Genomic DNA, 187,651 nt, shown 5'->3' with positions numbered 1-187,651 from the left:
CGGATATTAAAGCTACTAAACGAAAATGAATAAGGAATAGAGACAGAAATAAGGCACTTCCTGTTCAAAATTGAACAAGAAGTGCCTTATTTTTACTGAAAAGGGTTCGCTTTTATGAAAACGTAAGTTTTTCAGTGCCCTCCTTGTTAGATGTGACTTTCTGAAACATTATGGTCTAAATATCTACCTAAATAAATTGTAAATACTCTAAGACATTTCCAAAAGGATCTCTGAAGCTAATTACTTTTCCTGGAGGACAATCCATCGGCTCATCTGCAATAAACTCAACATTATGTTCTTTTAACATATTGACTGTTTGATAAATGTCCTCTGTTTTTAAAGCTAAAACCACACCAAAAGAATCTTTAGGAATAGTTTTAGCGTTTTTCGATTCTTCTAAAACTAAAGGTAAATCTCCGTGAACAAGTGTCACGATTTTGGGTCCGTATTGTTTGTTTACCTCAAAACCTAAAACAGTCGTGTAAAAATCAATTGCTTTTTCAATGCTAGGTACATAGATGCTGATAACACAAACTTGACTCATAATTCATCCCCCTATTATTCCGGTAATTACCTTCTTGGCATATAAAAATAATAGAATATATGGTAATATTTTTCAACTTTCAAGGCATAATCGTGTAGGAGGGGGTTACTAAGTAAATATTAAGAAGGAGGCTTAAAACACTGACAATTAAATCACCACACCAGGAGTAATTTATCTATATAAAAACTGTACCTCATTGTTAATGTCCAACAACTCGACAGAACAAATAAAGCATTTTCGGTCTAATGAATGACTTAAAATGGACGTGATGCAAGACTCGAAATATAAGCGTATTTGAGATTAAAATCTCGAATACGCTTATTAGTTTTTATAAAAACAAATATAACGATGATAGTGAGGAATTAACAACAGTGAAAAAAACAATACTAATAGATAAAATTTGACTAACAACGTGTGAAGCGATCCAAAAATTCGCGAATTACATTAAATTTGAATACAATATAATGAAAATGATTAATCCTTGATAGGCCTTTTAACACCTATCCGAATATAGAGATTCTTTCCGTCGTTGGGGACTCTATCCGTCGCTCTGACGATTCTATCCGTCACTTCGGCGGGCCTATCCGTCTTTGCAGAGAAGCAGCAATGTCAGACAATTAGTTTTACTTCTTTTTCGTCTGTCCCCCTTTTCTCCCCAATAAAGCAAAGGATTTTCTTGTTCTTAAGTAATATCATTGAGAAACTTTACAATTAGCAGTAAAATTTATGTAAGGATTATTAATTCATTGAAACTTTATGTCGATTATTTCGTATAAGAATATAGACATATCTAAATGCTAGGAGGAAGAAACATGCTTAGTGTCGGACAGTTTTTCTCTAGACATACCGCCAGCTTCTTAATTTCTCTCACAACTGTTTCTATCGCAGCAATTGCGGCAAGTCCAGGATACTTCCTTGGTGGTTTATTGTTTGCTGGAACATACGCGTCGAGTACGGCGTTGTTGAAACATAGACAGAAAAAGAAATTCATGCACATAGCAGGTATAACAAAAGAAGAATACAAACATATTGAAACACAACTTACAGCAGCCAATAAAAACATTCAAACTTTAAGTCAAAACTATTTACGTGTACGTTCTGTTTCTGCATTTAAGCAATTACTCGAAATGACACGTATTTCAAAAAATATCGTAAAAATAGTTAAAACAGATCCACGAAAATTTTATAATGTAGAACAATTTTTTTATGCACACCTTCCTTCCGCTGTCGAATTAACGGATAAATATACGATGTTATCAAGGCAGCCTGTGAAGGATAAGGAAATCCAGATTACATTATCAAAAACAAGAGAAACACTTACAGATTTAAATGATACGATTCAAATTGATTTAAAGGATGCGCTTTCCAACGATATCGACCATCTTCAAATGGAAATCGAATTTGCGAATCGTTCCAATATAAGACGAAAAGAACAATTGGAATGGCGAGGCGATGATAAGTGACAGCAAATGATCACGCATTTCAACTAAATACAATACAAGGTATTTCCCCTCTTGTGCAATCTTATTTAGAAACAACAAATAATGAGGCGATGGCGACATATGAAACGCTATCACCTCTTGCACAAAGTCGAGCACTTCTATTCGCTAGTCAACTAGACCTGACAAACTTCGAATCAGTCCTGTCTTTAGGGCAAGGTTCACAGCGAGCGCTTTCTCAATTTGCTGATCGAATGCTTGCACAAGTAAAACAGAAAGACGTCACAAAGATTGGTCAAATGTTAGACTCTTTAATGCAAACGTTAGACCGTGTGGATCCAAACGCATTAGAACCAAAAAAGCAGTCCTTTTTTCAAAAAATGTTTGGCAAAATTGAGCCTACTGTTAAGCAAACATTAACGGAGTTTGAACGTATTAGTATCCAAGTAGAACGAATTGGTGTTCAGCTTGAACGTGCACAGCTTCAAATGATAAAAGATGTGGAAATGCTAGAAGAACTTTATGCACATAATAGAGGATTCTTTGAAGAGTTAGCGACTGCTATTGCAGCAGGACAAATGAAGAAGCAGCAAGCCATCGAAGTTGACCTTCCTAAAGAAGTGACTAGTGTACAGGCGACGAAACAGCCTCTAGCTATCCAACAGCTGAATGATTTTGCCGCTCAAATCGAACGTCTAGATCAACGTATTTATGACTTACAAGTTTCTCAGCAGGTTGCCTTACAAACTGCGCCACAAATACGCATGATTCAGCAGTCCAATCAAACGCTAGCTGAAAAAATCGAATTTTCAATCGTTACTCTTATTCCACTTTGGAAAAATCAATTGGCCATGATGTTATCCATGCATATGGATCATCACTACGCACAGCTAGAAGAAAGATTATCTCGTACAAATGATCGATTTACGAGCCCTTCCTTTGAACAGCAAGTATCGAAATTCAAAGAAACACAGCATGAGCTGAAGACAGCTATCAAAGACGTCTTTGCCCTTCATACAGCTACAGAACAGGAAAAACAGCAATTACAGGATGTAGCTGAATTAAAGAGCTTTAAGAGGGAATGATTCCGTTTATCCAACTAACTAGGGTGGCTCAGAAATCATCTGAACCACCCTTTGATTTTTATTCTAATTCAAAATAATCTTTATAGTAGCCACCGATATTACCAGTGTTATCGATAATAAAAATGAATTCTTCTGTTTCATTTTTCACATCATATTGTTTCCCTACTGTTAATACGTTTGAAACTAAATATTTTGATGCATTTGTATGCTTACAAGTAACTGTGCGTACTGTTTGAGCATCTTTCCATTTTAAATGTAACATAATCTCTCTACCTCTCTTTACTAGCGCGAAGCTAATGTCTATTGCTTATTTTATAATATTTTTGAACTTTTGTGGAGAAAAAAACCATAGAAGACCATATTTTCTCCATATCTATCGTTTTTTTACCATATCAATCATAAAAATTTTTACTTCGAGGTGTTAATATGAGCTTTGGTGGCGTACCGCAATGGTTTTTTATTCTGGCCGTTGCATTTGCAATTTGCTTTGTTTTATACGCAGAATGGAATTCTAGAAAATAAGTGAGCCCATTAATATGGACTCACTTTTTTAGTTATTGAAACCGAATGCGTAAACTTATTATTTTAATGTTCGTTTTAAAAACTCTTTTGTCCGTTCATGCTGAGGTTTTACTAAAACCTGTGATGGTGGTCCTTCCTCTACAATAACACCTTTATCCATAAATACAACGCGGTCTGCTACTTCTTTAGCAAATTCCATTTCATGTGTAACAATTAACATCGTATTCCCGGCATTCGCTAGCTGACGCATTACCTTCAATACTTCACCAACCATTTCTGGGTCAAGTGCTGACGTCGGTTCATCAAACAGCATTACTTCTGGGTTCATTGACAATGCTCGTGCAATCGCTACCCGCTGTTTTTGACCGCCAGATAGCTGCCTTGGCTTCGCATTGACGTATTGATCCATACCAACAATTTGCAAATATTTTAGAGCAACTTCGTCGGCTTCTGCCTTCGAACGCTTTAATACTTTCATTTGACCAACTGTACAGTTTTTTAGCACATTATGATTGTTAAATAAGTTAAATTGCTGGAATACCATACCTAAATGTGTACGATATTCTTGGATATTATGCTTATCGTCTAAAATGTTGTCACCTTTGTAAATAATTTGACCGCCACTTGGTGTTTCTAGTAAATTAATGCAGCGTAGTAGTGTTGATTTACCAGATCCGGAAGAGCCGATTAAGCAGACAACCTCGCCCTTTTCTACTTGGAAATTTACATCCTTTAACACTTGGTTACGCCCAAATGATTTACTTAAATGCTCTATTTTAATAACTGTCATCTGTTCGTCCCCCTATACTGCTTCTTTCTGTTCTTTTTGGTAGGCATCTGGTCCATCCAGTCGTTTTTCTACATACAGTAAAATTCTTGATGCTGTGAATGTCATGATGAAATAAAGGACACAAGCTACAAAGAAGGATTCAAAATAGCGGAAGTTATTACCTGCAATCGACTTTGTTTGGAAGTATAATTCCGTAACCCCGATAACGTTTAAAACTGCTGTATCTTTAATATTCATAATTAATTGATTACCTGTTGCAGGCAATATATTTCGCGCAACTTGTGGTAATACAACATGTAGCATGATTTGAAAATGATTCATACCAATGGCCGATGCGGCCTCGTACTGCCCCTTATCAACGGAAACAATACCGCCACGCACAATTTCAGTCATATAAGCACCTGTGTTTAGTGCAACAACTAAAATACCTGCCGTAATAAAGTTCATATCAATACCAAATGCAATATCTAATCCGTAAAATACAACCATTGCTTGTACAATCATTGGTGTACCACGGAAGAATTCGACATAGCATGTTAGTATAAAATTAATGAGCTTTAAGCTATAGAATTTTAAACCCTTTTTACGAACCTTGATGGTATGCATAATTCCGATAAAAAATCCGATAAGTGCACCAATAATTGTACTAATAATCGAAATAAGTAATGTATAATACGCACCTCGTAAAAACATTTGCCAGTTGTTCTCAACAATAGAAATAATCCATTCAAAACTCATGATGTTCCTCCTAACAACGTTGTGTTGCTTGTTCGTTACAGTATTGTGTCTTAGCTGGGCCTTTTGTTTCTTTTATCTTATGAAACTTTTAGCAAAGACATTATTATTTTTTAGAGAGATTCTTATTGTATAAATTGTATTGGGATTGCACGGGCTAGCAGATAGCCCGTGCATTCATGTTATTGTGCTGCTGGTTGCTGGTGAATTGCTTCTTCCATAATTTTTTGGCGATCATCTTCAGAAATACCTTTTAAGATTTCATTGATTTTTTCAAGATCGGCATCACCTTTACGTAAACCAACTGCAATAGATGTATTTGAAATATCGGTATCGAAACCTTTTTCAAACTTTACATACGTAAACTTATCATTTGCAGCAGCGGCGGAAATACCTTCTGGACGCTCTGCTACATAGCCGTCAATTTTTCCAGCTTCTAATGCTACACGCATTGCTGGGAAGTTATCCATTGCTGTTTGCTTTTTTACATCTTTGATTTGATCAATAACATTGTAGTTAGACGTATTTAATTGTGATGTAATTTTTGCACCAGAGAAATCTTGGATGGATTTTGCTTTTTCATATTTACTGCCTTTTTTGATAACCATCACAAAATCAGACGTATAGTAATTTTCGGTGAAATCAATTGTTTGCTTACGCTCTTTAGTAGGTGACATCCCTGCAATGATTGCATCGATTTTGTTTGATTGTAGTGATGGTACTAAACCATCCCATTCCAATTTTACGATAACTAATTCTTTTCCTAAGCCTTCAGCAATTTTTTTCGCCATTTGCACATCATATCCGCCTGCATATTCTGCATTATCGGCAATTTTTACTGCGCCATTTGCATCATTTTGCTGTGTCCAGTTAAACGGAGCATAGCCTGCTTCCATCCCGATACGGAATTGGCCTCCGCTTTCACCCTTATCAGTATTTACTCCCCCATCACTAGACGACGTCGCATCCTTTTTACCACCAGTACCACAAGCTGCTAACAAAATTGCAGTCATGACGGTCAACATTAATACCAAACATTTTCTTTTCATGGAAAACTCCCCTTTTCTGTAAAAAAATAAGACAACTGTACCAAAAAAGACCTAAGTTCTGAACTTAGGTCTTATCTTTTTTAACAGTTGCCCAAATCCTCACAATAATTTCCAAAATTCCGAGATAGCACAACCTAGTAAACCTGGAAAGTAATTTACTAGGACAGTCCTGCACTTATTCACTGCAGACCCAGCATAAAAGTACGAGCTCCTTTTATACTTCGGCGATAGTTCCTTCTCCATTGCGTCTTCGCTTGCTTGAACTCAACAATGAACTAATAAATATCGCGCCTCTACCTCACAATAGGATAAATGTGAGGTTTGTATATTTAATTGATATTAAGATATTACTATAAAACTAAGTTATCCGTCAAGATAATTTTATTACTTTTCTGACTAATTACAATATTAGGGTTTTATTCTTTTAAAATCCTTATATACAATTTTGCAAAGTTGAAAATGGTGTTTAGATTTGTAGCCTTTACAATAACGTAGGGGGTGATTTCCGTTCTGGCTTTGCGCTTTCCTGGGAGCGTCCAGCCTCCACTCCAATCAACATATATACGTGTTTACGTTTTTACAAATATGACTTTGAACATTTTTAGAAAATTCGAAAATATTTATTATCAAAGCTCTACACTAGTAATTCAAAAGAATCTGTTATTCCACAAAATTAAATTCTTTTATACTATATACTTTATTACTACGTGAAGCTTTCTTAAAAATTTCCCTGAAAATGAGAAATGTTTTATGACAAGCAAAAAACCCTGCAAAACAATGTTCGCAGGGTTTTAACAAATTCAGGAATTAAGAATTTAATAATAAATCTTCTGGGTTTTCAAGTAGTTCTTTAACTGTTTTAAGGAAGCCTACAGAATCTTTACCATCGATAATACGGTGGTCATAAGAAAGAGCTAAGTACATCATTGGGCGAATTTCTACTTCACCATTCACTTCAACTGGACGTTTTTTGATAGTGTGCATACCAAGGATACCAGCTTGTGTACCATTCATGATAGGTGTAGACATTAATGAACCGAATACTCCACCGTTTGTAATTGTGAATGAGCCACCTGAAAGATCGGCTAAACCTAATTTTTTGTCACGTGCTTTTTTCGCTAGGTCTGCGATTGAATCTTCAATTTCAGCAAAGTTTTTGCGGTCAGCGTCACGTACAACTGGTACTACTAAACCTTCTTCTGTTGATACAGCTACACCGATATCAAAGAAGTTGTTTAAGTGAATTTCATCACCAGAGATTTGTGCGTTCACATATGGGTATTTTTTAAGTGCTGCAACTACAGCTTTTGTGAAGAATGACATGAAACCAAGTTTTGAGCCAGTTGACTCGAAGAATTGGTCTTTTTTACGGGAACGTAAAGCCATTACGTTTGTCATATCTACTTCGTTGAATGTTGTTAACATTGCTGTAGATTGTTTTACTTCAAGTAAGCGTTTTGCAATTGTTTGACGACGACGGCTCATTTTTTCAACTGTCACACGTGATTCATCTACAGCTGCAACTGCTTTCGGTGCTGCTGGAGCTGCTTGTGGTGCTGCTACTGGAGCTGTACCATGAGCTGCTACATCTTGTACACGTACACGGCCTTGTGGATCTACTGGAGATACAGCAGCAAGGTCAATACCTTTTTCACGAGCAAGTTTACGAGCTGCTGGAGATGCGATTACACGCTCACCAGAAGTTTCTTCTACAACTGGAGCTGCTGCAACAGGAGCAGGTGCCGATTGTGGCGCTGCTGGAGCTGGAGCTGCCTCAACTGGTGCTGCTGGAGCAGGTGCTGCACCTTCGCCAGCTTCTACAACTGCGATAACTTGACCTACAAGTACAGTATCGCCTTCTTCAGCTAAAATTTGAGTTAATACTCCCGCTTCTTCAGAAATGATTTCAGCGTTTACTTTATCTGTTTCAAGTTCAACGATGAATTCACCTTTTTCAACGCGATCGCCCACTTTTTTTACCCACTGTGCGATACTACCTTCTGTAATCGATTCTGCTAATTCAGGGACTTTAATTTCAGCCACTTTCATTTCCTCCTTTAATTAACGTGCATTGGTGCACATAAAAGGGCTACTGCCTAAGCAAATAGCCCGGCTCTCAAAAATTTAATATGTGATTATTTAACCTTTACTGGCTCAGCAACTGCTTCTTCTACAAGTGCGGCTTGAGCTGCTTTATGAGAATCTGCATCACCTTCAGAAGTCGAGCTCATTGCAGGACGGCCTACATAACGTAGTTTTCTACCTTCTGAAAGGTCATGTAATGTTTCTAATGCATAATTCCAAGAACCTTGGTTTTTAGGTTCTTCTTGTACCCAAACGATTTCTTTAACATTAGGATACTTTGCAATAATACCAGCAACTTGCTCTTTTGGGAATGGGTAAAGTTGTTCTACACGAGTAATGTGTAGGTGATCGAAGCCCTCACCGTCTTTAATACGGTCTGCAATGTCGATCATGACTTTACCTGAACCTAAAACAATGCGCTCTACAGCTTCTGGTTTTGAACCTAGGCCTGGTTGCTCAATTACTTCTTGGAATGAACCATTTGCTAATTGATCAGCATTCGCTGCAGCTAATGGGTGACGAAGTAAGTACTTAGGTGATACAACAACAAGTGGGCGAACGCCTTCTGTACCTAATAATGCTGCTTGACGACGTAATAAGTGGTAGTAGTTACCTGCGTTTGAGCAGTTTGCTACGAACCAGTTATTTTCAGCTGACATTTGTAAGTAACGTTCCATACGGCTTGAAGAGTGTTCTGGACCTTGACCTTCATAACCATGTGGTAAAAGAATAACTAAACCAGCTTTTTGACCCCATTTAGCACGTGCACCTGAAATAAAGTTATCGAACATAACTTGTGCCATGTTAGCAAAGTCACCAAATTGAGCTTCCCAAACTGATAATACATGGCCATTTTCTAAATTATAACCATATTCAAAGCCCACTACCCCAGCTTCTGTAAGTGGAGAGTTGTGTACTGAAAATGATGCATTTGCACCTGAAATATGGTGAAGTGGCGTGAATAAATTACCATTGTTTTTGTCGTGTAACACTAAGTGACGTTGAGAGAACGTACCACGTTGTGCATCTTGACCTGTAAAACGTACTGGTGTGCCATCTTGAATAATTGTTGCATAAGCTAAAGTTTCTGCATGACCCCAGTCGATTTTTGCAGAAGCAAATGCATCACGGCGTTTTTCTAAAATTTTGCCAAGTTTTTTCTGTGGTTCAAAGTTTTCTTCAAACACTAAAAGCTCTTCATTAATTTTTCCTAGACGTTCCGCACCAACTGCTGTATCAATTTGTGGGAATTCTACTTTTAATTCTTCTGGCATTTCTAAATGTTTATGTTCATCTTTATCTGCCATTTCTTTTACATGATCATATGCCGCTTGCATTTCTGCATAAATAGCTTTATCTAAAGCTGCTACTTCATCAGCAGAAACTACACCCTCAGCTGCTAATTGAGCGCCGTATAAAGCACGAACTGGCTCATGTTTAGAAACTAATTTATATGTTTCAGGGTTTGTTACAGTTGGATCATCCGTTTCATTGTGACCATGACGACGGTAACCGATAAGGTCAACGATGATATCTTTACCGAATTTTTGACGGTAGCTAGCTGCGAAACGACCTACTAAAGTTACAGACTCAGGGCTATCTGCATTTACATGCACAACTGGTACTTCATAACCTTTTGCAGGGTCAGAAGAGTAAACAGATGAACGAGAGTCTTGTAGTTCAGTTGTAAATCCAATCATGTTATTAGCAATGATGTGAACTGTACCACCAGTAGTGAACCCTTCAGTTTTTGCAAAGTTTAATACTTCTGTTACGATCCCTTGACCTGGGAACGCAGCGTCACCATGCACAAGAATACCTAAACCTTTATTGCGGTTATGAATAGCTTGCCCTGGTTTAGAAGTGTCATCTTGTGCTGCACGTGCAGTACCTAAAACAACAGGATTTCCTACTTCTAAGTGAGATGGGTTGTATGCAAGTTTAACATTCATACCAGTTTCACGGTTGTAAGAAGCACCCATGTGGTACTTCACATCACCAGTCCAACCTTTAGTAATTTCAAGGCGACCATTTTCTGGCAAAAATAAATCATTAGATACATGTGCAAAGTCAGAGAACATCATGTCATATGGTTTATTTAAAATGTGTGTTAACACATTTAAACGACCACGGTGAGCCATACCAATACGTACATTTTCAACGTTATTTGCTTCAGCTGTTTTTAAAATTTCATCGAATAGGACGATTTGAGTATCTAAACCTTCACCAGAGAAACGCTTTTGACCTACAAAAGTTTTATGAATAAACTTCTCGAAATTTTCAACACGAGTTAAGCGATCTAATAAAGCTTTTTTCTCATTAGAAGCTAATGTTTGTTTAAATGAACCTGTTTCAATTTGTGCTTGAATCCAATCACGTTCTTCTGTTGTTACCACGTGATTATATTCAAATGCTACTTTTTCTGTATAAACAGATTTTAAGTAATCGATTGCATCTTTACCATTTTTCACGTTTGCTGGCACATCTTTGAAGAAGATAGCTGCAGGAATTTCAGCTAAATCTGCAGCGCTTAAGTTGAACGCGCTTTCTTCAATTTGAGCTGTTTGTAGTTCACGGTTATTCAAAGGGTAAATATCTGCCGCTAAATGACCGTGTGTACGAATTGCATCTGCTAGTTTCACAGCTGCTAACACTTTCTTATAATCGCCAGCAGGAGCTGCTGCATTACTAGCTACAGCTACTTCACCTTCTACTACTACTGGTGCACCAAATTGTTGGAATAATAATACTAACTCCGGTTCTACTTCTTCAGGAGACTGTAAGAATAAGTCGTATTGCTCCATCACATATCCTAAGTTAGGACCAGAGAAAGCTGACCATGGAGAACTTACAGTTGTAACGTTGTTCGACATGAAAAATGACCTCCAAATTTTGCCTTTCGGCAGTTCCATTAATTAAATTACAATTAATTATATAATATTTCTCCGCTCTTTAAAAGGATGTTTAACACAACATACCCAAAATTTAAAGAACGTTTTTTCCATCTCAATCTTACTACTCTTCACAAAAAATACAACTCTTTTTATCAAATTAAGCAATTCTTTTCCTAAAGGATAGAATAATTAAATAAAGCATGTATTTTTCTCAATATTTCAGCGGGAATTTCATCAAGAAAACGGTTCCAACATTTTTGACACTCTTGACTTCCACAGAGCTATTATATTTTTCAAGTAACATTTTTGTAATACTAAGTCCTAAGCCTGTACCGCCTATTTGACGATTTCTAGCCTCATCAACCCGATAAAAACGATCGAAAATGAACGGAATGTTTTCTTCCGCTATACCAATTCCATTATCTTCTATTTTTAAAAGTGCCTCATTCCCAGAAACAGAAAGTGAAATTTGAATCTCAGGAATTTTTTCACAATAACGAATTGCATTTTCTATTATATTACGAATAATTTGGCTAAGTGCATTTTCTGTTATAAATAATCGCCCTATTTCTTCATCTTTCGACAGCGTTATTCGAGCTTCTGGAAGAAGGCGTCTTGTTTCCTCTATAACAGCTTCTATAACAGCTTCTGCATCAGCCTCACTTTTAATGTCCTTTTCTTCACGGCGCGCAAGTTCTAATAATTCTTCAATCATTTTACGCATTCGAGCAATCTCCGTTAGTGAAGTATCAATAGATTCCTCTAAAATTTCTGGATCATCCTTCCCCCACCTTTTCAATAGGGAAAGATGTCCTTCAATTGCCTGAATAGGTGTTCGTAACTCGTGAGAAGCATCCGCAACAAATTGTTGCTGCTGTGTAAACGAAATTTGCAATTCATTCATCATCGCATTGTACATTTTCAATAGATCACCAATCTCATCATGAGACGTGTAAGTTAATTGAATTGGTTCATTAAATCCTTTATCCATAACGGTTTTCATGGATGAACGTAACGCACGTAATGGTTTCATCAAATAATTGGCAAGATAATAGCCAATAGATGCCGACAACAATAATGCTCCTAAGCCAGCTATTAGCATGGTAGTCAATAAATAATGCATCAAAGACTGGAACTTTGATAATGGATGAATCACTTGAATATACCCTTGAAAGAAACCGAGCTGAATCCGTTGATTTATGACATAGACATCCTTTTTATCAATCGTCATTTCAATAATTTCACCTATCGAGGTAAGTGGTGCAGCCTGTGCAGTATTATTAATACGAAGAATCTGAACGCCATCTGAATTAAACATTCTAATCGTTTGATCACGATCCGCAATAGAATCTATAAGACCTTTATTTTGCTGAATTTCCTGAATGGTAAGATTGGGTCCCTGTGACTCTAAAAAATACACCAAATCATCGCTTGTCCGTTTGATTTTACTTGCCTCGTCATTTAGTAGCCATGTATGTAGCGAAATATAAACGACTATACAAATAATCGTATAGCTAAAAAATATAACAGCACTTGATGTTAGCATCCATTTTCTTTGTAATGACGGATTGATTAAATAATCTCTCCATTTTTTCATTCACGCATCACGTACCCAACCCCACGAACGGTTTCGATATAGGCATTCATATCACCCGGCAGTTTTGTTCGCAAATGCCGGATATATACATCTACGACATTTGTCTCTATATCCGTATCATACCCCCAAACAGAGGTTAAAATTAGCTCTCGTGTACAAACTTTATTTTTATGCTCTATTAATAATTTAAGTAAATCATATTCCGTTTTCGTTAAATCAAGCTTTTTCCCTTGAACAAATACTTCGTAGGCCGCTACATCCATTTCGATATCACGAAAATGTAATGAACCCCCAATTTTTTCATCAGGTGTCACCCGACGTATAATAGTACGAATTCTAGCTAGTAGTTCTTCGATAGCGAATGGTTTTACTATGTAGTCATCTGCACCAGCATCTAAGCCAGCTACACGATCCATCACAGCATCTCGTGCCGTTAACAATATAATAGGTACCTTTGACTGCGTTCGTATTCGACGACAAATTTCAATTCCATTTATCCCCGGAAGCATAACATCTAATAACAGCACATCAAAATTTTCAGATGAAGCTAGCGCAAGTCCTTCACGTCCATCAAATGCGACGAATACATCGTAGCCTTCATGCTTTAATTCTAGCTCCACAAAGCGAGCGATATGCTTCTCATCTTCCACCAAAAGTATTTTTTTAGGCATTTCTTCACCTTCTATTCTAAAATAACTATGAGGGGTTTCCTCTTTAATACTGTTATAGCATAACATCAAACAAAAAGTCTGTACCACAAGTAGCTACTTGTTTGTACAGACTTTTTTCAATGAGTGTCAGTAATATAGAGATTATTTTTTCCAATTTCCTTCGCTTTATATAAAGCTTGATCTGCTAATTCCAGCAATTCATTTAATGTTTGACCGTGATCCGGATAATAAGCGATACCAATGGAAGCAGTTGGAGCAAAGTGATGACTTTCGATCGTCCAACCCTTTTTCAGTTCATTACGGATGCGATTAATAATATCCATTATTTGCGTATGTCTCTTCTTATCGTATTGAGTTAAACCTGTTAAGACGACAATAAATTCATCGCCACCCATACGAATCACTAAATCGTGGTTACGTACAGCAGTAATTAAAACTTGGCCAAACTTTCGGATAAAATCATCCCCCGTGTCATGGCCGTGCCGATCATTAACATTCTTAAAGTCATCCCCATCTATATAGAGCATAGCTAAACACTCATTACGTTCTTTTGCTTCTGCTAATAGTTTCGGAAACTCCTTGTGTAAAAAACGACGATTTGGTAGTTGTGTTAACGTATCGTGATAAGCTAAATATAATAGGTCATTCTCTCGTTCCTTACGATGAGTTATTTCACGGGATACCATCATAATTTGTGAAACTTTTTCGCGCTCTGGATCATGAACAACCGTTACGTTTCCCTCAGTCCAAACAGGCGTACCGTCCTTTGCCCTTAACAGTAGCTCAAACTGTGTTTCCGTTTGACCCGAATAATTATTTAGAAACGTTTGCCAAGCCTTCTTACTTTGTTCATCCACAATGTCGCTGTAAAACTGACCTTGTAATTCTACATTTTCGTAGCCTAAGAAAATCTCATAGGAAGGCGAAGCATAAATAATGATGCCATCTTCGTTTGTTATGACAATCAAATCATTTGTATTTTCTGTAATGAGACGGAATGTACGTTCAATATTTTTCAATTCTGTTAACATTCTTTTCTTGTCCGTAATATCATAGTTAATGGATAAATATTGTTCTGTCTCGCCAATTTCATTTTTTAATGGAACTATAGATGCTTCTACCCAAAAATCAGCATGGAATTTTGTACGGTAGCATAACTCCCCTCGCCAAATATTCCCCGCTTTAAGCGTTTTATCAATTAATTGTATTAAGTCCGCAGTATTGTTACGAGGCTCTATTAATTTATAAGGTTGATCTATTAGGTCTTCAGCCGTAAAACCAGTTGCATTTAAAAACAAATCATTAATTTCTAGAATTTTAGAATCACTATCCAATACAGCAATGTAAGCTGCAGAATTTAAAGCAGCCTTAAAAACCTCAAAACCATGTGATTTTGAGCGTAACTCTGCTTTTTGTTCAGTGAATTGTGTGCAATCCTGCATGAGAAGAAAAATAGCAAAAGAGTTATCCCCCTGCATAACAGGAGATAATGATACTAAATACGTGCGCTCTTTTTTATCCAGTGTATGAAGCTTGATGAGTTTTTCACCAATATTTTCGCCCATAGCTGCTCTTTGTAAATAGCTTTGTATGTTTTCTACTTCATCTTCAGGAACAATTGGTAAATCGACGAATGATTGCTGTTTAACCGTTTCTGTATCTAATTCAAAGTCTTCCGTGAAGCTGGAGTTCACCTCATAAATAGACCCTTCAGCTGATAAGATGACCGTTGAGAAAAAAGCATGATCAAACATTGAGCGCAGAAATAAAAACTTATCTTCGATGCTACGATCATAGAGAATCTCTTTTGTTATGGCTAAAATATAGTCTTCTTTATTATGTTTAAACGGCCGAACAGAAGTCTCATATTTACGAACTTCTGCTTTATAATAGGCATAATCCACATAGTCAACCTGACTATGCTTCGTAATTGCTTGATTGTAATTTTCTTGAATTATAAAAAAATTGCGACTTGAGGTAAGGGTAGAAAGCAATTTCCCAATCGCCTCATGTGATAACAAAGCTCGAGCTGCTTGATTTAAGCGAATATATTGAAAATCGTCTCCCACTTTTTTCATTAAAAAGACAAAATCTTTTCCTATAAACAAGTCATTAAATAAGTCTTCGCTTAAAAGATATTCCATGCTGTCACCCCCATAAGTCGTTATTGTTACTATTAAATAGAATTTTTATATAATTTCTGTTTATACAAAAAAATCAATACTACTATTATAACATAATTTAAATGAATCACTCTTCTTGATTCGAAAAAATTATATCCTTTTTAGGATAAAATTTGTTAATTTACCTCTTTTGAAGAAATAACGTAATCCTAAAGAAACACTATCCAAATATTTTTGCTTAGAAAACTGATATTTTAGACTTAATGCTCCTAAAAAAATATATAAACAAAATTTAACTATCTATGCAATTATTTATTTTTCAGAATTTACTGACTAACAAATTTAATTTTTGTTTTAGCGAGTAAAATGATTGCATAAAGCAGTATGATTGTTATATTATATTAAAAAAACTAGCCTTTTTTCGGTATGGTCGAAAAATCAGTAAGACAGCGGGAGATTATGGATATCATAGTTTTAACGTCTAGTTCTTTGGGTTTTAATTCCAGTACGAATTTTAGTTTTCTTCTTTATGTTTTAAAGGAATTGTTTTAACTACCCTAATAAAGGAGGCGTTTCGTATGCTTAAACATCGAGACCTACATGAATGTACAGAGCTTTATGAGCTATTATCACACCCTTCTGTTTTCCCATTTGTCCGTCAAAAAGCCACATCAGCTGATGAATATTGGTTTATGACAAAACAACTGATTGAAGAAGAAGCGGAGGGACTCGCTATTTCTAGAACAATTACTGATGATTGGGGTCAACCAATCGGCACCATTAGCATTCATGATGTGGAGGATGGTGCAGGCTTTTTAGGAACGTGGATTGGACTCCCTTATCAAGGGCAAGGTTATAACCAAAAGGCGAAAATGCTTTTTTTGAATGAACTTTTTTTTGACTATAACTTCCATACGGTATTTCTCCGTATTCGTGTTGAAAATATAAAATCACAGCGTGCAGCCTTAAAGCTACCCTATGTTATGAGTGCGAATGAAAGCCACCCAACCTTATTAACACAGGTTAACAGCAGAGAGGCGCAATTTAATTTATATAAAATCCCAAAAGACTTGTTCTATCTTACAACAGCCAATCTAATGGCAGAAGGCGAAGAACAAGCGATGTAATCTAAAAAAAAGCTATGTGTTCTGTCATGACAGGCACATAGCTTTTTTTCTGGCTTGGCTACATATTATTGCAGTAATTGTGATTTAGTACAAGCTAATCAGAAGGCATCGACTACGAGTACAGAGCCTACTTTTTATATTGTAAAATCAATTTCGCCATTTCATCTGGCGTTTTCGGTCTTTGAGTTTTCTCCATAGTCGCAACCATTTCTGCTTTACGCTCTGTTAACACATGAACCGATTTTTTAAAGGATTCCTTTGTTAACTCTTCCTCTTGTAATACTTCCGCGTAACCCTGTCTTTTAAACAGGTTGGCATTTAATATTTGGTCACCACGACTTTTTTGTGCAGATAATGGCACTAATAACATAGGTTTGTGAAGTGCTAAAAATTCAAAAATCGAGTTAGAGCCAGCACGAGAGACGATAAAGTCTGCCGCATGCAATAAATCCGGTAACTCTGTTGTCACATATTCAAATTGCTCGTAACCAGGCGTAGATTCAAATGATTTGTCGTAATTTCCTTTACCGCACAAATGAATGATCTGAAACTGTTTGACAAGCTCTGGTAAATTTTGACGAAGCGCATCATTCAATACTACTGATCCTAAACTCCCTCCCATAACAAGAAGAACAGGTTTTAATGTTGTAAAGCCACATAACGATAACCCTTTTGCCCGATCTCCCATAAATAACTCTTGGCGAATAATGGAGCCTGTGCATGTTGCCTTTTCTTTCGGTAAGTGCTGTAATGTTTCTTCAAAAATCGTAAAGATGTGTGATGCAAATGGTAGCGCAATTTTATTGGCCAAGCCAGGTGTAACATCTGATTCATGAATGACTACTGGAACACCAGCAAGTTTTGCAGCCATGACAACAGGTACAGAAACAAAGCCACCCTTTGAAAAAATTACTTGGGGTTTTACTTTTTTGATAATACGAAAAGCCTGCATAATTCCTGCAAGCACTTTAAATGGATCTGTAAAATTTTTCATTGAGAAATAACGACGCAATTTCCCACTTGAAATACCGTAAAACGGAACACTAGGAAACGCCTCGCCTATTAATTCTTTTTCAATGCCCTGTTCTGAGCCAATATAGTGGACATCATAACCTAGTTCTTGTAAAGACGGGAGTATCGCTTGATTGAGCGATACATGACCAGCTGTCCCTCCACCGGTTAAAATGATTGTTTGTTGTTTCACATAAATTCTCCTATTCCTTAAAAGCATAGCCATCACTACTTTTTGTTTACAGTCTTTTATTTTACTATATGCAAACGAAAAGATATAGATGAAGCTTTTAATTTCTTTCAGCAAGTGTCTTTTGTAGCGAAAGCGAAGCGTCAGCTACAGATGTCCAAACACTTGCTGAAAGAAATCAAATTTTCAGCTTACCTCTATTTTTTTATGCTATACTCATTAATTAAATATGTTAATGGAGGAAGATATACACTATGAATCAGACAACTACGTTAAAAGATAAATATGCATTAATATTAAAAATTATCGTACCCATTTTAGTCACGCAAGTAGCTATTTATCTTATCTCTTTCTTCGATATTTTAATGTCGAGTCGGTACGGTACTGCTGACCTAGCTGGCGTGTCAATCGGCTCCTCTATTTGGATGCCTATATACACTGGGTTATCTGGGATTCTCCTTGCAATCACACCTATTGTCTCACAGCTTGTTGGAGCTAAAAAAGAGTTGGCCGCAAAGAAGACTGTTCAGCAAGGAATCTATGTGGCCATCGTATTATCGGTACTTATTTTCATTGGATTATTAGTCGGTATTGATTGGATTCTTGGCAATATGAATTTAGAAGCCTCTGTACATACTATTGCTAAATCTTATATTCATGCGATGTGCGCTGGTCTTATACCACTCTTTTTATTTTTTGTTATGCGCTGTTTTATCGATGCGCTTGGACAAACTCGCGTCACTATGATTATCACATTACTTACAACGCCTATTAATATTGTGTTGAATTATATTTTTATTTTTGGCAAATTTGGAGCACCTGAGCTTGGCGGAATCGGTGCAGGCGTTGCAACAGCGATTACATACTGGCTTGTATTCTTAATCACAGTATGGATTATTGCAAAACGCGTGCCCTTTGAACGCTTCCGCCTATTTCATGACTGGCCAAAATTAGAGTGGCTTCGTTGGAAGGAAATTTTAATCATTGGTGTGCCGATTGGAATATCCTTATTTGCAGAAACGAGTATTTTTTCTGCTGTCACGATGATGATGAGTGGCTTTAGTACAGAAATTATCGCAGCCCATCAAATAGCTTTAAATTTCACCTCCTTAATCTTAATAAATATTTCCTCTTTATACCTCTATGGGCGTAGTTATATAAAAACCGCTAAGCTTGAGATAACTTATCTGTGTTATCCGCTTAGCGGTTATTTTTAATTTGTCCGGCAACAGATTTTCACTCATGTATATAGTATATGTGTATTAGGCGTATTAGGTATATATTACATATACTACATATACCTATATAATATAAATACACTCAATAGATATTATTTGTTTACTTTGTTTACTTATATAAGAGATTCCCTTGACCGCAAGGGTTAAGCGTATACAGAAACGGCAACAAACATTGTTTACCCTCGTTGTCTTTGTTTACCCACTTTAGCACTTTAAAGCACTATCATTTGTTGCCTTTTTGGACTTTGTTGCCCTTAATTTCTGACGTTTGTTTACCCTAACATCTGTAAAAAGTGGTATAGTTTAAGCATGTAAATACAGATGAGAAAGGTGGCAACTCAATGCCTGTGATTGAACAAATCAAAGAGTGTCTAATTCCAGCAGGAAAATCTGTTCTTTCATTTGTAGAAGAGGATATTCAATTTCTAGCTAATTGTATAGAGGATAATGAGACAATAATATCTGCAACTACAGGATCAAAGAAATTAACATATTTTTTATACCTCCTCACTTCAAACAGATTACTCACATTAGATAAAAGTAAGAAAGATAAGACTTTAGATTCCTACAACTTGGATGAGATCCATAATCTAATCGTTAATAGAAAAATGCTGGCCGTAGAAATTGATTTTGTTTATCAAGAGACGGATATTAGATTTAAGCTGACTAATGATAAAGCGACTAAGCCTTTTGCAGATGAATTAGAAAACATATTCGGCATCCCTGAAAAAGTAACCCAAAAGAAAGTAAAAGGGCCAAAAGCTATTAAGCTAAACTTAACTGTCTTGAATGGTAAAGAACAGCTAAAGGAACGTGGATATAATTACGTTTTGAAACAAATTAAACCTGGTTTTGTAGATATTGTGATTGACAGTAAAGAGCCTGAAACTTTCGAGTTAATTAAATGGGAACGCGTTGAAAACATCCAAAAGAGTGCTTTTGATATTGCAGGATGGTCAATAATTGGAAGTAAAATCGGTAATGCTGGAGCTATTGCAGGAGCTATGGGAGCAAATATCGGGAAAGATAAATCTGTAGCAACACTCTTCCTTAAACGAGAAAATGGAGATAAAGTGCCTTTAATAATTAAGTGCGATAAGAAAGCCCTAGAAAAACTTTCACTTTTCATTGTTTCTGAAGATGCAGAAGAAACTCAACCAGTAGTACAAAATCAAATTAGCGCAGCTGATGAAATTCTAAAATTCAAGCAGTTACTCGATGAAGGGATTCTTACACAAGAAGAGTTTGATACAAAAAAGAAACAGCTATTAGGAATTTAAAATGAAAAACCACTCAATTGAGTGGTTTCTTTTCTTATATAAAGCTGCCCATCGCTTCTTTTGTTTCAAGAGAATATGATTCGTCCTCATGTATTATTGGCTCATTTCGGTCTATCCTTATCTCGCTACATGAACCCCGTTTCATATCTTCTTCAATCAGTCTCTTCACATACTTACTAAAATTTCGTGGTTTTTCAGTTAGAGGATTGATTTGCTCAGCATGTTTCAATAGTGCAAGCTCATGTTCATCTGTAGTGTTAAAGCTAACAAGTTTGTACTTCCTACCTTCTTTACTCATCCAAATGCCCTTATGAAGCTATTGTGATTGTTAAGAAGGTCGTTCCCCCCAAAAAAACATGATGAGCTAGAGGTTTAAAATGTCGTAAAAAACCGGTTCTTTTTGCAATTTATTGTATTCGCTTAATATTTTGGTAGAAATCTAAAATATTATACGGGGTGCATCTATTTTTCGTTTTCCATAAATAAGCAAACTAATAGTATCATTTTTTTAAAAATTGCATATTATATGAATGACGTTCCATATTTAGTTGAAAATTTTCTCTATAATCATTATTCAACTAGTAGTACAATAAAATTAACACCAATTTAGATTTGCAATTCAACTTACTCTTTTGTATTTATTGACAATTGCAAAGCCGTAAAAGTTCTTACTACACAAAATAATTCAATGTATTTAATATTACAAAATAAATATATAAATAAACATAATAAAAAAACCAGTAAAAAACAACAATTGATGTTTTTCACTGGTCTACCTATACATATTAGATATGTGCAAATTATTTATATACTACCAAAATATATGGAGCATTTACTGCCATAGCAGCGCTAGTATAGTACGTATCTATAACTGTTCCTACTGGATTTTTCACTACATTTTTATATTTTGTAAATTTAATATCTGAATAAATTCCTAATCTACTTAATTTATTTGGATCAGCAGGTATACTTGAAGAGACACCATGAGTATATGTAACACTAGCTGAAAGTGTCCAATCCCCATATTTAAATGAACCTGTAACAGTAGCAGTTTTATTAAACTGAAGTACATGTTTATCAGCTGGCACCCATGCTGGAGTTTCCGGATGATAGTTAACAAATTGTTTATAAGAAACGCTGCTACTTTCTACAGTTTGCGTTGTTTGGTTGCAGGTAGCACACCTAGCATTAACATTTTCGTATTTCATATACTTATTATAATCATCTTCAGTTTCAAAAAATAGCAGAGTACCATCAGGGAGTGTTTCAGAGAATGGAGAATCTATTGTCAAATTCACTTGATTTAAATCAGCATTTTCAACATCATCAAGCTCAGCAGCATTTACTTTATTCATATTAATGAAATAAAAAAATGCAAACGTCAAAACTATCACAGCAACAAACGAAAAAGAAATTTTGAATCTAGAAACAATCAATTGCATACTATCACTCCTATTCATTTTGATAATTCAACTTTACAACACTTTCCATAGAATGTAAACTATGTAAAAATATATTTTTAGGAGGATTATAATGAAATCAATATCTGGTACAATATCATTATGTTTTTCTTTTGTCTTATTCATTTATATAACTGGTTTGAAAATGGAATTCTCTTCAAAGTACGATAGTGATTTATTCTTTTTCCCTATAACATTGCTAATAATTTCTCTTATTTTTTTTGGACTAGAAATTAAAAAAGCAGATAACAGTAAAAAGTAACCATTTTATATAATCGAATTTAATTCGGTCATTAATAATAAATTAAAATAAAATCAAGATGCTCACATAAGGTTTCCATATCTGACACTAGATTCTTTAGTCGCTCAAATGAGCGGCTTTTTTCATTGCATAAAAAATAGGCACTCTATTATTAAGTGCCTTTCATTTGTTTATATAACTTAAAAGTAATCCCTCTACTTTTGTTTTTAGTGCTTGCTTGGCAAAACGTAGTACTACATCTTCACCAACTGTTTTTACAATCACTTCACTAAAATGCTCACTTACATTTACCCACTTAACTACCTCAATGTTTTTCTTTGTAAGCATACGCTTTTTATTATAAAAATCATTTCTCAAATCTTTTAATAAACCGTCTACGACATTTATGTAGACATTTGACATTTTTAACTTTTCAAGCGATGAATAATCGTGCTGCAGTGAACGAATGGCCATATCTAATTTAATAAACTCATGTAAAAGACTACGATCCTCACCATTAATCATCAACGTCCACCATCTTTGCGTCTTGTATGTCATTGAATGCAATACGTTTTACGGATATATCAGCATCCAGCAACAATTCTTTTTTATATGGATCCGTCCCTGTTATTAATCCAGTTTTGTCGTGTAAATTATTATTTTGCCACAGCGTAAGAGTAACTAATTTTCGCAATTTAAAGGCACGTTGGATTGTTTGCTCAATTTCTTCTAGTTCCCACTCTGTTAAATCACGCTTCTTTTCATGAAATTGTTCTTCTTTCCATTTTCTAATTTCAACCAAATGTTCTGGCAACATCATAGCTGTCCACTTCATTGATCCGCGGTCTTTATTCATCACAATCACTCTCCATTAATAATCACATTCAGATACGCTTAGGATATCCAAGATATGCACTTTATGAATGTCCATGTATTTGTCCTTGATATGTATTAATTTAGTGTTTGCATCCATTTTCGTGACCATACCTGTAAGTGGTTCACCTTTTTTATAGATGGTGAATACTTTAGTTTTATTTTCTTCCTGTGATCCTGATAATGTGTATGCGATTTCTTCCAAATCAAATTCGTCACGGTCTAAATGTTTTGGTTCTTTTTTCTTTGTAGGTGTTTTTGTTTTAGTAGCCATATTATCTCTCCTTAACAGAACGTTTGTTTGTATACATTATAGAACTAACGTTCTGTTTTTAGCAATAAAAAAATGACCAGGCTCACAAATTTTTGTGATTACCTGGTCAATAACATTATTCTTGAATTGCCTCAGCATACGATAAAATGCCAAGACGTTTCATTTCAGTAATGGCGTTATTAGCTACTACCTGTGTTGCGTATGTCCCTGTAATAAATCTCCATTTACCACCATCTTGAACTACTCGTACATAATCGGCGTTTGCAATTTTATACTTACCTAACGCTTGTTTAGCTGCATTCACTTGAGTCTGAGTTGTATAAGTACCAGATTGAACCCGATACATTTTACCATCGTTAACACCCTCTACAGCTTGCCCTTTGTCATTAACAATAAGTTGAACTTTGATTTTGCTATTACTCGGAACAATAACTGTACCCTCTAACTTGTAACCCATAGGAGCTTTCCAATTAGTAGGAATCTCAAAGTGCGGCGCGTCGTAGCTACTAATCGGCCAATAACCTCCCCAAGTGATACCAAGCTTTTTAGCAATCGCTCCTACTCTTGATAAAGTAGATATATTATATAAATCTTTAGGAGGTGCTACCGCAATATCCCAAGCTCTACGTGAAGTATGGTTACTAGAAAGCGTCCACGTCACCTTTGAACCTGGTCGTGTACGTCCTTGCTCATACAAATAGTTTTGGCGTGCTTGCGATCTGTATGTTTCGGTGATGAAAATATCAGTTATCCCAGCTTTATAACACTCTTGAAATAACAATCGACACGCTAGTTGTGCAGGTGCAGTTAATTCGCTTAAATCTCGACACGTTTCTGTTACACTAACCATTTACAGTTCACCTTCCTTTTTAGCCGCCTTTAATACATCGAATGTTCCTGATGCAGTTAACCCGGCAATAAATCCAGAGATTACCATGACATACATTGGATAATCTGCTAACGGCCAGAATACAAAGCCAACAAAAATACCAATCACAACTGAAGTGATCGGCATGTATTGAGTATTAATGTTGAATGTCTTTTTAAGTACCTCTGCTACCGCTAAAACAATAGCCACCATAACCATTGCAATCATAAAAATGTTTGTTAAATCCATTATTCATCATCCTTTTCTGTTTTTTTGTAAGTGCGTTTTTCCATACGATCCATTCGTCCTTCGAGGGAAGTTAAACTTTTATTCATACCTTCCATAGCAGCAGCAGTTCTTTCGTGAGATTCATTAGAACGCGTTAAATGCTGCATTAATTGTTTTTCACGTTCTTTTGATTCTTCACGATACTGTTGTTCTTGTTCGATTAAACGATTTTCCCTCGAAGAACTATCGCTATAAAGCTTTTTAAAAAAAGCACCACCAAGCAACAAAGCTACGATAGCCCAAACTGCTTGACTAGTAGCTATTTGCCCAGCTGTAGCTACATCCATACAATCACCAATCCTTTGCCCTAAAATAAAAAGCCGTGAGAAGTATCGAGAATCAGTAACATGTACCGTTGCCCATCTCGATTGCTCTCACAGCGCTAAAAAAATGCATAAAAAATAACGCTAAGCTTATGCTTGCGTTTCTGTTTACCTATTCAGCATGCTGGAAAGCGTGTTTGAAGATTAACATGTCATTATTAATTAAAATGTAATCCATTTTATTAATATCTGTTTCCAATCTGTCTAGTGTGCTATCTACGTCATCTACCTTTGTTCGTAAAGTGTTTCGAGCCACATTTATACCCAAATTGTACTCTTCCATATTGGAGCACTCTTCTTTTGCGATTGCATGAATCATAGATTTAGCTAATACTTTTCGACCTACTTTTACAGCATAATTTTGAGGTGCATTGAGTATTTTTTGTATCTTTACTAAATCCACATTACCTCCAATAGGATAAGCTTCACCAGTATTTATAATTACAAAATATTTTTGCTCCATTATATCAATCTCCTTTAATTTGCTTTAATTTTTTACGCTACATCAGAACGTTTTATTTGTGCTAGGTTATACCCCCATTGGTCACGTAAATATACAAAGGTAGCGTTATAAGCTAAGTAGATGCCACGTACTGTATTAGCATCTAATCCTGTTATCCTAGAATTTGAAAAATCTACGTTACCCCAAAAAGTAGTTCTTGCAGATTGTATATTCAGATTATTAAACACATCGATCGTGACACCACCAGAACCATCCGTGGATATAGATGTCATATCAGAAAATGTTATCCTGCGACCTATGCTTATATCTCTAGTCACATTAATATCAGTAGCACCACTTATTGAGCCATCAACAATTATTGCGCCACGCATATTAATTTTTTCTGCATGGATATCGATAGTAGTAGATGTCTGGTTAATTAACGATGCGATTGTATTACCGTTATAATCAGTTGTACTTACCTTTTGGGAAATTTGCCAAGCTTGCTGTGTAATTGTTGATTCAGCATTCGCTACTTTTGTATCAAGTCCATGAAGTTGCGCGCCTTGTGAACTTACAGTAGATTGGATTTGATCAGCACGAATATTGATGGAAGCCATTTCATTAGTAATCCGATTATTTACTGAAAGGTTGATACTATCAGCCTTCACATCAATCTTAGCAATCGATTTATTTAACTGTTCAACCTCTATCGTTATACGGTTATCCGTTTGTGTAATTGCTGATCTAAATTCCTTCTTACTTTCATCGATTACTTCTTCCAACTCTTCTTTTGTATCAGCAAGCTCCTCTTCTGAATCAAGTTCACTATCAGACATAGAGCGAGGTAACGAGTTGCCAAGTGTTACTTCTATTGTCTTTAATCCATCTGTGATTTCATCCACTACACAAATACGTTTAAGTATCCTTGTTTGTAGCTCTAACCCTTCAATTGGCTCGTAAATCAGCCAAACCTTCTCACCTAATGCCTTGTCTATTAACTCGAGTGTATCCAGTTCAAAACTAACCTCTGGATAATCGATAAGTGAACCCTTTGCTTTTTTCAACAGGTTATCGGGATTTGTAAAACGTTCATCACTTATTGGATCAGCTACACGGATTCCCCATATCGTGTGATTCTGTGATATGTAAGTAACCGTTAAATCCTCTTTGCCTGTAGCTGTAACCTTGGTGCGAAGATGTGTCGTATCGATTTTTCTACTGAGAGCTTTAATGTTATGGCCATATCGATACTGTGCACCATTATCAGGTCCAAGCGATTTACTGAAATGCACTCGTTTATTTGGTAGAATCTCAAATTCACAATTAATGGCATCACATATCTGATTCACACATTGGATAATGTTTTTTGAACCGAATTTATCGATTGTTGCTGTCTCCGTAAAATCACACGTTGCAGTCCATCCAGTGCCAGCAAACAGGTAGCTAACAAACTCCTGGCTAGAGTGAGTGCCTCCAAAGGTTTTATCTTTAAACTGGTAGGCTAGGTCAAAGAAAGTCGAGATAGCAAGGATTGTTTTACGCCCTGGCTTATCATCGATTAGCTGCTTTACACGAAAGGTATAATTAGCTGCTGTAACAATTGTCTCTTCTTGAAGGAGGTTAAATCCGGCCTCGTTGTTTGTTTTATTGACTGTAAATTCAAGTGTTGTATTGCCTAGCGTATCTTGTTCAAACAAAGGAGCAGATGTCGTAAAAAAAGGCTCTGTTCGAGTACCAGCGTAGTTTGTAACGATTAGCATGTCTTATCACCAACTAACTTGTATTTCATAGCCTCACATCCTTTCAGGTAAAAGAAAAAGCATCCTCAAAAAGAGAGCATTTCAATATTTAAAATATCCCAGATTATTATGACCTTGAAAGCAAGTAGACGACACTGTAAAAGTGCCGTCTACTGACTGTTCCATTTGAAAGTTAGATATCTGTATTAATGGTTCAACTTGATTACCGTTGGTTACATATATCATTTATTGTTCTCCTTTCTCATTAATACCATTCTCCGAATTTCCCATTTGCCGCAACTCTTGACTTAACTGCTATAACTTTCTCTGTAGCGGCTTCAAGTACTGTGACAGTTTGCTTTCCTGTATACCATGTTCCACCTTTACCATTAGGTATTTTTATAGTTTCCACAACTGCACTACGAGCGTAATCTAGTCCCATTCCCATACTTACTCCCCAATCCGAATCACCTCGGAAAACAGACGTTCCAACAGGATATTTAGGGGTATTTATATACTCAGATGGTAATGGTAATGGTTGGGTATAAATATTATTATCATAAGCATTAATTTCATCTGCTCCACTTTTAACCCATCCTGTATCATTTTTAACTTCATCACCGTCTAAAGTACGATAAAAAGTTCTAGCATAAACTTTCGCACCTTCCTGAGAGATTGCTAATAGTGATACATACTTGTCTTTTTCCTCAATACATGATGCAATTACCGTGTAATAATCTTCTGGAATAGTCATTCCACTAATATATATCGCATAAGTTCCTGATTCCTTCAAAGTAAGTAAATCTTGTTCATCCTTAAACTCTAAGTAATCGCCTACACCATGTCCAGTAACGAAATGCTTCAATAAATCTACTTTATCCTGTGCACCTTGTGGCGTCTCAGCGTCAATATCTTCAGGAACTAAGGTCACTTCACCACTGTTGTCAGGACTTTTACCATTTACTTTTTGGACAGTCCCTTGTTTAATGTTTAACTGTACATTACCTTTTTCGTCAGGTAAGACGTTGTTTACAGAGCTTACGGCACCTTTACCGTCAACACCACGCTGTGCAAGCATTATCCAGTCTGTGTTTGTATTAGTAGGCTTTGAGTTCGCATTAGCTTTAGTAGCCTGCCATGATGAACCATTATCCGTTACAATATTGTTCTTTTCGTACTGAGTAGTCTCGTTCCATACTGTCGCTGTGCCCCAACCTTTTATTGCTTCTGCCGCTTGATCGGCTTGATCGGTTGCGTTATTTGCATTAGTGATAGCTGTATCTGCTTCGGTGATTTTATCATTCACAACTTGTGTTAAATCTTCTTTTGCTTCGTTAATATCTTGTACAGCTTGATTAGCCTTTTGAGTTGCTCCTTCGGCATTTGCGATAGCCGTATTGGTGTCCTGTATAGCATTACGTACTTCTTGTGCTGCACTATTTGCATTCGATGTCGCTGTTTCTGTATCTGTCTTAGCAGTTTCAAGTTGTTGTTTTAGCAGCTCCATTTGAGTCTTTAGTGCATCCAAACTATCAAATAACTGAGTAGCTTCTGTTACTTTATCATTCACAACTTGGATAGCTGTATTAGCATTACTAGTGGCTTTTTTTGCATCAGCTGTAGCTTTATTCGCAGTAGTAATTGCCAAATTTATTTCTTGTATAGCTACAGAAATTTTATCTAGGACAATTTCCAGCGATGTATTTACATTGTTGATTGCCTCTTGTGTAGCTACGTTATTTTCTTCAATTGCCGCTGCTACAGATGTATAGGCATTATTAATAGCATCCTCAATACGTTGTAGTAATTCACCGACTTCTTGATTTCCGGCTAAAATATTAATCTGACGTTGTAAGTAAGCATACCCTGATATAATCCGTTGCCAGTTCTCATTAATCTTTAACCGTTCTAAATTACTAATCGGGTTTTCTGTGTTATGCAATTCTAATGCCAATTCCCTCACACCCTTTCTATTTGTACAGGAATCTAAAATCAAATTCGATTGATTGAATGGTACCGCCTGTTACAGTAAAGATATTGTTTCCTGGCGCAAGCGTTAATAGCTTTTTATTGGTATTCAATATGGCATTCACTCCATTTTTATAAGAGTGAATGCCATTCAAAATTAAAGTATCTGTAGATGATAAAGTTCCATTAAACCTAAACACTTCGCCTGTAGTTACATTTTTTATTTCTAAGTAACTAGAAGTTGTTGCCTTAATGGTTATTTTCAGTTCGCTTTCGCGTGGATCAACCTTTACATTGCCGAAATTCTTTAATGTGAAACTATTAGATGCAAACTTATACTGTAAGTCATCATCCCAAGTTAAACCTTGATTCCACTGCCATTTATCAATGTTCCATAGTTTGAGCTCCTTTAAAGTTGCCGAGCTTTCACCATAAGGAAGTAAATACGTTTCTAACTCAACGGTAAATCTACCTGCAAGGCCTTTCTGCTCAACCTCAGACATTTCACTATTAACAACGAAGTATCGTTTGCCATGTAAAAAAGCAACCTCACTAGGCATAAAATCGAGCTCTCTACCCCATTCCTTACCTGGTAGTTCAAACTCGTACATAGTAGATTGCTTTGTCGGTATGGCTTTATATAGGTAATACGGTTCTAAATCCGTAAATAAGTCAAACGCTCTATCTTCGAGTGTTTCGAAATCTGAGTGGTCTTTTGCGATAAACATAAGATGCAGCTGTATTCTTCTGGTACCATGCTTGATTAGTTCGTTAATCGCTCCAGCTCTTCTTTCAACTTCTGCTACATCTCGTTTAATCTCAATGGGTGAAACTTTAATGTCTCGCGTAATGAAACGCTCCTGAGACAAAATAACTTCAGAGCCATTTGTTTTAACAATTTTCGCATCCATTCTCTACACCCCTCTCATAGAACGCTTCAGATTTACTTTACCAGCTGTCCGTTCATCTACGTAATTTGTTAAAGTACGACCGTCTAGATCAAGTGATAAGTCTTTATCAGCAATGATTTTAAGCAATTGGATAACTTTATCAAACATCGATAGGTCTAGTACTGATTCACTTGTAATGTCTTGTGCACTACTAATAGCACTTCTTACAGACAATCCATCTGTTAAAACGCTTAAATCAGCTTTAGCAGCTTCAGCTAAACTTGCGGCTGCTTGTGCTGCATCAGCACGCATACTAGCAATACCATTTGTAAGACCTTGACCAAAGAACACACCTAACTTATCTGCAACTCGTGAAGGTGAGTGGATATCCAATGTTTTACGAATAGTTTTTTCGATTTCGCTAGACATAGCTTTTACTTCTGACAACATTGCAGGGACTTCAGACTTCATACCGTTACGTAGACCTTGGATAACGTTTGTACCAATTTGATACATAGAAGAAGTCATGGCATTAAACTCGCCTGTAGTACCTGTTTTAATTTGCTTAATTTGATTCAGCCATTCATCTTTATAAGATTCTAGTTGTTTCTTGGTATCGTTTTTAAGAGCATCAATCTGTTTGTTAGTGTCCTCTCTTAAATCCACTAATTGAGCTTCAGCCTCGCTTCTTGCAAGGGCTGTTTTTGTTTTCCAGATGTCATTGTAGTAATTCAATTCCGCAGCAGTCATACTGTTTAAAGCTGCAATTTCAGCGTACGCACTAGGTCCCATTGCTTGTAATTCAGCAAGTAATCCTTTATCGATACCTTTTCCAGCAAGTTCTTGCATGTTTCTCGACCAGGTCGCCATTACACTTACTTGATCTTGTAAGTTTTTAATGAGTTGCTGACTAGTAATTTCAGCCTTATCACCAATCTCGTCAAAAAGATTTTTCCATGAGTAAATATCTTTTGTTCGATTCGCTACAGCATCCTCATAAGCTTTTTCAAGCTCTTTAATACCGTCAATCTCTTTTTGCTGAGCATCTTTAATTTTCGAGATGTACTCATCGTTGAGAGACATCAGTTTTTCATGAATGGCCTGTTTAGTTTCAGCAATCTTATCTTCATAGTAGATACGTTCTTCGCTACCCACTTTATATTGCTGTAGGTACTTTTGATAAGCTGCAAGCTCTTGAGTAAGAGACATCTGATTATATTTTTTCTTACGATCGATGTAATCTTTCTCTTTATCGAACTTCTCTTGTGTAAGCTCGGCCATGGCTTTGTTGTAATTAATTTGAGCTTCAATACGTTGGTCTGTGCCTTCTTTAAACGCTGTAGCAGCATATCTCCAATACTCAGCCTGTTGTTTCGTAGACCATTTTTCCAAACCGATTTGCTTATCTGCAAAATCTTTCAAAGCATCGAATGTTTCTTTTTGCGATTTGGATTTGATCTTATCGATTGAATCAGCTTCTGCTTTGGCAAGCTTCTCTCTGCTCGTTTTAGCATCCTCTTGAATCTTGGTAATCTGGCGCTCTTGAGCAGCAGTTAACTTTTTGTGTTTATCTCCAGCTTTAGCTTTAATCTCTTTAATTTGGGCATCAGCCTTTTTCGTAGCTTCAGCACGTTTTGCTGCGTAATCCTTCTGGATGGCCAGAATTTCTTCACTGTTTTCTTTAGCAGCGTTACTAACGATTCTTTGAGTTTGTTGAATCATGTCTTTAGTGATTGATAGATTTTGGCTAAAATCAGGAATAGCACTTCTTACCATCATATTTGTGGCTTTTTGCACCACATTTGTCGTTGCTTCAATACCTTTGGCTAAACCAATCGGAATCCATTTAGCGATGGCGATCATGACGCGTGAAGGTGAATGGATACCTAACGCAGACTTTACCCATTTAGGTATTAGATCTGTTAACCCACTTAATGCCGATGCTACAGCACCAAATGAATCTGTAATACCTTTGATTAAACCATTTATGATGTCCTTACCTACACTTAATAGATTGATGCCTTCCAGGAATGATTTAGCAGCATTCCAACCTGTTTCAATAACCGTTTTAACACCATTCATTGCAGTTTCAACAACAGTTTTAATACCGTTCCATATAGAACTAATAATCGATTTAATACCGTTTAGAACTGTAGAAATAACTGATTTAATAGCATTCCAGATTGATGAAACAACGCTCTTGATGCCGTTTAGCACACTCGAAGTTACACTCTTGATTGCGTTCCATGCAGAAGAAACCGTGCTCTTAATGTTATTTAGAACCGAAGAGATAACACTCTTAATACCATTCCATATTGTCGAGACAACAGACTTGATAGCATTTAGAACAGTTGATATTACAGATTTGATTCCGTTCCAAATACTAGATGTTGTAGACTTTATAGAATTTAATACTGATGAAATTGTTGATTTAATAGCATTAAAGGTTGTTGTTACAATTGTTTTAATCGCATTTAATGTATTCGTAAAAATACCTTTGATTACAGTCCAAACGGCTTGAAGAAGTGTTTTTGCAGTTGATCCAAACGCTTTTATTGGCCCTAACAATTTACCAACAAAGTAAAGATTGATTACACCCCAAATGGCTTGTACAGCTCCACTTAAGATCTGCTTAATTCCATCCCAAACACCTTGCCAATCACCTTGGAATAAAGATGAGAATGTTTTTATGATGCCGAGAATCACATCAATTGCGCCTTGGATAACGTTTTTAATAGCTTCCCATGTTGAAACAATAAGAGCTTTCACAACTGGCCATACAAACTGCATTACTGTCCCAATTGCTGACATCACGGTAGTAACAACTGTACCGATTGTGCTCCAAACGGTGGACGCTGTAGCCATAATACTTGCTTGGTTTTCATTCCAAAATGAAGTGATTTGTGTCCAAACTGAAGTAATTAAGTCACCTACAGCCGTTACTGCCGTTGAAATTGCTGTTTTTATAGCTTCCCACACAACTTGCACTTGGCTTCGGAAGGTTTCATTTGTTTGATATAGTCCCACAAATATCGCGACAAGACCAGCTATAGCTGCAATAACTAAACCTATAGGACTCGTTATAAAACCGAACGCCGCTCCTAGCTTTGGCAATACTGTCGTTGCTAATCTGCCTACTGTCGCACTAAAGTTAGTAAATAAAGGTGTAACAGTTTTAAAAGATTTTCCTAGGATACCAACTAATTTTCCACCAATGCCCTTAAATAAAGTGCTGAAAGCGATAAGGTTAGGTATGATTGCAAGCAGAGCACCACCAAACGAAATAAATCCAGCTATCAAGACACCAATCGCTCGGTTTCCTTCCATCGCTGAATTCACAAATTCTAATACTTTATTCGCTATGTCGATAATGGTTGCACCAAGTGGAGCCATACCGATACCTAAGTTAACAAGGAAAGTAGTTAGGTTACCGATTAATTTTAAGACGCTTGGTGCCGTTTGATGTACATAATCAAGAAACTGTTGAAATCCTTGGTTTTGACTAAGTGTCGCAGACCATTCTTTAAATCGGGCCATCATCGAAACTAAACCATCCATCATGTCAGATGAAGATCCAGCAAATGCACTAAAGAAATAAATAACTCCAGCTGTTGCATCTCTGAAAATAGCACGAACTTTCGGCATGTTTGTATTAACATAATCCATAAATGCTTGGAATTTCGCACTACCACTTAATCCGTTTGCCCACTCAGCAAACCTTGCAGTCATTGCTTCAAAGCCTTTTGCGGTTGAATCAGCTAAAGGAGCAAATGCTGTAAACATGGTTAATAATCCTTTTAGTACATTCCCAACAGAACGAGTAAAAATCTCAAGCATTGGACCACCTGAAGTATTTAGGTACTCCAAAAACTTCTGAATTGGCGGTGTGCCTATAGCTGTATTAAGTTGCGTCATTAAGTTAGCTACTGCTTTTGCACTTGTAATAAACAAAGGCTGCAAGGCTTTTAATAATGTATCAGTTGCCTTCATAGCACTTGTAAATGCTTGCAATACCGGCTTTTCAGTAGCTTTTACTAGGGACTCATAAGTTTTCTTTACAGCATCAAAAGAATTTTTCGCCTTTTGCTGAACCGCGTTTAACTTTGCTTCCTCATCAAATAGCTTTGCAATTGTAGGAATCGCTACAGCGGCAAACGCTCCGGCTGCACCAGTTGCGGCAGTTAACCCTCCTGCTAATGCAAATGTAGAGCCAGCGACAACACCAATCATTGGACCTAAATTCGCAATAGCTACAGCGACATTGGATAGTAACGGTGATAGTGCTGGAAAGACAGTCATCATTGTGCCCATTACTGTGTGTTGCATTAACTCACCGAATGCACGGATATTTACTGCAATCCGTTGAATTTTTCTTTGGAAATCCTCAATACGAGCTTCAATTTTTATGACCACCTTGTCTCGTGATAGAGCAAGCATTTTTGCCTTTACTTCGGCTGTTTTTCGCTTAAATTGTGCTACATCGGCACCGATATCAACACGTACATCATTGGCTGATTTTTTAATTGTGCTTTGTACTTGCTTCATTTTTGCCATGAACTCAGTGATTCGAGCGCCTATCTTAGCCGTAAAGTTACCATTCATGAAAGCCACCTCATTTCATCGTTAAATTTTGAGCCCAAGCTTTCATGTCTGCTTGTGCTTTTTTGTAAAGCGTTGTGTCCATCTTCTTCGATTCCTTCCAGTCCTTATCACCTTCAAGAATTCGTTTGCGAGCTTTTTCAGCATCGAATAGATCAGTAAGCTTAAGTCGTTTCGCGTTATCAGCTTTTCGAATGTACATTGCCTGTATAGCAAGGTTTTCATAATCGCTTACCATTCGCATTTGAGCGCCTTTTAAGAGAGCCTTATACTCGTTTGGAGTCCATGACATGATTTGCTCAACGTCAAATACACCTAAATATTCAGCAGCATTAGATATGACATCTAGCCACTCTAAACCATCTACTCGATTTCCGTCTCCGACTCTGCTTCCATATCTGACTCCAGTTCTGTTTTCGCATCCAGTAAAATCTGAACAGCCTTCTCGTTCTCTACTTGCTCTTCTTCTGAGCCTATTGATTTGAATAGCTCTAAGTTCTTCCAAAACGTCTTCGCATCTTTTTTGAAAAAACCTGAAGCGTTAATCTCCTGAAATGCTTCTTTAAATAGCTTTTCTGTATCGCCATCTTTTTCGATACGTTCTTCTAAAGCAGCCTCAATTTGTGTCATAGAAGGGCGTTTACTTAGATGTGCTAACCCACAATCCCAAAACGCTTTTAAAGCATCTAAATTAAATTGCAATAACCCCTGATAGATTGAGATAAAGCCACCAGTTTCGTTACCTTCCTTATCAGTTTCGTTGTAGTTTTTGTCTGCTAAGTTTTTGAAAGCGAATCCGTATTTTGCGTCGCGTTGATCTTTGCCAATTTTTAATGTAGCCATGTGTAATAGCCCTCCTAGTAATTTAAATTCAATAGAAAAAGCACCCATAAAGAGTGCTTGGATATTATTAAGCTGTGACAGTCACTGAAACTGTAGTTGTTTTACCGCCACTTGCCGTAACAGTTACTGTCGCTGTTCCAGCAGATACACCAATTATTAATCCTGTAGCTGAAACCATTGCAACAGATTCATCGCTTGATGTAAAAGTAACATTTTTATTAGTTGCCTCTGTCGGAAGAACTGTAACTGTTAACTGACGTGTACTGCCCACTGCGACTGATGTAGTCTGAGGTGAAACTGATACATTTGTAATAGCAACGCCAGACGTTTGATCCTTACCGAATTCACCTGTCTTTTCGCCAGGAGCTTCAAATCCGTAAGTAGCAAATTCAATTACCGAATCAGGCAATTTAGGTAACTGCCCTTCTTTAGATTCACCGATTACCTGCAGAGTCCCTGAAATCTCTTGGAAGTTATCACCAGGATTCGATTTTTCAACAGATTCAACTAATGTGTAAGCGAAGATAGCGTCATGAACCTCTTCATCAGCTTCATTTTTTACCGTATTCAAGTCAACTTCCCAAACTTTCAGTTGCACTTTTTTACGGATCGCATCTAAGATATCTTTTTGCCCCGGATCGTTTTTATCACCAAACATCGTTACTTCAAACGATTCACTTGATTGACCATAGGCTACAATACGCCCAAATTTCGTTTGTTCATCTACTAGCTCATTCTCCATAGAGTGGCTATTCTCGGTTAAATGACCAATTAGAAAGCCATCTTCACCTAATGCATTCGTAGCAAGTTGTACAAGTAAGACCGTATCTTTACCGTTTTGCATGTGTGTTTTCCCTCCTAAAATAAAAACAGCCCCGCAAGGACTGTTAAATGTTCTGTATTTTATATTGCATGACTAAAATGCCGTGCTTCACGCCAGGGCTATTATCGTCTATAACACGAGATTCACGTCTTGTTATATTTAATACCTTTGTACCTGGTATCAGGTAATTACGAGCCATTAGAGTACTCTGGCAAGCTGATAACATCTCATAAGTTTTACGCTTACCGCTGTAATCATCGTTGTCTTTCCACCAAGTGTGAATCGTAAATGTAATTGTTTCAATATTGCTTGTTTTGGTGTCAAATGGTGATGAATATGGCTCTGATATTGTTACATAAGGATAGGGTGTATTTTCATCTACAGCATCGTACACACCTAAATCCTCATCATCTTTACGAGTGATATTTGTTATTGCTTCACAAGCTGTTAGCTTCTGATACATAACTTTCTGTAAATCGAAGAAAGGCAAGGTATAATAATTCGTCATAAGCCTAATCGCCTCATTTCTTTCATGAAATAGTCTCTTCCGGCATCAACAGCTGGACCCCAGAATGGTTGAGCCTTCATACCATCTGTTTTTACATAGCGACCAAGTTTAGTGCTGTAGTAAGTCCATGGTGTTTTACGACCATTTCCTTTCTCTGCATAAATCCCAGTACCGTATTCGACGTAAATGGCATAGTGTACACCTACTGTAACAACAGCGTTGTACTTACCAATCATCTTCATTTCAATGGAATCTCGTAAACTACCGTCATCAACAGGAGCTAATGCCTTTGCATGTGTTTGAATAAGTCTAGCAGTCTCGTAAACAATATCTGAAACTTCATCAAGCAAGCCCTTTTCAAATCGTTTAGCTGCTTTCAACAGTTGGCGTCCGCTGAATGTAATTTTAGCCATTACTCTGTCACCAACTTTAAAGCCACACGCATAATTTCATGTTGCCCTCCTTGATCTTCAGGACGACCTGCAAAGGCATATATCTCACCTTCATAACGCAGACGCATATTAGACGTTAAATCAGTTCGATACGGGTAGTACATGTAGCGTTCAAGTGGGTTACCTAGCTGTTGTGCGTAATATTGATCTTTGCTTGTTGGTGTATCCACAAATGCCTCGCTTGTTTCAACGGGTACCCATTCAGTTTTAAAGTCCCCAGCACCGTCCGATACCTTCTTTTTCTGAACAACTTCAACTTCATGAGGAAATTCATCGTAAGGCACGGAATCTCACCTTCTTATAAGGGCGTAAATATGTCCAAATGGCTTTTGGAAACTCTGTATCATAGGAATACGAAACTGTCCCCATCGTGCGCCCTTTCAGACCTGTTGTTTGCATATTAAACTGAATAGCTTTAGCAATAAACAAATGAACGCCTTGAGGCATTTCTTGGGGCTCCCACTTACCATTACAATGGTCTTTTGCCACATCAAATAAAATAGGAGCCATCGCACGATAAAACGCATCATGCTTAGCTCCAGTAACTTCATTCAATTGTTTAAGTTGATCTATTTCATCTTGTGTCGGTTGCCACATAAGACCACCTACTTTTCTGCTTCATTGTCAGTTTCAGTTTTCTTTGTTGAAGCTCGTTTAGGCTTTGGTGCTTCAACTTCCTCAAAATCCTCTGTACGTAAAAGACGGGCACCGTGTTCCTCAGTGACCGCCCATGTAATATCTGTTTTTAAGTTTTTAACAAACACTTAGAACCCCTCCTTATTCTGGTCGTTTTGCTGATAATACTGCTAATGCTTCTGGTCGAGTCACTTTGGCACCGTATAAGTGAAGGCCTTTTACAGCATCAGCGAAACGTTTCTCCATACGGTAACCTTCTACTTGTGCCGCTTGCTCTGCATACGTCCATGCCATGTTATGACCAGCAATAATTTTTGAGTTTGCTTCAACACCTGTTCCTGCCTCAACAGTAGGTGCATTGTTAGATTTCATTAATAAGAAACCTGCAGCACGACCAACCACACCATTAATTAAACGATCGTCAGCTGGTAGTGCACCAGAACCTACAAAGCGGTCATCTTTTAATAGCAAGCCCTCAAACCATGGTGAAAGAACAGCGAAACGCCCTTCTGTTGGAATATTGGATTCATCCAGCTTAGTTGAAAGGTCAACAAGGTATTCATAAGCATTTTCTTTTGTTACTTCAATTGGTGCAGCGTCAGTACCAATCGTATTTATAGCATGTACATAATGAGATGCGATAAATTGATCTGCTACATTTGATAATGCATAAGCAGCCTCACGCATTGCAGCATCCATTAGTTTTGGATTCTGTTGGATTTTATCTAAGTCATCAATTTGGAAGTTGAAGAATTTAGATTGGTCGATTACAAGATTTCGAGTGTGGTCTGAAAGTTCTTCAGGATCTACCATATCTTTATTACGAGTATAATCACCTACTGATACAGCGCCAATACCATTAATTTTCACTGTATCACCATAAGACTTGATTTCACCTTCATAATCGCGATTAATAACACCAGCTTGACCGAATACTAAAGACTTTTGTAAGTTGTGTAATAGTCGAGCTGACCAGATTGTTGGAATAAAGTTTGTTGTTGCCATATTGATGTTTCCTCCTTACCGATAATCGGTTATAGTAATTTGTTTTTTACGATCTCATCCCAGTTGGCATTGATTTCATCAGGTGTCATTTTCATAACAGCTTCTTTTGTCAATGCTGTAGGATTACCGCCTTTTGGTGGTGGTGGTGTTCCACCGTCTTTGAAGCGTTTGTCCACTTCAGCTTGAACTGCAGCATTGAATTCAGCTTCAAGAATACCGAGATTAGCTGTTGTCTTCTCTGCATCTCCGCCTACAAAGAACTCTACTAATTTACTTGGTAAGCTCTTTGTTGTTGCTATAGACAATGCTTGGTTGAAAAACTTTTCATGTGCAGCTTCTTTTTGTGACTGCTCAAATTGTGTTTTAAGCTCACGTAACTGTTTAGCTTCCTCCGATTCAGGTGGATAACGCTTTGAAATCTCCTCTTCAAGTTTCTTTGGAAGAGTTTTAGTTTCATATGTTTTAAGGGCATCAGTTACTCGAGTATCAGCAAAGGACTGTAAATAGCTCTTACCTTCTGCATTTTCGTTCAGGAAAGCTTGAACCGATTCAAGTGTCAATGTAGCCCCTTGACCGTTTCCATTATCTCCTGGTGGTGGGTTATCCCCCGGAGGGTTTCCTTCGCCACCGTCTGCAAGCATTTGAATATCTAAAGGTAATAAAGTTATTAAATTGAATGGATTTAGATTGTGCTTCATGATTTCCTCCTTGCCCAATTTAGTTACTCGTATGAATCCCTAAACTGTTCAAAAGTGTATTTGTTCTCGTTCTTTATAGCGTCTACGAGATGAAAGACAAATCGTTATTCGTTACATGCAATTGACTTATTAGCCCACATAACTGTTTGCTCTAGATTTGTTTGAGCTAATGATTTTTCACGGCTATTAGGGCATAACTCATCAATCATGTGCGCCAACTCTTTCGCCTTGCTCCTAATAGCTTCATATCGTGCTGTTTGGTCACCTTTTGGTGGGTGATAGGAATAACTGTTTTCAATTACCGGATTAACATAATCTCCAATTTTCATCATCATTACCTTCTCTCAGATTTATTTACTAGAAAAGCTCTAGCAGCTAGATACGTTGTTTCTCATATGGATCACCTTACCTTTCTGCTATAACAGTAATTGCCCACACAATAAGAAGTAGCCACAAAGTAGACCACCCGGGATGGTTATAGATGATTTCTAGTGCTTCAACCATGTTCACACCTTCTTTCGTCGAGGTCGCATAAACGCTTTTACGTGCCAATGAGAGTCAGCAACGGCTCGTTTAGGCACTTCTGCAACAACAGGCTCACGCTCTGCGAACATTTCATGGTTAAACAATTCAGTTGGTAATGAACCTTTTCGTCTTGCAACAATAATTCCATTAAACAGGAGTGCAATAAAACCAAAAATACAGACGATAATTAAAAACCCAATGAACTCTAACACGCTATTCACCACCTTTTAGACATAATAAAAAGCCACAACTCATTGCGAGTATGACTTTAGTTAGCACCTAAACCGTGTATATCTATTTTTAAATCTTTTTCAAAGGAACTCCTAAGATAAATATCACAATCCATTTTGACAACTGTACATATAATAAATTAAAAAGAGGAGGGAAATTATTATGTCTCAGGAATTTGGTGGTTATGGTGGCTGGGGTGGCGGTTCAGCATTTGCGCTACTTATTGTTCTATTCATTCTTCTGATTATTATCGGCGCTACTTTCATGCATAGAGGTTACTAATACCCGATACCACTAACGCTCATAACTATTGTAAGGGAATACTAATTTAACCTTACACCTTCAAATCTTTACTAAGGATCACTATCCTCCGAGTGATCCTTTTAAATTTCCCACTTTCTATTTCATACTCATCCTTTCTTAGTCAAAATAAAAAAAGCCACTATTCAGTGCCTTCTTTGACATTTTCATTTAAGTTCTGAATGTCTCTTAATGCTTTACCAAGAAGTGTTGTGTCAATGTAACCTACATTTTCCCCAGCTATTTTAACAACTAAATCATCGTCTATTTCAATATTTGAAGCCTGAATAGTTGCTGTTTCTGAAGCTTCATTGATTTTATCTGCAAGACTCTTTTCATTCTCTTTAACCATAAGTGCTTTGTGCGATGCTAGCGCTTTATTCAACTCTGCAATTTCGTTGATATCACCTTTAAACGTTTCAAAAATTTCTACTTCGCCAATTGTTCTCGATACTGTATATTCCATCTTCTTCATCCTTTCTTAGACAAAATAAAAAAGCCGTATCACCTACGCCTTTGTAATATCGTTATAAAGTTGTTGAACAGCTTCGTGTAGAGCATTTTCAAACACTGCCTCTGCCTCAACTTCTCCGCCATGATCTTCTATACTTTTAATTAATTTAAATTGTATCAAGGCTGCTTCACTGCTTTTTAATTTGGGCTCAACTCCAGCTTCACCCATTCCTGTTAAGGCTGTTGATAATAACATAATCTTTTGAAGTTCATTCATAACCAATTACCCCTCTCCACTAAATTGTTTTCTCCACTCTTCAAAACTCATAAATGGCACCGTAACACTTGGAGGTTTTACCTCTTTATAAGCTTTATTAAATGCCTTTTTATATGTTAAACCCATATCTTCCATGTAAGCGTCAATACGTGCAGCAAGCTTCTTCTGGTACGTGTCGTCCATGTAATCTTTGCCTCTGCGATACTCAGGTAACTTACCATTCACCATATAAATCGTATGACAACGACATTGTATATCCATTGATGCAATGCCCCATAACCTCGGTGCTTTCGATTTCCACTTACCGTAATGAAAATAACCATCTTTATCAGCTTTCTGGCCGTCCAGCTTTCTATGAGACTTACGAACCTGTGTATCAAGTGAGGACATCCATAACTTAGTCAGCCTTGCAGTTTTACTTACTTGTTCTTCTACAGCTAAATCAGCTTGAGAACGTATACGACCACCTTCTGTACGAGCCACTAGAATCGCTTTCTTCCTTGTCCATCCCATAGCATTTTCAATCCTGATGGCCATGTCAGTGTAACTCTCACCAGCTTGTAAGCTTTGGGCTATTTCGATGTTCAATCGCCTGATAATATTGTTCCTGTGCTCTTCAAAGACTTTTGGAAGCGATAGGAACTCAACTGGATTATCTATTGCCGTTTTAATTACTTCTACTGAAGGGATTTTAAAGCCCATTTCCTCTCCTGTTGACTGTTGTAAGAGGTAAGCCATCATTAAGTATCTCTCGATGTAAAGGCGTTCCTCTGACTCTCGTATGAGCTTTATAACAGCTTTGTAATCGGCATTAAGCTGTTGGGCTATCAGTTTCATTTCATGGTTAAAACGGTTGTACTTGTTTACGTCTGTCCAGGAGGCTTCACCGTTTCTACCAAACTTGCGGTGCATTTGAAGCATTTGGTCGAGAATGGCTTTTAAACGCTTGTTAAAGACTACTTCAATGTCTTTCTCAGCCTTCTTTTCCATCTCGTCTAAGATTTTATTAATCTCTTGTTGATTCATTGCTCATCAACTTCTTTTGGATCATTCTCGTCCTCGTCTAATGGTCCAACACCATTACCATATATCTTAGCGTCCTTTTGCATCTCTTCAATCTCATAGTCCACATCATCAACAATAGACATCTTAGAGAGACGTGTACGCTCTGAAACTTGACCTTGTAAAGCCTGTGAAGCTTGAGCCTCTGACAATAAATCAATTGGAATATTTCGCTTGTATTCGAACCACAGTTTCAAGTAATCATCTTTTGAACAGATTCCCTTCTTGGCCCAGGCACTGCACAGTACTTTAAATTGATAACGTAAAGAAGTTGTAAACTTTCGCTCCATCGTTTTACATTTGTTCTCAAGTGCCATCAGCTTAAATTTCATTGCTACTCCACTTGCATTCCCAGCAAACGATTCATCACTAAAGTTCACGCTCTTAGCTAATCTCATGATATTTTCTTCTAGGCGGTTCAAATGGTTCTCAATCATCTGGTCATTAACTTCTTTGGTAAGATAACGAATGTCATCATCCTCGCCCATCAGCTCAAAAATGCCTGTCCGTGCAACCTTCTGTGCATCTTCTTCATCCATGCCCATTCCTTTAAGCACCAGGTATGCTAAACGCCACTGTTCGATTTCATTTGAAGCATCTGAAAAAGTACGGTCATAAGCATCGATTAGCTTATAAACTTTATCAGCATCACCCTGTAGCTCTTCATTGTTTGGAATGCCGAATAAAGGGCAGTAATCGAATAAGTGCATTCGTTCATCCTTCAAGACAAATGGTGAATCTTTATCAGCACGTGTATAGAGCTTTTCTGTTGTAGCATCGTAAAACACCAGCTGCTCTATTTCTACTTTGTCACCTTGTGCATCGAGTTCAGCACTTTTAAAATACCGAAGTGCATATTTAGGTTCACTCACGTCAGTCGGTGAGAGGATAATTGTTTCCCACGGATCAATTACCATCGCCCGTTCATTTCCATCTGTATCGATGTAAAGTAAGCGCGCAGAATAGCCACAAATTGCAGTCTTCTTGCCTGACTCACTGTCTAGGTCATCGACAGAATTACGCAAATTAAAAAGCTCAATTGCCTCTGAAAGTTTAATAAGGCTTTGAGCTTGTTTGTCCACCACGTATGAAATTGGATTACCGAACATGTAGCCCACTTTTGTGTCTACAATATCAGCATCAAATGCGTTATTTAAAGTGTTGTTGACCTTATCATCTACGCGTTGAACATAAGCATTGCCTTGAGCGTAGTCTACTGGTTTACGTGTTAAGATTGGCACGGCAGATAGTTCTGCTTTGTATCGGTTGTAGTTGAGTAACCGTTTGTTTCTTTCGGTCTTTGTTTCTTCCACTAGCTTATCGAGTAGTAGAGGCGTAACGCCTTTTTCATCGATGTATGTGATATATTCGTTCATACTTACGCCTCCTTATTTCGAATTTGCACCTTTCACACTTGCCACTTCATAATCATCTAACCCGTACCACATTGCAGAAAATGTATGAGGGTCGATGTTAAATTCATCCTCAATGATTTCATCTGTTTTGGAATCCTTTTTGAAGGTTAATTCCTTCAATTCTCGTATTGTATTCACGCATGCTTCAGAACAAATGATTCGCTTGAAACGTTTCATCTTCTTTGTATTTTCAACACGTGTGAGCTTCTTACAAGAATACATCCGGAAGCCACGTTGCTTGAAATAAGCGATTGTTTTCGGCTCAGCATTATCAGCTTTAATAATTGATTTCTTAAGTCCTAACTCTTCAAGCTCATCGGCAGTTTTATCATCTGTCATGCCTCGCTTGTAATACTCCTCATAGATATACAGCCACTTATTTTCGTGGTCTACTACCATACGCAATACAGCATTGTAAGAATCAACAAAACCAAAGTCCATGCCGTTCTTTCGAATTGGTTTTCTAATCAGAGCTATTTCGTTCATTACCTGGTCGTGAGGCTTTGTTTCAAACTGCGGTAGCACTAATACCCCATTGACACCGAAACGCCCTTTACGTGCAATCCTGTGTAGGTCTGGATCGTATGTAGCCATCTCATCCAGCTGCTCAATGTAGCTCGCTGGTAAAAACAAATTATCATCTGCAGTAGAATGATGATAATACGTGTTGTTCACAATGATTGTTCGTTGTTTGTAAAGCTCCTCGTCGTCCAAGACAAAGTATTCTTCCATCTCATTCTTAAAAAAGTGTTTATATGTCCAATTCCCTTTTGAAACTGGATTGGTGGAAAGGATAATAAACAGGTCTAATGTTGGGTGTCGCAAACGTCCCAATAGCTCTTTGAACCCTGCGTACTTAATCTCACTACATTCCTCTAACCAAATAAGCGAAATGTTGTTGATGGACTTTAGCTTTTCTGGTTTATCCATACCTCGGAAGATTATCTTTGAACCGTTTGGGAACTTCACTGTCATAGGCGATGAACTTGTCTTCACCTTTCCAGAGAGCCCAAGGTCCTCAATTATTTCTGTAAACAAAGAAAACGTACTGTCCCTGTGCGTGTCGTAAACTTCACGAACGACTAGAGCAGTACGCTTTTCTTCTAACAACTTTAAAAGTATTTTGAGTGCTACATGATATGATTTCGAAGATCCGTATCCTCCGACAAGTAGTTGAGTTTTACAACGCCAGTCAAAAAGGAAGTCTTCGAAATGTGGATTCACTTCTTTCTCAACTGCTGTCGTCATTTTCTCAGCTCCTTATGCATTTCATGTATGTGATATTCGTTTTGGGTTTACATAATTTCAGTTTTAGGAAGTTGAATATTTCTGAAACCCTGTTGTATCAACGTTCTTACAACTTCACTTTTTATTCATTATGCAAGATTTTATACATCGTTGATTTATCAAACTTTAAGCCTGCTGACCAATTTTATTTCCCGATATTTCTTGCATAAAATCACTCACGTTTTTTACCGACAATTTTAATTTCAATCGGCCCATTTTGTTCATCCGTGCCAAGCTTTTCAATTTCCACTTTCGTTTTATCAATTGATAGTTGCATCTGCTCAAGTTTAAGCCTGCGCTCGTCAGCCTCATCAGCTAACTTGATAAAATGATTAATGGAAGTACGCAACTCACTAATAGCTCTTGATTGAGCCGTTAGCAATTGTGCCTGTCGTTCCCAAGCAAATTGGAACTCATACTCAACCTCTTGAGACGGGTTTTTACCACCTTGCATTTTCTCACGTTTCAGCTCTTTTATCATTTCGTCTTTCGACTCGACATGCATGATTTTCTGAGCTCGCAAGATTGCAGCATATTGAATCGTAATCTGATCCCACATTAAGTCAGCAGCAGACTTTGCATTCATCGCTTCGATGATTTCCTGAGTTTCGTCAGGAAGATACTTCGCGAAAAGCCCGTGATCTAGTTTAGGATTGTTCCGACTGGAGAATTGATTCTTCGGGTTCGGGTTGCCACTTCGCTTTCTCGGACCTTTAGATGTAGCATCTTTTTTGGGTGGTTGCATCTTTTTCTTTTCGGATGCATCTTTTTTAGTTGCAACCTTCTTCCACCCTTCTCGGCTCTTCCGGCTTTTCAGTGTGCCCTCTTTTACTCCGTGCTTTTCTGCTAGCTCAATTAATGTGATTCTTGAAGTTTCCCATTCTTTTCGAATAACGTCCCAATTTGTCATGTCATAAACAACTCACTTCCGTTCCTGTTTAGGATTTTTTATGTAATTGCATTAACGAAAAAACCATTCACGCTTAATGCGTGAATGGCTTATGTGTAGGGCTTCCATCATTTTTTCGATACTATACCCCTTCACTATATAGGTTGGCTCGTACGGGGTTCGTATGGGTATTAGGCTTCTAACTGAATATTTACAGCAATATTTTTGATTTTCTTTTCTGCTTTATCCAAGTGTTCTTGTACCGTACTTTTAGCTATTCCTAATTCTTCTGCTATCTCCTGCATGCTTCTCATGTGCGCTGTGTGAAGTAAGTAGCACGTTAACTGTCGCTCGGTTAAATGTTGGATTACTTGCATCACTGCTCGTTTACGGCTTTCGCTAATAGTTCGATGCGTCGTAGGTGCTATATCAAGGCAAGGGAATATCTCTAGGTCTAGTAAGGCTCTACGAGAATATGCCGATTTAGTTTCAACGGCTTTACTGTAAACGTCTGGTTGCTCTCCAGTCTTCATCCATCGGATAGAATAATCCATGTCGGCAATAATTTGATTAGCTATTTCAACTTTCAAAGGGTCGTCCATCTTTGACTTATCACGTTCCATCGATTTCTTGGCTTTTTTGTATTGTAAAATTAAATCAATCAATGCCAAGCACCTCGCTCATACGTGCTTTGACAGCTTCCATCAATGCTTCCTGTTGTTGTTCCTTACCTTGCAGAACACTCATTACACGCTCATCTATGCTGTCTTTTAACACAAGATGATGGACAACTACAGTTTCTTTTTGCCCTTGTCTATGAAGCCTTGCATTGGCTTGCATGTATAGTTCTAAACTCCAGTTCAATCCATACCAAACGATTGTGTGCCCACCGTCTTGCATGTTTAAACCATGCCCTGCGCTCGCTGGATGTGCTAGAAGGATTTCAATTTCACCATTGTTCCATTTCTCAATCGTGTTAGAATCATCAAGCTCTCTCGCTTGTATGAATTTCTTCTTGATACGTTCAACATCATGCTTGTAATTATAAAACACCAGGATTGGCTTACCTTGTGAAGCCTCTACAATTTCCTCTAAGGCATCCAATTTCACGCTATGGATAATCTGCACACCGTCTTTATCGTTATAGGCAGCACCACTCGATAGTTGTAAAAGCTTATTACTTAAAACAGCTGCTGTTGTTGCCACAATATCACCATCAGAGAATTCCAGTAGCGAATCCTTTTCAAGTTTGTCATACAACTCTCGTTCTTTTGGCGATAGCTCTAATTCAACAACATTCATAACTGCTGCAGGTAAATCTTTCAGGTAATCTTTCGCTTTCATGGATAAACAAATATCATCAATCTTGCTATAGATTTGTTGCTCAGAACCTTCTTGTAGCTCAATGTGATATACACGATACGGATCCTGCTTGAAATACTTGCTTTTATATTTCGTAAACGTCTTTTCCAGCCGCTCACCCATATCAATCAAATAAATCTGTGACCACAAATCGATTAAACTATTTGGTGCTGGTGTTCCAGTTAGACCTACAACTCGTTTCGTTCGAGTTCGCACTTTACGCAGTGCCTTGAATCGCTTAGAGCTTGGATTTTTAAAACTGGACAATTCATCAATGACAATCATATCAAAAGGCCAAGTCTTTCCGTTTTCGTAGTAAGAAACAAGCCATTCAACATTTTCACGATTGATCACGTAGATGTCTGCATGTTTTTGAAGGGCTTTTCGTCTTTGCTGTTCGTTTCCAAGAACCTTGCTTATTTTTAAATGCCTCAAGTGCTCCCATTTTGCAACTTCACGTGACCATGTATCTTCTGCTACACGTTTAGGTGCAATCACTAACACCTTCTCGACATCAAAGTAATCATGTTTTAATTCATCAACAGCTGTAAGTGTTGAAACAGTTTTACCTAAGCCCATATCAAGTAATAATGCATAGGCTGGGTTCTCAATAATCTTTTCGATTGCAACCTTCTGGTATGCGTGTGGTATAAACTCAGTCATAGTTCATCCCTCAATTCAACTATAAGTTTATCAACCGACGGTTTAGAATTCAAGCAAAAAACTCTGCACTTTAATTGTTTTAGGGTTTCTATCGTTTTCACTTGAATTGGTGATAGCTTACCTGTTTCATTTTTCAACTCTGCAAAAATGATTTGTCCGTTTGGTAAGATGATTATTCGATCAGGTACGCCTTTATTTCCCGGGCTCACGAATTTGAAGCATTGCCCTCCTAGTTTTTCAATTTCACGTTTCAAATAATTTTCAATTTGCGATTCTCTCATGTCTGATTTTTACCTCCATGTTGAAAGTAAACAAGGTCAACAATTTTACATACGCGTATAGAGTAGTATTGATTTAGGCGTATTAGGTATATGATATTTACATATATTCCCTATACTATATACCTAATATATAAAATACATCTCAATAGATAATATTTGTTTACTTTGTTTACCTTTATATATAAAAGCAGTAACCGCAAGGGTTTAGGTTATCGAGAACCGGCAACAAACACTGTTTACCCTTGTTGTCTTTGTTTACCCACTTTAATACACTAGTGTATTCTACTCTGTTGCCGTTTTTCGACTTTGTTGCCGTTATTTTTATAGTTTGTTTACCCCGTATTCTGGTAAAACTGTTACTTTTCTGTACGTATAAAAGCTCGCTGTGTGCCGTATTCTGCCCCGAATTTCAGGGTAGATTTGTGAGGTTTCCAACCTGGTAAAGTAGCCAAAATCGAATTTATTTCCCGAGATTCATGCATCGGAAATGAGCCTCTATCCTTCCCTAAACACTCGCACCAAATTTCTAATGCACATACTTTTTCACGTAATCTTGTATTGGATTTTTGTGTTTCTAAGGCTTCATTCTTCTCTAAAAGTTCCTCTTCTTCCTCTGAAAAATCATCGGAAAATTCGTTTTCTCGCATGGCTAATTTGCGGTCGTTAATCGACTTTTTATACCAATCTGATGTAATAGGTTTTTCCAAGAAGCTAAGAATCTGTCCTGCATACGTCGACTCTACTGTATGGGCTAACTGCATAGTAAGTGCCTCGGCCGCCATCGCCTCTTCCAAGTATAAAGGCGAACCACTTTTAAACAGATGCACTGCCTCTGCCCAAAGTTGATCGATTTCTTGTTGCCCTTTTTCGCTATCAAGTTCTTTCCATTTACGCTTACTATTTGTTTGCACTTCAACTGGTAGAAATCGACGGTTACCAGTACGATCACGTAAAAACTCATGTTCATTTGTAGTACCTATAAAGATGCATTGGCGCGGAAACTCTTCAGGTCGTTTACCGTATGCAACACGGTACCTGTCCACTTGTTTAGATAAGAATTGTTTAATCGTTTCTACTTCACTTTTCTTCGTTGCAGCTAGTTCGCCCATCTCCATAATCCATACACCATGTAAGCTCTCGTAAGCTTCTTTACCATGAATGGATGTCAGGCTATCGCTGAACCATCTACCGCCAAGCATGTTAAATAGCATGGATTTACCAAGCCCCTGTGGACCGACAAGGGTTAACATGAAGTCGTATTTGCAACCTGGTTCAAAGATCCGTGCAACTGCTGCAACTAATGTCATTCGTGTAACAGTTCGTACATACTCAGTATCAGCAGCACCTAAAAAGTCAATCAGCAATGTTTCAACACGGTTTATGCCGTCCCACTCTAAAGTATTCAAGTAATCTCGCACAGGATGGAAAGTATTTGCACGCTGCACCCCACCTATTGCATCCGCAATCTTAGAGTTGCCTGTAATGGACCACACCATATCTAAATAGTTGCGTAGATCCTCATCGTCACCATTAGACCAACCAACACCTTTTTCTTTCTTGCGCCAAGGCAAATCTCTTAGAACTTCCGGCTGTCTACTAAACTCGTTGAAGGCAAAGCATCCTTTTAAGTGCGGATCATTTTCAAGAATCAATTTGAGGTTTTTGGCTGTGACTTCAAGCTCTCCAGCTTTATTAATATCAAATTTAGCCTTCCACAGCCCATCATCCTGAGCGTCTTTGCTGTCCGACTCTGAATCATCATCAATGTTAAAGTCTTCTGTAGCACTTTTAATGCGTTCATCAGCGAGCATCATTTTCACTTTATCAAGCGTACGTACTTTATCATTCATGGCTTTCGCTGAAGGTAATCGGTTAACTGGTGTGCCTTCTTTTGCATCTTCATCTAAATCATTAAAAAGATGCAAACGTACTAAATCATAGGCATTTACCAACTGTTCACTTACAGGATCCGTACCATGATGGGAGTATGCAAATACATCATCATAGAGTACTAGACCACCCGTTGTGGAACCTCCGTTAAATGTATAACGTCCATCTCCCGCATCGGAGTAAACATCTGATAAGAATGTCTCTATAGCTTCAGTAATGGAGTACGTACGACAAAACGCTCCAACCATACCAGGTTTTCCAAGTGGGTCGCCTTGTTTATCAGCCATCTTCTTACGGCTCTCACGTTGACGACTTGACTCTGGCCATTCAGCTGGGTCACGCCAATCGTTGTACATTTTAAGTATCTCAGCCGGATCCAACCAAGCTGAATCCTGGTAATCGAAAACGTAATCACCGTCACTTGCTGTAGACGGCCAGTACATCAGCCTATGAGGTTGATAGGTAGTATCATCGAAATAATCGATGCCGAACATATCCGCAAGCTTTTTCGCAACAGCTACATACTCCTCTGCTGATACTGGACGAGACAACGGAATAATTAAGCGTATACGTGGCTTTTTAGGTGTGTGTTTGTGTGTACTATAAATAGCACAGGCATTGTCAAAGAACGTTGTCACACCGTCCCAGAAGTCGCCTTGAATGAAGTCAGCATCTAAGGTAATAAGTTGACGCCAAGCTACGCTATCAGCCTTACGACGACCACCTTTCAAACTACCTCCTACAAAGCCCCCTACGTCTTTAATGGAGCCTTGCTCGTCCTTTGAGAGTTTCATATACTCTGCAAGTGATTCTTTTGTACGTACAGTTGTAGACAGCTTTTTAAGGAAGTCGCTGTACGACATTTCGGTATTCTTCCACGCTGTTGATCTACGTGATGTTGCTGTTGCAATCGTCAGCATGCCATCATGCTGTATTGCAATCTTTTTGGGTTTATCTGCTGACTGCTGCATGTGTTTCAATCCTTTCTTTAAAATTTCATGAGATTAATAGATGACATCTCAATTTTTACACCCTCCAAGAAGGTTGTGTTGTGATTATCTCCATGGCTTGCTGCTCAGTAAAACCTTCTTTAATTAGGATTTTATATTGACTTGATGTAATTTGTGCAGTAATTTGTGCATGTTCTAGCCAAGCCCCTAAGTCAGCCTTCATTGCATCAACTGCCTTTTTCAATTCTGAGCGAGTATCTATTGTATTTAGTACTTTGGGTTTCATAGTTTTATCACCTTTCTCGCAATTTTTGAACGTATTTCTTAGACACCATCGGTTCTTCACCGGTAATCGAGATTGATTTTAGGTGTTGAATTATTTCCTCATATTGTTCATAAAAAATATTTCACACACACTACCTTAATACTGTAACTAACTCACTGTTATGTTTTTTATTTTCAATTCGAATTCCTGGGTAATCCACCATATAAATCCTTCTATTACAACATAATTATAGTAGTGTTAAGCAAATCAACTTAGCCCTGCACCTAAAATTTATTGGCTTCGGGTCACTCTTGCTCAAGTGACCCTTATTTTTTTATTTAAGGCAAAACCTAGATATATTCATAGATTAAGCATAATATAGTATATCACTCAAAATTCCCATTTTCTTAAATTGCTATTTAGCCATTTCTTCTTAAAGAGATGGCTCTTTCCCCATCCTTTTCACACATATTTACAGTTGTAATAATGTTTTTATATACTAGTACATACACTTATTTTACGGGATAGCAACCTTTGCATACATCGCCCCAAGTTGTTATTGCACTGTGCTATCCCACCATCATATTTCTTTAAATTTATAAAAAAGGTATATCAAACGAATTATTTTTCTTATTTCACCCATACTATCCATGTTTGAAAATGCTCAAATAAGAAAGGAAGTGCTAGTATGGGAATACTTAGTGGAAACCCTAAAGACGAACCATTACATTACGGAGAAGTGTTTAGTATCTGGACACATCTTACTGTTAATTACGGCTTAATAGCTGGATATCAAACGTTTTACAATCATTCAGGTGATGAAGATTTAAGAAAAGTTATCGAAGATATCATCGATACATGTAGAGAAGAAGCCAAACAGTTAGAAAAAATATTAAAAACTAACGGTGTTGCTCTACCACCTGCACCACCAGAAAGACCTGTTGCAAGAATTGAGGATATCCCTCCAGGTGCGAAATTTAATGACCCAGAAATTAGCGCTGCCCTAACAGGTGACCTAGCCGCTGGACTAGTTACATGTAGCCAAGTCATGGGTATGTCAACTAGAGAAGATATTGGACTAATGTATGGTCAATTCCATACAGCAAAAGCTCAACTCGGCGTTAAACTACTACGTCTTAATAAAACTAAAGGTTGGTTAGTTCCACCGCCAATGCATGTAGATTACCCAGAAAAATAATATTTATAAAACCTGACAAACCGTCTCCCCAGTATAAAAAACTGGGGTTTTTTCGGTGTGTCAATGTCCGCCCACTACTGCACAATATCTTTCAAAAGCGATACCGTTCACGCATTAATTCGATTTCATCATTTATTTTTGATAACAAAGCTTGTTCACTTTTCTCGTCATCTTCAGTAATATCATCACGCATCAAATATTGCTGTAGCGCATGTTTAATGGTAATCAAATTCTTATATGATAACTTTGGAAATGAACCTCCCAATTTTATTCCTCCCTACTTCACATCATCTCTCAGTACAGTCAGCGGCCAAAGTAGTACACCAAACATGTAAACAGCAATCACAATACTGAGTCTTTCTTCTCTCAAAGGTGTAATACCAGATGCATGCTCTACCCGTTCAATTTCTTGACGATCCAATTCTTCTAAACAGTAAAAGAACCAATGCAGTTCTTCGATAACAAATAGTAATCCGCATAGCAGATACGCGATACAAGCTAGTGCAAGGAGCGTCATACTCTATCACCTCTTTTAATTTCTAAAATCCATTTATCAATCTCATTGATGGCTTCTGAGAGAGTATTCTTGGAACCTTGTACTTGTGATAGTTGAGCCCTTAATTTCGCACGCTGTCTAATACTAGTGTTCGCTTCATCTTTGTGCATTTGAAGAAGTTTGTCGGAAAGTTTATCTACTTGTTTTTCTTTCTTTTGTGTTTCTTTTACCAGGCTATTTTTAGCAGTCAAAAGTATGCTAATTCTATTCATCAGATGTACCCTCTTTCAAACTTTCAAATATTCTAGCAAGACTGGAAAATCCATTTATAGCTAGTCCGATTACAAAGAATAGACCAAGCATCGTTTGATTGAATTTCCCAAAACAAATATTGTAAGCCCATAGCAAGTAAATATCGTAGGATAAATTTACAGCCACAACTTGGAAAACTATTGCCCAAAATAGGTTCTTAATCAATGCTCATTCTCCTTCCAATCCTGTAAACTTGTACGGCTGTACATCTGTGAATACTTCAAAGCCGTACGAGCTGACAATGCCTCAGCTTTCCAGTATGAAGACTGTTTTGAGAAGTGTTCTTTTACCACTTCCAAAGCATCAATGTACTCCTGCTCGTACACCATATCGCCATTTTCGTGACGTTCAATTACAGCCTCAGCTTGTTTCAAGTCCATTAGCTTCACTCTCCTCTAAAGACTTTTTCAAAGCCATCAGATACACCATGCTATCAGCCTGTTCTTCTAGTGCATGCTGGCACCATTCAATAGGTGTGAGGTTTTCAGCTCGAACCGAGTCCCCATACTTTCGAATACCTTTAATAGTTTGCTTCACAAAAAGTTGTTGAATATCCCCTAAAATGCCGTTCGACTGTTGGGTTTCATAGGCTTCAATTCTTACTTCACAAACAGCTTTAGCTATTTTCAGTGATGCAATCACTCCTTCCAGCTCAGCTATTTTGTACTCCTTGTTAAGCAGCATAGCTTTATACTCTGCGATTGCATCCCCTTCAGTTGTTACCAGCGAAGATAACCTTCGATTTATGGATTTTTTATTTCCGAACTTACTAACTAGCCAAGTTTTCATTTGTTCAAGCATTTCTTTCACCGTCCATTGTCATTTTCAAAATTAGCTCGTATTGATCATCACTAATAATTAATTTGGCATTATCTTTAAAGCGTTGTAGAAACAGATTTGAACGTCTTTCATTCTCTCTTTGACGTTCTTGTCTCAATAGCCTTTGAAGCTCCGAGATGCGTACGTTCTTATGTTTAAGCTCATTGCGAACCTCAGCACGTAGCTTTTCTAGTCTCTTAAACTCTTCATAAGCCTCGATACCTTCATTACCGTAACCCTTGTATGAACGGGTACGGTAATGTTGTAATTCAGCATCCATTTGTACAATCTTTTCTCGAAGTCGTTTTACATCAAGTAACAGGTTGTCATATTCTTTTTGGTACATGGATTCAACCCCTTTTATCAACCCACGGTTTATAAAAACAACGAAATTAAACTAGTAATCATTGTTTTGTCTATCAATGTTCTCTTGATGTTTCTTAGCATAAGCTGTCTCAACTTCTTGCCATGTGAAACCCAGCATTTCTACCAATCCAATGTACATGTTGAATGCAAGAGCGTACGTTTTCTGAGATTCTTCATCTGTTGCAATCTTTTGCATTAGAGATTTGTACTGCGTTGTTATAGATGCAGTCTTGTATGCTTTAACTGTTGCAACTTGCCAACCAAGAACAATTCCGCGGGCTAAAATTAAGTGAAGTACATCAACTGTTTCTTCAAGTAACTTCTCTCGATCAACACCCTTTTTAAGCTTCCAGTACTTAAAGCCTTGCCACTCATTAGCTGATTCGGCTAGTTCTACTAAGATAGCAAGCTGTTGTTCATTCAAATAATCATGAATAGCGATACTGTGCTTATCTGCGATAAAGTTTTCAAGCTCAGCTTGTTTGGCGTACAACGCTTGAAGACGATTACCCCAAACTTGCTCATTTAGTGTAGCATTTTCAGTTTTTAATGATTCAATGAAAGACAATGCATCCTTCAGCTGTGCTTTAAAATCACTTAATTCCTTTTCAAGAATAGAAATACGATCCGTATCAGCATTTGGAACATTGACCTCTTTTTCTCGTAACGTTGGAGCAGCTTTTTCTTTTTTATCTGGTTTTTCGTAAGCGCGAATCAAGCCATTCTCTTGCTTAAACTTATAGAGCTTATTGTTATCAATCCCTATTTGCTTACGAATTGCACTATCTGTTAAGCCCAGCTTTTTTAATTCATGGTACAGTTCCACTGACAATTGCTTAGTCATTTTTTCACCTTTACTTTCCTGTAATTTTGTTTTTACTGACTGTACTTTTGGTTTCGGCTTTGGAGTTTCAGAAGGAACCCGCAAAGATCGAATAGCAATAATGTTTTCTTCTAGTTTTAATCCGATTGCACGATATGCTGAATCATCCGCATACTTTAAATCTGTTAGCCTATTAATCTCAGCCAATAAGGATAACCTTTGCTTGCATAACTCTACTGTGTCCATTAGCAATATCCTCTCTTGCTTGGTTTCTTATTTACTGGTACTGTTATGGAATCTTCTAATGACCAACCTCTTTTTATCCGAGAAATAATGGTTACGTAGGGTAACCCGTTTTTCAACGCAATAGCGATTTGTTCATCTGTAAACCATCTCTTCCGAGTAGAACGGGTTGCTGCATCCTTAGGACTCATCCCCTTTTTCACACGGGCGCTAAAAGTCTCTCTACTAATACCGTGTTCTTTTGCAACCTTCTTCCACTCAATCCAAGCAAGCAAAGTTGTTGTCATAACCCTTGGTTCTACTGGAACTATTAAAGAATCATCAATACCTTTAATTTTGTTAACTCTCCGATACTTTCGAGTAACAGCGATGTACTTTTTTCCGATACCAGTTATTTTGTTGAAAATAGGGCAACCCTCACAAGCTGTTACATCTTGTCCTTTTATAGTGCAATTAGTGCAATGCTTTTCAACCAACCTGCGTTCTTGCAAACCTAATTCTTTCCGTTTAGCTTTAGCCTCCTCGCGGTCCATATAGTCACCTACCTTCTAGCTGTATTTTGACAATACTTCAAGATCACAATGTATCTCTTTAAGGCGCTTCTTACTACGAATGATTTCAGTGTTATCATTGTCTTTTAATGCCTGTGACAAACTAGCAAGCTCGTAATCTTGCTCAAGTTCTAACTTGTGTCTAAACTGACGTTCAATATCAACTTTGCGAATGATTTTTATAGATGGCTTCATAAGCTCAATCCCTTCGTTTATTGAAGTAATTCAGTATCATAAATTGAATAATCACATCGATAGATTAATAGAAATTTGCCGTCAATCAGCAACGCTGTATACTTATCAATATCTGTAGCAAAGTAACTCACATCACTACCAGCAAACGTGGCTAGAGGTTGTCCTGATTGGGAACGGATTAAAACAATTTTGCTTTTACCAGTAGTCAAGTTTTGCAAATCATTTACTAAACGATTTAAGAATGGTACCGACCTATCAAAGTTCATAATATCAACCTTTTGACTGTACTCATCGAATAAGTTTCGGAGCCCAGTCTCGTAAGCTAACAAGCTGCTACCAACATGAAGCATTTGTTTTCCGCCGACTGTAATGTTAAGTACTGAAGACTTTTCAACTGTTTTACCTTCATAGTCTTTAATTGCAAATTCACCATCAGAATTAACGCTAATGCTTTTACCTTGTACTTGATCAATTATTTGGCTATCTTCATCGTACGTTTGGATTAACATGTCACGACCAACTAATTCTTCTTTCAAGTTACCAAGCCCAAACTCTAGCAAATTACATGCCGGCAACACAAAAACTAGAGTGGCAACGATTAAGATTTTCAGTAAATTTTTCATATTGAATCTCCTTATATGTTCTTTTTGTACATATAATAATTTCATTGCTGTATTCATCAACCGTGCTTATCATTTCAAAATCACTCAAGTATTGTTTATAATCCACATACTCGTTCGGTATCATGATCTTGTCATCGAAGACTAAAAATCTGTACCAAATAATGTCCAATATAAGATTTTGTAGATGGGATTCCTTTCTTGGTTCCGAGATGATTAGTTGTCCATCTTTTTTGAGTAATCTATTAAACTCACTAAAAAGTAAATGAAGATCCTTTTCAGGTATATGGTGAATTACATTACGACAATGTATAACATCAAAGCTATGATCTTCTGCACCTAAGACTTTATAATCTTTGATGTAAAAATCATAACCTGGCGCACCGCAGAAATCCGATGTCAAAAACCCTTCTTTTGGTTGTCTTCCTGATCCATAATCCAACTTCATTAAAAACAACTCCTATAGCAAAAATCTTTCCTCTAATTGTTCATTAGTTTCCTGTAGCATGTAACGACGCTACGACTTTTTTATTTTTAAATCTATTTCACAGGCAATTCACTATACAAACATAGCTATCACATAATAATAATAGTAAGGTAAAGCTAATTTAGCCTTACACCTCCTAATCTATTTTACTAAAGGTCACTCCATCCCAAGTGGCCCTTTTTTTATGGTCTTATCTCACAAAAATATATTTTTTAATGCCCATAGCTGAATGGTTTATCAACCATACTCCTTCTCTACAGCTAACATATTATATATTGTAGAAAGGAGGTGTTTCTTATGGGATACTATGGTGGAAATATTGGTGGCATAAATGAAGGTTGCTATTACGGTGGCGGAAATCGTAATGGTTCTGCATTTGCCTTAATTGTTGTTCTATTTATACTTCTAATTATTGTCGGCGCTACATTCATGACTGGATATTAACATTTCCGATTTAAGGGTCGCCCTCCCAGCCTGGTGACCCTTTATTAATTACTTTGCTCAAATTGTTCATTAACTTCTTTGTTTTTGTGACACTCTCCAATGGAAAAATAGAATAGGTTAACTAAAAGCTTAATCTATGTTAACCTATAACCATACCATTATTTGGAGGTGTTTTTTTGTCTATAAAGAATAAAACATTACTTAGTTCGGTTTTTAGTTTGGCATTATTTACTTTAGGAGGATATAGAATCTTTACTAACAACTTAGAAGATATGTCAATTCTAGTAGCATATATTTTCTTTATTTGCGGATTGATAGGCTTTGGTTTTAATGTAGTAAAGTTGTCAAGAATTCCTCGATCTTAGCATTGCTTAGTTGCAATGTTTTTTTATATTGCACAATATGTTTCTAGTGCTCAAAATGTTCAGTAGCCTTTTAACTTTAAATATTCATCATACGTTGTAGGTTTTGGACATTCTTCTTTAGGTTTAGCACCAACGTTAAAAACGTGTTCTACACATTTCTGTTCAACTTTATAACCCAAATCACAATAGAAATACCCATGTGCATTGTCTAACGCACGACAACCGTTACATGTCCTTTTCATATATTTCTCCACTCCATTTCTGAACAAAACCTTTCATATTGTTCAGTAGTGTTTTTAAGATTTACTTTATTGTGCTAATATTTACATAAGTAAAAATATTAGGAGGCGACCTTAATGAATTCGCATGAAACTAAAGTAAAGGAATTTTTAAGCTCTAATAATGTAAAAGCTGAACACTTTGTATTTAATCAATCTTGCCACTCAGTAAAAGAAGCCGCTGAAGCAGTTAATGGCTCGGAAAGCGATTTTGTAAAAAATATTTGCATGATTGACTCAAATAATGAATTAATAGTAGCTATTGTAAAAGGAAATAATAGAGCTAGTACAACTCGTGTTGCAAAATCATTAAATATAGAAAAGCCAAGACTTGCTAATGGAAATGAAATTATTGAACGTACAGGTTTCCCACCAGGTGGAGTTCCTTCTTTTGGTTTTCAAGCAAACTTTTTAGTTGATCCTAAAGTGACAAATATGGATTACATATACACTGGTGGTGGTTCCGAAAACTCATTAGTTAAAATAAATGTTCAAGACTTATTAAAGATCAATCAAGGTACTATTATTAAAGTAAGTAAATAGCAATTCTTAACAACCGTATAAACGGTTGTTTTTACATTGGAAGAACAACACACTAACCCCTACTGAACATTTACTTTCGATTGTTCCTCATGATTAATCTTCCATAGCTTCAATTACAAATTCACGTAAACTTAAATAATCGTTTTCTAAATCCGATACTAATGCATCCATTTCATCATCACTTAAATCCTCTGAGGCATTTTCTGCAACAAAAGAGTATAATTCTACACTATTGTTTTGTAATTCAGTTACAAGATCATCGATTTCCTTTTCACTCATTTAAGTAATTCCCTTCTGCACATTTTCTTTCTAATAAGACCTACAAGGCAACACAGCAACTTGGATTGACTCATCATCTGAGCTAAAAAAAACACGGTCGATGCCTACCAGTAAACTGCATTTTACAAGACTGTAAACCTAAGTCTTTCAACAGCTTGAATGTCTTTGCTAGTAATGAAACATCAAAATGAATATTCACTTCACTTTGGTTAGGCTTCTTATCCATCAGATGATACGTACTAGTAAACTCAATACCTTGATAGAATATTTTGTATTGGTCACCTTCTGTCTCGAATCGAAATGTTCCTAGAGGTGACTCACCTTCAACCTTTTTCACTGCCTCCAGCGCTTGAGTTAAGAGCAGCATTTCTTTCACATCTAACTCGAGTGTTTCCGATATTTCATAGTTAAAGAACTTGGAGTATTCATAAACAGGCACTTTAGAAGGCTTACCATCTAGTGTAATTGTGCAATTACGTTCTTCAGGACTTGCATTCTTAACTAGAACAGCAGTAGTCGCATTAGTCATAAATAGATGTCCATTTTCATCAATATGAACGACATGACTTGCTTCCACTGGATGTTCTAAATTCGTAAAGTACTTTGCATGTTTCATGAGTGTATCGAGCATTCTTTGACATCTCCTTTCTCGAATATTGGAAGGTCAATAGTTTCAGAAATAACTGCTATAAAGTAGACTTTGAAACTACCTTTTGAGCCTGTGCGAGTATTGATATAAGCGATTTGCAGACCATCCTGGTACTGTGTATATTCGATTGTCCAAAACTTGCCTGATAACTTCTTCAGCATTTCATCGATGATTTTTGAGTTAACCACTGCACCTGTTTTCAAGCGAACAGGCTTCGTCTTGGCAAGATTTTTGTATTCTGTAATATCCGATTTACGAGTACTAATTTTGGATTTCAAAGCTTCAATATTAGCCTTTAAGGAAAATATGCTTGAATCGGCTTTGTCGTGTAATTTACTATTAGTGTTATCTTTACGACCCATTTCACGCTTTTCATGTTGTAAATTTTTCAGCTCCTTTTGAAGTTCCTCAATGGATTTCTTAGAGTCCCTAATTTCAACATCACAGCTTTTTATTTCTTCATTAATCCACACATTGAGCTTCATTCACTTCACCAGCCTTTGCTAATAGCAGTTTCAGTTTTCCTGATAGAGCAAGGAACATATATCTATCTCCTTGATCAATTGCCCTGTCGATTGCAAATTCAAGATTTGCTATTTCTGCTCCCAAAACAGCAGCATTCATTTCATCTGCTGATGCATCGAAACTAATTTGGTTATAAGCTGTTATCAAGTCACTAAGCTTATAATTGTCTGTTATTTGAGAATGTCTGCAATTTACTCCTGCACGTCCATAATCAATAGCCATCTTAAAACCTCCTAATCCTTTTTATAGAATGGTGTCTCAAAGCCGTCAGCCTCTAAAGGAAGTCCTTCAGCCCAGCTGATAGGTCGACCCATGATTTCTTCAATAGTTACGATTGTACCTTCCTCCGATTCCATTACAGCTTCATCGTGAATGTGCATTACAATTGGATAGCCTGCTTTGTCTAGGCGTAACATAGACATTGCTAAGCAGTCCCTAGCAATTGCTTGAACAGCGTTCTCGGTAAGTTTCCCACCGTATGTGGATTGTTCACACCATGCTTTAGTAGTACCATCAACACCCCAAAAGACAATTTCTTGTTTACCTTCAAACTTTTGATGATCACGTAATCTAGCTTTGTAGTAGCAAAGTCTACGTCCACTTGGCAGTTGCATTATTAGAGAACCATGGTGCATAAAGAATTTCATACCCTTATTAAATGAAATGACCTCACCAGGTTTTTCGATAGCTCGTATTGCTTTGGCTTCAATGTCCCACCAAAGCTTTTTGATTTTTGGGTTTGCCTTACGCCATGCATCAACCAACGGTTTAAGTTCTGTTTGCGGTATCCCCATATCAAGTGCACCCATTGAGAGAAGTGCATTTTCTCCACCCTGGTAGCCAAGAGCTAGCTCTGCGACCTTACCTTTTTGGCGTAATGGTGAGCCCTTATCAATCGTTTCAATTGGCACTTTAAACATCTGTGATGCAGATGCTTCGTAAATCTTACCGTGTGTATTAAACACTTCTAATCGCCATTTCTCGCCTGCAAGCCAAGCAATCACGCGAGCTTCAATAGCTGAGAAGTCACTTACTGCAAAAGTCTTTTTCTCGACTGGAATAAAGGCTGTTCTGATTAATTGAGATAAAACAAATGGTACTTGGTCATATAACAATTCAAGAGTTTCCAAGTCAGAATTTTCTACTATTTCCCGAGCAATATGCAAATCTGATAGTTTGTTCTGTGGTAGGTTTTGCACCTGTACCAAACGTCCGGCCCATCTTCCGGTACGACTTGCACCGTAAAACTGTAATAAACCTCTCACACGTCCATCTGAACATACTGCAGCCTTCATCGTGACAAACTTAGCTGTACTTGTTTTAGACAGCTCTTGCCGTATTTCAAGCATGGTACGAATATTACCATCTGTTTTTTCAATGGCTTTTTTCACTGTCTCTTTTTGAAGATTCGGAAGCTCTAAGCCTTGCTCTTTGAACCACGCTTGTAATTTATTAGGGCTGTTCGGATTTTCAAGCCTAGTGATTTCCTGTCCAGTTTTCATCAAAATAGCTTTGTAAGCTTCATCAATCGCAAGTGCCCCATCTACTACATTCATATCTAGTAGGACACCACGGTCATTAATCTCTTGATCCAAGTGATAAAGTGCCATCTCAAAACGATCTGATTTACTGCCAAGGTTGAGATACTTTTCTACTGCATTCCCTACAGCTTTTTCGGTTTCTACATCCTGACGGCAATAGTCAACGAAAGCATTCCACTTTTCTAAATCATCTTCAGGCATATTCCTCGTTCGCTTATCGTTTTTAGTTGGCTTCCGTGGTTTCGAGAAGAAATTAATCAGGTGTGTTCCCGCACTGTCTTTTTGTTCATCTAGCTCCAGTGCTAGTGCTGCATTTTTTAACGTTGCTGGTAGTCCTGCTTTCATTGCATCGACCATGGTACATCGCCACTGTTTAGGATCTAAGAATCCCTGTTTAGAAAATGCACTCTCATATTCTTCAACAAAGTAATAGCTATTTCTAACTAGGTACTGAGTAAGTGCAACACGCTCAAACTGCGCATTAAATGCTTTCTTTAACACTTTTGGACTTACCAAAGCTTCAATGACTTCAAGTGGGATAGTCTCCCCACTTGCAAGCTCAACTGTTATTGTTGGTTGCCCATCAATTGAATAAGCAAAGATGAGTATGTCAAAGTCAGGAGCTTCACAGTACTTGTAGACACCAACTTTTTTAAGGTCGTAACTTGAATAGGTTTCGATGTCGATATTGAGTGTTTTGATTGGTACCTCCTCCTTACTTCAAAAGTTCTATTAGTTCATTCAAAGGAATGAACTGAGTTTCAATGACTTTAATGTTTCGAATATTAGTTTTTGAAAATTCTTTTGCCTCGAATTTTTCTATAGCATCTTGAACGGAATAACAATGAAAAGAACTATACTGCATACGCCCTTTACTTGGGTTGAAATGATGTATTTCATAAGTTAATTTCATTAACCCTACCTCTTTCTTTATACTTCAAACCTTTGAAGAACATCGAAGCATGGCTCTCTCGAATCGCTTTAACTATCCAATGAGGTTTGCGATAATATGTTCTTGTCCCAACTTTGTTACTTACTGCAGTATGAACTTTATACCGATTCTTTTCTTGAATACCGAACATGAAAGTTTTAGTTTTTGTATTCCAAATTCCGTACATTCCTGTTGCTGGGCTTTCAGCCATTGGAGTCACCACCTATAAACTCCTGAAGTTGTTCTAGTGACATTTTACTTACTAGCTCATGTGCTTTCTTCCGAGCTATCTTTAAATCTTTCTGACGCTGTACGGAAGCTTCAAACGCTTCTTTTGTAAGCCATAAACGGTAATGTGTACCCCAACCATTAGACTTCACTTCACGTGTGCGTTGATTGATACGCTCTGCTAAGAACCTTTTTTCCAGTAAGTTGTCTTTATACTCCTCGATTAAATCTAATCGCATTGCATAAGCACTTGCCTTATTTACTTCGATGATTTCATGTTCGGCTATTGAGCGCTTGTCCTGTCGTAAAAACATTTCAACAGGCTCAATCCAAACTCGCTGACCAACTTCTAAAGATTGATATTTCTTAGCTTTAGCCACTATACATCCCCTCCTCTACAGCTTTCCAGAAGTCCTCTACACTAGCCCATAGCTTAAACTCGTACTTACTGTTTTTGTGCTTACTTGTTAGTGTATTAGTGTGAAAGCGTCGTTCATGTAAGTGATTCACTGGTCGAGCAAAGATGCCACCTTTTTCAATGCGAGTAATGATGTGTTCAGTAACATAAGGTTTGGATTGTTCTATAGTGTTTCTGACTGAAACCCATACACGTTGATTTACTTCAAACTTTGGTTTCATTAGATAGCCTCCTTCTTAAATCTTGACTGACCTGTACACATTTCAGGAAGGTTGGCTCTAACTAAAGCTTCAACTAACTGAGGAGGCACGCTATTTCCAACTCGTCGTATCTGCTCTGCTTTAGTACCTGTTCTAATATAGTTATCTGGGAAACCTTGAGCAGCAAACAGTTCATGTGGTTGCAACATTCTTAGTCCAATATCAATGACTTGCTTACCTTTTACAACACAAGTTGTTAGAGCAAAACGATCTTTCGTTGTAATAGTGTGAAGTGGTTCATTTAATCCCTGTGCTGTGCTTTGGCCATAGTATTTAGTCATGAATGCGTAGACAACTGCAAAGCGATTACCCCCAGCTGTTATCGTGTGCAACGGTGAATTCAATGACAACCCTCTAACCTCATTTTCAGTACGCTCAGTGTAGTAACTGATAAGGAATGCGGCAATATCCTCACTAACCATGTACGGCTTATCCGAATTAATAACAAATTTATATAACCCTTTTTCAATACGATTTAATGTATTCGGTACCAATGGTTTTTTACGGTCAAATATGCTTGGAACAGGTAAACTCCAATCCAAGATTTCAGCAGTTACTCTCCAAGGTTTCAATTTTCCCGATTTTACAGATAAGCTCTCAGGATCTCCGTGTGTAGGTTCCGGCCAATCAATTTCCTCGTCATCACATCTAGCAACTAGGAAGAATCGTTTTCTACTTGTTGGTGCTCCATAATCACACGCCACAAGCTCTTTCCACTCAACTTTATAGCCAAATACCTCTAGTGCTTTAACGAAGCTTTTAAAAGTTGAACCTTTTAATTCCTTGTCTGGCTTTCCATCTTTCAATGGTCCCCAATCTGCAAACTCCGGCACGTTCTCCAACATAATTACTCGTGGATGACAATTTGTTTTAAGAAGTGCAACTACCCATTGCACAGCAAGCCAAGCTAGAGCTCTTATTTGTTGCTCCACAGGTTTACCACCTTTAGCTTTACTATGATGTGTGCAGTCAGGACTAAGCCAAAATAGCCCAATCTGTCGACCTTTTGTAGCTTCTACTGGATTAACTGCAAATACATTTTCTTGATAATGCTCAGTGTCTGGATGGTTAGCTTTATGCATCTCGATAGCAGCTAAGTCGTGGTTTACTGCGATATTTACACTTTTTCCTGTGGCCATCTCAAAGCCAGTACTTGCTCCTCCACCACCAGCAAAGTTGTCGATTACTATTTCATTTACATCTGCTTTTCTAATACGATTACGATGTAGCTTCAATTTGTTTCCTCCTTCCCTTCGTTACACCTAAAATCTTGTATTTCTTCCTATTAAATAGGTATTTTAGGTATAAAGAAGGGAAGGCCTAAAAATAGACCTTCCTTATGCAGTTTTAATCTAGTAAATCCTCTTCCTCATCAAAATCGTTATCTACTTCATCAGCGAAGTCTGACTCAGCAGATGCACCACCAGCTAGACGTTCACCCTCACGAGTTTTGAATAGGTTTTGTAGTCCAGCAGCAATACCTCGGTTTCCGTTAGCATTGAATGGGTAAAAGTTAACAGAAACTTTGCCGTAGCAACCGCTGTAAAACTCATCTTCATCCGTGATCTCAACTACAGCTCCTGTACCTTTTTTCACGATGCCAGGCTTGTTTTTAGAAGTTGCGTTGAAGAAGTAATGCCCTTCATAAGTTTCATCATCCGGACGTTCCTCGTCACCGTCTCGTAGTGGCGTTTTAAGGTTGCCAGGAATTTTACCGTTCCATTTTGCTTTACCTTCTTGTTTAGCAGCTTCAATAGCTTCATTGATTTTCTTAATCGTTTCTGTATCCGATTTTGGGATAAGAACCGCAACAGAATACTTAGGCTCATTCCCTTCAATTGATGATGGTTCCCATACGTTTGCATAGCTCATACGAGCCTCATTTGTAATTACTTTAGTACCTTCACGTTTTGCCATTTTAAATTCCTCCAATGTTGGTTTTGTATTTGTTCGATATGAGCCAACTGACCACCGCCCACTTGTAATCTGCTCGATATGCCAATCTGCAATCTCACCCATCAGTTAACCCTCCTATAATTCTTCTTGAGCTTTTTCAGTTAATCGAATGGTACGAGGTTTTTGCTGTTCCATTTCGATGTAACCTTTTTCAACTAAGCCGTTTAAATGTCTTTGTACAGTTGATACAGAAGAGAGGTTGACACCTTCTGCAATTTCACGAACGGTAGGTGCATACGTATTTTGTTGTCTAAAATCTTGAATGAATTGAATGATAAGTTTTTTACGATCACCTAAGCCTTTTGCTGTTGTATACATGTTTGTCACCTCTCTTTTCATCAACCGACAGTTTCTAATCGACTAAAATTATAAACCCGCGGTTTACAAATTAATCAAGCAAATCGTCAGCAAAATCATTAGTAGCTGATTCAGCTGATTGAATAGCTGGGCGCTTATCATCTTCAGTAACTAATACTGGCTTACCTGGTGGTTTTACAATTACTCCTTCCAAGATTTCAGCGAATGCTTTTTTGCCGACTTTCTTTTCTAGGTTTGTGATTGTTTGTAGTTTACGAGGAGCATATATGTCATCCTCTTTAACTCCACCTTTTTCAAGTAGCAATTCAACTGCTTTAGCTTCATCAGTAATAGCTCGATTGCTACGACCTTCAACTAGCTTAAATCCTTCATAACTTGTGCCATTAAGCGCTTGGTCTAATGCAAAGGCTTTAATGTCCTTACACCATTTTTCAATGTCATCAACAACGAATAGGATTTCAGCTAGTTCAGTATCAGAGAGTGTTGCTGGTTCAGGTGTATCAAGTTCAATAGATCCATCATCAGCAAATTCTGCTTTGGCTGTTTCTAATGCTTCATCGGCTCTAGCACGACATGAAGATTTTATTTTACAGAATCTACAATGTTCTCCTGGTACATAATCACCATCACCGTTATCAGCCATTTCAGCTTTAGGCTTCACTTCTTCATTGGCCCATTTATATAAATCCTCAGCTGACATTTCAAAAGTTGAAATGCTGTCTAGCCTTGGCTGTACAATCGTCATGTGTACTTCTTGAATGTCATACAGAACATCATGTGCTGTGATTGCCCCTAAAGCATATAGCTTCATCTGTGGATTTTCATATGCATCTACTGGTACTCCTTTCCCATACTTTAAGTCGATGATTTCTAACACACCGTCTCGTACGATAAGTACGTCCCCAGTACCAAATCCATCAGGTACCCATTGACTAAAGTCTAATCGCTGTTCAATTAGCACAAGTGCATCAGATGTTTCAAGTCTTGCAGCATTGACACGTTCCATAACGAAATCTGTATAGACTTCGACCATTTCTTCCATCTCAGGACCGTAAAACTGCTTCTCCTTCTTAAACTTATTGATACGTCTAGTTGCTTGAGCTTTTGTGATAGTGCCAAGTTCACGATCTAAAATAATTTCACTATATTCATGAGCCTGTGTACCTTCTTCGGCAAAATCACTTTCAGGCTCTTTGATACCTTGATTGGCTAGCTCTTGCATATACAGCCCCTCTGCTCTTGCTGAAGGTGTACATGTTAGCCAGCGTTTTGAACCGGATGCACTTAATAACGCATGGGCACGTTCACTGTGTCCTGTCATTACTCGTCACCTACAGCTTCCTTAATAACAGCTAATAGTTCAGGGAACTTAGCTTCAGGCACAGATGATAGTTTTTCAGCATCAAAGGAAGTTAGGATTGCTTTGAAGTCAGCTTGGCGCCCTTTAGCTGTTAGTTTAGTAGCTTCAGCACGAACCATCTCTATTGTGATGCCATAGTCCTCTGTTTCGCTAGTTTGTTCAGGTGTTTCATTGGTAGCCTTATTTTCAGCTTGCTCTTTTGCTTTATCGATACGAGCTTGCTTTTCAGCTTGGATACGATCGAATTCAGCTTTTGAAATTTCCACTAGGCCTTGCTCAAGGTGTTTGGCTAACTCTTCACCTTTATTTACTTCAAGCACTGTTCCGGATTCTTCGTGGAAAAGATACGTACGCTTAGTTGCTTTGGTTGATGTTTCTTTTTTAGTTTCAGCTATTGGCGTTGTAGTTTTCGCTAATTCAACAGCATCAGCTGTTTTAATATCTTGTGAAGGAGCTCCTAATGCTCCAAGGAATGCACTAACTAAACTAATAACTTGTGGATCTGCTTTAATAACGTGAGTAACTTCAATTTTCATTTTTGTTTTCTCTCCTTTTGTGCTACAATAGCACTGAATCATTGGTGTGATTTGTCATTGCCGTTAACTGCTGGAACAGTTAGCGGTTTTCTACGTTTATGAACTGTTGCCCCTAATACCTCAATAAAGTAATCTTCCATTGAGTCAAGGTGGACTGCTCTGTCGTTTACAACGAAATAAGCTTCGCCCTCTTTAATCTCTTTCCCAAACATATCTGTTGGTGGTTTTAGATTCATCTTCTCACCTACTTTCCAAAGATTAATTCAATATCGGACTTTCTAGCTTTACGAGCTTTTAACTTTAAATCCGATTCACTATGGGTAGCCGAACGAATCATGTCACTAGTGAGCCGTTGTTCTTCTACAAGTTCAGCAATGCCCTGGGTGTTCAAATCTTTTTGAGGAACTTCAAGTTCTGCAGCAAGCTCCTTTTTATTCAATACTGACTTTGTAACATTTCCTACAGTCAGTACATAAGGCAAGTTATTCTTATAAGCTAGTACTTTGCCGTGCTTTTGAATGTGATCAAACAATTTACCTTCAAGCTTGTCCTGTTGATTTTTTAGATTTGCACGTTGACGTTTGATGTCTTCGATTTGCTGATACAACCCATTAGCTTCAGAATGCTGAATTTGTGTGTTTATTTGTAAATCATTCATAAGCTTTTTCCTCCTATTCAGTTTTAAGGTGCAGGTATTACTTTGGCTTGTCCTGTAAAACGATGCATTAGCTCCCACTCTTCAGAAGTACATTTTGAGATAAGCCACTTCTCGCTATTTAGGTTCAATGACTCTAGAAATTTACGTTGGGCAACAGTTAAACGTTTTCCGTTTTTCATAAGCTATTACCCTTTTAAAAGCTTGATAGCATCTTCAACAACACGCTTTTGCTCTTCTGTTGTTAGTTCACTTAGAAGCTTCTCTAACTCTACTTGTGTGCGAATTTTGCTTTCACTTACTGGCTCGAATTTACGTAGGATGATGTTGCTACCTTCCGTGAAGATCTCTAGTGGATCTTTCTCCTTGATTTCCAAATTATCGCGAAGCTCCTTTGGAATTACGACGCGTCCCAGTTCGTCAACTTTTCGAGTGATACCTGTTGATTTCATGATGCATCATCCTCCATTATTTCAATTGTTGGTAAAATATCGTGTTCTTTTAATAGCTCATACAAGAACAAACGACCTTTTTGAGTCCACTTGGTTAAAAGACTTGCACCTTTGTCCCCGTTCGTCTTAGTAAAATGAGTAGTTTCAGATTTGGTGTATCCTTGACCTTTATACTTCTCATACAGGAACCATTGACCAGATTGTTTGTATTGAATGCCTAAGTCATGTAAAAGTGAGTTAAATTTACGAGCACTCATACCATAATCATCTGCAACTTGGGTCGCTGTAAGTAGATCTGGACATTTCAGAACAATATCTACATAGTTAAGCTTAGGTGCTGCATCAGCGATTTGCTGCTGGTACATTTGATTTTCAAGTGCAAGGCGTTCACGCTCTTCTTCTTTTTGAATTAGTGCTTGTAACGCTTCTTTGTACGTACCTGGTAAGTCAGGTTTCAGTTGAGATTCCATTTTGTTAAACGCATCGATGTATTTAAGTTTGAACTCAAGTGCTTTACTTCCGTTAAAGCCCATTGCCAGAAGCGTAAATCCATCGCGGTTCATGTAATACATTTTGTACTGTTTACCTCGATTCTCATAAGAGCCTTCATAAAACATGTTTTTCGTGGCTGAATTTTCAGCTACCAAATTTTCAATTACTTGAATCACGTTCTTATGTTGTTTCTCAAATGTTTCTGAAACCTGAAGCGAGGTTGTTACAGCTTGTCTTTTTTGAATTACTACTAGATTAATCACTAGCATTCTCCTCTCTGATTAATAGATTCTGCGCAAGGTATTTCTGGTCCATTCCCTTGCGAGCTATTGATAGCCCTGCGATGTCAGGTATCGCTTTGAAAACTCTAATTACAACCATGCTTAAAGTTCTCAAAGCGAGAACAGCGTCTCGCAATTTATTTAACTAATTTTTGATTGAAGAGATTTAACTTGGAATCTATGATTCTCGGGTCTTGTTTGCCTAAGTATCATTGCCACTGCTTCAATTTCACGACTTTCATTTCTAAGTAGTTTAACTTTCGCGGAGATGTTATTTATCTCGCTTGCAGTAAGCATCTTGGACATAAATTGCATATATTTTGTCATTTGTACACCTAACTTTCGAATAGAATAGTGAACTATTTTGATTTGAAATCATTTTGGTTAGAAAATTAATTAATAAAATACATAATTACGCTTGAATCTAAACGCTCGTTTATGTTAGGATGTATACAACTGAAAGTTGTATTTTTTAAACAGTATTTTGTTGTTTATATTGTTTATATTGTTTATATTGTTTATAGTCTATGCAGATTTACCTGATGTTGCAGCATCAAGTGAATCAATTGTCTCTTTCCAGAGTTTTCGGATGTCTTTTCTTCCATCGCCCCAATCTTGGATGATGCTAAGAGCAGCATTTGGGTCTACTTTGGAAAGTTGACTGAGCTTAATTGGTAGGTATGCGTACATTTTAGCTAAATCTTTGTTAAACATGGCGGTTTTAGACCTCCTTATTTTTTAAAAAATAATACCACTCAAAGTGGTTAAAAGACTTATAAAAATTCTTCGATATTAGCATCGAGAAATTCTGCAAGCTGTTTTGCTCTTTTTACAGGAGGAGTTTTATTCCCACTCTCCCATTCACTAACCGCTTGCTGACTAACCTTCATTTTTGAAGCAAGGTCACTTTGGGTCCACCCTTTAATTTTTCGTAATTCAGTTAGACGCAATCTTTTCTCAAGTACCATAGTTAACACCTCCATGAGCTTGTTTGTATAAAAAAATTTTATCACAGAGTGTGGTATTGAAAACCCATTTTATCACTCGCTGTGGTAATGTGATTCTTACTATATCAAGTATATTTTGGAATTGCAAGCGTAAACTTCATATTTTTGAAGTTAAAAAAAATATAACATACTGTAAATACTATCAATATTGAATTTGAAAGGATGTAATATACATGTTCTTTTTCTTTTTTGAAAATGAAGAATACCAAAATATGGGTGAGTTATTAAAAGCTAAACGTTTGAAAAAAGGACTCAACCAAAGTGAATTAGCCGAGAAAATGGGTGTTTCTCAACAATCAATTACTTATTATGAATCTAACAAAAGGATACCGTCTGAAAAAGTAATTAATAACTATGCATCAGTTCTTGGTATTAATCCCGATCAGTTACATCATTTAAGAACACAAGCAGTATTAGAAAAAGCAGCTGATGAAGCTTTTGAAGAAAGTAGAAAACACATAGACTTTGATGAACAATTTAAAAGTGTAATTAGCAGTTTGAAACATGATATTTCTCAACATTACGGATCGATCGATTTAGGTAATGATGATTTTACATCTGTTCTTTCACTAGATGGTGAAGCAATCAGTCAGGAAGAAATAGAAAAAGCAACTGAGTACATTCGTGCACTCCGCATTATGAAAGATCAAAATAAATAACTTACTGGAGGTATCCTTATGACTGATAAGAAAACAGAGCCTAGAAAACAATTCAGTACCATTCTTGCAGATTATTTACTGCAGCTTCGTCAAAACAGAAAATTATCTTTGGCTGATGTTGCTTCTCAAACAGCAATGTCCTCACAAGCAATTAGCTTGTATGAAAGAGGTAAAAGATTCCCCTCTGTTAAGGCTATGGCTAAGCTAGCTTGGTTCTACAATGTTAACGAACAAGCTGCTTTAAAAATTAGAGAAAATGCGATTATTGACACAACTAGAATTCTTGGTGACGATACTCCGGCTGCCATCAAAAATGAGTATGTCGCTCTCACTTTTAAGGATCCTCAAATTACAATCGATGGTGAGCCACTTACTGCTGATGAACTAGCAAAAGCTACTGAATACATTAAAGCTTTGAGGATAAAACAGAACAGCGCGTCCAAAAAATAAGAACATGCATTCCCCTACTCTTTGTGAGATAATAGTATCACGGGAACAAACGTTTGTAAAGTGTTCCCATAGGGATTTTTTAGAAAATTAACAGAAGGGTCGTGTAATTGTTGGTAGTAAAAGATTTAATAGTATCCAAAGTACTAAGAGTAGCTATTTACATTCGTGTATCCACTAAGTTACAAGAAGACCGCTACAGCTTAAGCGCCCAAACGTTGGAATTAACTCGATACGCAAATCAACAAGGCTGGGAGATTGTTGATATTTTTAAAGATGTTGATAGTGGAACTAAACTCGATAAAGATGGCCTCACTGCTCTTTTAGACTGCGTAGAAAAAGGACAAGTAGATGTTGTACTTTGTATCGAACAAGACCGCCTGTCTCGTTTAGATACGATGAAGTGGGAATATTTAAAAGGTGTATTACGAGAAAACAACGTAAAAATTGCAGAGCCAGGTCATATATCAGATTTAACCAATGCTGATGATGAATTCTTCTCTGACTTAAAAAACTTGCTAGCTCGCAGATCAAGATTGGATTTACTCGGAAAAATGGGTCGTGGACAACGGCAGTATACACGTGAAGGAAATGTGTGGGGAAAGCAACCTGAGGAATATGATTATGATCCTCTAACTAAAACGATATCAATTAATCCTAACCGTTCATGGATCATTCCACTTATAGACCGACTTTATCTTGATGAAAAGATGGGGTTACAAAAAATAGCAACACATTTAAACAGTATCAGTAAAACAGCAAAAAATAAAAAATGGACTGCAACACAAGTTCGAAATAAATTAAGAAACCCAGCCTATCATGGGCGATTACAGAAATCTTTTGCCAATGGTGAGACGATTATTGAGGATAATGTTTATCCCCCTCTTCGATCAAAAGAAACTTTTGAAAAAATTCAAGAGAGACTTGGCCAACGTCACACAAAAATAGGATCCGGAGAATCACATTTTCTCAAATCAATCGAGATACGTTGCGCTGATTGTGGGAACATCTTGAGTATCCGTAAGGGTAGTTACGTTGATGGTGAGTACAAACACTACTTAAGGCATTCCAATGATTATGTAACCCCCTGCTCTAGTTTACCCAGTGTTAATACTGACAGAATAAGAGTTCCATTGTTAGCATTTGCTGAGAAATATCTAACTGGTGAAGAGTCAGTAAAGAGTTATTTCGATTTAGAATTTGAAGATGATGAAAAGCTAAGACAGTTGGAGCTAGAAACGAAGAAAATTGAACAGAACATAAAAGATAATCATGAAAAACTGGATAAGTTGTTGGGTCTGTACTTGAGTGGTAAATGGTCTGAAGAAGTCCTTGATAAAAATAAACAAGATATTGAAAACGAAACTTCTATGCTTACAGAGCACCACGAAACAAATCTTAAAAAGATAAAATTAATAAAAAATAATCAGTACTCATTTGAGGCCCTAATTAAGCATAGAGACATCCTACCTGATGCGCTTGCCATTAGTGCCCTTTCACTTGGTCTAGCACCTGAACAAGATTTTCAGGAATTATTGAATAACATGTTTGAAAAAGCCACATATTGCGAGTCTGAGGAAGTTTTAACTTTGCGTCTGAGACTTTATTCAGAAGGTATTCCATGGGACGTGCCAATTAAATTGGATCCTCCAAATGCGAAGCAAGAAGCTGAAAAATTTGAAGCGCAGCGTGCGAGATATAATCAAACACAAGAGCTTATTCATAAACAAGGTCGGTTAATTTCTTTCACTGAGTTAGTTAAAATATCCCCTCACACGGCTCACACGCTTCGAAAAGACGAAGAAACGTTCGGCCAATATAAAAACCTTCAACTTGGGAAAGGAAGCTTAGAACGCAAGGAAAATCTTGTTAAAGAGATTAGTAAAATTCTAGCAATACAACCTGATATCGGAGCTCGAAAAATTGCTAAAGAACTATCTATGAGTGAAAAGACAGTACTAAAGTATATCAAGGAATTTAATCTAAGATGGTACGCCCATTGATGTAAATGGAATAAAGTTTTATAAACTATAAGTCTTTGCTTTATATGATACCTCTTAGCATTTCAATGGGCGTTACGATATTAGTAGGTTTTGAAATAGGCGCTGGCCGTTTGCACGATGCTAAACTATATAGCTATTTATGTGTTGGGATCGCAATTTTATTTAGTTTTGTTTCGGCTTGTATCCTTTTTATCCTTCGTGAACCTGTTGCCAATATGTATACGACTGATGGAAAAGTGCTAGAATACGCCGGTCATTTTTTAATATACGCAGCTATTTTCCAGCTATCTGATGCTATCCAAGCTCCAGTTCAAGGAGCTTTGAGAGGTTACAAGGATGTTACCATGACCTTTATTATGGCCATTATTTCGTATTGGATTATCGGCTTGCCTGTCGGATATGTACTGGCCACTCATACAGACTTCGGGCCATTTGGTTACTGGATTGGGCTAGTTGCAGGTCTGACAACAGGTGCGATTACTTTATTAATACGTTTATTACTTGTTCAAAAAAGATATACAAGGACGGCCAAAACAGCAATAGCAAACTAGACTTTGTTCTAGTTTGCTTTTTTCATTATGGAAGTTAAAAATACCAAGAATCCATCAGCATCGAATAAACCCTCTTTTACATTAACAAGGCTCCCCCATCCTTTATTTAAATTCATCTTTTTCTTTTCAACAAAAATGTAATTATTAATCCAATGAACATTAACATCTTCAAAACCTCCTTTATTAATACTAGATCGATTCTTTAATGACATTTAGGGTATGTATAACATGAAAAAATCCTTACTTTTTTATCAATTTCTTTATGACAAAATATTTTTACTGTAGAGATTTTGCTATTGCAGTTTGGAAAAATGATTCAACTACTAAGGCTAAAGCCACTAGTGGTATTCTTGGAAAAGTGACTTAAAACCGCATTCATCTCACCACCTATAGAGGTGGGAGACTACTGCTGAAAGAAGTTAAAATCCCAATACAATTGACCATTATTTTTATTTTTTAAAATAAGAAGTCGACTGTTCATGTCTTCTATGTCCTTTCTTTCGAGCTTTCATTACAGTAAAACTTATCTTCTTGATTGTTATAAATACTTATTTCTCTATCTAGTATTAATTTGCCGCATTCTCCACATTTTATTAATATCATACATCGTTCTCCTTTTTCGGTTAATTAACGATCCCAGATGGCCTCTAAAATATGAATTTTGTTTCACCGCTACAGTAAAGTTTCTCAAACTTATGCTCATTCGACTAAGTGCTAAATCGCATTGTGAAGCCATTTTTGTCTACATTTCTAATGTATTCAGATATCCCTTGAAATGCACTCATTTGTTTTTCAGTCAAAAGATTTGTCACTTTATACGACATTATATATCCTTTCAAATTAGCATTAGAAAATTTAAAAAGGATGTCCACTAAGCTTTACGACTTAGTGGACATCCTTTTATTCAATGTAGCTATTCAATTTATACTATTATTTTTGGATAAATTGTTGTGTCCAGTAGTTACCTGACTTCACATAGCCAACACCAATATGCGTAAATTTCTCATTTAAAATATTCGCACGGTGACCTGGTGAATCCATCCAAGCTTGTACTACTTCTTGAGGTGTACGTTGACCTTGTGCAATATTTTCACCTGCACTCTTATACGTAATACCTAAAGCTTTCATACGATCAAATGGTGACCCGAATGTTGGGCTTGTATGTGAAAAATAGTTTTTAGATTGCATATCTTGTGATTTTTCACGAGCAGCTGCCATCAGTTGATCATCAGTTTTAAATGGTGCTAAACCAGCTTTTGTACGTTCAGCATTCGTTAATTTTACTACCTCTTGTTCAAAAGCATTCACATCTGAAGTAGTTGTTGATGGTGTAGACTGTGATGGTGCAGTTGCTGTATTATCTTTTTGAGTTGTTTGTGTATTGTTATTTGTTGCTTGTGTATTGTTGTTTGGTGTTTGATTATTTTCTGGTACTTGTACTTCTTTTGATGGTGCTTGTGTTTGTGGTACACTTACATGCCACTTATGATTTGACCATTGGTTTGACCATTTATGATAAGAAACTTTATTACAGTCTGATGTTGTATTCCCCTCTGTAGTATTTGCTGCAGCGGAAGCCATTTGAATTGGAGCTGCTAATAGAAATGTTGCACAAATTGCAGTTAGTGTTTTTTTCATTTTTGCAATTCCTCCTTCTCTGCAACCAATGGTAAAGTACGATTTTAATAAATTTCTTACCAGCATCTGCTAACAACACCATAATAGAAATGGATTCGCATCAAATAGAGGGTTTTTATCAATGATTTTTAGCAAGTTTCGCCAGCCTATGAAATACTTACGTTTTAAATAGGGTTGACATCCCTAAAAAACTATTAAATATTTTCAATATTTAAATAGAGCGACACACGAAATAAAGTCTAAAATACCGAAACAAGATTCCTTTATTTTACAAATGCACAAAAAAATCTGCACGATTTCTACTTAAAGCAAGACAACCGAAACAGAACTTTCGTGTCTTACTAGTAGGAATCAGCAGATTTACGATGTCTATATAGAGAAGCCAAGCAATTTAATCAAGACCTATAACGTTTAAGCTACTTACATCTTCACCAATGATAACGAGTTTTGCGGGCATTTTTACGTACTCTGGAAGCCATTGGACCATGCCATACGCATATTGAAACAGCATAGGATTTTTTACCCCTTCAATTGGCACATAGCCTTTCATTCGATACACAGTTTCAGGTAATGTACGTACCCAATCCTCAAATTGCTCCTGTGTAAAGTCAACGTCCTTAAATTCAACTAATCGTGAGCCTAGATGCATTGATGCAATAGGGGCTTTCACAACATCTTGTTTATCCACCTGAGCTGTTGCCTTTAAATCTTCTAACAAACGTAACGGCACTCGCCCATTTGTAGTTTGCAAAATAAAGGCATGAGGATTAAAGCCTTGTAGCTCATAAACAACCTGTGCTTGCTCTGCCTCTGTTATTAAATCCGTTTTGTTAGCCAGTAATAAATGTGCGTGACGGATTTGTTCCATAAATAAGGAGCGCACTTGCGGAGTTAATGTTTCTCGATTTAGCCACAGCTTTGAGTCAGCAACCGTGACAATCCCTTTGACATTTAACTGTTCCGCAAATAACGGTGAATAAACAGCATCTAATGCTTCAACCGGATGTGCAGCACCGGTTGTTTCAATAATTAGGACGTCAAAGTCACTATCTAATAGAAGAGATTGAATTTGCGCCTCTGTTTTTTCGGCGCCAGAACAGCAAATACAACCCTCTAGCATTTCCTTTAGCGGGATATCCTTTTCCACAGCCTGTGAGTCAAATGGTAGCTTTCCAAGCTCATTCATAATGACAGCAGGCTTTAATTTTTTTTCCTTAAGTTGTCGAATAACATCTGTTAGCATAGATGTTTTTCCGCTACCTAAAAATCCACTAAATAAGTATACGTCCTTCATAATTATTCCCTCCATAAAAAAAGCTGTCGCAAAAGGCCATTAAAGACGCCTGCTGCGACAGCTACTTTGTTAGTTTGTAGTTTACTCAGTTTTTGCTGGTGTACCCGTAAGCAGTTCTTTTGCTTTTAACAATTGAGGATCTTCTGCTTTTATTTTAGCACGTAATGCTTCCATTAAAGCATACGTTGTATCGCCAGTTAAAACACCAGTTTCTTCAAGACCACTTGCAGCTTGCAGTTTTTTCACTGCACGTTCTGTATATTGATCAAAAATACCGTTTGCTTTACCTGGCTCATATCCTAGAACTTCTAACATCTCTTGTGCCGCTTTTACTGAGTTAGACTGCACGCCCTTTTTCATCTCCATAGATGGATCTAAGTATGGTAATGATGCATAAGGTGGGTATGACACTTTAACATCTGGAACAATCCCTTTTTCATGAATCCAGTTACCATTTGGTGTTAACCATTTACCTGTTGTGAATTTAAGGTTAGAGCCATCTTTTAATGGTGTGACATTTTGCACTGTACCTTTACCAAACGATGTTTCTCCAACAATTTTAGCACTGACAGATTCTTTTAATGCACCAGCTAATATTTCAGAAGCAGAAGCACTGCCGCTATCGACTAGCACTGTCACTGGAACATTATATTTTTTACCAGCAATAGCATTTGTAATTTTCGGCTCTTCATTTTTTTGTTGCACCTGGACAATCGGTTTACCTTCTGGAACAAATAAATTCGAAATTTCTATTGCAGCATCTAGGTAGCCACCTGGATTTTGACGTACATCTACTACGATGCCTTTCAAGTTTTTACCTTCGTAATCTGCAAGAATCTTCTCAAATTCTTTTGCTGTATTTTCACTAAATGACGTTATTTGAATATGGGCAATATCCCCTGCAAGCATTTCACCGTAAACCGTTTCAACCGGAATTTCATCACGGACAATCGTCATATTAAGAGGCTCAGCGTTTCCTTCTCGTTTCACAGTTAATTTTACAGGTGTTCCTTTTTCACCGCGAATAAGAGCTACCGCTTCAGATGCACTTAACCCATGAATGCTTTTTCCATCAACAGTTAAGATAATATCTTTCGGTAATAGCCCCGCCTTTTCAGCAGGTGAATTTTTAATAGGTGACACAACTGTAATAGAACCGTTACGCTCTTGAATTTCCGCACCAATTCCTTGGAAACTAGAAGACAATCCAGACTTAAATTGATCTGCTTCTTCTTTCACCATAAAATCAGAATACGGATCACCTAAAGCGTCGAACATGCCGTTAATAGCGCCATCGACAACTTTTGAATCGTCGATATCTTTGTAATAGTTGTTTTTAAGCAAATCATAGGCTTCGTATAATTTTGAAAATTCCGCACGTCCAGTCGGTACTTTCACTTCAACTACTTTCTTTTCTCCGAATGTTAAGGCAAATATCGTTAAGCCTGCAGTAATAAGGATTGTAAAGAACATCAGCATGATAAATTTAAACGGTTTCATTTGTATGAATTGTCCTGCTGGTTTTACTTCAGCAGGGGGTGTTTGTTCTGGCTGCTGTTCTATACTATCTTTTTTCTGTTCATCCATCTTGATTGTCACCACTCTCATATACACTAACTTGTTGTCACACTATTACCATCTTAACAGGTTATAGAGAAGACGAAAAGAAAAGACTGTCAAAATTTCACGACAAATCTTGTCCACAACAATCTTCATAAAATCCAGCATTTCTTAATCGCTATATTGTTAAGCACTTTACTCTATGTAGGTGTTATCGCTTTAGATTTTGTCAAAGTAAGGTGCCTGAGAAGCACTTTCTAAGGCACCTCTGTTATCTGCTAAGTTGTAGGTATATAATGGTACTGCTTTTCTATTTTACCCGTTTCCTCGAAGCAGTCAACTAAAATCCTCATAGAATATTAGAAATTATTTTTTTGCTTAGGCATCTTTAATATACGTAACTTGCGCCAATTTAGCATTTTTTATTTTAATTTCTGCATTTTTCGCTGTAGTAATCCCTGTAAAAGTTCCTGTTTTAATTCGATAATTTGGACCGTCTTGCTCAATGTAAACAAGCCAGCCGAACGTTGTTTTCATCACCTGTGCTGCGCTTTCTGCTGCTTTAAGGGTACTATACGTTCCCGTGAAAATTCGATATTTTTGTGTTTCTACTGGAGGATTTTGAATATCCCCAGCGTTTTTTACCATGTCAATAAATTGTGACCATGGTACTTTTCCAGCTCGAATATTACGAGGGCAATTTTTTCCACTAAAATAATTGTGTTGAACAATATTCTGAATGGCTATATTTTCATCTTTTATAATTTTTGCGATAAGTCTCGCCGCATTTTCCACAGCTTTTAAATAATCCCCATCACTATTCACGCAAATTTCCACTTGAATTCCTTGACTATTACCAACGTAGGTTCCTGTTCCCCAGCATTCCCAAAAATGTTCAAATGATTGTACAGCTTCCTTATCATCTACTTGCCAATGCCAGCTAGCTTCCCTACTATTGCCATTTATCTGTAGCCGAGCATGGGCGTCAGCATCAGCTCCAGTGTTCGTATTATCGGTTTCATGAACGACAATATACTTTTTCGCATTATTTTTACCATTTGTCATTTTGATTGCTTGCGAAACTGATACTAGTTTTTGGCGAATTGTTACCAAAGGTTTCCCCCCCTTCTTTTTGTCCTAATGTAAAAGGTTGGATTTTTGAACTTACAATCATACTATCTTAAAAATCATAGTTCGAAGATAGATATTGAGTTCACTCTATATTATGTACCTTTTGTAACTTCAATCTATGTTTTTATAAGCATTAATTACCACATATTTACCCTTATAAATTTACTAAGGTATATTTAGGTTTGCGCTGAGCTGTTTTTAAGTAAATTCTCTTAATTTTTTTATAACAGAATGTACTGTTAGTCTATGAAAAGTAAGAAGCTGCCCCTTATAAATGACAGAAAAAATACCGTACGGGGTTGGTGATAGTTCCATCAACTCTTCTCTATCTTTAAAATCAATAAGCTCAACTGGTATATTCAATTTATTTGCACCAGCTATAATATTTTCTGTTGCAATATCAACATATGGACATTGGAACGAACGTAAAATCGTTAAGTTGTTAAATTTTTTTAATCTGTCCTCCCAATCATTCGGAAAATATGGATGTTCTGCTTCGTTGCACAATTGGTAGACAAGTAATTCAAAATCATATGGTGCAGTGTCAATAAGTTGAAAATCGTTTTTCAAAAAAATCTCTTTACTTGGCGCCCAAGACGTTTTTGAATTAGAAATAACAACGACACCTTTTTTGGCTTGCTTTTTGGCATCTTCTATACATTTATTGATTAATCGAGTACCGTAACCTTTCCCAACTTCACTTACCCATAAACAATGAATCACTAAATAACCATCAGCATGAACCACTCTCGAAGAATATTCTGCTTCTGTATATTCAATAAACCCTACTTGTTTTTTATTGTCGATTACTTGCACATATTTCAAGCCTTCTTCAAATCTATTGTTCAGCCATTTGTTCTTATTTAAATATCCACTTGATCTCTTCTTACTTCTAAGACAATAACTCCCAATTCCCTCTAAAAGCTCATTATTAATTTCAACTATTTCAACGTTACACATTGCCAATCCCCCCTATTTATTAAGGTAATTATACCTTTTTTTGTTCTAGCATTTTAAGTCGTTTAAGAAGTAAGTTCTGTAAAATTAAATAAAGTGAATGTGGCAGATTATTATGTAAGTTAAATGGAAACGTCATTTATAGAAATAAAAAAATCAGACTAATCACATTTTAGTCTGATTTTCTAAATGAAAAATAATTCATTAAATTTTGTGCACCAAAAGTAGAGCTAAATTAGTAAAACTGAAAAAAGTATTTTTTTCCTCATTATCAAAAGCTGAAGATGACATTTGCTATGCCGTGCATAAGTTGATTGGAGTGGAGGCTGGGCGACTTCTTGGGGATTAAGCGTCACAAATGAGACCTTGGAGCGAGCTGGCAGAGGAACGGAGGCTAAGAGCATCACGTCCTGTGATAATGCCTCCGTGACCAACATCGCACTGTTGCTATTGCTGCGCTTTCACACAAAAAACATCTGTTGCTGTCGCTTCGCTTTCGCACAAAAAACATCTGTTGCTGTCGCTTCGCTTTCGCACAAAAAACATCTGTTGCTGTCGCTTCGCTTTCGCACAAAAAACATCTGCCGGCCCAAGTGGTTCATCGGACGCCCTCAGGAAAGCGCCCGGCTGGAACGGAAATCAACCCCACGTTATGGTAACAACAAATAGAATTTTAAATAAATGACACATTTAGTTATAGTTCATACATTACGGATTTTTATTGTTTTTGCCTTTTTTACTTTGCACGTCGAGTAATTCAGAAACTGTGACAAATCGATATCCTTGCCTTTCAAGTTCAGGTAATATTTTTTCCATTGCTTGCACAGTTTGATGGCGATTTCCGCCTCCATCATGAAAAAGAACGATATTTCCTTCTTTGACACCGTTTAACACAGTGTCAACAATTCTATTCGTACCTGGACTTTTCCAATCTAATGTATCTAAATGCCATGACCACATAACAACTTTATATCCTTCTTTAGCAATCGCTTCAATCATTGCATCTGAATACTGTCCTTCAACAGGTCGGAATAAAGTAGGCTTAAATCCTGAAATGTTCTGAATGACGTCATTCGTTTGATTGATCTCCTTAAGTAAATTCGTGACATTCGTCCTTAGAGGATGCGTAAATGTATGGTTGGCTAGTTCATGGCCTTCCTTATACATTCTTGATATTACCTCGGGATTTTTTTGCGCATTTTGACCAACAATAAAAAAAGTTGCTTTCGCATTATATTTGACTAATAAATCTAAAATCTGAGATGTGTACTTTCGATGTGGTCCATCATCGAAAGTAAGGGCAACAATTTTTTCATCCGTATTGATCTCCCAGACAATTTGTCCTGCTTCTTCATAATACTTTCTTCCTTTATTTTCATATTTTTCCGCGCCGACTTTTATATAAAAAAAGGAGACAGTTAAAAGGCAAATGGGCAATAAAAATAGAAATTTTTTCAAACCTTCACTTCCTCAAATAAAATATTTAGTACCTTATTATTTGAGGAATGTTAAAAAAAATGCTCTTTTTTGATTTTTTGTTGCAGAGTATTGTTTGAAACTAAAACAGATTGAAGTTAGAGGTTGTCCTTTCAGGGATTGTTAGATACATTTTGTCGCCAATTGATTTGCGATTCATGTTACTTACTATTCAAAAACTGCTCATTCTTTTTTAAAATCTGTTTGTTCAAATGATGTTCCATATGTTCAAGGTAGTCTTGGATAAGCCACTGTAGAGTCATTAGTTGATTATTTCCAATGTCACATTGAAGAACAAGTTTTTCATTGGGGATATTTTTAATAACATGTATGATTTTTTTATTTAAGCTCTCCCATAGATTCATTACTTCATCAAAAGGTAACTCTTGATACCCTTGAATTTCCACCCAATGAACTTGGTCATATGGAGTTAATACAAAGGGTTGCTGATCGTATTGTATTTTTATGAACCTTTCCAGATTATTAATAGCGGAGTCACATAAATGGCCTAAAACTTCTTTTTTTGACCACTTTTGAGGTGTTGGTCGTTGTGAAATCTCTACTTCAGACATTTGACGAAACTCTTCTGGTACCTTATTTATCCAAAAGTATAATTGATCTATAATACTTTGCACATTTTTCACACTCCTAGGAATTGATATTTGAAATTAGCTATTTATAAAAACTTAAATAATAGTCAATTAATTTAATGACTTCGTATATTTTTTTATATTCTTTTTCTATTTTATAAGAAATAAACAATACAGCTACATTAAAACTCAAAACTGCTAGAGCGACGATTTGGACAAGTGAAATCCCAATCACCAGTTTAATATTGATGGCAGAGGCAATTATTGTAATCAATGATAAGATTACACCACACAATGTAATAAAAACTGGCTTAGATCTAATAATTTCATTTGCTTGTAATTTTAACACATCTAGTAAATATCGAATTTCTTTCAATTGATATTGTTGATCAAAAATCACGAAATATGACATATAAACATCGTTTGCTATTTTTTCATTCAGTATATTTTTATGAATTTTTCTCACTAATCGATCGCAAAAATCTTTATCTAAAGCTTTTTCAGGTATGAATAGTTCCTCTTTATTTTCAAAAACATTTGTGCCGGGATGCTTCAAACCCCTCATCCTCTCATACTAGTTTACCTGATTTAATGACCGTATTATGAATAGAAAGCTTGTTTATAGTCAAAACATAGTCACCTTTAAATCTTTCAGACAATACAAGTATATGAAGGAACAGAAAGGTTGTATGTTATTATCGACAAAATTTTATTGTAATTTGATTTACATTTATAAAGACTTAATTAGTTTAGTTGTCGATAGACAGCTATTGCATCTGTAATATTGAACTGCTCTGTTCGTGAGTCACCCTTAGCACCTACTGTTACTAGAATATACTCCTCGCCATTAATTGTCGCTAGACTTGCTAAACATAAGCCTGCTTGCTCTGTGTAGCCAGTTTTGCCGCCAATTATTTCTCCTCTCGTCTTTTCATTAGCATTCAAATTTTTAAACATTCGACTCGTCACCGTCATTCCCTCTGGATGAAGATTCGTTGACTTTATTGAATATCTTTCCGCCGTATAGATATCCCTAAAGGTGTTATTGGTTAAAGCATATTGTAAAAGTATCGAAATATCTTTCACACTCGTATAATGATCAGGATGATGGAGTCCTGTTGCATTCATAAAATGTGTGTTTTTCATCCCTAGCTGTTTAGCTTTTTCGTTCATTAACTTTACAAATTTACTCTCCGACCCAGTTATGTAATCGGCTAAACCAATAGAAGCATCCGCACCTGAAGGTAGCATTGAACCATAAAGTAAATCCTCTGCTGTTACCTCCTCATTAGGAAGAAAGCCTGCCATAGAAGCATTTTCTTCATATAAATTCTTAAATATACTTTTAGGAAGTAAAATCTTTTCCTGTAAATTCGGGATATTTTCAATTGCAACTAGAACCGTCATGATCTTCGTCAAAGAAGCAGGATAAATGATTTCGTCACTATCTTTGTCCAATAAAATCTTATTTGTGTCTAAGTTCACTAATATAGCATTTGAGCTATGTAAATTCACATCAAGATTTATTTCACTTTTCTTTGGCATTTCTAGCTGAGGATAATCAACTATTTCTAGCTTTGAATCTTGATAATCTTTTACAAACATGACCACCAGAAAAATAATAATCAGTAATATTAGGCTATAAAATCCTTTTCTTTTCAACATAAAAACAACTCCTTCTCTCTATGCCTCTATTGAAACATAAAAAAAGGAGCCTTTTTTTAATAATCTATTATAGAATTCTTAAGGTTTCTTAAGAAAGTGTTGGAAGCATAACAGTGAAAACTGTTTTTTCATCATCACTTGAAGCTGATATCGTTCCTCCATGAGCATGGACTATTTCATTGGCAATTGCAAGACCAAGCCCCACCTGATTGAGTCGATCTAGCAGAATCTAAACGATAGAATTTTTCAAAAATCATCTTTAATTTTTGAGGTGGTATTGTTTTTCCCCTATTTGTAAATGAAATAAAGGTCTGGTCATTTTGATGATGTGCGCTAATATGAATTATACTGTTATCATCGCTATATGCTATGGCATTTTTCAAAATATTGTTAAATACCCTTGCTAATTTATCGGCATCCGCAAAAACCTTCATTTCTCCCTCAATATTCACAATGGCCTGCTGCCCTTTTGGGGCCAATAAGGGATAAAATTCATCTGCCAATTGCATTAACATATAATTCAAATTAATGGATTCTTTATCTAAAATAATGGACTGTAAGTTAAATCTAGTGATTTCAAAAAATTCATTAATCAACTGTTCTAGCCTATATGATTTTTCTAATGAAATCTTCACATACTTTTCTTTTTGGTCAACAGGCATGTCCTTTGCCTCATCCAACAGACTCAAGTAACCAATCATAGATGTCAGCGGTGTTTTAATATCATGTGCTAAGTAAACAACTAAATCATTTTTGCGCTGCTCAGCCTCCTGTGCATCCCTTGCCCGTTTTTCTAATTTATTTTTAACATCATTTAGTTTTTTCTCCATAAAATCTAGCTCAGAAGGAAGACTTATTTCCTGATCTGATTCCTCTGAAAGCATATTAACACCTATGGAAATTTGGTTAAAATACTTCGTAAACCGAGAAAGCGCAAAATAAAAAATTACTAATAGCAAAATAATTAAACCTATCGCTAACCAAAGGGACTTATTTTGTTGAAATAATATTCCATAGGCTCTCTGTGCCGAATAATAGTCAAGCTGTAGTACGTTTTCACAAAATCGAATAAACCAATCAGCGAAAGGGGCTTGTAAGACACCATCAATAAACACATTGCTTATGAAATAGCCGACCAACAATGCTATTACTAAAATCAACAAAATTTGAAGCATGATTGTTCTTTTTAGTTTTCCAAAGTCATTTTTCAATGGTATACCCCACTCCCCAGACAGTTTTTATGAATTTAGGGTTCTCTGCGGAATCATTCATCTTTTCTCGTAAATGCCTAATGTGAACCATAACCGTATTGTTACTGCTATAATATTTCTCTCCCCATACTTCTTGAAATAATTCTTCTGATGAAACGACACGCCCTCGATTTACACATAAAAACCACAATATGGAGAACTCTGTAGGAGTCAGAGACAGGTGTTTTTCATTTAACATACATTTCCGAGTATTTTGCTCTAAAATCAAACCCGAAAAATCAATACTCGGATCATTTTGTAATGTCTCCTGATGATTGTACTTTGTAAATCTGCGAATCTGAGCCTTAACCCTTGCAATAACCTCCAATGGACGAAATGGCTTAGTTATATAGTCATCAGCTCCAAGTGTAAGCCCCGTTATTTTATCTATTTCTTCTTCCTTCGCTGTTAACATAATCACCGGAAAATGATATTGTTCGCGAATTCTTCGGCAAATTTCAAAGCCATCGATTTCAGGCATCATTACATCAAGAATAGCAAGATCCAATTTGTTAGAGTGTATACACTCTAACGCTTCCTGAGCATCATAAAATTTATAAACATTAAAATTTTCATTTTTTAAATAAAGCTCAATTAAATCCGCAATCTCCTTTTCGTCATCAACTACAAGAATATTTATATCCATGCTCATAACCACCTTTTATTCAAATAGCTTTATCTGTTGTAAAACCTTGATTTAACAATATTCCCAGAGGTTCTACTAATCACCCAACATCATATCATTCCGTTAATCTTACTGTCATGCAAAGTCTTATTATTTAAGAAAATCTAAAGAATTACACATAAAAAAACCACTCGTTTTACAACGAAGTGGTCTAATGAATTATTCTGCTGAAATATACGCCATTAAGGTGGTTTCATTACCTTGCTTGATCATCATAATAGGCTTCATTAGCAGCCTTTTCATTTGTGCCCTTTAAATAAGCTAAAATCATATCTGGTCGTTTTAGTAACAGCCAGTCTCCATAATGGTCAAATCGTCTGCACGAAGTAATCATTCCATTTTTAATCGTTCCATATTTTTTACCGTTCTTCTTGCCCCATTGTTTTAAACGCTTAGCAAAATCAGCATCTTCTGCCATTAGCATATTCTCATTAAAACCTTTTATCGCCTGAAAGTCCTTTTTGTAGCACCAAAAGATCCCTACAGAGATAAAACCATACTTGAACAGTAAGGGAACAATAAGTAGCATGGTAGATACTACTATACCTAAGGACATTCTTTCAAAATTACCGTTCACGCCTCCTCCAATGAATTGATTGGAAGCTAAATGCTTTTCAACCTCTGATAGCATGTGTTCTGTCATTCGAGTATCAGCATCAATTGTAATCAAAATATCGCCTTTTGCTAACGCAGCTCCAGCATTTCTAATTTTGGATAAATTTTTATCGCTATTTTCCAATGTCACACAATTGTAGGACTGTGCAATTTCTTTCGTTTTATCCGTACAACGATTTAGCACAACGATAACTTCTACTTGATCTTTATAAGGTTGTGCAGACTTTGCAATTGACTCTAGACACCCACCAATATAATTTTCTTCGTTATGAGCAGGTATTATAATAGAAAATTTCACATTTCCATCAGGAACATCTTTTATAAATGGTGTGCTTTCCGACATATAAAATTCCCCCTTAATGATTAGCTCTCGTTATTGTAATTTAAGTATACATTCAAATATTCCACTTAAATTTTTTATTTTTGGGTTTTTATGTATATTATGCAACAACTTGAATTAAGCTCCAATATAGAAATGGCATGACACCTTAGTTATTTACGCAAAAAAAATAGAGTTGATTTTGTGATTATCAACTCTTTCGTCTTATTTTATTTAGGATTTTTATTCATTAGAACTTCTTTTATTTGATCTGCTTGCAATGAAAACTGCCGTTGAGAAAATAAATATTCCTGTACATAGCCACATCATAATCCCATTCCATTGACTGTTGAATATTGTGACATTTATGAGGATGATAAATTGCATGACACAAGTTGCTAAATATAGAGCTAAGGGATAGTTCATGAAACCGCCTCCATTTCGAAGTCATCCATTTATTATATTATTCAACAAATACTTTAAAAACCCTTTACACAAAGAACAAGACTGCAATGAATTTTTGCAGTACTAATCAATTATGCCTCGGCATAATTGCGTCCGGTGTGGAGTTGAAATAAAGTCGTACCGTTCATAAAAAAATGTACCGTTTTGAATAAAGATAACTGTTTATAAAAAAGTTGCCTCGTTTTACCCCTTTATATATGATTGATTTAAAGGGATGTTTTTATGTCCAAAAGAAAAGAACATCTGAAGTGTAGAATTGAAAGAAAGTTGCCCCGTTTTACCCCTTTGGATATGGTTATCTAAAGGTTTTTTTAAGTGGCAAAGATAAGAACATTTGAAATAAAAGATCGATTAAAAACTTTTGAATGACAATTAGTTGTTAAAGTGCATTTTAATAGAACAAGACTTACTAACCCTAAAGCAAGGTAGGAGGAATCGAAAATGGAAAAGATTAAAGAAATTGTAGCAGAACGAAGAACCTATACATCTAACCAAAACACTCATTCCCATAATTATGCTCAGTTAATTTTGCCTCTCCAAGGAGAGCTTTATATTAATGCAGGGGCACAGGATCTTCGAATAGATCACCAAACATTATTTTTTATTCCTCCCGAGTGTAATCATACTTTTCATTCAGTTGTACGTAATGAGTTTTTGGTTGTAGATATTCCTCATTTCATGCTAACTAGGAGAAAGTTATATAATAAAGGAATTTCCTTTAAATTAGATAATCAATGGAAAGGGATTCGCTATCTAATCCTGAATGAAATCGATAAACAATCTTTACATGGCTCTGCTCTTAAAGACCTATATCCCTATATTTCACATTATTTACTCCAAGAACAACAACCTAAATCTATTAGGTATATCCATGAACATTACAATGAGAATATTACGGTAAATAAACTGGCTTCACTTGAACATTACAATCCTTCATATTATTCGGATTGGTTTCTAAAAGAAACTGGGAAATCTCCATCAGCATACATACAGGAAGTTCGTTTGAATAAAGCAAAAGAATTGCTGATTAATACAGATTTACCCATTTTACACATCGCAATTCAAGTAGGTTTTGAACATCAATCTTCCTTAACACGGTTATTCCAAAAATATGAGGAAATAACACCAAGCCAATTTCGAAAAAAAACATAGTATTTTGGAAAAAAAACCTCGAAAATCTTTTATACCAAGCAAATAATGAAATTTGGATAAAAAAATTCCGAATTTCGGTAAAAAAACTGTTATCTGATGTTTGTAAAATTTTAATATGGACTTGGTTAAAGGCCAAGTTACTTCTTGATACCTGTGATTCTTTCTGTAATCACGGTTTTTTTTTGAGAAGTCACTTAACTTAAAAGGAGCAAAAAGATGGAAACAGTTTTAGGTTTAATTTTTACACTCTTATGGTCATCTGCAGCGATAGCTACAAAGTTTGGCTTAAACTCTACCACCCCTTTGGTATTGGCTACCACTCGCTTTCTGATCGCTGGAGGTTTGCTATTTCTTTATGTTTATTTGTTAAATAAAAAATATCCTTGGCCACGGTCACAGGAATGGGGCTCATTAATTGTTTTAGGGTTATTGAATACAACAATTTATCTGGGTGCAACCTTTTGGGCATTGAATTATGTATCGGCAGGCTTATTTAATTTATTTGTTACAACAAATCCTTTTGTGGTTGCTTTCCTGTCCACTATATGGTTAAAACGAAAAATTTATTTACAAGAATGGATAGGAATGGTCATAGCAGCATTTGGATTATTAATTGGTATATGGCCATCTATCACAACCAGTGAGGCTAGTGTAAATGGATTGATTATTTTGGGAATAGGAATGGTATCAATGGCGATTGGAAGTGTTTATTTTAAAAAAGTCAATTTAAACCTTCCAGGTATTGTCATTAACACTTGGCAAGTGTCTATTGGTGGAGTTGTTTTAATCCCTATAGCTTATATTCTCGAAAAAGAAAATTTTTTTTTAAAATTGGATTATTATTTACTTGGTTCGTTATTTTGGTTGGTGTTCATTATTTCAATCGGCACAATGTTGCTTTGGTTTTACCTGTTGAAACAGGATACGGTAAGGGCTAACAATTGGTTATTTATGACTCCGATTTTTGGATACTTATTAGGTACTATTTTTTTAAATGAATCTATTACTATGTTTGATATTACAGCAACAGTATTTGTGGTAATGGGATTATTACTTTCAGGGAATATAGCCGTCCTCCCTATCAAAAAAACTCCAAAACAGAATCCGAAGAGTTAGTTATGATTCAAGTAAAAATATAAAATAAGTTCTGGCTAGTGCTTTATTCAATTAAAGGGCACTTTAAATGAATAAGGGTCACAAAAATGATTTAACTTTTTTATAACTAAATGATTCAATTGAAATTATTAAAAGCGTGTTTTGATCAAACTTTTTTCAAATTACGCTTTTTTTTTGTTTATTTATCAGGTTTATTAATATCAATTTGATCAAACTTTATTTTAAAGCAACATTCTGAGTCCGCTTTGTGCTTAGGCCTGCAAATGTTTTTTGTGCGAAAGCGCAGTGCTAACGTAGCGGCAGCGACAGATTTTTATTGCGCGAAAGCGTAGCGGCAGTGGCAAGATGTTGGTCACTCAGTCGTGTGTTGCTGTTGCTGCGCTTTCACACAGATAAATTGCCACAGTACGTGGCGTTCTTAGACTGAGTTCCTCTATTTCAGCGGATGTTTGGATACCCGCTGAAAAGAGTGACTTAAAATGCATTCAGCTCTCTACCTATAGAGGTGGGAGACATCTGTACATGTCGCTACGCTTTCGGTACAAAAAACACTTGCTGAAAGAAGTTAAATCGGATGGACTTAACTTCCAAATGCAAAAATAAGTTCTGTCTCACAAGCTATTTCTCCATCAACCGTTGCTATTCCACGTCCCTTACCAATGACACCCTTTAAGCGTGTAATTTCCACTTCAAGACGCAGTTGATCACCAGGTTTAACTTGTTTTTTAAAGCGACAATTATCAATACCTGCCAATAATCCAAGTTTCCCTTGATTTCCTTCTTTTGTGAGCATAATAATTGCACTTACTTGAGCTAACGCTTCAACAATTAACACACCTGGCATCACTGGATAATTAGGAAAATGTCCATTAAAAAATTCTTCATTGATCGTTACATTTTTAATGGCTACCGCTCTCTTCCCTTCTTCTAATTCCAATACTCTATCTACTAACAGAAAAGGATAACGATGTCTAATAACTTCTTGTATTTGTTGAATATCTAGCATCAAAAAAACCTCCATAAATATTATTACCTAATTCTATCATTAAATATTAGTAGTTGGTACTATTTTTACGTTTGAATTACAAAATAAAAGCCACATTCCCATGGATGTGACTAATATATTTTGTATTAGTAGTCTTGCTTATTAAGTGGCCAGATAGAAGTAGGTACATTTTTATATGGGAAGTTTCTCAAATAATTTGAGGCTGCTCCTAGTGCATCCACATAAATAATATCTCCCACTATTGGTTCGAATGCTGCTCTAAAATGATTTTTCGCTTTCAGTACAAGTAGTTTTTTATCTTTAGGCTCGATTCCTATATGGCGGAACATCTCTGGGTCATTAGCAGACATTGGAGTACCTATTAATAAGACTTCAACATCCTCACATTTAATATACACGGCATTCTTTAAGTCCATACGATAGTTTTTCTGATAAGGACCAGAATTATTAAACACACCATCTGAAATAGCAATAACATCTGCTATTACGTCAATAGGAAGTCCGTATTGAGGATTAACCTTACCCCCTAATTGTAACTGGACTTTAGATCCTATTCCCGCTTCCTTACATTTTTCGATACTTTCTACATCGTAAATCCCACCTATCAAACAATCTTTAATGTTTAGCGCTAAAACTTCTCTCATTAGTTCTGTTGTATCAGCGCTACCACAACTTAATGGGTTGTCTGAGACATCAACTAGCGCCACTGGCTTATCTCCTAAAAGTTGAAAGGCCTGTGAAATCGCTTCTTTTGTTGTTGGTAGAGTTACTAAGAACTCTTCTTTAACGTCCATATATAAGTTTGTCAGATTTTCAAGTGCTTGCTTTATGATTCCTTCTTCTGTTCCCGTCACAATAATACCTGCTCCCACGTGTGCTACATCAGCATAGGGAAATCCTCCTAATATAGTTATATTGAAAATGCCTTCTTCCGATTCTAATATTTTCGATGTTTCAATCAATTTATGCATTGGTCCTTCGGATGTTCTCATATTAATAGAGGGAGGCATTAAGGAGAGTTTTTTCATGTTAACTTTAAATTGCTGCCCAGAAAGTAATTTAATTAGAGCGTTAGCTGCAATTTCACCAGTTTCATACATATCAATATGTGGGTATGTTTTATAACCAATTACTGCATTAGCTAAATCTAAGTAGCTTTCTTTGATGTTAGCATGCATATCAAGGGTAATAACCATAGGAATATTTCCAACAATATTTCTGATTTTATTCATGTATTGCTCTTCCGGATCTTGTAATCCCTCTACTACCATAGCACCATGTAGAGCTAATAATAGTCCGTCCAATGCCTTTTCTTGCTGAAGTATTGTGAGCATTTGATTTTCAATTTGAGAGTAAGCGCTTGCCGTAACAATACCTGAAGGGATAGCTGCTGCGCAAAGCAATGGTACTATTTCAATATCATTATATCGTTCTAAAACATCAATGAATCCACCTAACTCTGTTTTTGTGTTGCGAAATTCTTGAACTAGCTCTCTACCTTCAAAATACCCATAGTTTTCAAATTGCGGAATTCCAGTTTTATAAGGAACAAAACTATGTGATTCGTGATAAAACATACCAATACCTATTCTTCTCACCATAGCCTAACTCTCCTCCAATATATATGACAAAATTTACGGAAAGTATATTTATAGAATTCATTCTCTAACAAACGAGATTTTCTTATTATTTTTTTACTCAATGCACCTTTCTACAACCATTGCCAATCCTTGTCCACCTGCTATACATATAGCAGCTACGCCATAACGTAACTTGCGCTTTTCTAGAGCGTGAACTAATGTTGTTAAGATTCTAGCACCAGACATACCTAAAGGATGTCCTAATGCAATAGCTCCACCGTTTACATTAAGTTTAGATAATGGAAGAGATAATTGTTTTGCGCAAGCTAATGTTTGAGCAGCAAAAGCTTCATTAATTTCAAATAAATCTATATCACGGATTTTTAATCCAGCCTTTTCTAAAGCCTGTTCAATAGCTGGAACAGGGCCAAGCCCCATTTCTTTTGGGGAAATGCCCACTGACGCAAATGATACAATTTTAGCAAGTGGTTTACATCCAAGTAAATTTGCTTTTTCATCATCCATGAGTAACAACATTGAAGCCCCATCGTTACGTCCAGAGGCATTACCCGCTGTTACGCTACCGTCTTTTTTAAATGCAGGTTGCAATTTAGCTAAAACATCAATATCTGATAGACGTGGATGTTCATCTACAGCAAAATGAATGGTTTTCTTTTTTCCTATTTTGACTTCTATTGAGACAATTTCACTTTCAAAATCACCTTTATCAATAGCTGCTTTTGCTTTTTTCTGACTCTCATAAGCAAAATAATCTTGTTCCTCTCTTGAAATACCGAAATTTTCCGCCAACCATTCTGCTGTTTCTCCCATCGAAAAGGTACCGTAAATCGATTCTGGCTGAGATTTTGCTTGACTTTCAATATTAGAGTCATAAATAGTAAGATTTCCGTTTAATGTTTTAGTTCGGTCTGGGATGAAGTAGAAAGGTGCTTGAGACATGCTTTCTACACCACCAGCGAGTATTACATCAGCTTGTTTAGCCATAATTGCCATTGTAGCATTAAATACAGCTTGCATCCCCGAACCACATTGACGATGTACAGTATATGCAGATAGTGTGTCGGGGAATTTCGCTTTTAATGCTGCGACTCTTGCGATATTCGGAGCATGTGTACTTTGTTTCGTTTGTCCTACAATAATTTCATCTAAAATTTCTTCCCCGTAACCAGCAGAAGATAGATTATTTTGCATAACATGGGCAACTAAATCTTCAGGCAAAGTTTGTGCTAAAGATCCTCCAAGTTTACCTATCGGTGTTCGAAATGCATTCACTATAACTACCATATATATCCTCCTTGCTACTATTGAAAATGTAGTATAAAAATAAAAACCGAACTAACGTATTGTATATATAGTTACATAAAAATACCTATATTTTTCTACGCTTGATCGGTTAAAGGAAACTTCTTTTCTTTTATAACTATCAAATTTCATTCCTTAACATTGTCCCAATAACGTTGTACAGCTGCTTGTAAAGCAACAATTATTGCTTGCTGGCTAGGGGCAAAATAACTTCTCCTTATTTTCTCAATTAAGTCATCTAACCCTCCCGCTAAGCAATATCCTATTAAAAGTCTTCTGAAGAAAGATTGTGTAAGATCTGTAACTACTGTAAATTCCGCTTCTACTATTACATGTCTCTCACTATCTATTTCTAGGACAATCCCTGCATACTTGTAGATTTCATACATTGAAGTCCCTTGAGGTGCTTTGGCATATCCAGTTACAAGCACTGTATTAGCTTCATTCACATACTCGCCTCCTAACAACTATAAATATTACAAAGTACGACCTAATTGTATTTGATTGATATGTTTATACTTGATTTTGCGTAAGTGCAACTTTATACATTGCTTCGGTGTGTTGTTTTACAGTTTCTAGTGTCACGCCCGGCATTAAATCGACTAAATATAGTTCATGATCTTTCACATGAAATACCGCTAAATTTGTAACAATAATATCAACGGACCTTGTTGAAGTTATTGGATATGCACATTCTTTTACAAGCTTACTTTTACCTTCCTTAGAACAGTGGGTCATTGCGACAATAATTTGTTTTGCTCCTGATAACAAATCCATTGCGCCTCCAACACCTAAAATAGTCTTGCCGGGTACAGCCCAATTAGCGATTAATCCTGTTTGATCAACTTGCAATGCGCCTAATATGGCAACGTCGATATGCCCACCACGAATCATCGCAAAAGAATCGGCACTATTAAAAAATGAAGAGCCTTTTTTTTCACCAATAGGTAACTTACCTGCGTTGACTAGGTTGGGGTCAATATTGTCAGGGTCTATATCTGTAACACCTAATAGTCCGTTTTCTGTATGAAAAATAATCGTATCATCTTTAACATATTCTGATACTAATGTAGGAATGCCGATTCCCAAATTTACAACCGCAGGCCCAACTATTTCTTGAGCTACACGACTAGCAATGAGATGTTGTTCCTTCACAGAGTCTTCACCCCTTCTTTCGTCAATATTTTTTTAGCAACTACAATTGAATCAACGAATAGATGAGGGGTAACGATTTCTTCAGCATTTAGAGAACCTACAGGCACAATTTCATCCACTTCTGCAATTACATATTTAGCAGCTGTCGCCATTAGAGGATTAAAATTCCGAGCCGTTTTATAGTATGTTAGATTCCCTAATTCATCTGCCTTGTGAGCACGAATAAATGCAACATCGCCCTTAATAGATTGTTCAAAGATATACGTTTCATCATCTAAGACTCGTTGTTCTTTACCTTCTGCTAATTTTGTTCCAACAGCTGTTTTAGTATAGAAACCACCAATACCTGCACCACCAGCTCTTAATGCCTCAGCCATTGTACCTTGAGGTAAAAGTTGAATAGCTAACTCACCCTTCTGATACTTTTCACCAACATCTCTATTACTTGTGAAGTAAGAACCAATGACTTTCTTAATCTTATTTTGATTTAGAATAAGACCTAATCCTTTACCAGACTCGCCTAAATTATTACTGACAACAGTCAAGTCTCTTACTTCTTTCTCTTTTAAAGCATCTATTAACGTTAGAGGTGCTCCAATTAAACCAAAGCCACCAACTAATAATGTGTTCCCATTTTTTAAATTATCAAGTGCTTCTATGGCCGAACTTTTTATCTTGTTCATTCAATTCACCCCACCCAATAGCTTAAAACTTCTTTTTCATGCAATAACGATGTTCATCTTTACCAAATTCATTTTCGCGTGTTTCAATGATTTCAAAGCCGAACGCTTCATAAAGTTTTATCGCTGCTACATTCTCTGTGTTGACAGTCAATGTTACATATTTAAAGCCTTGTGCTTGTATATAATCAAGAAGCTCTACTAAGAATTTCTTTCCGATACCTTTGCCTTGTTGATCCGAACGAACATAATAACCAAATACGTATGCTTCATCTGGATTATCAAAATTACGCATTAATTCTCCAACTGCGATAGGACGATCATCACCTTCTTCTTTAAACCAAACCATTTTTCCATATCGAGTTAGAGGTACTAGACACTGTTCATCAACGGCACCTACTCCTGGGAAAGCATCTTTTTCAAGTTCCATCATCATATCAATTTCATTAATCTTTAATTTTTTTGGCACTTCAATAAAATATGTTGCTGTCATATTTCTCACTCACTCTCTTTGTTTGATCATATTTATCCCAATGTAATTGCATTTTTTCTCTTCCATTAAAAATATTAGCATGAAATTGGATTGGAGAAGTTTCTCTTACTTTCTTTAGTTGTTCTAAAGATGCTTTAAGCTCATTCGAATTTAGTAATTTATCCATCTTATTTAAAATACTTAGTCCTGCAACATGACCCTGAGCCATGCAAACTTTAGCACCTTCAATTCCTGTAATATTTCCTGCAACAAATACGTTCTTAACGGTTGTTTCCAATCTCTCATTATGAATAGGTACTTTGCCACTTAATCCATCAATATCTGCAAATTCACATTTCAAGACAACCGATAATTCCGTTTGAGGTGTTAGTCCCGCTGAAATACATACTGCGTCTACATTTAACGTTCTTGCTTTACTTGTAAGTTCACCTTCAAATGTTACATTTTGTACTTTCACGGCCTCTACTTCTTGAGCGCCATGAATTTCACTGATGCATTTATTGAGAAATATCGGGATCCCCCACATTTTAATACCTTTAGGTGGATAAAATTTATGTGCTAACTTTCGCCCTACATCACTTTTTATTACATTTGTGCCCATTTTTATAAATGAATTTGGAGCATGATTGCCTACTGAGCTAAAAATCTGCATGACTATATTTGGATTAGAGATTGATTTAGAGAACATGTTTTTAGGAGGTAAATAAATACCTACAACATCTACTCCAGCTAATTTCATAGCTCTAGCGATTGAAATTGAAAGAATATCTGCACCTATAATTGCTACTCTATTTCCTGGCTTAACGAAATATTGATTTGTAAGAACTTGGGCTCCTCCAGCAGTAATCACTTTAGGTAATGTCCAACCTTTGATAGGAAGCCCTTTTTCAATAGCTCCAGTAGCTAACAGTAAATAATCAGCTTCCACGATTGGTAGGATGTCTAACCCATCCACTTTTGAAAGATAAAGCTTATAATTTGCATCAATATTCCATACTTGTGTGCCAAGAATGAAAGTAATATTGTTATAACTTTTTGCTTCGTTGATTAGCCTTTCAGCAATGTCTCTACCAATCCACCAATTACCGTTATTCTCTTCATGTAACTGTCCTAAAAGTTTACCTCCTAGCATATTATTTTCTTCTATAACAACTACAGAAACCTTTCTTTTTGCTAGTGTAATTGCTGCTTGTAAACCTGCTGGTCCTCCACCAACAATAGCTACATCGTATTTCATACTATTCAATCCCCCTATCAGTCGAGAATACTTCTAACCCTTCAACTATAGGTACGTTACATGCTCGAACCATTCCTTGGTTTTTAATATATACGCGACAGTCAAAACAGTTCCCAATACCGCAAAATAAACTGCGTCCCATATTATTTTTCTCCGTATGTCTCAAGGTTGTTACATTATTCGCCCATAGTGCAGTTGCTATTGAATCGCCATCAAGACCAGTGTATTTGTGTTCGTTAAAATAAAAAGTTATCTGTTTTTTATGTGAAATAGTTACAATAGGATGATGTTGAATTCGCATTATTCATTGTCCTCCCTCACTGCAAGTTGACATAGTGAAACAGGGCGCACAGGGACATGTACTGTTAAGCTAGAAGGCTGTAACATACCTTTTGGAATTTGATCAGACATATAATCATCGATTAATGTGCGACAAATTCTTCCTTGGCACATTCCCATACCTAGACGTGTCGCCATTTTTATTTCTTGAGATGTTATTAAGCCGTTTGCTTTCGCTACTTCAATATCTTCTAAACTAACTTCCTCACAGCGACAAATAATAACGTCTTTCATATTTAATCACCTGTTTCTTTTACTTTTTCAAAACGAGCTACACTTAATTTTTTTAGCATTTCTTTTATCACATCGTTCAGCTCGATATGATGTATATGGTCATATAAATACGAGCTCATTAGCTTGCCCATTACTGTCGATATACCAAAACCATGGCCATTATAACCAGCTGATACAAAACCATTTTCAAGTGTCTTTAATTTACCCATTATAGGTGTGAAATCTGGCGTTAACTCTACTGTTCCGGCAAATGTGCGTAGTAGTTTTTTATTTTTTAATTTTGGAAATAACTCTAAAAAACGTCCTGATTGTAGTTGGATGGCTTCCATTGTATTGTTTAATTCATACCCGTCTATTTCCCAAGGGCCACCTCCCCCAAAGAGTATATTCCCAGCATGTGTTTGTCTTAAGTAGATTCCGTTCCCTGTAAAGAAAGGTTTAATAATATTTTGACGAACAATTTCTGTTGCAAACAATTGGGAGCGTCGAGGCCTGATTGGAATATGCTCACTCAGTTCTTTACAGATTTTTTGAGTCCAAGGACCAGTTGAGATGATGAAATAATCTGCCGTTAAGCTGCCTTTTGGAGTTTGTACCGTTACGATTCTATTTTTTTCTGTAATGATTTTTTCAACATGACAATGATTATAAAGTTTAGCTCCACCTTGCTTTAAAGATTTTATTAAACTTTGAGAAGTTGTGAATGGATAAGCTGACCCATCGTCATGGCTAAAGATACCTAATGAAATATCATCACTTAAAAATGGAACATACTTTTTCATTGATCTATTGTCTAACATTTCCACATGTATTCCCGCTTGGACATATAGCTCATAAGATTTTCTTAATAGATTTGCTTCGATCTCATTTCGAGCCACCATCAAATGTCCATTTTTTTTGAAGTGAGTTTCAATACCTTTTTCACTTAACTCACTCCATATTTTCAATGCATTTAAAGAATATGGAATTTCTGATAACTCTCGTCCTAATGTCATAATTGCTCCGCCATTTCTACCGGAGGCAGCAGCAGCAAATGATTTTGCTTCGACTATACTTACTTCAAAACCAATTTCTTGTAAAAAGTAACCTGTTAACAGGCCGATTATTCCACCACCAATAATAAGAACACTTTTTTTCTCAGATAATGAACGCTCTTCATTTAAGTATTGTTCTAATGCATTTATTTCTAGCTTTGCTCGATGAACATCTTCGATCGTTTCTTTTTCAATGTCGAGAGCTAACATCGTTAATAAATTTTCGGACATAGCATTATCCTCCATAGCTAATATAGACTGATTTCCATTCTGTCATGAAATCTAACGTGTGATGTGAAACTTCACGTTGCCCATTTCCAGACATTTTTAATCCACCGAATGGGACACCTAGCTCTGCATTTGCTGTGCCAGCATTGATATACACTAGTCCGGTAGATATATCGTTTTGTGCTTGCATAGCTATTGATAAATCATTAGTAAAGACAGCTGTTGAAAGTCCATATTTCGTATCATTGTTCCAAGTGATAACTTGCTCATAATGATCAAAGGTGATAATTGAAAGTACTGGACCAAAGACTTCCTCTTGTGCGATTTCAAAAGTAGTCTCAATGTCGTCTAAGATTGTTGGGGCGTAGTAATATCCTTCATCTTCCATAAGAGTGTGTCCCCCAATTACTAGTTTCGCTCCCTCTTCAATGGCTTTTTGTACAGCGCCATCGATTTGTCTTAAACTTGTTTCATTAATAATCGGACCGACCTGTGTACTATCTTTTAATCCATTTCCGATAATCAATTTGCTAGTCGCTTGGATTAATTTTTCTAGAAAAAGATCTTTAATACTTTCATATATAAAAACTCTTCTTGTCGCTGTACAGCGTTGACCGCTTGTACCATAACCTGAGGCTACAATCTGTGAAACTGCTAAATCTATATCAGCATCTTTCATTACAATGGCAGCATTAAGACCACCTAATTCAAGTGTGACACGCTTTAATTGTTTTGCAGCTTCTTGTGCAATTTTAATCCCTACATTCGTAGAACCTGTGAAAGTCAGTAAGGGTACATCTTTATGACTAACAATATACTCTCCAACCTCTGGCGAACTTGATGTTACCAAGTTTAATATACCTGGCGGTAAACCACTTTCAACCATATAAGAAGTAAATTGTGTCGCTGTACAGTTTACTTCTGGGGAAGGTTTCCATACTACAGTGTTCCCTGCAATAAATGCTGAGAATATCTTATATGCAGCAAGTGAAATTGGATAATTCCATGGTGTGATACAGCCAATAACTCCTATAGATGTACGTACAGTATGGATATGACGGCCTTGGACCATCGATGGTATGACTTCTCCCATCGCTTTTTTACCTTCTCCGCTGAAGTATATTGCGGTTTGAATGGCTACTTCTACTTCACCTAATGCTTCTTGTAAAGGTTTGCCCATTTCTTTAGTTATTAATTCGGCTAACGAATTTTTACGTTCTGATAACATAGTTGCAATATTTTTTAATACTTGAGCCCGTTGTACAGCGGTAAATTTACTCCATTGTAAATAAGCTTGATTAGCACTATTAATTGCAGCTTCTGTATGATTAATTGTTCCTTCAGAAAAGTATCCAATAATTTCTTCTTTCGTCGCTGGATTGAAAGAAGGAGTTACATTATCAGTTTTGTGCCACTCACCATTAATTAAGATAGTTGCAGATTGTTCATTTTTCATAGTTTGCATTGTCAATTCACAACCTCTTCTAAATTATTTTTAATACCTAAAAAGGATGCTAGTTTTGAACTTTCTGGATTAGTTAGAACTTGTTTAGGACAACCTTGTTCCTCAATTTTTCCATTAACCATAAATACAACTCTATCTGCCACGTCACGCGCAAAGTTCATTTCATGTGTGACCACAACCATTGTCATACCTTCGCTGGCAACTTGTTTCATCACGTTTAATACTTCTCCGACTAATTCAGGATCAAGAGCAGATGTTGGTTCATCGAATAGCATGAGCTTTGGTTTCATCGCTAATGCCCGTGCAATAGCTACACGTTGCTGTTGACCCCCAGACAGTTTTTTAGGATAATAATCTTTCTTATCCAAAAGGCCGACTTTTCCTAGTAGCTCTATTGCCTCTTTTTCAACTTCATGTTTGTTTCTCTTTAAAACATGTAAAGGAGCTACCCTGATATTCTCCAAAACAGTCATATGAGGGAATAAATTGAATTGTTGAAAGACCATTCCTACTTCCCGTTTAATATGTGCAATATTCGTTTTGACTTCATTTAGATGAATGTTATCTACGGTTATATTGCCGCTCGTAATTTTTTCTAAATGATTAATACATCTTAGAAGTGTACTTTTCCCTGAACCACTTGAGCCAATTAGAGAAACAACTTCACCTTTTTTAATGGTTAAATCAATCCCTTTTAATACTTCTAAATCTCCAAAATATTTATGCACGTCCACCATCTGAATCATGACCTCTTGTAATTCTGTATTCAAATGATTATCTATATTTTTCATTAGGTATCCTCCTCTACAGTTCACTTATAGACATTCTTCTTTCCACTCGATTTAAAATAAATGTAAAGAATGTTGTCATAATTAGATAGAATCCCGCTGCAACTAGATAAAATTCAATAAATGCATAATTAGAAGCTGCGTAGCGTTGCGATACCATTAATAACTCAGAAACAGTCACTAGAGAGGCTAAGGAAGAGTCTTTAAGCATCATAATGGCTTGATTTCCCAATGATGGTAAAGAAATGCGTAACGCTTGAGGCAAAATAACTTTTCTCATTTGTAAAAAATAACTCATACCTAATGATTCAGCCGCTTCAATTTGACCTTTAGATATTGACATAATGCCACCGCGGTAAATTTCGGCAATATATGCAGCAGAATTAATACCCAGCGCCATTACAGCTGCAACCATAGGTGATAGCTCAATACCAACTTGAGGTAAACCATAATAAATAAGAAATAGTTGTACGAGCATGGGGGTACCTCTAATAATCCATAAATAAAAGTCAGCGATTAAACTAATAATCTTTACTTTTGAAATTTTCATTAAAGCAACGAAGAGCCCTAAAATTAATCCGAAAATTGTAGAATAAAGTGTTAACTCTAACGTTATCCACGAGGCTTTCACCATGAAGGGTAAATAATCTGTTACTAAGCTGAAATCCAACATATAGTACCTCCCCCTCTATTTATAAACACTTCTACCAAACCATTTTTTACTAATTTCATCATAGGTACCGTCTTTCACCATGTCTTTAATATGTTTATTAATTTCATTGACTAAGCCCTCTTGGTTTTTGTTAACTGTAATGCCTGCTGTTTCATCGTATAGTACGTTCCCTACTGGAATAGCATCGTAACCGTTTTCAAGAATGATATTGCCACCTACTGCTTTATCAGTAATTGTTCCATCAATACGACCATTCATCATATCTTGGAAAGAGAGTAAATCAGACTTGTACAATACGGGTTCTCCACCAAGTCTAATTACTTCATCTGTAAAAGTAGTTCCTGTAGTAACACCAATTTTTTTCCCTTTTACATCAGTTTCTACATTTTTAATATTTGAATTTGACTTCGTGAAAAGTTGTGCTCCTGTATAATAATATGGTTCAGTGAAATCGACTTTCTTTTTTCGATCCTCTGTAATCGCCATACTTGAAATGATAATTTCATATTTTTTAGAAAGTAGTCCTCCAATAATTGAATCCCATGGTGTAGCAACGAATTCGACATTTAACCCCATACGCTTGCCAATTTCATTTGTAATGTCTACATCAAATCCTTCTAATTCATTTTTTGAATTATAGAAGTTGAATGGTGGATATGCTCCTTCAATACCAACTTTTATTACACCGTCTTTTTTAATCTTTTCTAAAGCGTCTTTTACATTAGAATTATCACTTGAGCCACATGCTGATAAAACAGCAACAATAATTAAAATAAAAATACATAAATATTTTTTCAAAATAAAGCCTCCCCTCAATTTATATATTTTTTTCCATTTCATATAATGTTTCTTCAAATATAATCATAAGCTGCTCGACATCAGCTGTTGTAATATTTAGTGGAGGCGCAATTAATATATGCTCTCCTTTAGTACCATCTACTCCACCACTACCTGGATAAAATACAACACCTTTCTTCATAGCAAGTGAGTTGAATTTTGCTGAAAACGACACTTCTTTTTCAAAATATTTTATCTCATCTGTATTTTCTAAAAATTCAACACCTATTAATAAGCCTTTCCCTCTTATACTTCCGATTGTTTTACTATTTTTTTTGATGTCATTTAATCTCTTATAAATAAGCGAACTTTGATTCTTTACATTCTCTTTAATGTTTTGATTTTCATACTCTGTAATAGCACTATATCCAGCAGCTAAGCAAACAGGATGACCACTGTATGTAAAGCCATGCAAAAACTTACCGTCGCTATATTTTTTTAATTGTTTTATTAAATTTTCATGAACAATCATTCCAGCTAATGGCGCATAACCCGCTGTAACTCCTTTACCGAACGTAATAATATCTGGTACTACATCTTTTTCATGCAGAATGGCAAAACTCTCACCAGTACGGTAAAAGCCAGTCATCACTTCATCTACAATCATATAAATATCAAATTCACTACAAATATTACGTATTCCTTTTAAATAGATACTTGTAGGTACCATAGCACCTTGTTGACTTCCTACAATTGGTTCTACAATAATTGCTGATATACTTTCTGCTCCTACCTCGTTTACAACTCGTCGTAACTGATTTAAGCATCTTTCATCTTCTTTTATCTTATCTCCTTCAGAAAAGTGAGGTGGATAATATGGAGCATCGATATGTTCGGTCTTATTAAGGAGAGGCGTATATGGGTAACGTCGTTGAACATCTCCACCAACAGAGAGTGATCCTATAGTATTACCATGATAGGATTGCCATCTACCAATACTAATAAATTTTGTCGCTTTACCTCTATCTCGATTAATTTGTCTACAAAGTTTTATGGCAGATTCATTTGCCTCAGACCCACCTGAACAGAAAAATACTGATTCCATTTTGTTTGGAGCTAATTCTATAATTTTTTGTGAAGTTAAGTGGAGAAGGTTTGTCTCAAACCTCATTGAATGTACAAAACCAATTTTCATAGCTTGTTCATACATAGCTTTGGCAATATTTTCGTTGCTGTGCCCCAAATTAGCAGCTACTGCACCTGAGCTTCCATCAATGTAGGACTCACCATCTTCGGTAAATAAATGAGAACCCTCACCATGTGTAATTATGGGGTAATTTGTATTAAAATCTCGATGGAAAACAAAATCATTTATTTTTACCATATCTCACACCATCCTTTTTTTCTGAATATTGTAATAATTTTAAAGAAAAAAAATCAAGCAGAAGAGAAAAAAGTAATTTAGACATTACTTTTTTTAACTTTGCTTGATTTTATTGAGACCATGATTAGGGGATACCTTATCACTTCAATATAACCGCAATAATTAAATTTTAATAAAAACCATTTTTCGAGCTAATTTGAATCATAAAGTACAAAAAAACGTTTCTCTAAATTTAAATCAATTATTAATGTCTGTCAATATACTTTATGTTATTAACTATGTATGTATGAATATACGGGTATATATAATAGATTCATTCCCATACTTTACTAAGGTTGGTGTTGTTCAGCATCGGTATTAGATTGTATACGAAGAAGAATACCGGTTATAAATTTAGCCTTAAAATAAACAGTGAATTTCGTTTTTTGGCACTAGATAACGAAATAGCAACACAAAATCCTTTCACTATAATTCAATAATAACAACATTATACAAATATCATCAAATTGTTTTCTGATTTTTATAAATAATCCCTTTCAGCATTTCATTATCGACAGGCATATAGAAGATAGAATATAATATTTCTTGCATTCATTAAGTCAATTTTATTATTCTCATTACTGAATGTTTAGTTTATTAGAATAGGATGGGTAAACATGTTATCTTTTATTGTAATAGTTCTTCTTTTATTTTTAATTCCGGGTCCTGCTGTTATCATTACCATTACGCAAACGCTGAAAGGTGGTAAAAAAAACGGTATTTTCACTGCATTAGGCATTGGCCTTGGCGACTTAGTTCATACGTCAGCAGCTGTATTAGGTTTATCAGCAATTTTAATGAAATCTGCCACTGCGTTTGAAGTAGTGAAATATATTGGTGTTGCATATCTTGTTTATTTAGGTATTCAAATGCTACTAACAAAACCGCAAAAAATAGAAAAACCAAATGTAGAACAAAGTCCGGCAAGTACCTCGTTCCGACAAGGTTTTTTAGCAGAAATTTTAAATCCAAAAACAGCATTATTTTTCTTAGCGTTTTTACCACAGTTTGTTCAACATAATGGCCAATCTATCACTGTACAATTATTGATTTTAGGAATTACTTTTGTTGTGATGAGCGCTTTGTATACTATTTTGTTAGCTATTATTACAAGCTTTATTGGTGAAAAAATCTTTACGAAAACATCAGGCAATGGTTCACGTTGGCTTGAAAAGGCTGTCGGTTTCGTTTATATAGGGCTAGGCGTTAAATTAGCACTTCAAACTCAAAGTAGATAATAGTTTCTAGGGAGAACACGATAAAATCGTGCTCTCCTTTTTTTCAATTTATATTTCAAGAACAAGTCCCATTTCAACTCTTACTTCCCTTTTTTCAATATCTTTATTTGAGTAACTTAATAGGTCACAGCCAATAAGGTGAAATCCATGATTTCTATAAAATTGTATAGCAGGATAATTAGAAGTTTGTGTTTCTAAAACGATCGCCCTGACTCCTATTTCTGCTGCTCGCTTTTTGACCAAAGCCATGAATTTACTCCCAATTCCTTTATGTTGATGAGATTGATCAATATGAATATCATTAATTCTTAAAACATTATGCCACTTCTCATGGCTAAAGCTAACAATTCCTGCTTCTTCTCCATTTAACTCTGCAATATAACATTCAATATCCTCAATATGATCTTCGAAAATTTCTACTTCTAAATATTTGTGAAACGGGGTGTCGAGATATTTTAACGTAAAATCAATTGCCCAGCCATCTTCTCGTTTTTTATAGGAAACATCATAATAGTTGTCGGAGCTGTATTGATAGATAATTTTTTTACCGTTAGGAAAGTGTTCTTTATATACCCTTTTTATTTGCAACAACTTTAATCACCCTTTCTTTAAAATGGTTCTTTAGTTAATCTTATTGCACATGGATATAACTGTAAACAAATTAGAAGATTTACAACTTGAATTAGCTGATTATATTCACAACCACATTCGGATTCTTGTAACACTTGAATACATGAGTTCTATTCAGTATAAACTTGTACACCTTAAAAAAGCTATTTAGTTTTGTGTAGACAATCCACGTATTATAAAATACTCTTATTACTTATTAATTAAAGAAGGTGTAAATGGATGTATGATATTACAGTTATCGGTTCAGGTGTAAGTAGTGTTTTTTTAGCATATACCTTATCTCAAAGTAATAAAAAGATATTAATTCTTGAAAAAGGAAAATCTCTAGAGGAGAGAAATAATTGTCCTATAGATCGAGGCGAAACATGCAATTGTAATATTTGCGAGAAATATTTTGGTTTTGCTGGTTTGGGTAAATCAGAAGGAAAGTTTAATTATACAAGTGATTTTGGCGGCGAATTAGCGCAAAAAGTAGGTAGAGAGAATCTTCTACAATTAATGGATGAAGTTGACGAAATTTTATGCCGTTTCGGTGGAGACTCGGTTATAAAATATTCCACAGCTAATACAGAACTCTCAAAAAGAGCCCAATTATGTAACTTACAGATGTTAACTACTGAGGTGAGGCACCTAGGTACGTCACTTTCAACGGAAATTTTCCAAAAAATTTATAAAGTTTTATCAAGCAAGATAGCTATTCAATTTGAGGTGGATGTGCAAGATATAATAAAAGATAATAATTCTTTTACTTTAATTACAAATAAAGGTAATATCCAATCTCAGAAAGTAGTGTTTGCAACAGGTCGATCTGGAACAGATTGGTTAAAAAAACAATGTTCTAGTCTTGGAGTTAAGCAAGGCAGAACTCGTTTAGATTTGGGTATTAGAGTTGAAATGGCAGAGCAACAGCTACGTTTAATTTTGGAAGATACCTTTGAAACAAAACTTGCTTATGCACATGAAGATATCATTTCAAGTACTTATTGCATGAATCCTAAAGGAAGAATCATTCGTAAATATCAAGAAGGTTTAGTCATGCCAGATGGTCAAAACTTTCGAGAGCAAAAGAATGGAACTTCTAATTTGAATTTTACTTTGTTCACTCCAACGTATTTTTCTACTCTTAAAGAAGCAAATACGTATGCACATAAGGTTATCGGTGAAATAAATAAAGGGACAGATCGTATTGTAGTACAACGTTTTGGAGATTTAAGGGAGGGACAGTCTACAACAAAAGAAAATATGTACAATAATCGAATTCAGCCTTCGTTAGAAGCTGAATTTGGGGACTTAACTAAAGAAATTCCTAAACTATATATTCAAATCTTGCAGGGATTTTTAAATCATTTGGAAAAATTTATTGGTGAAGCAATTGATGACGATACATTACTTTATGGTATGGACGGAAAGTTTTATTCGCCATCAATAGAAACTGACGGACATTTCCAAACAAATATTCAAGGATTATATGTAATCGGAGATTGTTCAGGAGTTACACATTCATTATCACAAGCAGCAGCTAGTGGTATTTTCGTAGGTAAATATTTAGCTAACAATTGTTAGTTTTAAGAAATTAATTACTTTATTGCAAAATCGCAAAAAATTTTTATGTACATGCTTATAGACCAAAAAGTCTATAAGCTTGATGTTGCCTATTTTATTTATTGTTTTGGTGTATTTGCGGTTAGTGGATTACTATTTGCTACTAATTGTACTGGTGTCGTTCCTTGCTGAGCAGACTGTGTCATTTGTTGTGCATTATTTGTTAGCCCAAAGCGTTTCAGTACACCAAAAATAGCCGCGCCGCCTATAATCCCCAATGCTAAAAATCTCACTGATGAAAGCCTCCATTCTCATATTGAATTTTTTAAAACAGCTTTAGTATTGGAAATCCTATGCGGTTTATACTATGTTAGCTATATGTGTTTTTTATTAAATTTACATATTATTTGTAAAAATTGCAGAATATAGTAAAATAAAATGGTATGAAATTCGAATGGAGGTAGAACATGAATTTTAAAGTTGCAACATTAGAAGAAATCCCGCAAATAGAAATACTATATGAAGAACTTTTTTTAGAGATGTCAAAGCTACAACCTAAATACATAGCACCTGCAAAACAGGATGTGGAGTTTCTTCAAAACATAATTTCGGAAGAAAAATCAGACATTTTTGTTGCTGAAATAGATAATAGTATCGTCGGCTTTTTACTAATTCAAGAGTTAGCTACTCCTCTATATTCTTGTATCGTACAGCATAATTATGCATATATTATGGATGTAATTGTTGGAGGTCAACACCAAAATAAAGGAATTGGATCAGCATTGTTACAAGAGGCAAAAAAATGGGCAGAAGAACGTAAATTAGATTACCTGGAGTTAAGTGTATTAGCTGAAAATATTGGCGCTATCAACTTGTATGACAAACATGGATTTAATGAAACGAGCCGTACTATGCGCTTAGAATTTTAAAAGTAAGTACGATATTAGAGCCTGCATTAAAATTAAAGCAGGCTCTTTTATATTAGGTCGACTGTTAACATTTCTCCTGTTTATGTTAACTTACAACCTCCCAACTCCAATAAAATCATTCCACGTAAAACCAATACTTAAAATACCTATTGAAAGCTCGCTAGCTATATAGTTTTTTCCAAATGCTACTTTTGATTTACGGAAACACACAAGATTATTATAATAACCGAAAGCTCGGCAAATAGACGGACGTACCGAATGAATTCCACACCGGTCATTTATTTCGTCATAAAAAATACAGGTTCCATAAAAACGTTGTTGATTTTTTAAATCGAGGCGCATTTTTTTAGGCGTTGCTGTGATTTTCTTTTTTATTTTCTTTAACTCTTGTTCTGTAATTGGAACAGGCCCACAACACATTCCTCTGCAACCTTTACAAGGCAAATCTTCCATAAACAATCATCTCCCAGAAAAAGCAAGTGTTAAAATTCCTTCATAATTTGGATTCTCTAGTTCAGTAGCTCAATTGATGCAAAAAAAATAGAACTCTCCTGGCCAGGAGAATCCTATTTTATACTTTAAATTAACAAATGTAAATTATAGCATAAATAAAATATTTTGTCAATTGAAACGCCCTTACAAAATCACTATTGTATAAATGACTTCTAGCATCATTACTAGTGTATATATTTGTATTAATTGTTTAAACTATGATATTGTCATTGCTTTATTTAAAATGTGTACTCTTCACCATCTTCCGGCACGAATACATGAGCAGCAAGTCCTCTTTCATTGATAAAGCCTCTTAAATCATTTCTTGATAATGTCCAATGATTGACAGCTTCCATATGACTCACGATCATTTTTGCGTTTGGAGCAGCTTTGTATACTTCATAAATATCATCTTTCCCCATTATGAGAGAGCCTCCTTCTAAAAATTGATTGTCTCCCCCATTAACGATAATAATTTCTGGTTGATTTTTTTCAAGAACTTCTTGAACTCCGTCATACCATACAGTATCGCCAGCGATGTATAATTTTTTCTCATTTGGATGGATAAAGACAACCCCACACACTTGACCAGTCAATTTTAAAATTTCTCCTCTGCCGTGTTCACCTTTTGTTTTGATTAATTGAATACCTTCAAAAACAGTATCTTCTTGTAAAATTTCCACATTGAAAAAACCAGCGTTTTTAACTTCTTTAGCATCCTCTTCATTTTGAACAAACATTTTAAGATCTTTCGGTATTACTTCTTTAGCCACTGCGTCAAAATGATCTAAATGTAAATGAGTAACGATTACAGCATCGACATTAATGAGATTGTCAATGGATGTCGGTAATTGAACTAATGGGTTATTTTGATCCTGTCTCAAAGAATTTGGATAAGGAGGGTAAGTACCTTTATTTGCTAAAAGTGGGTCAATCAAAAATCTTTTCCCTGCATATTCGAGTACTAAAGTGGCATTGCGAATTTGTTGGATTTTCATATTTATAACTCCTTTTCTTTGAATTACATTTAGTTTATACTATGTCCAAATAGTAATTACATAGATAAAATCAAGTCTTTTAGTGATTTGACTTGAATAGTGAAAGGAGTTATTACATGTTAGATAGTACAGATCTACGTATTATAGATGAGCTTTCTAAAAATAGCCGTATTACGATGAAGGAATTGGGTGAGAAGGTTCATTTGACTGGACAAGCAGCTTCATCAAGAGTTGCAAGACTTGAAGATAATGGTGTTATTGAGAGCTATACAATTAATGTGAATCACATTAATTTAGGTAGCAATATCCACGCATTTATAAATATTTATACAAAAAGTCCGTACCATGAACCTTATCTGTCATTTATAAAAACACAGCAGCAATTTATTGTTAATAATTTTAAAATCAGTGGAGATAGTTGCTATCTTCTTGAATGCAGATTCCCATCAAACGAAGTATTAGACCAATTTTTAGTCGATTTAAATAAGCATGCAAACTATAAATTGTCTATTGTCATTAGTAAATAGTGGGGTACCAGGCTCTCTCCATGATTGCCTGGTATTTTTCAATAGCTTAATGTAACTATGCAGATTTTCAATTTTCAACTTTTACATTAACGCTACCGAATAACTTCCCATCAATAAAGGCATCCAGCTTCCACATGCCGCTTGTAGGGAAAGTCATATTAGTTGGAGCATGATTATCTGCGCCACTGTTCGGTCCAAGTAACTTAGCATTTGAAACCAATCCCACTTCTTTACCTGCCAATTGGTGAGTTCCCTTGACACGAAGGAAGTCTCCTGATTTAACGCTCTCTCCCCAAAAATGCCAGCCATATTTTCCTGTTTGGCTAGCAACTATTTTTCCTTCTTTACTATGCGTAAATCCTAATAATTGTGGTTCACCAATCATGCTTAATTTTTCAGATGTAAAGTACTCGCTTTCTTGCCACTCATTTTCTTTTGCTAGAACTTCTCCAACTAGTCTCGAACTATTATCCTGTTGAATTATGTCGTTGGATTCTATATGTGAGCAACCTACTAATACCAATCCACAAAATGTGACGAAACCTATAATTCTTTTCACAACCGTTCCCCCTTTTTATAGTTTAACGACTATTTATCATTTTTTGTTCAATGGCAAATTTTATCATTGTAATTACCGTTATATTCTAAGTGTAATTGCACAATCTAAACTGTAACTAAATAATAACGGAGGCTATAGCAATGAAAAAATTCTTATATATCGGAGCAATGGCAGCATTCCTATTAACTGCTTGTTCTTCTCATGATGAAGCTCCTGCTAGTGAACAAGCAGAAGCAAAAGAAAAAACCGTCAATGCTGAAACAATAGAAAATCTTGAGAAAAGTTTTCTATATGAATCGGAAGATCCGTTTACAAAATGATTGAAGAAAACAGATAACTAATTAAGGTTATCTGTTCTTTATTGTGTACTTTCCAAATATCGTATATAAACGATACGTCATAGTTAAACGTTTTTGGAGACTTACTAATGATTCAAGAACCTGACAAAAACGATCAATCATATCATATGGATTTTGATCAGTCATATGCATTTATCAAAAAAATTACCTCTAAATGCAAAAAGCATTTTAAAGGAAGTGCAATAACAAACAACAATGTTATGATCAAACTTATGTATAAAGCTGCACCTCCAATAAATGGGGTGCAGCTCATATTAAATGTTCTTATTTTACCATCAATTCACGCTTAAATTGCTTTAATTTTTCTTTCTTTTTAAGAACAACAAACGATATTGCTGTCTCTTGGTTTGGTTTACTTTTAATTTGAAGTCCCTCACCGTAATGTTGTTTTAAACGAAGATCTGTATTAAGCAATCCTATTCCAGTTGATGTCTCCGATTTTCTTACAAGTAAACGTTCCATCGTCGCTTCATCCATGCCAATACCATCATCCGACACAGTGATCTCAATGTACGTGTCGTAATCTACAGTGCGAATATGAATATTCCCGCCATTTTCACGGGGCAAAATACCATGTTTCAAAGCATTTTCAATTAATGGTTGGATGGTCAGTGATGGTATCATGACGTCAGTAGAGACTTCTAGATCCCACGTTACGTTTATCCGCTCCCCAAAACGTTCCTTATGAATATATAGATAGGATCGAACAAGTTTTAACTCATCCTCAATTGGAACAAGCTCATCTATATTTTGGAACTTAAATGACTCCCTTAAAAAATCACTCAGTGCTTCAAGTAGCTTACTTGTACGCTCGATATCAATGTCACTTAACGTGATAATGGCATTTAATGTATTGAATAGAAAATGCGGTTGTATTTGTGCCTGAAGCCAAGCTGCCTCCATTCGAAGCCTTTCTTGTGCAGATTGTTTAACGTCGGTAAGTGCTTTTACTCTTGACCTTAACTCCAGAGCATCAACAGGCTTTGTGACGTAATCATTGGCACCAGATAAAAATCCATTTTCAATGTCTTGAGACTGACTTCTTGCCGTAAGAAGTAACACGGGAAGTTCTGTTATTGAAAATTGCTGACGAATTGTACGTACTAATTCGTACCCAGACATATTTGGCATCATCACGTCTGAAATGACTAAATCCCACTCTTGAGACATTAATATTTCGAGCGCTTTACTTCCACTTGTAACCATTACTAAGTCGTATTTTTCTATTGAAAGTATTGTTTCGATCACTCTTAAGTTAACTGGATCATCATCGACGACCAAAACTCTAGGTCGATTTGCTTCAATGATTGGATGGTTTTCAGCTTGATCATCGAATAGATTTGTAAAAGTCGCTACTGTTGATTCTTCCTTCGCACTTGATAGCAGAGCCTCATTTTCTGTAGCATTTTCCTCATCAGGTAAGTTTGATATTGGTAAGGTAAAAGTAAATTCAGACCCTTTCCCTACAATTGAATTTGCCTGTAATGTTCCCCCATGTAGTTCAACTAATCGTTTACTAATACTAAGTCCTAGGCCAAATCCACCTTCAATCATTGCCTTACTAAGGGTACCCTGCTCATAAGGTTCAAATATACGTTGAATGGTGTCCTCATCAATACCAATACCAGTATCCGAAATGACAATTTCCGCCATACCATTTTTCACATGACCTGATATTGTCACTTCACCTTCATTCGTGAATTTCATTGCATTATGAAGTAAATTGAAAACAATTTGAATAACTCTATTTTCATCAGCAACTACTTTTGGAAAATTTTCAGGGATTTGATTAATTAACTGAATCTGCTTTCCTTCTTTCATAACATAGAGCATATCTAATACACCTGATACAATTGAGTGAATCGAAAAAGTTTTACGCTTCAGTTTGGGGTTATTGTCTTTTAAGCTCATAACATCCAGTAAATCATTTAACATTAGTGACATACGACGTCCTACAGAGAGTACTGTTTCTAAATCCTTGACACTTTTGTCACTAAGTACACGTTCTTCTCTTTCCAAAACAACTTTTGAAATGTTAAGGATCCCATGAAGTGGATTTCTTAATTCATGAGATGTATTGGCAAGAAATTCATCCTTTAACTTATCTGTCTTTTGAAGCTTAATAGCAAGTTCTTTCGTATCCGAATGTACTTTAGCATATCCTTTAAACCATAAAATAGCCAAACTAGCCACTGTTATAATAAGATCAAATGGATACATGATCACTTTGATTCCAAAAATGAGAAGTAGGCCATCCCAAATAAGATTATTACCAAATGCTAAAATGGCAAGAAGTAAAAAAATATTACTCTTAATCTCTTTAATAGATTTTCGCATTACTGTTAGAATCGTTATAACAATCGGGATTCCTAAAATCATAATGTAAATGCCTTGATTGGTCACTATATAGCGAGTAGGTAGTACGATTGTCAACAATGTTGCTATACCACAGAAAATACTAAACCAACATGTATATTTTCTCATATGTTGAGGTAACCAATGTTTTATGCATTGAAGCAGTGAAAAGCCTATGCCGACCATAGAAAGATGAACTAATGTAAAGGCCCAGTCGTAATTAATCGGAAACCAATAAGATAATAATTTGTCATCGCTTCCTAATAGGAAATAAACCATGCTGCTAATCGATAACAGAGAAAAGTAGAGTAATCTTCTTTCTTCCATGTTTCCTACAAAAAATAAAATGATGGAATAAATAGCATGTATTAAAAAAACCACTGCTACTAGTTGTTGCATATTTATCGACAACTGCGTTTCCCGAGCTAATATATCTTCTCTCCCTAATTTAATGGAGCGAACAATTCCACCGTCACGAGGATCCTTAAAGTTAGAAGCCTGAACAATAATTTCAATTTCTTTGTGACCGTTAGCTTCAAAAGAAGCAGTATACGGAACATTATTGGCGACTGTTCTTTCTGCACTTTTCCCTATTTCACCTGATTTTTTCAAAAGTCTACCATTTACATATATTTCTGAGGAACTCCGAATACTCGGAACTCGAATACTGTAGGTTATGTTGTCTTCAGGATTGACGAGTAATTTTAAGCGATAAGAACCATAACCATAAGGGCTACTCTCTCCCTCTTGTAAAGATGAACTCCACCCTTTAGGAACCTGTATGTATTTAGCATTCTTTGTGGATTCTAAATGCTTTTCTTCACTAATCAACCAATTATAAGGATAAAACTCCCACTCTCCATCTAATGTAATAGCATGACCATCATTAAAATTCCAATTTCTTAAATCCATTTGACCTTTTACGGCATGTGGTTGATCTGTATTATTAAATACCTTCAGCCATAAAATTCGTGAGCCTGTCAGAAATATAATAAACAAGCTAATGATGAGAGCAATTTTTCTCTTTTTCATTAAAAATAATTGTCAAAAGGTAGTTTATGTTTTTCTGTTATAACACAAGCTCCTTAGGCAAAATCACACCTCCTACGATATATTATCCTAACAGAGTTACCGTTACTTTTAAATCTATTTCTTAAACTAAAAACCTAAATTTTACAATGTATTAATATTTCAATTTTCAAAAATTAATATTAAACAACCTTTTATATAACAGAAAAAAGACTTTTAAGATTTTCATAGTAAATCCGATTTTTAGCAGTCAATATCATACAATAATTGCTGAAAAATATGTGCTACACTTACTTTCATATTACTAAAGAAAAGGGTGTTCATGAGATGTTAGAAGAAAGAACCGTTCACTTTGATTATGATCTACAGATTGAAGCCTATCGTTTCCATGGAACCATACAAAAATTCCTAAATAACTCCCGTGATTATTATGTGATTGGGTTCATAGAGAGTGGACAAAGACGATTAACTTGCACGTACAAAGAATATGTCATCATTACCGGTGATTTAATATGTTTTAATCCACTAGATAATCATGCTTGTGAACAAATTGACATCGTTGTTTAAATATTAAGCCTGAAATCATACGAAAAGTGACCAAAGAAATTACTGGAAAAGATTATCTTCCCCAGTTTAAAACTCCGAAATTTTGTGTTTTTATAGTACCGAAGTTTATTTTTATCGTTTTGGGGAACAACAGATTTTTTATCTTGATAGCAATGCGGCAGAACCCCTATTTACAATAACAAACGAATTAAAGGAAAATAAAAAGGAATGAGCCCTGTCCAAGACAGAGTTCATTCCTCAGTAACTGCTTAAAATATGTGTCTAACTTGTTGGGGTCACTTCATTTGAAGATCCTTAAAAATTCGTTATCTTACAGGTTCTATAGATGAGATCCGCCACTTGCATCGAGCAATTGACCAGTTACCCAACGGCTGTCTGAGGAAGCGAGAAAGGCTGCAATATCTGCCACATCCTCGGGTTCTCCCCATCTGTTGAAGATTGAAAGACCAGCCGCATATTTTTGTCCATCAAGGTTTTCCAAAGTCTCAGCATTCATCTCTGTATTAATAATTCCAGGCTGGATGGCGTTTACCGTAATATTACGGCTCCCTAGTTGTTTGGCTAGAAGACGCGTAAATGTGTCGATAGCACCTTTGGACATACTGTACGTGAAGACACTTGGAGAAGCTGCACGTGTCACAAAAGATGAAATATTAATAATGCGTCCTCCATCTTTTAAACGTGGCAAAGCTTGTTGAGTAACAAAAAGTGGTGCTTTGACATTAATCTTCATTACCTCGTCAAATGATTCTTCCGTCGTCTCTTCTAAACTGATAATTTGACCAATTCCAGCATTGTTGACAAGAATATCGAATCCGTCACCGCCCATATATTCCCGAATAGTATCATCCAAAGTGGTAAATAAATCTTGAATACCATCTAGAGTACTAAGGTCAGCACCAATCGCGCAAGCATTTCCTCCGCTTTGCTCGATCTGGTGAACAACTGCTTCTGCCTCATTACGTCTTTTCCCGTAATGAACGACGACAAAGGCTCCCTCTTGTGCCAGACGCAATGCAATACTGCGGCCAATTCCTCGACTTGATCCTGTAACTAAAGCTATTTTGCCTGCTAACTTACTCATGCTTCCATCTCCTTGTGCAAACATAGTTATATTACATAGATAGTTATATCATGGAACATTATTTGAAATGTTGCTCTCCTATTCGGTTTCAAGGGGGCGATTGCTTCAGATACATTTTTTCGTTTTGTCATAGGTTTCATTGCGTTAATGATAATCTACCCGTACCGACTAAAAGTGACTAATAGAAAACATGAATTTATTTTTGCTAGTGCTGGTTTATGTGGTGTTACGTTGTATTACCTTTTAGAGAATATTGCCTTAACCTTTACAATGGCTTCTAATGTGGGCGTTATCAGTTCCATCGTTCCCTTTTTCACAGCAATTCTCACCTACCTATTTTTGAAGGAGGAACCATTACGGATCAATTTTTTCATTGGATTTGTTGTTGCGATTACTGGAATCTACCTCATCAGCTTTAACGGTGCTACAAAGTTGCAACTTAACCCATTAGGAGATTTATTAGCTGTAACTGCTACGTTCGTTTGGGCTACTTATTCTGTATTGACTAGAAAAATAAGTAGTTACGGATATCATACAATTCAACTGACAAGGAGGGTGTTTTTTTACGGGATTCTATTTATGATGCCTGCCCTTTTTCTGTTTGATTTTGAATTGGAACTGAAACGTTTTTCAAATCCTGTTTCTTTATTCAATATATTATTCTTGGGTCTTGGCGCTTCTGCTCTTTGTTTTATTACATGGAACTATGCTGTTAAAATACTAGGAACCATTAAAAGTAGTATTTATATTTACGCGGTTCCAGTCATTACAGTACTTACATCTATAATTGTTTTACATGAACAAATAACTTATTTGGCGGCGTTCGGTATAGTTCTAACATTATCTGGTCTTTTTATTTCTGAGAAAAAACTCAGTTCAAAAAAAGCAGAAAAAAATAAAAGTCTAACTAAATTTAATTAATCATTAAAAATCACCAGAACTCAAATTGGAGTACCTGGTGATTTTAATATTTATCAAATGCTATAAAGTCTACTAACAACTAATATATCCTCCGGCTTATGTAATAAACCTGTAGGAAATGCACCTACTAATTTATCTTTATTGCCTTCTCCCCATAATGCACCAAAGCTCATTATACCAGCCGCATTAGCAGCTAAAATATCTGTTGGCTGATCCCCAATATAAATACAATTTTTCGGTTCAATCTGTAATTCATTTACGGCTTTGAATAAAGGTTCAGGGTTGGGCTTATGCTTTTTACAATCGTCAAGCCCAACAATAACATCGAAAAAAGGATAGAGTTCTGTATTTAATAATTCTTGGACAATATATCTTTTATATTTGGACGATACAATACCCATAGTCACCTTTCTATCCTTTAATGTAGTTAAAACTTCGTAAATACCGTTATATTTCTCCACTTTATTATTAAACATTTCATAGTGTTCAAAAAATGATTCTAGCACTTCTTTCTTTTGATTACTAAACCACTCATCAATAATTCTAGTAATCGGTTTCCCAACTAAATAACTTTTTTCTGCATCAGTAAGTTTATTCTTTTTAAATGTTTCTAGACTAGCACAGCAAGCTTGAATGTAACAGCTTTCACTGTTATGCAGTGTACCATCCAGATCAAACAAAATCGTCTCCATATTTCCTCCTAATATTATAATAGCTTCAACTGTTTCAAAGCATAATTGGTTGTCATTGTAATGTTTTCTGGTATTTCATCTATTGAGAACCACTTCACTTTCTCTAAAGCATGCGGTTCTCTATTTTGTACTTCTCCGTTTGTAATACGAGCAGCGAAAGTAGGTGCAACATAATGAATATCTTCTGTTTGAATAATATGGTTGGTCACACATACTAATTGTGTAATTTCGATATCCACACCAAGCTCTTCCTTAATTTCTCGTATGATTGCGTTTTCTATTGTTTCCATGTAGTCAACCTTGCCCCCAGGTAAGCTCCAACAGCCAGCTTCAGGTGCTTTTTTACGTAAAACGAGTAAAATTTCGTTGGACTTATCTAGGATAACTGCTCCCACGCCAACCTTTGGTAATTTCTCTTTTTCCATTTTTATTCCTTCCTCTACTATAATACTTTTAATATTTGTTGAAATAGTATAAGTAAAATTATTTTATACGAATACTTCCTTAATTCGGAGTCACTTTTATCAGAGCTAAAACGAACAATAAAAATAAATAAGCACATAATATAAATTAGTTTTATGACTAAATCATCATATATTATTTTTTTGGAATCAAATCCTTATCATTCGTCCCCTAAATCCATTTCCTTTAAAAATTTATATAAATACATACAAAAAAATGAAAGTCCAACTAATAGCAGAATCCCACCAAATATGAAATTCGATAAAATGTACCCTTTCATTATTACTAGGAAACTATCTGTATCCATGCTGCCACCCATTGATGTTAAGTACTCATTTGCAGAATCAACACCATTTTCAACACCATTTATTATTGTTAAAAATCCAATTGCGATTATGATAATTGTAAATATTGCAAATCCATACTTTTTTATACTCTTCATAATTTCATCCATTTTCTCTTCCCCCCTGTTCTTCAAAAATGAATTAATCGGTCAAATATACAACTATTAGTTTGTAATGTCACCGTTTCATTAATCGATAAGGTAGCGTCAACATCTATCTGCAGAAAATTTCCTTTACAAGCTCTATTTGAATAGGAAGCCGAGTTGTAGCAATACACTTTAGATAATGTATCATCATCTAAAGTGTATACAGATATTATCTTATTTGATTTTGAAATAACTAATTAGTTTCTTTAGCGTATATAGGTACTAGATCGTTGTTTGTTGTAGAAACAGGTATAACACTAAAATATTCGATTACTTTTTCCAATTTTCCAATTCAATTTGTTTGGAAATATAAACCCTTACCCACTGGCTGAACAGTTTCTAGTACAATATCAACCATTTTTCCATTAACTAGATTTCTTATTATCCAAGCTACTAAATCTTGCGCAGCATAACATCCCGCAGCAGTCGAAATATTTCCTTCGTTGACGAAACTTTGTTCAATTACATCTACACCAAATTCTTTAAGTTGCTCTACTACAAATGGATATGTTGTAGCTTTTTTACCAGTTAATAATTTTTTTGCTCCTAGTAGTAGCGCACCTGAACACATAGAACCTATTAATTGCCTTTTTGGATCTAAATGAATTTTATTAAGATATTCTTGATTTTTATATAAATCTTGTACACCCTTTCCACTAGCAAATATTACAGCATCAGCAGAAGGGATATCAGATAGGTTTCCTGTCATCGGAATTCGTAAGCCTGACATAGATACATGTGTTTTTTCTGTTCCCAATAGTTGGACTTCCCAATCTGAAATATTACCAACTAAACGTACACGATTTAATAAATCCCATGGTAAAAAAACATCTATATCTGTGAAATCATCGAAACAGACAATTGCAATTTTCATTTCCTTATCCTCCATTATTTTATTGTCAAAACATCACTATTATATCAATTTAAGGGATAATAAGGGAGTTTAAAGAGAATTCCTTTTATTTCATCGTTTTAACTAAAAAACCAAGAAAGTAATTGAACTATCTTGGTTTTGCATTTTATGATGTTTTAACCTTTATTAAAGAAAAAATATTAGTATCATATGGAACACCATTTTGGTGCATATAATTTTTTAATATCCCTTCTTTTTCAAATCCTAATTTTGTTAATAGCTTGTTTGAAGCTTCATTTTCAGTAAAGACAATAGCTCCAATACGCATTAAATCCATCTCTTGAAAACCAAATGATATCACTCTATTAACGGCCTCCTTTGCATACCCCTTTCCCCAGCTCTCAGGAAAAAGTGCATAGCTGATGTCAGCTCTTTTATGCTCAGTGGACCACTCTTGAAAACCAATCGTACCAATAATACCTTCTTGGCCTTTTAATGAAATTCCCCATTTAATCCCACGTTTTTCATCATAATTCTTTGAAAAATTTTTAATTATTTGTTTAACCTGCTCTAAACTTGTTAATGGATTCTGCCCATAATGGCGTAATACATCTGCATTAGAAAAGCAATTTAAAACATCTTGGGCGTCATGTTCAGTAAGTTCTCTTAACACTAATCGTTCAGTATCTAAAATAGGAAACATCTTCTTCACTCCACTTCCAAATAAGGTATATGTTAGATTCTATCTTAAAAGAGGAAGAGTTGCATTACTAATTTGTGGCTGAAGCTTCATCATCATTCCCTCATTTATCTTTTGGCATTATAAATAATAAGAAATCATTAATTTTAAGATCTTTATTATTTTTAGAAATAGAAAAAGACTTGGCACTCATTCATAAAGTGAGTTCAAGTCCTTTGTTTAGACGGTATATTTGGAATGTAATGGTCTTTTCCAATCAACTTTTAACAAATTGTCATTACCAACTTACAGTACTGAATCAATTTATCAATAATTCAGGGTTAAATCCCCATTCATAAGGTAATTGCCCTGAATTCTTTACTTTGTACAACATAGTATAAAGATAAAAAGTATTATAAAAAGTAAATATACAATCAATTATGCCTCGGCATAATTGCGTCGGAAAACGGCTTTGTGCTTAGGCCTGCGTGATGCAGGTCAGTTAGCCGTTATCGCATGGATGCGATGATTTAAGGCTAACATCCTTCAAGCACTCCTTTCCGATTCTGTGACATCCGCTGAAAGAAGTTAAAGATTGTGGCGTAATGCTACAGCTTTTTATAAAATCATACTACCTTTTCTTTCTATCTAATCCTGCTATAAATTTTTAGAAAGGAGGAAAACTGTTTTGAGTTATCCTGCTTATGGAACAGGTACGAATTTTGCCTTTGCTATTGTTTTATTCGTTCTTTTGATTATTGCCGGTCTTGGCTTGTTTTATTTATTAAGAACTTTAGTATGGAGCGGTGTGTAGTAATTCCCAAATGCTCAAGATATAGAAAGGGCTACCTGATCATAGATGATATGTTTGGACTCCATTCTAGGGCTTGCGTATATTAACGGAAGTCCTTTTTTCATGTTTATATTTCGTTAATACTTTATTTCACTATCCCGCCTCTTCATTTCAAGATACCTCGTTTGATATTTAATTTCATTTTTCTACTTACGCTTTTCATATCAAAATGTTTATAAAAATCAATTGCTTTCGTATTAAATTCCCAAACATTTAATTCGACTGAGTCAACTTCCTTTTCTTTAGCCCAAGTTATACAAGCATTAAATAACATTTTTCCAATCCCTTTTCTTTGTAGATCTGCTTTTACACCAAAATCGTGTATGTAAGCATATTTCCGTTGAACAAGCGACTCGAAAGGTGGAGAAGCTTCAACACTTATGACTGTAAAACCCACTACAATTTCATCTTCCTTCGCTATTAGAATATCACTCTCTTCGTTGTTCAATAATTCTTTATAATAGGATTCGGGCATTACAGACTCCACACTTTTAAATATCGTTGGTTCCTCCATCACATGCTCTTCATGCCCTTCTTTTACTATCTCATTCACAGCAAAATAATCTTCCTCTGTTGCGATAAAAACCTCGATTGTCATCATTTTAGCCCCCTCATATCCATACTTTACAAAAATCAAGAAATTTCTCCTCTTATTATACAGACAAACAGTGGATTATAGTATTATATTCCAGTTCTGGAAGTGATAGCTCTTTTTTCACAATGCTCTAATGAGTTGGGTTTTTTATTTCCCTATTTTTTAGTAGACTCTAAGATGAATGGAGACTTACTTTCACTATACCAAGTACTATTTATTATGAACTTTGTATCACCATATGTCGTTTTCCACTTTATCGTCTGGATATGCTTCCTCTAAGTGCATTTAACTTATTCCACCCTATTCTTCTTATGAATAATGTCATCTCTTGAAAACATTTAGTTGCATCAGGTACTAGCGGAAATGAATGAACAACGAAAACTAATGATTAATAATATTAAACACAGAATTAACATTATTGATTTTCACATTCAATAAATTCAATTTTTATTATTTACATTTTTAATTCCTCGTTATATAATCGAATCAACTAAAAGGAAGGGATTTCATTATGGCTTATAAAGTAATCACAAATTGTCCTGTCTGCAGTAAAACATTGAAAATTACAAAGTTACAGTGTTCTCATTGTCACACTACGATTGAAAATGAGTTTGAATTATCTAAGCTGGCATCCTTATCAAAGGATCAGCTTCATTTTGTGGAAGTATTTTTAACATGCCGAGGGAATATAAAAGAAGTTGAAAAGGAACTGGGGATTTCGTATCCAACAGTTCGAGGCAAGCTAACAGACATCATTTCATCCCTTGGATATGTGCAGAAGAAGAAAAATGAAGTAGACGAGAAAAAAGTTGTCACTATGTTGGAAAATGGCGAAATCACACCAGAAGAAGCGATTAAGCTCTTAAAAGAGGAATAGGGAGGAATTTATCATGAAAGAAGAAATTTCCAGAGTGTTAACAATGGTTCAAGAAGGAAAGATTGATGCAGATAAGGCATCAGAACTGATTCAAGTATTAAAAGAGAAAGAAGAAACAGGTAATATGCTTTCTGAAGAACCAACTAAATATTTAGATAAAACTTTAAAAATTCGTGTTGTATCAGCCGAAAATGATAACGTCACAGTCAATTTGCCTTTAAAACTTGTCAAGGTAGTATTAATGGCTGGACACAGCATCGCAGCGAGTATTCCTCAATCGGAAAAATACGTTAAAGATATAGACATAAACCTTATTATTGAAGCAATCGAAAACGAATTAGATGGTCAGATTGTTGATATTAAATCAGCAAACGGGGATACCGTTTCGGTCATCATTGAATAGTGATTAGCTTATGATGCATGTAAAAGTGAAAGCAAAAGACGTTCGGTTTACAATCCCAATTCCATATGCTTTTTTAAACATTGCTATTTCAATTTTGTCTTCGAAATTTTTACAGCAACATGTAAACAAATGGACAAAAGAGCAGTTCGAAAGAAAAAAACTGGACTTTACTTTTCCGCTAATAGACAAAAAAACGCTAAAGCCTATTGTCAAGGAGCTGAGAAATTATAAGGGCATCGTGCTAGTAGATGTCAAAGCTAAGGACGGTACTGAGGTTAAGGTTAGACTATAGTTTATGATAGAATACATCGACCACTGGACTGGCATTTTAAAGAAAAGCCTAGTTTCTCGCTTACAATACCGAAGCTCAAATAAGCATAACCCCGTTCTATTTTTAGGACGGGGTTATGCTTGTTTTTAAACATTAAAAATGAATCCTAGTCATTAGCTAACACCTTTACTTACCCACGACCAGCTTGGAATTCAGGATATAAAGTCATTCCACCATCCGCAAATAGAGTAGTTCCTGTTACATAACTAGCCTGTGATGAAGCAAGCCATACTGCGGCTGCGGCAATTTCTTCTGGTTTTCCGATATACCCCATTGGAACCATGCTCTCCACATCTGCCCGTTTTGCTGGATCTGCAAATTTTTCAGCATTTATAGGCGTATTGATCGCTCCGGGACCGATATTATTGACACGAATTCCCTTTGGAGCATATTCTAACGCTAATGTTTCTGTCATTAACTTAATGCCCCCTTTACTAGCGGCATAATGCACAAACAACGGCCAAGGAATTACCTGGTGAACACTGGACATATTGATTACTGTACCTTTAATATCATTTTCTACGTAATATTTAATGGCTTCTCGACTTCCTAAAAACGCACCCGTTAAATTTGTATTGATCACTCTATTCCAATCACTTAACGGCATTTCATGAGAAGCTACTGGATTTTCTATCCCTGCATTATTAATCATGACATCGAGCGTCCCAAACTCTTTTACAGCTGTCTGAACAAGATTGATGACATCCGCTTCAACTGTAACATCACCTTGTACAGCTATGGCCTCCCCACCGGCTTTTTTAACCTCTTCCACTACAGCATTTACATCCGCTTCATTTGAACGGTAATTAATCACTACTTTCGCTTTTTCCGCTCCGAAGCGAATGCCCATTGCTTTACCTAGTCCCGTTGCAGCACCTGTAATCACAACAACTTTTCCTTCTAAATCTGGATACATACAAGGCCCTCCTTTTTATCTTTTCGCAATCCCTAACATAATTCCAGCAGCTACTATAAAAACAATCCCAATGATAATTGCTATGAGTTGCTTTTTTGTTTTTTTCTCACCTAATATAAAAATTCCACCTAAAGTAGCGATGACTATCCCCATTTGGGAAAGAGAAAAACTGGTTGCGACTCCTACACGTGGCTGAGATATAAATAAAAACATGTTTCCGGCTGCCCAGATCAAACCTGGGATAATATTTCGAAATGCATATTTATTAAATGGTTTATGCTTAAATGTTAATAAAACTCCACCTATTACCATCCCCAATGCTTGTGGCAATAAAGCAGACCATCCACTTACGTTAAATAAGCGGATTACAACTACATATACTAAATATCCAAAAGTTGAAACAAGTAAAATTAAAATTCCTTTTTTCAAATTGCTTCCGTGTTCTTTTTGTTTCTCTTCTGGATTTGGAAGAGATGTAAGAACGATACCGACAATGATACTAATAAGTGCAAGAACACCTAATATAACCGACATCATTGTTGACCATTCATGAAAGACAATTACTCCAAATAAAGTTGTTGCTACCAATTGTAGCCCTGTCGAAATGGGCATTGTTTTGGAAACACCTATTAAATCAATACTTTTCAATTGGTTTACTTGCCCCAATGCCCAAAAAAGGCCTGATACAATTCCGACTCCAATCACAATAGGTGATAACTCAGGCTTTACAAAGAAGTAAACACCTATAGAGAAAATAAGTGCACCAAATGTTGTTCCAAGTACTTGACTATAGGGTCCACCACCGAGTTTGACGTTAAATAATACAATACTTCCCCAAAAGAGAGCTGGTAATATTGCTAGGATGATGTCCATTTCTTAAACCTTTCACCTCTCTAAATCCTTTATTTAATTCTAATTACTGTCACTCGATACAAAAGATCCATAATACTTTTTTATGATGCACCAAGGGAAATTTTTTATACTTTTAGTTTAAAATCACTTTTTAAGTTGGTTGAATTTGTTATGTAGAACTTTCACTTTCATAACACAAAATAACCAAGACGGCTATTAAGCTATCTTGGTTCTTCCAATTTTAAATCACCAATTGAAGGTGAACTATTTTATATTTAAAATTCTTTACTAAGACATTCCACTCTACAAAAGTAGTGATCTTATCATAATATATATTAAGCTAATTTTTTAGCTTACACCGCCTTGAATTGTTACTAGGGTCACTTCTATACAGTGGCCCTTTTTTATTTCTCAAAGTACGTTAAGGCAATAATTATTTTCTAAAATTTTTAAGTCCAAGGTACTTTTTGTTGGATAAATACCTTTCCCACTTTCTATAACGATACATATTATAGTTGTAGAAAGGAGGAATATTTCATGGGATGCTTCGGAAATGTAGGCAATTACAACAACAATTGTTACTACGGAGGTTATAGCTATGGAGGTGGCAATAACAGTTCAACATTTGTTCTAATTGTTGTTCTGTTCATTCTATTAATTATTGTCGGCGCTACTTTCATAAAATAATCTTTATAAGAAAAATTCATTGGAGCTATTAGAATTTTTTTGTCTTACACCAGTTCATTCAAGGTCACTTCCATAGAGTGACCTTTTTTAAGTAATGAGATAGTACGCCGCCCTTTAGAATATGACTTTGCCCAGCCTCTTTAAAATTTCCCAACAAAATATCAAATGAAATCTTATCATAAACTAGTACCAACAATAATTCTTTCTTAATATCTTATAGTTTTTATCCATAAGTATTGTTGGCACTAGCTTCAAGTTATTAATAAATAATACCAATACTACGCTTTGATGCTCATTTATAGGGAAAACTAAGTTATCCCTACCTCCAAAAATTATAAGTCAAGGATCACTTTCCTCCAATGACCCTTTCTATATATAAGCCTTCATGAACAATAGTCGCTTCTGGATATTGTAAGTATATTTAGTTATCTTTTTACACCTTTATTGGTAAAGCACGCCATTTGTTCCCAGCTAAAATATATGAACTGGAACGACCGACTTTTTATAAAGATATTGTCGTTTCTTTTTTAATAGGTATATTAATAATAGCGTGGGTTCGTGTGCTGGTGCTGGTGATGGTGGTGGTGCGGATGGCGATGATGTGTTGGATATGTTGTATGTGTTGGGTAGTAATGCATTGGGTAGTAATGGTGGGTTGGATAATGATGGGTTGGATAGTGTTGAGTCGGATAAAAATGGGTTGGAGAAGTAACCGGGTAATATGGATGTCTCCCACCTTGTTGTCCTCCATAACCATCATGCCCGTAATCGTATCGCATAATTTTTCCTCCTTTCGATTTCGATATAGGTTATGCTATAAAAGCATTAACAGTCTACGCAAATGCCTATATGCTAGTCAAATTGCCCCTCTTCACACCTACAAACAAAAGAACAATCACCATTCCAACTATTTTTCCTATGTTCAATCTAATACGTATAAATTGAGCAGGTTTATTTCATTTTTTAAGTTTGTTATAAAACACAATGGATGTATTTTTGTGTTCTTGAAATTGGAAATGAAGGAATTTGACACAACAACTTCGAATATTACATATGTATTTATTCTTACAAGTCTTTGTGAAAAACATCTGACAGATAAACAAATTCGACTGACAAAATTGAGTATTTGATTTAGTAAGGGGAGATTTTAATGAATATAGTGATCAAAAGAACCAATGAAATTGAAGCTCCTTTTCTTTTAGAAATACAGAAAGAAGCATTTGAAGATGATTTAAGAAAGTATGAAGACCACGATACAAGTCCAGTAAATGAACCGATTGAACGATTACTTCGAAAAATTGAACTCTTTATACACTATACTATATGGCATAATAATGAGATTATTGGGGGTATAGATGTGCGTGATTTAAAAGATAACAAATATCGATTAAACAGAATATTTATATCAAAAAAATATCAAAACAAAGGGCTTGGTAGCGAAATTATGAAATTGGTAGAAGAAGAATTTCCTTCAGCAGTTGAATGGATTTTAGATACACCACATTTAAATATTAGAAATCATCACTTCTACGAAAAAATTGGCTATAAAAAAATCGGTCAACATCAAATAAACGAAAAGCTTATTTTAATTGATTATACAAAAAAATAAAGTAATGTTTGATTATTTAAAAATAGTAAATACGCTATTTAATATTAAAACGACTGTCTGTAATTCAGTTTATGATAGTGAGAACATATAACAAATAAAAATGACTACTCATCACAGAGCAGTCATTTTTTATGTTATTTAAAATTGTAAATTCGCATTTTCCTGATGCTTTATCATATTAAGTTTTCGTTGTATAAACCATTCTGCAACGATTAAATTAGGTACCCAACATAACCAAGCGATTATAGAGTAGCTAAGATTAAAATGTTCAAATCCAAATAGTACAGTAAACAAGACTAGCCAAATTCTTAATGTGACAGCTGCAAAGGTTAAAGAATAATTTCTTATCATCCACTTTTGATGATCAAGAACTTTTTTATATTTAATTTTAGCAAGAGCTTGAAGTGCTGTTATCAGCCAAAATATAGATAAGAAACCAAACCCCAACTGAGACACCAATCCTCCAGTAGCATAAAAGGCTAAATAAAGCCCCGAAACACTACCTAATAAAATACCTATCATATATATTTTCCCCATCATACGATGACGTTTAATATTTTTTTCTCTAAACCTCGAAAATAATGTAAAAGGACCAATGACTAAAGCCACTATACCAAATACAATATGCAAATAAAGCATTATGTACCAAAACGAACTCAATGTTGAATTTAACATAAGCTTCAATTTAACAAATCCTGCTTGATGCGCATCCATGAAAAAATATTGAACAACGGAATAACCAGATATTAAAATAGCTAAACAACTAAATATAAGCCAAGTTTTTTTATGCATTTTTCTACCTCCTATTTTTTATTGTCAGATTTTGCGTTCTTCTTACATAAAAGAATACCCTCACTACTTCTACACCTATATGCTATTTAATTTGTGCTTATTTTGTTATGTATGATTTCTTTCCTGTTCTTACTGTAACATTTAATTTTACGACATCCCCTTTCCACCTAGTAAGTGGTAAAAAAATGTGCGTAAGAGGTTTGATATTTTAAATGAAATTTGAACCATATAGAATCTTTTGATATTTCTTAGATTGCCATGCCTTCTCCCCCCTACAATATGACACATAAATTGAGTCGGTAAAGTGTTCTAACGTTCATTGAAAGAATTATCATAAGTAGGATAAAAGAGTTGTATAGTTGCTGTATATTTATAATCTTGATATAATTCAAATAATTCAATCAAGAACGTGGAAGTAGTTTGAAAGGAGGTATAAGGCAGTGGATAAATTACGTTTACACTCTTCAAAATAAAATTTTGAGGAGGAAGTAAAATGACAATTGTATTTAAAGAAGAAAAGTATATTGATAAGAACGATTTAAAAGCACTATATGAGGATGTAGAATGGTATGCATATACAAAAAATTTAGACCAGTTACAGCAAGCATTGTTAAACTCTATCTATGTATTATCTGCATGGGAAAATGACCAATTAATTGGTTTAACAAGAGTTGTGGGTGATGGTCTTACAATCCTTTATATACAGGATATTTTAGTATTGAATAGCCATCAAAATCGAGGCATCGCGACTGATATGATGAATCATATTTTAGAAAAATATAAAGATGTTCGTCAAAAGGTTCTTTTAACAGAAGAAGCCCCTGATGTACGTCATTTTTATGAAAAGAATGGTTTCCAATCTTGTGACAAAGGAACACTTGTAGCTTTTGCAAAAATGAATTAATAGTGTGCGAATGATAGACATTTAATCCAACGAAACAATAAATGAATTTTGTTATATCTAATATTCTAGGACTTGTGTGTATGAATACACACAAGTCCTTTTGTTATGCTATCACATATTTATAGGGACGCTCATATACACTTTCACATGGCTTTGTATCCCACTGAAAAGTCAATAATTGAAGAACAAAAGAGCAAATACTAGAATGATATCGTGTTTCAACACCGTTTACCTGTTATCAAGTAAACACCTACCCACGAACAAAAGGCTCAATCAGGTGCTTTATTCGATGAATTATAGTAAATAAAAAACCTATAAGATAGTTTCATCATATCGGTATTCGAAATATATCTACTATGCTTTCACAATATGAATTGGCCTCCCCATAATTACCTCAGCAGCATCCATTGTAATCTCACCTAAAGTTGGGTGAGCATGGATTGTTAATGCTAAATCTTCTGCAGTCATACCCGCTTCGATCGCAAGACTTAATTCAGCAATCATATCAGATGCACCAGCACCCACAATTTGAGCACCGATTAATATGCCATCTTCTTTACGCGCAACAAGCTTCACGAAACCTTCTGTTTGGTTTAATGCAAGCGCACGACCGTTTGTTATGAATGGGAATTTCGCTACTTTCACCTCGATTCCTTCTGCTTTTGCTTGCTCTTCATTGTAACCAACAGTTGCAAGTTCTGGATCAGTGAAACATACAGCTGGGATTGCTAAGTAATCTACGATTGATTTTTCACCAGCGATTACTTCTGCAGCTACTTTACCTTCATAAGATGCTTTATGAGCAAGCTGTGGACCAGTTACGATATCACCAATTGCATAAATGTTTGGTACTGAAGTACGGCATTGTTTGTCTACTTTTAGTAAACCTCGTTCTGCGAATTCGATGCCTACTGCTTCAAGACCCATTTCATCTGTATTTGGAAGACGGCCTACAGTTACTAATACATAGTTAGCTTCAACTGTTTTTTCTTCTCCGCCAGCTTCATACGTTACAACTACGCCGTTTTCATTTTCTTCCACACCTTTAGCTGATGCGCCAACAACAACCTCTACGCCTTTTTTCTTTAAGCCTTTTTTCACAACTTGTGTCATTTGCTTTTCAAATCCAGCTAAAATGTCTTTGCTGCCTTCAATGATTGTTACTTGAGAGCCTAAGTTAGCGTAAGCAGAACCTAACTCAGTACCGATGTAACCCCCACCAATGACAACTAATTTTTCCGGTACTTCTGGTAAAGAAAGTGCATCAGTCGAGTTGATTACGCGTTTAGTGAATTTGAATGTTGGAATTTCAACCGGTCGAGAACCTGTTGCAAGGATAGCATTTTTGAATGTGTAAGTTTGTGCGTTGTCGCCATCGATTACACGTACAGTGTTTGCGTCTATGAAGTATGCTTCACCTTTCACAATGTCGATTTTGTTGCCTTTTAATAGACCTTCAACACCGCCTACTAATTTAGAAACTACGCCTTTTTTGAATTCTTGCACTTTTGTCCAGTCAAGTCTTACTTCTTGTGCAACAACACCCATATCATTTGAATGCTTTGCTTGTTCAAAACGGTGACCTACTGAAATCAGCACTTTTGATGGGATACAACCAACATTTGAGCAAACGCCTCCTAAATACTCTCTCTCTACAATTGTTACGTTTTGCTTCATTTGAGTAGCACGAATAGCCGCCACATATCCTCCTGGACCTGCACCAATCACAAGTGTATCAATATACTTCATCTATTACTTCCCCCTCATTGTTTGCTATAAAATGAAAAACGTTATCCCAAAAAAATTTATCTTTTACACAATTATGGTGACCTTTTGTTACAACTTTAATTACCTGTTTAAAGTTGCTATTATTTATTAAAACATCCACATTTGAAATCGGCACTTTTTTATCCTCAATTGAATGTATGGCAAGAGCTGGGGACTGTTGGTTTTTTAATATTTTTTCTAGACACCATTCTCTCCTAGCTTTTATAAAAACACCTCCACGTAATAAAAACCAACTGACAAATAGCCAGCCAAAAGGAATGTAAGGTATTGTTACTTTTTCAGCCATTGATTTGCTAATACTTTTTAATGATGTAGGCATTGAATCGGTAATAAGTGCTTGTAACCTCAAATCTGTAGAATTCACAATACTTGCAGCGATCCCCCCCATTGAATGCCCTAAAACATATATTGCATTACTATTAATATCTGGCCTCTCCCATACATAATCAATAGTTGATGTTATACTTTGGACAAACGATGCAATACTCACTTGTTTTTGTATTGAATCACTTTGCCCATGACCAAGAACATCCACAATTATTACGTCATAATTGCAAGCTAATAAGGGATCCACATAACGTAACATGTCTGATTTATTAGAGCTCCAACCGTGAATCAGCAGAAAGCAACCTCTTGCCTTCTCGCTTTTAATAAGCCACCCTCGAATTGTCCCAGGACCCAGTTCTATTTCAATGTTTTCATAAGTTGCATTCGGGTATTTTTTATCCTCTTTCATTTTCGGTGTAAAAATATGAAAAATGATATATCTCCTTAGAAATAAAATAATTGCGATGAAAGCAACGAATAATAAATATTTCATAATAATCCCCTCCAAAAAAAGATACCATTCAGTCTCTTTTTGATTGTAAAAAAGACGGCTTTATGGCCGCTCGGTAGCAATCATTGAAATATATTGCCTCAAATTATTTCTTATGATCTTTGTTAATTGCCCATCATTCTTTAATCGATCTAATACGAGTCCACCTTCAAGTGTTGACACAATATATATCGCAGTGTCGTATGGCTGTACTGACTGCTTCAACTCCTGATGCTTCATTCCATCCTCTATAATTTTCATCATCCACTTTATCATCATATCCATTGCTTCATTAATCGATGGCAGTAACGCACTCTCTTCTAAATCATCCATTTCTATAGCTGCGTTAAAAATAGGACACCCACCTACGATCGGTTTTCCTTCACTTAATTGTAAAAAGGCCTCCACAAATGCGATTAATTTGTCCGTTGCATTTTCGTGTTGTGAAACACTCGTCTTTAAATGATGTTGCATTATTTCGGTAGAAAAATGAAAAGACTCGACCATCAGCTGCTCTTTATCCTTAAAGTGTCGATATATCCCCCCCTTTTGAATATTTGTTTCCTGAATAATGTCACTCATTGTTGTTGTCATGTAACCTTTTTTGTTAAAAATCGTAGCAGATTTTCGAATAATATTGCGCCTTGTTAATTCACCTTTTTTCATATAAACCTCCAAAAAGATACCTTTCAGTCTCTTTTAATATAAAGGAATTAGAATACAAATTCAAGAACTATTTAACAGAAAATCAATTATGCCGCGGCATAATTGCGTCCGGAATCAGTAACGTTACATAGTACTATTATATTACTCAACTAATTCAACTGTAAGTGTAGTAACCCACATTGGTGCTGTATATTGGACTGTTCCATCATAACCGACTTTTACTTTATCACCAACCTTAAATGTTTCGTCAGGATTCTTCGCTAGATTTACATAAATAATTCCGTAAACCGCATCATTTTCAGCTTCAGTTACATAAACAAAAGCTGCCCGATCGTTTATCACCTCTTCAATCACACCTACAAAAGTTGCTTTAACTTCACTTTTACACATAAACAATAAACTACAGCATATAAGAACTGTAAATAGCAAACTAAATGTCTTTTTCAAAAAATAATCCCCCTAAATCTTTCGTTTGTCCTTTAGATTCATAATATCTCATTACAGTCAAGTATTTCCAATTTTTTAAATTTCATATTCTCTCCGGATTTAAATAAAAAAATGTCTGTGTTGTGTTTATTTTCGACTGTCGCATTTAAACTATTTACGCATGGCATATGGAGCGAACGGAATGGAACTGGACGTTCACCGTTTAGCTTTGTTTTCCACAGATTATGAAATAACAAATACAAAAAAACCACCCATTTCTGAGCGGTTTACTGTAATCATATTTCTTTATATCGTTTACATTGTCTCCAATGACTTGATTCACGTTTGTTTAATTTTACGGGGAATTCTAAATCCTAAAGCTATAGCTGCACCTATACAGCTAGATAGACATCCTATTATCAAATATATTGAAAGAGTTGATTCACCAATTAGAACAGAGGCTATACCTCCAATAACCGGAAATAAAGCGACCATGTATCCGCTTTTTGCAGCACCTATTCTTTCAACAAGCTTTAAATAAAATAGCCATGCTAGGAAAGATGCTATCAATGTTAAGTACAATAAAGCAGAGATATATGTAATTGATGTAGGAATGATGATCTTTTGTCCCTGAAACAATACAATTATTGACATCAAAATACTTCCTACAGCAAAACCAATAGCATTAGAATAGATAGGGTCAATCTTGACTCTGGCATTCCTTGCAGAACTTACATCACCAATTGCTGTAAGTGCTGTACCTAAAAGAGCAATCAAAATGCCTTTTACATCAGCTAAGCTAGAAAAACTACTTAAAGAAGGATAAATGAGAACACAAACACCAAACACCCCTAGAAGTCCTCCAAATAATACACGGGGATGTAGTTGCTCTTTTAAAAAAATACGAAGAGCTAGCGGAGTCAATATCACTTTTAATGAAAAGATTAATGTTACAATTGCTGCTGAGCTTAATATTGTTGCGTAATATAGGCATAAATAACTTAAAGCAAAGTTACATACACCAAACACAATGATAAAGGGTATATCTTTTCTTGTAGGTATCCCTTTTGGCTTAAGAAACAATACTAGGGCAATGAATAAAAACGCAGTAATAACTAGCCGATAAGTCAAGGATAATTCTAAGCTTACTGGCGTTCCTTGAATTTTCACTGCAATAAAATTAAGCCCCCATACTATTAAACAAAATACATACATTAGATTTGTCACTGTATTTACTATACCTTCTATCGTTTTTTAATTAACGAAATGTCTAAAGAGAATATCCAGTAGTTCTAGGAAAGAATTCTCTCTTCTTGAAATCGTCACCTAATATATAGTATCATCGCATATCAAGTTTGTAAAAAAATCTTTCCATAAACTGTCTTGACTTTGTAGGTTTCTGAAAGCAATGGAATCCATTCATTTAACAAATTAAAAATATGAATGAGACTGGAATCTAACCTAGAATATGTCTTACTTGTATTTTATATTGTGCGTCTTTAGTAGAAGTACCAGTACTTTTTTTTGCTTGTATTACATTTTATGCAGGAGCGTTTTGTTAGGCTAAATATTCTTTTCAAAAGAACTCTCTAAAATACTTAAAGGATGTATATCTAATGAAAAAAATTCGTTTATCAAAAAAGCAAAGAGTATTATTAGTCCTTTTTTTATATTCAATGGCAATCATTTTGTTTATTCTATTTGAGAAATTAAGAATTGATATTTTAAAATAGTAGCAAATGCTACTATTTTTTTTATTCATTTTCCAAACTCATTTAAAATCGCTTCATTACTACAAAACTTGTTCCCTACATTGTCGATTGCAATACTCTTAAGCTATTCAAGTAAGGCACTAGAAAGAAAAACACTGACTTCGTACAAATTATTGAATGGATCAGTGTTTTTTGCGTAATCGACATATCATATTTTTCAGAAGAAATTCTTAAAGAAACCATGTATTGAACAAAAACCTATTTACAAAATTAAGCAGTCATTGTACAGTTGGTTACACAAGTATACAACCATACAATCAACATGAGCAAAACTGAGGCAAAGAAAGGAGTGTTCTTGTTGAAGCCAATATTAGATGAATCACTACCCATCTTTCAACAAATTGCACAAATCGTAATAAACGACATAGTTGAAGGACACTTAAAAGAAGGCGAAAAAGTTCCATCTGAAAATGAACTATCAAATTTTTATAACATCAACAGGGCAACTGTGAGAAAAGGACTACAGACTTTGGTTGATGAAGAAATCATTTATAAAAAACGTGGAATTGGGATGTTTGTTATGGAAGGAGCTAAAACAAAATTGTTAGACGGAAGGAAAAAACAGTATCGAAATGAATATATATTGCCACTGCTAGAAGAAGCAAAGCGATTGGGAATGAGTGTTGAGACAGTAGTGAAATTAATAAAAGAGGAGGAGAAAAAATGATTCGAGTTGAAAATGTTACCTATGGATACGGTGAGGAACCAATACTTAAAGATATTTCTTTCAAAGAAAAGGAAAATGGTATTACCGCAGTTTGGGGGCGAAATGGAGCTGGAAAAACTACACTGATGAAACTTCTTGCTGGCCATGACAAGCCAAACAAAGGAATTGTTGAGATCATGGGAACGGCTCCCTATAATCGTGCAGAGGTTGTTCAAGCTGTATGTTATATGCAAGAGGATCATCCATTTAGTTCCATCTGGAATGTAAAGGATTCTTTTCGATTTGGACAGTATTATTATTCCAATTGGGATATGGATATGGCTAATAGACTCTTAAAGATCTTTAGGTTAGATGAAAAGAAGAAAATATCAAAGTTATCAAAAGGAATGAAATCTGCTTTACAGTTTATCATTGGAATTTCTAGCAATGCGAAAATCACGATTCTGGATGAACCTAGTAATGGATTAGACGCAAATATGCGGAAGAAAATGTATAAAATTATACGAGAAAGTCAGGAGCAGCATCCAAGATTGTTTTTAGTGTCTACCCATCATATTGAAGAAATCCAACAGATATGTGATTCAATTCTTGTTATTAATGATAAAGAAGTATTCATACATGAACCAATAGATGAAATTAGAGAGTGTGGAATCTGGTTAGTAGGTGACAAAAATAAAATAGAAGAAGTGACAGATGGACAATATATTTTAGAAGCAAGTGGATTAGGATCTAGGTTAAAAGTGATGGTTGATGTGCCTTTTAACGAAAAATGGAAAGAAATTGCATCTTTACATGGACTATCAATCGAAAAAGTAAAATTACAAGATTATTTGTTAAATAAGACTGAGGAGGCCGAATAAGGATGAATTCTTTATATGGAACATTTCGTTTAGTCTCTGAGGAGGCCTTATTTTATTTAGGTAAATTAATGTTTCTCTACATTACTATTCCGTTGACGGTGTTGTGGGTCCTTATTGGATATATATTTGGACTTGGGGATGATGTAGTTGCCTCAATTTCAGGTCCCGCTTATTTCTTTATTGCATTATTTGGCGTAAATGGATATAGATCAATGTATCCTGTTGCGATTGGGATGGGAAGTACGAGGGTACAATTGCTCAAAGTCTATTATGGTGTAGGTATTTTAGCAGTTGTTATAAGCATTATATTTCTAAATGTATTGCAATATATTTTAAAAACTTTATATCTTCACTGGGAAATCGGAGCGAACATTTTACATCCTGGATTATTTTTAATAGATGGATATCATTTCTTTGCTTATTTATGGATTGATCTTATGTTTGGACTCTTTTTATTCGGGGTGCCTTTTCTACTATATAGTATTAATTTTCGTTTAGGGATGCAAAAAAGCATCATTATACTCATGTTGTTGTCAGTTATTTTCATGGTTTTATATTATGGTAGTTATTTAAGCGATAGTATGGAATGGTTTTTAGGATTAGAATTAGATGCTTCGGGAATGACGTTGATTACTTTAATAGGCTTATGTAGTGTTGGAGCATTATTATTATCATATCCTATCATGCGAAATGCTCCGTTAAAACCAAAGTCAAGAAAGGATTAAACTAGAAATGTTTATTTCAGTATTTGCTCACTAAAGAAATGATAAAAACAGCTTGCAAATCACATGATTGGGATGAATAAAGTAGAAATTGTTATACAACAAACGGGGTCTTAATTTAATAAGGCTAGGACTTGTGTTTATGATTATTTCTCATATCACTCACACATTGATAGTGTGCAAAAAGAAAAGGCGAGTGACCTTTTCGATGACCTATGAAAATCACTTTGGTCTCTTTTGGTCTCTCGCCATATTTTTAAAACCTTTGATACCCTTACTCTTGAATTGCTGCTTCTAAAGCTACAACGATCATATCGTTGAACGTAGTTTGACGTTCTTCTGATGTTGTTACTTCACCAGTTAGAATGTGGTCACTTACTGTTAGGATAGAAAGTGCTTTACGGCCGTGTTTTGCAGCTAATGTGTAAAGTGCTGCTGATTCCATTTCTACAGCAAGTACGCCGTATTGAGCTAATTTTTCGTTTTGATTCTCATCAGAATAGAACATATCTGCTGTAAAGATATTACCCACTTGTAAGTTTAAACCAGCTTCTTTACCTGCATTGTATGCTTTTAATAGTAAATCAAAGTCTGAGATCGGTGCGAAGTCGATAGCGCCACCCCAAATGATTTGGTTCATGCGTGTATCAGATGTTGCTGCTTGTGCTAAAATTACGTCACGAACTTTTACATCTTTTTGAATTGCACCACAAGTACCTACGCGGATTAATTTTTGAACATCATATTCTTGCATTAATTCTGTAGCGTAAATCGAGATTGAAGGCACGCCCATACCAGTACCTTGTACAGAAATACGTTTACCTTTGTACGTACCTGTATAACCAAACATATTACGAACTTCGTTATAGCAAGTAACATCTTCTAAAAACGTTTCAGCAATATACTTTGCACGTAATGGATCTCCTGGAAGTAAAATTGTGTCAGCGATTTCGCCTTTTTTTGCATTAATATGAATACTCATACTGCAATCCCTCTTTTCTGTCAGTTTTCACTATAAATAATACTGTGTTTCTCATATTTTCGCAATGCTAGACGTCTAGCAACTTGAAATAAATTTAAATTGTTTCAACTTATATCATGCTTGATCTAAATATAATGCCCACAACTCATCAAATACTTCTATTTTTAAGTTGTCTGTGGCATATGATTCAACATAAGAAGAAAGCTCATCAAAGTCTGTGCTCTGCTTCGGAAAATTATGTTCATGGAACATTTCCTCCGCAAATCGCACCTTTGAGTCTGACCAATCCCCACCTCTGAACGTTAGTACATACAAATAAAAGCTCTTTTTCATTCTTGAAATCCCCTCTTTACTCTTCTGCTTTCCGCTAGTTTATCAAAAAATACCTTCTTCGTCACAAAAATATCTATTAAGCATTTTCTCCTACTTATATTAATAGAACCATTTTCACGAATTCCTTAGACTTTCGTCACAGAAAAATAATATGCACTTTTGTCTGAAAAATGAAAATTATTAGAAAAAACGATAGAAATACCTAGGAAAATAAGGTAAAATTTAAATCAACTATTCAAAAATAGGAAGGTGATGGCGATGAAAAACTCTCATAAATCCAGGAACTCCGTACAAAAACGCCCGTCTCTCTTTAAAACTAGCTTTTCGAAAAAGAAAGCAAATGTTGTACAAGACGATAGGCATAATCTCCCTCCTACTAAAGAAAAACGACAACGTTTTTACCATTTAATTCGAGGTAAAGTGCTTATTATATTTTCTCTCATTATTGTTATTAATGGCACAATGGGTTTATTATCGTATATCAATATACAGAATCTGCAAAGACAAATGAAAGATTTTACTGATAAAAACGTCCAGGAACAATTAACTGTCAACCAACTTGCGTACGAAATTGCGAGGCTCACTAATTTAGAACAAGCCTATTTAATTACCGGGAATGGGAGCTTTGCTACTTCATATAATATGAAAATTGATTCCATCGATAAAAAAATAAAAGCCTTAGAAGAGCAGTTTACAAAAAGAGAACTAGAATTAAGTCATATACAGGCGATCGATCAATATTATAAAAATTACCTTGAATACTCTAAAAAGGTCATGACAATGCGTGATGAACTTGGTCTCGAACAAGCTCGCAAACTCGTGATGGGCGGTACTGGAGAAACAATGAAGGTGTATATTGATAAAAATATTGAGTCCATTAATTTGGTTATGGATGATGCTAATAAAGCAAAATTAGATAAACTTAACAAGCAAGTTACACTATCGATTACTTCTTTCTTCTTCATTTCACTACTTGGATTTATTGCAATTATTATTTTTGGTTATATGTTATTTAAATCATTAAGAAACAATACACAGGCTATTAACCATTCCATTCTCGATATTGCACAGGCTGGTGGCGATTTGACCAGACGTGTTCAAGTTCGTAATCATGATGAATTCTCAACTATTGCCGCTTCAACCAATACGCTGATTGATTCAATATCTAATTTGATTAAACGTGTCAGTAATCTGGCGGACCACGTTTCAAGCAGTAGCCAGGAGCTAATGTCATTAGCCGATGAAAATGCCCGTACAATACAGAATATTGCAGATGCTACAGCAGATATCGCGAGTGATAGCGAGAATACGATTTCCAGTATGACTAGCGCGCAACAAAAAATGAGTGATCTTGAGCATTCTGTACACCAGTTAAATGAGCAAGCAAATGCTGTTCAGCGTGCATCATTGGCTATGGAGCAAGCGGCTGATGAAGGCAGTCACTCCGTTCAACAATCTTCGTTAGTCATACAATCTATAGAAGAAACGATGGCCTCCACGACTACCATTGTCGAAGCACTCGGTCGAAAATCCGCAGACATAACATCTATTATCGGCACGATTACTGCTATTTCAGAGCAAACAAATTTACTTGCCTTAAATGCTGCGATTGAGGCCGCACGCGCTGGTGAGCACGGACGAGGCTTTGCCGTTGTCGCTGATGAAGTTCGAAAGCTAGCAGTGCAATCGCAAAATGCCGCAAAAGAAGTAACATCTATTGTAACGTCCATTCAAGACGAAGTAACATCCATCATCTCTCAAAACCACGAGGGTGTATCGTCTGTTATTCGTGGCGTTGAAGTAACGAATGAAACAAACCAGTCTTTAGCCAATATTTTAACGCATACGAAAGAAACGACGACAATTATCGCGACTATGGTGGAGAAGATTGCATTAACACTTGATTATAGCAATGCTGTAGCGAATGATTTTGTCCATGTGAATGCCTATGCTGAACAATCAGCTACCAACACAGTCACTTCTGCTGCTGCGGCAACTCAAGGATCTGCATCCATGCAGGAAATTAATGCCGCTGCCACAGAGCTTGCTCAACAAGCAGATAGTCTGCGAAATCTTGTCAGTGAATTTAAAGTTTAAAGGTCCCGGAAGATTCTACATCAATTGTTTGGGTGAAGCACAATGTAGTAGCTTCATCCAACGTTCCAGGACCTAACTATATGACGTTCTATCAAGGACTTTGATGGTTCTTTCCGTCGCCTTGAAAGTTTTATCCGTCGTTTCGATGGCTCTTTCCGTCACTTTGACGTTTCTTTCCGTCGTTTCGATTGCCTTTTCCGTCGCTTCGACTGATCTATCCGTCACTTGATTGTTCATCCGTCCTTTCGATGACTCTTTCCGACGCTTCGATTGCCTTTTCCGTCACTTCGGCTGATCTATCCGTCGCTCGATTGTTTATCCGTCGTTTCGATGGCTCTTTCCGTCACTTTGTCGATTCTATCCGTCGCTTCGATTGCCTTTTCGTCGCTTCGGCTGATCTATCCGTCGCTACCGATTCAAAAAACATTTTAAAACCATAAAAAAACTCCTAGCACTATCTATCCTGCTAGGAGTTGTTGTTATTTAAATAATGAAAGGTATTCTGCATAGCCTTCTTTTTCTAAATCCTCTTTTGGTACAAAGCGGAGTGCTGCGGAGTTAATACAATAGCGTAAGCCTCCAAGTTCACTTGGTCCATCTGGGAAGACATGTCCTAAATGGGAATCAGCTTCTTTGCTTCGAACCTCTACGCGACGCATCCCGTGAGATGTATCGAAATGCTCTGCAACTTCTTCCTTTTCAATTGGCTTTGCAAATGCTGGCCAGCCACAGCCTGAATCGAATTTATCTAATGAGCTAAATAACGGCTTCCCTGAAACGATATCTACATAAATACCCTCTTCAAAGTGCTTATCATATTCATTGCGGAACGGTGGCTCTGTTCCACTTTCCTGTGTTACATAATATTGCATGTCCGTTAACTCTTTTAAACGTTGTTCTTTATTCATTTTTCAACCCCCAGTGTGTCTCCTGAAACGCTTTGCGACCAGACCCGACGGCATAGCGCTCGTAGTGCATTGGATTTTTCTTATAATAATATTGATGATAGGTTTCAGCTGAGTAAAACGAGCTTGCTGGTAAAATTTTCACTGCGATCGGTTTATCGAATTTACCAGATGCTTGTAAATCTGCTTTAGAACGCTCAGCCAAATCACGTTGCTCATCATTGTGGTAAAAAATCGCGGTTGTGTAGGACTCTCCACGATCATAAAATTGTCCTCCAGCATCTGTTGGATCAATTAATGTCCAAAATGTCGCGAGTAATTGCACGAAAGAATATAACTCATCATCAAACGTAATTTGAACCGCTTCAACATGCCCTGTCGTTTCAGAGCATACTTGTTCATATGTTGGATTGACAACATGTCCACCCGTATAGCCGGAAATTACTGATTCAATGCCAGGTGTTTCGTCAAAAGGCTTGACCATACACCAAAAACAACCTCCTGCAAATGTTGCATATTGCTTTGCCATTTATCTCACTCCTTATGCACCAGGAACAATTACTTCCAGTAAAATCTTATCCTTTGGTAAGTCTAATTCTTTTGCTTTGATACGAGATCCTGAAGCAATGTTAATGCGCGATAAGTCAATATAGATTTCTGCTTTATTTGGATCGATAGTAATCCAAGAAGGGAATTCCACCGTGTCTCGCATAATTTTCATCGTTGTCTCAGGTGGAATATTTAACAGCCCAACATTCATCCCTGTCTGTTTTAAAATAATATTCCCTTTCTCATCCACTATCGGATCGAAGTTCATAGAAATAGGGATTTCTGTATAAAACACCTTTAATGTACTTCTTAATTGAATATCATCACCAATCGTAAAATCCAACGGTAATGGTGACCCCGCATCCTTTAAATACTTTTTCGAAATAGATTCTAATTCCTTCGTTGTCGTTTGGACAACGAGTACATTTCCTTTTACTTCACTTTCACCTTTTGAACTCTCCGCAAAATTTACTCCATCTACTGGTCTAGTTGCTAAAAAAACGACGAGGAGGATTGCAAAAAGCACTGTGCCTGCTAAGGCAAAAAATGCAAATTTCCATTTATTCATTTTGTCACTCCTCGAAGCCTATTTCCTTGTTAATCTTTTGTTCCATGTTACATTTCTCCATTGCTTTCAAAATTCGATCTGTCATTTTGTCATAGCCTTTTGCATTTGGGTGGAAGAAATCCGTATGATAAACGAGCTCTTTATTTGAATCAAACAAGTCCTCCACTGATACATAGCACGCATTAGTATCTTTCTTTGCTATGTCTTCAATGACTTTATTCCACTCGGTAATAATTGTATCAAATTCATTCGCTTCATTTGTCACGATTGAAAATGGGTTGTAAAAACCGATAAGTAATAAAGGCACTGTTGGATTTTTTGCTCGTATACCTTCAATAATTTTACTATAGCGTTTCTTATATGCCTGCAATTCTTTATCAAAAGCATCGCGTTTCAAATTAAATAAATCGTTTCTGACAACCTTCATGACATCATTTCCACCCATTGTAATCGAAATGAGCTGTGCTTTTTGCAACTCTTCATCATAATGCCCTTTTTCCACTAATTTTAATAGCTGATCACTACGTCTTCCTCTTTTTCCTCGATTATCGACTTCAACATCTGAAATCGAGGGCCAAGCTCCCAATGAATCTGCTAATCTTCCAACAAAACCGTCTTTACTATACTCATCACCGACACCGGCTGTTAAAGAATCACCGAGTGCTAAGTATTGTAGTTGCTTTGCGCTTTTATCATCAATTTTCCGTAAATCCTCTGGTGATGGCTCAAAAAAATGTTCAAAAATTTGCGTCAATACATTCTTTGAGGATTTTTCCTCATTTTCTGTTTGTTGCTCATCCTGTTTCATATCTTGCTCCGTCCCTGCGTGCTCCCCTTCTGGTTCTGCTTGCGGATTCGGTTCATCTATTGATATTACACAACCACTTAGTACAAAGACGGTCAAACATGACAAAACAATCATTCGCCAAATACTCATTTGACCACCTTCCATCATTTGCTTACTTCTATTATAGAATAGTTCGTACTGCAATGAAAAGTGACTATACCTAGGTATTATTTAAAAGTATGAGTTTATAACATTTTTCTGATTGTATAAATAGGTATTCACTTTTCAACAATAAAAAGCCACTACAATTATTTATGTAGTAGCTCTCTTATATTATTCTGCAAAATAAATAAAACCGATTGCACCTGGACCCGTATGTGTTGAGATGATTGGTGAAGTAAAGTTAATTTCTACTTCATTAAAACCTGTTCCCTCGATTAATTCTTTTAAAGGTCCACCCATCGTTGTTAGACCCTCAGCATGAGAAATTCCAACTGTTTTTACTGTTTTTCCAGCAGTGTCAGCTTGGAATTGTTTAAATAAGTAGTTCACAACCTGTTTATGGCTACGTACTTTGGATACGGGATTGTATGCGCCACCTTCTAAGTTTGCAATAACTTTTATGTTCAGCAAAGAACCGATAAAGCCTGTACCTTTCCCAATTCGTCCGCCTTTAATTAAATTTTCAAGTGTGTCGACAATAACATATAAATACGTATTTTCGCGCACTTTCTCAAGACGCTTAATAATTTCCTCGACAGTAGCACCTGCATCGCGCATTTTAATAGCCTCTCGAATTTGAATGGCTAGACCTGTGGTAATAAAACGTGAATCGATCACAGTTACATCGGAGTCGGACATTTGCGCTGCCTGACGAGCTGATTCTACTGTTCCGCTCATACTACCTGTCATATGAATGGAAATAATTTGATCTCCGTCTTTACCTAGCTCATCGTATAATTCTTTAAATTTTCCCGGTGCAGGCTGCGAGCTTTTTGGTAAATTTTTAGCGTTTTTCATTAACCCTAAAAAAGGTTGTGGCTCTAAATCAATACCATCTATATAAGTTTTATCATCAATTTGAATCGTTAGAGGCACAATATGTATACCGTGCTGTGCTACTTCTTCCTTTGTTAAATCACAAGTTGAGTCCGTTACTATATGAATTCGTCCCACTTCGACACATCCTTTTACTTCATTAAAATTTATTATATAGACTAATGAATCATTATGTAAACATGACATTTGTCATTAGGTTTCACTCGTTTCAGTCCATTTGTATCCGCTACCTTGGATACTATAGCGCTTTGTCGATTCCTTGTCTAACAAAGTCCCTCAATCATTTCAACATTTATATGACACTTTTGATGTTGAAAACATGACAAATGTAAATACCAGTATGAGAATTATCGGGGTATAGTAAATGTATGCACGAAAGGAGTGTTCGATATGGTAGATTCTTTTGACTACAAAACATGGAAGGAAGAGTTGTGGAATGCCATTACACATGGCATTGGATTTATCGCAAGTATTCCAGCACTAGTTATTCTTATTTTAGCAGCTGTACAAACCGGAAGTGCGCTCCAAATTACAACGTTTACGGTTTTTGGTGCCTCTGTGATTATTTTATTTTTAATGTCGACGCTGTTACATAGCATGCCGGAAAAATATAAACACTTTTTCGCCATTCTTGACCATTCTTCTATTTATATTTTAATTGCAGGAACGTATACACCTTTTCTTTTAATTGCAATTGGTGGCACGCTAGGTATTACTTTATTATGTATTATTTGGTCACTTGCCATACTAGGCGTTATTTTTAAATGTTTTTTTATTAATCGATTTGAGAAACTTTCTTTAATTTTTTACATCGGTATGGGCTGGCTGATTATTTTTGCTGTTAAACCTGTCTATCTTTTCTTAGGCTTTCATGGCTTTGCCTTACTGTTAGCAGGTGGGCTTTTTTATACGATTGGGGCTATCTTTTACGCATGGCGTTCACTTCCCTACAATCATACAATTTGGCATCTATTTGTGTTAGCTGGTTGTGGATCGATGTATGCTTGTGTTTATTTTTACTTATAAATATTAACTAAAAAATCGCTCCTTTATAAAGGAGCGATTTTTTATATTTTTATTGGAATCCGCCTGTTAGTTTCTTTGTTAATGCCTTTGCTGCACGCATCACTTCTAGTTTATTTTCTTCATTATTCATTTTATTTCTCGCATGAAGTAGAACTGGTCTAAACGATTCAACGGAACGTCCAAATTCGTGCATCCATTCATAGCGAAGTACCATCCAAGTATGAAAATGATGTGTCGTATCTTCATTGTAAAAATAATAAACGTACTCTATACCCAATACATCCCTTTGAGCCTTTCTGATTTTTGATAAGAGGTTTATATAATCCATTTTTTCCTCATCGTTAAGTTCATCAAAGCATTTAATATGGCGCTTAGAAGCTAGAATGATTAATCCCTTTATCGGATAAGCAACATCTTGATGGGCATGAAAATAATCCGATTCCGGACGCAATTATGCCGAGGCATAATTGATTAAGCCCACTCGTAATTGCACAGCTCAAACATTCAACTTTTACCGTTTCTCCATTTGATAAGGTTATTGTTCTCACTGATGTTCCCCTTTTGTTTGAATCTAATATTGGAATTAGCAGCCTTAATTATAAGGTTAATTGTACAAATTCTTCGGAAATTTTGATAAGAAACGTAGCCCTTTATCGCAAGCGAAGCGACTTATCTGCTTGCCCCAAAGATCGATCCGTTGTTTCGATGGGTCTATCCGTCGCTTCGACGTTTCTTTCCGTCGTTTCGATGACTCTTTCCGTCGCTCCAATATCTCTATCCGTCGCTCGATTGTTCTTCCGTCGTTTCGATGGATCTATCCGTCGCTTCGACGTTTTTTCCGTCGCTTCCTTGACTCTTCCGTCGCTTCGATAGCTCTTTCATTCGTCTGGCTAAAACAAACTTGCCGGAAAATGATAACGACGATAGACTTATTGAATTTATCCCGCTCAATCTGAACGGAAATCAACCCTACATTATAGTGACGAATCTTATAATTTTTTATTCTATAAATACTTCCAATCACCTTCCATTCCACATGAAAAGCACGGTGATTTATCACCGTGCTTCGTTTACTTTATGATTTAGTTCTTACGTTCAAAAATCTGATATTGGAATGTGTAACCCTCTGGTGCTGTTTCTGGCTCCCCTGAGGATACTTGTACAAAATCCTGCTCATAGTTCGGGAAGTATGTATCCCCATTAAACGAATGATTGATTTTTGTAATATACAAGCGATCTGCGATATCCATGGATAAGCGGAAAATTTGCTCGCCGCCAATAATCATTATTTCTGGAACATCCCCAGCAAGGGCGAGGGCACCCTCTAAGCTTGTCACCACTTCAATCCCATCCGCCTGATAGTTTTCATCACGCGTAATTACAATATTGCGTCGACCAGGAAGCGGTCTACCGATGGATTCGAATGTTTTACGCCCCATAATCATTGGCTTCCCCATCGTTTTTTCCTTAAAATATTTTAAATCCCCAGGCAAATGCCATGGCATGCCATTTTCATAGCCAATCACATAATTATTATCATGTGCCACAATTAAAGAAATCATATTGTCCCTCCAAATACTTTCGTTCATTATATTATAAACATAATTTTACTTTACAATCAGATAATTTCAGCTTAGAAATTAAAATATTTTCTTTTTCGATATTAAATCCTAGTAATTTTATATGAATAGTTTATAATAGATTTACAAAAGTAATTAAAAAGGATTGATGAAGATGACTAAATTAAGAGATGAAGCAATCCGTTATATAAAAGCAAGTGATTCTTCTTTACAATATTATGATTTAACACCACAAGAAGCGAGAGCCGTTCGAATAGTGCCAAAATGGACGTCACCAAATATCCCTCAGCTTGCGGCAATTGAGAATAGAAAAATAACAGTTCGAGATGGAGCACAAATAAATGTGCGTATTTATAGACCTGTTTTAAATAAAAACCTTCCTGTCATTGTTTATTATCATGGAGGCGGTTGGGTATTTGGAAATTTAGACTCTACGGATGCAGGCTGTCAGCTATTAGCAAAAAAAGCCGAAGCAATCGTTGTATCGGTTGATTATCGCCTAGCACCAGAATATCCATTCCCTACTCCGCTCTACGATGCTTATGACAGTTTCATGTGGATTTACGAAAACATCGAAAATTTCGGTGGAGATACAGCAAATCTTACAGTCGCTGGTGATAGCGCAGGCGGAAACTTAGCAACAGTGGTCGCCTACTTAGCTGCGACATTAAATGGACCCGCGATTAAAGCACAGGCACTTATTTATCCTGTAGTCAATGTTGATTTTACAACGACTTCTTACAATGTTTACGGGGAACACTATGGCTTAGACAAACAAGGGATGCAGTGGTTTGCGGGTCATTACACAGATCAACCAAACTATATGGATCCTCTTGTTTCCCCACTTCAGATTGAGGATTTAAGTGTTTTACCAAAAACGATTATCATTGCTGCAGAGGCAGACGTCCTCTATGATGAAGGTCTTGCCTACGCACAAAAGCTTACGAATGCCGGAGTGACAGTTGAACATGTAAACATGGCTGGTTTAATCCATAGCTACTATAGTAAAATGAATTTTTTCGAACAAGCAACAATTGAAACAGCTGAAAAAATTGCTAATTTCGTGAAATAAGTTTGTCTATCAGCATAAAATAGTGCGATAATAGAGCAAAATGTTTTTTTAAAGGATGACAACATGACACAAACTATTGCTTTACAAATTAACAATCCCTTTTCTGATCAATTAAAAAAAGGCTATCCTCTCATTTCAAAAGATGCAGTTGATGCCCGACATCTTCCAAAAGAGGAAGGTTCTCTATTAAGACTGACGGATAATCATAACCGTTTTATTGGCACAGGATACTATGGCTTACAAAACAAAGGTATTGGTTGGGTGCTAACAAACGATGCTAACGAAATAATAGACCAAGCCTTTTTTATGAAAAAATTTAAAAAAGCTATACAAAATCGAGAAGCATTTTTCAACAATCCTCACACAACAGCATTCCGAATCTTTAATGGCGAGGGTGATGGCATTGGCGGTTTAACTATTGACTTTTTCGATTCTTACTATATGGTAAGTTGGTATAGCGCCGGCATTTATTCATTTAAAGAAGAAGTATATGAAGCCCTTGCAGAAACTGTAAACTACAAGGCCATTTATGAGAAAAAACGTTTCGATACGAAAGGCCAGTATATGGAACAGGACGATTTTGTAATGGGAACGCCTGGCGAATTCCCAATTATCGTATCGGAAAATAATATGAAATACGCTGTCAATTTAAACGATGGAGCCATGACAGGTATTTTCCTCGATCAACGAGAAGTGAGACTTGCCATTCGTGAACGTTATGCAGAAGGTAAAAATATGCTAAATACGTTCTCCTATACGGGGGCATTTTCTGTCGCAGCGGCACTTGGAGGAGCAGTAAAAACAACAAGTGTAGATGTGGCAAAGCGTAGTTTAGCCAAAACAATTGAGCAATTTAGCGTCAACAGCATTGACTACGAATCACAGGATATTAAAGTCATGGATGTCTTCAACTATTTTAAATATGCTCAGCGCCATAATTTGAAATTTGATCTTGTCGTTTTAGATCCACCTAGCTTTGCACGTACGAAGGAAAGAACGTTCTCAACTGCGAAAGACTACCCTAAATTACTCGTAGATACAATCGCGATTACGGAGAAAAACGGTGTCATTGTTGCCTCAACGAACAATGCAAGCTTTGGTATGAAAAAGTTCAAGAGCTTTATTGACCAAGCATTTAAAGAAACCAAAACAGCCTATAAAATTGTTGAAGAATACAGCTTACCAAAGGATTTCCGTGCCCCACGTGAATATCCAGAATTCAATTACTTAAAAGTTGTTTTTATTAAAAAACTCAACTAATTGAACCCAGACAGAATCACCTCCAAGTGATTCTGTCTTTTTGTTTGGGAGAAATATTTAGATCCCCCCATTTCATTGTTAGAATTTTCCGTTTACTATATAATAGATTCATCTCATTCCTAAAATTTGGGATGATATTTTAAATTTTTATACCATGTAAATGAGTTGATTGGAGCGCAGTGGCTCATCGGTCGCCCCCAAGAAGCTTTGCTCTGTGCGAAAGCGTAGCGTCAGCGTCAAAACGCCTAGTCGATACGGAAATCAACCCTACGCTATGATGAGAGTCATTTTACAAAATATTGATAAATGGAGATGATTTAATGGGATATATTCGTGAAAAGTTAATGATTACTACAGAAAGACTCGTTCTTAGATTATTTCAAACATCTGATGCAGAAACGGTTACAAAGCTTTGCAATAACTATAATATTTATAAAAGCACTATGTATCTACCTTATCCTTATAGTTTAAATGACGCATTATCATGGATGGAACATCATTACGATCATTTTATGGAGGATATTTCGTACGAGTTTGCTGTTACAGATAAGGAAACTGGTGAATTATTTGGAGCCATTGCATTATCGAATAATAAACATTTTAATCAAGGTGAAATAGCCTATTGGATTGGCGAGGAATATTGGGGAAAAGGCTATGCCACGGAGGCAGCACAATCGATTGTACAATTTGCTTTTGAAGAAAAGAAACTGCACAAAGTGTTTGCCCGATATTTTTCAACAAACCCTGCTTCAGGAAAAGTAATGGAGAAGATTGGCATGAAACAAGAAGGAATTTTAAAGGATCATATTATTAAAGACGGTAAATATGAGGATTTAGTGTATTATGGAATAATTAATGAATAGCCCAGTTTCTCAAAAAGATGGTTCCGACGATTTAGTTCCTTCACCTTAATACTTCTTTTGATAAGGATATTAGATTGTTGGTGTTAAAACATAAAAACAGAGTTACTCTACAAAAAGTGTAGAATCAACTCTGTTTTTTGGTTTGATATTTTGAATATCGAATATGTAACTAAAGCACTCCGTTACTTTAAGTACAATACTTCACAATCTTTTTTACAAATCATTATAAACTCAATCCATCAATTGTGTTGTCTATACAAAAAGACGCCTTCTTATTCAAAAAATGCGCCCTTTAGCTGAAAAATTTTTCCTTTTTAAAATAACTCCAGATACGTGTAAAGATAAAAAACACTACAAGACTGACAATCGAATTTATACCTTGATTAAGTATCCATATATTCGATAGTTGTATACTGCTCATTATATTATAAGTGAGAGATATCACGAAAACTGTTAAAAAACCTATTAAGAGACCCTTTTTATCCATAGTGAAATTTACTCCTTACCGTTTCTATAATATACTCACTAATTCTTAGCTACCCTGCATTACGGTTAAGTATATTTATAATAACCTTTCTACTTTAACATAAATATCGAATTTTTTTATTAAGTTTTATTTCAGAATTTGTCCCGATTGTTGAACACAAGTTAAACATTGCTATTCAACAAACCTGCTCCGTTAGCACAAGAAGCGATTACTCTAATTAAACAATCGCTTCCGTTACTTTAAGTGCATTTTTTCACAATCTTATCGTTTTATTAAAGAACCAATTTAATAATATAATTTCTTTTTTACTTTAAATTGAGGACTCGTGATTAATTTTGCTTTTGCAATTCCTTTTTTAAATCTTACATTGTTTAACCAGTCAATAATTGCATTAGCATCGTAATTTGGGTGAATTTTTTCTCCATTTTCTAATGCCCAATATTCTGTATTCTTTTCCTCATCAAAAATCCAATTTTGAAAGTCCTTCTGAATACTGTTCATCTTCCTACCTACTTTTGTTGAACAAGAATTGTATTGAATATAATCTTCACCAAAGTCAATTTTTATAATCATAAGAGTTTAACTCCTTAAAATAGTTATGAAATTAGGGCTAGTATAGCATTTTATTGAATTAATCTGCCCCATTAGTTCAATAAAGAAAAAAGAGCTGCCTCTGCTGTGGATTCCCATCTTGAAGTAAGATACCCGTTAGCTTAATAACAATTTAATCTATCGTTTAAAAATCCTTTAAAACGCTGCCGTTCCTCTTTGTCCCCTTGCAATTTTCTAACCATCTTTCTCGAGGATAGATATCGCCTAATCTCTTCATCTTCTTCTATCAATTTAAGCTTAGAAGGTTCAGCAATCATTAGTTCTTGGAACCAGTATTTATCTTTAATTAAACTTATATTAATTTCAATCTTTTCTTCTTTTGAAAGGGTGAGGTATCTAAGATAAGAAAAAAAGTATTTAATCATATCCCAAACTGCTTCTTCGTTCGTCTTCATTTAAATCCCTCATATATATTTTTATTGTTCAACAAATCTGCTTCGTTAGTAAAAAAAACGTCCTCACTTGTTGGAGAAACGCCACCGTTCCAATTTCATTCCATAGAATACTTTACCTATCAAATCCTAACAATGTATTGCCTTATTTTATATATGTAATTTTTCCCCTTTCAACTAAACTCCCCCATTAGTGGAATAAGAAAAGGGATTGCCGCAGCAGTCCCCATCTTTACCTCTAGCACCCATTAGTTGAAGAAAAAAAGGTTTTACTTTCTTTTTAAACACTCGACTCGAAATGGCGAATCGATTTTTAGCCTTTCGGCATTTTGCTCATATCCATATACAAAGCGTTCCACCGATGACCGTCTGGATCCGTAAAACCGCAGCCGTACATCCAGCCACCCTTTTCACCAGGTTTGCTGAATACAGTTCCGCCGGCACGTTCGACTTTCAAGGCGAGCTCATCAACTTCATCCCTGGAGTTCGCCCCCAGAGAGAATAACACTTCAGTACCTTTCCACGAATCCGCAACCTCATTACCAGTAAAACCGCGAAACGTGGATTCTGGGAAGAGCATTAAAACTACCTGATTATCGCCGACTATCAAGCTGAATGAGCCGTCTTGACTCGCATACCGCTCATTCAACCGAAATCCGAGCTGCGTATAAAACGCCTTTGCCCGTTCTACTTCTCGCACTGGCAGGTTCAACCATAATTCTCTCGACATACTTAATTTCCTCCTGATATAGAGATGCAGTGATTACTCACCCCTATATAAATTCAATATTTATTATAATCTTTCCCTCTTGTTAGGAAATAAAATACTTCTTCAACTATCTTGCTCCGTTAGTTGAATAAGAAAAAGATGGGGTCTCTGAGGAATCCCATCTTGAAGTAAAGCACCAGATAGTTGAAAAAGGAAGTATTTAAAATTCAAAGTTTCGAACCACACCAAGGACAAAAATCAATGCTAATAATCGACTCCCCACCATCATGTATTATCAAACCGTAGTCATTATTTTGTTCATAAAAAATGATTATTTTATCAGGACATTCAAATGGATTCTCATGTATTTCACACTTGAAACTTGCATGAAAAGTCATATCCTCACAACAATGTTTTTTCATAATTTCATTTCCCCTTATTTAAGTAAAACTCCCGTTAGATTAAGTGTAAAACAACACAAATCTGTATCATTTACTATTAATTATATCTTCTTGGCATCCATCTAACGGGTCATCAATAAATAGCCAATCCTCATTATTAATACCTAATTTTTCACAGTATTCTTCTGCTTCTTCTAAAACTTCAAAACACATATCAGCAAAACAACCAGTATCTTGTAATGTATTATATAAAAACACGTATGTTTCATCGGGCGATTCATAAATCATTACTTTACATATGTCATCAATCTTTTCCTCAAGAATAGCATATTTCCTCATTATTTCACCTCTTTACTATTAATCCACTGATTCCACCTTATTCAGTTACTTCCCTGCATTCCCTTATTACACTATCCTACTCCGTTAGCTCAATAAGAAAAAAGAGCTGCCTATGCAACTCAATGATCTTCAAGTAAAGCCACCGTTAGTTTAAGTGTATGTATTCACAAACTTTATATTTTCCTCTTTTGTTTCCAAAAGCTCTGGATTGTCGTGGTTATTTCCAATTACATCAAGTAAGAGTATTTCATTCCATAACGGTACTGCGCATGTTTCAGTAACAATCTACCAACAACATTCATACATCCTAACTTCTCCAGTAAATGTTCGTTTTCATCAAATAAAAATACATTACGAGCCACAATACCACCTTCGTATATTTCCTTATTTTCTTTTACCTCTGTTATTGACCTACAGAATCTGGATTAACTTTAATCGATAATTTCTTTATACCCAAAATGTAGGATAATTTCTGTTACTACGCAGATTATTGATTAACAATGCAAAAATCACGATAATAATTGAGCCAATTAAAACAGGCGAAATTAAATAATTCCAACTATATGTACCTAACATAACAACAAGTGGGTCTGCCCCAGCTGGTGGATGTGTTGTTTTCGTGAGCATCATTATTGCAATCGCTAAACCCACTGCTAATGCAATTGCCCATGGTTCATTACCAAATAGTTGATACATAAATAGACCAATGAATGTTGATAGGAAATGACCACCGATTACATTTCGAGGTTGCGATAATGGTGCGTTCCAAACACCAAATACTAACACACAACTTGCACCGAACGGAGCCATTAACCATTCAGTAGAAGTTATATTAGTTAGATAAATTAAAGTAACAATTGTTAGAAATCCACCAGTAAATCCTGTAAAGGAGTCCTTTACATCAACTTGCAATGGACTCCTTCCTTTTCCTTTCATCTTCGATAAGTAACGAACATTTATTAATTTTTTATCTACACGATTGATTACCGTTTCTCTCATTATAACCCCTCCTCTATTTACAATTTATTCTACATTAATAAAACTAACCTGTAAATATAAATATTATAGGTTAGTTTAAATCGACAAAACTAAAGAACCAACTCTCTAAAAAGTTGATTCTTTAGTTATCTTCTAATTTTCGATGTTGAAATCTTGCCACTTTTTTTCTATTCCCACATATTTTCATGGAACACCATTTACGTCTCCCGCTCACATTAATAAATAAAAGAACACACTCTGGATTTGAGCATCTCTTGAGAAAAGTAAGTTTGTTTTCTTCGATTAAAGTTAATATATCGAGAGCAATTAAAGATAAAAGTACATCCTCAATCTCTCCAATCGGAAAAGAGATTAATTTATTTTCTATCAGTTTATATGCAAAAGGTGCCTTTTCAATTTTCTTTTCTAAAAAGGCGATAAAATTATTGGAAATTTGACGTGAATCTGCGATGGTTTCAAATTCTTTTCTTATAACGCTTCGCATTTCTAAAATATTTGATGTTACTTGGCTCAAACGTTCCATAACTTTTATAAATAGTTGCTCATTCCAAAACGAATTATCCTCATTTACGACATTGATCCAATCCAGTATATCTTCATTATTCATTAATAAATCAGATCTTTGTCCCCATCTTACTACCTCAGTATTTACTAAATCTAATGAAATATTTCCAGATAATAGGGGGAAATTATTTGTTTCTCGCATACATTTATCGCTCATTTCATTGTTATATTTTTAACCTCTTAAGCGATTACAAATGGGTTATATGCTATATTATACTCTATTTAATTAAGAGAATAAAAAATACCTCATCAATTTTTCAAACTTCTTTAAACTGTACTTGTTAATCTAAGCTGCTCCGTTAGCTCAATAAGAAAAAAGAGCTGCCTATGCAACTCAATAATCTTCAAGTAAAGCACTCGTTAGTTTAAGTGTAATTATTCACAAACTAATATCTTTTGTTCATTATTAATTCCTAGAAAAGAAAACTATTGTTCTTCTTCATATTTTTCAAAAACCAAATCAATTGCTTTAATCTGACCATATGACCCACTACTTTTAGGAATAGCAGCAACAAATCTCCAGCCTTCTTTACTATACTTATCGATTATTTCCCTATGACTTTCCATTGTAAATAAACCAGCAACCTTTGCTTCTACATACATATATTTATACATTTTTATACACCTCATATATTATTTGATTTTGTAAAATCAATAATGATAATAAATAGCTATACGAACCTAAAAAGGAAAAGTTTCTAACTGGTTCTTCAACTAACCTGCCCTTTAGATGAATAAAGGGCCATTATAAGAGTGTTTATATACGTATTTATACTCAACTAAGTGGAAAGCTCATAAAGGATTTTAATCAGAAGTATTTTTTATTGCACCCCATTCATTAAAGTACAATCCTTCACAAACATTGTATTGTCAATTGGAGGACAGTTCAATTTAGCTAGCTGTTTCAATTAATATTTTTATATTATAAATCAATTCCTATGTTTTTACTAAGGTTTACAATTGTAGAGTTTTCCTTATTCAATACATCACTCGATATCGCAGTAATGGAGAATTTCTTCTATATCTTAAAATCAGAATTACTATACTTATAAGGGAAGAGTTTTAAATAGAGCACTTCAAGCAAGAGATTGGACAATATATACTCACAAACAAATAAAGGCAAAATTAAAAGGATTAAGTCCGGTATAATATCGAACTTAATCCTTACAATTTTGCTTAATTAATATGTGTCTAACTTATGAGCACACTTCACACTGAGTGACAGGAATATTACCATAAGTATGAAAAAATTAAAAAGATGTTCAAAAAGGAGAGCCTTTTTGAACATCTTTACTTTATTTCAATGGAATATTCAGTTCAATATTTTTTCCAATAGGATTGAAGTAATAGCTAATATATAATTTTGCTTTGCCATCATAATTTTCAAAGTTCTCCGTCTCAAATAGGTACTGCTCATCATCTGAGAACGTGCTACCTTTATATTTTAACGTCGTGCCATCTGCTTTTACAGCATCATTTAGAAACGAATGTGCCCATCTATCATCCCATTTCTTTGCAGCAACCGATACACTTTGCTGCGCTACAGAAATGTCCCAATCCAAATATTCAGGCTTCGTGAGTACTTCTTTTGTGCCAAAATCAACTTCGATATAATCCTCGCCCTTTGGAACGGCATGAACAGCTCCAATTAATATTTTGAGTGAATCTGAATCATGGAAATAATTACTTTGTAAATTAAGTGTGAATTTGCCGTCGCGAATATCACCACCTAATGACAAGCCATATTTAATGCCTTCTCTTCGCTCCCCATTTTCCGTCTCGACCGCAATATCATCAAGCGCTAAAATTTGCATCGTATTCGCTTCATCTAATTCAATATCGATTGCCGTTCTTAGTGGAGAACGGCGAATTTGTGTAATCGTAAATTTCTGACCACCGACGTCTACAATACGATTCGCAGTAATAATTTTTTCCTTTGCGATTTCGTTTTGTAGTGAAAACGGTATCGTAATTTCAATGTTCCCCTTATCTTTTTCATAAAAACGAAAAACCACTTTAAAATCCTTTGAAGTATAAGCGTAAGGCTCTGAAAAACTATAGTCAACTGAAGAAGAGATGCGCGTTTGATGTGATTGATGACTTGTAAATGAACCTCCGCCTTTAATTTCTTCGTCTCCTTGGAACAATTGAACTTCCTCCAAGTGTAATTCCGACATATCAAATGTTGCATCGGCGTCATAGTAAAGTACTAATCCCGAATTATCTGCAATCACGTCTTGCAATGTAAGTGATAGACCATTTTTAGACTGCGTCGTATTGATTTCTTCATAGTATCCATTGTCCACAATATCTTTTATCCCTTTATCTCTTACAACCGCTAATACAATTGGTTGAAAGCCAGGAATTTTTGCAACATAGCTAGCAATCGTAGGAGAAACACGAATTGAAAATAAAAAGCTTAAGCAAAACAAAAAGGCTATTGCAACCGGAACAATGCGCTTCTTTGCTCTTTTTTCTCGTTGAACTTTATGAAACATATCCATCCTAACTTGTTGAAGTTTCTCCTTTGGAACGTCAATCGGTAGTTTACTCATAGCCAGTCCTCCTTTTCTCCAGCGAAGTTTCTAAGCTTCTTTAGTATGTGATGAAGCTTAGACTTTACAGTACCCTCCGGAATTTGATTTAGCTCGGCAATTTCTTTGTTTTTTAGTTGCTGAAAATATTTCATATAGACGAGTTGCTGCTCCGATAAGGATAAATGTTCCAATAACTGCTCCATATTAGAGTAGATGACCCATTCAACTTGGTGATGTTCTTGTATTGAAATAGTTGGTTGACGTTTTCGCAAATGGTCTTTACAACAATTGATTAAGACGCGCACGAGCCATGTTCTGGCATATTCGTGCTGTTTAACGGTATGCATTTTTTTCAGTGCCTTGTAAACTAGGTCCTGCATCACGTCTAAAGCGTCTTGCTCATTTTTCAGATATGTAAAAGCCATGCGATATAAAATATCTTCATCCATTTCAATAAGTGAAAGTATCGCTTGATGATCCCCACGAATAGCACGCTGCACGATTTCAAATTCCATCCTTTTCGCCTCCTTCCCCCATTAGACGGAGCGATGCTTCATTTCGTTCAAAAATTTTAAAATTATTCAGGAAACCTTCTATGGATTTGCCTTTACTCTTTGCGCCAAAGATGTTCCTTTGAAGATATAAGTTTTTAATTCCTTCTTCAACGAATCTACGCCGTTAGCTGAAGAGCAACTATCTTGACGAAAACAGCCTTTGTTATGTAAAAATAATAGGTGGCAAAAGAAGTATTTTCACTTCTTTTGCCACCTATATTTATTTTATAGATATTTCACAAACCAATCCCTAATATACTCTAGTCTATCGATTCTTAACGTTGGTTTTCCACTTCTAGAAAGTTCGTGATTGGATTCAGGGAAGCGAACAAATTTAGTTTCTTTTTTACGATGTTTTAAGGCGATAAATAATTGTTCGGCTTGTTCAATCGGACAGCGATAGTCTTTTTCGCTGTGTAAAATTAACAGTGGCGTCTCCACATTGTCTACATATTTAAGTGGCGAATGATTCCATAGCTTCTCTATATCGTCAAGCCCTGCTTGGATTTGCCAGTCATTGAAGTAATAGCCGATATCACTTACGCCGTAAAAGCTAATCCAGTTAGAAATGCAACGTTGCGTAACAGCAGCTTTAAAGCGATTTGTATGACCGACAATCCAGTTTGTCATGAAGCCCCCATAGCTCCCACCTGTCACCCCGAGACGGTTTTTGTCAATGAAATCATAATGCTCCAATGCATAATCAACAGTGGCCATTAGATCATTATAATCATTGCCGCCATAATCACCACGAACTGCATCAACAAATTTTTGACCGTAGCCATGGCTTCCGCGAGGATTCGTAAAGAGTACCGCATAACCTTGTGCAGCAAGGATTTGGAATTCGTTAAAATATGAGTTGGCATACATAGCATGCGGTCCACCATGGATTTCAAGAATAAGTGGATACTTTTTCCCTTCTTCATAGCCAATAGGCTTCATCATCCAGCCGCTTACTTTCCAGCCATCTGCCCCTTCATATTCAATTGCTTCTGGAACAGATAATTCTCTCGACTTTAAAAATTCTTCATTAACTTTCGTAAGCTGTTCCTTTTCACCAGTATTTAAATTCACGTAAAATAGATCGCCAGGATTTGTAGTCGTGCTAATTGCGACTATTGCCTTATCATTTTTATGATCAAGTGAAAAACCATAGACATACTGATCATCATTAATCGCTGGATATAATTCTCCAGATAGATTGCCAAAATAAATAGCTGTATTTCCATGATCTGTCACTTGGAAGTAAAAGCTTTTATTATCCTCCAACCATTGCACACGCGGAGCAACGACACCTTGCAGGAAATCACCGACAACAAAATCACCGACAGGCGCGTCAAATTCACTCGTTACACATGTTGTATTGTTATTTTCTAAATCATAAATCCATAACTTTGCTTGTGTTGCATTTTCAAATTCTCGTTCACTGCCAACATAAGCTACGTAGCGGCTATTCGGAGACCATGAAGTAAGATAGAACATCCCCGTTCCTTCCGTTAGCTTGCGACCATGTTTCGTCTCTAAATCCAATAAGTAAATATCACTTATGAATGAAAAATCTAGATCCTCTGTTAAATCTGCCGTGTAAGAAAGATATTTTCCGTTTGGAGACCATGTACCAAGTTGTAAATTATGTTTTCCTTCCGTAACTAGCTCTAATTCTCCAGATTCAAGATTGACGATTGCAATTTGAGAAAATTGCTCCATATCAATAAAACCAGCTGCATCTGATTTATATTTCATCTTTTCTATTTCAAGTGGTTTTAGTTCTTTATCATCTTTCTTATCATTATCAGCTTTATCATAAATGCTTTCATTTTTTCCTAGCTTTACTGAGAATGCGATATTCTTACCACATGGAGACCATACAGGTGAGGTCGCACCGTTTTTACAATTAGTAACTTGTTTCGCTTCCCCGCCTGCTTTTGAAAGCACAAAAATCTGTGGCTTGCCATGTCTCGTTGATACAAATGCGATTTTACTGCCATCAGGAGACCATACAGGTGAATTCGTTTTATCTTCTCCAAATGTCCATTGTTGAGGCTTTTTTTCATGCAAGTTTATGTAAAATAAATTAGACACGTAGTCCTTTTTCTTCTCATCAATATGCGTCTCCACATACACAACTTCTGTTCCGTCAGGTGATACTTGTGGATCTGCCACTGATTTTAATTGATATAGATCTTCTGGTTGAATCCCTTGTTTCAACGTCATAATTTCCCTATCCCCTTTGTGTAAAAATTTCATTACCTAGTACAATATTTCGACGCCCTAAGTATTATTCCTTCTTTTAAGGAGAAATTGTTTTTTTATCTCAGCGAGGATTTTACAGTGGTGAGATTCTAACGGGTGACTTACTGCATCTCAAAAAAACGTAGCTGCTTCGCAATAATGACGAAGAGCTACGGATATCATTTATTTCAAGATTGATTCTGGGATAAGTGGTTGTGCACCCATTTGAGTAACGACATAAGCGGCAACTTTCGTGGCAAAAACGATCGAACTTCGAAGCGACTCCCCCCTACATAGTGCTACTGTCAAAGCTCCATTAAATGCATCTCCCGCACCAGTTGTATCGATCGTGTCAACACGCAACGCTTGAACCCAGCCACTTTCTTCATGGTTCATATAAAAAGAGCCTTTAGATCCTAGTGTAACGACTACCGTTCCGACCCCTTTATCTAGCAATAACCTACATGCGGAGCGAATATTTTCTTCTGTTGTCACTTCAATCCCCGTCAACTGCGCAAGTTCTGTTTCATTCGGAGTTATAAAAGTAATATTCTTCAATAATGAATCTGGTAATTTTAGAGATGGTGCTGGATTAAGGATGACGATTTTTCCATGTTGAGACGCGATTTCCACTGCCTTTTCAACTGCAACAAGCGGTATTTCAAGTTGAAGAAGAAGTGCTTTGCTTGAAGAAATGAGTAACTAAAAAGTTTGCACCAGAAAACAAAACAATCGCATTATCACCGGCATCTGTCACTTGGATTATCGCTTGCCCAGTAGCTCCTTCCTTTCGAATGGAATCAACATAAACGCCTTTATTTTTTAAATTGTTTATTGCGTGTTCCCCGAAATTATCTTTGCCTACTTTACCAATAAAATGAATATTTGCTCCTAGCTGGCTTGCTGCTACAGCTTGATTAGCACCTTTTCCACCGAAATAAACACTATGGGACGCACTGTGAAGCGTTTCACCATTATTCACAATATAAGGAACACGAAAGACAAGATCGATATTAATGCTCCCAACTAATGAAATATGCATGCCAGTTATCATCCTTTCATAAAATCTCTTTTCTTTAATACGGATAATAATTGGCCTTTTGTCAAAATACCTTTCTCCAAGCCCAATAAGTTGGCCATTTTAGCAACTGCAGGCGCCTTCAGCATACTTTCTTCTAATATCACAGGATTATAAAAAATATGTTCTGAAACATCATCTGCAATAATTTTACGATTTGCCATTACAACAATTCGAGAGAAATAATCCGTGACAAATTCCATATCGTGCGTAATCGCAATAACAGTCTTTCCTTTTCCCTCCAATTCGTTTAAAAGCTTACTTAATAATTCTAATCCAATTCGATCCTGTCCAGCTGTCGGCTCATCTAAAATAATCACATCGGAATCCATTGCCAAAACGGAAGCAATAGTTACGAATTTACGTACGGAATACGGGAGGTTATAAGGGTTTTCGTGAGAAACATTACTAATTCCGCATAATTCCATCGCCCAATCTGTTAGCATTGATACACGTTCTGAATCAAAGCCCATATTTTTAGGTCCAAACTGTACTTCTAATTCCACATTATTATGGAAAATTTGATCGTCCGGATTTTGAAATACATAGCCAACCTTTCGAGATACTTGAGCTGTCGTATAATCTTTTGTATGCCAATCTCCAACATATACCTCACCTTCAGTTGGCTTTAAAAGACCGTTCATCAATTTTACTGCGGTGGTTTTGCCAGCACCATTTTGTCCAATAATAGCTAAGCGTTGGCCAGCAGGAACAGTAAGTGTCAAATTTTCTAATGCTTTTGTTCCATCGGGATAAGCGAAACTAACGTTTTTCAATTGAAGTTCAGTCATAAGCACGCTCCCCTACGCTTGCCCAACTTATGCTTTCAGGCAATTCCTCATCGCGAATTGGGACATATTTTAATGTAACACCGTTTTTTTGTAAATTTAGAGCAACCTCGGTTACATGAGGATATTGAATGTTATATTCTCCATAGTGTGGGTCCGCAAAAACTTTTCGCGTCGGACCTTGTAAAACAATTTCTCCATTGTTGAGGACTATTAGATTGTCTGCATATTCAGCAATTAAATCCATTTTATGTTCGACTAGGATAATTGTTTTTCCCTGTTCTTTCATAAGACGAATGATTTCAAATACTTGCTCCGTTCCAATTGGGTCTAGCTGAGATGTTGGCTCGTCAATGACGAGAATATCGGGATTCATGACGATGATTGAAGCAAGTGCAACACGTTGACGTTGACCACCTGAAAGCCCCATCGGATGTTTTTCTCGTAAATGCTCGATTTTGATAAGCTTTAAGATTTCATTTACTCTGTCTATAATTTCATTTTCTTCTACACCTAAATTTTCGAGCCCATATGCTACTTCGTCAAAGACAGTATCTTTTACTCCAGATACTTGGATGAAAGGATTTTGAAAGACATATCCAATTTTTTCTCCTAATTGACCTAATTGGTAATCTACTATTTTTTTCTCATCGACAATAACGTCCCCTTCAAGGTCTCCTTTATAAAAGTGTGGAATGAATCCTCGTATGATATTACAAAGAGTCGTTTTACCGGAACCGTTATTGCCAATAATGGCTGTAAATTTACCCTTTTCAATTGTAAAAGACGCATTTTTTATATTCCAATCATCACTGACTGGATATCGATAGGAGACACTTTTCATTTCAATGATAGAATTCATGTGAGTATCCTCCATATCACCAATCCTATTAAAATAATAATATAGACAAATGGTAGAATTCGATCAGCTGTAGTTTTTGTCAGCTTATGCAAACTTGTTTTCTTTGTTGGCGCAGAAAACGCTCTCGATTCTAATGTAATTGCTCGTTCTTCAGTACTTGATATTGAGGATAAAATAAGAGGAGTTAAGGTTGGGATAAATGCTTTCGCTCTAGTCAACATAGACCCTTCCGTTTCAACTCCACGTGTTTTTTGGGCATCCATAATAGTGTTTGCATGGCGTCTCATTTCAGGAATAATTTGTAATGTTGATAAAACAACATAAGCTCCCATTGGAGGGAGGCCAGCGTCTTCTAACGATTTTACAAAGTCACGAACCTCTGTCAAACGGAAAAATAATATGAAGGCCGAACCCATCGCAAGAATACGAGAAGTAAGTGTTAATCCGTAATTCAAGCCTTCCTCAGTCCACTTAAATATTCCCCATTGTCCCATCACATGATCACCTGGATAGAAAAAGAGCTGCATGAAGAAAACGATGATTAGTAAAAATAACAAAGCTTTCATGACAGTTCCAAAAAACTCTTTCGCAATGCCTGCAGCGGTAGCTATAAGAAGTAAAATCGGAAAAACTAGAAATGAGAATATAAACCCAGGAATAATAAGAACGGCAGCTGAAACAAGTAATGCAAAGAAGAATTTAGTCATTGGATGTAGCTGCTGAATGAAGCTTTTCTGCACGATGAACCCTCCTCAGAAAAAGTAGACCTTTCCGCTCAGGCAGAACGGAAAGAAGTAATAATACACTATCGTCCTTCACGTTTCATATATAGAGTCCCGTAATTCATTTTTGATAAATAGCGATCAGACATTTTTCTTACAATAAAGTAAACGATTAGAGCTGATACTACTTTGTCCGCAATTTCAAAGATAAAGGATGAGGCGAATACGGCACTCCAAATTTTTTGTCCTGAAGCAAGGAATGTAGCTGTAAGAATAGATCCTGTACCTCCAGTAGCTCCTCCAAAAACTAACACCGTAATTGGAGCAGATACAATAACAGCAATGAATGTAATCACAATACCGGAAATAATCGTTTTAGGAATATTTTTAAACATTCCTCCTTTAGACAAATATCCTACACCTAACCCAATCGCCACCGATGTAATGGCATATGGAAAATACGTAGGATTGAAAATACCATTTATAAGGTTTGTAATTAATCCAGCAAGTAAAGCAACCCAAGGACCAGCAACGACCCCGATTAAAATGGTTCCAATCGTATCAAGAAAAATAGGTAGCCTTAAAACGTTAGCAATTTGAAAACCGACAATGTTCACTGCTACACCAATTGGAATAAGAAGCATAGACATCATATTAAAGTCATCTTTAAAACTACGTTTCATCTTGGTTTCCCACCTTTTTTAACCGATTTGACGGCCCATTTTTGCAACCGCTTCCATAAATTGATTGACAAAAGCTTCACGATTGACCGAGTGCAATACTTTTACATTATGAGGTTTTCCTGAACGGTGCATATAATCTACAACGGTCGCACCAGCAGTATAACGCCCTTCTGTCTCAACCGTTACAAAGCAATCTTCCCCTTCAAAAAGTTCCGGAGTGACAACATATGACACAGCACAAAGATCATGTAAACGAAACTCATTCTCGAAATCAGTTTCTTGAAAATCATTATTTTTTGCATTTTGTATATAAAAGCGAAGCATTGCACCAATTTTTTGTGATAAATCTGTCCCCATACTTTCAATTTGATTCAACTCTTCCATATTCAAATACGCTTTATGAGTAACATCAAGTCCGCTCATGATAATAGGAATTCCTGAACGAAAAACGATATCGGCTGCATGCGGATCAACATATACATTAAATTCTGCAAAAGGACTCATATTGCCGGCTACAGCTGCACCACCCATATATGAAATATAGCTGATTTTTTCTTTTACTTCTGGATGAGCTAGCAGCAATGCCCCGATATTTGTAAGTGGGCCAGTTGCGATTAAAACGATCGATTCCTCACTTTCAGTTAAAACATCTTTTAAAGCATTAATGGCTGTTCTATCACTTTCTAGTAAATCAGGCTCCGGTAAAATGACTTCTCCTAACCCACTTTCTCCGTGAACATCATCCGCAACCTCAAGTTTATGGTAGAAAGGTTCATTCAATCCTCTCGCGATTTCAATATTTTGTTTCATGTAGCTTGTGAAAGCTCTAGCATTATAGATCGTTTTATCTTGCGTTTGATTTCCTAGTTCCGTTGTAATTAACTTTATATCCAGTTCATCTCGGGAAAAGGCTAATAATAACGCCATTACATCGTCAATTCCCGGGTCACAATCAATAATTACTGGTATTTTCCCCATCAAATTCACTCCTCTAGTTAATCTATATTTCTTGCTGTTTTATTATGATAAGCTTAGATTTGGTGATGTACTACTTTCTCGTACTACCAGAGTCGGATTAAACATAACAGATGTCGTTTCGTTATTTTCAAGTTTTTGTATTAAAAGCTTAACAGCCTCCCGCCCCATTAAATAAGTATCCTGACGAATTGTAGTAAGCTTAGGTATTAATGCGGATACTAACGGAATGTCGTCAAAGCCTACGATCGATAAATCCGTTGGTATATGAATACCAAGCTCATGAGCCATACGATAAACACCGAATGCCATTACATCATTAAAGGCAAATATAGCCGTCACTTCTTTTTTCATAAGGAGGTCTTTGGACTTTTGGTACGCCATTTCCATCTGAAAGTTTCCTTCAATTATATGTGATGGCAAAAGTTCAACACCTGATTCTGACAGTGCTCTTTTGAAACCTTCTAAACGTTTAATAGACAAAGAAATAGACCTTGGTCCAATCATACATGCTATCTTTCTATGTCCTAGTTCTATTAAATGTTTTCCTGCTAAATATCCACCTTTATCATTATCTAAAAAGACACTGGAATGTTTTTTTTCATTTTTTCCCCTATCAACGAGCACAAAAGGAATTTTCGTTCGCGATAATTGCTCTTCATCTGATGGCTCCAAATAATCTTTTGCCGAAAAAATAATACCATCTACTTGTTGTTCTTCTAATAGTCGCAAATATCGCTTTTCTTTCTCAGATTGATCATCAGAATTACAGATGATTAAGCTATATTCTCTTTCATTCGCTTCATCTTCCACCCCCCGACATAATTCAGGAAAATATGGATTAGAAATATTCGGAATAATTAACCCGAATATCTTCGATCGCTTCGTAACTAGACCACGAGCAAATTGGTTAGGCTGGAAATCGACCTCCTCCATTACTTTTAGTACCTTTTCACGTGTCTTTAGGGACATTCCCTCCTCTTTTTCATTCAACACTCGCGAAACAGTGGTAATGGAAACACCCGCTTTTTTCGCAATATCTTTAATCGTCCATCTTTTCATAATCTTCACCTACTATTACTATAAGATCACTCTTTAAGAAAACGTTTTACGAAAACGTTTTCTCTCCACTACCATATCAAAACATAGTTAAATTGTCATTACTTTTCTGAAAAATCAGAAAATAAAAGATACAGCATTCTCTGCCCAATCCGTGTATGATTACATTTTTTCAAAGGTGATCAGATGAAAAAGAGGAAATCTTATAAAGTATTGCTTAAAGAATATGCGATGATCCAGAATAATAATGAAACATAAACTATGAAACGATATGCAAATTCCTCCCCTAAATGTTCATCTATTGCATAGACGTGAGAAACGCTGGATCTATACAATAAAGAACCTTCTAAAACTCTCGAAAGAACTAGTTGAACTTTTGGGTCAGTAGTAAATCAAATCCACCTTCAATAAAGAAGGCACTCTTATTAACCTCAACTTTTTTGGAGCAATGCTATATTACATAGGTTATAATTAAATAGAAAAATCTGATTAAAATTGATTTTATTAGGAGATAGATATATGGATTTAAAAGCATTAGAGCTATCTTTTGTGTTTGGCATTATTTATTTCTTTTTCGTAATCTCATTCTTTTTTAGAAAAAGAGGAAAAATAATTTTGTATAGTTTTGTAGCTATTATCCTTTTAAGCTATGCAGTATTACTAATTGTTCGTCCATATATACAGGATGCAAAATATAATAAATATACTCAAATGGTTGAAGTACATTTAGAAGAAAAATACCCAAATGCATCTTGGAAAATTAGTGTAGACAAAGATTCATTGTCAACAACATCAAATAGATACGAAATACAAGTGAAATTTGATGATGAACCAACAGTGCTTTATGGATATAGAGTAGAAAATGATAAAGTCATTCAAGATTACGTATCTTTCGAAAATAATGCATATCGGGACGGAAAGTACTTAGAAAATTAGGTTATAGATACTTTACTAAATTCAAATTAGAAAACCATGCAATTGAAATGCCTACAATTTATTTCTGTAGGCATTTTATTGAGGTATAACGAGATGATTATGAATCTCGGATTAAGTTATACTTTTTAATATCTCCCAATAATTAGCAGATTTTGTTCTACGATAAAATTTATAAAAAGGTTCATTCGGACGAGCGTGTTCCTTATAGAGCTCAATGATTTGCGTTAAAAAGCCTTCAATATGCTCCACTCCTACCCTTTTTGCAAACAGCGTTCCGGCTTGTGCATTCGCCCCCATTGGTACTGCTCCTAAATAGATGTCAAAGCTATCCTTTTGATAGACAAGTCCAATATCATCATAGACCGCATTATAACAGGCTGAGGCACAGCCATTGACATTTAAACGTAATCTTGTAGGGACCGTTATTCCTGCTAATGCATGATATAGCTGTTCAGTAATCGGTGCTGCCTCCATCTTATCACCATCACAAAAATCACAGGCCTTCATCGCTACAATTGGCCCTTGCTTTGCCACATACAGACCAGCATTTTCTAGCTCCTCAATCGTATTTGCTACATCTACTGTTGGAATAGATAATAATATGCTGTAAGAGGCAGAGTATTTGATCGCACCGGTCTCCCCTACAACCTTCGCTATTGTTTGAAATTGTGCAGGCGTATAATGTTTATTAATAATACCAGGACTTACGGCAAGACGAGTAAAATCCCCTTTATTGTTTAGCTTTTCAAAGGTTTTGTCCGGTATACTCGTACGGAATGCATTCATAAATGATTCTCCTTATGAAAAAAGAGCTAGCAAAACGCTAGCCCAGATTTATTTAGTAACTTAAAAGTTATCAGGATAGAAACCTTTTGCCAAAACTTGAATGGCTTCTGCAGCACGAACTCCTTCTGACGCAGCAGAAAGCGGTAAGATCACAAAGCGTTCATTTTTTACTGCTTCCGTTTCTTTTAAGGCTGGATCATTTTTTAAGAAATTTATTTTTTCTTCCGCCGTTGTTTCTCCGTAATCAACGACAACAACAACTTCTGGATTTCGTTCTACTACATTCTCTTTTGATACCGTAGTCCATCCTGATTCTACATCACCAAAAATATTTTTACCGCCAGCCATAGTGACAAGCTCATTCATAAAATTCTGTCCAGCAGTAAAGACATCTTTATCACCACTATCAAACACTAAAACCCGCAGTTCTTTCCCATCTTGAGGTAATTTTTCACGTACTGCATCTACATCCTTTGTCATTTTCTCAATTAAAGCTTCTCCACGATCCTCAATGCGGAAAATTTTCGCGATATTTCGAATATCTGTGAAAATATCGTCTAAAGTTGGTTTCGTCATATTTGAGGCAGTATGTAAATAAGTGTGAATCCCTAAGGCCTCAAGCTCTTCAGGTGTACCAACACCTTTCTCTCCAAAGGCACTTTTCCAACCACCATATAAAAAGTCTGCCTCAGCATTAATAACCTGCTCCTTTGAAGGATACTGTTCAGCTAACACAGGCACTTTATTGTAGGCAGCTTGCAAGGGCTCATAAATTTTGTCATCTAAGTATGCCGTCCCTACCATTGAATCTTCTAAACCTAAAGCCAGCATAATTTCTGTCACGTGTTGATTTAAGCTAATCACTTTTTTTGGTGCTTCCTTATATACTTGTGTCGTTCCATTATTTTCAATTGTTACTTCTGTCGTTTCAGCTTGTGAAGGCTCTACCTTCTCCCCATTTGCTGCAGATTCTGGTTTGTCCTTTGCGTTACACGCACCTAGTACAGCGATCAATGCTAGTGCAAAGACAAGCCATACGTGTTTCCATTTCTTCATGTCCTCTTCTCCTTTGATGTTAAATATATAGAAAGAAATCATTAGACTTCTTTGCTACCGAGTTAAGTTTCTAGAAAAGGGCATAAAAAAATCCCCTTGTTTCCAAGAGGTTAGCATAGCGAAAGAAAGGTTCTTCAACCTGTTCACTATCTCCATCCTCGTGGTTTAGTAAAATATATATATTGGCAGGTATCCTGGCTTAGGTTCATCATCTATACGCCTTCCCATAGCGTTGGCTACAGTGGCATCTCGTATAGACTCCCCATTTACAGTTGCGGGACAGCATCGGATTTGCACCGATTTCCCTTTTAAGCAAATGACAAAATCATTTGCACCAATATGTCGTTTTTATTTTGTTGTAAATAATCAGATTCACAATCTCACAAATAAATCATAATAATAAATATATTAAATATTTTAACACTATTGCGACATAAACACTACACGAAATATTTTTTTACCCAATTCTGTTACAATGTTGATATGAATTAATAGAAACGAGGATTTTTTATGAATGTAACAATTGGAGTACTTGCTCACGTTGATGCAGGAAAAACAACATTTTCTGAGCAGTTACTATTTCATACAAACAGTATTCAAGCCCGTGGGCGAGTAGATCACCAGGACACATTTCTAGACAATCATGAGTTAGAGCGTCAAAGAGGCATTACGATTTTTGCGGAGCAAGGTCGCATGACGATTGGAAATGATACATATACGTTAATCGATACACCTGGACACGTCGATTTCTCGCCAGAGATGGAGCGTGCCATTCGAGTTATGGATTATGCCATTATTATTGTTAGTGCGGTTGAAGGACTACAAGGTCATACTGAAACAGTGTGGCAACTTTTACGCCAATATCACGTCCCAACCTTCTTCTTTATCAACAAAATTGACCGTGAAGGAGCGGATGTTGAAGCCGTTATGGCACAGCTTCAAAAGGATTGCTCTGAGGATGTACTATTCGTAGATGAACCGCTCCGTTCTGACCATGTTTCCAATCACATGATGGAGTGGCTTGCAGAACGTGATGAGCAGCTTCTCGATGCTTTTCTTAATGAGACATTGGATAGCTCTAGCTGCCTTACTCAAATACAAACGATGGTTAAACAGGAAAAGGTCTTTCTATGTTTTTCTGGCTCTGCCTTGAAAGATATTGGGATAAAGGAATTCCTAGCACAGCTTCCCCTACTTACAGAGATACATTTTCATAACAATGCACCGTTTCAAGGTGAGGTGTTTAAAATTCGTCATGATGGACATCAACGCTTAACTTTTTTAAAGGCATTGCAGGGAACGTTACATGTGCGTGATGAATTTTCCTTTGGAGATGTAACAGAAAAAGTGACTGAGATTCGACTATACAATGGCAGCCGTTATGTAACAGTTCAAGAAGTCGAGGCTGGGGAGATTTTCGCAGTTAAAGGGATTAGTCAAGCAAACATCGGAGATATCATTGGTAATTCAGGTAACCCGCAGCCCTATGAATTAGTACCGACATTACAGGCGAAAGTACAATATGAAGGCGATCAACATATAAAGGAAGTATTAAAAATTTTCCGCATACTCGAAGCGGAAGAACCATCATTACGTGTGCTGTGGCATGAAAAATTTCAAGAAATTCATGTACATATTATGGGTGTCATCCAACTCGAGGTGCTTATCGATGTGCTTAATAAACGCTTCTCGCTAGACATTTTATTTAGCGAACCACAGATTTTATATATGGAAACGATCGCAACAACGGTGACGGGCTATGGTCATTTTGAGCCATTAAAGCATTATGCAGAAGTACATTTATTGATGGAGCCAAATACACGCGGTACTGGCAATACATTTGTCAATGCATGTCATGCGGATGATTTATCGGTTGGGCATCAACGACTCATTGAAAAACATTTATTCGAACGCGATCATCATGGGCTGTTAACAGGATTCCCTGTGACAGATGTTCGCTTCACTCTTTTAACGGGACGCGCACATATTAAACATACTGATGGTGGCGACTTCCGTGAGGCAACATTCCGAGCATTACGGCAAGGGCTGGAGCAAGCAGAAAATGTATTACTAGAGCCGTATTACCGCTTTAAGCTAAAAGCTCCTACTGATTTTATCGGCCGCATGATGACCGATATTCAACAAGCTGCTGGTACATTTGATGCGCCAATCTTAACTGAACATGATGCGATTTTAACCGGTCGAGCCCCTATCGCAACATTTATGAGCTACAGTACAACCTTTGCCGCCTACACTAATGGTAAGGGCGTACTTTCTCTACAATTTGATGGTTATGATGTGTGTCACAATACGGAAGACATTTTTGCACAAATTGGCTACGATAAAAACGCCGACCCCGAATATACATCATCTAGTATTTTTTGTGCAAAAGGCAAGGGCTACTCCGTTCCATGGCAAGAGGCAGAAGCAGCTATGCATTGTATTGACTGAATTCATAAAAACAGGACATGATTTTATATCATTGTCCTGTTTATTATGTTTCTTGGGGATTTACTATGCTATTGCGGGTATTTGCTCTGCTTCCGCGGGTATTTGCTCTGCTTCCGCGGGTATTCCACTCCAATTCGCGGGTATTCTTCTTCACCCCGCGCGTATTTAATTTATAAAGCTTGTACTGTTTTCTGTGCTTGTTTAAAAATGCGATATGAAGGTTCCACCACAACGTGGCTATGGGAATTAGAAAAATCAATTAAAACCTTGCCAGGTCGGCTTCTCAAAAGTTGCAAATTATCAATTAATTCAAGCAATAGTTCATGACCGTTACCACGTGGATGCCAGTTTAAATGATAATCATTAAGTTCCTTCACAGCTTCTAAAAATTGATGATACTCTCGCTCTACAAAATTAATCAGTTGTTTGTCTTTATGAGCTACCTGTGATAAATCCTCTAAATATATTTCATAAAAGCGCATTACTATCGAGCACAATAAATCATTGACCCGCGCAGCACTTAATATTGGATTAGGATCTTGGGAAAGTCGCTCTAAATTTGGTTTTGCACGCGTCGAATCAATGCGTGTAATTAAATGATAACGTTCACCATTCACCTCATACACAATTGGATTTGTCGGCATATACATCATAAAACTATTTGTTTTTGTTTTAAGCTGATCTGTCATATCCGCCTTTGCAAAAAGGTGCCCATTAATATTTTCATTTTGAATCCAAATAATATCTTTGTTATATAAAATTTGCTCAAATAATCGTTCATTACTAATAAGATTGCTAGCTATTAATTGATCAACAAGTGATTCTACAACCATTCTTGTTGTAACTTTCTTAGTAACTTCAGTGCGTGGCTGCTTACAAATTTTCATATTTAAAGATTGCGATTCCTGTGTTGTATATACATGAATATTCGTCATACTTCATCCTCTTTTCGTACATATTTTCAAAACGGAAGTCATCAGTAAAAAAAGGATTTCCTCGCGTTAAGAGGAAATCCTTCATTCTATCTTTTTCGTTCATCATATAATGTCAAACAATGCCCAAATATGAAAGAATTAGCTCGATAGCCAATACCTTCTTTTATTCTGGGCGTTTGACGTACAGTGACGAACAGAGCATTCTGTTTTGTCAACATGCCACCTCCTATTCCTCGTAGGGTTATGGTGTGTACTCATAATAGGCAGGTATCCTGACTCATGGTCATCGCTACTTTTCCCCTTCCCGTCGTTAAACAGTGGTATTTGAAAAGTCGCTCACATTTACAGTTGCGGGACAGTGTCGGATTTGCACCGACTTCCCTTTTAAGTAAATTGCACGCAATTTACACCTATTACTCCACGCTATTCAGTTGTCAAAGCAATCTAGTAAACTCTATATTCCTTATTGATTATTAAAATCAATTGTATAGGAGTGTATTTCCAAAGTCAAATAACACAATATATTCCAGTTACTTGTTCTTTTTCTTCATGTTATCTTCTTTCCCATAATTCGTTACAAAAAATTATTAATTAAAGTTTTCAAGATAATTTCCTTTTTCAAAAATTTCTTTTGAACTTATGGCAGTCCATTCCTCTGGTGTTAAATTTGGGTTCAAATCAAGATAGGATTTAACTAATTTATAGCCTACACCGTAACCATATAAACTAGGGAGGCCATTACCTCCCATAATAATTTCGTAAGACCGATTAAAGTCAGACTTTTCGAGATCTAATGCAATTTTCGACCAATCATCTTTGTTGTATGTTGTATAAATTGGATAATAATAAATGTCAGGATAAACTAGCTTATCAAACACAACTGCCTTTCCTTCAAATATTAGGTTATCCAAAATAGTTCTAGGTATATCTTTTCGTAAGTACTTCTCAGTCCAAACACTATGATGATATTCGTGAGCTATACCAGACCTTAAATCATTTTCGGTATAAGATTTATTGTATAGGACTATTATTTTTCCTGCCCCCACTGTAACCATACTTGCTTTTGTATTTGTGACAGGCAAAACACATACTGTTGTTTCATTTTCGGATGCAATCAGGTCAGAAGATTTTATAAGAGCTCCTTTTATAATTTTTTCTGTTTCTTCCCGGTCAATTTGTTCGCTTAATTTTTGATTTTCTGTTAGGCTATCAGGATCTACATTTAGAACAGGGTCAGCTATATGAAGATATTCACCATCCTCAAAACAAGCACTATATATTGGTTTAATTACCTCTTCATTATAAATCTCCAATTGTGAAAGTTCTGGATTACTTTTAACCTCATCTATATAGTTATTGTAAAGTTTATAGGCATTTACTATTTCAAACTTTTGCTTTGTTTGAGGGTGTTCGAATGATGTAACTATACTTTCAATATCTTGTTTTTCATTGGAATCAGAAAGTTTGTTTTTCGATTTTTCTGTTTGTGTACAGGAAGTAAGCGTTAGAATTGAAATTATTAGAACAAATGCCATAACTATTTTTAGATAATTTTTCAATAAAATCCACCTTCTGCAAAAAAAGAAAATTTTCACTTTTTTACCATCGATCAAATTCTAATACCCATTCCTTTATATAAGGCTATTCTCCGAGATTAACGGTGTTTACTTTGCCTACCAGAGGATCTTAATACAACTTCGGAGCTTTTCGTAGTTTAGTTGCTTGTTCAAATGAAAATGCGAGTTTTATTAGTACATCCTCACTAAATGCAGTTCCTGCGAAAGTTATGCCAAACGGTCTCCCATTTTCCATATACCCTGCTGGGACGGCAATAGACGGATAACCAGCTTTTGCACTAATTGTCGAACCTATATATGATGGAAAGATAATCGCATCTAATTCATATTTTTTTAACGTATAATCGATCCCTTGTTCTTGAGAAAAATACATATCTTCTAGTTTTGCATTTAAATAGTCAGAATCTCTTAATGTGTTCGGTAAATTCTCTCTCGATTCCAATTTATCCTGCCCATATTTCAACGACTTTCCTTTTGAATGTTTATTAAATTGAATTAACTCAGAGATAGAATGGACAGGCATGTGGGAAGGTAGATTGACAAGGAAATTATTTAAACTATGCTTTAATTCGTATTGCGGTACTCCCCATTTCCAGTCTCTATGAAAAGAAGGGATTTCGATACCTTCAATAATATCGGCTCCTTGCTCTCTTAAAACCTGAATTGCATTATTAAAAAGTGTTTCGTCATATTCCCCTGAGTCATAATAAGCTTTTGAGGCATTATTATAAACACCCATTCTAGCACCAATTAATCCTGTGGCATCTAAAAAATTGGTGTAATCCTTATATAACCTTTTTTCACTTTTATATGTGGCGACGTCTTCTTTATCTACTCCTGTTAATGCTCCCAATAAAATAGCTGCATCTGTTACTGTTCTAGCCATTGGTCCTGCTGTGTCTTGAGAGTAAGTAAACGGAATAATGCCCTGTCGACTAATGAGCCCAACTGTCGGTTTTATGCCAACTACTGAATTTTGAATAGCTGGACTTAAAATCGAGGCATCTGTCTCAGTTCCAATTGATAAAACAGAAAAATTCGATGCAACCGCTACCGCTGACCCTGAACTAGATCCTCCTACGAAAAGTTCTGGATCACCATAAGGATTAAGTGTTTGTCCACCTCGAGAACTATAGCCTGCCCACATCGTACTCGACATACCGTTTGCTAATTCAGTCATATTTGTTTTCCCTAAAATAACAGCCCCTGCTTCACGGAGCTTTTTTACTAGAAATGCATCCTGCTTAGCTAAATAATTTTCTAATGCTATTACGCCCGCACTAGTATGCATAAAATCTTTCGTTTCGATATTATCTTTTAAAACTACCGGAATTCCGTGTAGAGGCCCTCTAGTCCCTTTTGTTAGTCTTTCTTCATCTAAAGCTTCAGCAATAAATAGCGCTTCAGGATTAATTTCAAGCATAGAATTAATTCTCTGTCCATCTTGATCATACTTAGCAATTCTGTGTAAATAATACATAGTTAATTCTTTTGATGTTATATCACCATGTACCATAGCTGTCTGAATATCGATTACTGACAATTCTTCTTTAAGAAAACTATTAAAATTTATACCCATTCATATTCCCCACCCTTCTTTCAAAATTATACCAAAAAATCAACTTTTACTCAAAATGCCATTCCAATTTTTAGCAATGTTTCTTTAACATAAATTTCAAAATCCCCGCCGGCTCCTCCCCTTCCCGTTTGCACATTTTCCAATTCACTACTAAATCACACTCTACTGTGCTACACTCTCTATACAGAAAGAATTTTCAGTTAGTTTAGAAAAGAGCAGGTTTAAGAGGTGATTGAAATTGATTAATTTTGAACTAAGGACACTAATACTTTTTCTAATTGTGCTTGTTTTAGTAATTAGTACTTTTGGATTTGTCATTAGAAAGCTGCTAGGTGTCGAAAGAAAGAAATGGTTTTCTTATAATCACCTTAACGAAAGACATAAAAAACTAGATTGGACTGTACGAATAATTTTTTTAAGTCTATTATTAATTAGTTCGTATTATATGATTTACAACGATACAGTTGGAATTCCCTGGTATTTTGAAACATGGTTTATCTTAATTATCTTTTTAATAACATCTGAAATGTTACGAGCATTTATGGAATGGAGATATGCGGATAATAAAAGGGATTTTGTTGTTACTATCGCAGAAATGATGTTTATGATTAGCATAGTATTTTTGACGATAAAAACCGATTTTTTCGGCTTATTTAATATTTAATTCCGAAGCTATTAAGTAAAGGAATCGGCTCTACGCTATCACTCGTAACAACGGTTAATCAATGCAACTGATATAAAATAAAAAAGGCTATTTCGCAGAAAATTAATTCCTGTAAAATAGCCTTTTTTAATGAATACTATATTTCTATCAATTAGTGTCTACTAAATCTCTGTGTCAGCTTTTGTAAATTTTCAGCTTGTACACATAAGTCTTGTGATACTACCATGTTGACCGCTTGCATGGAAGCACTTTGCTCATCAACTGACTGCAGAACGACCTCTGTATTATTAGATAAGCTATCCATTCCAGTTGCGATTGTCGATACTAATTTTGTCACCTCATTCGCACTACTTGAAAGCTCTTCAGCTGTTGCGGAAATATCCTCTAGCTGGTTCGTCATTTTGCTAACATGCTGAGAGATCGTACCAAACGACTTTGTGGCCTCATCAATAACATAGACGCCTTGTTGAACGTTTTTCAAGTCCTCTTCGACAGAGGTAGCTACTTGTTTTGTATCACTTTCAATGCCCACTACTAGCTCGACAATTTGAATAGCCGAATGCTTAGATTGCTCTGCCAATTTTCGAACTTCCTCCGCTACTACTGCAAAGCCTTTACCATGCTCTCCGGCACGCGCTGCTTCAATCGCTGCATTTAATGCAAGCAAATTCGTCTGATCTGTAATAGCCGTAATCATGTCTGTCATCGATTTGATATCTGTCATTTTTCCAGATAATTGCTGCATTAATTCACTTGTTTTTTCAGTAGAAGTTGAAATAAATTCCATCTGATTTTTAGCCACATGTAAAATTTCCGCACCGTTGCCTGCAATGTCATTTGCTTCTTTTGCATGATCAAATACATCTTGCGTTGCCACGGTAATACGTTCAATGCCATCAGCAGTTTCTTGCATAGCGATAGCACTTTCATTTGCAGACTGTGCTGCTTTCTTAAGACCCTCAGTTGTATTCTCCATTTGTGAATCAACTTCGTTAACTGCATTTGTAATTTCATTTGTACTTGCTGATAGCTCCTCTATGCTCGCTGATAAATCTGTAGAACTACTCGCAATTTTTTGTGTCATCGTATGTAATTGTTCCTTCATCTCTAAAAACGCTTTAGCTAAGTCTGAGATCTCATCATTGGAATTAATTTCAATCGGAGCTGTACGCAAATTTCCATCAGCGATTGCTTGAGCGGATTCTGCTAATTGCTTAATAGGCTTAATGATTTTAAATTTTACATAGAAAATACAAGATAATGTCATAGTAATTCCCATTACTGTTAATAAAGTTGATAACCATTTTAATGAAGTTAAATTTGCTAGGTCGATAATTAAAATGACACCCATGAGAACATTTAAAGTAGAAAAGCAAATTATACTTTTTTTCCGTAAACTCATACTAAATTCCTCCAACTATAATATTACTCCAACGTAGTTATTATAGTTTAATTCTCCTGAAATTCATAGAAAAAAGCCCAACTTTTGTAAGAGAAATGAATTACAAAAGAGAAAGTGCTTTCGTAGTATCGAAAACCATTGTGTCAATGAAGATGTGATATAAAAGTATGACTCCTTAAATTTATTGACATAATAGTTTTTACAAAAACATAAAAGCACTTTGCCTTAGACAAAGTGCTTTCATAATAAATTATTTTAATTTCATAATACTTGATCCGGCAATACCTGGATGTGTCATCTCATATGGATCTAGAATTAAATCTAATTGCTCTTTCGTTAGTACACCTTCTTCGATGCAAAGTTCACGAATTGAACGACCAGATAAAATTGCTTCACGCGCAATTCGTGCAGCTACCTCATAGCCAATATGCGGGTTCACTGCTGTTAACACACCAACGCTTTTTTCCACATATTCTTTCATGCGGTCTTCGTTTGCTTCAATATCTTTCAAGCAATTTTGTGTAAATGCTCGGAACACGTTATTCATAATGCTAATAGATTGAATTAAGTTAAAGACAAGCACAGGCTCCATAACGTTTAATTCTAATTGTCCTGCTTCAGATGCTAAAGAAATCGTATGGTCATTACCAATTACTTGGAATGCCACTTGGTTAAGAACCTCTGGCATAACAGGATTTACTTTCCCTGGCATAATAGAAGATCCAGGTTGACGAGCTGGTAAAACGATTTCCCCTAATCCAGCACGTGGACCAGATGCCATTAAACGAAGGTCATTAGCGATTTTCGACATATTAATCATACAGATTTTTAATGAGCCTGATACTTCTGTATAAGCATCAGTATTTTGTGTTGCATCCACCAGGTGTGTAGCGCCTTTAAGCGGCAATCCTGAAATTTCAGCAAGATGAACATCAACTGATTGAATATAGTCAGGGAATGCATTTAATCCTGTACCAACAGCTGTTGCTCCCATATTTACATCATATAAATTTGGGCGAGTTTGACGAATACGCGCAATATCACGAGTGATAACACGGCAATATGCTTCAAATTCTTGCCCTAATCGAATCGGTACAGCGTCTTGTAAATGTGTACGTCCCATTTTAATAACATGCGCAAATTGCTCCGCTTTTTGGTGGAACACCGCTTGCATGTTTTCCATTGTAAGAAGTAGTTCATCTATCAAATTCAACACAGCAATATGAATTGCTGTTGGGAAAGCATCGTTTGTTGATTGTGACATATTAACATGGCTGTTTGGGCTAATTGTTTTGTAGTCCCCTTTTTCTTTGCCCAAAATCTCTAAGGCACGGTTAGCAATAACCTCGTTGGCATTCATATTAATAGATGTGCCAGCTCCACCTTGGATTGGGTCAACGAGAAATTCAGCATCCCACTCACCGTCAATAACTTCTTGTGCAGCCTCGACAATTGCATCTCCGATTTCTGTTGAAAGTAGGTGTACCTCCATATTACTCATAGCAGCTGCTTTTTTTACAATACCCATTGCTTTAATAAGAGCAGGGTGAATTGTATATCCTGTAATCGGGAAATTTTCAGTTGCACGAAGCGTCTGAATTCCATAATAAGCATTGCTTGGTAAGGCACGTTCACCTAAAAAGTCTTTTTCTATACGTTGTGTGGACATAATTGTCGTCTCCTTTTATGTAATCCTCACACTTGATAGTAGCTAATTAATGCAGTAATGTAAACAGTCATTTGTCTGTAAAATGAAAAATAATAATAACCGAGCGCAGTTTTTACGCTCGGTTGATCATTATTTATTAGAAGTCACTGTAAAACGGCTGTTAACATGCTTTGGATTTTCAATTTCATCAAACACTGTAACGGCATAATCTGCATAGCTCACATAACTTTCACCAGCAGCATTTATTAATAAATGATCTTCTCCAGTAGTATAGCTACCTGTACGTGGACCTTCTGGATCAAAGAAAGCAGATGGGCTTAAGAATGTCCAAGTAATAGTTGATTGTTGTAAGTCACGTAGATTTTCACCTTGGTTTTTAGCTGTCGCGTAAAACATTTCTGGAAAATCCGGTGTATCCATTACGCGTACAGTTTTCTCTGGGTCTACAAACAGACTACCCGCCCCACCGACAACAAATAATTTTGTATGAATACCAGTGAAAATCTCAATTAAATGACGGCCAGCTTTCACATGTAATTCCTCCTGACCAGCAGGAGCACCAAACGCATTTACGACTACGTCAAAGCCTTTCATATCTTCTTGAGATAATGCAAAAACATCCTTTTCAATTACTGGAATATTGGCTGTTACTTTGGAAGCTGAACGGACAATCGCAGTTACATCATGACCACGTTGCAGCGCCTCCTCTACAATCTTTTGTCCTGCTTTCCCTGTTGCCCCAATTACTGCAATTTTCATCATTATAATTCCTCCTATTTTTCAATTGTAACCATTTTAGTTACAGGTTAGATACAAAAGACCGACTTCGTTGATTTAACGAAGTTGATCTAGCACATCCTGTAAAGTTTGTGCTTGTAATTGTTCTTCCATTGCATGCCAAACAGATGTATAAACACCTTCCAACGACCGTTGGATTTTTCGACCAACTGTACATGCTGGATTTGGCTCATCATGAATCGCAAATAGCTGCTCTGGCCCATCAATCGCATGGTAAATAGCTAAAAGCGTTAAATCATTTGGCTCTACTAAAAGGTCATAGCCTGCAATACCTGATTGTGAGGTAAGCAAGCCCCCTTTTTTAAGCACACCGATCATTCGTCGCACAACAACTGGATTTGTATTCACACTTCCAGCGATGTACTCAGACGTCAGCTGACTTTTATCAGATGTTGTTGCAATAAGCGAAAGTATATGGATCGCTACCGAAAATCGACTGTTCACCATATGTATCACCACCCGTTGTAACTATTATAGTTACAGGTTTAAATAAAAGCAAACAAATTACTCTATTTGTACCTGCATTTATTTTTCTCATTTTACGGAGTATTTATACTTTCTTTACGTAAATGACTAATTCTTGTCGTATTTCTCCATCTTGCTCATAAAAGTCTAAGTTATGGAATTCATACTTAAAATGGCCAACCGGAAACGTCACACTTTCGCCCTGTGCCGCTGCTAATATACCTGCCACATCATGTGACACCATTTGTAAAAGCTCTGTACCTAAAACCGAATCTACAAATATCACGTTCATTATATAACACCTCCTCAGCTATTATAGCTTAGAAGGCGCTTACATTTATAGTCTTTCTTTATAACGTTTCAGGCGAATTTCCTCAATGACTTGCATCATATTATGTATTTGCTCCTGTGTTAATTTTGTAGAGATGTGTGGTAGCTCAGATCCCTCTTTTGGTTGAGGAGTATTCATAAGCAATTTCGTCCTTAAACGTTGCTCACGTTCTCTTCCGTCTATTTGAAAAATCAATGATACCCTCACATCATTCACCTCTAAATTTTTATTAGGACTTCCAGATTAAAACTTATATCGGAAAAATTTCATAAATTTAAACATCCTTCATATAATTGCTAGAGATTTCGCTCTAGATTAACCAATTTGGCTCTTTCTGTTGCTTTGGCATTTCTATCCACGACTTTGCTGGTTCTATCCATCATTTTGACCTTTCTATCCACGATTCTGGCGGTTTTATCCACCATTTTGACCTTTCTAACCACGACTTTGCTGGCTCTATCCATCATTTTAGCATTTCTATCCGTCGCTCTGCTAGTTCTTTCCATCACTCCGGCTCTTCTATCCGTCGCTCTAACTTTTATCCATCACCTTGCTGCTTCTATCCTTCGCTCTAACAAATCTACCCGACGATTCGCTATTAGTTCGCTTAAAAAAGCAGCAGCCAAGACGGCTGCTGCTTCTGTTTAAACGGCAATTGGTGCTTTAATTGTTGGGTGTGGATCATAGCCCTCAATAGAAAGATCTTCGAGCTCTATGTCGAAAATTGACGTTTTATTTGGATTAATTTTTAAGGTTGGTAGGTCCTTAAGCTCGCGCGAAAGCTGTTCTTTTACTTGTTCCACGTGATTTACATATATATGAGCATCCCCAATGCTATGAATAAATTCGCCAACTTCTAAACCACATTCATGTGCAATTAAATGTGTCAGTAATGCATATGATGCAATATTAAATGGACAGCCTAGTAATGTATCAAGGCTTCTTTGCATTAGCTGACAGCTCAATTTACCATTTGCGACATAAAATTGGAACATCACGTGACATGGAGGTAATGCAGCTTTACTGCCCTTTCCTCCAGCATTGATCACATCCTCTGGATTCCATGCATTGACAATAATGCGTCGTGAATCTGGATTGTGCTTGATTTGATCGATTACATCTTGCAATTGATCGATACTTTCCCCTGTTGATGTTGTCCAATTACGCCACTGCTTGCCGTAAACATTTCCAAGCTCGCCGTATTTACGTGCAAATTCATCATCTGTTAAAACACGCTCACAAAATGATGCTAACTCTTTTTTGTAGTTAGCATTGAAAGACTCGTCCACTAAACAACGACGACCAAAGTCTGTCATATCAGGACCTGTGTATTCATCAGACTCAGCCCATTTTTTAAAAGCCCATTCATCCCAAATATGGTTGTTGTTTTGCAGTAAATAACGAATATTTGTATCCCCTTTGATAAACCAAAGTAGCTCGCTTGCTACAAGCTTGAATGGTACACGTTTAGTCGTTAAAAGAGGAAAGCCTTTGCTTAAATCAAATCGCATTTGATAGCCAAATACACTATATGTACCTGTTCCTGTACGATCTTCCTTTTTAACGCCATTATCTAATATATGTTGTAGTAAATTTAAGTACGCGATTTCTGGATGTGCCATGTTAATAAACAGCTCCTTCAAGTATGCTGTTGACCATTATAACATCTAATAACTACATTTGGACGCCCAAAAATAAAAACAATATTTACATGTCAGAGCCAAAGGAATTGCTTTCCAGCTCTTTTGAGATTTCATTCTCAATCGTGACAAAAAACATTGGCAACAAAATAATATTAAATACAATAGGTCCAATAATAAGCACGAGATCAATCCCTGGGGAGAAATAGAGACCAAACGCAGTCAGTAACCCTGACATGACAAGAAAAACAATTTGCACACCGATAATCATTAATGGAATGATTTGGTACAGATAGTTAAGCTTTCGGAACTGATGCATGTTTTCTGGATCTTCAATAATTCTCTTTTTTAAACGCCTTGATAAAATTATACAGGCAATAAACTGTGCAATAATAAAGCTAAAATAAATAACACTTTGTAGTACCATTTGCCCTTTCATAACCGTGCCATTAAAATGTCCTACCCGCTGCTGAAGAAGCTCGTTGACCTCTCCCTCATAAACATATTCCTGTTCACTAAAATAAGTGGGCGGTGCCACAAAGCCAAGAGTTGCCCAATCCTTTGAGTTGGCTTTCCAGTCGATTAATTTGCTAGCCAAAATGCGTAATTGAATGGCATCATTTTCACCAAACATACCTACTAAAAAAGTATATGGTATCGCTACCTTCATTTGACCATCTTGTTTTTCATTAATTAAATCTTTAATGGAAAAAGTGTACGCAACATCAGTCTGGTGGGCTTCATAACGAGCATCCCCGATCTTCCAATGACTAGCTAAGGAAGATTCAATATTATTCTTCATTTCAACATACGGCGTATCTTTATGTAAATGCTTAGGAATCTTATAGACAAAATGATTGTCACCCCCAATAATGCAAATATCTACTTTCACCGCATCATTCTCAAAGTTCTTAGCGATTGTTGTCTTCGGGTACGACATTATGACGACTAGAAAAAAAAGGATTAGTGGCAATCCTTTCTTTTTCATGCAATGCTCCCCCTTTTCGTCACATATGCTAGATTTACACTATCATAGGCTACACCGAAAAAACTACTTCGTTATTCCGAAAAAGCAATAGTGGTTTTCCGAAACACCTTATTTCGGTATTCCAAAATTACCAAAAATTATGGATAATATATAGGTACTTAAGATTGAAATGGGGCAATATTATCATGCAAATAAATGTGAGAAAACTATGAGTAAATGGACATATAGTATTTTCATAACCTACCTACTCCTCGGTATTTATGTGCTTGTAGTGGCAATACGAATACCTTTAATTCATATTTTTGTAGACACAACTAGCGAACAGCCTATTATTGATGGATTCTATTATCCCGATTGGGCACAGCAAAATAATATTGAAAAAGGTGATCTTCTACTGACAATCGATGGCAAGCCTGCAGAAGATGTTCGTTCTATCCAACTCGATTCTATCGTTAGAAGTGCTAAGGAACTAACGTTTATGAAGCCTGATGGTGATGTTCATTCTGTTACAATTAAGCATAAAGATATTCCGGAAGAATTTTATTTGCAAATTATTTTTCCACTGTTTTATTTTGTCTTATCTTTTGGCGTCGCTATCTATTTATGGCGAAGAAATAAAGATAATCTGCTAACTAGTCTACTAACATTATTTTTATTAACTTGTTCATTGGCTTATATAAGTACAGGAGCCTCAGGTAGAGGAAATCTAATTGGATCATCAGTAATAACTATTGGTATCGTTTTATGCATAGTGCTTTTTATTCACTTTTTACAGTTTTATTTCCGCTATCTACGTATAGAATGGCGCTACATCAATACTAAGTGGCTTTATTTACTATTACTATTGATACCTTGCTGTGATTTCATTGAAATAGTTAATTCTGACTTCAGGACGATAGCATCATTAATTAACTTAGGAATGTTTGCTGTTCTAGTTTTCTATGCCATCTATATTTTACTAACGAGTTATTTACGAACTAAACTGGCAAAAATCCGTCTGATCACTATTGCGTTTATTACGCCTTTTCTGCCGTTTTTACTGTTTTTCGTCATACCTGAAATAGTAGGTCTGAACCCTATTTTACATGCTGAGGTAGCTGCATTATTTTTATTGTTTATTCCTTTTTCTTTTATCTTCATTCAATTGAATGAACGATTATTCGATATTGAATATCAATTATCTCGTTTGCGCTATTATTCAACACTTGCTTTTTTTAGTGCATTAATATTAACTACGGGCGTTACTATACTGTTTATAGACAAATTATCGATTATTAAAATTACGAGCGTCTATATACTTGTATTCTTCGTCATCATTGCTAGCTTCTATATAAAAGAGCAGCTTGATTTTAAGTATCGAAAGATTATTTTTTCATCTACTGGCAATTATGTACATAATTTATATGCTGCCGTTAATCGTATGGGTAAAGCAAAAAATCAGCAAGAATTACTGGATCAATTCAAGTATGAAATAACAGAAAAGCTTGGTACTACAGCTTTTACGATTACAACAATAACGGAAGATGTGCCATTCACTCGTGGTGAAGTCAACATAGGGAATGAAATGACTCACCTGCTATTACATGATACAGGTGAAGAAAAAATCATGTTAAACATTAGACATGTATTACAAAAAGAAGAGCTTCTTTGGTTAGAGTTACTTGCCCTCTATGTTTCAATGTTTATTGATAATTTAAAGCTTATTGAAGATTTAGTATGTGAAATAAGGCTTATGAAGGATAACAATGATACACAGCTTCCTTGGCTCGATAAATTATTATGGAATATCATTGAAAAGGAAAAAAGTATTTTAGCACAGGAATTACATGACACTATTTTGCAGGAGCAACTTCATTTAGCGAGAGAGTTAGATGTTCTTGCTAGCTCGCCTATTATAAAAAAAGAAAAGGTATTAGATATTCGAGAACAATTGCTAAATGCATCGAAGGATTTACGGGAGTATTGTGAGAATCTAAGCCCTCCATTACTAGACACATTTGGGCTACAAATCGCTTTAAAAAAGCTGATTCAAAAGGTGAAAATACGGGCCGACTTTTTGTTAAACGCCCAAATAGACCGTGTCCAATTTCAGGATGTAACCTTACATTTAGTCGTCTATCGCCTTGTGCAGGAACTTTTAAATAATGCAATTAAGCATGCTGAGGCAACCGAAGTTTCACTAACACTGCAAGCGATAAATCGTGGTTTTATCCTCCAATACGATGATAATGGTATTGGAGGCAATATTGAAGATTTAATGCAATCTTCAGCTTCTATGGGCATTAACGGTATTCGAGAACGTGTCCGTGCTTTTAATGGAGACATCACAATAGCCTCCAGTCATAATGAAGGAATGCATATATTTATTCAAATACAAGAGGACGTGGAATCATATGATTGATATTCTTATTGTAGATGACCATCCTGTCGTTTTAGATGGTACAAAAACTTTATTACAGGATTTAACAAATGTTCATATAGACACAGAGCAGGATAGTGCAGCTGTTCTAACGAGAATGGATGCTCAAGATTTTCAATTATTTTTGATCGATATTAATATGAAACCAATCAACGGCATCCAACTTTCAGAAATGATTAAGAAAAAGCAACCCGAAGCACTTATACTACTCTATACAGGCTATGAGCTTTCCGATTATTACGAACTACTGATCGAGAAAAAGGTCGATGGACTATTATCAAAGCTTGCCACGAAAGAGCAAGTGATTCAAACCATCCAAGCCGCACTAAGAGGCGAGATCCTACTAGCAGCTGATTTTTTAGATTTTGTCCATCAGCGGACCAATCTACCAAATGTGCAGCAAGATGTTTTACTAAGCGACAAGGAGCAAGAGATTTTACAACTTGTCGCGCAAGGCTGTACAAATAAAGCAATTGCTTCAGCTATTGGGGTCACACAGCGCACCGTTGAAAACTATTTAACCAAACTTTTTGTCAAACTAAACGTAGAATCACGTGCAGAAGCAGTAATTGTCGCTAAAGAGAAAGCATGGATCAACTAATTATATTTAAAATATGTAAATTTTTTCTTACTAAAATCGGAATATACTGGATAAATGTATAAAACTATTATATAATCAAAACAATAATTACATTACTTCATCTTAGCCGTTAAAATCACGTATTCAAAAGTAATACGAGCTTTTGAATACGTGATTTTTTTACACGCGATCGAAGGAATATGATTGTTTAATTTTTTTGGGAGGTTGTTCACATGACACAAGGTACAGTAAAATGGTTTAACGCAGAAAAAGGTTTTGGTTTTATCGCGGTAGAAGGTGGAAATGATGTATTTGTACATTTCTCTGCTATTCAAACAGATGGCTTTAAAACTTTAGATGAAGGCCAAAAAGTCGAGTTCGGCGTAGAAGAAGGTAACCGCGGACCACAAGCAACTAATGTTGTGAAGATTTAATTTTAGCTTTAGCATGAATAATGCAAAATTCAAGAGACATCCAAATTGCGGATGTCTCTTTTTTACGGTTATTTAATTTGTACAGCTTCAGACTTTGAATGATAGCATATCATATTCAAAGTCCC

Annotated in this window: 216 protein-coding genes, 5 pseudogenes and 3 riboswitches; of the genes and pseudogenes, 45 read left to right on the top strand and 176 right to left on the bottom strand. The window is 36.0% G+C overall.

Annotated features, from left to right (window positions below; translation table 11 throughout):
• Positions 1-187: 187 nt before the first annotated feature.
• Positions 188-544, bottom strand: a complete 357-nt coding sequence (locus ABH968_RS07640) for a VOC family protein (protein WP_370043412.1) — start codon at positions 542-544, stop codon at positions 188-190.
• An 812-nt stretch (positions 545-1,356) separates the two neighbouring features.
• On the opposite strand from ABH968_RS07640, the gene ABH968_RS07635 reads away from it, so the two are divergent.
• A complete protein-coding gene (locus ABH968_RS07635; RefSeq protein ID WP_370043411.1) occupies positions 1,357-2,007 on the top strand; it encodes a 5-bromo-4-chloroindolyl phosphate hydrolysis family protein in 651 nt (216 codons plus the stop codon).
• Positions 2,004-3,068, top strand: a complete 1,065-nt coding sequence (locus ABH968_RS07630; RefSeq protein ID WP_370043410.1) for a toxic anion resistance protein — start codon at positions 2,004-2,006, stop codon at positions 3,066-3,068. The genes ABH968_RS07635 and ABH968_RS07630 overlap by 4 nt, the downstream gene beginning before the upstream one ends.
• A 58-nt stretch (positions 3,069-3,126) precedes the next feature.
• Here ABH968_RS07630 and ABH968_RS07625 read toward each other — a convergent pair whose 3' ends face one another.
• The 9 genes from ABH968_RS07625 to ABH968_RS07585 all read right to left on the bottom strand — a co-directional run bounded on the left by ABH968_RS07625 (position 3,127) and on the right by ABH968_RS07585 (position 15,555).
• Positions 3,127-3,330 carry a DUF6501 family protein gene (locus ABH968_RS07625; RefSeq protein WP_370043409.1) on the bottom strand — a complete coding sequence of 68 codons (204 nt, stop codon included), beginning with the start codon at positions 3,328-3,330 and terminating at the stop codon, positions 3,127-3,129.
• Positions 3,331-3,648: 318 nt separating this feature from the next.
• Positions 3,649-4,380 (bottom strand): amino acid ABC transporter ATP-binding protein, encoded by a 732-nt coding sequence (locus ABH968_RS07620; protein WP_370043408.1) that lies wholly within the window; start codon positions 4,378-4,380, stop codon positions 3,649-3,651.
• Positions 4,381-4,392: 12 nt separating this feature from the next.
• Positions 4,393-5,118, bottom strand: a complete 726-nt coding sequence (locus tag ABH968_RS07615) for an amino acid ABC transporter permease (RefSeq protein WP_370043407.1) — start codon at positions 5,116-5,118, stop codon at positions 4,393-4,395.
• 179 nt (positions 5,119-5,297) lie between these two features.
• The gene (locus ABH968_RS07610) at positions 5,298-6,164 is read right to left on the bottom strand and encodes a transporter substrate-binding domain-containing protein (RefSeq protein WP_370043406.1); all 867 of its coding nucleotides are present in this window, start codon (positions 6,162-6,164) and stop codon (positions 5,298-5,300) included.
• A gap of 117 nt (positions 6,165-6,281) precedes the next feature.
• Positions 6,282-6,468: riboswitch (Lysine riboswitch) on the bottom strand.
• A gap of 503 nt (positions 6,469-6,971) precedes the next feature.
• Positions 6,972-8,207 carry a 2-oxoglutarate dehydrogenase complex dihydrolipoyllysine-residue succinyltransferase gene (gene odhB / locus ABH968_RS07605; RefSeq protein ID WP_370043405.1) on the bottom strand — a complete coding sequence of 412 codons (1,236 nt, stop codon included), beginning with the start codon at positions 8,205-8,207 and terminating at the stop codon, positions 6,972-6,974.
• Between the two features lie 92 nt (positions 8,208-8,299).
• Positions 8,300-11,122, bottom strand: coding sequence for a 2-oxoglutarate dehydrogenase E1 component (locus tag ABH968_RS07600; protein WP_370043404.1), 2,823 nt, complete (start codon positions 11,120-11,122; stop codon positions 8,300-8,302).
• 232 nt (positions 11,123-11,354) lie between these two features.
• The gene (locus ABH968_RS07595) at positions 11,355-12,740 is read right to left on the bottom strand and encodes an ATP-binding protein (RefSeq protein ID WP_370043403.1); all 1,386 of its coding nucleotides are present in this window, start codon (positions 12,738-12,740) and stop codon (positions 11,355-11,357) included.
• Entirely contained in the window at positions 12,737-13,411 is a 675-nt protein-coding gene (locus ABH968_RS07590; protein ID WP_370043402.1) for a response regulator transcription factor, read from the bottom strand. The genes ABH968_RS07595 and ABH968_RS07590 overlap by 4 nt, the downstream gene beginning before the upstream one ends.
• A 116-nt stretch (positions 13,412-13,527) precedes the next feature.
• On the bottom strand, positions 13,528-15,555 hold the full coding sequence (locus ABH968_RS07585; RefSeq protein ID WP_370043401.1) for a diguanylate cyclase domain-containing protein: 2,028 nt from the start codon (positions 15,553-15,555) through the stop codon (positions 13,528-13,530).
• Positions 15,556-16,112: 557 nt separating this feature from the next.
• On the opposite strand from ABH968_RS07585, the gene ABH968_RS07580 reads away from it, so the two are divergent.
• Positions 16,113-16,661 carry a GNAT family N-acetyltransferase gene (locus ABH968_RS07580; RefSeq protein ID WP_370043400.1) on the top strand — a complete coding sequence of 183 codons (549 nt, stop codon included), beginning with the start codon at positions 16,113-16,115 and terminating at the stop codon, positions 16,659-16,661.
• 127 nt (positions 16,662-16,788) lie between these two features.
• Here ABH968_RS07580 and ABH968_RS07575 read toward each other — a convergent pair whose 3' ends face one another.
• Positions 16,789-17,865: an undecaprenyldiphospho-muramoylpentapeptide beta-N-acetylglucosaminyltransferase gene (locus ABH968_RS07575; protein ID WP_370043399.1), complete on the bottom strand. Its 1,077-nt coding sequence runs from the start codon at positions 17,863-17,865 to the stop codon at positions 16,789-16,791.
• A gap of 251 nt (positions 17,866-18,116) precedes the next feature.
• On the opposite strand from ABH968_RS07575, the pseudogene ABH968_RS07570 reads away from it, so the two are divergent.
• Together ABH968_RS07570 and ABH968_RS07565 are read left to right on the top strand one after the other, a co-directional pair.
• Positions 18,117-18,977: pseudogene (locus ABH968_RS07570) on the top strand (MATE family efflux transporter); the annotation flags it as partial.
• Between the two features lie 464 nt (positions 18,978-19,441).
• The gene (locus tag ABH968_RS07565; RefSeq protein ID WP_370043398.1) at positions 19,442-20,380 is read left to right on the top strand and encodes an SHOCT domain-containing protein; all 939 of its coding nucleotides are present in this window, start codon (positions 19,442-19,444) and stop codon (positions 20,378-20,380) included.
• 34 nt (positions 20,381-20,414) lie between these two features.
• Here ABH968_RS07565 and ABH968_RS07560 read toward each other — a convergent pair whose 3' ends face one another.
• Both ABH968_RS07560 and ABH968_RS07555 read right to left on the bottom strand, forming a co-directional pair.
• Positions 20,415-20,678 (bottom strand): hypothetical protein, encoded by a 264-nt coding sequence (locus ABH968_RS07560; protein WP_370043397.1) that lies wholly within the window; start codon positions 20,676-20,678, stop codon positions 20,415-20,417.
• A 502-nt stretch (positions 20,679-21,180) separates the two neighbouring features.
• A complete protein-coding gene (locus tag ABH968_RS07555; RefSeq protein ID WP_370043396.1) occupies positions 21,181-21,822 on the bottom strand; it encodes a hypothetical protein in 642 nt (213 codons plus the stop codon).
• Positions 21,823-21,913: 91 nt separating this feature from the next.
• Between ABH968_RS07555 and ABH968_RS07550 the strand changes: the two genes are divergently transcribed.
• Positions 21,914-22,102: a hypothetical protein gene (locus tag ABH968_RS07550; protein WP_370043395.1), complete on the top strand. Its 189-nt coding sequence runs from the start codon at positions 21,914-21,916 to the stop codon at positions 22,100-22,102.
• A 162-nt stretch (positions 22,103-22,264) separates the two neighbouring features.
• Here the strand turns inward: ABH968_RS07550 and ABH968_RS07545 are convergent, their stop codons facing one another.
• The 23 genes from ABH968_RS07545 to ABH968_RS07435 form a co-directional block, all read right to left on the bottom strand.
• The gene (locus tag ABH968_RS07545) at positions 22,265-22,606 is read right to left on the bottom strand and encodes a YhjD family protein (protein ID WP_370043394.1); all 342 of its coding nucleotides are present in this window, start codon (positions 22,604-22,606) and stop codon (positions 22,265-22,267) included.
• Positions 22,599-22,937: a YolD-like family protein gene (locus ABH968_RS07540; protein WP_370043393.1), complete on the bottom strand. Its 339-nt coding sequence runs from the start codon at positions 22,935-22,937 to the stop codon at positions 22,599-22,601. The genes ABH968_RS07545 and ABH968_RS07540 overlap by 8 nt, the downstream gene beginning before the upstream one ends.
• A 15-nt stretch (positions 22,938-22,952) precedes the next feature.
• Positions 22,953-23,228: a YolD-like family protein gene (locus ABH968_RS07535; RefSeq protein ID WP_370043392.1), complete on the bottom strand. Its 276-nt coding sequence runs from the start codon at positions 23,226-23,228 to the stop codon at positions 22,953-22,955.
• A gap of 115 nt (positions 23,229-23,343) precedes the next feature.
• Positions 23,344-24,078, bottom strand: a complete 735-nt coding sequence (locus ABH968_RS07530; RefSeq protein WP_370043391.1) for a M15 family metallopeptidase — start codon at positions 24,076-24,078, stop codon at positions 23,344-23,346.
• Positions 24,079-24,345 (bottom strand): hypothetical protein, encoded by a 267-nt coding sequence (locus ABH968_RS07525; protein WP_370043390.1) that lies wholly within the window; start codon positions 24,343-24,345, stop codon positions 24,079-24,081. It lies immediately after the preceding gene.
• The gene (locus tag ABH968_RS07520) at positions 24,345-24,671 is read right to left on the bottom strand and encodes a hypothetical protein (RefSeq protein ID WP_370043389.1); all 327 of its coding nucleotides are present in this window, start codon (positions 24,669-24,671) and stop codon (positions 24,345-24,347) included. The genes ABH968_RS07525 and ABH968_RS07520 overlap by 1 nt, the downstream gene beginning before the upstream one ends.
• Before the next feature lie 148 nt (positions 24,672-24,819).
• Positions 24,820-25,170 carry a hypothetical protein gene (locus ABH968_RS07515; protein WP_370043388.1) on the bottom strand — a complete coding sequence of 117 codons (351 nt, stop codon included), beginning with the start codon at positions 25,168-25,170 and terminating at the stop codon, positions 24,820-24,822.
• A gap of 32 nt (positions 25,171-25,202) precedes the next feature.
• On the bottom strand, positions 25,203-26,912 hold the full coding sequence (locus ABH968_RS07510) for a phage tail protein (protein ID WP_370043387.1): 1,710 nt from the start codon (positions 26,910-26,912) through the stop codon (positions 25,203-25,205).
• A 244-nt stretch (positions 26,913-27,156) separates the two neighbouring features.
• Positions 27,157-28,845, bottom strand: a complete 1,689-nt coding sequence (locus ABH968_RS07505; protein WP_370043386.1) for a hypothetical protein — start codon at positions 28,843-28,845, stop codon at positions 27,157-27,159.
• A 16-nt stretch (positions 28,846-28,861) separates the two neighbouring features.
• Entirely contained in the window at positions 28,862-29,770 is a 909-nt protein-coding gene (locus ABH968_RS07500) for a phage tail domain-containing protein (protein WP_370043385.1), read from the bottom strand.
• Between the two features lie 3 nt (positions 29,771-29,773).
• Complete coding sequence (locus ABH968_RS07495; RefSeq protein ID WP_370043384.1) at positions 29,774-34,351, bottom strand: phage tail protein; 4,578 nt, start codon at positions 34,349-34,351, stop codon at positions 29,774-29,776.
• Positions 34,352-34,361: 10 nt separating this feature from the next.
• Positions 34,362-34,592 carry a hypothetical protein gene (locus tag ABH968_RS07490; protein WP_370043383.1) on the bottom strand — a complete coding sequence of 77 codons (231 nt, stop codon included), beginning with the start codon at positions 34,590-34,592 and terminating at the stop codon, positions 34,362-34,364.
• 119 nt (positions 34,593-34,711) lie between these two features.
• On the bottom strand, positions 34,712-35,191 hold the full coding sequence (locus ABH968_RS07485; protein ID WP_370043382.1) for a tail assembly chaperone: 480 nt from the start codon (positions 35,189-35,191) through the stop codon (positions 34,712-34,714).
• A 67-nt stretch (positions 35,192-35,258) separates the two neighbouring features.
• Positions 35,259-36,035: a phage major tail protein, TP901-1 family gene (locus ABH968_RS07480; RefSeq protein WP_370043381.1), complete on the bottom strand. Its 777-nt coding sequence runs from the start codon at positions 36,033-36,035 to the stop codon at positions 35,259-35,261.
• 43 nt (positions 36,036-36,078) lie between these two features.
• Entirely contained in the window at positions 36,079-36,522 is a 444-nt protein-coding gene (locus tag ABH968_RS07475; protein WP_370043380.1) for a DUF3168 domain-containing protein, read from the bottom strand.
• Positions 36,519-36,935 (bottom strand): HK97-gp10 family putative phage morphogenesis protein, encoded by a 417-nt coding sequence (locus ABH968_RS07470; RefSeq protein WP_370043379.1) that lies wholly within the window; start codon positions 36,933-36,935, stop codon positions 36,519-36,521. The genes ABH968_RS07475 and ABH968_RS07470 overlap by 4 nt, the downstream gene beginning before the upstream one ends.
• On the bottom strand, positions 36,935-37,258 hold the full coding sequence (locus ABH968_RS07465; protein WP_370043378.1) for a phage head closure protein: 324 nt from the start codon (positions 37,256-37,258) through the stop codon (positions 36,935-36,937). Before ABH968_RS07465 ends, ABH968_RS07470 begins: the two co-directional genes overlap by 1 nt.
• Positions 37,245-37,571, bottom strand: coding sequence for a head-tail connector protein (locus ABH968_RS07460; protein WP_370043377.1), 327 nt, complete (start codon positions 37,569-37,571; stop codon positions 37,245-37,247). The genes ABH968_RS07465 and ABH968_RS07460 overlap by 14 nt, the downstream gene beginning before the upstream one ends.
• 8 nt (positions 37,572-37,579) lie before the next feature.
• Positions 37,580-37,738 (bottom strand): DUF7302 family protein, encoded by a 159-nt coding sequence (locus tag ABH968_RS07455; protein WP_370043376.1) that lies wholly within the window; start codon positions 37,736-37,738, stop codon positions 37,580-37,582.
• A gap of 13 nt (positions 37,739-37,751) precedes the next feature.
• On the bottom strand, positions 37,752-38,615 hold the full coding sequence (locus ABH968_RS07450; RefSeq protein WP_370043375.1) for a phage major capsid protein: 864 nt from the start codon (positions 38,613-38,615) through the stop codon (positions 37,752-37,754).
• A gap of 29 nt (positions 38,616-38,644) precedes the next feature.
• Complete coding sequence (locus ABH968_RS07445) at positions 38,645-39,313, bottom strand: DUF4355 domain-containing protein (protein ID WP_370043374.1); 669 nt, start codon at positions 39,311-39,313, stop codon at positions 38,645-38,647.
• 104 nt (positions 39,314-39,417) lie between these two features.
• Positions 39,418-39,645 (bottom strand): Acb2/Tad1 domain-containing protein, encoded by a 228-nt coding sequence (locus tag ABH968_RS07440; RefSeq protein WP_370043373.1) that lies wholly within the window; start codon positions 39,643-39,645, stop codon positions 39,418-39,420.
• A 174-nt stretch (positions 39,646-39,819) separates the two neighbouring features.
• Positions 39,820-40,050: a hypothetical protein gene (locus ABH968_RS07435; protein ID WP_370043372.1), complete on the bottom strand. Its 231-nt coding sequence runs from the start codon at positions 40,048-40,050 to the stop codon at positions 39,820-39,822.
• Positions 40,051-40,231: 181 nt separating this feature from the next.
• Here ABH968_RS07435 and ABH968_RS07430 point away from each other — a divergent pair, with 181 nt between their 5' ends.
• Positions 40,232-40,351, top strand: coding sequence for a YjcZ family sporulation protein (locus tag ABH968_RS07430; protein ID WP_370043371.1), 120 nt, complete (start codon positions 40,232-40,234; stop codon positions 40,349-40,351).
• A gap of 160 nt (positions 40,352-40,511) precedes the next feature.
• Here the strand turns inward: ABH968_RS07430 and ABH968_RS07425 are convergent, their stop codons facing one another.
• The 11 genes from ABH968_RS07425 to ABH968_RS07375 form a co-directional block, all read right to left on the bottom strand.
• On the bottom strand, positions 40,512-40,835 hold the full coding sequence (locus ABH968_RS07425) for a hypothetical protein (RefSeq protein ID WP_370043370.1): 324 nt from the start codon (positions 40,833-40,835) through the stop codon (positions 40,512-40,514).
• A 42-nt stretch (positions 40,836-40,877) separates the two neighbouring features.
• Positions 40,878-41,099, bottom strand: coding sequence for a hypothetical protein (locus tag ABH968_RS07420; protein ID WP_370043369.1), 222 nt, complete (start codon positions 41,097-41,099; stop codon positions 40,878-40,880).
• Positions 41,100-41,105: 6 nt separating this feature from the next.
• Entirely contained in the window at positions 41,106-42,125 is a 1,020-nt protein-coding gene (locus tag ABH968_RS07415; protein WP_370043368.1) for a phage head morphogenesis protein, read from the bottom strand.
• Positions 42,122-43,537 (bottom strand): phage portal protein, encoded by a 1,416-nt coding sequence (locus ABH968_RS07410; RefSeq protein WP_370043367.1) that lies wholly within the window; start codon positions 43,535-43,537, stop codon positions 42,122-42,124. The genes ABH968_RS07415 and ABH968_RS07410 overlap by 4 nt, the downstream gene beginning before the upstream one ends.
• A gap of 12 nt (positions 43,538-43,549) precedes the next feature.
• Positions 43,550-44,824, bottom strand: coding sequence for a PBSX family phage terminase large subunit (locus ABH968_RS07405; protein WP_370043366.1), 1,275 nt, complete (start codon positions 44,822-44,824; stop codon positions 43,550-43,552).
• Between the two features lie 211 nt (positions 44,825-45,035).
• A complete protein-coding gene (terS, locus tag ABH968_RS07400) occupies positions 45,036-45,773 on the bottom strand; it encodes a phage terminase small subunit (protein ID WP_370043365.1) in 738 nt (245 codons plus the stop codon).
• 170 nt (positions 45,774-45,943) lie between these two features.
• Complete coding sequence (locus ABH968_RS07395; protein WP_370043364.1) at positions 45,944-46,417, bottom strand: sigma factor-like helix-turn-helix DNA-binding protein; 474 nt, start codon at positions 46,415-46,417, stop codon at positions 45,944-45,946.
• Positions 46,410-47,777 carry a DEAD/DEAH box helicase gene (locus ABH968_RS07390; RefSeq protein WP_370043363.1) on the bottom strand — a complete coding sequence of 456 codons (1,368 nt, stop codon included), beginning with the start codon at positions 47,775-47,777 and terminating at the stop codon, positions 46,410-46,412. The genes ABH968_RS07395 and ABH968_RS07390 overlap by 8 nt, the downstream gene beginning before the upstream one ends.
• Positions 47,774-48,058: a VRR-NUC domain-containing protein gene (locus ABH968_RS07385; protein ID WP_370043362.1), complete on the bottom strand. Its 285-nt coding sequence runs from the start codon at positions 48,056-48,058 to the stop codon at positions 47,774-47,776. The genes ABH968_RS07390 and ABH968_RS07385 overlap by 4 nt, the downstream gene beginning before the upstream one ends.
• Positions 48,059-48,414: 356 nt before the next feature.
• On the bottom strand, positions 48,415-50,919 hold the full coding sequence (locus ABH968_RS07380) for a virulence-associated E family protein (protein ID WP_370043361.1): 2,505 nt from the start codon (positions 50,917-50,919) through the stop codon (positions 48,415-48,417).
• Positions 50,920-50,974: 55 nt separating this feature from the next.
• A complete protein-coding gene (locus ABH968_RS07375) occupies positions 50,975-51,184 on the bottom strand; it encodes a hypothetical protein (protein WP_370043360.1) in 210 nt (69 codons plus the stop codon).
• 667 nt (positions 51,185-51,851) lie between these two features.
• Here ABH968_RS07375 and ABH968_RS07370 point away from each other — a divergent pair.
• Entirely contained in the window at positions 51,852-52,361 is a 510-nt protein-coding gene (locus ABH968_RS07370; RefSeq protein WP_370043359.1) for a DUF3231 family protein, read from the top strand.
• A 91-nt stretch (positions 52,362-52,452) separates the two neighbouring features.
• Here ABH968_RS07370 and ABH968_RS07365 read toward each other — a convergent pair whose 3' ends face one another.
• From ABH968_RS07365 to ABH968_RS07310, 12 genes are read right to left on the bottom strand one after another with little or no spacing between them, the layout of a single operon-like run.
• The gene (locus ABH968_RS07365; protein WP_370043358.1) at positions 52,453-52,626 is read right to left on the bottom strand and encodes a DNA strand exchange inhibitor protein; all 174 of its coding nucleotides are present in this window, start codon (positions 52,624-52,626) and stop codon (positions 52,453-52,455) included.
• A 12-nt stretch (positions 52,627-52,638) separates the two neighbouring features.
• Entirely contained in the window at positions 52,639-52,878 is a 240-nt protein-coding gene (locus tag ABH968_RS07360) for a hypothetical protein (protein ID WP_370043357.1), read from the bottom strand.
• Positions 52,875-53,129 (bottom strand): hypothetical protein, encoded by a 255-nt coding sequence (locus ABH968_RS07355; protein ID WP_370043356.1) that lies wholly within the window; start codon positions 53,127-53,129, stop codon positions 52,875-52,877. Before ABH968_RS07355 ends, ABH968_RS07360 begins: the two co-directional genes overlap by 4 nt.
• The gene (locus ABH968_RS07350; protein ID WP_370043355.1) at positions 53,122-53,334 is read right to left on the bottom strand and encodes a hypothetical protein; all 213 of its coding nucleotides are present in this window, start codon (positions 53,332-53,334) and stop codon (positions 53,122-53,124) included. Before ABH968_RS07350 ends, ABH968_RS07355 begins: the two co-directional genes overlap by 8 nt.
• Entirely contained in the window at positions 53,331-53,549 is a 219-nt protein-coding gene (locus ABH968_RS07345) for a hypothetical protein (protein WP_370043354.1), read from the bottom strand. Before ABH968_RS07345 ends, ABH968_RS07350 begins: the two co-directional genes overlap by 4 nt.
• The gene (locus ABH968_RS07340; protein ID WP_370043353.1) at positions 53,530-53,970 is read right to left on the bottom strand and encodes a hypothetical protein; all 441 of its coding nucleotides are present in this window, start codon (positions 53,968-53,970) and stop codon (positions 53,530-53,532) included. Before ABH968_RS07340 ends, ABH968_RS07345 begins: the two co-directional genes overlap by 20 nt.
• On the bottom strand, positions 53,963-54,334 hold the full coding sequence (locus tag ABH968_RS07335) for a hypothetical protein (protein WP_370043352.1): 372 nt from the start codon (positions 54,332-54,334) through the stop codon (positions 53,963-53,965). Before ABH968_RS07335 ends, ABH968_RS07340 begins: the two co-directional genes overlap by 8 nt.
• 51 nt (positions 54,335-54,385) lie before the next feature.
• Complete coding sequence (locus ABH968_RS07330) at positions 54,386-55,423, bottom strand: dUTP diphosphatase (RefSeq protein ID WP_370043351.1); 1,038 nt, start codon at positions 55,421-55,423, stop codon at positions 54,386-54,388.
• On the bottom strand, positions 55,423-55,953 hold the full coding sequence (locus ABH968_RS07325; RefSeq protein WP_370043350.1) for a hypothetical protein: 531 nt from the start codon (positions 55,951-55,953) through the stop codon (positions 55,423-55,425). The genes ABH968_RS07330 and ABH968_RS07325 overlap by 1 nt, the downstream gene beginning before the upstream one ends.
• Positions 55,954-55,968: 15 nt before the next feature.
• Positions 55,969-56,166 carry a hypothetical protein gene (locus ABH968_RS07320; RefSeq protein ID WP_370043349.1) on the bottom strand — a complete coding sequence of 66 codons (198 nt, stop codon included), beginning with the start codon at positions 56,164-56,166 and terminating at the stop codon, positions 55,969-55,971.
• A gap of 17 nt (positions 56,167-56,183) precedes the next feature.
• Entirely contained in the window at positions 56,184-56,789 is a 606-nt protein-coding gene (locus tag ABH968_RS07315; protein ID WP_370043348.1) for a DUF5052 family protein, read from the bottom strand.
• The gene (locus ABH968_RS07310) at positions 56,728-57,234 is read right to left on the bottom strand and encodes a class I SAM-dependent methyltransferase (RefSeq protein ID WP_370043347.1); all 507 of its coding nucleotides are present in this window, start codon (positions 57,232-57,234) and stop codon (positions 56,728-56,730) included. Before ABH968_RS07310 ends, ABH968_RS07315 begins: the two co-directional genes overlap by 62 nt.
• Positions 57,235-57,570: 336 nt before the next feature.
• On the opposite strand from ABH968_RS07310, the gene ABH968_RS07305 reads away from it, so the two are divergent.
• Complete coding sequence (locus ABH968_RS07305; RefSeq protein WP_370043346.1) at positions 57,571-57,717, top strand: YjcZ family sporulation protein; 147 nt, start codon at positions 57,571-57,573, stop codon at positions 57,715-57,717.
• Between the two features lie 424 nt (positions 57,718-58,141).
• Here the strand turns inward: ABH968_RS07305 and ABH968_RS07300 are convergent, their stop codons facing one another.
• Complete coding sequence (locus ABH968_RS07300) at positions 58,142-58,324, bottom strand: hypothetical protein (RefSeq protein ID WP_370043345.1); 183 nt, start codon at positions 58,322-58,324, stop codon at positions 58,142-58,144.
• A gap of 114 nt (positions 58,325-58,438) precedes the next feature.
• On the opposite strand from ABH968_RS07300, the gene ABH968_RS07295 reads away from it, so the two are divergent.
• Positions 58,439-58,903 (top strand): aminoacyl-tRNA deacylase, encoded by a 465-nt coding sequence (locus tag ABH968_RS07295; protein ID WP_370043344.1) that lies wholly within the window; start codon positions 58,439-58,441, stop codon positions 58,901-58,903.
• Between the two features lie 93 nt (positions 58,904-58,996).
• On the opposite strand, the gene ABH968_RS07290 is transcribed toward ABH968_RS07295, so the two are convergent.
• The 21 genes and pseudogenes from ABH968_RS07290 to ABH968_RS07190 form a co-directional block, all read right to left on the bottom strand.
• Positions 58,997-59,182: a hypothetical protein gene (locus tag ABH968_RS07290; RefSeq protein ID WP_370043343.1), complete on the bottom strand. Its 186-nt coding sequence runs from the start codon at positions 59,180-59,182 to the stop codon at positions 58,997-58,999.
• An 82-nt stretch (positions 59,183-59,264) separates the two neighbouring features.
• Positions 59,265-59,813 carry a hypothetical protein gene (locus ABH968_RS07285; RefSeq protein WP_370043342.1) on the bottom strand — a complete coding sequence of 183 codons (549 nt, stop codon included), beginning with the start codon at positions 59,811-59,813 and terminating at the stop codon, positions 59,265-59,267.
• Positions 59,795-60,316, bottom strand: coding sequence for a coiled-coil domain-containing protein (locus tag ABH968_RS07280; protein ID WP_370043341.1), 522 nt, complete (start codon positions 60,314-60,316; stop codon positions 59,795-59,797). The genes ABH968_RS07285 and ABH968_RS07280 overlap by 19 nt, the downstream gene beginning before the upstream one ends.
• The gene (locus ABH968_RS07275) at positions 60,294-60,578 is read right to left on the bottom strand and encodes a hypothetical protein (RefSeq protein ID WP_370043340.1); all 285 of its coding nucleotides are present in this window, start codon (positions 60,576-60,578) and stop codon (positions 60,294-60,296) included. Before ABH968_RS07275 ends, ABH968_RS07280 begins: the two co-directional genes overlap by 23 nt.
• 11 nt (positions 60,579-60,589) lie before the next feature.
• The gene (locus tag ABH968_RS07270) at positions 60,590-62,413 is read right to left on the bottom strand and encodes a DNA polymerase (protein ID WP_483308119.1); all 1,824 of its coding nucleotides are present in this window, start codon (positions 62,411-62,413) and stop codon (positions 60,590-60,592) included.
• 199 nt (positions 62,414-62,612) lie between these two features.
• Positions 62,613-62,810 carry a hypothetical protein gene (locus tag ABH968_RS07265; protein WP_370043339.1) on the bottom strand — a complete coding sequence of 66 codons (198 nt, stop codon included), beginning with the start codon at positions 62,808-62,810 and terminating at the stop codon, positions 62,613-62,615.
• Positions 62,794-63,039 (bottom strand): hypothetical protein, encoded by a 246-nt coding sequence (locus tag ABH968_RS07260; protein WP_370043338.1) that lies wholly within the window; start codon positions 63,037-63,039, stop codon positions 62,794-62,796. Before ABH968_RS07260 ends, ABH968_RS07265 begins: the two co-directional genes overlap by 17 nt.
• Positions 63,032-63,436, bottom strand: coding sequence for a hypothetical protein (locus ABH968_RS07255; RefSeq protein ID WP_370043337.1), 405 nt, complete (start codon positions 63,434-63,436; stop codon positions 63,032-63,034). Before ABH968_RS07255 ends, ABH968_RS07260 begins: the two co-directional genes overlap by 8 nt.
• Positions 63,429-63,695: a hypothetical protein gene (locus ABH968_RS07250; RefSeq protein ID WP_370043336.1), complete on the bottom strand. Its 267-nt coding sequence runs from the start codon at positions 63,693-63,695 to the stop codon at positions 63,429-63,431. The genes ABH968_RS07255 and ABH968_RS07250 overlap by 8 nt, the downstream gene beginning before the upstream one ends.
• Complete coding sequence (locus ABH968_RS07245; protein ID WP_370043335.1) at positions 63,695-64,969, bottom strand: DNA cytosine methyltransferase; 1,275 nt, start codon at positions 64,967-64,969, stop codon at positions 63,695-63,697. The genes ABH968_RS07250 and ABH968_RS07245 overlap by 1 nt, the downstream gene beginning before the upstream one ends.
• 112 nt (positions 64,970-65,081) lie before the next feature.
• Positions 65,082-65,651, bottom strand: a complete 570-nt coding sequence (locus tag ABH968_RS07240) for a DUF2815 family protein (protein ID WP_370043426.1) — start codon at positions 65,649-65,651, stop codon at positions 65,082-65,084.
• A 114-nt stretch (positions 65,652-65,765) separates the two neighbouring features.
• Entirely contained in the window at positions 65,766-66,008 is a 243-nt protein-coding gene (locus ABH968_RS07235) for a LexA family protein (protein WP_370043334.1), read from the bottom strand.
• 70 nt (positions 66,009-66,078) lie between these two features.
• Positions 66,079-67,329: a DUF2800 domain-containing protein gene (locus ABH968_RS07230; RefSeq protein ID WP_370043333.1), complete on the bottom strand. Its 1,251-nt coding sequence runs from the start codon at positions 67,327-67,329 to the stop codon at positions 66,079-66,081.
• Positions 67,329-67,904, bottom strand: a complete 576-nt coding sequence (locus tag ABH968_RS07225; protein WP_370043332.1) for a hypothetical protein — start codon at positions 67,902-67,904, stop codon at positions 67,329-67,331. The genes ABH968_RS07230 and ABH968_RS07225 overlap by 1 nt, the downstream gene beginning before the upstream one ends.
• A gap of 38 nt (positions 67,905-67,942) precedes the next feature.
• Entirely contained in the window at positions 67,943-68,140 is a 198-nt protein-coding gene (locus ABH968_RS07220; protein ID WP_370043331.1) for a YqaI family protein, read from the bottom strand.
• Between the two features lie 8 nt (positions 68,141-68,148).
• Entirely contained in the window at positions 68,149-68,562 is a 414-nt protein-coding gene (locus ABH968_RS07215; protein WP_370043330.1) for a hypothetical protein, read from the bottom strand.
• A 23-nt stretch (positions 68,563-68,585) separates the two neighbouring features.
• A complete protein-coding gene (locus ABH968_RS07210) occupies positions 68,586-68,741 on the bottom strand; it encodes a DUF6906 family protein (RefSeq protein ID WP_370043329.1) in 156 nt (51 codons plus the stop codon).
• A gap of 120 nt (positions 68,742-68,861) precedes the next feature.
• Positions 68,862-69,011 (bottom strand): annotated as a pseudogene (locus ABH968_RS07205) (AbrB/MazE/SpoVT family DNA-binding domain-containing protein); the annotation flags it as partial.
• On the bottom strand, positions 69,008-69,766 hold the full coding sequence (locus ABH968_RS07200; protein ID WP_370043328.1) for a phage antirepressor KilAC domain-containing protein: 759 nt from the start codon (positions 69,764-69,766) through the stop codon (positions 69,008-69,010). The pseudogene ABH968_RS07205 and the gene ABH968_RS07200, both read right to left, overlap by 4 nt.
• A gap of 543 nt (positions 69,767-70,309) precedes the next feature.
• Positions 70,310-70,498, bottom strand: a complete 189-nt coding sequence (locus ABH968_RS07195; RefSeq protein ID WP_370043327.1) for a hypothetical protein — start codon at positions 70,496-70,498, stop codon at positions 70,310-70,312.
• A 59-nt stretch (positions 70,499-70,557) separates the two neighbouring features.
• A complete protein-coding gene (locus ABH968_RS07190; protein WP_370043326.1) occupies positions 70,558-70,752 on the bottom strand; it encodes a helix-turn-helix transcriptional regulator in 195 nt (64 codons plus the stop codon).
• Between the two features lie 212 nt (positions 70,753-70,964).
• Here ABH968_RS07190 and ABH968_RS07185 point away from each other — a divergent pair, with 212 nt between their 5' ends.
• From ABH968_RS07185 to ABH968_RS07170, 4 genes and pseudogenes are all read left to right on the top strand, one after another.
• Positions 70,965-71,450 (top strand): helix-turn-helix domain-containing protein, encoded by a 486-nt coding sequence (locus ABH968_RS07185; RefSeq protein WP_370043325.1) that lies wholly within the window; start codon positions 70,965-70,967, stop codon positions 71,448-71,450.
• An 18-nt stretch (positions 71,451-71,468) separates the two neighbouring features.
• A complete protein-coding gene (locus ABH968_RS07180) occupies positions 71,469-71,900 on the top strand; it encodes a helix-turn-helix domain-containing protein (protein WP_370043324.1) in 432 nt (143 codons plus the stop codon).
• Positions 71,901-72,007: 107 nt separating this feature from the next.
• Positions 72,008-73,900, top strand: a complete 1,893-nt coding sequence (locus tag ABH968_RS07175) for a recombinase family protein (protein WP_370043323.1) — start codon at positions 72,008-72,010, stop codon at positions 73,898-73,900.
• A gap of 20 nt (positions 73,901-73,920) precedes the next feature.
• Positions 73,921-74,451: pseudogene (locus ABH968_RS07170) on the top strand (MATE family efflux transporter); the annotation flags it as partial.
• Between the two features lie 930 nt (positions 74,452-75,381).
• Here the strand turns inward: ABH968_RS07170 and ABH968_RS07165 are convergent.
• The 13 genes and pseudogenes from ABH968_RS07165 to ABH968_RS07105 form a co-directional block, all read right to left on the bottom strand.
• Positions 75,382-76,089, bottom strand: coding sequence for a CAP domain-containing protein (locus tag ABH968_RS07165; RefSeq protein ID WP_370043322.1), 708 nt, complete (start codon positions 76,087-76,089; stop codon positions 75,382-75,384).
• 391 nt (positions 76,090-76,480) lie between these two features.
• On the bottom strand, positions 76,481-77,383 hold the full coding sequence (locus tag ABH968_RS07160; RefSeq protein ID WP_370043321.1) for a CobW family GTP-binding protein: 903 nt from the start codon (positions 77,381-77,383) through the stop codon (positions 76,481-76,483).
• Positions 77,384-77,464: 81 nt separating this feature from the next.
• Positions 77,465-78,970 carry a lmo1851 family serine protease gene (locus tag ABH968_RS07155; RefSeq protein WP_370043320.1) on the bottom strand — a complete coding sequence of 502 codons (1,506 nt, stop codon included), beginning with the start codon at positions 78,968-78,970 and terminating at the stop codon, positions 77,465-77,467.
• A 351-nt stretch (positions 78,971-79,321) separates the two neighbouring features.
• Positions 79,322-80,056 (bottom strand): peptidoglycan recognition protein family protein, encoded by a 735-nt coding sequence (locus ABH968_RS07150; protein WP_370043319.1) that lies wholly within the window; start codon positions 80,054-80,056, stop codon positions 79,322-79,324.
• A 216-nt stretch (positions 80,057-80,272) separates the two neighbouring features.
• Complete coding sequence (locus ABH968_RS07145) at positions 80,273-81,034, bottom strand: GNAT family N-acetyltransferase (protein WP_370043318.1); 762 nt, start codon at positions 81,032-81,034, stop codon at positions 80,273-80,275.
• A 705-nt stretch (positions 81,035-81,739) separates the two neighbouring features.
• Positions 81,740-82,489, bottom strand: a complete 750-nt coding sequence (locus tag ABH968_RS07140; RefSeq protein WP_370043317.1) for a polysaccharide deacetylase family protein — start codon at positions 82,487-82,489, stop codon at positions 81,740-81,742.
• A gap of 179 nt (positions 82,490-82,668) precedes the next feature.
• The gene (locus ABH968_RS07135; protein WP_370043316.1) at positions 82,669-83,142 is read right to left on the bottom strand and encodes a DinB family protein; all 474 of its coding nucleotides are present in this window, start codon (positions 83,140-83,142) and stop codon (positions 82,669-82,671) included.
• Positions 83,143-83,179: 37 nt separating this feature from the next.
• The gene (locus tag ABH968_RS07130; protein WP_370043315.1) at positions 83,180-83,653 is read right to left on the bottom strand and encodes a hydroxymyristoyl-ACP dehydratase; all 474 of its coding nucleotides are present in this window, start codon (positions 83,651-83,653) and stop codon (positions 83,180-83,182) included.
• A gap of 188 nt (positions 83,654-83,841) precedes the next feature.
• Positions 83,842-84,762, bottom strand: coding sequence for a D-alanyl-D-alanine carboxypeptidase family protein (locus tag ABH968_RS07125; RefSeq protein ID WP_370043314.1), 921 nt, complete (start codon positions 84,760-84,762; stop codon positions 83,842-83,844).
• An 88-nt stretch (positions 84,763-84,850) separates the two neighbouring features.
• Positions 84,851-85,937: pseudogene (locus ABH968_RS07120) on the bottom strand (sensor histidine kinase).
• 25 nt (positions 85,938-85,962) lie between these two features.
• Positions 85,963-86,658, bottom strand: a complete 696-nt coding sequence (vanR, locus tag ABH968_RS07115; protein WP_370043313.1) for a VanR-ABDEGLN family response regulator transcription factor — start codon at positions 86,656-86,658, stop codon at positions 85,963-85,965.
• 235 nt (positions 86,659-86,893) lie between these two features.
• Positions 86,894-87,655, bottom strand: coding sequence for a glycosyltransferase (locus ABH968_RS07110; protein WP_370043312.1), 762 nt, complete (start codon positions 87,653-87,655; stop codon positions 86,894-86,896).
• A gap of 219 nt (positions 87,656-87,874) precedes the next feature.
• The gene (locus tag ABH968_RS07105; protein WP_370043311.1) at positions 87,875-88,057 is read right to left on the bottom strand and encodes a hypothetical protein; all 183 of its coding nucleotides are present in this window, start codon (positions 88,055-88,057) and stop codon (positions 87,875-87,877) included.
• A gap of 480 nt (positions 88,058-88,537) precedes the next feature.
• On the opposite strand from ABH968_RS07105, the gene ABH968_RS07100 reads away from it, so the two are divergent.
• Positions 88,538-89,248, top strand: coding sequence for a helix-turn-helix transcriptional regulator (locus tag ABH968_RS07100; protein WP_370043310.1), 711 nt, complete (start codon positions 88,538-88,540; stop codon positions 89,246-89,248).
• A 216-nt stretch (positions 89,249-89,464) separates the two neighbouring features.
• The gene (locus ABH968_RS07095) at positions 89,465-90,364 is read left to right on the top strand and encodes a DMT family transporter (protein ID WP_370043309.1); all 900 of its coding nucleotides are present in this window, start codon (positions 89,465-89,467) and stop codon (positions 90,362-90,364) included.
• 580 nt (positions 90,365-90,944) lie between these two features.
• On the opposite strand, the gene fabZ is transcribed toward ABH968_RS07095, so the two are convergent.
• The 16 genes from fabZ to ABH968_RS07015 all read right to left on the bottom strand — a co-directional run bounded on the left by fabZ (position 90,945) and on the right by ABH968_RS07015 (position 104,760).
• Complete coding sequence (gene fabZ, locus ABH968_RS07090) at positions 90,945-91,370, bottom strand: 3-hydroxyacyl-ACP dehydratase FabZ (protein ID WP_370043308.1); 426 nt, start codon at positions 91,368-91,370, stop codon at positions 90,945-90,947.
• A gap of 125 nt (positions 91,371-91,495) precedes the next feature.
• Positions 91,496-92,971: a M81 family metallopeptidase gene (locus ABH968_RS07085; RefSeq protein ID WP_370043307.1), complete on the bottom strand. Its 1,476-nt coding sequence runs from the start codon at positions 92,969-92,971 to the stop codon at positions 91,496-91,498.
• Between the two features lie 93 nt (positions 92,972-93,064).
• Positions 93,065-94,255 carry a thiolase family protein gene (locus ABH968_RS07080; RefSeq protein WP_370043306.1) on the bottom strand — a complete coding sequence of 397 codons (1,191 nt, stop codon included), beginning with the start codon at positions 94,253-94,255 and terminating at the stop codon, positions 93,065-93,067.
• Positions 94,256-94,401: 146 nt separating this feature from the next.
• Complete coding sequence (locus ABH968_RS07075) at positions 94,402-94,722, bottom strand: DUF3870 domain-containing protein (protein ID WP_370043305.1); 321 nt, start codon at positions 94,720-94,722, stop codon at positions 94,402-94,404.
• A 64-nt stretch (positions 94,723-94,786) separates the two neighbouring features.
• A complete protein-coding gene (locus ABH968_RS07070) occupies positions 94,787-95,428 on the bottom strand; it encodes a 3-oxoacid CoA-transferase subunit B (protein WP_370043304.1) in 642 nt (213 codons plus the stop codon).
• Positions 95,425-96,111 carry a CoA transferase subunit A gene (locus ABH968_RS07065; protein ID WP_370043303.1) on the bottom strand — a complete coding sequence of 229 codons (687 nt, stop codon included), beginning with the start codon at positions 96,109-96,111 and terminating at the stop codon, positions 95,425-95,427. The genes ABH968_RS07070 and ABH968_RS07065 overlap by 4 nt, the downstream gene beginning before the upstream one ends.
• Positions 96,112-96,133: 22 nt before the next feature.
• Complete coding sequence (locus ABH968_RS07060; RefSeq protein WP_370043302.1) at positions 96,134-96,601, bottom strand: GNAT family N-acetyltransferase; 468 nt, start codon at positions 96,599-96,601, stop codon at positions 96,134-96,136.
• A complete protein-coding gene (locus ABH968_RS07055; RefSeq protein ID WP_370043301.1) occupies positions 96,579-97,838 on the bottom strand; it encodes an NAD(P)/FAD-dependent oxidoreductase in 1,260 nt (419 codons plus the stop codon). The genes ABH968_RS07060 and ABH968_RS07055 overlap by 23 nt, the downstream gene beginning before the upstream one ends.
• A 1-nt stretch (position 97,839) precedes the next feature.
• Complete coding sequence (locus tag ABH968_RS07050; RefSeq protein ID WP_370043300.1) at positions 97,840-98,139, bottom strand: (2Fe-2S)-binding protein; 300 nt, start codon at positions 98,137-98,139, stop codon at positions 97,840-97,842.
• Entirely contained in the window at positions 98,139-98,411 is a 273-nt protein-coding gene (locus ABH968_RS07045) for a (2Fe-2S)-binding protein (RefSeq protein WP_370043299.1), read from the bottom strand. Before ABH968_RS07045 ends, ABH968_RS07050 begins: the two co-directional genes overlap by 1 nt.
• A gap of 2 nt (positions 98,412-98,413) precedes the next feature.
• Entirely contained in the window at positions 98,414-99,676 is a 1,263-nt protein-coding gene (locus ABH968_RS07040) for an NAD(P)/FAD-dependent oxidoreductase (RefSeq protein ID WP_370043298.1), read from the bottom strand.
• Positions 99,677-99,680: 4 nt separating this feature from the next.
• Complete coding sequence (locus ABH968_RS07035; protein ID WP_370043425.1) at positions 99,681-101,138, bottom strand: aldehyde dehydrogenase family protein; 1,458 nt, start codon at positions 101,136-101,138, stop codon at positions 99,681-99,683.
• A 2-nt stretch (positions 101,139-101,140) separates the two neighbouring features.
• Entirely contained in the window at positions 101,141-101,884 is a 744-nt protein-coding gene (locus ABH968_RS07030) for an amino acid ABC transporter ATP-binding protein (protein WP_370043424.1), read from the bottom strand.
• Positions 101,885-101,942: 58 nt separating this feature from the next.
• Positions 101,943-102,599: an amino acid ABC transporter permease gene (locus ABH968_RS07025; protein WP_370043297.1), complete on the bottom strand. Its 657-nt coding sequence runs from the start codon at positions 102,597-102,599 to the stop codon at positions 101,943-101,945.
• Between the two features lie 15 nt (positions 102,600-102,614).
• Positions 102,615-103,397, bottom strand: coding sequence for a transporter substrate-binding domain-containing protein (locus ABH968_RS07020; RefSeq protein WP_370043296.1), 783 nt, complete (start codon positions 103,395-103,397; stop codon positions 102,615-102,617).
• A 19-nt stretch (positions 103,398-103,416) separates the two neighbouring features.
• The gene (locus tag ABH968_RS07015) at positions 103,417-104,760 is read right to left on the bottom strand and encodes an aminotransferase family protein (RefSeq protein ID WP_370043295.1); all 1,344 of its coding nucleotides are present in this window, start codon (positions 104,758-104,760) and stop codon (positions 103,417-103,419) included.
• A gap of 656 nt (positions 104,761-105,416) precedes the next feature.
• Between ABH968_RS07015 and ABH968_RS07010 the strand changes: the two genes are divergently transcribed.
• The gene (locus tag ABH968_RS07010) at positions 105,417-106,037 is read left to right on the top strand and encodes a LysE family translocator (protein WP_370043294.1); all 621 of its coding nucleotides are present in this window, start codon (positions 105,417-105,419) and stop codon (positions 106,035-106,037) included.
• 48 nt (positions 106,038-106,085) lie between these two features.
• Here the strand turns inward: ABH968_RS07010 and ABH968_RS07005 are convergent, their stop codons facing one another.
• Complete coding sequence (locus tag ABH968_RS07005) at positions 106,086-106,628, bottom strand: GNAT family N-acetyltransferase (RefSeq protein WP_370043293.1); 543 nt, start codon at positions 106,626-106,628, stop codon at positions 106,086-106,088.
• Between the two features lie 258 nt (positions 106,629-106,886).
• Here ABH968_RS07005 and ABH968_RS06995 point away from each other — a divergent pair, with 258 nt between their 5' ends.
• Positions 106,887-108,230 (top strand): NAD(P)/FAD-dependent oxidoreductase, encoded by a 1,344-nt coding sequence (locus ABH968_RS06995; RefSeq protein ID WP_370043292.1) that lies wholly within the window; start codon positions 106,887-106,889, stop codon positions 108,228-108,230.
• Positions 108,231-108,328: 98 nt separating this feature from the next.
• Here ABH968_RS06995 and ABH968_RS06990 read toward each other — a convergent pair whose 3' ends face one another.
• Positions 108,329-108,502 (bottom strand): hypothetical protein, encoded by a 174-nt coding sequence (locus ABH968_RS06990; RefSeq protein WP_370043291.1) that lies wholly within the window; start codon positions 108,500-108,502, stop codon positions 108,329-108,331.
• A 174-nt stretch (positions 108,503-108,676) separates the two neighbouring features.
• On the opposite strand from ABH968_RS06990, the gene ABH968_RS06985 reads away from it, so the two are divergent.
• The gene (locus ABH968_RS06985) at positions 108,677-109,138 is read left to right on the top strand and encodes a GNAT family N-acetyltransferase (RefSeq protein ID WP_370043290.1); all 462 of its coding nucleotides are present in this window, start codon (positions 108,677-108,679) and stop codon (positions 109,136-109,138) included.
• A 90-nt stretch (positions 109,139-109,228) separates the two neighbouring features.
• Here the strand turns inward: ABH968_RS06985 and ABH968_RS06980 are convergent, their stop codons facing one another.
• Both ABH968_RS06980 and ABH968_RS06975 read right to left on the bottom strand, forming a co-directional pair.
• Positions 109,229-109,591, bottom strand: coding sequence for a YkgJ family cysteine cluster protein (locus ABH968_RS06980; RefSeq protein ID WP_370043289.1), 363 nt, complete (start codon positions 109,589-109,591; stop codon positions 109,229-109,231).
• A gap of 278 nt (positions 109,592-109,869) precedes the next feature.
• A complete protein-coding gene (locus ABH968_RS06975) occupies positions 109,870-110,628 on the bottom strand; it encodes an MBL fold metallo-hydrolase (protein ID WP_370043288.1) in 759 nt (252 codons plus the stop codon).
• Positions 110,629-110,744: 116 nt separating this feature from the next.
• Here ABH968_RS06975 and ABH968_RS06970 point away from each other — a divergent pair, with 116 nt between their 5' ends.
• Entirely contained in the window at positions 110,745-111,155 is a 411-nt protein-coding gene (locus ABH968_RS06970; protein ID WP_370043287.1) for an Lrp/AsnC family transcriptional regulator, read from the top strand.
• 67 nt (positions 111,156-111,222) lie between these two features.
• Here the strand turns inward: ABH968_RS06970 and ABH968_RS06965 are convergent, their stop codons facing one another.
• On the bottom strand, positions 111,223-111,714 hold the full coding sequence (locus tag ABH968_RS06965) for a hypothetical protein (protein WP_370043286.1): 492 nt from the start codon (positions 111,712-111,714) through the stop codon (positions 111,223-111,225).
• A 140-nt stretch (positions 111,715-111,854) separates the two neighbouring features.
• Here ABH968_RS06965 and ABH968_RS06960 point away from each other — a divergent pair, with 140 nt between their 5' ends.
• Positions 111,855-112,034 carry a hypothetical protein gene (locus ABH968_RS06960; RefSeq protein ID WP_370043285.1) on the top strand — a complete coding sequence of 60 codons (180 nt, stop codon included), beginning with the start codon at positions 111,855-111,857 and terminating at the stop codon, positions 112,032-112,034.
• Positions 112,035-112,141: 107 nt separating this feature from the next.
• A complete protein-coding gene (locus ABH968_RS06955; protein WP_370043284.1) occupies positions 112,142-112,363 on the top strand; it encodes a hypothetical protein in 222 nt (73 codons plus the stop codon).
• On the opposite strand, the gene ABH968_RS06950 is transcribed toward ABH968_RS06955, so the two are convergent.
• Positions 112,338-115,460: a hybrid sensor histidine kinase/response regulator gene (locus tag ABH968_RS06950; protein ID WP_370043283.1), complete on the bottom strand. Its 3,123-nt coding sequence runs from the start codon at positions 115,458-115,460 to the stop codon at positions 112,338-112,340. The genes ABH968_RS06955 and ABH968_RS06950 overlap by 26 nt on opposite strands.
• Before the next feature lie 324 nt (positions 115,461-115,784).
• Between ABH968_RS06950 and ABH968_RS06945 the strand changes: the two genes are divergently transcribed.
• On the top strand, positions 115,785-116,024 hold the full coding sequence (locus tag ABH968_RS06945) for an AraC family ligand binding domain-containing protein (protein WP_370043282.1): 240 nt from the start codon (positions 115,785-115,787) through the stop codon (positions 116,022-116,024).
• Between the two features lie 319 nt (positions 116,025-116,343).
• Here the strand turns inward: ABH968_RS06945 and ABH968_RS06940 are convergent, their stop codons facing one another.
• Entirely contained in the window at positions 116,344-117,108 is a 765-nt protein-coding gene (locus ABH968_RS06940) for an SDR family oxidoreductase (RefSeq protein ID WP_053595484.1), read from the bottom strand.
• 99 nt (positions 117,109-117,207) lie between these two features.
• Between ABH968_RS06940 and ABH968_RS06935 the strand changes: the two genes are divergently transcribed.
• Positions 117,208-118,029, top strand: coding sequence for a DMT family transporter (locus ABH968_RS06935; RefSeq protein WP_370043422.1), 822 nt, complete (start codon positions 117,208-117,210; stop codon positions 118,027-118,029).
• A gap of 53 nt (positions 118,030-118,082) precedes the next feature.
• Here ABH968_RS06935 and ABH968_RS06930 read toward each other — a convergent pair whose 3' ends face one another.
• From ABH968_RS06930 to ABH968_RS06910, 5 genes are all read right to left on the bottom strand, one after another.
• The gene (locus tag ABH968_RS06930) at positions 118,083-118,721 is read right to left on the bottom strand and encodes an HAD family hydrolase (RefSeq protein ID WP_370043281.1); all 639 of its coding nucleotides are present in this window, start codon (positions 118,719-118,721) and stop codon (positions 118,083-118,085) included.
• Between the two features lie 14 nt (positions 118,722-118,735).
• Positions 118,736-119,146: an NUDIX domain-containing protein gene (locus tag ABH968_RS06925; RefSeq protein ID WP_370043280.1), complete on the bottom strand. Its 411-nt coding sequence runs from the start codon at positions 119,144-119,146 to the stop codon at positions 118,736-118,738.
• Positions 119,147-119,343: 197 nt separating this feature from the next.
• Positions 119,344-119,637, bottom strand: a complete 294-nt coding sequence (locus ABH968_RS06920) for a hypothetical protein (protein ID WP_370043279.1) — start codon at positions 119,635-119,637, stop codon at positions 119,344-119,346.
• 328 nt (positions 119,638-119,965) lie between these two features.
• Positions 119,966-120,547 (bottom strand): DJ-1/PfpI family protein, encoded by a 582-nt coding sequence (locus tag ABH968_RS06915; RefSeq protein ID WP_370043278.1) that lies wholly within the window; start codon positions 120,545-120,547, stop codon positions 119,966-119,968.
• A gap of 145 nt (positions 120,548-120,692) precedes the next feature.
• On the bottom strand, positions 120,693-121,229 hold the full coding sequence (locus ABH968_RS06910) for a GNAT family N-acetyltransferase (RefSeq protein WP_370043277.1): 537 nt from the start codon (positions 121,227-121,229) through the stop codon (positions 120,693-120,695).
• Between the two features lie 664 nt (positions 121,230-121,893).
• Here ABH968_RS06910 and yjcZ point away from each other — a divergent pair.
• The gene (gene yjcZ / locus ABH968_RS06905) at positions 121,894-122,019 is read left to right on the top strand and encodes a sporulation protein YjcZ (RefSeq protein ID WP_370043276.1); all 126 of its coding nucleotides are present in this window, start codon (positions 121,894-121,896) and stop codon (positions 122,017-122,019) included.
• A 145-nt stretch (positions 122,020-122,164) separates the two neighbouring features.
• Here yjcZ and ABH968_RS06900 read toward each other — a convergent pair whose 3' ends face one another.
• On the bottom strand, positions 122,165-122,695 hold the full coding sequence (locus tag ABH968_RS06900) for a GNAT family N-acetyltransferase (protein ID WP_370043275.1): 531 nt from the start codon (positions 122,693-122,695) through the stop codon (positions 122,165-122,167).
• A 469-nt stretch (positions 122,696-123,164) separates the two neighbouring features.
• Here ABH968_RS06900 and ABH968_RS06895 point away from each other — a divergent pair, with 469 nt between their 5' ends.
• Genes ABH968_RS06895 through ABH968_RS06885 form a run of 3 tightly spaced genes read left to right on the top strand, consistent with a single transcriptional unit; the run spans position 123,165 to position 124,225 of the window.
• Positions 123,165-123,530 carry a DUF2089 domain-containing protein gene (locus ABH968_RS06895; RefSeq protein WP_018393054.1) on the top strand — a complete coding sequence of 122 codons (366 nt, stop codon included), beginning with the start codon at positions 123,165-123,167 and terminating at the stop codon, positions 123,528-123,530.
• A 13-nt stretch (positions 123,531-123,543) separates the two neighbouring features.
• The gene (locus ABH968_RS06890) at positions 123,544-123,933 is read left to right on the top strand and encodes an SHOCT-like domain-containing protein (RefSeq protein ID WP_370043274.1); all 390 of its coding nucleotides are present in this window, start codon (positions 123,544-123,546) and stop codon (positions 123,931-123,933) included.
• A gap of 10 nt (positions 123,934-123,943) precedes the next feature.
• The gene (locus tag ABH968_RS06885; RefSeq protein WP_370043273.1) at positions 123,944-124,225 is read left to right on the top strand and encodes a hypothetical protein; all 282 of its coding nucleotides are present in this window, start codon (positions 123,944-123,946) and stop codon (positions 124,223-124,225) included.
• Positions 124,226-124,394: 169 nt separating this feature from the next.
• On the opposite strand, the gene gdh is transcribed toward ABH968_RS06885, so the two are convergent.
• A complete protein-coding gene (gene gdh, locus ABH968_RS06880; RefSeq protein ID WP_370043272.1) occupies positions 124,395-125,180 on the bottom strand; it encodes a glucose 1-dehydrogenase in 786 nt (261 codons plus the stop codon).
• A 15-nt stretch (positions 125,181-125,195) separates the two neighbouring features.
• On the bottom strand, positions 125,196-126,053 hold the full coding sequence (locus ABH968_RS06875) for a GRP family sugar transporter (protein ID WP_370043271.1): 858 nt from the start codon (positions 126,051-126,053) through the stop codon (positions 125,196-125,198).
• A 516-nt stretch (positions 126,054-126,569) separates the two neighbouring features.
• Between ABH968_RS06875 and ABH968_RS06870 the strand changes: the two genes are divergently transcribed.
• Entirely contained in the window at positions 126,570-126,719 is a 150-nt protein-coding gene (locus ABH968_RS06870; RefSeq protein ID WP_370043270.1) for a YjcZ family sporulation protein, read from the top strand.
• 539 nt (positions 126,720-127,258) lie between these two features.
• Here the strand turns inward: ABH968_RS06870 and ABH968_RS06865 are convergent.
• The gene (locus ABH968_RS06865) at positions 127,259-127,498 is read right to left on the bottom strand and encodes a hypothetical protein (RefSeq protein WP_370043269.1); all 240 of its coding nucleotides are present in this window, start codon (positions 127,496-127,498) and stop codon (positions 127,259-127,261) included.
• A 371-nt stretch (positions 127,499-127,869) separates the two neighbouring features.
• Between ABH968_RS06865 and ABH968_RS06860 the strand changes: the two genes are divergently transcribed.
• A complete protein-coding gene (locus ABH968_RS06860; RefSeq protein WP_370043268.1) occupies positions 127,870-128,328 on the top strand; it encodes a GNAT family N-acetyltransferase in 459 nt (152 codons plus the stop codon).
• 138 nt (positions 128,329-128,466) lie between these two features.
• Here ABH968_RS06860 and ABH968_RS06855 read toward each other — a convergent pair whose 3' ends face one another.
• Positions 128,467-129,120, bottom strand: a complete 654-nt coding sequence (locus ABH968_RS06855; protein WP_370043267.1) for a DUF2306 domain-containing protein — start codon at positions 129,118-129,120, stop codon at positions 128,467-128,469.
• Between the two features lie 493 nt (positions 129,121-129,613).
• On the opposite strand from ABH968_RS06855, the gene ABH968_RS06850 reads away from it, so the two are divergent.
• Positions 129,614-130,024 carry a GNAT family N-acetyltransferase gene (locus ABH968_RS06850; protein WP_370043266.1) on the top strand — a complete coding sequence of 137 codons (411 nt, stop codon included), beginning with the start codon at positions 129,614-129,616 and terminating at the stop codon, positions 130,022-130,024.
• Positions 130,025-130,378: 354 nt separating this feature from the next.
• Here the strand turns inward: ABH968_RS06850 and lpdA are convergent, their stop codons facing one another.
• The 5 genes from lpdA to ABH968_RS06825 all read right to left on the bottom strand — a co-directional run bounded on the left by lpdA (position 130,379) and on the right by ABH968_RS06825 (position 134,948).
• The gene (gene lpdA, locus ABH968_RS06845) at positions 130,379-131,773 is read right to left on the bottom strand and encodes a dihydrolipoyl dehydrogenase (protein WP_370043265.1); all 1,395 of its coding nucleotides are present in this window, start codon (positions 131,771-131,773) and stop codon (positions 130,379-130,381) included.
• Positions 131,760-132,632, bottom strand: coding sequence for an alpha/beta hydrolase (locus ABH968_RS06840; RefSeq protein ID WP_370043264.1), 873 nt, complete (start codon positions 132,630-132,632; stop codon positions 131,760-131,762). The genes lpdA and ABH968_RS06840 overlap by 14 nt, the downstream gene beginning before the upstream one ends.
• A 60-nt stretch (positions 132,633-132,692) precedes the next feature.
• Positions 132,693-133,295 carry a TetR/AcrR family transcriptional regulator gene (locus ABH968_RS06835; RefSeq protein WP_370043263.1) on the bottom strand — a complete coding sequence of 201 codons (603 nt, stop codon included), beginning with the start codon at positions 133,293-133,295 and terminating at the stop codon, positions 132,693-132,695.
• Between the two features lie 141 nt (positions 133,296-133,436).
• Positions 133,437-133,742, bottom strand: a complete 306-nt coding sequence (locus tag ABH968_RS06830) for a hypothetical protein (RefSeq protein WP_370043262.1) — start codon at positions 133,740-133,742, stop codon at positions 133,437-133,439.
• Between the two features lie 318 nt (positions 133,743-134,060).
• The gene (locus tag ABH968_RS06825; RefSeq protein WP_370043261.1) at positions 134,061-134,948 is read right to left on the bottom strand and encodes a DMT family transporter; all 888 of its coding nucleotides are present in this window, start codon (positions 134,946-134,948) and stop codon (positions 134,061-134,063) included.
• 843 nt (positions 134,949-135,791) lie between these two features.
• Between ABH968_RS06825 and ABH968_RS06820 the strand changes: the two genes are divergently transcribed.
• Genes ABH968_RS06820 through ABH968_RS06810 form a run of 3 tightly spaced genes read left to right on the top strand, consistent with a single transcriptional unit; the run spans position 135,792 to position 137,745 of the window.
• Positions 135,792-136,160 (top strand): GntR family transcriptional regulator, encoded by a 369-nt coding sequence (locus ABH968_RS06820; protein WP_370043260.1) that lies wholly within the window; start codon positions 135,792-135,794, stop codon positions 136,158-136,160.
• Positions 136,157-137,020 (top strand): ATP-binding cassette domain-containing protein, encoded by an 864-nt coding sequence (locus ABH968_RS06815; protein ID WP_370043259.1) that lies wholly within the window; start codon positions 136,157-136,159, stop codon positions 137,018-137,020. The genes ABH968_RS06820 and ABH968_RS06815 overlap by 4 nt, the downstream gene beginning before the upstream one ends.
• Positions 137,021-137,022: 2 nt before the next feature.
• Positions 137,023-137,745, top strand: coding sequence for a hypothetical protein (locus ABH968_RS06810; protein ID WP_370043258.1), 723 nt, complete (start codon positions 137,023-137,025; stop codon positions 137,743-137,745).
• 271 nt (positions 137,746-138,016) lie between these two features.
• Here ABH968_RS06810 and deoD read toward each other — a convergent pair whose 3' ends face one another.
• Positions 138,017-138,724 carry a purine-nucleoside phosphorylase gene (gene deoD, locus ABH968_RS06805; RefSeq protein WP_053485916.1) on the bottom strand — a complete coding sequence of 236 codons (708 nt, stop codon included), beginning with the start codon at positions 138,722-138,724 and terminating at the stop codon, positions 138,017-138,019.
• A gap of 114 nt (positions 138,725-138,838) precedes the next feature.
• On the bottom strand, positions 138,839-139,057 hold the full coding sequence (locus ABH968_RS06800) for a YozE family protein (protein WP_370043257.1): 219 nt from the start codon (positions 139,055-139,057) through the stop codon (positions 138,839-138,841).
• 258 nt (positions 139,058-139,315) lie between these two features.
• On the opposite strand from ABH968_RS06800, the gene ABH968_RS06795 reads away from it, so the two are divergent.
• Positions 139,316-141,154 (top strand): methyl-accepting chemotaxis protein, encoded by a 1,839-nt coding sequence (locus ABH968_RS06795; RefSeq protein WP_370043256.1) that lies wholly within the window; start codon positions 139,316-139,318, stop codon positions 141,152-141,154.
• Positions 141,155-141,633: 479 nt separating this feature from the next.
• Here the strand turns inward: ABH968_RS06795 and msrB are convergent, their stop codons facing one another.
• The 5 genes from msrB to ABH968_RS06770 form a co-directional block, all read right to left on the bottom strand.
• Entirely contained in the window at positions 141,634-142,062 is a 429-nt protein-coding gene (gene msrB / locus ABH968_RS06790; protein ID WP_370043255.1) for a peptide-methionine (R)-S-oxide reductase MsrB, read from the bottom strand.
• Positions 142,055-142,588 (bottom strand): peptide-methionine (S)-S-oxide reductase MsrA, encoded by a 534-nt coding sequence (gene msrA / locus ABH968_RS06785; RefSeq protein WP_370043254.1) that lies wholly within the window; start codon positions 142,586-142,588, stop codon positions 142,055-142,057. Before msrA ends, msrB begins: the two co-directional genes overlap by 8 nt.
• A 12-nt stretch (positions 142,589-142,600) precedes the next feature.
• Positions 142,601-143,176 carry a YpmS family protein gene (locus ABH968_RS06780; protein ID WP_370043253.1) on the bottom strand — a complete coding sequence of 192 codons (576 nt, stop codon included), beginning with the start codon at positions 143,174-143,176 and terminating at the stop codon, positions 142,601-142,603.
• Between the two features lie 4 nt (positions 143,177-143,180).
• Positions 143,181-144,131, bottom strand: a complete 951-nt coding sequence (locus tag ABH968_RS06775; RefSeq protein WP_370043252.1) for a GDSL-type esterase/lipase family protein — start codon at positions 144,129-144,131, stop codon at positions 143,181-143,183.
• A 165-nt stretch (positions 144,132-144,296) separates the two neighbouring features.
• On the bottom strand, positions 144,297-145,139 hold the full coding sequence (locus ABH968_RS06770) for a DegV family protein (RefSeq protein WP_370043251.1): 843 nt from the start codon (positions 145,137-145,139) through the stop codon (positions 144,297-144,299).
• Positions 145,140-145,412: 273 nt separating this feature from the next.
• Between ABH968_RS06770 and trhA the strand changes: the two genes are divergently transcribed.
• On the top strand, positions 145,413-146,048 hold the full coding sequence (trhA, locus tag ABH968_RS06765; protein WP_370043250.1) for a PAQR family membrane homeostasis protein TrhA: 636 nt from the start codon (positions 145,413-145,415) through the stop codon (positions 146,046-146,048).
• Between the two features lie 49 nt (positions 146,049-146,097).
• On the opposite strand, the pseudogene ABH968_RS06760 reads toward trhA, so the two are convergent.
• Both ABH968_RS06760 and ABH968_RS06755 read right to left on the bottom strand, forming a co-directional pair.
• A pseudogene (locus ABH968_RS06760) lies at positions 146,098-146,596 on the bottom strand (HIT family protein).
• A 534-nt stretch (positions 146,597-147,130) separates the two neighbouring features.
• Positions 147,131-147,610, bottom strand: a complete 480-nt coding sequence (locus tag ABH968_RS06755; RefSeq protein ID WP_370043249.1) for a dihydrofolate reductase — start codon at positions 147,608-147,610, stop codon at positions 147,131-147,133.
• A 172-nt stretch (positions 147,611-147,782) separates the two neighbouring features.
• Between ABH968_RS06755 and ABH968_RS06750 the strand changes: the two genes are divergently transcribed.
• From ABH968_RS06750 to ABH968_RS06740, 3 genes are all read left to right on the top strand, one after another.
• Entirely contained in the window at positions 147,783-148,700 is a 918-nt protein-coding gene (locus ABH968_RS06750) for an alpha/beta hydrolase (protein ID WP_370043248.1), read from the top strand.
• A 63-nt stretch (positions 148,701-148,763) separates the two neighbouring features.
• Positions 148,764-149,960, top strand: a complete 1,197-nt coding sequence (locus tag ABH968_RS06745) for a class I SAM-dependent rRNA methyltransferase (protein ID WP_370043247.1) — start codon at positions 148,764-148,766, stop codon at positions 149,958-149,960.
• Between the two features lie 320 nt (positions 149,961-150,280).
• Positions 150,281-150,823: a GNAT family N-acetyltransferase gene (locus ABH968_RS06740; RefSeq protein ID WP_370043246.1), complete on the top strand. Its 543-nt coding sequence runs from the start codon at positions 150,281-150,283 to the stop codon at positions 150,821-150,823.
• 772 nt (positions 150,824-151,595) lie between these two features.
• Here ABH968_RS06740 and ABH968_RS06735 read toward each other — a convergent pair.
• The 20 genes from ABH968_RS06735 to ABH968_RS06645 all read right to left on the bottom strand — a co-directional run bounded on the left by ABH968_RS06735 (position 151,596) and on the right by ABH968_RS06645 (position 166,819).
• Entirely contained in the window at positions 151,596-151,883 is a 288-nt protein-coding gene (locus ABH968_RS06735) for a hypothetical protein (RefSeq protein WP_370043245.1), read from the bottom strand.
• A 140-nt stretch (positions 151,884-152,023) separates the two neighbouring features.
• Positions 152,024-152,317: a hypothetical protein gene (locus ABH968_RS06730; RefSeq protein WP_370043244.1), complete on the bottom strand. Its 294-nt coding sequence runs from the start codon at positions 152,315-152,317 to the stop codon at positions 152,024-152,026.
• Positions 152,318-152,627: 310 nt separating this feature from the next.
• Positions 152,628-153,044: a VOC family protein gene (locus tag ABH968_RS06725; protein ID WP_370043243.1), complete on the bottom strand. Its 417-nt coding sequence runs from the start codon at positions 153,042-153,044 to the stop codon at positions 152,628-152,630.
• Between the two features lie 206 nt (positions 153,045-153,250).
• On the bottom strand, positions 153,251-153,445 hold the full coding sequence (locus ABH968_RS27830; RefSeq protein ID WP_483308118.1) for a DUF6980 family protein: 195 nt from the start codon (positions 153,443-153,445) through the stop codon (positions 153,251-153,253).
• A gap of 66 nt (positions 153,446-153,511) precedes the next feature.
• Positions 153,512-153,763 carry a hypothetical protein gene (locus ABH968_RS06720; protein WP_370043242.1) on the bottom strand — a complete coding sequence of 84 codons (252 nt, stop codon included), beginning with the start codon at positions 153,761-153,763 and terminating at the stop codon, positions 153,512-153,514.
• Positions 153,764-153,990: 227 nt separating this feature from the next.
• Complete coding sequence (locus tag ABH968_RS06715; RefSeq protein ID WP_370043241.1) at positions 153,991-154,125, bottom strand: hypothetical protein; 135 nt, start codon at positions 154,123-154,125, stop codon at positions 153,991-153,993.
• 85 nt (positions 154,126-154,210) lie between these two features.
• Positions 154,211-154,762 (bottom strand): HPP family protein, encoded by a 552-nt coding sequence (locus tag ABH968_RS06710; protein WP_370043240.1) that lies wholly within the window; start codon positions 154,760-154,762, stop codon positions 154,211-154,213.
• Between the two features lie 121 nt (positions 154,763-154,883).
• Positions 154,884-155,468: a CGNR zinc finger domain-containing protein gene (locus ABH968_RS06705; protein WP_370043239.1), complete on the bottom strand. Its 585-nt coding sequence runs from the start codon at positions 155,466-155,468 to the stop codon at positions 154,884-154,886.
• A gap of 284 nt (positions 155,469-155,752) precedes the next feature.
• On the bottom strand, positions 155,753-155,941 hold the full coding sequence (locus tag ABH968_RS06700; protein ID WP_370043238.1) for a DUF4177 domain-containing protein: 189 nt from the start codon (positions 155,939-155,941) through the stop codon (positions 155,753-155,755).
• A gap of 680 nt (positions 155,942-156,621) precedes the next feature.
• Positions 156,622-157,881, bottom strand: a complete 1,260-nt coding sequence (locus ABH968_RS06695) for a DUF4179 domain-containing protein (RefSeq protein ID WP_370043237.1) — start codon at positions 157,879-157,881, stop codon at positions 156,622-156,624.
• On the bottom strand, positions 157,878-158,378 hold the full coding sequence (locus ABH968_RS06690) for a sigma-70 family RNA polymerase sigma factor (protein WP_370043236.1): 501 nt from the start codon (positions 158,376-158,378) through the stop codon (positions 157,878-157,880). The genes ABH968_RS06695 and ABH968_RS06690 overlap by 4 nt, the downstream gene beginning before the upstream one ends.
• 264 nt (positions 158,379-158,642) lie before the next feature.
• Complete coding sequence (locus tag ABH968_RS06685) at positions 158,643-160,631, bottom strand: S9 family peptidase (protein WP_370043235.1); 1,989 nt, start codon at positions 160,629-160,631, stop codon at positions 158,643-158,645.
• A gap of 201 nt (positions 160,632-160,832) precedes the next feature.
• Complete coding sequence (locus tag ABH968_RS06680) at positions 160,833-161,282, bottom strand: PfkB family carbohydrate kinase (protein ID WP_370043234.1); 450 nt, start codon at positions 161,280-161,282, stop codon at positions 160,833-160,835.
• Between the two features lie 28 nt (positions 161,283-161,310).
• Entirely contained in the window at positions 161,311-161,691 is a 381-nt protein-coding gene (locus ABH968_RS06675; RefSeq protein ID WP_370043233.1) for a PfkB family carbohydrate kinase, read from the bottom strand.
• Positions 161,692-161,699: 8 nt separating this feature from the next.
• Positions 161,700-162,518, bottom strand: coding sequence for an energy-coupling factor ABC transporter ATP-binding protein (locus tag ABH968_RS06670; protein ID WP_370043232.1), 819 nt, complete (start codon positions 162,516-162,518; stop codon positions 161,700-161,702).
• Complete coding sequence (locus ABH968_RS06665; RefSeq protein ID WP_370043231.1) at positions 162,511-163,377, bottom strand: energy-coupling factor ABC transporter ATP-binding protein; 867 nt, start codon at positions 163,375-163,377, stop codon at positions 162,511-162,513. The genes ABH968_RS06670 and ABH968_RS06665 overlap by 8 nt, the downstream gene beginning before the upstream one ends.
• On the bottom strand, positions 163,374-164,117 hold the full coding sequence (locus ABH968_RS06660) for an energy-coupling factor transporter transmembrane component T family protein (RefSeq protein WP_370043230.1): 744 nt from the start codon (positions 164,115-164,117) through the stop codon (positions 163,374-163,376). Before ABH968_RS06660 ends, ABH968_RS06665 begins: the two co-directional genes overlap by 4 nt.
• 65 nt (positions 164,118-164,182) lie before the next feature.
• Positions 164,183-164,782, bottom strand: a complete 600-nt coding sequence (locus tag ABH968_RS06655; RefSeq protein WP_370043229.1) for an ECF transporter S component — start codon at positions 164,780-164,782, stop codon at positions 164,183-164,185.
• Between the two features lie 18 nt (positions 164,783-164,800).
• On the bottom strand, positions 164,801-165,760 hold the full coding sequence (locus tag ABH968_RS06650) for a nucleoside hydrolase (protein ID WP_370043228.1): 960 nt from the start codon (positions 165,758-165,760) through the stop codon (positions 164,801-164,803).
• Positions 165,761-165,802: 42 nt separating this feature from the next.
• Positions 165,803-166,819 (bottom strand): LacI family DNA-binding transcriptional regulator, encoded by a 1,017-nt coding sequence (locus tag ABH968_RS06645; RefSeq protein ID WP_370043227.1) that lies wholly within the window; start codon positions 166,817-166,819, stop codon positions 165,803-165,805.
• 516 nt (positions 166,820-167,335) lie between these two features.
• Between ABH968_RS06645 and ABH968_RS06640 the strand changes: the two genes are divergently transcribed.
• On the top strand, positions 167,336-167,752 hold the full coding sequence (locus tag ABH968_RS06640) for a hypothetical protein (protein WP_370043226.1): 417 nt from the start codon (positions 167,336-167,338) through the stop codon (positions 167,750-167,752).
• A gap of 111 nt (positions 167,753-167,863) precedes the next feature.
• Here the strand turns inward: ABH968_RS06640 and ABH968_RS06635 are convergent, their stop codons facing one another.
• Both ABH968_RS06635 and ABH968_RS06630 read right to left on the bottom strand, forming a co-directional pair.
• Positions 167,864-168,538, bottom strand: coding sequence for a precorrin-3B methylase (locus ABH968_RS06635; RefSeq protein WP_370043225.1), 675 nt, complete (start codon positions 168,536-168,538; stop codon positions 167,864-167,866).
• A 60-nt stretch (positions 168,539-168,598) separates the two neighbouring features.
• Entirely contained in the window at positions 168,599-169,594 is a 996-nt protein-coding gene (locus tag ABH968_RS06630; protein ID WP_370043224.1) for an ABC transporter substrate-binding protein, read from the bottom strand.
• 167 nt (positions 169,595-169,761) lie between these two features.
• Positions 169,762-169,948: riboswitch (cobalamin riboswitch) on the bottom strand.
• Between the two features lie 156 nt (positions 169,949-170,104).
• On the opposite strand from ABH968_RS06630, the gene ABH968_RS06625 reads away from it, so the two are divergent.
• Positions 170,105-172,045 carry a GTP-binding protein gene (locus ABH968_RS06625; RefSeq protein WP_370043223.1) on the top strand — a complete coding sequence of 647 codons (1,941 nt, stop codon included), beginning with the start codon at positions 170,105-170,107 and terminating at the stop codon, positions 172,043-172,045.
• Positions 172,046-172,215: 170 nt separating this feature from the next.
• Here the strand turns inward: ABH968_RS06625 and ABH968_RS06620 are convergent, their stop codons facing one another.
• The 4 genes from ABH968_RS06620 to ABH968_RS06605 all read right to left on the bottom strand — a co-directional run bounded on the left by ABH968_RS06620 (position 172,216) and on the right by ABH968_RS06605 (position 176,136).
• Complete coding sequence (locus ABH968_RS06620; RefSeq protein WP_370043222.1) at positions 172,216-172,980, bottom strand: hypothetical protein; 765 nt, start codon at positions 172,978-172,980, stop codon at positions 172,216-172,218.
• An 86-nt stretch (positions 172,981-173,066) separates the two neighbouring features.
• A complete protein-coding gene (locus ABH968_RS06615; RefSeq protein WP_370043221.1) occupies positions 173,067-173,195 on the bottom strand; it encodes a hypothetical protein in 129 nt (42 codons plus the stop codon).
• A gap of 30 nt (positions 173,196-173,225) precedes the next feature.
• Positions 173,226-173,409, bottom strand: a riboswitch (cobalamin riboswitch).
• Between the two features lie 158 nt (positions 173,410-173,567).
• Entirely contained in the window at positions 173,568-174,539 is a 972-nt protein-coding gene (locus ABH968_RS06610; protein WP_370043220.1) for a DUF2268 domain-containing putative Zn-dependent protease, read from the bottom strand.
• A 127-nt stretch (positions 174,540-174,666) separates the two neighbouring features.
• Positions 174,667-176,136, bottom strand: a complete 1,470-nt coding sequence (locus tag ABH968_RS06605) for an amidase family protein (protein WP_370043219.1) — start codon at positions 176,134-176,136, stop codon at positions 174,667-174,669.
• 280 nt (positions 176,137-176,416) lie between these two features.
• Between ABH968_RS06605 and ABH968_RS06600 the strand changes: the two genes are divergently transcribed.
• On the top strand, positions 176,417-176,800 hold the full coding sequence (locus ABH968_RS06600; RefSeq protein WP_370043421.1) for a DUF4181 domain-containing protein: 384 nt from the start codon (positions 176,417-176,419) through the stop codon (positions 176,798-176,800).
• Positions 176,801-176,951: 151 nt separating this feature from the next.
• On the opposite strand, the gene ABH968_RS06595 is transcribed toward ABH968_RS06600, so the two are convergent.
• From ABH968_RS06595 to ABH968_RS06555, 9 genes are all read right to left on the bottom strand, one after another.
• Complete coding sequence (locus ABH968_RS06595) at positions 176,952-178,202, bottom strand: methyl-accepting chemotaxis protein (RefSeq protein ID WP_370043218.1); 1,251 nt, start codon at positions 178,200-178,202, stop codon at positions 176,952-176,954.
• 250 nt (positions 178,203-178,452) lie between these two features.
• Positions 178,453-179,871 carry an aspartate ammonia-lyase gene (gene aspA, locus ABH968_RS06590; protein ID WP_370043217.1) on the bottom strand — a complete coding sequence of 473 codons (1,419 nt, stop codon included), beginning with the start codon at positions 179,869-179,871 and terminating at the stop codon, positions 178,453-178,455.
• 129 nt (positions 179,872-180,000) lie between these two features.
• The gene (locus ABH968_RS06585) at positions 180,001-180,630 is read right to left on the bottom strand and encodes an NAD(P)-dependent oxidoreductase (RefSeq protein WP_370043420.1); all 630 of its coding nucleotides are present in this window, start codon (positions 180,628-180,630) and stop codon (positions 180,001-180,003) included.
• Between the two features lie 75 nt (positions 180,631-180,705).
• Complete coding sequence (locus ABH968_RS06580) at positions 180,706-181,116, bottom strand: Rrf2 family transcriptional regulator (RefSeq protein ID WP_370043216.1); 411 nt, start codon at positions 181,114-181,116, stop codon at positions 180,706-180,708.
• A gap of 103 nt (positions 181,117-181,219) precedes the next feature.
• Entirely contained in the window at positions 181,220-181,426 is a 207-nt protein-coding gene (locus ABH968_RS06575) for a thymidylate synthase (protein ID WP_370043215.1), read from the bottom strand.
• Between the two features lie 45 nt (positions 181,427-181,471).
• Positions 181,472-181,660, bottom strand: a complete 189-nt coding sequence (locus tag ABH968_RS06570) for a hypothetical protein (RefSeq protein ID WP_370043214.1) — start codon at positions 181,658-181,660, stop codon at positions 181,472-181,474.
• Positions 181,661-181,761: 101 nt separating this feature from the next.
• Positions 181,762-181,971: a hypothetical protein gene (locus ABH968_RS06565; RefSeq protein ID WP_370043213.1), complete on the bottom strand. Its 210-nt coding sequence runs from the start codon at positions 181,969-181,971 to the stop codon at positions 181,762-181,764.
• A 138-nt stretch (positions 181,972-182,109) separates the two neighbouring features.
• Positions 182,110-183,087: a thymidylate synthase gene (locus ABH968_RS06560; protein ID WP_370043212.1), complete on the bottom strand. Its 978-nt coding sequence runs from the start codon at positions 183,085-183,087 to the stop codon at positions 182,110-182,112.
• 85 nt (positions 183,088-183,172) lie between these two features.
• Complete coding sequence (locus ABH968_RS06555; protein WP_370043211.1) at positions 183,173-184,093, bottom strand: hypothetical protein; 921 nt, start codon at positions 184,091-184,093, stop codon at positions 183,173-183,175.
• Positions 184,094-184,301: 208 nt separating this feature from the next.
• On the opposite strand from ABH968_RS06555, the gene ABH968_RS06550 reads away from it, so the two are divergent.
• The 3 genes from ABH968_RS06550 to ABH968_RS06540 all read left to right on the top strand — a co-directional run bounded on the left by ABH968_RS06550 (position 184,302) and on the right by ABH968_RS06540 (position 187,526).
• Entirely contained in the window at positions 184,302-186,494 is a 2,193-nt protein-coding gene (locus ABH968_RS06550) for an ATP-binding protein (RefSeq protein ID WP_370043210.1), read from the top strand.
• Complete coding sequence (locus tag ABH968_RS06545) at positions 186,487-187,113, top strand: response regulator (protein ID WP_370043209.1); 627 nt, start codon at positions 186,487-186,489, stop codon at positions 187,111-187,113. Before ABH968_RS06550 ends, ABH968_RS06545 begins: the two co-directional genes overlap by 8 nt.
• A gap of 212 nt (positions 187,114-187,325) precedes the next feature.
• Positions 187,326-187,526: a cold-shock protein gene (locus ABH968_RS06540; RefSeq protein ID WP_053485982.1), complete on the top strand. Its 201-nt coding sequence runs from the start codon at positions 187,326-187,328 to the stop codon at positions 187,524-187,526.
• Positions 187,527-187,651 lie beyond the last annotated feature (125 nt).

Origin of the sequence: Lysinibacillus sp. RC79, from assembly GCF_041262405.1 — a bacterium.
Lineage (GTDB): Bacteria > Bacillota > Bacilli > Bacillales_A > Planococcaceae > Lysinibacillus.
Note: the sequence above shows the minus strand (reverse complement) of the source record. Positions and strands in the feature narration are given on the sequence as shown.

What these genes read in the sequence shown, in the direction of transcription:
- ABH968_RS07640 (WP_370043412.1), bottom strand. Translation starts at nt 544, where the DNA reads ATGAGTCAAGTTTGTGTTATCAGCATCTATGTACCTAGCATTGAAAAA.
- ABH968_RS07635 (WP_370043411.1), top strand. Translation starts at nt 1,357, where the DNA reads ATGCTTAGTGTCGGACAGTTTTTCTCTAGACATACCGCCAGCTTCTTA.
- ABH968_RS07625 (WP_370043409.1), bottom strand. Translation starts at nt 3,330, where the DNA reads ATGTTACATTTAAAATGGAAAGATGCTCAAACAGTACGCACAGTTACT.
- ABH968_RS07620 (WP_370043408.1), bottom strand. Translation starts at nt 4,380, where the DNA reads ATGACAGTTATTAAAATAGAGCATTTAAGTAAATCATTTGGGCGTAAC.
- ABH968_RS07615 (WP_370043407.1), bottom strand. Translation starts at nt 5,118, where the DNA reads ATGAGTTTTGAATGGATTATTTCTATTGTTGAGAACAACTGGCAAATG.
- ABH968_RS07610 (WP_370043406.1), bottom strand. Translation starts at nt 6,164, where the DNA reads ATGAAAAGAAAATGTTTGGTATTAATGTTGACCGTCATGACTGCAATT.
- ABH968_RS07600 (WP_370043404.1), bottom strand. Translation starts at nt 11,122, where the DNA reads ATGTCGAACAACGTTACAACTGTAAGTTCTCCATGGTCAGCTTTCTCT.
- ABH968_RS07595 (WP_370043403.1), bottom strand. Translation starts at nt 12,740, where the DNA reads ATGAAAAAATGGAGAGATTATTTAATCAATCCGTCATTACAAAGAAAA.
- ABH968_RS07590 (WP_370043402.1), bottom strand. Translation starts at nt 13,411, where the DNA reads ATGCCTAAAAAAATACTTTTGGTGGAAGATGAGAAGCATATCGCTCGC.
- ABH968_RS07585 (WP_370043401.1), bottom strand. Translation starts at nt 15,555, where the DNA reads ATGGAATATCTTTTAAGCGAAGACTTATTTAATGACTTGTTTATAGGA.
- ABH968_RS07580 (WP_370043400.1), top strand. Translation starts at nt 16,113, where the DNA reads ATGCTTAAACATCGAGACCTACATGAATGTACAGAGCTTTATGAGCTA.
- ABH968_RS07565 (WP_370043398.1), top strand. Translation starts at nt 19,442, where the DNA reads ATGCCTGTGATTGAACAAATCAAAGAGTGTCTAATTCCAGCAGGAAAA.
- ABH968_RS07560 (WP_370043397.1), bottom strand. Translation starts at nt 20,678, where the DNA reads ATGAGTAAAGAAGGTAGGAAGTACAAACTTGTTAGCTTTAACACTACA.
- ABH968_RS07555 (WP_370043396.1), bottom strand. Translation starts at nt 21,822, where the DNA reads ATGCAATTGATTGTTTCTAGATTCAAAATTTCTTTTTCGTTTGTTGCT.
- ABH968_RS07550 (WP_370043395.1), top strand. Translation starts at nt 21,914, where the DNA reads ATGAAATCAATATCTGGTACAATATCATTATGTTTTTCTTTTGTCTTA.
- ABH968_RS07545 (WP_370043394.1), bottom strand. Translation starts at nt 22,606, where the DNA reads ATGATTAATGGTGAGGATCGTAGTCTTTTACATGAGTTTATTAAATTA.
- ABH968_RS07540 (WP_370043393.1), bottom strand. Translation starts at nt 22,937, where the DNA reads ATGAATAAAGACCGCGGATCAATGAAGTGGACAGCTATGATGTTGCCA.
- ABH968_RS07535 (WP_370043392.1), bottom strand. Translation starts at nt 23,228, where the DNA reads ATGGCTACTAAAACAAAAACACCTACAAAGAAAAAAGAACCAAAACAT.
- ABH968_RS07530 (WP_370043391.1), bottom strand. Translation starts at nt 24,078, where the DNA reads ATGGTTAGTGTAACAGAAACGTGTCGAGATTTAAGCGAATTAACTGCA.
- ABH968_RS07525 (WP_370043390.1), bottom strand. Translation starts at nt 24,345, where the DNA reads ATGGATTTAACAAACATTTTTATGATTGCAATGGTTATGGTGGCTATT.
- ABH968_RS07520 (WP_370043389.1), bottom strand. Translation starts at nt 24,671, where the DNA reads ATGGATGTAGCTACAGCTGGGCAAATAGCTACTAGTCAAGCAGTTTGG.
- ABH968_RS07515 (WP_370043388.1), bottom strand. Translation starts at nt 25,170, where the DNA reads ATGGAGCAAAAATATTTTGTAATTATAAATACTGGTGAAGCTTATCCT.
- ABH968_RS07510 (WP_370043387.1), bottom strand. Translation starts at nt 26,912, where the DNA reads ATGCTAATCGTTACAAACTACGCTGGTACTCGAACAGAGCCTTTTTTT.
- ABH968_RS07500 (WP_370043385.1), bottom strand. Translation starts at nt 29,770, where the DNA reads ATGGATGCGAAAATTGTTAAAACAAATGGCTCTGAAGTTATTTTGTCT.
- ABH968_RS07495 (WP_370043384.1), bottom strand. Translation starts at nt 34,351, where the DNA reads ATGAATGGTAACTTTACGGCTAAGATAGGCGCTCGAATCACTGAGTTC.
- ABH968_RS07490 (WP_370043383.1), bottom strand. Translation starts at nt 34,592, where the DNA reads ATGCGAATGGTAAGCGATTATGAAAACCTTGCTATACAGGCAATGTAC.
- ABH968_RS07485 (WP_370043382.1), bottom strand. Translation starts at nt 35,191, where the DNA reads ATGGCTACATTAAAAATTGGCAAAGATCAACGCGACGCAAAATACGGA.
- ABH968_RS07480 (WP_370043381.1), bottom strand. Translation starts at nt 36,035, where the DNA reads ATGCAAAACGGTAAAGATACGGTCTTACTTGTACAACTTGCTACGAAT.
- ABH968_RS07475 (WP_370043380.1), bottom strand. Translation starts at nt 36,522, where the DNA reads ATGACGAATTATTATACCTTGCCTTTCTTCGATTTACAGAAAGTTATG.
- ABH968_RS07470 (WP_370043379.1), bottom strand. Translation starts at nt 36,935, where the DNA reads ATGGCTAAAATTACATTCAGCGGACGCCAACTGTTGAAAGCAGCTAAA.
- ABH968_RS07460 (WP_370043377.1), bottom strand. Translation starts at nt 37,571, where the DNA reads ATGTGGCAACCGACACAAGATGAAATAGATCAACTTAAACAATTGAAT.
- ABH968_RS07450 (WP_370043375.1), bottom strand. Translation starts at nt 38,615, where the DNA reads ATGGCAACAACAAACTTTATTCCAACAATCTGGTCAGCTCGACTATTA.
- ABH968_RS07445 (WP_370043374.1), bottom strand. Translation starts at nt 39,313, where the DNA reads ATGAAGCACAATCTAAATCCATTCAATTTAATAACTTTATTACCTTTA.
- ABH968_RS07440 (WP_370043373.1), bottom strand. Translation starts at nt 39,645, where the DNA reads ATGATGAAAATTGGAGATTATGTTAATCCGGTAATTGAAAACAGTTAT.
- ABH968_RS07430 (WP_370043371.1), top strand. Translation starts at nt 40,232, where the DNA reads ATGTCTCAGGAATTTGGTGGTTATGGTGGCTGGGGTGGCGGTTCAGCA.
- ABH968_RS07425 (WP_370043370.1), bottom strand. Translation starts at nt 40,835, where the DNA reads ATGGAATATACAGTATCGAGAACAATTGGCGAAGTAGAAATTTTTGAA.
- ABH968_RS07420 (WP_370043369.1), bottom strand. Translation starts at nt 41,099, where the DNA reads ATGAATGAACTTCAAAAGATTATGTTATTATCAACAGCCTTAACAGGA.
- ABH968_RS07415 (WP_370043368.1), bottom strand. Translation starts at nt 42,125, where the DNA reads ATGAATCAACAAGAGATTAATAAAATCTTAGACGAGATGGAAAAGAAG.
- ABH968_RS07410 (WP_370043367.1), bottom strand. Translation starts at nt 43,537, where the DNA reads ATGAACGAATATATCACATACATCGATGAAAAAGGCGTTACGCCTCTA.
- ABH968_RS07405 (WP_370043366.1), bottom strand. Translation starts at nt 44,824, where the DNA reads ATGACGACAGCAGTTGAGAAAGAAGTGAATCCACATTTCGAAGACTTC.
- terS (WP_370043365.1), bottom strand. Translation starts at nt 45,773, where the DNA reads ATGACAAATTGGGACGTTATTCGAAAAGAATGGGAAACTTCAAGAATC.
- ABH968_RS07390 (WP_370043363.1), bottom strand. Translation starts at nt 47,777, where the DNA reads ATGACTGAGTTTATACCACACGCATACCAGAAGGTTGCAATCGAAAAG.
- ABH968_RS07385 (WP_370043362.1), bottom strand. Translation starts at nt 48,058, where the DNA reads ATGAGAGAATCGCAAATTGAAAATTATTTGAAACGTGAAATTGAAAAA.
- ABH968_RS07380 (WP_370043361.1), bottom strand. Translation starts at nt 50,919, where the DNA reads ATGCAGCAGTCAGCAGATAAACCCAAAAAGATTGCAATACAGCATGAT.
- ABH968_RS07375 (WP_370043360.1), bottom strand. Translation starts at nt 51,184, where the DNA reads ATGAAACCCAAAGTACTAAATACAATAGATACTCGCTCAGAATTGAAA.
- ABH968_RS07370 (WP_370043359.1), top strand. Translation starts at nt 51,852, where the DNA reads ATGGGAATACTTAGTGGAAACCCTAAAGACGAACCATTACATTACGGA.
- ABH968_RS07360 (WP_370043357.1), bottom strand. Translation starts at nt 52,878, where the DNA reads ATGACGCTCCTTGCACTAGCTTGTATCGCGTATCTGCTATGCGGATTA.
- ABH968_RS07355 (WP_370043356.1), bottom strand. Translation starts at nt 53,129, where the DNA reads ATGAATAGAATTAGCATACTTTTGACTGCTAAAAATAGCCTGGTAAAA.
- ABH968_RS07345 (WP_370043354.1), bottom strand. Translation starts at nt 53,549, where the DNA reads ATGGACTTGAAACAAGCTGAGGCTGTAATTGAACGTCACGAAAATGGC.
- ABH968_RS07340 (WP_370043353.1), bottom strand. Translation starts at nt 53,970, where the DNA reads ATGCTTGAACAAATGAAAACTTGGCTAGTTAGTAAGTTCGGAAATAAA.
- ABH968_RS07335 (WP_370043352.1), bottom strand. Translation starts at nt 54,334, where the DNA reads ATGTACCAAAAAGAATATGACAACCTGTTACTTGATGTAAAACGACTT.
- ABH968_RS07330 (WP_370043351.1), bottom strand. Translation starts at nt 55,423, where the DNA reads ATGGACACAGTAGAGTTATGCAAGCAAAGGTTATCCTTATTGGCTGAG.
- ABH968_RS07325 (WP_370043350.1), bottom strand. Translation starts at nt 55,953, where the DNA reads ATGGACCGCGAGGAGGCTAAAGCTAAACGGAAAGAATTAGGTTTGCAA.
- ABH968_RS07320 (WP_370043349.1), bottom strand. Translation starts at nt 56,166, where the DNA reads ATGAAGCCATCTATAAAAATCATTCGCAAAGTTGATATTGAACGTCAG.
- ABH968_RS07315 (WP_370043348.1), bottom strand. Translation starts at nt 56,789, where the DNA reads ATGAAAAATTTACTGAAAATCTTAATCGTTGCCACTCTAGTTTTTGTG.
- ABH968_RS07310 (WP_370043347.1), bottom strand. Translation starts at nt 57,234, where the DNA reads ATGAAGTTGGATTATGGATCAGGAAGACAACCAAAAGAAGGGTTTTTG.
- ABH968_RS07305 (WP_370043346.1), top strand. Translation starts at nt 57,571, where the DNA reads ATGGGATACTATGGTGGAAATATTGGTGGCATAAATGAAGGTTGCTAT.
- ABH968_RS07300 (WP_370043345.1), bottom strand. Translation starts at nt 58,324, where the DNA reads ATGAAAAGGACATGTAACGGTTGTCGTGCGTTAGACAATGCACATGGG.
- ABH968_RS07295 (WP_370043344.1), top strand. Translation starts at nt 58,439, where the DNA reads ATGAATTCGCATGAAACTAAAGTAAAGGAATTTTTAAGCTCTAATAAT.
- ABH968_RS07290 (WP_370043343.1), bottom strand. Translation starts at nt 59,182, where the DNA reads ATGAGTGAAAAGGAAATCGATGATCTTGTAACTGAATTACAAAACAAT.
- ABH968_RS07285 (WP_370043342.1), bottom strand. Translation starts at nt 59,813, where the DNA reads ATGCTCGATACACTCATGAAACATGCAAAGTACTTTACGAATTTAGAA.
- ABH968_RS07280 (WP_370043341.1), bottom strand. Translation starts at nt 60,316, where the DNA reads ATGAAGCTCAATGTGTGGATTAATGAAGAAATAAAAAGCTGTGATGTT.
- ABH968_RS07275 (WP_370043340.1), bottom strand. Translation starts at nt 60,578, where the DNA reads ATGGCTATTGATTATGGACGTGCAGGAGTAAATTGCAGACATTCTCAA.
- ABH968_RS07265 (WP_370043339.1), bottom strand. Translation starts at nt 62,810, where the DNA reads ATGAAATTAACTTATGAAATACATCATTTCAACCCAAGTAAAGGGCGT.
- ABH968_RS07260 (WP_370043338.1), bottom strand. Translation starts at nt 63,039, where the DNA reads ATGGCTGAAAGCCCAGCAACAGGAATGTACGGAATTTGGAATACAAAA.
- ABH968_RS07250 (WP_370043336.1), bottom strand. Translation starts at nt 63,695, where the DNA reads ATGAAACCAAAGTTTGAAGTAAATCAACGTGTATGGGTTTCAGTCAGA.
- ABH968_RS07240 (WP_370043426.1), bottom strand. Translation starts at nt 65,651, where the DNA reads ATGGCAAAACGTGAAGGTACTAAAGTAATTACAAATGAGGCTCGTATG.
- ABH968_RS07235 (WP_370043334.1), bottom strand. Translation starts at nt 66,008, where the DNA reads ATGTATACAACAGCAAAAGGCTTAGGTGATCGTAAAAAACTTATCATT.
- ABH968_RS07230 (WP_370043333.1), bottom strand. Translation starts at nt 67,329, where the DNA reads ATGACAGGACACAGTGAACGTGCCCATGCGTTATTAAGTGCATCCGGT.
- ABH968_RS07225 (WP_370043332.1), bottom strand. Translation starts at nt 67,904, where the DNA reads ATGAAAATTGAAGTTACTCACGTTATTAAAGCAGATCCACAAGTTATT.
- ABH968_RS07220 (WP_370043331.1), bottom strand. Translation starts at nt 68,140, where the DNA reads ATGAATCTAAAACCACCAACAGATATGTTTGGGAAAGAGATTAAAGAG.
- ABH968_RS07215 (WP_370043330.1), bottom strand. Translation starts at nt 68,562, where the DNA reads ATGAATGATTTACAAATAAACACACAAATTCAGCATTCTGAAGCTAAT.
- ABH968_RS07210 (WP_370043329.1), bottom strand. Translation starts at nt 68,741, where the DNA reads ATGAAAAACGGAAAACGTTTAACTGTTGCCCAACGTAAATTTCTAGAG.
- ABH968_RS07195 (WP_370043327.1), bottom strand. Translation starts at nt 70,498, where the DNA reads ATGTTTAACAAAGATTTAGCTAAAATGTACGCATACCTACCAATTAAG.
- ABH968_RS07190 (WP_370043326.1), bottom strand. Translation starts at nt 70,752, where the DNA reads ATGGTACTTGAGAAAAGATTGCGTCTAACTGAATTACGAAAAATTAAA.
- ABH968_RS07185 (WP_370043325.1), top strand. Translation starts at nt 70,965, where the DNA reads ATGTTCTTTTTCTTTTTTGAAAATGAAGAATACCAAAATATGGGTGAG.
- ABH968_RS07180 (WP_370043324.1), top strand. Translation starts at nt 71,469, where the DNA reads ATGACTGATAAGAAAACAGAGCCTAGAAAACAATTCAGTACCATTCTT.
- ABH968_RS07165 (WP_370043322.1), bottom strand. Translation starts at nt 76,089, where the DNA reads ATGAAAAAAACACTAACTGCAATTTGTGCAACATTTCTATTAGCAGCT.
- ABH968_RS07160 (WP_370043321.1), bottom strand. Translation starts at nt 77,383, where the DNA reads ATGAAGGACGTATACTTATTTAGTGGATTTTTAGGTAGCGGAAAAACA.
- ABH968_RS07155 (WP_370043320.1), bottom strand. Translation starts at nt 78,970, where the DNA reads ATGGATGAACAGAAAAAAGATAGTATAGAACAGCAGCCAGAACAAACA.
- ABH968_RS07145 (WP_370043318.1), bottom strand. Translation starts at nt 81,034, where the DNA reads ATGTGTAACGTTGAAATAGTTGAAATTAATAATGAGCTTTTAGAGGGA.
- ABH968_RS07125 (WP_370043314.1), bottom strand. Translation starts at nt 84,762, where the DNA reads ATGTTGAAAAGAAAAGGATTTTATAGCCTAATATTACTGATTATTATT.
- vanR (WP_370043313.1), bottom strand. Translation starts at nt 86,658, where the DNA reads ATGGATATAAATATTCTTGTAGTTGATGACGAAAAGGAGATTGCGGAT.
- ABH968_RS07110 (WP_370043312.1), bottom strand. Translation starts at nt 87,655, where the DNA reads ATGTCGGAAAGCACACCATTTATAAAAGATGTTCCTGATGGAAATGTG.
- ABH968_RS07105 (WP_370043311.1), bottom strand. Translation starts at nt 88,057, where the DNA reads ATGAACTATCCCTTAGCTCTATATTTAGCAACTTGTGTCATGCAATTT.
- ABH968_RS07100 (WP_370043310.1), top strand. Translation starts at nt 88,538, where the DNA reads ATGGAAAAGATTAAAGAAATTGTAGCAGAACGAAGAACCTATACATCT.
- ABH968_RS07095 (WP_370043309.1), top strand. Translation starts at nt 89,465, where the DNA reads ATGGAAACAGTTTTAGGTTTAATTTTTACACTCTTATGGTCATCTGCA.
- fabZ (WP_370043308.1), bottom strand. Translation starts at nt 91,370, where the DNA reads ATGCTAGATATTCAACAAATACAAGAAGTTATTAGACATCGTTATCCT.
- ABH968_RS07085 (WP_370043307.1), bottom strand. Translation starts at nt 92,971, where the DNA reads ATGGTGAGAAGAATAGGTATTGGTATGTTTTATCACGAATCACATAGT.
- ABH968_RS07080 (WP_370043306.1), bottom strand. Translation starts at nt 94,255, where the DNA reads ATGGTAGTTATAGTGAATGCATTTCGAACACCGATAGGTAAACTTGGA.
- ABH968_RS07065 (WP_370043303.1), bottom strand. Translation starts at nt 96,111, where the DNA reads ATGAACAAGATAAAAAGTTCGGCCATAGAAGCACTTGATAATTTAAAA.
- ABH968_RS07060 (WP_370043302.1), bottom strand. Translation starts at nt 96,601, where the DNA reads ATGACAGCAACATATTTTATTGAAGTGCCAAAAAAATTAAAGATTAAT.
- ABH968_RS07055 (WP_370043301.1), bottom strand. Translation starts at nt 97,838, where the DNA reads ATGAAATACGATGTAGCTATTGTTGGTGGAGGACCAGCAGGTTTACAA.
- ABH968_RS07050 (WP_370043300.1), bottom strand. Translation starts at nt 98,139, where the DNA reads ATGCGAATTCAACATCATCCTATTGTAACTATTTCACATAAAAAACAG.
- ABH968_RS07045 (WP_370043299.1), bottom strand. Translation starts at nt 98,411, where the DNA reads ATGAAAGACGTTATTATTTGTCGCTGTGAGGAAGTTAGTTTAGAAGAT.
- ABH968_RS07040 (WP_370043298.1), bottom strand. Translation starts at nt 99,676, where the DNA reads ATGTCCGAAAATTTATTAACGATGTTAGCTCTCGACATTGAAAAAGAA.
- ABH968_RS07035 (WP_370043425.1), bottom strand. Translation starts at nt 101,138, where the DNA reads ATGCAAACTATGAAAAATGAACAATCTGCAACTATCTTAATTAATGGT.
- ABH968_RS07030 (WP_370043424.1), bottom strand. Translation starts at nt 101,884, where the DNA reads ATGATTCAGATGGTGGACGTGCATAAATATTTTGGAGATTTAGAAGTA.
- ABH968_RS07025 (WP_370043297.1), bottom strand. Translation starts at nt 102,599, where the DNA reads ATGTTGGATTTCAGCTTAGTAACAGATTATTTACCCTTCATGGTGAAA.
- ABH968_RS07015 (WP_370043295.1), bottom strand. Translation starts at nt 104,760, where the DNA reads ATGGTAAAAATAAATGATTTTGTTTTCCATCGAGATTTTAATACAAAT.
- ABH968_RS07010 (WP_370043294.1), top strand. Translation starts at nt 105,417, where the DNA reads ATGTTATCTTTTATTGTAATAGTTCTTCTTTTATTTTTAATTCCGGGT.
- ABH968_RS06995 (WP_370043292.1), top strand. Translation starts at nt 106,887, where the DNA reads ATGTATGATATTACAGTTATCGGTTCAGGTGTAAGTAGTGTTTTTTTA.
- ABH968_RS06985 (WP_370043290.1), top strand. Translation starts at nt 108,677, where the DNA reads ATGAATTTTAAAGTTGCAACATTAGAAGAAATCCCGCAAATAGAAATA.
- ABH968_RS06980 (WP_370043289.1), bottom strand. Translation starts at nt 109,591, where the DNA reads ATGGAAGATTTGCCTTGTAAAGGTTGCAGAGGAATGTGTTGTGGGCCT.
- ABH968_RS06975 (WP_370043288.1), bottom strand. Translation starts at nt 110,628, where the DNA reads ATGAAAATCCAACAAATTCGCAATGCCACTTTAGTACTCGAATATGCA.
- ABH968_RS06970 (WP_370043287.1), top strand. Translation starts at nt 110,745, where the DNA reads ATGTTAGATAGTACAGATCTACGTATTATAGATGAGCTTTCTAAAAAT.
- ABH968_RS06960 (WP_370043285.1), top strand. Translation starts at nt 111,855, where the DNA reads ATGAAAAAATTCTTATATATCGGAGCAATGGCAGCATTCCTATTAACT.
- ABH968_RS06955 (WP_370043284.1), top strand. Translation starts at nt 112,142, where the DNA reads ATGATTCAAGAACCTGACAAAAACGATCAATCATATCATATGGATTTT.
- ABH968_RS06950 (WP_370043283.1), bottom strand. Translation starts at nt 115,460, where the DNA reads ATGAAAAAGAGAAAAATTGCTCTCATCATTAGCTTGTTTATTATATTT.
- ABH968_RS06945 (WP_370043282.1), top strand. Translation starts at nt 115,785, where the DNA reads ATGTTAGAAGAAAGAACCGTTCACTTTGATTATGATCTACAGATTGAA.
- ABH968_RS06940 (WP_053595484.1), bottom strand. Translation starts at nt 117,108, where the DNA reads ATGAGTAAGTTAGCAGGCAAAATAGCTTTAGTTACAGGATCAAGTCGA.
- ABH968_RS06930 (WP_370043281.1), bottom strand. Translation starts at nt 118,721, where the DNA reads ATGGAGACGATTTTGTTTGATCTGGATGGTACACTGCATAACAGTGAA.
- ABH968_RS06925 (WP_370043280.1), bottom strand. Translation starts at nt 119,146, where the DNA reads ATGGAAAAAGAGAAATTACCAAAGGTTGGCGTGGGAGCAGTTATCCTA.
- ABH968_RS06920 (WP_370043279.1), bottom strand. Translation starts at nt 119,637, where the DNA reads ATGGATGAAATTATGAAGAGTATAAAAAAGTATGGATTTGCAATATTT.
- ABH968_RS06915 (WP_370043278.1), bottom strand. Translation starts at nt 120,547, where the DNA reads ATGAAAATTGCAATTGTCTGTTTCGATGATTTCACAGATATAGATGTT.
- ABH968_RS06910 (WP_370043277.1), bottom strand. Translation starts at nt 121,229, where the DNA reads ATGTTTCCTATTTTAGATACTGAACGATTAGTGTTAAGAGAACTTACT.
- ABH968_RS06895 (WP_018393054.1), top strand. Translation starts at nt 123,165, where the DNA reads ATGGCTTATAAAGTAATCACAAATTGTCCTGTCTGCAGTAAAACATTG.
- ABH968_RS06890 (WP_370043274.1), top strand. Translation starts at nt 123,544, where the DNA reads ATGAAAGAAGAAATTTCCAGAGTGTTAACAATGGTTCAAGAAGGAAAG.
- ABH968_RS06885 (WP_370043273.1), top strand. Translation starts at nt 123,944, where the DNA reads ATGATGCATGTAAAAGTGAAAGCAAAAGACGTTCGGTTTACAATCCCA.
- gdh (WP_370043272.1), bottom strand. Translation starts at nt 125,180, where the DNA reads ATGTATCCAGATTTAGAAGGAAAAGTTGTTGTGATTACAGGTGCTGCA.
- ABH968_RS06875 (WP_370043271.1), bottom strand. Translation starts at nt 126,053, where the DNA reads ATGGACATCATCCTAGCAATATTACCAGCTCTCTTTTGGGGAAGTATT.
- ABH968_RS06870 (WP_370043270.1), top strand. Translation starts at nt 126,570, where the DNA reads ATGGGATGCTTCGGAAATGTAGGCAATTACAACAACAATTGTTACTAC.
- ABH968_RS06865 (WP_370043269.1), bottom strand. Translation starts at nt 127,498, where the DNA reads ATGCGATACGATTACGGGCATGATGGTTATGGAGGACAACAAGGTGGG.
- ABH968_RS06860 (WP_370043268.1), top strand. Translation starts at nt 127,870, where the DNA reads ATGAATATAGTGATCAAAAGAACCAATGAAATTGAAGCTCCTTTTCTT.
- ABH968_RS06855 (WP_370043267.1), bottom strand. Translation starts at nt 129,120, where the DNA reads ATGCATAAAAAAACTTGGCTTATATTTAGTTGTTTAGCTATTTTAATA.
- ABH968_RS06850 (WP_370043266.1), top strand. Translation starts at nt 129,614, where the DNA reads ATGACAATTGTATTTAAAGAAGAAAAGTATATTGATAAGAACGATTTA.
- lpdA (WP_370043265.1), bottom strand. Translation starts at nt 131,773, where the DNA reads ATGAAGTATATTGATACACTTGTGATTGGTGCAGGTCCAGGAGGATAT.
- ABH968_RS06840 (WP_370043264.1), bottom strand. Translation starts at nt 132,632, where the DNA reads ATGAAATATTTATTATTCGTTGCTTTCATCGCAATTATTTTATTTCTA.
- ABH968_RS06835 (WP_370043263.1), bottom strand. Translation starts at nt 133,295, where the DNA reads ATGAAAAAAGGTGAATTAACAAGGCGCAATATTATTCGAAAATCTGCT.
- ABH968_RS06815 (WP_370043259.1), top strand. Translation starts at nt 136,157, where the DNA reads ATGATTCGAGTTGAAAATGTTACCTATGGATACGGTGAGGAACCAATA.
- ABH968_RS06810 (WP_370043258.1), top strand. Translation starts at nt 137,023, where the DNA reads ATGAATTCTTTATATGGAACATTTCGTTTAGTCTCTGAGGAGGCCTTA.
- deoD (WP_053485916.1), bottom strand. Translation starts at nt 138,724, where the DNA reads ATGAGTATTCATATTAATGCAAAAAAAGGCGAAATCGCTGACACAATT.
- ABH968_RS06800 (WP_370043257.1), bottom strand. Translation starts at nt 139,057, where the DNA reads ATGAAAAAGAGCTTTTATTTGTATGTACTAACGTTCAGAGGTGGGGAT.
- ABH968_RS06795 (WP_370043256.1), top strand. Translation starts at nt 139,316, where the DNA reads ATGAAAAACTCTCATAAATCCAGGAACTCCGTACAAAAACGCCCGTCT.
- msrB (WP_370043255.1), bottom strand. Translation starts at nt 142,062, where the DNA reads ATGAATAAAGAACAACGTTTAAAAGAGTTAACGGACATGCAATATTAT.
- msrA (WP_370043254.1), bottom strand. Translation starts at nt 142,588, where the DNA reads ATGGCAAAGCAATATGCAACATTTGCAGGAGGTTGTTTTTGGTGTATG.
- ABH968_RS06780 (WP_370043253.1), bottom strand. Translation starts at nt 143,176, where the DNA reads ATGAATAAATGGAAATTTGCATTTTTTGCCTTAGCAGGCACAGTGCTT.
- ABH968_RS06775 (WP_370043252.1), bottom strand. Translation starts at nt 144,131, where the DNA reads ATGATGGAAGGTGGTCAAATGAGTATTTGGCGAATGATTGTTTTGTCA.
- trhA (WP_370043250.1), top strand. Translation starts at nt 145,413, where the DNA reads ATGGTAGATTCTTTTGACTACAAAACATGGAAGGAAGAGTTGTGGAAT.
- ABH968_RS06755 (WP_370043249.1), bottom strand. Translation starts at nt 147,610, where the DNA reads ATGATTTCTTTAATTGTGGCACATGATAATAATTATGTGATTGGCTAT.
- ABH968_RS06750 (WP_370043248.1), top strand. Translation starts at nt 147,783, where the DNA reads ATGACTAAATTAAGAGATGAAGCAATCCGTTATATAAAAGCAAGTGAT.
- ABH968_RS06745 (WP_370043247.1), top strand. Translation starts at nt 148,764, where the DNA reads ATGACACAAACTATTGCTTTACAAATTAACAATCCCTTTTCTGATCAA.
- ABH968_RS06740 (WP_370043246.1), top strand. Translation starts at nt 150,281, where the DNA reads ATGGGATATATTCGTGAAAAGTTAATGATTACTACAGAAAGACTCGTT.
- ABH968_RS06735 (WP_370043245.1), bottom strand. Translation starts at nt 151,883, where the DNA reads ATGATTATAAAAATTGACTTTGGTGAAGATTATATTCAATACAATTCT.
- ABH968_RS06730 (WP_370043244.1), bottom strand. Translation starts at nt 152,317, where the DNA reads ATGAAGACGAACGAAGAAGCAGTTTGGGATATGATTAAATACTTTTTT.
- ABH968_RS06725 (WP_370043243.1), bottom strand. Translation starts at nt 153,044, where the DNA reads ATGTCGAGAGAATTATGGTTGAACCTGCCAGTGCGAGAAGTAGAACGG.
- ABH968_RS27830 (WP_483308118.1), bottom strand. Translation starts at nt 153,445, where the DNA reads ATGAAAAAACATTGTTGTGAGGATATGACTTTTCATGCAAGTTTCAAG.
- ABH968_RS06720 (WP_370043242.1), bottom strand. Translation starts at nt 153,763, where the DNA reads ATGAGGAAATATGCTATTCTTGAGGAAAAGATTGATGACATATGTAAA.
- ABH968_RS06710 (WP_370043240.1), bottom strand. Translation starts at nt 154,762, where the DNA reads ATGAGAGAAACGGTAATCAATCGTGTAGATAAAAAATTAATAAATGTT.
- ABH968_RS06705 (WP_370043239.1), bottom strand. Translation starts at nt 155,468, where the DNA reads ATGCGAGAAACAAATAATTTCCCCCTATTATCTGGAAATATTTCATTA.
- ABH968_RS06700 (WP_370043238.1), bottom strand. Translation starts at nt 155,941, where the DNA reads ATGTATAAATATATGTATGTAGAAGCAAAGGTTGCTGGTTTATTTACA.
- ABH968_RS06695 (WP_370043237.1), bottom strand. Translation starts at nt 157,881, where the DNA reads ATGAGTAAACTACCGATTGACGTTCCAAAGGAGAAACTTCAACAAGTT.
- ABH968_RS06690 (WP_370043236.1), bottom strand. Translation starts at nt 158,378, where the DNA reads ATGGAATTTGAAATCGTGCAGCGTGCTATTCGTGGGGATCATCAAGCG.
- ABH968_RS06685 (WP_370043235.1), bottom strand. Translation starts at nt 160,631, where the DNA reads ATGACGTTGAAACAAGGGATTCAACCAGAAGATCTATATCAATTAAAA.
- ABH968_RS06675 (WP_370043233.1), bottom strand. Translation starts at nt 161,691, where the DNA reads ATGCATATTTCATTAGTTGGGAGCATTAATATCGATCTTGTCTTTCGT.
- ABH968_RS06670 (WP_370043232.1), bottom strand. Translation starts at nt 162,518, where the DNA reads ATGACTGAACTTCAATTGAAAAACGTTAGTTTCGCTTATCCCGATGGA.
- ABH968_RS06665 (WP_370043231.1), bottom strand. Translation starts at nt 163,377, where the DNA reads ATGAATTCTATCATTGAAATGAAAAGTGTCTCCTATCGATATCCAGTC.
- ABH968_RS06655 (WP_370043229.1), bottom strand. Translation starts at nt 164,782, where the DNA reads ATGAAACGTAGTTTTAAAGATGACTTTAATATGATGTCTATGCTTCTT.
- ABH968_RS06650 (WP_370043228.1), bottom strand. Translation starts at nt 165,760, where the DNA reads ATGGGGAAAATACCAGTAATTATTGATTGTGACCCGGGAATTGACGAT.
- ABH968_RS06645 (WP_370043227.1), bottom strand. Translation starts at nt 166,819, where the DNA reads ATGAAAAGATGGACGATTAAAGATATTGCGAAAAAAGCGGGTGTTTCC.
- ABH968_RS06640 (WP_370043226.1), top strand. Translation starts at nt 167,336, where the DNA reads ATGGATTTAAAAGCATTAGAGCTATCTTTTGTGTTTGGCATTATTTAT.
- ABH968_RS06635 (WP_370043225.1), bottom strand. Translation starts at nt 168,538, where the DNA reads ATGAATGCATTCCGTACGAGTATACCGGACAAAACCTTTGAAAAGCTA.
- ABH968_RS06630 (WP_370043224.1), bottom strand. Translation starts at nt 169,594, where the DNA reads ATGAAGAAATGGAAACACGTATGGCTTGTCTTTGCACTAGCATTGATC.
- ABH968_RS06625 (WP_370043223.1), top strand. Translation starts at nt 170,105, where the DNA reads ATGAATGTAACAATTGGAGTACTTGCTCACGTTGATGCAGGAAAAACA.
- ABH968_RS06620 (WP_370043222.1), bottom strand. Translation starts at nt 172,980, where the DNA reads ATGACGAATATTCATGTATATACAACACAGGAATCGCAATCTTTAAAT.
- ABH968_RS06605 (WP_370043219.1), bottom strand. Translation starts at nt 176,136, where the DNA reads ATGGGTATAAATTTTAATAGTTTTCTTAAAGAAGAATTGTCAGTAATC.
- ABH968_RS06595 (WP_370043218.1), bottom strand. Translation starts at nt 178,202, where the DNA reads ATGAGTTTACGGAAAAAAAGTATAATTTGCTTTTCTACTTTAAATGTT.
- aspA (WP_370043217.1), bottom strand. Translation starts at nt 179,871, where the DNA reads ATGTCCACACAACGTATAGAAAAAGACTTTTTAGGTGAACGTGCCTTA.
- ABH968_RS06585 (WP_370043420.1), bottom strand. Translation starts at nt 180,630, where the DNA reads ATGAAAATTGCAGTAATTGGGGCAACAGGGAAAGCAGGACAAAAGATT.
- ABH968_RS06580 (WP_370043216.1), bottom strand. Translation starts at nt 181,116, where the DNA reads ATGGTGAACAGTCGATTTTCGGTAGCGATCCATATACTTTCGCTTATT.
- ABH968_RS06575 (WP_370043215.1), bottom strand. Translation starts at nt 181,426, where the DNA reads ATGAACGTGATATTTGTAGATTCGGTTTTAGGTACAGAGCTTTTACAA.
- ABH968_RS06565 (WP_370043213.1), bottom strand. Translation starts at nt 181,971, where the DNA reads ATGGAAAGAACTAGCAGAGCGACGGATAGAAATGCTAAAATGATGGAT.
- ABH968_RS06560 (WP_370043212.1), bottom strand. Translation starts at nt 183,087, where the DNA reads ATGGCACATCCAGAAATCGCGTACTTAAATTTACTACAACATATATTA.
- ABH968_RS06555 (WP_370043211.1), bottom strand. Translation starts at nt 184,093, where the DNA reads ATGAAAAAGAAAGGATTGCCACTAATCCTTTTTTTTCTAGTCGTCATA.
- ABH968_RS06550 (WP_370043210.1), top strand. Translation starts at nt 184,302, where the DNA reads ATGAGTAAATGGACATATAGTATTTTCATAACCTACCTACTCCTCGGT.
- ABH968_RS06545 (WP_370043209.1), top strand. Translation starts at nt 186,487, where the DNA reads ATGATTGATATTCTTATTGTAGATGACCATCCTGTCGTTTTAGATGGT.
- ABH968_RS06540 (WP_053485982.1), top strand. Translation starts at nt 187,326, where the DNA reads ATGACACAAGGTACAGTAAAATGGTTTAACGCAGAAAAAGGTTTTGGT.